At 46.8% G+C, this 176,864-nt stretch carries 147 protein-coding genes, 5 tRNA genes, 1 rRNA gene and 1 pseudogene (1 of these 154 only partly in view); 42 read left to right on the top strand and 112 right to left on the bottom strand.

What is annotated here, in order from left to right; translation table 11 throughout:
- The 4 genes from BUC30_RS11685 to BUC30_RS11670 form a co-directional block, all read right to left on the bottom strand.
- Positions 1 to 91, bottom strand: a 16S ribosomal RNA gene (locus BUC30_RS11685); the annotation flags it as partial.
- Between the two features lie 378 nt (positions 92 to 469).
- On the bottom strand, positions 470 to 2,200 hold the full coding sequence (locus BUC30_RS11680) for an alpha-1,4-glucan--maltose-1-phosphate maltosyltransferase (protein ID WP_073425011.1): 1,731 nt from the start codon (positions 2,198 to 2,200) through the stop codon (positions 470 to 472).
- Between the two features lie 28 nt (positions 2,201 to 2,228).
- On the bottom strand, positions 2,229 to 4,361 hold the full coding sequence (locus tag BUC30_RS11675; protein WP_073425010.1) for a polysaccharide biosynthesis tyrosine autokinase: 2,133 nt from the start codon (positions 4,359 to 4,361) through the stop codon (positions 2,229 to 2,231).
- A 76-nt stretch (positions 4,362 to 4,437) separates the two neighbouring features.
- A complete protein-coding gene (locus tag BUC30_RS11670; protein WP_073425009.1) occupies positions 4,438 to 5,163 on the bottom strand; it encodes a WecB/TagA/CpsF family glycosyltransferase in 726 nt (241 codons plus the stop codon).
- A 551-nt stretch (positions 5,164 to 5,714) separates the two neighbouring features.
- Here BUC30_RS11670 and BUC30_RS11660 point away from each other — a divergent pair.
- Entirely contained in the window at positions 5,715 to 6,506 is a 792-nt protein-coding gene (locus tag BUC30_RS11660) for a PD-(D/E)XK nuclease family transposase (RefSeq protein ID WP_073425007.1), read from the top strand.
- Positions 6,507 to 6,567: 61 nt separating this feature from the next.
- Here the strand turns inward: BUC30_RS11660 and BUC30_RS11655 are convergent, their stop codons facing one another.
- The 20 genes from BUC30_RS11655 to BUC30_RS11560 form a co-directional block, all read right to left on the bottom strand.
- Entirely contained in the window at positions 6,568 to 7,428 is an 861-nt protein-coding gene (locus BUC30_RS11655) for a hypothetical protein (RefSeq protein WP_073425006.1), read from the bottom strand.
- Between the two features lie 2 nt (positions 7,429 to 7,430).
- Positions 7,431 to 8,324, bottom strand: a complete 894-nt coding sequence (locus BUC30_RS11650) for a glycosyltransferase (RefSeq protein ID WP_073425005.1) — start codon at positions 8,322 to 8,324, stop codon at positions 7,431 to 7,433.
- A gap of 4 nt (positions 8,325 to 8,328) precedes the next feature.
- A complete protein-coding gene (locus tag BUC30_RS11645; RefSeq protein WP_073425004.1) occupies positions 8,329 to 9,162 on the bottom strand; it encodes a glycosyltransferase family 2 protein in 834 nt (277 codons plus the stop codon).
- The gene (locus tag BUC30_RS11640) at positions 9,159 to 9,764 is read right to left on the bottom strand and encodes an acyltransferase (RefSeq protein ID WP_073425003.1); all 606 of its coding nucleotides are present in this window, start codon (positions 9,762 to 9,764) and stop codon (positions 9,159 to 9,161) included. The genes BUC30_RS11645 and BUC30_RS11640 overlap by 4 nt, the downstream gene beginning before the upstream one ends.
- A gap of 2 nt (positions 9,765 to 9,766) precedes the next feature.
- Entirely contained in the window at positions 9,767 to 11,047 is a 1,281-nt protein-coding gene (locus BUC30_RS11635) for a glycosyltransferase family 4 protein (RefSeq protein ID WP_073425002.1), read from the bottom strand.
- Between the two features lie 13 nt (positions 11,048 to 11,060).
- Entirely contained in the window at positions 11,061 to 12,050 is a 990-nt protein-coding gene (locus BUC30_RS11630; RefSeq protein ID WP_073425001.1) for a hypothetical protein, read from the bottom strand.
- Positions 12,047 to 13,180 carry a hypothetical protein gene (locus tag BUC30_RS11625; protein ID WP_139260837.1) on the bottom strand — a complete coding sequence of 378 codons (1,134 nt, stop codon included), beginning with the start codon at positions 13,178 to 13,180 and terminating at the stop codon, positions 12,047 to 12,049. The genes BUC30_RS11630 and BUC30_RS11625 overlap by 4 nt, the downstream gene beginning before the upstream one ends.
- Before the next feature lie 127 nt (positions 13,181 to 13,307).
- Positions 13,308 to 14,144 carry a hypothetical protein gene (locus BUC30_RS11620; protein WP_073424999.1) on the bottom strand — a complete coding sequence of 279 codons (837 nt, stop codon included), beginning with the start codon at positions 14,142 to 14,144 and terminating at the stop codon, positions 13,308 to 13,310.
- Positions 14,145 to 14,152: 8 nt separating this feature from the next.
- The gene (locus BUC30_RS11615; protein WP_073424998.1) at positions 14,153 to 14,803 is read right to left on the bottom strand and encodes an acyltransferase; all 651 of its coding nucleotides are present in this window, start codon (positions 14,801 to 14,803) and stop codon (positions 14,153 to 14,155) included.
- A gap of 3 nt (positions 14,804 to 14,806) precedes the next feature.
- Complete coding sequence (locus BUC30_RS11610; RefSeq protein ID WP_211518019.1) at positions 14,807 to 16,288, bottom strand: MATE family efflux transporter; 1,482 nt, start codon at positions 16,286 to 16,288, stop codon at positions 14,807 to 14,809.
- 52 nt (positions 16,289 to 16,340) lie between these two features.
- Positions 16,341 to 17,357, bottom strand: a complete 1,017-nt coding sequence (locus tag BUC30_RS11605) for an acyltransferase family protein (protein ID WP_073424996.1) — start codon at positions 17,355 to 17,357, stop codon at positions 16,341 to 16,343.
- Positions 17,358 to 17,619: 262 nt separating this feature from the next.
- Entirely contained in the window at positions 17,620 to 18,717 is a 1,098-nt protein-coding gene (gene gmd, locus BUC30_RS11600) for a GDP-mannose 4,6-dehydratase (RefSeq protein ID WP_073424995.1), read from the bottom strand.
- The gene (locus BUC30_RS11595) at positions 18,710 to 19,882 is read right to left on the bottom strand and encodes a GDP-L-fucose synthase family protein (RefSeq protein WP_073424994.1); all 1,173 of its coding nucleotides are present in this window, start codon (positions 19,880 to 19,882) and stop codon (positions 18,710 to 18,712) included. Before BUC30_RS11595 ends, gmd begins: the two co-directional genes overlap by 8 nt.
- 166 nt (positions 19,883 to 20,048) lie before the next feature.
- Positions 20,049 to 21,320 carry a carbohydrate binding domain-containing protein gene (locus BUC30_RS11590; protein ID WP_244536611.1) on the bottom strand — a complete coding sequence of 424 codons (1,272 nt, stop codon included), beginning with the start codon at positions 21,318 to 21,320 and terminating at the stop codon, positions 20,049 to 20,051.
- On the bottom strand, positions 21,317 to 22,162 hold the full coding sequence (locus tag BUC30_RS11585) for a TIGR02147 family protein (protein WP_014546591.1): 846 nt from the start codon (positions 22,160 to 22,162) through the stop codon (positions 21,317 to 21,319). The genes BUC30_RS11590 and BUC30_RS11585 overlap by 4 nt, the downstream gene beginning before the upstream one ends.
- Before the next feature lie 201 nt (positions 22,163 to 22,363).
- The gene (locus tag BUC30_RS11580; protein WP_073424992.1) at positions 22,364 to 22,960 is read right to left on the bottom strand and encodes a GNAT family N-acetyltransferase; all 597 of its coding nucleotides are present in this window, start codon (positions 22,958 to 22,960) and stop codon (positions 22,364 to 22,366) included.
- A gap of 178 nt (positions 22,961 to 23,138) precedes the next feature.
- Positions 23,139 to 23,222: transfer RNA gene (locus tag BUC30_RS11575), tRNA-Leu, on the bottom strand.
- Between the two features lie 71 nt (positions 23,223 to 23,293).
- The gene (locus BUC30_RS11570; RefSeq protein ID WP_073424991.1) at positions 23,294 to 24,001 is read right to left on the bottom strand and encodes a hypothetical protein; all 708 of its coding nucleotides are present in this window, start codon (positions 23,999 to 24,001) and stop codon (positions 23,294 to 23,296) included.
- On the bottom strand, positions 23,998 to 24,549 hold the full coding sequence (locus tag BUC30_RS11565) for a hypothetical protein (protein ID WP_073424990.1): 552 nt from the start codon (positions 24,547 to 24,549) through the stop codon (positions 23,998 to 24,000). The genes BUC30_RS11570 and BUC30_RS11565 overlap by 4 nt, the downstream gene beginning before the upstream one ends.
- An 8-nt stretch (positions 24,550 to 24,557) precedes the next feature.
- Positions 24,558 to 25,301 (bottom strand): hypothetical protein, encoded by a 744-nt coding sequence (locus tag BUC30_RS11560; RefSeq protein ID WP_073424989.1) that lies wholly within the window; start codon positions 25,299 to 25,301, stop codon positions 24,558 to 24,560.
- A gap of 76 nt (positions 25,302 to 25,377) precedes the next feature.
- Here BUC30_RS11560 and BUC30_RS11555 point away from each other — a divergent pair, with 76 nt between their 5' ends.
- On the top strand, positions 25,378 to 26,742 hold the full coding sequence (locus BUC30_RS11555) for a toxin-antitoxin system YwqK family antitoxin (protein WP_244536610.1): 1,365 nt from the start codon (positions 25,378 to 25,380) through the stop codon (positions 26,740 to 26,742).
- Positions 26,743 to 26,817: 75 nt separating this feature from the next.
- Here BUC30_RS11555 and BUC30_RS11550 read toward each other — a convergent pair whose 3' ends face one another.
- Together BUC30_RS11550 and BUC30_RS11545 are read right to left on the bottom strand one after the other, a co-directional pair.
- On the bottom strand, positions 26,818 to 27,279 hold the full coding sequence (locus tag BUC30_RS11550; RefSeq protein ID WP_073424987.1) for a type IV pilus modification PilV family protein: 462 nt from the start codon (positions 27,277 to 27,279) through the stop codon (positions 26,818 to 26,820).
- A gap of 7 nt (positions 27,280 to 27,286) precedes the next feature.
- Positions 27,287 to 27,844 (bottom strand): prepilin-type N-terminal cleavage/methylation domain-containing protein, encoded by a 558-nt coding sequence (locus BUC30_RS11545; RefSeq protein ID WP_073424986.1) that lies wholly within the window; start codon positions 27,842 to 27,844, stop codon positions 27,287 to 27,289.
- A gap of 215 nt (positions 27,845 to 28,059) precedes the next feature.
- On the opposite strand from BUC30_RS11545, the gene BUC30_RS11540 reads away from it, so the two are divergent.
- Together BUC30_RS11540 and BUC30_RS11535 are read left to right on the top strand one after the other, a co-directional pair.
- Positions 28,060 to 28,142 (top strand) — tRNA-Leu (locus tag BUC30_RS11540).
- Positions 28,143 to 28,180: 38 nt separating this feature from the next.
- Entirely contained in the window at positions 28,181 to 28,606 is a 426-nt protein-coding gene (locus BUC30_RS11535; protein ID WP_014546584.1) for a hypothetical protein, read from the top strand.
- Positions 28,607 to 28,800: 194 nt separating this feature from the next.
- On the opposite strand, the gene BUC30_RS11530 is transcribed toward BUC30_RS11535, so the two are convergent.
- The 5 genes from BUC30_RS11530 to BUC30_RS11510 are packed head-to-tail and all read right to left on the bottom strand — an operon-like array spanning position 28,801 to position 34,357.
- Complete coding sequence (locus tag BUC30_RS11530; RefSeq protein ID WP_073424985.1) at positions 28,801 to 29,319, bottom strand: hypothetical protein; 519 nt, start codon at positions 29,317 to 29,319, stop codon at positions 28,801 to 28,803.
- Between the two features lie 4 nt (positions 29,320 to 29,323).
- Entirely contained in the window at positions 29,324 to 31,036 is a 1,713-nt protein-coding gene (gene recJ / locus BUC30_RS11525; protein ID WP_073424984.1) for a single-stranded-DNA-specific exonuclease RecJ, read from the bottom strand.
- On the bottom strand, positions 31,036 to 32,175 hold the full coding sequence (locus BUC30_RS11520) for a DNA polymerase III subunit (protein WP_244536609.1): 1,140 nt from the start codon (positions 32,173 to 32,175) through the stop codon (positions 31,036 to 31,038). The genes recJ and BUC30_RS11520 overlap by 1 nt, the downstream gene beginning before the upstream one ends.
- Entirely contained in the window at positions 32,157 to 33,470 is a 1,314-nt protein-coding gene (locus BUC30_RS11515) for a murein hydrolase activator EnvC family protein (RefSeq protein WP_073424983.1), read from the bottom strand. The genes BUC30_RS11520 and BUC30_RS11515 overlap by 19 nt, the downstream gene beginning before the upstream one ends.
- Positions 33,470 to 34,357 carry a cell division protein FtsX gene (locus BUC30_RS11510; RefSeq protein ID WP_073424982.1) on the bottom strand — a complete coding sequence of 296 codons (888 nt, stop codon included), beginning with the start codon at positions 34,355 to 34,357 and terminating at the stop codon, positions 33,470 to 33,472. Before BUC30_RS11510 ends, BUC30_RS11515 begins: the two co-directional genes overlap by 1 nt.
- Positions 34,358 to 34,402: 45 nt before the next feature.
- On the opposite strand from BUC30_RS11510, the gene BUC30_RS11505 reads away from it, so the two are divergent.
- The 6 genes from BUC30_RS11505 (at position 34,403) to BUC30_RS11480 (ending at position 45,945) form a co-directional block, all read left to right on the top strand.
- Positions 34,403 to 35,383: a CdaR family protein gene (locus tag BUC30_RS11505; protein ID WP_073424981.1), complete on the top strand. Its 981-nt coding sequence runs from the start codon at positions 34,403 to 34,405 to the stop codon at positions 35,381 to 35,383.
- The gene (gene tsaD, locus BUC30_RS11500; protein ID WP_073424980.1) at positions 35,380 to 36,387 is read left to right on the top strand and encodes a tRNA (adenosine(37)-N6)-threonylcarbamoyltransferase complex transferase subunit TsaD; all 1,008 of its coding nucleotides are present in this window, start codon (positions 35,380 to 35,382) and stop codon (positions 36,385 to 36,387) included. The genes BUC30_RS11505 and tsaD overlap by 4 nt, the downstream gene beginning before the upstream one ends.
- 136 nt (positions 36,388 to 36,523) lie before the next feature.
- Positions 36,524 to 40,567: an InlB B-repeat-containing protein gene (locus tag BUC30_RS11495; protein WP_073424979.1), complete on the top strand. Its 4,044-nt coding sequence runs from the start codon at positions 36,524 to 36,526 to the stop codon at positions 40,565 to 40,567.
- Positions 40,568 to 40,683: 116 nt separating this feature from the next.
- Entirely contained in the window at positions 40,684 to 41,082 is a 399-nt protein-coding gene (locus BUC30_RS11490) for a hypothetical protein (protein WP_244536608.1), read from the top strand.
- A gap of 108 nt (positions 41,083 to 41,190) precedes the next feature.
- Positions 41,191 to 42,090, top strand: coding sequence for a biotin--[acetyl-CoA-carboxylase] ligase (locus BUC30_RS11485; protein ID WP_073424977.1), 900 nt, complete (start codon positions 41,191 to 41,193; stop codon positions 42,088 to 42,090).
- A gap of 93 nt (positions 42,091 to 42,183) precedes the next feature.
- Positions 42,184 to 45,945 carry an FISUMP domain-containing protein gene (locus BUC30_RS11480; RefSeq protein ID WP_073424976.1) on the top strand — a complete coding sequence of 1,254 codons (3,762 nt, stop codon included), beginning with the start codon at positions 42,184 to 42,186 and terminating at the stop codon, positions 45,943 to 45,945.
- 87 nt (positions 45,946 to 46,032) lie between these two features.
- Here the strand turns inward: BUC30_RS11480 and BUC30_RS16455 are convergent, their stop codons facing one another.
- From BUC30_RS16455 to BUC30_RS11450, 8 genes are all read right to left on the bottom strand, one after another.
- Positions 46,033 to 46,161 (bottom strand): hypothetical protein, encoded by a 129-nt coding sequence (locus BUC30_RS16455; protein WP_254899997.1) that lies wholly within the window; start codon positions 46,159 to 46,161, stop codon positions 46,033 to 46,035.
- Positions 46,145 to 46,300 (bottom strand): hypothetical protein, encoded by a 156-nt coding sequence (locus tag BUC30_RS16140; protein ID WP_170861540.1) that lies wholly within the window; start codon positions 46,298 to 46,300, stop codon positions 46,145 to 46,147. Before BUC30_RS16140 ends, BUC30_RS16455 begins: the two co-directional genes overlap by 17 nt.
- A gap of 29 nt (positions 46,301 to 46,329) precedes the next feature.
- On the bottom strand, positions 46,330 to 52,095 hold the full coding sequence (locus tag BUC30_RS11475) for an InlB B-repeat-containing protein (protein WP_170861539.1): 5,766 nt from the start codon (positions 52,093 to 52,095) through the stop codon (positions 46,330 to 46,332).
- 147 nt (positions 52,096 to 52,242) lie between these two features.
- Positions 52,243 to 52,464, bottom strand: coding sequence for a hypothetical protein (locus BUC30_RS11470; protein WP_073424974.1), 222 nt, complete (start codon positions 52,462 to 52,464; stop codon positions 52,243 to 52,245).
- Positions 52,451 to 53,341: a 4-hydroxybenzoate octaprenyltransferase gene (locus tag BUC30_RS11465; protein WP_073424973.1), complete on the bottom strand. Its 891-nt coding sequence runs from the start codon at positions 53,339 to 53,341 to the stop codon at positions 52,451 to 52,453. Before BUC30_RS11465 ends, BUC30_RS11470 begins: the two co-directional genes overlap by 14 nt.
- 47 nt (positions 53,342 to 53,388) lie before the next feature.
- Positions 53,389 to 53,994, bottom strand: coding sequence for a UbiX family flavin prenyltransferase (locus BUC30_RS11460; protein ID WP_073424972.1), 606 nt, complete (start codon positions 53,992 to 53,994; stop codon positions 53,389 to 53,391).
- Positions 53,991 to 54,794: a ubiquinone/menaquinone biosynthesis methyltransferase gene (locus BUC30_RS11455; protein ID WP_073424971.1), complete on the bottom strand. Its 804-nt coding sequence runs from the start codon at positions 54,792 to 54,794 to the stop codon at positions 53,991 to 53,993. The genes BUC30_RS11460 and BUC30_RS11455 overlap by 4 nt, the downstream gene beginning before the upstream one ends.
- A 103-nt stretch (positions 54,795 to 54,897) precedes the next feature.
- The gene (locus BUC30_RS11450) at positions 54,898 to 57,351 is read right to left on the bottom strand and encodes a CotH kinase family protein (protein WP_244536607.1); all 2,454 of its coding nucleotides are present in this window, start codon (positions 57,349 to 57,351) and stop codon (positions 54,898 to 54,900) included.
- Positions 57,352 to 57,587: 236 nt separating this feature from the next.
- On the opposite strand from BUC30_RS11450, the gene BUC30_RS11445 reads away from it, so the two are divergent.
- Positions 57,588 to 57,660 (top strand) — tRNA-Phe (locus BUC30_RS11445).
- A gap of 188 nt (positions 57,661 to 57,848) precedes the next feature.
- Here the strand turns inward: BUC30_RS11445 and BUC30_RS11440 are convergent.
- Positions 57,849 to 59,042 carry an HD-GYP domain-containing protein gene (locus tag BUC30_RS11440; RefSeq protein ID WP_073424970.1) on the bottom strand — a complete coding sequence of 398 codons (1,194 nt, stop codon included), beginning with the start codon at positions 59,040 to 59,042 and terminating at the stop codon, positions 57,849 to 57,851.
- Positions 59,043 to 59,130: 88 nt separating this feature from the next.
- Here BUC30_RS11440 and BUC30_RS11435 point away from each other — a divergent pair.
- Positions 59,131 to 59,211, top strand: a tRNA-Ser gene (locus BUC30_RS11435).
- 44 nt (positions 59,212 to 59,255) lie between these two features.
- Here BUC30_RS11435 and BUC30_RS11430 read toward each other — a convergent pair.
- From BUC30_RS11430 to BUC30_RS11310, 25 genes are all read right to left on the bottom strand, one after another.
- Entirely contained in the window at positions 59,256 to 59,966 is a 711-nt protein-coding gene (locus BUC30_RS11430; protein ID WP_073424969.1) for a ComF family protein, read from the bottom strand.
- A 166-nt stretch (positions 59,967 to 60,132) separates the two neighbouring features.
- On the bottom strand, positions 60,133 to 61,380 hold the full coding sequence (rodA, locus tag BUC30_RS11425) for a rod shape-determining protein RodA (protein WP_073424968.1): 1,248 nt from the start codon (positions 61,378 to 61,380) through the stop codon (positions 60,133 to 60,135).
- Complete coding sequence (mrdA, locus tag BUC30_RS11420) at positions 61,377 to 63,230, bottom strand: penicillin-binding protein 2 (protein WP_073424967.1); 1,854 nt, start codon at positions 63,228 to 63,230, stop codon at positions 61,377 to 61,379. The genes rodA and mrdA overlap by 4 nt, the downstream gene beginning before the upstream one ends.
- Positions 63,223 to 63,708, bottom strand: coding sequence for a rod shape-determining protein MreD (gene mreD / locus BUC30_RS11415; RefSeq protein WP_073424966.1), 486 nt, complete (start codon positions 63,706 to 63,708; stop codon positions 63,223 to 63,225). Before mreD ends, mrdA begins: the two co-directional genes overlap by 8 nt.
- A complete protein-coding gene (gene mreC, locus BUC30_RS11410; RefSeq protein ID WP_073424965.1) occupies positions 63,701 to 64,528 on the bottom strand; it encodes a rod shape-determining protein MreC in 828 nt (275 codons plus the stop codon). Before mreC ends, mreD begins: the two co-directional genes overlap by 8 nt.
- A 19-nt stretch (positions 64,529 to 64,547) precedes the next feature.
- Entirely contained in the window at positions 64,548 to 65,570 is a 1,023-nt protein-coding gene (locus BUC30_RS11405; RefSeq protein ID WP_073424964.1) for a rod shape-determining protein, read from the bottom strand.
- 64 nt (positions 65,571 to 65,634) lie between these two features.
- Positions 65,635 to 65,997: a hypothetical protein gene (locus BUC30_RS11400; protein WP_244536606.1), complete on the bottom strand. Its 363-nt coding sequence runs from the start codon at positions 65,995 to 65,997 to the stop codon at positions 65,635 to 65,637.
- A 148-nt stretch (positions 65,998 to 66,145) separates the two neighbouring features.
- Positions 66,146 to 67,450: a hypothetical protein gene (locus tag BUC30_RS11395; protein ID WP_073424962.1), complete on the bottom strand. Its 1,305-nt coding sequence runs from the start codon at positions 67,448 to 67,450 to the stop codon at positions 66,146 to 66,148.
- A gap of 164 nt (positions 67,451 to 67,614) precedes the next feature.
- Positions 67,615 to 68,541 (bottom strand): AgmX/PglI C-terminal domain-containing protein, encoded by a 927-nt coding sequence (locus BUC30_RS11390; RefSeq protein WP_073424961.1) that lies wholly within the window; start codon positions 68,539 to 68,541, stop codon positions 67,615 to 67,617.
- A 3-nt stretch (positions 68,542 to 68,544) separates the two neighbouring features.
- Positions 68,545 to 69,039, bottom strand: coding sequence for an ExbD/TolR family protein (locus tag BUC30_RS11385; protein ID WP_014546558.1), 495 nt, complete (start codon positions 69,037 to 69,039; stop codon positions 68,545 to 68,547).
- A 2-nt stretch (positions 69,040 to 69,041) separates the two neighbouring features.
- Entirely contained in the window at positions 69,042 to 69,932 is an 891-nt protein-coding gene (locus tag BUC30_RS11380; RefSeq protein WP_073424960.1) for an ExbD/TolR family protein, read from the bottom strand.
- 40 nt (positions 69,933 to 69,972) lie between these two features.
- Positions 69,973 to 70,611, bottom strand: a complete 639-nt coding sequence (locus BUC30_RS11375) for a MotA/TolQ/ExbB proton channel family protein (protein WP_073424959.1) — start codon at positions 70,609 to 70,611, stop codon at positions 69,973 to 69,975.
- 188 nt (positions 70,612 to 70,799) lie between these two features.
- Positions 70,800 to 74,678, bottom strand: coding sequence for a tetratricopeptide repeat protein (locus BUC30_RS11370; RefSeq protein WP_073424958.1), 3,879 nt, complete (start codon positions 74,676 to 74,678; stop codon positions 70,800 to 70,802).
- A gap of 49 nt (positions 74,679 to 74,727) precedes the next feature.
- Positions 74,728 to 76,971 (bottom strand): tetratricopeptide repeat protein, encoded by a 2,244-nt coding sequence (locus BUC30_RS11365; RefSeq protein WP_073424957.1) that lies wholly within the window; start codon positions 76,969 to 76,971, stop codon positions 74,728 to 74,730.
- Positions 76,972 to 76,982: 11 nt separating this feature from the next.
- The gene (locus tag BUC30_RS11360; protein ID WP_244536605.1) at positions 76,983 to 78,440 is read right to left on the bottom strand and encodes an OmpA family protein; all 1,458 of its coding nucleotides are present in this window, start codon (positions 78,438 to 78,440) and stop codon (positions 76,983 to 76,985) included.
- Between the two features lie 246 nt (positions 78,441 to 78,686).
- Complete coding sequence (locus BUC30_RS11355) at positions 78,687 to 78,887, bottom strand: hypothetical protein (RefSeq protein WP_014546551.1); 201 nt, start codon at positions 78,885 to 78,887, stop codon at positions 78,687 to 78,689.
- A gap of 126 nt (positions 78,888 to 79,013) precedes the next feature.
- Positions 79,014 to 79,805: a 1,4-dihydroxy-6-naphthoate synthase gene (locus BUC30_RS11350; RefSeq protein WP_073424955.1), complete on the bottom strand. Its 792-nt coding sequence runs from the start codon at positions 79,803 to 79,805 to the stop codon at positions 79,014 to 79,016.
- Positions 79,806 to 79,944: 139 nt separating this feature from the next.
- The gene (gene mqnB / locus BUC30_RS11345) at positions 79,945 to 80,655 is read right to left on the bottom strand and encodes a futalosine hydrolase (protein WP_073424954.1); all 711 of its coding nucleotides are present in this window, start codon (positions 80,653 to 80,655) and stop codon (positions 79,945 to 79,947) included.
- A 9-nt stretch (positions 80,656 to 80,664) separates the two neighbouring features.
- Positions 80,665 to 81,621, bottom strand: a complete 957-nt coding sequence (locus BUC30_RS11340; RefSeq protein ID WP_073424953.1) for a 1-phosphofructokinase family hexose kinase — start codon at positions 81,619 to 81,621, stop codon at positions 80,665 to 80,667.
- A gap of 8 nt (positions 81,622 to 81,629) precedes the next feature.
- Complete coding sequence (tyrS, locus tag BUC30_RS11335) at positions 81,630 to 82,847, bottom strand: tyrosine--tRNA ligase (RefSeq protein ID WP_073424952.1); 1,218 nt, start codon at positions 82,845 to 82,847, stop codon at positions 81,630 to 81,632.
- A 154-nt stretch (positions 82,848 to 83,001) separates the two neighbouring features.
- Positions 83,002 to 83,892: a LysR family transcriptional regulator gene (locus tag BUC30_RS11330; protein WP_073424951.1), complete on the bottom strand. Its 891-nt coding sequence runs from the start codon at positions 83,890 to 83,892 to the stop codon at positions 83,002 to 83,004.
- Positions 83,893 to 83,905: 13 nt separating this feature from the next.
- The gene (locus BUC30_RS11325) at positions 83,906 to 85,435 is read right to left on the bottom strand and encodes a sigma 54-interacting transcriptional regulator (protein WP_073424950.1); all 1,530 of its coding nucleotides are present in this window, start codon (positions 85,433 to 85,435) and stop codon (positions 83,906 to 83,908) included.
- Between the two features lie 88 nt (positions 85,436 to 85,523).
- The gene (locus BUC30_RS11320) at positions 85,524 to 85,994 is read right to left on the bottom strand and encodes a GatB/YqeY domain-containing protein (RefSeq protein WP_073424949.1); all 471 of its coding nucleotides are present in this window, start codon (positions 85,992 to 85,994) and stop codon (positions 85,524 to 85,526) included.
- A gap of 125 nt (positions 85,995 to 86,119) precedes the next feature.
- Positions 86,120 to 86,329 (bottom strand): 30S ribosomal protein S21, encoded by a 210-nt coding sequence (gene rpsU / locus BUC30_RS11315; RefSeq protein ID WP_014546541.1) that lies wholly within the window; start codon positions 86,327 to 86,329, stop codon positions 86,120 to 86,122.
- A 107-nt stretch (positions 86,330 to 86,436) separates the two neighbouring features.
- Positions 86,437 to 88,371, bottom strand: a complete 1,935-nt coding sequence (locus tag BUC30_RS11310) for a SpoIIE family protein phosphatase (RefSeq protein WP_073424948.1) — start codon at positions 88,369 to 88,371, stop codon at positions 86,437 to 86,439.
- Positions 88,372 to 88,708: 337 nt separating this feature from the next.
- Between BUC30_RS11310 and BUC30_RS11305 the strand changes: the two genes are divergently transcribed.
- Complete coding sequence (locus BUC30_RS11305) at positions 88,709 to 89,251, top strand: SPOR domain-containing protein (protein WP_073424947.1); 543 nt, start codon at positions 88,709 to 88,711, stop codon at positions 89,249 to 89,251.
- A gap of 76 nt (positions 89,252 to 89,327) precedes the next feature.
- Here the strand turns inward: BUC30_RS11305 and BUC30_RS11300 are convergent, their stop codons facing one another.
- Positions 89,328 to 90,173: a hypothetical protein gene (locus tag BUC30_RS11300; RefSeq protein WP_073424946.1), complete on the bottom strand. Its 846-nt coding sequence runs from the start codon at positions 90,171 to 90,173 to the stop codon at positions 89,328 to 89,330.
- A gap of 188 nt (positions 90,174 to 90,361) precedes the next feature.
- On the opposite strand from BUC30_RS11300, the gene rimO reads away from it, so the two are divergent.
- Positions 90,362 to 91,675 (top strand): 30S ribosomal protein S12 methylthiotransferase RimO, encoded by a 1,314-nt coding sequence (rimO, locus tag BUC30_RS11295; RefSeq protein ID WP_244536604.1) that lies wholly within the window; start codon positions 90,362 to 90,364, stop codon positions 91,673 to 91,675.
- Positions 91,676 to 91,776: 101 nt separating this feature from the next.
- A tRNA-Arg gene (locus tag BUC30_RS11290) sits at positions 91,777 to 91,848 on the top strand.
- Positions 91,849 to 91,917: 69 nt separating this feature from the next.
- Here the strand turns inward: BUC30_RS11290 and BUC30_RS11285 are convergent.
- The 6 genes from BUC30_RS11285 to BUC30_RS11260 all read right to left on the bottom strand — a co-directional run bounded on the left by BUC30_RS11285 (position 91,918) and on the right by BUC30_RS11260 (position 97,158).
- Positions 91,918 to 92,901 (bottom strand): hypothetical protein, encoded by a 984-nt coding sequence (locus BUC30_RS11285; RefSeq protein ID WP_073424944.1) that lies wholly within the window; start codon positions 92,899 to 92,901, stop codon positions 91,918 to 91,920.
- Between the two features lie 124 nt (positions 92,902 to 93,025).
- The gene (locus BUC30_RS11280; protein ID WP_244536603.1) at positions 93,026 to 93,922 is read right to left on the bottom strand and encodes a DUF3108 domain-containing protein; all 897 of its coding nucleotides are present in this window, start codon (positions 93,920 to 93,922) and stop codon (positions 93,026 to 93,028) included.
- Between the two features lie 114 nt (positions 93,923 to 94,036).
- Positions 94,037 to 94,516 carry a 5-(carboxyamino)imidazole ribonucleotide mutase gene (gene purE / locus BUC30_RS11275; protein ID WP_073424942.1) on the bottom strand — a complete coding sequence of 160 codons (480 nt, stop codon included), beginning with the start codon at positions 94,514 to 94,516 and terminating at the stop codon, positions 94,037 to 94,039.
- Positions 94,517 to 94,530: 14 nt separating this feature from the next.
- The gene (purD, locus tag BUC30_RS11270) at positions 94,531 to 95,823 is read right to left on the bottom strand and encodes a phosphoribosylamine--glycine ligase (protein WP_073424941.1); all 1,293 of its coding nucleotides are present in this window, start codon (positions 95,821 to 95,823) and stop codon (positions 94,531 to 94,533) included.
- A 72-nt stretch (positions 95,824 to 95,895) separates the two neighbouring features.
- On the bottom strand, positions 95,896 to 96,708 hold the full coding sequence (locus tag BUC30_RS11265) for an SDR family NAD(P)-dependent oxidoreductase (protein WP_073424940.1): 813 nt from the start codon (positions 96,706 to 96,708) through the stop codon (positions 95,896 to 95,898).
- Complete coding sequence (locus BUC30_RS11260) at positions 96,709 to 97,158, bottom strand: GNAT family N-acetyltransferase (RefSeq protein ID WP_073424939.1); 450 nt, start codon at positions 97,156 to 97,158, stop codon at positions 96,709 to 96,711.
- 60 nt (positions 97,159 to 97,218) lie between these two features.
- On the opposite strand from BUC30_RS11260, the gene BUC30_RS11255 reads away from it, so the two are divergent.
- Complete coding sequence (locus BUC30_RS11255; RefSeq protein WP_170861538.1) at positions 97,219 to 97,623, top strand: GNAT family N-acetyltransferase; 405 nt, start codon at positions 97,219 to 97,221, stop codon at positions 97,621 to 97,623.
- A gap of 3 nt (positions 97,624 to 97,626) precedes the next feature.
- Here the strand turns inward: BUC30_RS11255 and BUC30_RS11250 are convergent, their stop codons facing one another.
- Positions 97,627 to 98,106 carry a methyltransferase family protein gene (locus BUC30_RS11250; protein WP_073424937.1) on the bottom strand — a complete coding sequence of 160 codons (480 nt, stop codon included), beginning with the start codon at positions 98,104 to 98,106 and terminating at the stop codon, positions 97,627 to 97,629.
- Between the two features lie 32 nt (positions 98,107 to 98,138).
- Positions 98,139 to 98,405: a flavodoxin family protein gene (locus tag BUC30_RS11245; protein ID WP_244536602.1), complete on the bottom strand. Its 267-nt coding sequence runs from the start codon at positions 98,403 to 98,405 to the stop codon at positions 98,139 to 98,141.
- Positions 98,406 to 98,617: 212 nt separating this feature from the next.
- Here BUC30_RS11245 and BUC30_RS11240 point away from each other — a divergent pair, with 212 nt between their 5' ends.
- Positions 98,618 to 98,863, top strand: coding sequence for a TIGR03905 family TSCPD domain-containing protein (locus BUC30_RS11240; protein WP_073425029.1), 246 nt, complete (start codon positions 98,618 to 98,620; stop codon positions 98,861 to 98,863).
- A gap of 14 nt (positions 98,864 to 98,877) precedes the next feature.
- Here BUC30_RS11240 and BUC30_RS11235 read toward each other — a convergent pair whose 3' ends face one another.
- The gene (locus BUC30_RS11235; protein WP_244536601.1) at positions 98,878 to 101,532 is read right to left on the bottom strand and encodes a TIGR02171 family lipoprotein; all 2,655 of its coding nucleotides are present in this window, start codon (positions 101,530 to 101,532) and stop codon (positions 98,878 to 98,880) included.
- A gap of 123 nt (positions 101,533 to 101,655) precedes the next feature.
- The gene (locus BUC30_RS11230) at positions 101,656 to 102,189 is read right to left on the bottom strand and encodes a flavodoxin family protein (RefSeq protein ID WP_073425028.1); all 534 of its coding nucleotides are present in this window, start codon (positions 102,187 to 102,189) and stop codon (positions 101,656 to 101,658) included.
- Between the two features lie 214 nt (positions 102,190 to 102,403).
- Here BUC30_RS11230 and BUC30_RS11225 point away from each other — a divergent pair, with 214 nt between their 5' ends.
- Positions 102,404 to 102,649, top strand: a complete 246-nt coding sequence (locus BUC30_RS11225) for a TIGR03905 family TSCPD domain-containing protein (protein ID WP_073425027.1) — start codon at positions 102,404 to 102,406, stop codon at positions 102,647 to 102,649.
- A 74-nt stretch (positions 102,650 to 102,723) separates the two neighbouring features.
- Complete coding sequence (locus BUC30_RS11220; protein ID WP_014546523.1) at positions 102,724 to 103,089, top strand: cupin domain-containing protein; 366 nt, start codon at positions 102,724 to 102,726, stop codon at positions 103,087 to 103,089.
- 26 nt (positions 103,090 to 103,115) lie between these two features.
- On the opposite strand, the gene rseP is transcribed toward BUC30_RS11220, so the two are convergent.
- The 4 genes from rseP to dxr all read right to left on the bottom strand — a co-directional run bounded on the left by rseP (position 103,116) and on the right by dxr (position 109,909).
- Positions 103,116 to 104,468 carry an RIP metalloprotease RseP gene (gene rseP / locus BUC30_RS11215; protein ID WP_244536612.1) on the bottom strand — a complete coding sequence of 451 codons (1,353 nt, stop codon included), beginning with the start codon at positions 104,466 to 104,468 and terminating at the stop codon, positions 103,116 to 103,118.
- 103 nt (positions 104,469 to 104,571) lie between these two features.
- The gene (locus tag BUC30_RS11210; RefSeq protein ID WP_073424934.1) at positions 104,572 to 106,566 is read right to left on the bottom strand and encodes a glycoside hydrolase family 9 protein; all 1,995 of its coding nucleotides are present in this window, start codon (positions 106,564 to 106,566) and stop codon (positions 104,572 to 104,574) included.
- Between the two features lie 191 nt (positions 106,567 to 106,757).
- On the bottom strand, positions 106,758 to 108,620 hold the full coding sequence (locus BUC30_RS11205) for a glycoside hydrolase family 9 protein (RefSeq protein ID WP_073424933.1): 1,863 nt from the start codon (positions 108,618 to 108,620) through the stop codon (positions 106,758 to 106,760).
- A 140-nt stretch (positions 108,621 to 108,760) separates the two neighbouring features.
- Complete coding sequence (gene dxr, locus BUC30_RS11200) at positions 108,761 to 109,909, bottom strand: 1-deoxy-D-xylulose-5-phosphate reductoisomerase (protein ID WP_014546518.1); 1,149 nt, start codon at positions 109,907 to 109,909, stop codon at positions 108,761 to 108,763.
- 156 nt (positions 109,910 to 110,065) lie between these two features.
- On the opposite strand from dxr, the gene BUC30_RS11195 reads away from it, so the two are divergent.
- Positions 110,066 to 112,051, top strand: a complete 1,986-nt coding sequence (locus BUC30_RS11195) for a formylglycine-generating enzyme family protein (RefSeq protein WP_073424932.1) — start codon at positions 110,066 to 110,068, stop codon at positions 112,049 to 112,051.
- Positions 112,052 to 113,179: a histidine phosphatase family protein gene (locus BUC30_RS11190; protein ID WP_073424931.1), complete on the top strand. Its 1,128-nt coding sequence runs from the start codon at positions 112,052 to 112,054 to the stop codon at positions 113,177 to 113,179.
- A gap of 89 nt (positions 113,180 to 113,268) precedes the next feature.
- Here BUC30_RS11190 and BUC30_RS11185 read toward each other — a convergent pair whose 3' ends face one another.
- From BUC30_RS11185 to pyrH, 6 genes are all read right to left on the bottom strand, one after another.
- On the bottom strand, positions 113,269 to 114,150 hold the full coding sequence (locus BUC30_RS11185) for a phosphatidate cytidylyltransferase (RefSeq protein WP_073424930.1): 882 nt from the start codon (positions 114,148 to 114,150) through the stop codon (positions 113,269 to 113,271).
- A complete protein-coding gene (locus BUC30_RS11180; protein WP_073424929.1) occupies positions 114,143 to 114,853 on the bottom strand; it encodes an isoprenyl transferase in 711 nt (236 codons plus the stop codon). The genes BUC30_RS11185 and BUC30_RS11180 overlap by 8 nt, the downstream gene beginning before the upstream one ends.
- Positions 114,854 to 114,865: 12 nt before the next feature.
- Complete coding sequence (frr, locus tag BUC30_RS11175; protein ID WP_014546512.1) at positions 114,866 to 115,399, bottom strand: ribosome recycling factor; 534 nt, start codon at positions 115,397 to 115,399, stop codon at positions 114,866 to 114,868.
- Positions 115,400 to 115,463: 64 nt separating this feature from the next.
- Positions 115,464 to 116,363: a DUF4421 family protein gene (locus BUC30_RS11170; RefSeq protein ID WP_244536600.1), complete on the bottom strand. Its 900-nt coding sequence runs from the start codon at positions 116,361 to 116,363 to the stop codon at positions 115,464 to 115,466.
- 161 nt (positions 116,364 to 116,524) lie between these two features.
- A complete protein-coding gene (locus BUC30_RS11165) occupies positions 116,525 to 117,985 on the bottom strand; it encodes a hypothetical protein (protein WP_073424928.1) in 1,461 nt (486 codons plus the stop codon).
- Between the two features lie 213 nt (positions 117,986 to 118,198).
- Complete coding sequence (pyrH, locus tag BUC30_RS11160) at positions 118,199 to 118,903, bottom strand: UMP kinase (protein ID WP_073424927.1); 705 nt, start codon at positions 118,901 to 118,903, stop codon at positions 118,199 to 118,201.
- Between the two features lie 163 nt (positions 118,904 to 119,066).
- Here pyrH and BUC30_RS11155 point away from each other — a divergent pair, with 163 nt between their 5' ends.
- Positions 119,067 to 121,019 carry a M6 family metalloprotease domain-containing protein gene (locus BUC30_RS11155; protein WP_073424926.1) on the top strand — a complete coding sequence of 651 codons (1,953 nt, stop codon included), beginning with the start codon at positions 119,067 to 119,069 and terminating at the stop codon, positions 121,017 to 121,019.
- A 29-nt stretch (positions 121,020 to 121,048) separates the two neighbouring features.
- On the opposite strand, the gene BUC30_RS11150 is transcribed toward BUC30_RS11155, so the two are convergent.
- Positions 121,049 to 122,212 (bottom strand): HAD family hydrolase, encoded by a 1,164-nt coding sequence (locus BUC30_RS11150; protein WP_073424925.1) that lies wholly within the window; start codon positions 122,210 to 122,212, stop codon positions 121,049 to 121,051.
- A gap of 150 nt (positions 122,213 to 122,362) precedes the next feature.
- On the opposite strand from BUC30_RS11150, the gene BUC30_RS11145 reads away from it, so the two are divergent.
- Complete coding sequence (locus tag BUC30_RS11145; RefSeq protein ID WP_073424924.1) at positions 122,363 to 122,809, top strand: hypothetical protein; 447 nt, start codon at positions 122,363 to 122,365, stop codon at positions 122,807 to 122,809.
- 601 nt (positions 122,810 to 123,410) lie between these two features.
- Here BUC30_RS11145 and BUC30_RS11140 read toward each other — a convergent pair.
- The 3 genes from BUC30_RS11140 to BUC30_RS11130 all read right to left on the bottom strand — a co-directional run bounded on the left by BUC30_RS11140 (position 123,411) and on the right by BUC30_RS11130 (position 126,468).
- Positions 123,411 to 123,560 (bottom strand): hypothetical protein, encoded by a 150-nt coding sequence (locus BUC30_RS11140; RefSeq protein ID WP_244536599.1) that lies wholly within the window; start codon positions 123,558 to 123,560, stop codon positions 123,411 to 123,413.
- Positions 123,561 to 123,847: 287 nt separating this feature from the next.
- Positions 123,848 to 125,905: an FISUMP domain-containing protein gene (locus BUC30_RS11135; protein ID WP_073424923.1), complete on the bottom strand. Its 2,058-nt coding sequence runs from the start codon at positions 125,903 to 125,905 to the stop codon at positions 123,848 to 123,850.
- Positions 125,902 to 126,468: a DNA-deoxyinosine glycosylase gene (locus tag BUC30_RS11130; RefSeq protein ID WP_073424922.1), complete on the bottom strand. Its 567-nt coding sequence runs from the start codon at positions 126,466 to 126,468 to the stop codon at positions 125,902 to 125,904. The genes BUC30_RS11135 and BUC30_RS11130 overlap by 4 nt, the downstream gene beginning before the upstream one ends.
- 495 nt (positions 126,469 to 126,963) lie before the next feature.
- Between BUC30_RS11130 and BUC30_RS11125 the strand changes: the two genes are divergently transcribed.
- Genes BUC30_RS11125 through BUC30_RS11115 form a run of 3 tightly spaced genes read left to right on the top strand, consistent with a single transcriptional unit; the run spans position 126,964 to position 130,592 of the window.
- Positions 126,964 to 127,845, top strand: coding sequence for an electron transfer flavoprotein subunit beta/FixA family protein (locus BUC30_RS11125; RefSeq protein ID WP_073424921.1), 882 nt, complete (start codon positions 126,964 to 126,966; stop codon positions 127,843 to 127,845).
- 3 nt (positions 127,846 to 127,848) lie between these two features.
- A complete protein-coding gene (locus BUC30_RS11120; protein WP_014545689.1) occupies positions 127,849 to 128,874 on the top strand; it encodes an electron transfer flavoprotein subunit alpha/FixB family protein in 1,026 nt (341 codons plus the stop codon).
- 5 nt (positions 128,875 to 128,879) lie between these two features.
- Positions 128,880 to 130,592: an acyl-CoA dehydrogenase family protein gene (locus tag BUC30_RS11115; protein WP_014545690.1), complete on the top strand. Its 1,713-nt coding sequence runs from the start codon at positions 128,880 to 128,882 to the stop codon at positions 130,590 to 130,592.
- A gap of 131 nt (positions 130,593 to 130,723) precedes the next feature.
- Here BUC30_RS11115 and BUC30_RS15820 read toward each other — a convergent pair whose 3' ends face one another.
- From BUC30_RS15820 to BUC30_RS11095, 3 genes are all read right to left on the bottom strand, one after another.
- Positions 130,724 to 131,902 carry an FISUMP domain-containing protein gene (locus tag BUC30_RS15820; protein ID WP_083555790.1) on the bottom strand — a complete coding sequence of 393 codons (1,179 nt, stop codon included), beginning with the start codon at positions 131,900 to 131,902 and terminating at the stop codon, positions 130,724 to 130,726.
- A gap of 410 nt (positions 131,903 to 132,312) precedes the next feature.
- Positions 132,313 to 133,779, bottom strand: a complete 1,467-nt coding sequence (locus tag BUC30_RS11100) for an ATP-binding protein (RefSeq protein ID WP_073424918.1) — start codon at positions 133,777 to 133,779, stop codon at positions 132,313 to 132,315.
- Between the two features lie 35 nt (positions 133,780 to 133,814).
- The gene (locus BUC30_RS11095) at positions 133,815 to 134,771 is read right to left on the bottom strand and encodes an Abi family protein (protein WP_211518017.1); all 957 of its coding nucleotides are present in this window, start codon (positions 134,769 to 134,771) and stop codon (positions 133,815 to 133,817) included.
- Positions 134,772 to 135,071: 300 nt separating this feature from the next.
- On the opposite strand from BUC30_RS11095, the gene BUC30_RS11090 reads away from it, so the two are divergent.
- From BUC30_RS11090 to BUC30_RS11080, 3 genes are all read left to right on the top strand, one after another.
- The gene (locus BUC30_RS11090) at positions 135,072 to 135,947 is read left to right on the top strand and encodes a TIGR02172 family protein (protein ID WP_073424916.1); all 876 of its coding nucleotides are present in this window, start codon (positions 135,072 to 135,074) and stop codon (positions 135,945 to 135,947) included.
- A 2-nt stretch (positions 135,948 to 135,949) separates the two neighbouring features.
- Positions 135,950 to 136,579 carry a GNAT family N-acetyltransferase gene (locus BUC30_RS11085; protein ID WP_073424915.1) on the top strand — a complete coding sequence of 210 codons (630 nt, stop codon included), beginning with the start codon at positions 135,950 to 135,952 and terminating at the stop codon, positions 136,577 to 136,579.
- A 143-nt stretch (positions 136,580 to 136,722) separates the two neighbouring features.
- Positions 136,723 to 137,262 (top strand): DUF4230 domain-containing protein, encoded by a 540-nt coding sequence (locus BUC30_RS11080; RefSeq protein ID WP_244536598.1) that lies wholly within the window; start codon positions 136,723 to 136,725, stop codon positions 137,260 to 137,262.
- A 90-nt stretch (positions 137,263 to 137,352) separates the two neighbouring features.
- On the opposite strand, the gene tsf is transcribed toward BUC30_RS11080, so the two are convergent.
- Both tsf and rpsB read right to left on the bottom strand, forming a co-directional pair.
- On the bottom strand, positions 137,353 to 138,234 hold the full coding sequence (gene tsf / locus BUC30_RS11075) for a translation elongation factor Ts (RefSeq protein WP_014545687.1): 882 nt from the start codon (positions 138,232 to 138,234) through the stop codon (positions 137,353 to 137,355).
- Position 138,235: 1 nt separating this feature from the next.
- Complete coding sequence (rpsB, locus tag BUC30_RS11070; protein WP_015731872.1) at positions 138,236 to 138,976, bottom strand: 30S ribosomal protein S2; 741 nt, start codon at positions 138,974 to 138,976, stop codon at positions 138,236 to 138,238.
- A 314-nt stretch (positions 138,977 to 139,290) separates the two neighbouring features.
- On the opposite strand from rpsB, the gene BUC30_RS11065 reads away from it, so the two are divergent.
- Together BUC30_RS11065 and BUC30_RS11060 are read left to right on the top strand one after the other, a co-directional pair.
- A complete protein-coding gene (locus BUC30_RS11065; RefSeq protein ID WP_244536597.1) occupies positions 139,291 to 141,084 on the top strand; it encodes a BspA family leucine-rich repeat surface protein in 1,794 nt (597 codons plus the stop codon).
- A 338-nt stretch (positions 141,085 to 141,422) separates the two neighbouring features.
- A complete protein-coding gene (locus BUC30_RS11060) occupies positions 141,423 to 142,133 on the top strand; it encodes a hypothetical protein (protein WP_073424913.1) in 711 nt (236 codons plus the stop codon).
- A gap of 102 nt (positions 142,134 to 142,235) precedes the next feature.
- Here BUC30_RS11060 and BUC30_RS11055 read toward each other — a convergent pair whose 3' ends face one another.
- Complete coding sequence (locus BUC30_RS11055; RefSeq protein ID WP_139260835.1) at positions 142,236 to 143,387, bottom strand: hypothetical protein; 1,152 nt, start codon at positions 143,385 to 143,387, stop codon at positions 142,236 to 142,238.
- Between the two features lie 205 nt (positions 143,388 to 143,592).
- On the opposite strand from BUC30_RS11055, the gene BUC30_RS11050 reads away from it, so the two are divergent.
- Positions 143,593 to 144,033, top strand: a complete 441-nt coding sequence (locus BUC30_RS11050) for a hypothetical protein (protein ID WP_073424911.1) — start codon at positions 143,593 to 143,595, stop codon at positions 144,031 to 144,033.
- 162 nt (positions 144,034 to 144,195) lie between these two features.
- Here the strand turns inward: BUC30_RS11050 and tnpA are convergent.
- The 3 genes and pseudogenes from tnpA to BUC30_RS11035 all read right to left on the bottom strand — a co-directional run bounded on the left by tnpA (position 144,196) and on the right by BUC30_RS11035 (position 145,849).
- Positions 144,196 to 144,639 (bottom strand): annotated as a pseudogene (tnpA, locus tag BUC30_RS11045) (IS200/IS605 family transposase).
- 70 nt (positions 144,640 to 144,709) lie between these two features.
- Entirely contained in the window at positions 144,710 to 144,937 is a 228-nt protein-coding gene (locus BUC30_RS11040; RefSeq protein WP_073424909.1) for a hypothetical protein, read from the bottom strand.
- Positions 144,938 to 144,949: 12 nt separating this feature from the next.
- The gene (locus BUC30_RS11035) at positions 144,950 to 145,849 is read right to left on the bottom strand and encodes a fibrobacter succinogenes major paralogous domain-containing protein (RefSeq protein WP_073424908.1); all 900 of its coding nucleotides are present in this window, start codon (positions 145,847 to 145,849) and stop codon (positions 144,950 to 144,952) included.
- A gap of 439 nt (positions 145,850 to 146,288) precedes the next feature.
- On the opposite strand from BUC30_RS11035, the gene BUC30_RS11030 reads away from it, so the two are divergent.
- Complete coding sequence (locus BUC30_RS11030; protein ID WP_073424907.1) at positions 146,289 to 146,999, top strand: hypothetical protein; 711 nt, start codon at positions 146,289 to 146,291, stop codon at positions 146,997 to 146,999.
- 96 nt (positions 147,000 to 147,095) lie between these two features.
- Here the strand turns inward: BUC30_RS11030 and BUC30_RS11025 are convergent, their stop codons facing one another.
- The gene (locus BUC30_RS11025; protein ID WP_073424906.1) at positions 147,096 to 147,707 is read right to left on the bottom strand and encodes a hypothetical protein; all 612 of its coding nucleotides are present in this window, start codon (positions 147,705 to 147,707) and stop codon (positions 147,096 to 147,098) included.
- 70 nt (positions 147,708 to 147,777) lie between these two features.
- Between BUC30_RS11025 and BUC30_RS11020 the strand changes: the two genes are divergently transcribed.
- The 9 genes from BUC30_RS11020 (at position 147,778) to brxL (ending at position 164,017) form a co-directional block, all read left to right on the top strand.
- Complete coding sequence (locus BUC30_RS11020; protein ID WP_244536596.1) at positions 147,778 to 148,137, top strand: type II toxin-antitoxin system RelB/DinJ family antitoxin; 360 nt, start codon at positions 147,778 to 147,780, stop codon at positions 148,135 to 148,137.
- Between the two features lie 21 nt (positions 148,138 to 148,158).
- On the top strand, positions 148,159 to 148,614 hold the full coding sequence (locus tag BUC30_RS11015; RefSeq protein WP_073424905.1) for a putative toxin-antitoxin system toxin component, PIN family: 456 nt from the start codon (positions 148,159 to 148,161) through the stop codon (positions 148,612 to 148,614).
- Positions 148,615 to 148,871: 257 nt separating this feature from the next.
- Positions 148,872 to 150,779 (top strand): leucine-rich repeat protein, encoded by a 1,908-nt coding sequence (locus BUC30_RS11010; protein ID WP_073424904.1) that lies wholly within the window; start codon positions 148,872 to 148,874, stop codon positions 150,777 to 150,779.
- A gap of 55 nt (positions 150,780 to 150,834) precedes the next feature.
- Entirely contained in the window at positions 150,835 to 151,470 is a 636-nt protein-coding gene (locus tag BUC30_RS11005) for a BrxA family protein (protein WP_073424903.1), read from the top strand.
- Positions 151,467 to 152,102 carry a BREX protein BrxB domain-containing protein gene (locus BUC30_RS16350; RefSeq protein WP_244536595.1) on the top strand — a complete coding sequence of 212 codons (636 nt, stop codon included), beginning with the start codon at positions 151,467 to 151,469 and terminating at the stop codon, positions 152,100 to 152,102. The genes BUC30_RS11005 and BUC30_RS16350 overlap by 4 nt, the downstream gene beginning before the upstream one ends.
- Before the next feature lie 11 nt (positions 152,103 to 152,113).
- The gene (brxC, locus tag BUC30_RS10995; protein ID WP_073424902.1) at positions 152,114 to 155,752 is read left to right on the top strand and encodes a BREX system P-loop protein BrxC; all 3,639 of its coding nucleotides are present in this window, start codon (positions 152,114 to 152,116) and stop codon (positions 155,750 to 155,752) included.
- 22 nt (positions 155,753 to 155,774) lie between these two features.
- Positions 155,775 to 159,386: a BREX-1 system adenine-specific DNA-methyltransferase PglX gene (pglX, locus tag BUC30_RS10990; RefSeq protein ID WP_073424901.1), complete on the top strand. Its 3,612-nt coding sequence runs from the start codon at positions 155,775 to 155,777 to the stop codon at positions 159,384 to 159,386.
- 12 nt (positions 159,387 to 159,398) lie between these two features.
- A complete protein-coding gene (locus BUC30_RS10985; protein ID WP_083555776.1) occupies positions 159,399 to 161,939 on the top strand; it encodes a PglZ domain-containing protein in 2,541 nt (846 codons plus the stop codon).
- An 8-nt stretch (positions 161,940 to 161,947) separates the two neighbouring features.
- Positions 161,948 to 164,017 carry a BREX system Lon protease-like protein BrxL gene (brxL, locus tag BUC30_RS10980; protein ID WP_073424900.1) on the top strand — a complete coding sequence of 690 codons (2,070 nt, stop codon included), beginning with the start codon at positions 161,948 to 161,950 and terminating at the stop codon, positions 164,015 to 164,017.
- Between the two features lie 181 nt (positions 164,018 to 164,198).
- Here the strand turns inward: brxL and BUC30_RS10975 are convergent, their stop codons facing one another.
- The 12 genes from BUC30_RS10975 to BUC30_RS10930 form a co-directional block, all read right to left on the bottom strand.
- A complete protein-coding gene (locus tag BUC30_RS10975) occupies positions 164,199 to 166,730 on the bottom strand; it encodes a BspA family leucine-rich repeat surface protein (protein ID WP_073424899.1) in 2,532 nt (843 codons plus the stop codon).
- 68 nt (positions 166,731 to 166,798) lie between these two features.
- Positions 166,799 to 167,608, bottom strand: a complete 810-nt coding sequence (locus BUC30_RS10970; RefSeq protein WP_073424898.1) for an alpha/beta fold hydrolase — start codon at positions 167,606 to 167,608, stop codon at positions 166,799 to 166,801.
- Between the two features lie 12 nt (positions 167,609 to 167,620).
- Entirely contained in the window at positions 167,621 to 168,319 is a 699-nt protein-coding gene (locus BUC30_RS10965) for a DNA alkylation repair protein (RefSeq protein ID WP_073424897.1), read from the bottom strand.
- 9 nt (positions 168,320 to 168,328) lie between these two features.
- The gene (locus tag BUC30_RS10960; RefSeq protein ID WP_073424896.1) at positions 168,329 to 168,817 is read right to left on the bottom strand and encodes a hypothetical protein; all 489 of its coding nucleotides are present in this window, start codon (positions 168,815 to 168,817) and stop codon (positions 168,329 to 168,331) included.
- Positions 168,814 to 169,677: a hypothetical protein gene (locus BUC30_RS16205; protein WP_073424895.1), complete on the bottom strand. Its 864-nt coding sequence runs from the start codon at positions 169,675 to 169,677 to the stop codon at positions 168,814 to 168,816. The genes BUC30_RS10960 and BUC30_RS16205 overlap by 4 nt, the downstream gene beginning before the upstream one ends.
- Before the next feature lie 36 nt (positions 169,678 to 169,713).
- On the bottom strand, positions 169,714 to 170,232 hold the full coding sequence (locus tag BUC30_RS10950) for a hypothetical protein (protein ID WP_073424894.1): 519 nt from the start codon (positions 170,230 to 170,232) through the stop codon (positions 169,714 to 169,716).
- 56 nt (positions 170,233 to 170,288) lie between these two features.
- Positions 170,289 to 170,828, bottom strand: coding sequence for a hypothetical protein (locus tag BUC30_RS10945; RefSeq protein ID WP_073424893.1), 540 nt, complete (start codon positions 170,826 to 170,828; stop codon positions 170,289 to 170,291).
- 381 nt (positions 170,829 to 171,209) lie between these two features.
- Entirely contained in the window at positions 171,210 to 171,371 is a 162-nt protein-coding gene (locus BUC30_RS16135; RefSeq protein WP_170861537.1) for a hypothetical protein, read from the bottom strand.
- A gap of 703 nt (positions 171,372 to 172,074) precedes the next feature.
- Positions 172,075 to 172,800: a hypothetical protein gene (locus BUC30_RS10940; protein ID WP_139260833.1), complete on the bottom strand. Its 726-nt coding sequence runs from the start codon at positions 172,798 to 172,800 to the stop codon at positions 172,075 to 172,077.
- A gap of 137 nt (positions 172,801 to 172,937) precedes the next feature.
- Positions 172,938 to 173,117: a hypothetical protein gene (locus tag BUC30_RS15905; protein ID WP_139260832.1), complete on the bottom strand. Its 180-nt coding sequence runs from the start codon at positions 173,115 to 173,117 to the stop codon at positions 172,938 to 172,940.
- A gap of 11 nt (positions 173,118 to 173,128) precedes the next feature.
- Positions 173,129 to 176,311 carry an isoleucine--tRNA ligase gene (gene ileS, locus BUC30_RS10935; protein ID WP_073424891.1) on the bottom strand — a complete coding sequence of 1,061 codons (3,183 nt, stop codon included), beginning with the start codon at positions 176,309 to 176,311 and terminating at the stop codon, positions 173,129 to 173,131.
- A 239-nt stretch (positions 176,312 to 176,550) separates the two neighbouring features.
- Positions 176,551 to 176,864 carry the end of a hypothetical protein gene (locus BUC30_RS10930; protein WP_139260831.1) on the bottom strand. The gene runs 496 nt beyond the window's last position, so 314 of the gene's 810 nt are visible here — the last part of the coding sequence; the start codon falls outside the window, past its right edge; its stop codon occupies positions 176,551 to 176,553.

Raw genomic sequence — 176,864 nt, 5'->3', positions numbered from 1 at the left:
TTCGCCGCTCGGCATTGCTGCCTCGCTCGACTTGCATGTATAAGACACGCCACCAGCGTTCGTTCTGAGCCAGGATCAAACTCTTCATTGATTTTCTAAATAGTCTGTCCTGTTTTTCGTAAATTAGACTTCCAAGAAATTTTCTTGGGCCGTCACTAAGCACATCTCCGATTCCTTCAATCTTCCCGAAAGTCTCGCGGGCTTTCGCTTTTTCCTTCGTGACTCGGTTTCGACCTCGTCTCTCAGGAACGGCGCCAATTATAGAATTTTCACGGACGTTTGCAAGGGGCAATTTTGAAAAAAATTCACTTTTTTTCACTTTTTTCGATGAAAACGGGATGTACGCCGCCGGAAATACACAAAGTCAACAATCTATAAACAGAAATCTTTTTTCGGGGTTTAAAAAAAAACGCCCGGGAGCGGAGCTTCCGGGACGTTTTCAATCGCAATTAGGCGTTTTGGCTAACGTTTAGATCTTCTTCACCACGAACATGTGGCCAGGAGCCTTTGCAGGGTCAAGCTTCACATAGTTCTTGTTGCCACGCCATACATAGCTTTCGCCAGTCACGATGTCCTTCAAGAAGAAGAACGAATCGTTCTGGAGGCCAAGCTTAGCCATGTCAAGTTCAACAATACCTTCTTGCACGTGGTCCATGTCCATGTTGCACACGCAGAGAATCACGTCATCGCCAGACTTCTTGGAGTAAACCATGAGCTGGTCGTTCTGAGCGTAATGAAAATCGAGGTTATCGTATTCCTGCAAGGCAACATGTTCCTGACGAGCGACATTCAAACGACGAACAAAGTCTTGAATGCCCGGGCCAGACCAGTTGTGTACTTTGTACTGATACTTTTCGCTATCGGCGAGTTCTTCCTTGATCGGGCTCGGGATGTTTTCGCAGAGTTCATATCCGTTATACATACCCGTAAGGCTCGAAAGCGTTGCAGCCAAGAAGTAACGCTGCTTGAAGGCGTTTGCACCTTTGTATGCAAGATACTTCGGGAAGATATCTGGAGTCGTCGGGAAGAAGATACCACGCATGTATTCCTTAGCGTCGGACTGCGTGAGTTCCTTCAAGTACTGTTCGAATTCCCACTTTGCAGAGCGCCACGCGAAATACGTGTAGCTCATATCAAAGCCAGACTTTGCAAGGCGGTGCATCATCTTCGGGCGCGTGAATGCTTCGGCGAGGAACACAAGTTCCGGGCGCTTTTCCTTCACGTCAGCGATGAGCCATTCCCAGAACGGGAACGGTTTGGTGTGCGGGTTATCGATACGGAAAATTTCAACGCCCTTGTCCGCCCAGAACAAAATAATATTCTCGATTTCCTGCCACAGAGCCTTGTAGTTCTCGTTGTAGTAGTCGAACGGATAAATGTCTTCGTACTTCTTGGGCGGGTTTTCGGCGAACTTGATGCTGCCATCCGGTTCGTGATAGAACCATTCCGGGTGAGACTTCACATACGGATGATCCGGGCTGCAGTTGAGCGCGATATCGAGCGCAAGGCGAAGTCCCTTGGCACGAGCGGCCTTTGCAAAATGTTCGAAGTCCTTCATGGTCCCGAGTTCCGGGTCCACATCGTAATGACCGCCGTTCTTGTTACCAACGGCATACGGGCATCCCGGTTCAAGCGGATTGCCCTTCTTGTCGACCTTGGCGTGGAGCGCGTTGTTTGCGCCCTTACGGTTCGTGACACCAATCGGGTGGATCGGAACAAGGTAAACGGTATCGAAGCCAAGCCCTGCAATGTAGTCGAGCTGCTTTTCGCAATCCTTCCACGTTGCGCTCTTGTTCGGGTCCGTGCCCTGGCTCTTCGGCCACATTTCGTACCACGTACCCACGCGGCTGTAGACCGGGTCCACACGGAGCTTCATCACCGGACTTTCAGTCGGAACGTCCTTCGGTTCCTTGGTCCATGCGCAAATTTTGTATTCGTAATAGCCAATGTTGCCAACCGTGAAGGAGCCTTCCCACAAGTCATTGTCGACAAAGTGCATCGGAGCCTGTTCCCATTTTTTCTTGGAAACGTGGCGGTAAAAAATCGCTGCATCGTACTTTTCGTGACTGTGGCGGAAGATGTCTGCCTGAAGAGTCACAGAGTCACCGGGTTCACGCTTGAGCATGAAGCGGCCGCCCTCAATGCTCGGGCGGATATTTTCAATAACGAGATTTTCTTTTAGAGTTGGAATAGTTGCCATAATGACTAGAATTTAGCAAACTTTATGATTACGATTTCTTCTTATCGCCGTATCTGTAACGGTAACCATAACCGTAGCCATAGCCGTAACCGTACCCATAAGATGAGCCGTCATTGACGCACTGGTTCAAAGCAATAGCCACCTTCTTGAGCTTTGCGATATTGAGCTGGTCAATCGTTTCCTGGATGACTTCTAGGGAATGTTTCTTGTATTCAATCACGACAAGACCAAAGTCGACCAACTTGGCAATCGCCTGAGCGTCCGAAACAAGCGAATTCGGCGGAGTGTCTATCACAACAACATCGTACTTAGCCTTGCATTCGTCAATGAGATCCGCAAAAGCCTTGGAACTGACCATTTCACCCGGATTCGGGGCACGGGATCCCTTTGGCAAGAAATACATTCCCTCGCCCATATCGATAACGCAATCTTCCAGTTTGCTGTTGTTGATCAAGATATCAGAAATACCTTTTTCGCGCGAGTGAGAAAGGCGGGACTTACGCAAGTCAGCGTCCACAAACACAACTCGCTTATTTTGTTTGGCAAACAGGTACGACAAGTTCAGCGACACAAAAGACTTACCGGCACCAGGTGCAACACCCGTCACCATAAGCACGCGCCCGCCCTCATCGAGGAAAGAGAACTCCAACGCCGTGCGGAGCGTACGCACTTTTTCAACAGCAATATCTTCAGGATCAGCCTTCGCCAAGATAAAGCGCTTGTCGCTAACGCCCGGCAACTTGCGGCTGATTTGCGTCTTAGGAATCTTGGCATAGACACTCACGCCCGTTTCACGTTCGATTTCAGAAGACGAACCGACACCGCGATTACGCATGGTATGCAAGAGGTATATCAAGATGACGCTGAAAGCAAAACCACCGCCAAAACCTGCAAGCATAATTTTCTTGCGGTTGGGCTTGGACGGTTTTTCACGAACATAAGCGGGATCCACAATACGCACGTTACCTATTTCACTGGCACGGACCACGCGCAGCTGCTGTATGTTGTTCAAAACGGACGTGTACAGCTGGTTATTGATTTCCACATCTTGCTGCAACTTCAGCACATCTTGTTGGGTGGTCGGCAACTTTTTGGTTTTGTTTTCTTCTTTACCAATTTCGCGACTCAAGCGTTGCTGTTGCTGCACAATCGCCTGCATCGCCGGATGGTCTTCCTTGAACAAGCGAGCTTTTTCCTGATATTCCTGCTGCAACGAGAGCAACTGAGTTTTGAGCGCAATTTGACGTTCAAGAGTCCCCTTCGCTTCGGCACCGAGGTCGATAGTCCCCATCTTATTGCGGTAATCCGTCAACAAACGTTCCGAAGAATCCAATTTTGCCTTGATAGACGGGAGCTGTTCTTCCAAAAATTCCAAGGACTTTTCAGCCTCAGCACTGCGCATTTCGACGTTCTGGCGCACATACGCCTGGGCAATCGCATTTAGCACGTTGGCGACACGATCCGGATAACGCCCCGAAAAGGAAACTTCCAAAATATTCGAGTTTTTTTCTTTTTCATAAGCGTTAATCGCCGACTGCAACCCTTCGGCAACATTCAATACAGAAGACTTAGACAAGCTAAACGACTGCCCTGGCGCTGCATAAATCGCCTTAACACAAATTGCAACGGTATCCGCCCCCATAGGGATGCGATACGTCTCTCCGATTTTACCCACGACAAGACTTTGCCCCATCGGCGAGAACAACTCGTATGAATCCTGCGACTGGACCACGGCAATCCACTTTTTACCCTTTAGGCTTTTATCTTCTCTATCCATTTTAGGCGGTTCAAAAAGATCCAGGTCCATTCGGCCTTCGCGGCGCATGAGCCTATCCACAATACCCTGGGGTTCCGCGGTATAGTTCAAATGCAACTGTTCGACCACAGGCATCAAGACACTCAAGCTCTTTATCAAATGGATTTCGGCAACTGCCGGGCTCTTCGCATCGAACAAGTCGCCAAAGTCAGAAACAGCCTTGCCACTCTTGGACTTCGTATCCAGCTGCAACATCGTCTTATTTTCGAAGGAATCGCGAACATAGCGAGAAACCACGACTCCAACAAAAAGTCCAATAATCGAGAAGAACACAACAAGTTTCCAATGGCGCAAAATGCTATCTAGCAAATCAAAAGAATCGCTAGCCTTGGCAGACATAAACATTGGTTGTTGCGGATTTACTTGTTTATTATTTGGTGTAATTGTCATATATATTCATTCCAACTATCAATGTAAGCCATTAAATCCCTAATTTTTCTCGGACGACAAGCATCAAGAACAGGGTATTGCCAAAAACATAGCGACGCCACATGCGGCGCGGCTCCTTCAGCAATCGATAAAGCCATTCAAAACCAAACTTTTGCCAAACCATCGGAGCACGCTTGTAAGTCCCAGCAAAGAAATCAAAAACCGCACCAATGGTCCCCACATGGCAATGGATATTCAATCGATCCCAGTTGGCATAAGCCCATTTTTCCTGCTTGGGAGCCGTCATCCCAATCCAAAGCAAATCCGGATTAGCTTCGTTAATTGCCTGGATCATGTTTTGGTCATCTTCGATCGTGAACTGAGGCTTGTACGGAGGAGAGTAAGTCACCACTTCCAAATTCGGATACTCATTGGCAGCCCTTTGGCGGATGAGCGTCAGCACCTTTTCGCTGGAGCCAAAGAACATGACCTTGCCCCCCTTCTCGTTCAATTTGCGCATTTCGTACACAAAAAGGTCCCATCCGGCAATGCGCTCCTTGGGGCGGGATTTGCCCTTAAGAAACCGGCAAACGCGGACAATGCTGATACCATCGGGGATCAGCACATCGCCTTTAGTCAGAGCTTCTTCAAACAAGACATCTCGACGGGCGTTGTTGTACGAAAATGCGTTAATCGTATTGATCAACAGCTTGCCCTCGGGGAGGTTATCCAGTTCTGCTCGACTACAGAGGAGATTTAAGTTTTTGATGCATATCATATAATGTACCCATATCCGCTACATTAAAGATAGTTTACTGTAATCATTTTGTAAACTTATTTTTGTTGTAATCTTCAGAAACCGCAACTTTTTTTCAATATTTCTACAATACGTTTTTCAAAAGACTGTAGTGTAAATTCGGACTTGAACTTTTTATACCCGTTTTCGCCATATTGGAGTCGCAAATTTTTATCGAGCAAAAGCTTTTCTAGCGCAGTGGCCAAAGATTCTGCGTTATTTCGTTCGCAAATCAAGCCGTTTTGACCATTTACAACCATATCCGGAATCCCGCCCGCAGCATTTGGGGTGACGTAAACCTATACTTGCCAACCATTGCTGCCCCGTGAACCGGAGGCGGCATGTGCATAATGAAGAGAACTTTGGGTTTAGAATTTATCATAAAACAATTCCTTCTACGCGGCTTCGTTGCAAACAGTTGATTGCAAAATGCACCCTTTCTGCAAACGGTTGTTTGCAAAATTTACAAGGTTCCGCTTTTTCAAATTTTTCCGTTGTAAATTAGGAGCTCTAAACTTAACAGAGGTATAATTATGACTATAAAATCTTTTGACGATCTTGACATTACCGACCCAATTATGTTCGGGCTCGTTTTCAGCAACAAACACATCGCTAAGCCCTTCATAGAACACCTGTTGGGCATCAAAATTGACCATTTGGAGACCCCCATTCCAGAAGCTGTTTTGAGTTACGATGCCGAGCATAAGGGCGTCCGTTACGATGTTTTCGCACGCGAAACCAACGAAACTGGAGAAACAGTCCGTTCGTTCGATTTGGAAATGCAGATGGTCGATACCAAGGAACTCCCGCAGCGTGCGAGATACTACCAAAGCGTGGACGACGGAGTTGCTCTTTCGAAGGGTGGGTTTTACACAAATCTTAAGGAACAATACATCATTTTTCTGTGTCCCAAAGATATTTTTAAGCATGGATTCCCGATTTACCACTTCGAAAATAGGGCTAGAGAGGACACTAACATAACTTTGGGAGACCGTACCTTCAAGAATTTTTATATATTTGGTAAATACGAGGAGTTCGAGAATCCAGTTGTCAAAGCTTATATGAAGTATTTTGCGACACGGAATGCCAATTCCCGTGAAACGAAAACAATCAACGACCAAGTATCCTTTTACAAGGCAGACACTCTCATAAGGAATAAGTATATGACTTACGAATATGAAATTCATGAAAGAGAGGAAAAAGTAAAGCTTGAAATGGTTGACGCCATGTTTGAAAAAACCAAATTGACTGACGAAGAAATTTCCTCCATTTCGGGCATTCCTCTGGAAGAAATTCAAAAACGTCGCACGCAACATCAAAAATAAAACTGTGGCTTTTCACATAAGCTGCAGATCAGAGAGCCACGCTCTCATACATTTTATATAATCATCTTCTAAAATATCTCAACAGACTATTTTTTATTATCGAAAACGAAAGTTTCTGATATTTAAGTTCCATTGCAGGATTTATAAAGAATCGATCAAAGCCTCGATTTATCATCTGCTTATACAGACTAAAATGTTCACATTTTACCTCAACTCTATCGTCGTCATTTCTTAGAGCAGGTTCTGTATATTCCAAACCTTTTATTGCATCATATCGATAAATAGCTAACCCACCAAAACCAGAAGCTACTCTAATCCATTCATCTCCAGGCTTAAGTGTTCCAAAAACATCGGCATACTTTCTTATTCTCGCCTCCGTTTGAGGCTCATCTTGTTCATTCCATAAAGTTAAAGCATAAGTGTCATGATAGCGTCTTCTTAATTTTGGAGACAAGGAATATCCATTTGCACACACAGCATCCCACTCAATTACGCTATCAAAACTATCCAAAATTCCCTTCAAATACAACTGAGCAACATCTAAATCAACAACAATTACATAATCGACGGGCATATCTAAATGATTAATATAGTCCATATATTTATTTCTTAAATTTGCCATTTTATTGATTCGTTTTTGCGAAAAAAACGGATTTACAGAATTTCCCTTTTCAAAGCAAGGAATTGCATTCGTCTTATCGCAATCATTCAACTTAATAATAATTCGCTCTTCGTCTTTTTTCAGCCATTTTTTTAGCAACAGCTTCGTTCGATCAATAGAATCATTCTCATAAACGAAGATTCGATAATCCTTACAATATTGGACAAAATCATCTATAACAGGAATGTTATGTTTCAATCCTTTTTCGGCATTTCTAACAATACCACAAATAACAACAGTCGATTCGGACAACTTTTTCATTTTTATTTAATCATATACATTAAACGGCTCCATATTCTAATCCAGAACGAATTATAAGATATCGCCGACTTGTATAAGTCCTTGTTGATATTGAAGGTTTGTGGATGGACGAATTCTTTATTATCGCCCCTATCAAAATCGCATTTAAAGCGACTATATTTTTTACAATTTGTTCCAAGTCCATCAAAGCCAAAATTTGCAACTTTACTAACGATAGGGAATAGAGAAACTTTATTTTGCAAGAATTGAGCAAAGCAAAAACGGATAGCCCAGGATTTATTTTTTCCGATACGCCAATCATTAAGCATTTTAAAGCAATCCGAACCACCCCATTTATTAAAGGATCGCTTCATCGATTTGTATTTATCCCAATTTTCTAATTCCCAATCTACGGAATTCCATCGGTCTGCCCATGTAGCCCACCCCCAAGAAGAAGAACGGGTACAGAAATACGAGTCAAATAAATAATCAGAAGGCTTTTTCACGCGATTACTATAACCACAAATAGAAAAAACATTCTGTTCACTTTCATACAATCTTAATCCATCATTAATAAACGCCAAAAAATTCTTTGACACAACAAGGTCATCTTCTAGCACTATCACTCGACCATATTGGTTTATGACATGTGTCACTCCAGAAACTATGTTTGGTCCCAAGCCCTTATTTCGCAATGAAAATTCATAATGAATACTTTTGAAACCTGAAATTGATTTAGCATATTTTTGAACATTCTCAACGAGCTCTTTCTCGTTTGTTCTCCCCTCCCTCGCACCATCAACAAAAACAAAAAGGTCACTTTCTTTAGCCTCTTCATTTTCGAGCAAAGAAGCAATCAATCGTTTTAAAGGCTCCAAACGATTAAACGCGAAAATAACTATGGGAGCATACAACATTTTCCTATCCTTTAATTCTATGGTTCCACAATATAGGAAGCAAGCAACGAACATACACTGTTACAAAATGGACTGCGGCTAAGACAACATTCGTTTGCTTTTCAAGATGGAAAGTTTCTTTTGGAGGCATTCCATTTGGCATATTCAAATATTTCCATCGTTTTTTGAACGGTATCTCGGGATCACACCACTTATCTATTCTAGGATGAACATCACATGCTCCAAGAACGATACCACATTGAATCATTTTGATTCCATTTTTTTGAGCCCTGATTCCGTAGTCAAAATCCCCCTTTGAATGACTATAATAGTAATCCAAATTTCCTAGTTTTTCAAATACATACCTAGGCACAAGAACTATATTACCATTAAAATGTTTTACTTCGGTATCTTCTCCATCCGGCGACACAATACCATTTTTATTTCGACCACCATAAGTTACTTTCGAATGAGTCGCAGTATCATGGCATGCACCTACAACAATAGCCTGATCCTTGGACTTTCGAGAAGTGGTAAGCAATTTTTCTATAGCACCATTATAAAGAAATGTATCGTCATTGAGCCAAAGATAAAAATCATACTCTTTAGTCTTGGCAGCAGTATCCCAAGCGGTCCACATACCTCTATTCCAAAAGAGGTTTCCATCGCCATCTATTATGTTTACCTGCGGAAACTGTACCCGAACCGCTTCTGGCGTACCATCAGTACACCCATCATTTGTCAAGTAAACTTCTAAGGAATAATCCTGTGGAATAAATTGCTTAAAAAGATTATCCAAGCAGCGCAAAGTTGTTTCTTTGCGATTAAAGACTGTAAGGAGTGCGGCTATTGTTTTCATACGTTTCTTATAAACCTCGCTGGGTTTCCTGCCCAAATTTGATTATCAGGTATACTCTTAGTCACTACACTTCCCGCCCCAACAATCGAATTTTCCCCAACAGTAACTCCTTTAAGGATTATCGAACGAGCACCAATGAACGCATTATCTTTAATGGCAACAGGCTTCTTAGCTCTATTTTTCATATCATCTTTTGTTTTTCTTATCAAAGGATCAAGAGAATGAAAATCTGTCGTATATATACATACGCCGCCACCAATTTTCACATTATTACCAATAGTGATATCATCGATAGCAACAAGAGCCGCTTGGCTAATTCCAACATTATCCCCTATAGATAAAGTTGCAGTGCGATCAACAAAGAATGTACACGGTTGCGAGCAACCTATCGGATTATGCTTGATTCCATTATTCATCGCAAAATTTTTCCCGATGCTCATTTTACCACCACGAGCCACCATAACATATGGAGTCCCTCCCGTTTTAAAAGAAGAAAATGAAACATTATTCCCTTTAAACCTCAGCCATGTAATGCAATGATTGGCTACATTTGTCAGCTTACTAAATATCAATCTTATTGCTTTATAAATGTGATAAATCATTTTCAATAAGCACCTCGGTCTTCTATTACGCTTCTATATGCAGTCATTAAATCAAGAATTATTTTTTGGGGGTTATGACGTTCTTTCGCCAAATTCAATCCTGCAATTCTCTTGCCTTCACAATACATCTCATCAACAGCAAATTGCTTAAGATGATAAGCCAGTTCATACGGAGCATTCGCCGGCACTAATATTCCAGCATTCCCGTTATCCAAAATAGTAGACACTCCCCCAACATTGCATGCAATAACAGGTAACCCCAACAACTGAGCCTCACAAACACTATTTGGACTATTGTCTATATATGAGGGATGAACATACACAGAAGAATCTTTCATAACCGAGACTAGTTCTTTAGGATTTTTAACACCTAAATAGGATATACCTACAGATTCTGAATTAATCTTCAAAGAATGCTCAAAAAGCTTAGTAAACTTAGATTGTTCAGATATTCCAATAATCCTCCACTCAAAATTTATAGAGGTTTCTTCTTTTAACAATTTTGCTGTTTTTAAGATTAAATCAAGACCCTTATAAATTGTTTCACTTACCGTCGATGCTATAATCAACTTTTCACTTTTTACGCGTTTCCAACACCCCGAATTTTCATAAAATTCTGCACGTAGAGCTTCATTTACCTTAAAATATTTTGATTCAGGAGACAATAACTGAGACACCTGGAAATCCCATTCGGTTCGTCCCATACAATATTGTACCCTTTTAAACAAACTGCTTTCTTTTTTACCTCTTACATTAATACTTTTCTTTGCAAAAATGTATCCATTCCGCAAAATCCATTCTCTAATAGAAGGAGGCAATACAAAAGAACAAGCATTAAATCCAACAGGCCAAAATGCATTATCACAAGGAGCCAATAAACCTTGCAAATGGACTACCACAGGAACATCCGTTTTTCCTAAAATAGTGGCAAATTCATTTTCCATACCAAACAAATGTATTACATCAGGTTTAAAATCATTTACAACATTTAATATTTCTTGTACAAATTTATTTTCCTTATTCTTTTTATATCCCCAATAATAATACTGTATTTTTTGGAAAAAGTCTTTTGACGGTTTATAAATGGGAAAGAACGTTGTTTTTCCAGACTTCACAATACCTTCTGTTTTAGATGAAGGAAAAACAATCCCTAATTCAATATCAACGGAATTTTCAAGAAGCAACTTTTGAAGAGAGGCAATCCACCCCCCACCATAATAGCCTCCTTTTTTTTCCTTATTACCTAGTAAATTCGATATGATTGATAACCAAAGTATTCTCATAAGTCAAAAGTACCTACCAATAGCAACCATTTTCAACATTTTTGTAAGATTTAGGTTTAAAAGATTCATCAGGGTAAACCCAAAATTCATTAAACAATTCTTTATACTTATTCCGCACTCCAAATTCCTGAATACCATAATTCGGATCATCCCACCTTTTACCACGAATGCCAAACAAAAGTTGCAAAGCACCTGCCAAATGAACGGCTTTATGCCCTGTTTGTTTAGAATAAGCAGCTAAAGGCATTCCATAAGCTCCACAACCTATCAAAACAACATCATAAGATTCCTTATCAAGTTCTTTTTTCATCCAATCTAGTGCGTCAAACCAATTTTTAAATTCGTCACAATCACCGCCAAGACTTTGCACGGCCTTCACGGTTCTTAATTCAAATTCAGGCAAGACATCCTGATTTTTAAACAACAATGTCCTTTTCTCTTTATACTGTTTTTCTATCAATTCTGCAAAAGGATGAACTACAACAACCTTTTTGCCTTTTAATGCCCTCGTCCAAGGATTTTTTGACCAATACGGTTCTAACATCAAAAGATTTACTTTTTCCATCGTATTCGGCCAATACTCTTTAAGCAATACTTCCTGATCAATCCAATGTCCTAAAATATCGATCTGCCGAGAAGCGCCTAGCATACACTCACAGAATTTTTCAATTAAAGGAATTTCTATTGGAAAAAAACCAGACCACTTTTGCATTTGCTTTATACAAAGTTCATTCCACCACCATTGATAGCGTTTATTCGCTATATAATCAAATACGGGGAAACCTCCTTTTTTTACACTTATATAATTCAATAAGCAATTAAGTTCAGTGCTTCCATAACGACAAACCAAGCAAGGCTTATCAGACTCCAATAGATTATAAATCCTTTTCGATGCAAGTTCAGGATCTATAATACAATTTCTTGTAGAATCCCGAGGAGGAACACATAATTTGCAAAAAGCTCTATGCAAAGTTTTCAACACAATCTCACCAAATTTATTCATACAATTCTACCTTTAACAAACAACGAGTCAAACCATAATTTAAATTCCACATCATTCATCGAACGGAACTTGGAAGACAAACAAATCGATATCATAATCCAAATAGTCATATTCAAAATATTGAAGCCCGTCATATTTTCAATCCAACCTAAAGCCCAATTAAATGCAACTAAAACACCTATATATTTGACAAATAGATTATTCGAATGATACACAGCTCGATAAGAAGCCATCAAATAAATTGCACTATGCAACAAAAGACCTATCAAACCAAGCCATGTAAAAACATTCAAATGACACAGTTCATTACCATGACGTTCATACTTACCTGTTTTTAGCTCCTCTGCATTAAACGAGCCAAAGAAGTAGCTATCATTTCCTCTTGCCGGAGTTCTTCCCCAAATAATATAATTGTGTTTTAATGCAGAACCAAGCACTTCCTCATAAATAAAAGTTCTTGTATCCGATGCTAATTTTTCTTCATGAATTTGACCATCAACAATTTTCGTTTGCACATACTTGTTATAATTTGATTCAGATATAGAATCTTTAAAAATATTAAAAACCCCCGTAATCCCTAAAAACAACAAAACAATGGGGCCTATATAAAACAACCAATGAACAGTTTTTAACCAACACCCCTTAACAATACTATTATGACAAAAAGCAAAACCACATAATATTGTCGCTGCCGCTTTCATAACTTGAGCACGAGCACCAAAATCACCTAACAGCATTAAAACTAAGCCAAAACCAACTAGTATTTTCCACTTTTTTGAGAGGAAACAAAAAAAACAACCATACAAAAGAAATGGAGTCAGTAAAAAATGATAAGCATCAGAACTAATTATCCATAAAAGAAAACAGAAAAACAAAGGTGGAAGCCAAGTATTCCACTTATACAGAGCCATAGATAAACACAAAGGCTCTTTAAAATAAAAAACAAATAATGGCATAGATAAACTTAGAGATCCCGTTACAAGTTGTTTATATTCCCAATAATTTTCGGCAACAAAAGCACCTCTTATAATGCAAATTATAAGCCATAATAAATAAGCGTTACACAAGCGTAATTCAGGATCTGCAAAAGAATTCGTTTTTTTGCTAAACCAAATAACAACGCCAATCATAAAAAAAGCAATACTAGACCAAACAAAAAAATTACCAATTGGAAAAGAACTCCATTGATTAACACTAATCAATGAGATTACAACAAAAAGAATTGTGAAATATTGCAATGGTTTATACGACATACATCTATAAATTCACGTATTTCTTTTTCAGCTTTTTGAGTTCTTTCTTCTGAATCCAAATGGCTTTTATTTTATTTAATCTATATTTCACTCTTTTTAAGAACGGCTTCTTAGGAGCATCTTTCAACATCCCCCTTTTGGTAAAGTCCATTTCTATTCCATGTTTTTCAAAGAGAGGAACAGTTTCCTCATACCATCGTCCTTGGACAATACCTGTAAAGATATAAGGAATAATTTCAAATTGGTTTAATTTAACAAAATCCCTGCTTACGCAAAGATATTTGCTTTTCATAACCGCTGAACGCTGAGAACCAAATTCTTCGAACTGCCAGGCATCCTCATATTCACGAATCAAAGCATACAATTCATCTCGACGCCAAAGTGCAGCCTGACAACTAACTCTATATCGCTGATTAAATTCTACAATATCAAGATTTTCATATTCCGATTTACCACAAGTACGAACAGCCTGATCAGTTAAATGAATACACTTAATATCAGGATGTTCATACATAAGTTTCACATATTTTTCCACTAAATCATTCTTGACAGGGGCCTTCAAAAAATAATCTTCCTGCATATACAAAACTATATCCGAATCCATCTTGTCAAGAGCCCATTTTAAGCAACTACTCCACGTTGCAAATTTACCCTTGAAAGACTTTCCAACACATCCCTTTACAGGAACAACCGAAAGTCCGGGATAAGAATAATCCTTATATTCCGTATTAAGATAGATAGTCCCCCTGCAATCCGACCAATAAAGCTTAAAAAGCTTAAAGAATGGATCCCAGCAATCTTCAAATTTATCACACGTGTTGATTAGAATAGAGTATTGCATAAAAACCTTTAAATTGAAACAAATTTTCTTATTTCTTGGATTCGTGACAAATAATACTTTTCATAATTTCTCTGTAACGTTTCCAAAGGAATACGTTCATTTTCCAAATATTTTTTTGACTCTATTTCAAAAGCCTCTTCAGGTTTATATCTAAAGCCAATTACTTTACAAGGATTTCCAGAAACGATTGCATATGGTGGAATACTCGATCTAACAACAGAATATGCGCCAAGCACCGCTCCTCTGCCTATTTTAACACCTTGAAGCACACAAGAAGCTGTAAAAATGACAACATCATTTTCAACAACAATGGGTTTAATTATATCAATATTAAAATCATGTAAATCATGACCACCAGTAATGAATCTGCAGTCTTTTGAAATAGCAACATTACTACCAATTGTAACTTTTCCACAACTATGAATATACAGATTTGCCAACCCCGTTTTCTCTCCGACCGTCAAAAAAGGCGAATCACAATGAAAACCTTTATTTATGGCAACAGACAACGGTAATCCATATGCGTTCTTTGTTTTTCGCATAAAAAATGAAGAAAATACTGGAGAAAGAGCGAACAATTTAGCATACAATCGTTGTTTAAAAGAACAACGCGGGCGTTTATCAACACCTAATCTATATGTAATTTTTCTTTTTTCCATACATCATCTCCTAAAACGGACTTGTAGATTATAAAACATAGTCTTTATTAAACTTCTTTCATTCTTATTCATACATACGAAATAAAACAACGAAATATACGAAAGAGAACTAAAAGCAAACGTAAGAATCATTCTGTACCAAGATTGTTCCATATATAATTTTGGAATAAAAGTAATCGCAAAAGAAAGAACAAAAGTTGCTATAGAAGGCAAGAATAATTCTTTGAAAAATGAACTATACTTCAAGCCACATATTTTATGAGCAAAACACACTTTAACCAAAGCCACAAATACTCCAAAAATCGAAATGTTTAAAACATACATTGTTACCGGAGAGAAACCCTTACTAAACAGAATAAAAAGAATAGATACTGGCAGTAAGTTTAAAACCGACACAAAAACATTAAACCTAGCTATTCGCCCTTCTGCAGCAATAGCAGAGCCATATGGAATAGTCAATTGCTCTATAAGATTACGCACAATCTGCAACTGGGCAAACAAAACAGCCCAAGCTGGAACATTTTTCAGCCATTTATGTTGAATAAAATCCATTTCAAGAATAAAAGGAATAGCAAAAAAAGCAAACAACGCAAAAGAATACTTGCAACCTAAAGTTGCAAATTTCAACATATCAGCTCTATTTCCGGCCCCCTCCGATTTAGTGATTACCGGATTAAGAGCTTTAAGCATATTATTTGAAAAAACAAGAAGTTGCCCATTTAGCTGATTAGCCACCCCAGTTGCGGCATTCAAAGCCGATCCATAAAAATGATTTAGAACTAAGCCATTGCCATAGTTTCCAACCAAAGACGAGGCTGATCCAAAAAAATTCCATCCAGTAAAGCCAAGCATCTCTTTTGCAAGATCCTTCCTGAAATACTTGAACGGATTTAGGATACACTCTGAATACCGTTTATGGCAATAAACTTTCATTATAGAAAGAGTCACAACGGGAATACAAGCCATCAGTATTCCGTAAACAATCAACTTATCATAATTGGTACTTACACAAATAAAAGCAACTGTCAATTTTAAAAGCGATTCTAAAATTCCCACCAATGCGTAATAGCGCATATTTTCATGAGCATTCATCACAGCTTCATAAGGAACATTGATTACAGTAAGAAAGGTACTGAAAATCAAGCTGCCATAAACAAATTTTGCAGCCAGCATTCGATTTTCAGGAATGTTTAAAACGCCATTAAAATAAACAAAACCAGCAATTATCAAAACAACAGCTATTACAAAAGCCAAACACAAATGAATGACTATACTAACATTGAATACACCTATTTTTTTACCTTGTATTCCCAGTCCCTCGGCGTAACTCATAAAGCGTTGTGTGGCAGAAGACATAGCCCCATTCAAAAAACCGAGCATTCCAATCGCGCCGCCGACAATGGCATATATACCAAAATCAACAACACCTAGCGCATTTAAAATAAGGCGAGTTGTATATAAAGATATAAACATAGTTATAGCCATTTTGGCATACAACCACATAGTATTCTTTATTATTAAATTGGCCTTAGACATATTAGATTAAATTTCTTGTTATTTTATTACTTTTTAACAAAAAACATATACCCATTGATATAACAAAAGACAATGCACCATACATCAAGGGAAAGACTATATAATGACTAGCCGCAAAAACTCGTATATCATAGAAATTATATCTAAAGACAAGCCACATCAGCCACATGTGAAAAATATAACAGCCAAAAGAATACTTATCTAATACTAAGAACCATTGAGGCAATTTATGCGAAATAGTAAATTTGCAAACAAGCCAACAGAATGTTAGAATGATCAAAGGTACTAAAAGTTTTTTTAAAAGTTTTAAATAAGTTGATGGAATATCAGGCATCATACTTTTCAAATAGTCATTATTGCAAACGACATATATTAAAAGCAATAAAAAAGAAATAGACAATAAAGCAATCTTATTCTTTTCCCAAAATACAACTATTATTGATTTGTTAATAGAATAAAACACTTCCAATAAGAAATAAAAAAAATACCAACTGAAAGCATCCAAGCCCAACATTTCAGGAAATGGTACAAACGTCAAAAATAACGAAATAAGTAAAAATACAACTGAAATTTTTCTATTAGCTTGCATTGGCGTTAACAAGAAAAAAGCCACAATAAAGCACCAAAATAAGCTTGGAAGAAACCACAAATGGTTCCAACCACTAAGCAACCGAATAACATCTATGTTCTCGCCAAACGAAATAGAAAATACCCCTCCCCATAAAATAGTGGGCAGCAACAATCTTTTGATTTTATTAACAATAAAAAAAACAAAAGAATTGTATTTACCATCATTATGTTTCAATGTAAAAAAAAGAGAACCACTAACAAACATCAGCAAAGGCATCGTCCACGGTCTAATAACATCCAGAATAAACCCATAAACATACAAAATTTCATTTGGAGCGGCAACAAAGTGCCAAGCCCTTAAATACGGGGCAAAACCATGCTGAACAAAAATGACTAGCAATATAGTAAAAACCCTAAGAATTGAATATTCAGGATAATATCTTTTCACTTTGGGAAACTCCAAATATACCTATACATCGCCCTTATTCGCATTTAAAGAACAGACAAAAAAAAACGCAATGCAGTTATAAAATGTTCACAGTCAGCCATCATCTCACCTTCCTATACTCAAATTCCAACCGATTACAACATTCACGATTTTGCAAGCGATTGGATTTACAAAAAAGCAGATTCCCGAACAAGTCGGGAATGACAAATAAGGCGGTTGCCTTGACAAGAATGAATCGTTCAAAAGCAACCACCATTCCCTCTTACTTTACCAAGCCCTTTTCAAGGTATTCAGCCAAGTTCGTGCGGGTCACGCTTGCAACGTGGTCGGCGGCAACTTTCTGCATATCGTGGTGGACCATGATCTGCACAAGTTGTTCGAAAGACGTTGTCTGCGGATTCCAGCCGAGTTCGGCCTTGGCCTTGGTCGGGTCGCCCCAGAGATTCACCACATCGGTCGGACGGTAGAAATCTTCAGAGACGGCGACGACGGTCTTGCCGGTGGCAACGTCGATGCCCTTTTCGTTCACGCCTTCGCCTTCCCAGCGAAGTTCAATGCCTGCGTGGTGGAAAGCAAGGGTTGCAAATTCACGGACGGTGTGCTGTACGCCGGTTGCAATCACGAAGTCTTCGGGCTTGTCGTGCTGCAAAATGAGCCACATGCATTCCACGTAGTCCTTGGCGTAGCCCCAGTCGCGAAGGCTGTCGAGGTTGCCGAGGTACAGGCAATCCTGCTTGCCCTGGGCAATGCGGGCTGCGGCAAGCGTAATCTTGCGGGTCACGAATGTTTCGCCGCGGCGTTCGGATTCATGGTTGAAGAGGATGCCGGAGCAGCAGAACATGTTGTAAGCTTCGCGGTATTCCTTGATGATCCAGAAGCCGTAAAGCTTGGCGACGGCGTACGGGCTGTACGGGTGGAACGGAGTGTTCTCGTTCTGCGGTACTTCTTCGACCTTTCCGTAGAGTTCGCTTGTGCTGGCCTGATAAATACGGCAGGTCTTTTCGAGGTGGTTGGTACGCACAGCTTCAAGCACTCGGAGGACACCTGTAGCATCAACATCGGCGGTGAATTCCGGGGAGTCAAACGAAACCTGCACATGGCTCTGGGCCGCGAGGTTATAGATTTCAGTCGGCTGGACCTTGCCCACGACCTTCACGAGGCTCATGGAGTCGCCCATGTCGGCGTAATGCAGGTGAAAGTTCGGCTTGCCTTCAAGGTGTGCAATGCGTTCGCGGTAGTCCACCGAAGAGCGGCGGATGATACCGTGGACTTCATAGCCCTTGGAGAGGAGGAATTCAGAAAGATAGGAGCCGTCCTGACCGGTGACGCCTGTGATGAGTGCTACGTTACGCTTATCCATTGAGGGATTCCTTGTACCAGTTGAAGAGTTTCTGTACGCCTTCGTCGATTTCGACCTTGTGAGTCCAGCCGAGGCTGTGGAGCTTGCTTACGTCGATAAGCTTGCGCGGAGTGCCGTCGGGCTTGCTTGCATCAAACACGACTTCGCCTTCGAAGCCAACCGCCTTCACCACGAGTTCGCTGAGTTCGCGGATGGTGAGTTCCTTGCCCGTACCGACGTTGATGTGGCAGTTGCGGATTTCACCGAGTTTCGGGATGGCGCCGCCACGGCCTGCGCTGTGGTTGCGGTCCACTGTGCCATCGACGCTTGCGCCGTAATGCACGCTAGAATACTTTTCAATGCCGATAATGTCGCTGAAGTTCACGTTCAAGAGCACATGAACGGAAGCGTCGGCCATGTCTTCGCTCCAAAGGAATTCGCGGAGCGGCTTGCCGGTTCCCCAGAGGGTCACCTTGTTGTTCTCGATACCGTACTTGGCAAGGACCTTCAAAATTTCATCTTGCGATGCGTTGCCGTTGATGCCTTCGACTGGGCGCTTGTCCATATCGACCTTGATGCTGTTCCAGTCGTTGTCGTGGATGAGCTTCGCCAGATAAATCTTGCGCATCATGGCGGGCATCACGTGGCTGTTTTCCAGGTGGAAGTTGTCGTTCGGACCATAAAGGTTCGTCGGCATCACAGCGAGGTAGTTGGTGCCATATTGCAGGTTGTAGCTTTCGCACATCTTGAGGCCTGCAATCTTTGCGATGGCGTATTCCTCATTGGTGTACTCGAGTTCGCTCGTGAGGAGGGCATCCTCCTTCATGGGCTGCGGTGCGTTCTTCGGGTAGATGCATGTAGAGCCGAGGAACAAGAACTTCTTCACGTTGTGGGCGTAGGCTTCGCTGAACACATTGCACTGGATTTTCATGTTCATCATCATGAAGTCGGCGCGGTAGAGCGAGTTCGCCATAATGCCGCCGACAAAGGCTGCGGCGAGCACCACTGCATCGGGGTGTTCTTCGTCAAAGAACTTTTTGACGGCGTATTGATCGGTAAGGTCAAGTTCCTTGTGCGTACGACCGACAAGGTTGTTGTACCCACGTGATTTAAGGTTGTTCCAAATAGCAGAACCGACCAACCCATGGTGGCCAGCTACATAGATCTTTGAGTTTTTATCAAGCATTGTTAGTGAATCCAAAAGTTAGCTTGACCCACAAAAAGCATAATTGCAAGCCAATCTAAACAAATTGAAAAATAGAATTTAAGAAAAATATAACAATTATATGTAATTGTTACAAGTGAGGAAGTTTAAATTTGTTTACTTTTTATACTAACAATGTAGGGATATATTACTTAATCCGAATCAGCTGGACGTCCTTGATCCAGAACGTTCTTTCGCGACTGCCCAAATTCAAGTCCAAACGGGCATACGGGTCTGTTTCCGCAGGCGAAAATTCAATTTCGAACGACTTACCGGAAGTCGAAACCTTGACGTGTTCCTGGAACCCATTCGTTTCTCCATTGTAAATGGAATTACCCAAACGCGCCGTCATTTCACCTTCAACATCAGACCAGATTGTGAAAACAAACTTGTACGTATAACCAACGATTACAGGGATATTTTCGTGCAGCAACTGCACACTATAAGAGAAATTCCCGCCCTTGGTTACATGCACCTTCATCACATTAGAATTTTTCTCTTTGACAATTGCCGTATCGGCAGCGCCATTGAACTGCTTGTGAAAAATCCAGTTCTTTCCACCCTCGCTAAAGTTTCCATTAGAAATCAGGTTCTTGTTCTTCTGCCCAGCAATTGCGGTCCAGACATCATCGACAAAGCCATCATAATCCTTGCCATCAGCCGCCGTATAGCTATAACGCATCGCCTGGAAACTCGGCAAGAATCGTTCATTCAGAGAATTCCAGAGGTCCTTGTTTTCGGTCTTGCTGAAGCGGATAACACCATCCTCGCCCACCTTTGCAGAAGCAAGGTCAAGTCCATCGACAAAGCGGTGCACGCGGAAAATCACAGACAAATTCGCCGCAGAATCTTGAACTTCAATTTGCGACTGGTTGTACAGCAGCTTAAACACCTGGAAATTGTTCAACTCATAGACAAATGGGATTTCCTTGCCATTCTGACGGATGCGACCGTAAATCGAGTTTACCGACTTCTTTTTGCCAACTTCAAAGCCGACACCGATTTCCTTAAGGAACCCGTCATTCTTCAAATCGATATTATAGAAGGCATCCTTGACAAACTCGCCATCCGTGAACGAAATGGGGAGCACTGCCGCCGGATCATCTTCATACGGCCAGAGCAACAGTCCATCTTCCTGATTGACTGAAACGCCCACATAGAAACTGCAGAAAGAACGGACTTCGGTAAGCGTGAGCTGGAACGTATCGATGACGACCTTTTCATCCTTCGCCGCAGCCTTGGCAAGCGAAACCGGCTTTGCATCAGAATAGTCGATGGAGAAATCTGCGGTAAGACCGATGTTCTGCGCAATCTCCGGATTTCCAATTTCAATACCGGCCGTAGAGTCGGATTCAGAGCATCCGACCGCCCACAATGCCACAAGCACGCAACCGATTATTGAACTCAAAGAACGCATCATACTCCTCGGGTTAGAGGGTACAGCTGGATATTGATTTGCACAACATCCTCACCTTCCCCAGCCTTTGCTGAGAAATCTAGTAGTTCTTTGCGCATCAGTTGCAAATGTTTTTTCAAATTGGGGAAATCTTCGCGTTTTATGCTGAAAGTCAGGGCAGAAACGTCCCTTTGCGAGCCCGGAAGCGCCGAAAGCATGTCCGCCGAGAGCTTGAGCATCTGCAGATGGTACATCTTGACCATCAAATCCTGGACTTCATCGTCGGTAGTAATCAGGGGGTCGCGCTGGCGGTAACCGTTCGCGGTTTTTACCAGGAGTCCCAGTTCCACGAGAAGTTTAAGAGATTCCGTCACCTGGGCAGGCGTAATGAGGCCGCCGAGGCGCTTGGAAATCCAGTCGGGAATCGGGCGAAAATCCTTGAGCGCCACCATCTCGAGAATCGCAGAGTGGTGCCATTCGCGGAAAATACGGAACTGAGCCGCATCCATCTTGTGCAGTTTGGAGCGCGGGCTCGCCTTCAAAAGCTGGGCGTAGTAAACCTGCTTATCCGCATCCGTCTGGGCCTGATTGAAGAAAACAAGACTTTCGAAATATGCAGCACGCTGGCCATCCAAGCCGAGGCCGTGGATGAGCTTTACCACCGTGTTCTTTGTAATATTTCGCTTTCCGTCAATCGTGAGCTTGAGATGGGCGTGACTCGAAAGCCCTGCCTTCTCCGCGAAGAAACGGAGGCTAAAAGCCGGAACCGTCTTCTTCTTGAACTCATAGTAGTCCCGCAAATACACACGGTAGTTCGTGTATTGCAGAACATCAGGTTCAACTATGCGATTTTCTCCTGTTTCCATATTCTAAAAAATAGAAGTCTTCCGCCACAAAATCAAAGAATAAAAAGCTTTTATCGTTTACCCAAGTAACCATGTCAGACGAGAGGGGCAGGTTTTCCCCTGATTGCAGCCCCGGCTCGCCGGGTCTTCCATCACCCCTTCGAGCGGGGTTCCACCCCGCAACGCCCCGAACGCTACAAGAGCAACAAACGCCGTGAATGCTTAACAAAAGTCTCTAGCGAGGAGCGAAAAACGGACATGGTCCTCGAAATGCCCATGGAGGCATTCGTACTCGCGACAGACACCTTCTTCCTGGAATCCGGCACGGCGGGCGACAGCGGCACTCTTCGGATTGTTGACCGAGGCCGTGAGTTCAAGACGATTCAGCCCCATCGCAAACGCCTCGCCCGCCACAAGCAAAAGCGCTTCGGTCGCAAGCCCGCGACCGCAAAAGTCTTGACCGAGCCAATAGCTTACTGTCGCCGAGCGATTTTTCCACTGCACCCAGCCAAGCATAATGCAACCCGCGATTTTCAAGCCGTCACTCGCACTCGCGCCCTTCTCGAAAATGCCCCAGCAGGCTCCATTAGCCATCTGCGCCTGCAAGTCCCAAGCATCTATTTTCGCAGAAACATCTTCGGGAGTGCGACATTCTTCGCTTGGCCACGGCAAGTGCTCCGACAAGAACTCGCGGGAGCATTCGATCAGCTCGAACAGCGGCTGCACGTCCGCCTCGCCAAGCGGGCGCAACACAGCACGCTCGCCTTCAACCTCTTGCAGCGAGAATTCGCAAAGTTCATCATCTAAAAAATCTCTCATTATGACCTTTTGCAAAAAACAATCAACCCCAAGAGTACATAATTACAACGTCATTCTGAGCCATCCATGGCGAAGAATCCAGTTATATCAAGAAATTATGGATCCTCCTCCCGTTGGTCGAAGATGACATTATTGAAAAAAAACGAAAAACCCGATAGCGAACTACCGGGTTTTTCAGTGCGGATGAAAGGACTTGAACCTTCATGCCCTTGCGAGCACTAGAACCTGAATCTAGCGTGTCTACCAGTTCCACCACATCCGCGTGGTGCACCAAATTTTGAAAAAAAACACCCTTTTGTCAAGGGGAGGTTCATAAATAAGGCTATTTGGCGCTTATTTGCGGATGGCGTCGCGGATCCATTCCATCCGCTTGCCCTTCCAATAGCTCCAGTCGTGCTCGCCTTCCGGGTCGAACCGGAGTTCGCAGTCCACCTGAACAGCCTTGCAAAATTCCGTAATCCACGGCACCGTCTGGTCAGACGGGTAAAGCCTGTCTTTGCCCCCCTGCAAAAAACGGAAACGCCCGACATGCATTTTCTTTGGCGCCGCAAGTTCCAACGGTCCACCCAAGAATGCTCCAAACGAACTCACGAGCAAGCGGTCTTCCACAGCACGACGACCTTCGAGCGAATAAACCAAGACCCCCAGCGAGCCGTCCGAAACGCCCACCAGCGAAACACGCTCCACCGGAGCTCCGCGCTTTGCAGCCACAGAATCAAGCGTCGCATCAACAGCGGCAATTGCAGCCGGCGTGACCCAATGATTCTCGCGACAAGCCGATACGCTCACCACAATTTTTTCAGGATAAAGCTCCGCAAAGTCAGCCCCAGCAACAAGCCCTTTCGCACAGTTACCACTACTCATGCCACCGTGGAACCAGACGACAACCGGAGCTTTCTTTATTTTTTTAGACCACCAAATTCCCGCCGGACTTTGGAACGACGAACCCGTACCAAGCACATCAATCAAAAGCGAATCCGGCGCTGCAAAAGCAAGTGCGCTCGCCAACAACACAGGAGCAATTAAGCCAAATCGCATCATTCCGCGCCACTCGGCGAATCCTGAAATTTCAACTGACGTGGCTTATGCACCAGCGCCACAAAAATGAGGATAATCCCCATAATCAGCATAAAGCCCACTACGCAAGCCCCAACAAAACACCAATAAAATTGGTAATCTGCCGACAGGTCATCCCAGCTGAGTTCGCCATTCGTCGAAGCCATCGACTTCACGATAAACTTGTCGCCCACACGTGACGCATAAATTTCCAACGGGATTTCGCTCGCGTTCATCGCCGAGAAATCGAACCATTCCGCCATGTCGTCCAAAAGATCATCGTCTGCATAAAGCACGAACGTGCATTTTGTATCGCCATTGATCTGGAAATAAGTCTTGTCGAAAAACGGCAAGTTTGAACCGCCGAACAAACTCGGAATAGCGGCGTAGCTCACCTTGCCATAAAACAAGCTTTCTTCGACAAAGAAGCTTTTCGCAAGCGGATAGATATACCAAGAAACCCAACTAGCAAGGAATATCAGCAGGAAACCAAAATTGATAAAGGCAACTTTACGAACACGAAAAATAGACATTGCAATCCTTACTGTTTAGACTTGAATATAAAGAAGAACGTGGCAAGCAAAAGCACGAGCGACAAGAAATAGAACGCCAGCGGGATCTTTGCCGACAAGGAAATCTCTTTCACGTTTTCCATCTGGAAAAAGTGGAGCAGTTCGTCACTTGCGCTAAGAGTCTTGTCGTTATTGAACTGGTTCCAGGCATCGAACAAATCCAGATTTTTCTGGAACAGCGTTTCCACGCGCTTATTAAAAGCCTCCGGCAACACAAGCCCATCCGGGAGCACCGCATACCCAGCCCTTGCAGAATCCAATTTGCGCACCAGAGCCAAATCGACATCCGAAGGACCCATTTCCATCAGGCGGTAAACATTCTCCAGTTCATCGATCCACGCCGAGCGTTCCGAAAGGTAGCGATGCAAGCAAGAAACCTTTGCCAAGACACTCGACTTGAAATGCGATACCGAGGAAGCCGGAGGCGTCGAAAAGCCAGTCTGTTCCAATTTCTGGATCCCCGCATCAAATGAGAGCGCTACTTCGCGGAGCGTCATCATCTGCGCAAGCACCACCGCCGAATCCACCTCGTAACCGCTACGGACACGTTCCATCGAACGCATGAGGCTCGCATCGGCAAACTGGTAATCGCAAAGCGACTTCACGTACTGGGAATAAACGGCGACCTGCGGTTTTTGCGAAACGTAAAACAGCGCCGTCAAGCAAATCGTAAGAACGACAACAAGCCAAATCCAGGGAGTCTGGATTTTCATGTGCAAAGTTTCTGCAATTGTTTTTTTTGTCTGTCCGTTCACACCTAGAAATTACTTTTTTTCTACTTTACGAACAATGAAACTCCGTCATTTAATCGCCTTTTTTGCCATTTTATGCAGTTTCGCCGGGTGTACCGTCGAACGAGCCGAAGAACATATCCTCGCAAGGCACGTAAACGGAGTCAAAAAGACCTCTATCTGGGTTTACCCCGACGGCACCATCCTCAAGCGTAATGAATGGTACAATGACGGCATCAAGGAATTCGAAATACCTTACAAAGACAGCCTCCCGCATGGGGAATTCAAACGCTGGACTGGCTTTGGCGATGTCGCAATGATTGGGCACTATAACAAAGGGAAAAAAGACGGCAAGTGGACAGTCTACTACCAGAACAAAAAAGTCGAAGCGGTCCAATTTTATAAAGACGACCTCCCTGTTGGCGACTGGGAAGGATTCCATCACAATGGGGTAAAGGCATTTGAAGAACATTACGACGACAACGGGAACCACATCGGTGTGTGGAAACATTTTCACGACAATGGTGTGCTTGCCGAAGAAAACAGATGCCATGAACCTAACGGATATGTCAAGCGTTTCGGGAGAAATTGCAAAATCACGGAGTACTTCGATTGCGTGAGTGGCAATTTAGAAGGCTATTACAAAAAGTACTACGAATCATACGGGCCAGTGGACTCCACAAAAAATTGCGAACAAGCGCAAATCATGGAAGAAGGGATTATTGAAAGTCAATTAGCACCGTTGCCGCTAACATTCTACAGAGCAGACGGGTCCCTTATCAAAAAAATCAAGTCGAGTTTTTTCAAAGGTCGTGAAAAAATCCAATGGTTCGACGAAAACAACAATGTTATCCGAGAAAGCAACTTTGTTGCAGATTCAACCGACCCGCCCCATAGTAATTCAGGCATCGCTTACGGGACCTGCGCCAATTCATCAACGCTATTCTGTGCCGAGACCTTATTCGTCCATTCGGAAAAACCCAACGGAGAACTCGACTCTTGCACGTTAAGCCATAAAGACGATTTCAAACAAAGCATCGGCAAGTACCCGGCAACGCTCCGCTACATTCAAAAAGGTCACGTTCTTTTGTACGAAGAATTCTGGACACGAGAATACAACACTATCGATGATACACCTAGCACACCAAGTATTCAAACAAGCCGCAGTTTCTACCCGGACAGCATGGGCGGCAGAATGGCAAGCGAAGGATTCTGGCAGTTTGATCCCAACGACAACAAGTCCAAGCGTCACGGAATCTGGCGCAACTGGTATCCGAGCGGTGTATTGAAGGACAGCCTCAACTACGTGAACGGCGAACGCATCGGCGAGCAGTTCAGCTACGACAGCACCGGCAAGCTCACGATACATAAAACAGAAGCCGGCAAGAACCGGCCCGTGATAATGCATATACTAGGTAATTAGGAACTTAAATAGATTGCCGCGCTTCGCTCGCAATGACGTTTTTTGCTTCGCTCGCAATGACGTTTTTCTAAGATCTCATCTTATAACGCTTGAAACTTCGATAGACTGCGTGGAGCCTTTGAAGTTCCAGGAGACTTTGACTTTTACTTGTTTCGCATAAACGTGGTGAATTGTTTCGTACTGCGAGGCGTCAGTCGATGTGTAGTTCTGCGTTGCAGAAACAGTCACTTCTGGCGAGTACGTTACCGTAGCAGAATCGCCCAGACCACGAGCCCACTTGCGATTGATATCATGCACTTCAAAAGTCGTATCCTCCGCAGATTTCGACGGAATCGAGGCAATCCCCACGGACTTGAGGGAATCCAGCACCTGCTGGGCAACTTCAATAGCACCATCACGACCGCGAATACGCAACAAGGCATCGTGGTTACCGCCTTGAAGATTCAATACAGCCATGTACATAAAACCAAGGACCGCAGCAGCGACCAAGATTTCAACAATTCCAAAGCCTTTTTTGTTCTTCAAAAGTTTCACCATAATTTACCTACAATTTGTTCCAAAAACTGCCTGTTCTCCATTGGGGGATAAGCATATTATTATTCCTATTTTTTTCTACAAGACCATAAGCATAGCTGGTGCCATACTGCATGCACACATAACCTTCGGATGGCGCCGCAGAAAGACCTATACGAGGAATAAACAAGGCTCCTTCGCTCGCCCAGTCCTTATCCGCGGTACTAAAGTCGTCAAGTTGGACTTGATCATCACAACTAAATCTAGCAGGAGCTTCAATAGTAAGCGAATCAATAGGCTCTACATTTTCGATAGATCCAGCACCACAATCATTTACCATATACGCATAAAGAGTCTGCTCGTTATCGCCAGCCATTTTAACACAAATCCGCTTTGACAATCGATTAGCATCATTGGCTACACGTTCCAAAAAAGCGGCCGTGTTTTGCGCGCAGTCTTTTATTCGTGCATTGATAACAGCCCCTCTCAAGCCAGCAACACCCATAGACGATAAGACGCCCATAATCGTAACAACGACTAGCACTTCTACCAAGGTATAACCGTTCTTTTTAGAGCCATGATTCAGCATATCTATTTCTCCAAGCTAGATTGAACCAAAATTAATATAAAAAGAGGTTCTTTTCCGCTTTGGTCTAACTTATAATATACATAAACACGGCTTAAAAGTAAACATTTGTAAACAGAAAATACGTTTTTGATGAAAATCGTGATAAAAACAATATTAAAACACGTAGCCGTGTAATTTTACCCACACAAATTGCTATATTACACACCGCACAACCTGCCCAGGTGGTGGAATGGTAGACACTGGGGACTTAAAATCCCTTGGGGGCAACTCCGTGCGGGTTCAAGTCCCGCCCCGGGCATTGTTTTTGTGCTTCACTTCGCAGAAGGGAGGTAGATCATGATTGAATTCTATCCAAACAGCATATATTATCCGCGCGAAGCGGTCGATGAAAAGCTTGCCAAAGGTGAGCTCGAAAAGACCAAAAAGTACTTGATCGGTTGGACAGAACGCCACCGCGAAGAAATTTGGGAATGCGCCCGCGAAGATGCTGAACAGCCTTCTGACGAAATTCTCCTCGACAACCTCCGTGCACTCCTCCTCTGCAAGGGTTCCTTGCAGCCGGCAGCCGAAATGGGCGCCATGATCCGCGAAATCACGAAGGAAGTCTGGTACCAGAACGAAAACGGTCCTAAGGATCCGGACATGATCGCGGTGGACTGGCAGACGAAGTACTTGACCAAGTGGCGTGAAGCCCGCATGTTCGAAGCATTCGTGCTTATCGAAAAGAACGCAAAGCAGCTCGTCGAAATCCTGAGAGCCTAACCTAGAGCTAATCGCTCGCTAACAATAGCATTTGCCAAGCTCCACCTAGTGGAGCTTTTTTTTGCATTTGTTGTCATGCCGGCCTACCTGTCCTCGCGCCTGTCCTCGCTTGACGGGGATGACGGAGACGAGCCGGCATCGCCTTTAATAGTGTATGGTGACCCCGGAACGGAGTCCGGGGTAACAGTAAGGGGTTAAACCCCGCCACGGAAGCGGATAGGGATCCAGATCTCGAGTTTGCCTTGCTTGCTGGGCGGAAGGCGCCAGAAGTATTCGACGTGCTTCAGGAGCTTGACTTTGAACACTTCGTTATCAGAACTCGTAAACATGATTTGCGGGTCCTTGAAACGTCCAAGACTATCGAGCGTGAGGTGCAGTCCGAGGAACACTTCATCATCGGACTTGAAGAACTTGTGCCCTTTGCGGGCCACACGAGCTTTCTTAAAATACTCCGAGGAGAGGTAATGCAGGCCTGCGGCGCGCCCTTCCAAGAACATTGCAAGCTTGTTCAGGTCACGCCCTGCAGTATTTTCAATCACGTAAATTTCGTCAATCGAGGGCATTTCCACGCGACCGGTAAACGCCTCTTCAGGAACTTCCTCTTCTTCCTCGACATCCACGATAGGTTCGTACTGCGGGATGCTGTAGACAAAGTACAACACAGCAACAAAGACGAGAGCAAAGGCAAGCAATGGAGCATTACGTTTCAGCATAGCACTACTCGATAGACTTGATGCAGAGCTGCACCGTCTTGGTGTTGTTATAGTAATTCCAAATCGGCTCGAATACGACCGTCACTGGGCGGGAGCGCCCGAGCAAAGCCTTACTCTTGCGCAGTCCAAAGGCGATAGCCGGGAAAACGGCACTCCCCGCCTGCGAGATTTCCATCTGCAGGTGTCCGCCGCGAAGTTCACGCACGCGATGCACGGTCACGTTTTCGGCACGGAAGGCGGGGTACGGGAAGTTTCCGCCAAATGGTTCGAGCAAGTCGATGAATTCGAGAATCGAGCGTTCACGAATCGGGTAACGCCCTGTCGGCACACGCGTTTCTACGGTCAGTTCGCGGAGCGCAATCTTGATGTCGTACGGGTACGATTCATCAGTGTTGATCACCTCGCCGGTATAGCCCTGGTCTTTTGCAGACTGCAAAAGGCGCCCACGGAGTTCATCAATCTTGCCCGCTTCGAGCGAGAATCCCGCCGCATTCGCGTGGCCGCCCCAGCGGTCAAAAAGTTCACGGCTGTCAAAAAGCGCCTTGTGCCAGTTGAATCCAGGAACTGCACGGGCACTCGCATGTGCCATGCCGTTGATAATCGACAGCACAGCCGAAGGTCTGTGGAATTCCTGGGCAAGCTTTGCCGCGACAATGCCAATCACGCCCACGTGCCAGTTTTCACCGGCAACTACAATCACGGTCGGGATGGTGTCGCCGTAAAGAGCCTTTACTTGTTCCATCGCCATTTCGGTGATTTCGGCTTCTTTCTGCTTGCGGCGGGTGTTCCAGTCTTTCAGTTCTTCCAAAAGCTTGCCCGCCTCGCCTTTGTTTTCGCACAAAAGAAGTTTCAACGCCGGGTCCGGGCGTTCCATGCGGCCAGGGGCGTTGAGGAGCGGAGCAAGCTTGTACATCACGTCGATGCCGCCCACACAGCTATGGGGCTTCATGAGGGAGGTGTACATTTCTTGCACGCCAGGCCAGCGGCTGTTCTTGAGGCTTTCGAGCCCGGTACGAGTAAAATAGCGGTTCTCAGGCGTCATCTGCACCAAGTCCGCAAGCGTCCCAAGCGCAACCAAGTCCAGATATTCCACCGGAGCCTTTATGCCGAGTCGGCTGAACAAGGCACAAATAAACTTGTACGAAACACCGACACCGCAAAGTTCCGGGTTCGGGTAATTGTCGCCTTCTTGGTGCGGATCCAGAAGCACATCGCTCACCGGGAGCCCATCGCCCGACGGCTGATGATGGTCCATGACCATGACCGCCATGCCGAGTTCCTTGGCATGCGCGATTTCCACGTTCGCGGTAATGCCCGTATCTACGGTAATCAAGTTGCGCGCCCCCGACTCGTACATTTCGTCGACGGCAGAAACCGAGAGTCCGTAGCCATCGCCAAAGCGGTTCGGGAGTCGCCATTCAGAATCAATGCCTACAGTCTTAAGGCAGCGGGTCAAAAGCGTCACGGACGTCATGCCGTCCAGGTCGTAGTCGCCAAAAATGAACACGCGCTCGCCACGTTCGCGAACCGCAAGTATCCATTCCACAGCCTTGTCCATCCCCATCATGAGGAAGGGGTCATGCACGTCGCTCTCGTTAGAGCACAGCATGTGGTACGCATCAGAAACAGTCTTGATGCCGCGCGAGACCAAGAACCTCGCGACCGCATGCGGAATCTTTAGCGTAGAGGACAAAGTTGAGGCGACAAGATCTTCCATTACTTGTAGCCTTCAAAAAGTTTTAGCGAGAGGTTCTGGAGGCAGGTCACTGCCGCCATTCGCCTAGAGGCGATTCTCGACATAGTTTCTTGCACACTCACGAGAGCCGCTTCAAGGGCAGACGCCCCCACTTGCGGGTAGCGTTCGAGATTCACGCTGCCCGTTGCTTCCGGGATGCGGAGCGGAGCGCCCGATTGTTGGCGCAACAAGTCCGTAATCAAGAACGAGAGCACTTCGAGGAATCGGTTCACGATGGCCGGGTCTTCAAGTCCAGAATCTTCGAGCTTAAAGAACAGGTCCGTGTAGTCCTGCGAAAGTGACTTCTCGATAAAATCGACTGCAAGCGGGCACCAGTTTTTGGCGTGTTCGGCGTAATAAAGCGCCATGCCAGGGGAACCCACAGCAAGACCAATCACATCATCGGTCAGAGTCGATTCGTCAAATTCTTCGCCACCCACGCGGATGGCCTCCTGACGCACTTCCTCATCCGTGAGAGGCGGCAGGTGGAGCGCAAGGCAGCGCGAACGGATCGTCTGCAAGAGCTTTTCGCGAGACGAAGTCGTCAAAATGAAGTACGTGTTCGGCGGGACTTCTTCGAGAGTCTTGAGGAACGCGTTTGCCGCAGAATCGTTCATGCGGTCGGCCTCGGCGATAATCACCACGCGCACGCGGTCGCCCTTCATCGCAAAGGAGGCGGTCATCGTACGGATGAGTTCCACCGAAATCACGGCGCCCGCGCTGAAAATATCCACGCGGTACGGGTTCTTTGCGATTTCTTCGATGTACGCCTGTTTAAAATCCTGGATGGTCTTTGCAGAGCTCCCGGCAGAAACGTCGGCAGCATTGCGGGCGCTAGCCTCTTTTGCTTCCATCGGCACGACCCAGTTGTCGGTCACGCCGGTATCGGTTGCCATTTTGCAGCCGAAGCAATTACCGCACGGGCGAACGCTCGGGTTTGTACACTGGAGCGCCTGGGCAATTTCCATCGCGAGCGCTTTTTTGCCAATGCCCACAGGACCGTCGATAAGAATCGACTGCGGGAAGCGGTTCTCACGCAACGCCGCCATAAGACGAATGCGGATTCGTTCCTGGGATGCGGGGCCATTTAAGCGATATTCTATCATCTCTGTTTCAACCATTGCAACGGGTCCACGGTCTGTGTCCCTTCGCTGACTTGGAAATACAATTTAATACCATTTAACGAAGCGATATCGCCCACTTCTCCAATTTCTTCGCATTTCTTGACACTTTTGCCCTCTTGGACGTGGATTGCCTTCATGTGACCGTACACCGTGTACGTTCCATCTTCGTGTTCAATGATAACAGAGGGGCCGCGGCCGTCAATTTCGGCGACCATCGCCACGGTTCCGGCAGCTGCGGCACGAATGCGTCCACCGCGCGTTCCGCGAATTTCCACCCCGAGGTTACGCGTCATGATGTGGAGCACCGGGTGTTCCTGCAGGCCGTATTCGCTGATAATCGGACCGTCGAGCGGCATGCACTTGGGGCCTTTGAAATGCGATACCGGAGTCTGCTTTTGGGCGATCTCTGCCTCACGTTTCTTTTCCGCCTCACGCTTCTTGTCGGCAGCTTGGCGTTTTTTCTCGGCTTCGCGTTCCTTCTTCTTGAGGGCGGCGAGGCGGGCGGCCTCGGCGCGCTTCGCTTCTTCGATTTCTCGCTTGCGGCGCTGCTCAAGTTTCTTGAGGAGCGCAAGCATGGTCTTCTGGTTGCGTTCAAATTCCTTGAGCGCCATGCGCTGCACAGCCTTGTCGTGCTTGAGGGAATTCAGCATTCGAGCCTGACCGTTCATTTGCGCGACAAGACCGCGTTCTTCGACCGCCTTGCGGGAACGGAGTCTCGAAAGCTCGGCCAAGTGTTTCTCTTGCGTCTGCTGTTTTTGCGTGCGTTCGGCAATGAGCTGGCGGAGCGTTTCCACGTCTTCGCGGTCGCGGGTTAGCAAGTGATGCACCCAGTAAACTTCGCGTTCCGGGTTCCCGTTCTTTGTCAAAAGTTCAAAAAGGATTTCGGCATCGTTACTGCGACCGTGTACATACAAATTACGGATACGCTTTCTCATGGCACGCTTGCGGGCCTTGATTTTAGCATCGAGAGAATCAATATCCATCACCAATTGCTTGACCGCCCCCTGCAACATATCCTCATTGCGGGTCAGTTCCGAAAGGTAAGACCTGGTACGGTTCAAGTTCTGGTCCAAAAGCGAAATCGTATTCAAGACGCCCTTTTCTTCGGTTTCAAGGACGGCAAGTTCTTCACGCTTTTTCGCAAGATCGACCTCCAGCTTTTTGAGGGCGTTCTTCTGTTCATCAATCTGCGCATCGGTCTTTTTCGGGGCCGCATAAGACGAAACAGCAGAGCCCGCCACCACGGCAAAGATGAAAACCAAAAGCGGAATGAACCGGCAAACAAGACGCATTATTCCTGCTCACCCTTCTTTTCGAACAAGAAACTGCGCACCGTACGGAAACTAAAGTAGCCCGCGAGCATCGTTTCCAAGAGCACCGTAAATAGCGCTACAATTCCAAAATAGGCAACGCCACTTGCTACAATCGGGAACATCTGCACGAGCGAACGGATGACAAGCCCAAGCAACAAGATGGCAACGCCACTCCCTAAAAAACCTTGCATTGCCCCTTCGAGCACAAACGGGAATTCAATAAACAGGTAACTGCCACCCGCGTACTTCATGTTCTCGACCAAAAGCTTGCGGGACATGAGCGAAAGCCTCACCGAGTTGCAAATGATAAGCGAGAGCGTAATGAGCAAAAGGATACTGATGCAAATCGGCCAGAAAATCATCTTGAACTTCCACGACGCAATTCGCGAAGCCCATTTTATCGGAGCCTGCACCTCTTCAAAATAAGCTTCTTCGGCAATCGTGTTGCGCACTTCGGAAAGGTCTGCCGGGTTGCGCGCCTCTTCGCTCAAGGATACTCGGAAGAATGCAGGGATCGGGTTCCCTTCGACAAGCTCCAGCATGTCCGGCGAGAAATGGTTGCTAAAATCCACAAGCGCCGAATCCGCACTCACAAACGAGACGGATTCCACATGGCGCGTATGCTCAAGCCGCGTCTGGATTACCGCAATGGAATCTTCGGGAACGTTCTCGTTCAAGAACGCTTCAATCACGTACAGCGATTTTTCGACCGAGAGGAGCTTAAACGAGACGCCGAGCGCCGTAAAAGAAGCCGCAAGCAAAAGCGAGCACAGGAAAATCGTCAACAGAGACGGGAGAATCACCGTGCGGTGCTGCTTCCATCCTCTAAAAGATTCCGATATTAAGTAACCTAATTGTCCGAACACGCCTCGAATATAATTAAATTTATAGAGGTTCTTTAAGGGGCTTTTATGGGAAACATCATATTAAAGATTACCGCCTTGGTATGCGCGATGGCCCTCTGGTTCTATGTCATCTCGCTGAAGGACTTCCAACTGACGATGGAAGTTCCGCTTACGTTCGTGAAGTTGCCCGAAGCGCTCGCGATTGCATCGAAGCCGCCTAGCACAGTTTCGGTGACCGTCGAAGGCAAGCCCCTGGACCTTATCCGCCTGCAGTCGCAAAAGCAGGCCGCGATGGTTGTCGACATGCACCTCGCTGAACTCGGTTCCAGGCGCATCCACCTCGATTCCAAGAACTTTGTCGCCCCGAATTTTGCAACCGTCCACTACGTGGAACCGGACAACCAGTACCTCTTTATCGATGTCGCCGTCGATACGCGTATTGAGCGCAGCATCCCCATCAAGAGCAACACGAACTTTAACGCCGCTCCGGGCTATGTGATTGTGCAGCAGCCCAAGCTTTTGCAAGAAGACTTGAAGGTTTCTGGTGCCCGTAACGCCCTCACGCGAATCATCGATATCCCGACAGATTCCATCTTTATCGACAGCATCAAATCGAGCCAGACTTTCTCCGTCAAACTCCAGACTGAACTTTTACCGCCATTCGTGACACCAAGCGATACCGTCGCCAAAATTTTTGTCGATGTCCAGAAAATCAAGTCCAAGGAATTCAAGAACATCCCCATCCAGCTGATTGGTTTCTATGACCGTGCCTTGAATACGCTCTCGCCGCAGCAGGCGACCGTCGAAATTACCGGCGGTGAAAAAGTCATCGAAGCCGTGAACAGCAACGACATTGAACTTTTTATTGAATACAACCGCTTCGCTATTGAAGATGCGGACAGCCTCGCTCCCACAGTCAAGTTGAACTTGCCGCCCGATATCGACCGCAGCATGTCCATCAAGGCCATCCTTGTCAAACCGGACAAGATCAAGCTCATCAAGACAAAGACCGAGGACGATAATAAAGACGAGGAATACGGAATATGATTTGGCTTGGAATTGAATCCAGCTGCGATGAAACCGCCTGCGCCGTTTTGCAGGACGAGCCCTTAAAAGTTCTTTCGAACCCGCTCTATAGCCAAATTGACGAACACGCCCTCTATGGTGGTGTTGTTCCCGAAATTGCAGCCCGTGCGCACTTGCAAAAGATTGCACCCATCGCCGAAGCTGCCGTCAAGGAAGCAGGCATCGAACTCAAGGACATCGACGCGATTGCCTACACCACAGGCCCGGGCCTCATGGGACCGCTCCTCGTCGGCGCAAGCTTTGCCAAAGGTCTCGCCCGCGATTTGAACATCCCAGCTTACGGCATGAACCATCTCGAAGGCCACCTCGCCGCCGCATGGCTCTCCAACCCGGACATTGAACCGCCGTTTTTGACGCTTACCGTCTCGGGCGGGCACACGGAACTCGTGATGGAAGAACCGGGATTCAAGTACACAAGCATCGGACGCACCCGCGATGACGCCGCCGGCGAAGCATTCGACAAATGCGGAAAGCTCATCGGTCTCAAGTACCCCGCAGGCTCAACCATTAGCCGCCTCGGCAAAGACCACAACCGCAAATTTGTGGAATTTCCACGCGCGCTCCACACGCACGACAGCTGCGAATTCTCGTTCAGCGGCTTAAAGACCGCCGTACTCCGTTACACCGAGACGCACGACCCGGAATTTATCCAGCAGAACCTCGGCGACATCTGCGCCTCGCTCGAAGACGCCATTGTCGATAGCCTTGTCACAAAGACCATCAACGCCCTCAAGAAGACGAAGATGAAGACGCTCGTGATGGGCGGTGGCGTGAGTGCAAACAGCTGGTTGCGCACACGTTTGCAGGATTACTGCGACAAGAAGGGTATCCGCTTCTGCGTGCCGGACCGCAGCCTGAGTACAGACAACGGAGCGATGATTGCCGCAGCCGCCATCCGCCGCAAATTGCAGGGCAAGCTCGAGTCCATCGACGTCGTGAAACCGTGGATGCCGCTCGCTCTTTAGACGAGAGACGAATGAATTTCACCGTGTATCATGATGCTACAACGGGGTTTGCTGACATTCTAGAACGACACAGAAGGATTCCCGTCACGTACTAGTTTATTTGACTATGTAGGTCGATTTTTGTTATTTTACTTACATGAATCGTATCTACTTGTCTGTATTGCTTTTAGCGGCAGCATCCGCTTTTGCCGAAAAAACTGTAACCCCCGTCACCCCAAAACTGGTGGATAACTGCTACCAGATTGGCACTGTAGCCGAACTTTTCGGTTTTGCAGAAATCGTGAACGACGAAAACAATGCAGCTCACGACAATTGCGCCTGCGGAAGACTCACCGCCGATATTCTGGTAAATACCCAAAACCCGGAAAACTCTGATGGTTCAGAGATCATTTCGTGGACGCCCATCATGAACTATTGCGGGACCTTCGACGGCAACGGCAAAAGCATAACGGGGCTTAGTTTCATCGACTGGTATGGTGGCAACATCGGCTTTTTCGGAAGCACCATCAAAAAATTCGTCTCCCTCGAAGAAGAATACCACGCCACCATCAAGGACCTTAATCTGATCGACGCCTATTTCAGTGGCGACACCTGCGTCGGAACACTCATCGGACATGGCGAAGAAACCGACATCATCAACGTCCACACAGACGGTTCCGCCCACGGAAGATACGCCATCGGCGGTTTTGCAGGATACCTCAGAACCGGAACCATTACACATTCCTTCAACGAAGCGGGCGGCGATGCCAAAGCCGCAGGCGGAGCTTTCATCGGCGTTGTCGAAGGGAACATCAGCATTACAAATTCCTACAATAAAGGGCACCTTACACCAGACAACGATGGCTGCTGCTCATCATCTACTCCCAAGTCCCCCATTCGCCTAGTCGGGTACAATTACGGGACGGTCACTGTTGAAAATTCCTACCACATGCCCAAAAAAACATGGGACAATGATAGGGCATCACTCGATGGTGTTACCGTCATCCACAGTTTTTACGATGGTTCCTATATCGGTAAGTACGGCACCCACGTCACCACACATGAATTCAACGACGGCACAGTGGCGAAGCTTTTACGCGAATACAAATCCGACAGTACCGGCACCGACGGCTCCGTGTGGGGACAAGAAATCGGAAAAGACGAATCACCCGTATTTACAGACAAGTTCAACTTTTATTCCATTATCCCGCAAACTCCAAAGATGGTCGAAGGTTGCTACCAGATCGGCACTGTTGAAGAGCTCTTCGGCTTTGCAAACATCGTCAACACTTCGCTGTACAACATCACGCCGTTCTGCGCCCAACTGACAAAAGACATTACCCTCAACAAGGACGTTGCCGCCAAAAAGAAAGGCGACATCCAATGGATTCCGATTCGAGATTTCGACGGCACGTTCGACGGTCAGGGCCACACGATTTCGGGCATTTACATTAACGATACGACACTCACAAATGCAGGCTTATTCGCATCTGTTTTTAACCGAGACCCGCTCTCCCCCACAATCATCAAGGACGTTAACATCGCTGATACATACATTCGGGGTGGTCTGAACACAGGAACCCTGGTGGGCGAAATCGACACCCTCAGCAAAGATGTTGTCATCGAAAATTGCGGAGTCAATGCCGTAACGGGGAACTCTTATATATACGAAGCGAAACAGTATAGAGGTGGCATTGTCGGGCTCTTGCATGGTGGAACGCTTACGATTAAGCAAACTTCTAGCGAAATCAACTTGTTTGGATATGGCAACGGAGGAGGACTTGTCGGTAACGTCATGGGTTCGCTGAACATTGTCAATTCCTACAGCATCCTCACCGACGCCGACTATTTCCAAGCTCAAGGACTTGTGGGTTACGCGCCACAGCCATACTATTCAGGCAGCACTCCTGTTACAGCACAAATTAATGTGGAAAATTCCTATGGACTTACAAAATCCGCAACAACTCCGGATTTGATATATGTTCACCTCATAAGAGTTCCAGTTCCCGTTACATACAAAAACGTTTTCCACATTGACTACTCCGGAACTTCGGAAGACAGCGTTGGACTTTTCAGTGCCACAGAAGAACAGTTCAAAAACGGCGCGGTCGCAAGCGCATTGCACATGTACAAAAGCGAAACTGCTGACGGTTCTGTATGGGGGCAAAAAATTGGCACAGATGAATATCCAAAACTCACCGGAAATATCACAGGCGCTACTTCTGTCAAGAGTTCTTCGTTGAAGTTGGTAACATACGATACAGACACAACCACATATCGCGACAAATATGTCGAAGGATTAGAAAGCTTACTTCCGATTCCCGAACGCAAGGACTATGTTTTTAAGGGTTGGTTCAGCAACAAGGACTATTCAGGAAGTCCAGTGAAATTCATTCCAAACGATGCAACAGGCGACTTGACTTATTACGCCCAATGGTGGCACAACCCGAGCATTGTCAACAACTGCTACGAAATCGGCGACATTGGCGAGCTGTATCAATTTGCCGACATGTACAACAGCGAAGCGAAGCACACGAGCACATGTGTCAAGCTTACGGCAAACATCATCGACAACAAGAATGTTCTCGTCAACGGAAAAATCAACGAAGCAGATTCTGCAAAATTCAAAAAATGGACTCCAATCAAGAATTTCATTGGTACGTTTGATGGTCAAGGTCACACCATTTCAGGTCTTTTCGTTTCCAGTTCCGCAGATGGAGTCGGGCTCTTTGGCTCAATCGGCTTAAAAAGAGAAGTCGGTGAAAAAGCACCCGTGACCAAAACAGTCATTCAAAACATCAACATCAAAGACTCTTATTTCTACGGAAACAAGTATGTCGGGAGTCTCATTGGACGAGCCGAATCAGCTTCTATTTTGTCGGTGATAAATATTTCTAGCGAAAGCAACATCAATGCAAATTCCAATCACGCTGGAGGAATCATCGGTTATTATGGCAACGATGAAGGTCCGGACGAAGGCATCGAACTGAACATAGTCAACGTCCACCATGATGGCGAAACTTTTGGTCTCAATTGCGTCGGAGGCATTGCAGGTTCTATCTTATATGCAAAATCAACTATAATCAACGCGTCTAATACTGGAGCCACTTTAGGGTATGGCGGAATTGGCGGATTAGTCGGGCAAATAATTAGCTACGACACATCTAAATCCACAATGATGTACTCTTACAACGAAGGCTTCGTCAGTTCCATCAATGCTGCAGTAGGCGGTTTAGTTGCATTCCAGAAATATTTCCTAGATCTTTACAACTCTTACAATGTTGGCAACGTCCAAGCAGGTACGTTTAAATCTGGCGGGATTATTGGACAAACGGACGGTATTCTTTCCATCGTTAATACGTATAACAAAGGCATTGTCAGCGCCGAAAAGGATTCATTAGTAGACGCACTCGTCGCCGAAACGGGCGAAAATTCCGAAGTCTCATTGAACAATACATTCTATGTGAATACAGCAAAAACAACTCAAAGCGGAACCGCAGCAAGTGCTACCGAGTTTACAGATTTGTCGCTGGCCAAGAAGCTCCATGATTACAACAAGAATGGAATTAATGGTGACGTATGGGGGCAAGAAACAGGTGATGCTTACCCGCACTTCAAGAAGAATGTTGTCGAAGAATTTGCAGCCGCTTACATCAAGACGCTCAACCTCGAAATTGCAATTAGCTCTTCAAGCAGCGTGAATTCGAGCAGCTCTACCGCGCAATCGTCATCCAGTTCCGCAAAATCGTCTTCAAGCAGCGTGAATTCAAGTTCTAGCGTAACGGTCTCCAGCTCTAGCGAAGAATCCAGTAGTTCCGCGAAGTCGTCGTCCTCCTCTGCGAAATCCAGCAGTTCTTCAAAGATTGCTTCGAGTTCTTCGAGCAGCGCGAAATCGAGCAGCTCCGCGAAGTCATCTTCGAGCAATGCAAAGTCTAGTTCCAGCGTAACTGTTTCCAGCTCAAGCAAGGGAACAGGACTTGAAAAAGTAAGGTCAATTGCAAAATTGCACATTGCCGTTGAACCAAACTTCATTTCGATTCACGGAGCACAGATTGGAGCCAACGTAACTTTATTGGATATGCAAGGACGAGTTCTGTACCGCCATCATGCGGTGAGTTCGGACTTTAACATTGCCAAACCGGCCCCAGGATCGTATATAATACACATCATGAACAAAAAGCAAATCGTCACGATACGGTAATAGCGACAAACGCGCTATTTGCCGTATTTTCGGCCATGCTTTTTATACCAACATTGTCTTTTTAACATTTTTCATTGTATATTGTAAATATGATTTTGTCGTTCAAGCATAAGGTAATGTTATTCTTTTGTGCAACAGCGTTCTGCTGGGCGCAGGATTTGAACAAACCTGTTAATGACGTTGATGTGTTCCGCCCCGAAAAGCGCGAAACTACAGTCCAGATGGTGGACTCGTCACAAAGCAATTCCATAAAGTTGAACGTTGACATTTTTGCGGACGGATTTGTCGGATCGTACTACATCCTTTGGGACAACGTAGACCTCTCCGAAGATATCAAGAAGCTCATGACGACCCGCGACTTTGCGCGCGATGAATTCTTTATGCAGAACATCGACCGCGAACAGTTCGAACAGGAACGCATGTTGCAGCTCTTTGAAGACCGCAAGCAGGAATTCTTCAAGATATTCCCCGACGAAGCCCTCAAGGAACTCCAGGAACGTAAAGCCGACGAGTAAGTTTCGCGAAAGACGAGAATCGCCGCCCATGTCATGCCCGCCTCCGAGCGGGCATCTCCTTTTACTAGATTTTCTAACAACTAATGACTATTGACTAACGGCTAGCAAATGTTTTCACAAGAACGCAATTTCACAGACTGGCAGCTCACAGGCTTTGGCGATGCCCCCGCCTTCCTTTTCGAGACGATAGGCAGCACCCACAAGCTCATGAAATCCATGGCAGCCTCCGGTGAAATTGCCCCCGGCACGCTTTTTGTGGCAGACTCGCAGAGCGATGGACATGGTCGCCACGAACGCACTTGGGACTCCCCCGCCGGCAAAAACCTTTACTTTAACATTTTAATCCCGCTCGACAACATCCCCGCCAGCAACTTTGCACAAATCACGCAAGTTGCAGCCCTCACATTTGCAGAGACATTCAACAATATTCAAGAAGGCGATGCAATTGCAAGCCGGGATTGCACAGGCGCACCAAAAATCACCGTCAAATGGCCAAACGACATTCTCTACGGCAAAAGCAAGTTCTGCGGGATTCTCGCGGAGGTTGTTTATACAAGATGGCGATTCCCAAACAAGTCGGGGATGACAAGTGAGAATGCGCCGCGCCCCGCCCTCTCGATGGGAGTCGGCATCAACGTCAACAGCGACCCCGCCGATTACGCCCACCTGAACCGCGCCGTGACCACGCTTAAAACCATCTTCGGGCATGCCATCAACCGCGAAAAGCTTTTGCAAGCGCTTATCGGGAATCTCGAACGCGCCATCGGGCAGTTCAAAGCCTTCGGCATTCGCCCGTGGGTCGAAGCCTGGAAACGCATGGACCAGTTCATCGGCGCCCGCGGCGCCATCATCGTGAACAACAACTGCACCGATCAAAACCGCGATACCGGCGAAGGCTCCATCAAAAAAACAGGCCGCATCATCAACATGAACGATGACGGCAGCCTGCTCTTTGAATGTGATGACGGCACTGTAGAAACAGTCATCTCCGCTGATCTGGAAATTTAAACAACATTCACAACACTTCCTTTACTCTGAAAATTGTAACCATAGTCTTACAATTAAAATATTTGTATATTGCGTTCAAATTAAGGAGGCAATATGCACATTGCGTACAACGCGTTCAAAAAGGCATTCTTTTCTTTATGCCTGACACTTCCGTTTTACATAGCCGCTTGCGGTGACGATAGCGACAACAGCTCAACCGCAATTTTCGAAGAAGAAGAAGAAGACAACCTCGGTGGCGAAACCTTCAAGGACACCACCATCACGAGCAACCAGTTCAATTCCAACGCGGGCGTTGTCAACATCATCAAGAGCGAAATTCTGGATGTCAAAAGCGGCAACTCCTACAAAACCATCCAATTCGGTCCGTACACGTGGATGGCAGAGAACGCAAACTATAAGATTTCACGCAGTGCATGCTACGACGGGGATACCGACTACTGCAAAACGTACGGACGCTTATACCAGAGCATGAACGCCGACCAGGCTTGCCCTAGCGGGTTCAAAATCCCATCCGAAGCCGACTTCAAATACATCACGCGCTTCACAAATTCCATTACCGACCCCGCATTTGGTTTCGACCCGCAAATGTCCGGCTTCTGTGAAACGGTCAATGGCGAACTGCAATGTTCCCGCCTCGGCAAAGAGGCATACTACCTCACCACCGATTTCAACGTATTTAGAGTCAACAACAAAAGCAAATTCGACTTCCCCGAAGCAAACTATAGTGCATATTACGCCCTCCGTTGCATGAAAACTTCGCACTTTGTCGAAAACGACAAACAGCTCCCGATTTGCGATTCTACCACTTACAATAGCCTCAGCAACTTCTATGTCGCAAGCAAAGGATACAACTACCGCTGCAACCGCAAAAAATGGGTCGAAGCCGAAGACAACTCTTGCCCATCCGCAGAACGCGGCGAAAAGCATTACTACAAAGACACCTTGTTCGTATGCCGCGGCTCCTGGCAATACGCGACCATGAGCGACGTAGACGTGAGCTGCACCAAGAAAAACCAGTGGGAAATTCTCAAGCTCAACGGTCAAAGCTACATCTGCGACGATTCCACATGGCGCAAGCCCTCCACCATCGAAACGGCGATTGGCCTTTGCACGTTCGACAGTTTAAAGAAGATGAGCGCCGCCATCGACAAGGACAACGAAGACACCACGGATTACATCTGCGATTCCACAGGCTGGCGCAGGGCAGTCCTCACAGACTCCATCGGGTTCTGCACCAAGAAAAATCAATGGGAACAAAAGAAAAATTACGAACAGGACTACATCTGCAAAGACTCCACATGGCGTAAGCCGACCACCATCGAAGCCGCCATCGGGCTCTGCACACCCGACAGCATCAAGAAAATGGGCGCTGTCAAAACCAAGAGCGACACCACGGAATACTTCTGCGATTCTACAGGCTGGCGCAGGGCAGTCCTCACAGACTCCATCGGTAAATGCACACTCAGCAGGGATTGGGAAGAGAAAAAGAATTACGGCAAGAACTACATCTGTAGGGATTCCGTCTGGAAACGAGCCACCACGCGCGAAGATTCCATCGGATTCTGCACGCCAAAGCGAATTGGCAAAATCGACTCCCTCAAGAGCGGCAGCAGCTACAGCTCTTACTACTGCGATTCCACAGGCTGGCGTAACACAGTCATGGTAGACTTTGTCGGCAAATGCGAATCTTCAAAGTTCTACACGACCGTCGAATACAGGAGCACAACATACGTTTGCCGCCCCTCCAAGAAATGGGACATATTGAGCTCGACCGAAAAGAGCATCGGCATTTGCTCGCCCAAGATCAACGGAAAAATCGACACCTTAAAATCTAGCAGCACAAGCTACATCTGCGATTCCACAAGCTGGCGCACCACTAACATTTACGACTATTACGGCGATTGCGATTCCACCAAGCTCTACACAACAAAAACATTCAACGACGAGACTTACGGCTGCACGAACCCCACAAAATGGGAAAAGCTCACGCACCCCACATCTGAATTCGGATTCTGCATGCCAAAGCTCAAGGGCACCATAAAAACAGACAAATCCGGCAAGGACTTTATCTGCGACAGCATCTGGAGAAACGCGACCAAAGCCGAAGTTCTCGGCACATGCGATTCGAGCAAGCAAACTCTCCAAAAGCCGTACAACTCCGTCACGTACGCTTGCGTGAACAACGAATGGCGAACGCTCACCTCATTGGAAACCGCCTTGGGACTATGCACAAAGGAAAATCTAAACATCATAAAGTCAAAGGATAACGTAAGCTACATTTGCAACGATACCGGCTGGGCAAAATACACCGTCGAGCAAGTATTCGGGGAATGCTTTTATAAAAACGAATACAAGACTGCCGAATTTGGCGGCTACGAATACGTTTGTAAGCACAACAAATGGACCTTAATAGACTCCATCGAATACGCCTTGGGATTCTGCAAAGAAACAAGTTACTACAAAGTATATGAATACAAGGGCGATTACTACTATTGCAGCGACGATGAGGAATGGGAAATTGCCCCAGCCAGATACGCCCTACAGGCTCTAGATAAATGCACATCAGAAAAACTCGGCAAAACGGCTATATACCGCGGGGTAGAGTACTACTGTTCCGATGGCGATATATGGTATGAGTACACAACCTTGGATAAGGAACTTGGCGTATGCCATAGCGGAATCATAGACAAAGTCGTTGAATATAACGGTAAAAATTACGGTTGTGCGTTCATAAATGGCAATGGACAAAGAAAATATTTTTGGCGAGAAGAAGAAGAAGCAGACAGAGCTTTAGGATTCTGCCATGGGTTGGTAAAAAAAATAATCTGGAAAGAATACAACGGTAAAGATTACGTTTGCGATGACGATGAAGGCAAATGGACAAGCTCCGGCTCAATGTTCCCCATGTACGGCTCATGCACCTCTAGCCAAACAGAGAAACTAGGTGTTACGGTAGGTTTAAACGGACAACACTACTATTGCAACACCAACATGAACTCAACATCGAATGATTTGACCGGTTGGTACGCCTTACAGCCCATCGACAGCATCAAAGGACCTTGCTATTACGACAAGCTTGGTGACACGCTGACGTTCGAAAGCGCCCACTATTATTGCGGCAAAAATATCAACGGGTATTACAGATGGCTCCCCGCCACAACGTTTTTCCAGTACTACGGCAAATGCGGAATGGCAAACGAAGGCAAAGTCGCCGAGTTCAACGGAATGAACCTGCAATGCTACGAGAACAACTGGCGCAGAGACCCGGGCGATTACAGAAACATCACCGACTCTAGAGACGGCAACAGGTACAAGACCATCAAGATTGGCAAGCAGGAATGGTTTGCCGAAAACTTGAAATACGAAATCGAAGGCAGCTGGTGCGGCGGCAACATCAACGGTTGCAATACGTACGGTCGCCTGTACAGTTGGGACATGACCATCGGGCAACCGAAAGACGCACACCCGACATTGGCAGACATCGAAGACCCGGAAGATTTACAAGGCGTTTGTCCGAAAGGCTGGAGAGTCCCCTCGACGCTAGACTGGAGCATCCTCCTCAAGGAATGCAACAGCGCAGACCTCAGCAAAACGCTGACGGGCTACGATTCATTGCACACGGACCTCTGCGGATTCTCGGCGTTCCCGACAGGCTACGAAAACGTCTTCTTCCGGAACGGAATCGACTACACAGAAGAACTTGTGACAAGCTCAACCCTTCCCGCCTACTGGAGTTCTGAACAAGTGACCGACACAACGGCAACATCGGTGGTGATCCCCAGCAAATCTAACACCATTTCTGCCACCACCAGAAAGAAGGTCTACGGCTACCCCGTCCGTTGCATCAAGAAATAACCGACTCCCCTTTATACAAGAATGCCGTCCAGCTTCAAGAACTGGACGGCATTTTTCATTCTGTCTGCTCGGAGGCAGGCATCTCCTTTATTCTTCTCGACCTACCGAAATATGATCGGGGAGATAAGGACTTGACTCCAAAAGCGGTACTTGCGCTTCAATCACAATCACCTTGATTTCTGGAGTCACATATTCCTTCTTAGACGTGTTCGACATCTGAAACTCCATCGTTATACCCGAAGCCATTACCGTAACCGCAGCCTTCTTCTTGATTGTTAGTACTGCATCCAAGCAAGCAACCTTCGTGTTCAAACTGAACCACGGTCATTTCGGGTGCGATATAGTTTTTTTTCATTTCGTCTTTCATAGTCTTCATTCCTGTATTTATTTCTTTAAAACCTTCTTGCCATAGTAGGCGCCACGAGCCTTGCGAGCATCCTTGCCGTAAGCACGACCCTTCAAGTCGAACACGCGGTTTGTGGAGCGCGGCAATGCAAACTTGCCCGAGCGGGTATTGATCTGTCCGATGACCGTTGTATGTTCGCCACCGTTTTCATCTTCGCCTTCACGGACCACGGTAATCGTTTCAGGCAATTCGCTTGTAATAGAAGCACTCTTCCAATCGGCAACATTGTAACGGGCAACCTTCTTGACTGCCAGCACATTTTGCACATTCGGCAGCGGATTGTATCTCAAGTAAGCGCGCAAGGGACTGATATAAGCACCAGCCTTCCCTCTGACAAAATCACCAATAACAAAGCCATCACCAGCGACACCGACAAACCCATAAATGGCACGACCATCAATCAGCTCAGCATCGCCTTCAGCCCATTTCTTGTACTGGTACACACCGACAAATTCCCAGTCGCCTTTTCTGACCGCAAATTCAGGCTCATTTGTTACAAGTTTCACAGGACCACGAATTTCAAGAGACGTGTGACCCTTCTCCAGTTGCACAATATAAGGCGTATTTGCCTTGAGAAGCGTACTGTAATCGCATTCTCCGACAAGATTGTCACAAACCTTAGCCGGAGCTTCAGCAGGCTTATCCCAAACACCGAGCGTTTTAGCATCGAGCCTTATAATCACGCCCTTATCATTCTTAACAGTGTCCATTCTCGAGAATGAATCAATATGCTCAGCGCCAATCAAGTTATCCGCATAGACATCGAACGGGAACATGACCGTAGCATACCTGCCAGCGGTAAAGCCTCTATTGAATTTGACTTCATCCACCGTAGTTTCCTGAGTAATGACAACGGGCATATCCTTGTCGAAATTACCGTCAAGCGTAGCAACCGTCTTTTCTGCATTTTTCGTAATTATAAGAGCAGGGGGATACACATACTTGTCAGCAAGTTCAAGCAGCCCTTCTTCATGGATGATTCCCGTATAAGAGTTGCCCAGGTCATCGTAGTAACTCATGTCATTAGCAACCCAAATGGAGTCATTATAGCTACTGGCCTTGACCGTAGCGCCGGAGAGATAGATTGCCATTTGCTCAGAGTTGTTAGCATAAATACCCCTGCAACCATCTTCTGCCAACGCCGTCACCGTACCGCCCTTCAAATACACATGACTCCCATAGGAGCCGATGCCATAGCATGCACAATTATTTTCGCTATAATAGATTGAAGATGTAGCATTGACTTTACCGCCGGCAATTGTAACATTCCCGTTCGCATTAATAGCGTAACCACCCGTAGCGGTAACGGTTCCTCCGTTGATGTCAACATATCCGTTAGAAGAAAGACCTTCTCCAGATCCAGGTCTTTCACCTGTACCATGGGCTTCAACCGTACCGCCATTGACCACCAGAGAATCTCCATGAGCATAAATAGCTTGTTTTCCAAAGGCTTTTACAACGCCATCATTAATCTTAACAGAGTTACCTTCAATACCGTTTATCCCGCCTGTAGCCTTAACAACGCCGCCATTGATTGTCAATGCACCAATAACATCTATAGCAGAACGAGAATCCGATTTTATTTCAAAAACGCCCTGATTCACGCCCGTGCTCTGAGCATAGATGGTGAGGTTTTTAAACAAAGTATTATCTTCAACAGTCAACTTGGCGTCATCCGCAAGAATCAAGTGAAGAGTCGGAGCCGCAAACGCAAAGTTGTTTTTATAAGACACTTCGCTATTGACCAAGACCCAACCACCGTTTGTAAACAATTCACTATCAGCGCATTCGGTACCGACAAGCTCGTAATCCGGAGTGACGCTCTGTTCCTCACCATTTTCATCAAGGTAAGTAACTTCCGTCAAATCTTCCCACAAGCCATAAGCAATTGCTCCACTATTGAAATTCGTAAAGTCAAACAGTTCCTGATAAGACTTGTCGGCATACCACCTGAACTTTTTCCCTTTAGCAACAGGAGTGCAAGGAATTTTGCCAAGAATCACAGGCTTATCCTCATCAGCGTCGTCAACAACAAACTTGACCATTTTCGCCGGATACAGATTTTTGTGAGCAATTAATGCAATCTGTTCAGCATTAAGAGTTTCACTATACGCATTACCTGGTTCATCCACATAAACAAGATCAGGAGCAACCGCTATTGAATATTTATCCCCTCCTGGAATAATATACATACTAGCCTGGACCGTCGCGCCTGCAAGCTTAATACCAGCAAAATCCTCATCAGTCTCTTTTATAACAATTTCTCCAGAAGCAGCAACAGAGCCTTTATTAAATTCAGCATTACTTGTTTCAATAGCGTCAGCCCAGATTCTACCACCATTTACAACAAACTTATCCGCGACATTTAAAGAAAGTTTCTTATTCGCATCATTTAAAGCAAGACTCAATCCGCCCATTTTTTTGCCTAGGCTTTGAGCATAAATGGTCAGATTGCCAAATTCAGCACTGCCTTCACTATTATTGCATTCAAAAGTCAGCCAAGCGTCATCCATAAGAATGAGATTGACATTTTTCCCTGCAAAATTGAAATCGCTGCAATTGTAATACATCTTGCCACTGACCACGTACCATCCATCCGATGGCGTGAACGAGACTCCCATCGAGCTACCAGAATTAGCGGCGCCTGGAGTAGAGCTAGAACTGGTGGGGACAAGTGCAGTATAGTCTTCTGTAAGCGTCTGCGTTACGCCGTTCTCATCGATGTAAGTGATTTCAACCAAATCCTCCCACTTGGCATAAGCCGTAGCACCACTTTCGAAATTCGTAAAGTCAAACGGGGTTTGATAAGACTTATCGGCATACCACCCGACGAAAGTTCCCAAATAACGAGTGGAAGCGCCAGGATCTACGCCAGGAACCCACACCTTTTCGCTAACAGAGCTGCCATCAACAAACGTGATCGTTTTGGCAAGAGAAAGCGTTTTGCCAGCCATCAATGCAATCTGGTCAGCATCAAGAGTATTGCGGTACTCATTACCTTTTTCATCCACATAAACAAGACCGGGGTAAACCATTACTACATACTGGGACCCTTCTGGAATAGAATACGAATTAGCCCAGACCGTCGCACCAGCAAATAAAATAGCAGCAAAATCCTTATCACTCTCTTTTACAACAACATCTCCATCAACAATAACAGAGCCATTAATAAATTCAAACATATCAGCTTCAATAGAGCTACCTATCAAAATTGAGCCTCCACAAACAGACAATGCATCTGTTTTCAAAGAAGACACTTCAAATTCGCCCATATTTTTGCCCAGACTTTGGGCATAAATGTTAAGATCGCCAAATTCAGCACGGCCTTCATTACTATTGCATTGAACAGTCAGCTTCGCTCCATCCATAAGAATGAGATTGACTTCTGCCCCACTAAACTTGAAATCTTCACAATCGTAAAGCACTTCGCCACTGACCACATACCATCCCGTCGTGTTGCTAGAACTAGAGGCAACACTACTGGAACTAGAAACGATGCTAGAACTGCTTGCAGCACCGCTCGAACTGGAGCTAGGACTAGAGGCTACAAGTACAGTGTAGTTATCCTCAAGCGTCTGCGTTACGCCGTACTCATCGATGTAAGTAACTTCAACCAAATTTTCCCACCTGGCATAAGCATAGTCTCCATCCTGGAAATTCGTAAAGTCAAACAGAGGATCGTCACTAGACTTGCCGGTATACCACCCGAGAAACTTTTTCCAAATGTGAGTAGGGTTGCTAGGAATTACACCAGGGATCCACGCCTTTTCACTCACAGAGCTGCCATCAACAAACTTGACCATCTTCGCAGGGGCAACCATTTTGCCTGCCATTGATGCAATTTGGTCTGTACTAAGATAGCTGCGGTACGCATTACCTTGTTCATCACCATAAACAAGATCAGTCGAAATCCATAATGAATATTCTGGAATTGTATAAAAACTAGCCTTGACAGTTGCGCCAGAAAAATTGACACTGGTTAATTCACCCTCATTTAAAATAATTCCACCATCAACAACTACAGAACCTTTCTCAAATGTAACATAATCCGCTTCAAGAGAGCCTTTTATTGAGATTGATCCTCCATCAACGATCAAATAACCAGCATTTAAAGAAGACACTTCAAATTTGCCCATGTCTTTGCCCAAACTTTGAGCATAAATGAACAAACTCTCAAATTCAGCGCATTTTTCATTATTGCTATTTGTAACAGTCAGCTTCGCTCCATCCATAAGAATGAGATTGACATCTTTCCCTGTAAAATCGAAATCGCTACAATCATAAGACACTTCGCCACTGACTACATACCATTCCGTCGTGTTGCTAGAACTAGAAACGCTACCTGAACTAGAAATGCTACTAGAACTAGGAGCAACACCACTTGAACTAGAAATTCTACTAGAACTGCTTGCAGCACCGCTTGAACTGGCAACACTGCTAGAACTAGCGGCTACAAGTACAGTGTAGTCTTCCGTAAGCGTCTGCTCCTGACCATTTCCATCGATGTAAGTAACATTAACCAAATTCTCCCACTTGGCATAAGCAAAATCTCCACTCTCAAAATTCGTAAAGTCAAACAGAGTCTTATACGACTTATCAGCATACCACCCGAGGAACTTCTTCCAAATGCGAGTGGGTTCGCTAGGAATTACACCAGGAATCCACGCCTTTGTACTCACAGAGCTGCCATCAACAAACGTGAGCCATTTCGCAGGGGCAACCGTTTTGCCCGCCATTAATGCAAGCTGTTCAGCACTAAGAGTACCGCTATACGCATTACCTTGTTCATCCCCATAAAGAAGATTATTCCCAACCTTCGCTTCACATAGGTTCGAAACAGAATACGAATTCGCCCTGACCGTTGCGCTAGCAAACTGAATACAAGCACTAACGGTATCTGCATCACTTACAGCAGATACTCCTTCAGTAACAACAACAGTTCCATTATAAAAACGAACATGTTTAGCTTCAATACCTCCACCAACCGATACAGAACCATTTTCGAATTCAACGGCCCCTGCTTTAATATCGCCATCTATCGATACAGAACCATTTTTAATTTCAACGGTCCCTTTAACGGTCCCTGTTTCAATATCGCCACCTATCGATACAAAACCATTTTCGAACTCAACGCTCTTCTTTGCTACAACACCGCCACCAACCGATACTGAACCATTTTGGAATTCAACGCTATTTGCTTCAACATTGCCACCTATCGATACAGAACCGTTATTAACACAAACTGATGTCGCATTAACATTGCCCGTTGTTAAGACAGCGCCACTCAGGACATTAATAGCATAAGTGACTTTTAAAGAAGGCACTTCAAATCTGCCCATGTCATCGCCCAAGCTTTGAGCATAAATGTTAAGATTGAGAAATTCAGCAGCACATCCTTCATCACCATTTGTAACAGTCAACTTAGCTCCATCCATAAGAAGGAGGTTAACCCTTTGCCCTGCAAAATTAAAATCGCTACAATCGTAAAACACTTCACCCTTGACTACATACCATTCCGGCATGCTACTAGAACTACTTGCAGCACCGCTCGAACTAGAGACACTGCTAGAACTGGCAGCGGCAAGTACAATGAATTCCTCCGTAAGCGTTTCCTCTCCATTCCAACCAATATACTTGATCGTCTCTTGGCTAGGAGCTTCCGCCCATACGGTTGAAACGGCAAGCAACGATACGAGCAGAATCAACACTGACCGTACTTTTGCAAATATGCTTTGATTATTCATTTTCCTGGTTCCCTTCTATGGATTAATAACGATAAAATATCATTACAAATTTCATACGGGGCAAAATTTAGAAAATTTCCACACAAATCCAATAGTTTTTCCAAAGTCCATTTGGACAACAGGTCTATAGTTTTTTTAAATAACCAGCTAGCGCTTGAAATACATCGCGCCAATAAGCGAGACGGCGAGCATCACAATCATCGCCGTAAGTCCCATGTCCGCCAGGTCACGGTGTTCACCCGCCGCCCCCGTTTCAATCAGCAAAATGCAAACGAGAGCCATAACGGCGGCAACGCCACCCATCGTATGGAACATCTTGACTTTTTCTTCGTTCGTGAACTTTCCGTTCGGGCGATTAATAAAGGGCATTGACGTCACCTCCCATGCAAATCCAGACAATGAGCCCCACCATCACGAGCGCGCTAATAGCCACGTTCGCAAGGAAAAAGTCGCGGTTCATGGCATCCAGGTCATTCGACTTTCGGAACAGGTGGATGTAAACTATAGCAGCAGTCATGAGCCCTGTAATTGTCCACCAAATCCAGCCCATGTTCCAGAAAATGCCGAACACCACGCAAAGCACAAGCATCGCCAAATGGCTCGCCAGCGCAATCCGCAATGACTTTTCTAGGCCAAAGCGAGCGGGTACAGAATGCAAGCCCTGCTTGCGGTCAATTTCAATGTCCTGCGTGGCGTAAATGATGTCAAAGCCGCCCATCCAGAGCATCAGAATGAACAGGAGGAATATCGGGAACACGGCAAATTCACCGCGAACGGCAATCCAGGCGCCAAGCGGGCTCATGCCAATCGCAAAACCAAGGAACCAATGGCAAAGCCAACTAAAACGCTTCCAGTACGAATACGAGAGCAGCAATAGCCACACCGGGAACGCAAGCAAGCCAGCGAGGGGTTTCAAAAGTGCCGCGAACACCACGAACAAAACGCCGTTCAACGCAAGGAACGCAATCACCGACTTGCGGCTCAGGCGCCCAGAGGGCAAATGGCGCTTTGCCGTCCGCGGATTCTCCGCATCGAACTTGGCGTCGGCAATGCGGTTAAAGCTCATGGCGCTGTTACGGGCGGTCACCATGCAAAGCACAATGAGCACGATAATGCGGGCGGTTTCAAAAGCGCTCATATCGCGGAAACCGTTTGCCGCAACCCACATGGAACCAATCGCAAACGGCATCGCAAACAGCGAATGGCTCAAACGGACAAGATGTGTAAATTCAAGGATTTTATTCATGGTTTAGTTATTAGTCATTGGTTGTCGTTCCCGCCTTCGTGGATTTGTCATTCCCGCTTGAGCTTGCCCCGGACTTGTTCCGGGGAGCGGGAATCTCCATTCCACGTTTTCGCGACGGTTGCCACCTGCGACGCGCTCACGCCCAAGTGCTTTAGGATTTTCGCGACGACGGTATCCACAAGCTCCTCGATGCTTTGCGGCTTGCTGTAGAACTGCGGCGACGCCGAAATCACGACCGCGCCCGCCAAAGTCACTCGCTTCATATTCTCGATGTGGATCAAGTTGTACGGCATCTCGCGCGGCACAATCACAAGCGGGCGGCGTTCCTTGAGGCAAACATCCGCCGCACGCACAAGTAAGTTATCCGAAGTCCCAGCCGCAATGCGCCCGAGCGTTCCCATGGAACACGGCACCACCGCCATGCCCGCAATATCGCTAGAACCGCTCGCGCATTCCGCAAAAAAATCATCCACGTTGCACACGTCTTTGCAATAGTCGAAAAGCGCACTTTGGCCCTCGTACTCGAGCACCTGTTTGCCCGGGTGCGTCACGATGAGCGTCACCTCATGATGAAAACGCTGCAAGTACATCGCCGTACGGGTCGCATAAATGCTGCCGCTTGCGCCCGTCACTCCTAGCACAAAGCGACTCATGCATTCCCCGGCTTGTGCAAGAACACGCCAAACGAAATTCCGCCATCAAACATCTTGACTTGCTTAACTTCAAAGCCGCATTCTTCTGCCATTTTGCAGAACTGATCGACCGGCAAAAAGTGGATAATCGAGTTTACCAAGTATTCGTAAGCATCGCGCTTGCCACTAAAAAAGGCGCCCATTACCGGGATAAATAGCGGTGCAAGCACTTTATAGAAGAACTTATTGAACAAGTTTCGCGGCGAGAAAAATTCCAGAACGCAAAGGTAGCCGCCCGCGTCAAGCACGCGGTACGATTCCAGCAAGGCGCCACGGGCGTCAGGCACGTTACGCATGCCAAAACCGTTCAGAATCACGTCAAACTGGCGTTCGGCAAAAGGCATTTTCATCGCATCGAGCTGTACCGCATGCGCATCGATTTTCTTCGGTTTGACTTCGGCGAGCATCCCGTACGAAAAGTCGCCAATCACAGCGGGGTCCACGACAAAATCGTGCGAAGCCCCGTTTTGCGAAGCGCTCTTGCACGCACACCCGCACTTGCAACCAGATTCAAAAATTTTGCGGAATGTATTGGCAAAATCGCCCGTACCCCCGCACAAGTCCAGCAAGCGAACTTTATTTGAGCCGCGCGAAGTCTCGCCCATCGGCTTTTCCGCGAGCATGCCCGCAGCCATCATCTTTTTCAAACGCTTGCAGCAATACCTGCGCCACAGCACATCCTGATAACAGCTCAGAAAATGATTCAGAAAATCGTAACGGCTCGCAATGCCATCGAACATCTTACGCACGGGACTTTTCATATAGTAAAATGTAGAAATAAAAAACGACCTGGACTTTCATCCAGGCCGCGAATCTCATTTAGGCGCCCGCGCTTCTCGACAAAGCGCCACTCACGCCATCAAATTAATCGCTGAACGTAGCCGTGAAGGTTGCGCCTTCCTTCGGTTCCACCAAACGCGGATTTTCGGCAACACCGTCGCTCCAACCCGTGAATGTAGCACCTGCGCTCGGAGTAGCCGTCAAGAGGATCGGGTTACCCACAAAGAACTTACCCTTGTAAGTCGTAGCGCCGTTCGGGAGTGCAGCACCTTCCATAAGCACCGTACCCTTACCGGTAGCACCGATCGTCACAGAAGCCGTACCGCTCAAGCCGAATTCTTCTTCGTATTCCTGGATAACCTTGGAATCACGGCTAGCAGCCCAAGACTTGAGGCAAGAACCGGTTCTGCTGAATCCGTCACCGCAAGAGTTCTTGTACCACTTCTGATCCTGCTTGAACTTTTCAAGGTCGCGGGTCATTTCGTTGTTGTCAATCGTTGCCACCATGGCATCGACAACCTTTTCCACATTCTTGCCGTTCGTGTAGCTAGTGAACATCACAGCAGAACGGTTGATGAACATACGCTTGAATTCCGGGTTCTTGATAAGCTGGTTATAAAGGTTAGCAAAGCAGCCTTCGTCCTTGCACGGCTTGTTTCCGCCACCCTTCTTGATCCATGCAAACATGTTGTTGCTCTGGTCAAATTCACCATTGTTCACGCCCCACATCCAGTCAAAGCCATGGTCAAGGTCATAGACCATGAACTTCCACGGATAACCCGGAGCAGACCATGCGCGAACGTTGTTGTTCGGCCAGTCACCGTTGTGCATATAAATTTCAGCAGCCATGTATTCGGCGAGGTTGCCCACATCGAGCATCGTCTTCACCGTAGCGTAATTGGCATTGTTTTCACCAGAGAAATCGTTCTGAGCAACAAAGCTGAGCATCTGCATGTAAGCATCCGTCGTACCGTTGCTAGCTTCGACTTCCTTGCCCAAGTGCTTGATGAAGTTCACCGTGTTGGCGTCAATCTTGTAGTTCGTTTCGACATAATGCTTGTTGAAACGTTCACGCATGTCATGGATGCCGTAGTACTTGCCGTTATAGAACACCACTACCTGGCGGCTTCTCTGGTAGTCCACGCTCGTGCCTTCAAGGATTGCACCGCCCATAGCGTCTTCAATGTAGTCGCTCACGTAACGGTTACCGTTATTGCGGAGGTTGAAGGACTTGTACTTGTCATTCACGCCCTTGCGAGTTTCGAACAACGGATAATTGATGCTGCCTTCTTCGTAAATTTCACGGAGGCGGATCGAAACAGACTTCTTGTCGTTCAAGCGGCTATAGCCACCCATCAAAGAAATACCTGCATCCTTTTCCCAGGTTGCGCCATCCTTTGTAGAAGAACCCTTTTCAAAGTATTCCACGTGAATCGGGAGTTCCACATCGGCATAGAGGCCCGCACTGTCCTTGCAGTTCTTCGGGGCTTCGCAGCTCGTCTTGATGTAATGTTCACGGAAGAAGCTAGAATCCACGCTAATGGCAACAATCGGCATCTTCACTACATCTTCATCGATGAAGAACGTACGCGTCGTTACCTTGCTCGAAAGAGCGCCAGACTTGAACGTTGCGCAACGGAAGGCTACGCTATGGTCAATCGACTTCGGGGAATTGAATTCCGGAGAATTTTCGTTCGGCACAGAACCATCGGTCGTACAGCGGAGCTTGACACCTTCAGGGAGTGCAGGCGGATTCAACTTAATGGCATCGCTATAGAACCCAGCCTTGAGACCGCTCATATCTGCCGGCGGAGTCGTTTCGTCATAAGACTTTACGCCAGTATTCGGCTTTTCCGGGGTCGGCTTTTCAAAGTACTTCCAATAGCCGCCATCCGTAATGCCCCAGCTATAGCCGGCATTCAGTTCCGGATAATCAACGGAATCGCGAATTCCATTATATCTGTCGATCAAGTAAAGCGTACCGCCGTTCTTGTCGAGTTTCCAGTCCGTATGCGGACGCGTGTGGCGGTCACCGTTATCTGCACTTACAACAGCAGAAATATTCTTCTTGTCGCAGAAGACGACCTTGAAGCCCTTCGGCTTGATGATATCGTCACCAAAAACAAACTTGCGAGGATTCTTGCGGCTTTCAACAAGCGTATAGCCGCTCAAGTTCACATCCTTGTCGCTTGCGTTGTAAAGCTCCACCCAAGACGGATCGTCGCCGTTTTCATCCAAGAAATCCAAGTTAAGCGGAGTAATTTCAGTTATACGCAATGCAGACTGACCAATCCAAATCAGAGACGTATCCTGCGGCAGGTAAACCGTATCAATCTTAATAATCGTATCGTGCCCGACAACGACTCGCATTGTATCGTAACTCGGATTCAGCGGAGTAACGAGAGTGTCTTTAGTGCCATCCGGATTGGACTTAATGATAGTATCATTGCAAGCACCCGGTGTTAAACATTGAGACCCTGGCTGAAAACCTGGATTATTGATTGTAGCATTTGCGGTATCATCAGCACAGCCAACCATATAAGCTGTACCAAAGACTGCAGCCAGAGAAAAAATCTCTTTAAACCAATTTTTTGAGCGTATCACGGCGACCACCTAAAAAATAAAAGACACATTTCCCACAGATTTTTCCATGGGACACCTCAATCGTCCATCCAACAACACTAAATTTAGTAGTTTTTTCAAAAAAATAACAGTAATATTCTCTTTACCCTTGACAAGTCAAAAATAAATATGTATAATTGGTGCGTCGAAATGGTTCTGTAGCTCAGTTGGTAGAGCAGTGGACTGAAAATCCGCGTGTCGTTGGTTCAATTCCAATCGGAACCACGAAGAAACCTCGGTGAAAACCGAGGTTTTTTCTTTATTTTCAGCAATTTTTAATTGTCATTCCCGCCTACCCGTCCTCGCGCCTGTCCTCGCTTGACGGGGATGACGGGGACGATCGGGAATCTCCCTCCCCACACACAAAAAAAATCGCCCGCACAACGGCGGGCACTAAAAAATTTCAGTGTGATTTATTTCACAGGCGGGAGCATCCCATTCTTGACGAATTCGCCATCAGGCTTATAGCAAGAGTAAAAATCGTCCCAATGCTCCATCAAGATATCGATGAGTTCCGGCTGGAAATGCGAACCACCAGAGCGTTTCATCTCTTCCTTGACACGTTCTTCCGGCCAAGCGGGCTTGTAGCAACGCGGGCTCGAAAGTGCATCCAGCACGTCCGCCACAGCGCAGATGCGTGCAGCAAGCGGAATTTCTTCGCCCTTGAGCTTATCCGGGTAACCCGAACCGTCCCAACGTTCATGGTGAGCGCCGGCAATATCAAACGCCATGCAGAGCAAGTCCGTCTTGGAATCGCGCAACAATGTGCGCCCAATAACAGAATGGGACTTCATAATTTCGAATTCATCAGGCGTAAGCTTGCCCGCCTTGTTCAAAATCATGTCCGCAATGCCGACCTTACCAAGGTCATGGAGCGGAGCCGCATAGTAAATCAGTTCCTGCTGGTCTGTCGGGAGTCCAAGATACCTGGCGAGCTTCACAGAAATCTCTGCCACACGGTGGATGTGATCGCCCACTTCCTGGCTGCGGAATTCAGAAACTTCGCCCAGAATACGGATAAGTTCCATGTGCGCCGACTTGAGTTCATCAGCCTTGCGTTCCAGCTGCTTTGCATAGCGCTCCAGCTTCTGGGCGCGGATAGCCGACTCAATCGTCTTTGCAGAATAAACAGAAATAAGCTTCAAGCGTTCAAGGTCTTTCTTGGAGAAGAACACATTCTCCCCGACCTTGTTAATTGCCTGGAACACACCCATCACGCGACCATCGCTTTCGAGCGGCATCGTCATCACGGACGTCGTGTGGTAGCCGTTCTTGATGTCGCTTCGGCGGTCAAACCTAGCATCGCGGTACGCATCGTCGACAAGCACCGGTTCACCCGTCTTGAGCGAATACCCGACAAAGCCCGCCGAAAGCGGGATGCGCAGTTCGCTTACACCATGGGCGACCTTGGTCCACAGTTCGTTCCGTTCTTCATCGATTAGCCAGAGGGAGCAACGGTCAGCTTGAACAATCTGCCGTCCCAAATCCGCCATAAGCACCAAAAGGCTGTCGGTCTTATGTTCGGCAGCAATTTTGGGCATGTACTCGAACAGTAGAGCAGCGACTTCGCCGTCTCCAAGATCGGTAGCGTTTTCCAGGTAGCTCATAACTTGTAAAAAAATAGTTAATTTCGCACAAAATGCAAAGTATCGTTGACGATATTCGGGATTTTTTTCTATTCTTTGCGCACCAATTGGAGGAATAGGCTAATTGGTAAGTCAGCGGTCTTGAAAACCGCCGCCGTAAGGCTTGGGGGTTCGAGTCCCTCTTCCTCCGTAAAAGCGTTTCCGAGCCCCGGAAACGCTTTTTATTTATACTTCTTATTTGTAAAAAGCGCGGCAATCCGCCGCAAAGTCGGCCGCCGCCGAAGCAGGCTCATCGTAAATCAGCGTACACACCTTCAAAGGGAGCGGAAACTCCGCCCCGAACGATGCCATGCACGATGAAGTAGTCGCCCCCGTCGTAAAAACATCGTCCACCACGACCACAGTCCCCCGCGTAGGCATCTCCCGCGGGAAATTCGCCACAAAAGCCCCCGCCACGTTCAATTCGCGCTCCTCTTTCGAAAGTTTCGTCTGCGAAACCACGAACGTCTTGCGCTTTAGCCACCTGCAAACCTTGCCTCCCGTCGCCGTCGCAAGCGCCGCCGCCAAAAGCTCCGCCTGGTTGTACCCACGCTCGCGATACCTCGCCCTATGGAGCGGAACCGGCACAAAGTAAAGCGGCTGCGCAAGCATCAACAGTTCCTGCGCCACCATCCCCTGCTTTACCGCCGACGAATGTCGCACCAAGTAAGAGGCAAGCCCCGGAATATTCCTGTACTTGAGCGCATGAACAAGCTTGCGCGTCAAAGGGCGCATCGGGAAAAGGCAAAACGCATCCTCGTTCGGGAATTTAGGCGCGCAAGATTCCCGCACAAGCTCCGCCGCGCACGCAGGGCAAAGCCACGGGTCCAGCCGCTCCGAAGAACTCCCGCACCCCAAGCATTCCATCCCGAAAACAAAATTCGCCACCGTCCGTAAAACGCCCATAAAGCCTCCTGTTATAAAGAGCGATACATAGCGCAAAACCGCGCCCACCTCTATAACACGCTTTTTTCAGGCAAATTGTGCAGTAAAAATTTATTTTACGAGCCAACTAATGACTAATGACCAACAACCAATGACCAATAACTAATAACTAATAACTAATTACTAATTACTTATTCCCCTGATAACGTAGGCACATCAAGAGCCCCACGAGGAACATGCACACAAGCGCAAACGAGCCGCCATAAGAGAGGAACGGCAGCGGAAGCCCCGTCACCGGCATAAGCCCAATCGTCATTGCGATATTCACTGTGATGTGGAACAGGAAAATCGTGCACGCCCCCATCGTCACAAGCGTCACAAACGGGTCATCGTTCGTCTTGCAAATCGACGACGCCCGCCACAAGAACAACGTAAACAGCACAAGAACCGCCGCGCACCCGACAAAGCCAAACTGCTCCCCAAGCACGCTAAAGATAAAGTCCGTATGTTCTTCGGGCAAAAACGAGAGGTTCGTCTGCGAGCCGTTCCCAAAGCCCTTGCCACCAATGCCGCCGCTACCAATTGCCGTAAGCGACTGCAACACCTGATAGCCATCGCCCAGCGGGTCACTCATCGGATCCAAGAACGTATTGACGCGCTTCTGCTGGTGCGGTTCCAGCATGTTCCACACCATCGTGCTGGCGTAACCCGCCAAGATGTTCGTCGCGATAATCACGCCCGAGAACTTCTTGGACAAATGCCTGCGCAACACGGAAAACACGACAAGGCAAATCAAAACGCCCCACAAGACCTGCATCATCATCGACTGCGAATGCGAAAACAGCACCGACAAGACAGGGCTTACAATCAAGAACAAGTCCGTAAACGTGAGACCCGCAAAAAAGAACCCAACAAGCGTCACCGCCGTAAACACAAGCGCCGTGCTCAAATCCGGCTGCTTCAGCACCAGCAAGAACGGCACAACAAAAAGTCCAAGCGGTACCAAAAAAGTCTTGAGCTTATGCAAACTCACAGGATGTTTCGAAAGCCAGTACGAAATCGTAATCAGGTACGCAATCTTTGCAAATTCCGAAGGCTGCAGCTTGATGACCTTCAAGTCAATCCAGCGACCAGCCCCTTTCACGTCGCCCGCAAAAATGAGCACGAACAAAAGCATGACAAGCGCAATCACGTAAGACGGCACCGCCACGCGCTTGAGCCAGTCTATCTTCACAAAAACAAGGCCCACAGCAATCGCAATACCTGTCAAGAAGTATATGATTTGTCTAAACCAGTGCGTATCGTAAACGGCCAGTTCCTCGCCCACGGTCGCCGAATACACGAGGAACACGCCAAACGTCATGAGCGTGAGTGTCACGACAATAAAGAACCAGTCAAACTTTAACGACTTGTCTTGAATGCGGTCGGAACTCATTGTTGCTCCTCTTCTTCTTTTCCAAAGAATGCCATCAGCACCTTACGCGCAATCGGGGCAGCCACAGAACCACCACCGCCGCCCGCTTCCATAATCACAGCTACCGCAATTTGCGGGTCTTCAAGCGGAGCGACCGCCGCAAACCAGGCATGCGTCTTCTGCCCTTTTTTCCATTCGCCAGAACCCGTCTTTCCGCCCACGCGAATTCCAGGCACAGCGCCCTTCTTTCCAGTGCCACCCGGATGGTTCACCACGGAATCCATGGCATTCAAAAGCACCCGATGCGTCTCGGGCTTCATCGTTCCAGGGCGGATGATTTCAGGCTCATAGCGGCGCACCACATTGCCCTCGGCGTCTTGCAGTTCCTTCATAAAGTGCGGTCGGTACACGCCCTTGTTCGTCGCCAAAGATCCAATAAACACCGCCTGTTGCAAAGGCGTCACCATTTGTCCCTGCCCAATCGAGAGGTTCAGAATCAGCCCACGTGCCCAGCGCCAACCGAGGCGCTTGTTACGCTTGTTGAACGACGCCGAATCCGGAAGCCAGCCCGCACGCTCGCCCGGGATATCCACGCCAAGCAACTGTTCACCATAACCAAAGCGGCGAGCAAATTCATTGATACGCGCCATATCGATTTCAAGGCCCGCCTGATAGAAATACACGTCACACGAAAGGCGCAGCGCATGCACCACGTTCAAGTTCCCATGCACGCCCCAGCACCTCTGGTAACGCGCCCCGTACTGGTAGCCGCCCGTACAAGCTTTCGGGTAATACTTTGTCTCCGAAATAATCCCGCTTTCAAGCCCCGCCCCAGCCGTCACGAGCTTAAAAATCGAAGCCGGCGGATAAATGCCCGAAATCGCGCGGTTCGTGAGCGGTCGCATCGAATCCAAAGCCACATGCGCCCAACCCTTGTTGCGTTCACGGCGCTTTAACGAAAAGATATTCGGGTCCAGTCGCGGTGAAGAGACCATCGCCAAGATTTCGCCATTGCGCGGGTCGATTGCTACCAAAGCGCCTTTCGCCGAATCGGGAATCGCCGCTTCCGCCGCCTTTTGCAACTTCAAGTCAATCGTCGAAATCATGTGCAAGCCCGGTTCCGGCGCAATAAAGCCGCCCACATCCGTAAGCGTACGCACTTCGCGCCCCGAAGCATTCACTTCCACAAGCTTGAGCCCGTTCTTGCCGCGGAATTCCTTGTCGTATTCCTGCTCCAAGCCCTTTTGCCCCACGCGATCGCCCTGCGAATAAGATTCGTATTCCGGGAGCTTCAGCTGCTCTTCCGAGATTTCGCTCGTGTAACCGAGCACATGCGAGGCAAGCGTCCCATACGGGTATTCACGGCGCGATTCAATAATCACCGAGACGCCCGGCAGCTCCGTCGAATGTTCTTCGATCACCGCCACCTGCTCCATCGTCGCATCTTCCAAGATGCGGACCGGTCGCGTACGCACCCAGCGGATCCTCTGGAACGCCGTATCGAGCGACAACGAATCAAAAAGACGTACCCCCGCTGCATCGCGGATGTTCAAAAGCTTCTTGAAAATGGAATCCCTAGCCGCCTTCTTTCGCGGCATTTCAAGCGCCTGGAGTGCAATCTGGTACGAGGGTCTATTGCGCACCAGCACATTCCCGTTGCGGTCATAAATGTAGCCTCGGTCGGCAATCAGCTCAATTCGACGCAAGCGGTTATTTTCGGAGCGCTGGAAGTTCTCTTCGTAATGCAAGTACTGCAGCGAAAAAAGCTTGAGCAGAATCACCGTAAAGACAATGACCGTCCCCGCCAAAAATATCAGGACGTTCCAATTCCTACGGACTCGAGCCTCGTTCTCCGAAGTATCGTTATACATCCGACTTCTTCCCCGAAGTGAGGTAGAACAAAATACCGCCAATAATCACCGTATAAATGCTCTCCGGCACCGTTTTCGTCAAGAACAAAGTCGTTACGACATCCTTTTCGAGACCCGTAATGAGGAAATAGAACATGTCGTTCACATAGAACGCAAGCCCAAGAACGCCCACTTTCGGAGGCAAGTTGAGCGTGAGGAAATGCTCCTCGAGCTGCCCCACGGCAAACCCAACAATCGTCATGGCAATGGTATTGGCACCCAGCCATTCCACCGGCGCATAGACATCCAGCGTGAACCCCGCCAAGAATCCCCAGAAGCAGCCCGCACCAGCCCCAAAACGCAAAGCCACGGATACAATGAAGATAAGGATAAAGTCAGGACCCACGCCCAAAATCTTAAGCCAGTCGCCAATCGTCGACTGCACCGCAAAAGCGATGACAAACATCAGGAGCGTCTTTAACCATCCGTAATTACTCATCGAGCAACTCCTGGATAATCCAATCCGGTTCCTTCTGCATCACAAACACCTCTTCCAAGGTCGAAAATTCCTGGAACGGCTTCACGTCCATAAGGCTCATCACGTCCAAATCCGCCTTGCGAACCCTGTGCACCGTGCCCACCGGGATGCCCTTCGGGAAAATACCGCCAAGCCCCGATGTAATGAGCGTATCGCCCTCGGCAACACCCGCATGCGAGGGAATCATCGCCGAAAGCAAATGACCGTCTACAGACTCCAAGAAGCCCACCACACGTGTACGGCGTTCAAGCACGGAGAGTTTCAAGTTCGGGTCCACCAAGAGCTGCACGCGCGAATGTGTCAGCGAAGCCTTTGTAATCTTTCCGACAAGGCCGTTCATCGACATCACCGGCATGTTCTCTTTCACGCCATGATGCGTACCACGATTAATCACGAGAGTCGTGAGAAAACGCCCGGGGTTGTGCCCCACCACGCGAGACGTCACAATCGGGAAATCCCACTTGTCGTCAAAACGCACCAGCGTATGTAACCTCGCCAGTTCCTGCAAGCCCTCGCTCGCGTGGTAAGTCTCCTGACGGAGCCTTGCGTTTTCCGCCTTCAGATGGTCATTTTCCGCCTGCAAAGACTTGAAGTCGTTCACAGAGGCAAGCAACAGTTGCACCGGATAAAACACCGTCGAAAGCGCCTTGTCGACAATGCTCTCGCGCACCGCCGTCGAAGACGCATGCATCAGAATCCCTAAAACGAGAAAAAAGGCAAAAGCGACAACGCCATGCCTTTGGGAAAACAGATCGACAATAAAGCGAAAAGCTCTAAGCATCGAAGTGCAATTTCAGAATTTAGGTAGAAGAAGCCACCAAAACAGGACGATACTTGTCCAAGTCTTCGAGAATGCGGGCTGCACCCTTGCAAACGCAAGTCATCGGATCGTCAATCACGTTCACGGAGAGCCCCGTTTCCCTACGGATACGTTCGTCGAGACCGCGCAACTGGGAACCACCACCCGTGAGGATAATGCCCTTGTCGTAAATATCAGCGGAAAGTTCCGGGAGAGTGATGCTCAAAGCCTGCTTCACTGCTTCGATAATGGTCGTCACCGGTTCATTGATGGCTTCGCGGATTTCGGCACTTCCGATAGGAATCGTACGCGGCATACCGGCGATAAAGTCAAGACCCTTGACTTCCATCGTCAATTCTTCTTCGAGCGGGCTTGCAGAACCGATCTGGATCTTGATCTGTTCAGCAGTGCTTTCACCCACGCAAAGGTTGTACTGAGTACGGAGGTAACGCACAATGGCTTCGTCCATTTCGTCACCGCCAACGCGCACAGAACCGTTGCAATCAGACTTGTTCAAGGCTATCACGGCGATGTCGGACGTACCGCCGCCAATATCCACAATCATGTTACCCACCGGTTCTTCAACCGGGATACCCATACCGATAGCAGCAGCCATCGGTTCATGGACCAAGTGGACTTCCTTAGCGCCCGTCATCTTGATAGCATCGATCACGGCACGCGTTTCCACTTCGGTAATTCCGTTCGGAACGCCAACCGCCACACGCGGTTTTACCATCCACAACGGATAGCGCTGCACACGCGTAATGAAGGTGCGCAGAAGCGTTTCCACAAGTTCAAAATCAGCAATAACACCATCACGCATCGGGCGAATAGCGCGGCTTTCGCCAGACGTACGGCCAAGCATCTTCTTAGCTTCGCCACCGATAGCAGTCACACGATTGCTCTTACGGTCAACAGCAATCACAGTCGGTTCATTAATGACGATACCCTGTCCAGCCACGTGGACGAGTGTATTGGCGGTACCCAGGTCAATACCGATATCACAAGAGAAAAGTCCGAACAAAATTTAGCCCTCTAAAAAAGAAATCCCACAAGCCAAATATAACTAAATCAAGCTCGTTTATAACCTACGGATTTTTGTCCTTGCCGAATTTTAGAACCTTGGAATAACGGTCCCAATGTCTGCCATGAACCTCGTAACGGTACTTGCGTTTCTCGTACATGGCAAGGTCTCGATAGATGTAAAAATCGACCTCGGCATAGGCTGCATAAATTTCCGCTTCGGCGCCTTCGAACAACCTAAAATCACGCACTTTGTAATACGGTTCATCGAGCAAGTCAGCCTTTGTCGCATTGGCATTCAAAGTCTCAGCCACCATGAACTTCAAGTCTTCCTGCAAGTACGTGAGGAGCTTCTTTTCGATGCGCTCCGTCGGCTCCGAGCACGACGAAAGCAACACAAGAAATATGAGGGATAAAATTTTCTTCATGCTCATAAAATAAAAAAAGAAACGCACCCAGATGGAATGCGTTTCGAAAATTGTTGCTAGTGTTTAGTTGTTGGTCATTAGTCGTTAGAATTATCGACTCAAGCCAATGACCTTAACTAATGACTACTAACCATTGACTAACGACCTGTTAGAACGAATACGTTGCAGAGATTCTGGAGAAGAGTCTGCCTTCGCCCTGGAACGGGTTACGGAAGAGGAGGTCTTCAGCAACGGTCACGTCGATCTTCAACTTTTCTTCGATGTTGATACCGAAACCGAAGCCGACATGGTCCTTGGAGGTGCCATCAGCGAGCGGGTTCGTGCTGAAAAAGTTGCCGTCATCCTTGCAAATGCCATACTGCTTGTCATTGTACTTGTCAACGTTCTTGTCATTGACATTGCACTTTGTATAAAGGATAGACTTCTGACCGCCAACGCGGATCACGAACCAATCCCACCAGATGTTACGTTCGATACCGAAGCTGATCATGCCGCCGATATCGGTGCGATCGTCCCAGTGCTTGTTGTCTTCGTTGCGGGAATCATAGGTCCAAGTCTTGGTATTTGCATTGTAGAGCCAGTCATGAGCCTTTCTCTTGTTCCAAATGAAGTCCAAGCCCATCCAGAAGAAGCCACGGTCGAGAGCGACGTTAACGCCAACACCCACCTGAGCATGCTTTTCGTCCAGACCCGGAGCATCGATGAACTTGAGGTTCAAGGCCGGAACAAGTTCGCCGTTGATAGCATCCAAAGTAAAGAATGCACGGGACTTGATCAACCAGGAGAAGTTACCGTCATCAAAGAAGCTGTGGTGTTCCGGACCGTACTGGATACGAGCCAAAGCCAAAGAAAATTCCAAGTCAAAATAGTTCGAGATCTGGTAGTTCAAACCACCGTCTGCCTGGACTACAGAAGCAAAAGCGTTCTTCTTGACCTGGTAGTTACCGTCTTCAGCCTTGTCGCCACCGTCCTGCTGGGCAATGTAAACATGCAAGCCCCAGGAGTTGCCGTCCGAGAGCGTACCACCCAAGAAGCCGTCAAAGTTCGTCACCGTTTCAGGAACATTAGTCGGAGCACCATTTTCGCCAATCACGACATCCGGCAAGTACTGCATGAGTTCGGTATTGATACGGCCAAAGAGACCACCGATAGAGATACGCGGATCCGGATTGTTGTCATCGCCAATAGAAATGGAGAAGATACCACCGAAGTTCGGGTGCTGCGGGTCAACGTTCTTACCCGATTCAACATCCTGCGTATAAGGACCGAATTCACCAATCAAATAGTTCGAATAGAGATTGATGTTAGCCGGGTTATCGAAGATGCTTACATCGTCCATGATGTAAGTCGTGTTCTTACCCATAGATTCAATTCGGGCAAACGTTGCAAAAGCAGACCCGACACCAAGAATCCCAAATGCGGCGCCTACGGCGGCTACAGTTTTTAAGTTCATGGATTAACTCCTATTGAAAATTCTTTTATAAAGTTAGTTTTATAAAAGAAAAAACGCAAGAATATTTTAATAAAAGAACGATTTTTTTGGGGCTTTTTATCCCCTACGAAAAAATAAAAAGACCAGACGCGAGTCTGGTCTTTTTTGCAAGCTTTGCTTGTGAATTATTCGGTGAACGTGAACGGAATCGTAACCGTCGTGTTACCGGACTTCACCTTGCTGAAGGTCCAGCGGCTAACTGCATTCTTGACTTCGGAGTCGAATTCTGCGAAACCGGTCGTCGAAGAAACAGTAGAGATGCTGATGATTTCGCCACCCGGAGCGATCGTGAACTTCAAGGTAACCTTACCCTGGAATCCCGGCTTCTTCTTCAGGCACTTGTTATAGATGTGGCGAAGACCCGGAGTACGCTGGCGGACAACCTTCATGATGTCTGCAGCGGAACGAGAACCACCACCGGCACCCATGTCGATATCGCGCATAGACGGAGTCTTGATGGAACCCTTAGCCTTAGTAGCGATACCACCGCCACCACCGCCAAGGAGACCTGCAAGGCCGTCACCGATACCACCGGAACCACCTTCTGCGTAACCTTCATTGAAGCCACCATTAGCCTTACCGCGACGGCCACCGAGAACGGTCTTACCCGTAGTCTGGAGACCAGCGACGTCCTTGAGCACCTTATCGATGTCCTTGGTGAACTTCTGGTTCTTCATCAAGTCATAAGCAGCAGCAGAGGCATTCTTGGTCTGAGCAGTGAGGAGCTTGAGCACGCCGCGAGTCTGCGGAGCGTTCGGCTGACCCTTACCGCGCGGCTTACCACCGCCACCAGCTTTCTTACGAGGCTTCTTCGGTTCAGGCTTCTTCTTTTCTTCCTTCTTTTCTTCCTTCTGCTCAATCTGCATGGAAGTAGTAAGGTCCACGGAATCAGCGTTGTCGAATACGACTTCAGCAACGACCTGTTCGTACATGGAAGCCCAAATACACATAGCCAAAGCGATCACAAGAGAGACACCGGCGATTGCGCCCATCTTCTTGTCGGATTCCGGCATGAGCGACGCAATAAACGGATCTATGTTCTTCTTTGCCATTGATTATTCCTCCCCGCCGTTCTTTTCCATCACGGCGAATGCGATATTCGTGTATCCGGAGAAGCCGCAAGTGGCCATGACCTTATACATCGCATCATACGGGATGTTCTTGTCAATCTGGACAATGATGTGACCAGCTTCGTCAGCAGGAAGGCCCATCTTGAGAGCATGTTCCTGTTCGATAGCGCGACGGTCCTTCAGGATTTCGTCCACCTTCGTAACGAGGAGGTCTTCCTGAGCGAGAACGTCAGCGGTCGGCACGACCTTTTCATTGTCAACGATAACGTAGTTAGCATCGACCACGACAGTCAAAGAAACTTCCTTCGGCTGGACCTTGGAGGTCGAGATCGGAAGAATCAAGTTTTCTGCCTGGGTCAAGAGCTGACCTTCAGCGTCCATGTTCTTGATCATGAACACCAAGATGATGGTCATCATGTCCATCATGGACGTTAAGGAGAAAGGTACGTCTTCGCTATACTTACGAGATTTTCTAGCCATGATTAACCTCCCAACTTAGCAAGGTTGATCTTGCTGAAACCAGCTTCCTTAGCACGGTCCATGAGCTGGATGATCTTGTCGAACTGAGTGTCGTCGTTTGCAACGATGATGATGTTATCAACGTCGTCCAAGTCGATGAACTGAGTATGGATTGCGATCAAGTCCTTAGCAATGAGATCGTATGCGGAGAGCGGATAAACCATTGTCTTGTCGCCCGGCTTGAGAGTGCGGGCAGAGTTCGGCTGAAGCGTTGCAACTGCCATGCCCGGAGTCGGAGCCTTGAGAGCGGCCGGCTTCTGCAAACCCATTGCGCCTTCACCCGGAAGGGACAAGAAGTTGTTGGCGCCGTCTACGTAAGCACTGTCGGCATGAGCTTCTTCAGCACTACCGTCGTTCTTGTAGGCAGCCCAGATGACCTTACCCGGGTCTTCTTCAGATTCTTTCTGAATAGCCCAGAGTTCGATGGTTTCGATTTCGTAGAGATACTTCTCTTTGTCCATTTCGGAACCATCTTTGCACTTCGGTCCATGTCCACTTTCAACAGCCGTCTTCACGTCTTCCATCGGATACGTAACGAGCTGAGCATCAGACTTGCAACGGAACGTCCACATTTCCTTGAAATAGACGTTCGGCTGGAAACCACCGCGTGCACCGATAACAAGGTAGTTGTTAGCGATAGCGAGTGACAAGTTCAATGCCTGCTCATCAGGTGGAGGCGGCACGTCATTGTCCATGATCATCTGGCTGCGTTCAGGCAGGTTCACTTCGACAATGGCGAGTTTGGAGAAAGCAGTCATGGTCAAAAGCATAGGAATCAAGATGGTGAACAAGCCCATCGCCGGAAGCAAATCCGGTTCTTCGACCTTTCCTGGTTTCTTGATATTTTTTGCCATGTTTATTTAAACTCCAGTTAAAATTAAACTCTCTGATTGATTATGCGAGGGAGTTGATAATCTTGAGGCCCTTTTCTTCCATTTCCTGGATGAGGCGTTCGGAGTTCATGTTGAGAAGACCAACGATAACGAGGAGCGGAACTGCAGAGAGAAGTCCGAGGAGCGTCGTACCCATAGCGATAGCAATACCATCAGCAAGAGCCTTAGCACGTTCAGAAGCCGGCTTGTTAGCAACAGCGTCGAATGTGTAGATCAGACCGTAAATCGTACCCATAAGTCCGAGCAACGTGGAGATGGAAGCCATAACGGAGATGATGGAGATGTAGCGAGTGAGGCGCGGAGCTTCAGTGAGGAACACAGCGTCAGAAGCAGCAGTCATCAAGTCACGAGCCTTGTCTGCATCCTTGCAGTTGAGCTTAGCAGCGACGATAGCGTCCATAACCTTAGCAATCGGGAGCTTGGAGCTCTTAGCGAACTGGAGAGCCTGTTCGAGCTGGTTCTGCATGACGAGCTTACCGAAATCGGCCATGAACTTACCGCGGCCCTTGGAGCTCTTAATCATAATGTAGGTAACACGTTCCAGGGAGAAGCCAAGGCCGATGATGAACACGACCAAGATGATCCACATGAACTGGTAACCATCAGATTCAGGGCTGAAGGATTGAAGCAATTTAGACATTAGAGACTCCTTTAATTGAGTTATTGTTTTTGTTGTTTTTGATAATCTTCGTTCATATTTATTTTTTTTTAGAGCGTTGTGGGAGATTTTAGTAGTAAAACTTTCTTTACCGCTAGGCAATCGCCCTCAAGCCCAATAAAATAGGGGAATCCCATGAACTAGGATTCCCCGTAAAATAGTTTTTACCGCTATTTCTTCTTGCCTTTTTTAGCCTTTTTCTTGGCTTTCTTGGCTTCAGACTTAGCCTTCTTGCCCTTCTTGGACTTCTTGGAGGAGGTCTGTTCGACAGCTTCATCATCAGAAGATTCAGAAACAGCTTCTACGCCTCTTTCGGAAGCCGGGATAAGGCTCGGGTTAGCGGTCCATTCCTTGAGCTTGGCGAGTTCTTCTTCAAGCTTTGCACGATCGTCCTTAGTTTCCTTGACGATGTTGCGGAATGTAGCAACCTTTTCTTCCAAGGTCATAGCGTCAGACTGTTCAATCTGTTCGATACGGGCCTTCAACTTGAAGTAGGTCGGGTCAGCGAACAGCGTGGACGGGTCGAACTTTTCGATCTTGGTGTTGAGATCTTCGTTAGCTTCGTCGAGCTTTCTCAAGGTTTCGTAAAGCTTGGAGGTCCATTCGTTATCGATACCGTAGTGAGCAGATGCCTTGATACCGGTAGCGCACTGCGGGATAGCAAGCTGCTTAGCGGCGTCAGAACGGCTATTCAATTCTTCACGGTAGGCTTCCAAGTCTTCGTGGGCAGCCATGATAGCGTCATCCTTCACCATGCCCTGACCGACGTATTCACGGACGATCAAAGCACTATCCGGAAGCGGAGAATTAGCGAATGCATCAGCAACTTCGACGAACACAGCGCAGCCCTGGTAGTACATTTCGATGTAGCCCATTTCTGCAGCGATCACGTCCTTGTTGTAGAAGCCCTGGTCACGAGCGAGGTCGATGTTCTTCTGGAAGATCGGACGAGCCTGTTCGTAGTAAGACGGGAGCTGTTGCACAATGCCGATGCGTTCTGCAAACTTTTCTTCTTCCTTCTTACCGTTGAGCTGCTGTTCACGAATCTTTGCAGCCATCGTCACGAAGAGCATACCCATCTTGTTGGTGGCACGGAAGGTCCACTTTTCAGATGCGTAGGCAGCAGACTTGGAGTAGTGACCCATAGCCTTCTGGAGGGTTTCAACCAAGCTCTTGATGATCTTGGCCTTTTCCTTTTCCTTGCCCTTCAAGACAACCGGAGTCATCTTGTTGTATTCCTGTTCACCCATATAGAAAGCAGCTTCAGCCGGGATAGCAGCATCTGCGTTCTTGATCTGCAAGCCGTACTTGTCGTAGGCTTCGAGAGTCTTCTTATAGTATTCGACAGAGCTTTCTTCATCCTTGACATTGCGGTAGGCACGGGCGATACCGATATAAGCGGCAATCAGCTTTTCCTTGTCTTCCTGATACATTCTGATGAAGTTCGTGTATTCCTGGATAGCCTGCTTCCAGTTCTTAGCATTGGCGTATGCCATCGGGATAGAGAAGGCAGCGTCAACAGCGTAAGAGCTCTTCGGATAGTCGCGGACGAGGTCCTTGTTACAACGGATAGCTTCGTTAGTCATCTTAGCTTCGTCATAGCTCAAGCATGCGCTATAGAGGAAGGACGGAGTTTCTTCGTTCTTCGGGTAACGCTTGTAAGCAAGTTCGAAGGTAACAGCAGCCTGCTTCTTATCCGGGATGGAATCGTAAGTCTGAGCGGCAAAACCAATTGCCTGGAATGCCATGGAATCCTGCGGGAAGTTGTCGGTAATGAACAAGAACGTCTTGGCGGCCTGAACCGGCTGCTTGTCCTTCTTGTAGTTACTTGCAGCACGCAAGATACCCTTAATCGTAAGCGGAGACTTGGCGTAGCTCTTCGGGAGGAGCATGAAGGTTTCAGCAGCCTTCTTGTACTGGTTGGTAGCTTCGTAAGCTGCAGCAGCTTCGAAGATAGCCTTGTCAGCAATGTCGATGTTCGGATAGCGCTTCACGAGGTCCAAGTAAGCCTTGGCACCAGCTTCGTTCTTGCCAGCCTTGACAGAGGATTCAGCCTTCTGGAAGAGGACGTAAGCGATAGCCTTTTCGATTTCAGCAGCCATGGAGTCGTTGCGAGTTTCCTTAGCCTTGTACTGCTTGAGGAGCCATTCAAATTCGGTGAGAGATTCATCGAGCTGATTGGATTCAAGGAGAGACTGAGCAAGCATACGGCTGATGAGCAAAATGTACTGGTGCTTCGGGAAGTCCTTCTTGAGCTTGCGGAGGACGTTCACAGCAACACTGAACTGCTTTGCATCGTAATGAACGATAGCGGCGTTGTATGCAAGTTCTGCAGCTTCCTTGTTCTTGCCGAACTTAGCCATGTACTTATCGACCTGGTCGAAGTAAGCCTTGGTTTCGGGCAAGTTGTATGCCTGGACGGCATCATCGTTAGCCTTGGTCTTACGAGCATTTTCGCGAGCCTGGTCCATCATGAGAACGGCGTTATAACCAGCTTCATCCTTCGTGAGGAGGTTGCCGGAACCCATTTCGCGACGGCCGTAGCGAGTCGTATCGGTTTCAACAATCCAGTTGAACATCTTGGCAGCGTTAGCATGCTGACCCATTTCCTGATAGACGAGAGCGAGGTTGATGTGAACCTTGTATTCGTCCCAGGTCGGTTCCTTGGCATAGCGCTTCAAGAATGCTTCATAAGCTTCGATAGCCTTGGCATACTGTCTCTTGCCGCCTTCGATATCACCTTCCTTGGTGAGCTTAGCAGCCTGAGCGTGGTGATACTGCGGAATGTCGAGCATAGCGCCACGGATAGCCTTTTCAGCGTTCTTCACAGATTCCGGATACTTCTGGTTCTTCTTGTACCAGGAAGAGTTACGGTCATAACGCTTCACGACGTCATAGCGGTGAGCCTGAGCATCGTCAAACTTCTGCTGAACGATCAAGATTTCGATCATGGCAATATCGGCGAGCGGAGCGTCGATATAGTCCGGGTTGATCTTCATCAAGCGCTTGAAGGACTGGACTGCTTCTTCGTTACGGTCATGGTCCTTGTTCTTCATACCGATACGGTAGTAGACAGAGTCCTTGAACGGAACCTTCTTGTCCTTCAAGAAAGCTTCAGCTTCCTGGACACCACCACCTTCCAAGTCAGAGAAGGAGGCTGCCATGAAGTCCATTGCTTCAGGACGCAAGTCCTTCGGATACTTACCGGCGTCAGCACCGACGATGTAGTCGTAGTACTGCTTAGCAGCGATTTCGTATTCGGCAGTGTTATAGTAAGATTCTGCCAAGTGGTACATGGCAAGAGCAGCTTCCTTACCCGTGAGGTTCTCGAAGCCAGTCACCTTCTTATAGGCGGAGATAGCGTCCTTGAACTTGCGGTTCATGAAGTGGTATTCAGCGATACGGAGCCATGCCTTCGGCACGAGACCGTTATCCGGGAAGTCCTTGACAAGCTGCATACGGAGCTTGTATGCCTTGTCATCTTCACCACTAGCTTCCTGCACAGCAGCAGCCTGGTAAAGCACGACAGGAGCCTTGTTTTCCTTCGGATACAAGTCAATGTATTCAAGGAAGTAGCCCAAGGACTTCTTATGATCGGCCTTCGGGAACTGATTGATGTTAGCGCACTTTGCCGGCTTGTTATCGCGGTCAGCGCACCATGCAACATCTTCTTCGTACTGAGCCTGGATATCCAGGAACTGCTTTTCTTCGAGCAAGAACTGATAGTGACCAAGCTGTTGCAAAGCAGATGCGCAACGGTTACTAATCTTGCCCTTGCAGCGTTCTACCTGACGTTCCCACTGGGCAATAGCATCGCGCATGCCAGCTTCATCGAGACCGCCAGAACGGCAAGCCTGTTCTGCCTGGTTCTTAGCAACTTTATAGGAACTGGCGCACTGTTCATAGCCAGAATTACCCTTACCAATGGACTTGCACTTTGCAAGCAACTTCTTAGCTTCGGCCGTTTTTTCTTGACACGGATCCGATGCAGCAAATGATGTTCCGACCATGGAGCAAACAATTGCTGAGACGAGCAAAAGATTTTTCATCGTTCTCTATCCACCTATGATATCATAAAAATAAAGGGAAAAACCCGGATTACTCCAGGTCTTCCAAATCTCCAGCAGGAGAAGATGTGCTTCCACCAGCACTTCCACCGCCCATGCCGCCGCTAGCCTTGGTCTTGACAGTTGCCAAGGTAAAGCCTGCGTCTTCCAAGATACGCTTACGGTTGGATTCGAAGCGGTCACTCTGGATAGATCTCTGCATGAAGGATGCGTAATCTTCAATAGCTTGGTTAGCCTTGTCGAATGTCGGACGCAAAGCTTCGCGCTTGCTTTCCACACGCGGAGTCGGCAGCTGACGAGCAAGATCCAAGGCAAGAACCTGGACAGAGTCGAATTCGCTCTGCATTGCATCGTAAGCCTGACGAGCGCTATCGCGAGCAGCGACAGAAACAATCGGCTGTTCCGTGCGCTTTTCAGCCTGAGTCAAAGCTTCAATTGCACCCTGATAATCTTTCTTCATGAAGTGGCAGTAACCAATCACGAGGTAAGCTTCAGACACGAGGAAGGATTCCGGAAGGTTGGAAATGATCCACTTTGCCGGCTTCATAGCTTCATCCGGCTTGTTGACCTTGAGGAAGGACCATGCGATACCGAGCATAGCTTCGTCGAACACCGGAGATTCCTTCTGGACCTGACCATACATCTGAGCGGCAGCTGCGATGTCCGGCTTTTCACCAGAGAAGAAGAGGTGGCCGAGCTTAACTCTTGCAGCGTCCTGGAGGTCGCGTTCAGACTGGTTGGAAACCGGCTGTTCCGTAATATCGCGGAAGCAGTTTTCAGCTTCGTCGAACTTGCCCATACGGCTGTTAGCAATACCCATGGTATAGCGAGCGTAGAAGTAGTTGGCGTTACCCGGGAGGATGGAGGCGAGCAAGTCGACGCATTCCTGATAGAGGCCCTGTTCGAACTTGATCTGACCTGCAACGTAGTCAGCGTCAGCCTTCACGTCGCTTTCACCAAACTTCTGAGCAATGTTCTGATACTTGGTCATAGCTTCCGTGTACTTGCCTTCCTTATAGTCGATGTTCATCAACTGGAAGTGGTACTTAGCACGCTGGTCACTCTGCGGATAGCGCTTGATAGCGTCTTCGTAGACAGACTTTGCAGCCTTGTGCATACGGAGGTTTTCGAAAGACTTAGCCTTGTAGAAAGCAGCCTGGTCGACAAGGTGGAATGCCGGGTACTTGGTCTGAACCTTACCGAAGGCATAAGCAGCTTCGAGGAACTGACGGTTCAAGTACAGACGCATTGCAGCGCGGTAGTCGTTTTCAGGTTCGATCTTCAAGCGGCGATAACGTTCTTCACCAATCTTCTCTTCACGGGTATCACCGAAGCGAGAAGTCAGCTTGACATTCCACACGAAGCCACGGTTCTTCTTAGCCCAGAGGTCATCGTGAGAAATTTCGAGGTCAAGAGCGAGGTAACGGAAGATGCTGACATCCTTAACGTTGACCGTTGCGCCAATGGCCGGGTAGCCTTCCTTAGTGAAGCGAGCGCGGACACCAAGGTGAGAAGAAAGATAGTAGGTCAAGGTGAAGCTCATTTCGAGGTTAGCACCCTTACCACCTTCATCAGCATCGTGAATGATGTCGATGAAAGAGAATTCAGCCTTCATTTCGAGGAGACGGTTGAATCCGCGATAGAACAAGGACAAGTTCAAGTTCGTCGGGATCTTGTAAGCATCAGCTGCGCCCATGAACACAAACTTGAAGCTACCATCGCCATCAGCTTCGCTGACAGCCGGAGCAAGGAGGTTCTGCACGCTTGCGCCAATGAGCAAGTAACCGTACTTCGAAGAAGCAAGCGGGTTCCAGCTCAAGCCCACGTCAGCACCGACAGTGAGCTGCTTGAGTTCGTCGAACTGGTTGATGTAAAGCACATCGAGGTTGACGCCAAGGGAGAGCAAGTGGAAGAGTCTGTAAGCATAGCCGAACTGAACGGCAATTTCGCTATAGGATTCGCCACCTTCGATGGAAGCACCGTTTTCGAAAAGAGAAATGCCCCAAGTGTGCTTGTAGTCAATCGGGTATGTCAAGCTGACATATTCCTGGCTGGCTTCGCCACTAATGGTGCTAAAGAAAGCAACGCTAAGTTCGAGCTGATCAGTTTCAGAAATACCAGCGGGGTTCACATACATCGCGGTGTTGCCACCATATTCAGCAAACCAGTCATTCTGCTGATACTTATTCGGCGTGTAGGTGGCCTCTGCAAACAAAGAAGAGCTGGCTACGGCAAGTCCGAGAACGGACGTCTTGATGAAACTAGTACGCATCATCACCTACTCCTTTACTTAATATCCGTGCGGATGAACTCAATACGACGGTTCTGCGCACGTCCTTCAGGTGTTTTGTTAGAAGCAACAGGCTTAGTGTCGCCCAAGCCCTGGGTAGTCATACGGCTTTCGGCAATGCCCTTTTCAACAAGGAAGTTCTTCACAGCGTTTGCACGGTCTGCAGAGAGCGTCATGTTCTTGTCCTTGTTACCGATGTTATCGGTATGACCAATGATTTCGAAAGTAGCTTCGGGGAAGGTTTCCATGATATCGACAACCTTCATCAAGGAGATGTAGGAGTCCTGAGTAATCGTGGACTTACCAGATTCGAAGTTCACACCTTCAAGAACGAAGACCTTCTTCGGCGGCTGCGGGACTTCGTCCGGGCATCCATCGTCGTCCTTGTAGTTGTTGAGAGATTCAGGCTGTTCCGGGCAGAGGTCCACACCCTTACAGATGTGAGCGTACTGGGAAAGCATACCCTTAGCTTCAACCCACGGGTCGCAGAGACCGTCGCGGTCGTTGTCGGCATCCGGGCAGCCATCGTCGTCCTGGAAACCATCGAAGTCTTCAGCTTCTTCAGGGCAGTTGTCAAAGCCAGAGCAAACGCCGGCGTACTTTTCGGAGAGACCTTCTTCAGAAACCCACGGATCGCAAAGACCATCGCCATCAGTATCCGGGTTACGTGTTTCTTCGACAGCTTCTTCTTCCTTAACGACGTCAGTTGCAGTAAGACCAATATCCAGCTTGCCCTTGCCGCGCTTGATCATCGGCGAGGTGGACTGGCAGAAGAAGTTCGAGTTGCCGAGAGACGGGTTGATGAACTTCGGGTCCAAGGACACGTTCGTGCGGTTCACCTTGATGAACTGGTTGAACGGGTAGTAGTTCTTGTAGATGTTGTTGTATTCCACCTTCGTCTGACCGGCAGCCGGGTCAGCAAACACACCGTAGTAGTGGTTTTCCATGAAGATGTTGTTACGGGCGACCAGGTTGGTCGGTCCCTTGAGGGTCAAGCCAGAGTAGCCATTGCGGAGCACGACGTTCTGTTCGATGTAAGCATCGAGAGACTTAGCACCCCAGGCGAGAATGCCGGACCAGCGGTTGCCGTACACCACGTTGTTGCGGAGCCACGGCAGAGAAATGAAAGCACCGATACCCGTTGCGTGGTTATCGATCACATAGCAATGATGAATGTAGGGGGCAGCGTTTTCGCAAAGGATACCTTCGAGACCGTTCCTCACTGTGAAGTGCGACATTTCGGCGCCCGAAGTACCCATGACGGTCGGACCGCGACGGCCACCATCGATGATGGTAGACAATGGGTCCTCGCCCTTGAGAACAACACCCATGATCAAGGTGATGTTTTCGTTATAAACACCGCGTTTGACAAGGATTGTATCCCCGGCATCCGCATTTCCGAGAGCATCAGCAATCTTAGCGAAATCGCCAGGCACGTTGATATTCTTTGCCATGGCGGTTCCTGAAAGAAGCATCGCCCCGGCCGTAATTAAGACCAGTTTCTTTAGGGTCATACTGCTACGTTTCTCCAATCATAGAACACTTAAAATTCGTTTAACATACGCTTGCCAGTTTGGCAAACACAAAACCCATGTGGGAATATACCTTCAAAAATGACTTTAGTCAAATACTTTTCGTCAAAAACGCCATTTTTCGTGTAAAAATTACACAGGTATAGCCTCTGGGGAATAACTTATCTGTCAATCCTCGCTCGGAAGATCGTCCTTTTCCTCCTCCTTCTTTGCACCTTGAATTGAAACGCGAATCTCTTGGCAGGTCTTCTTGATGTTCTGCAAGACCTTGCGAGCGCGCGTGCCAGCTGACTTGTTGCCGCGTTCGAATTTCTCGTATTCGCGTTTGAAATTTTCAATTTCTAGTTCGAGATCGTTTACTAAACTCATAAGCAAACTCCAAAAAAAGATGCTTTTTGGAAAATAAATAAAGTTTTTGCTAAAAATTCGCTGTTTTGCAAAATTACGTTTACGTTTACAAACTATTACATAGATATAGAGTCATTCAACAACTTATTAACAGTGTGATAACCGCCACAGGTTCTCCAAAGCTTTCCAACCCGCCTCTCCGACATTTTCTGAAAAATCATTCACGAACATCGCAATGTGGGATTTGATGACTTCGTTGTCATCGATTTGTGCTTTTTCGACGATAAACGGGGTCACCGGATCAAGTCTTTGACGGGCAATTCGGAGACTACGACGGATTTCATTTTCAACCGATTCGATAGTCGCAGCCCCCAGTTCCTTTTTCGCCACAGCGATGCCCAGAGGAATCGGAGAACCCGTTTCCTGTTCCCAGTAGGCGCCCAAATCCTGCAAAAGGTGTAGACCGTCGCGTTTCCACGTAAAACGGTGCTCATGGATGGTTACCCCCTGAGGAACATTCTTGCTCAGGAGCCCCTGGTAAACCTCGTTAAAGAGGGCGTATTCGAGTTTTGGAGCGTTTTTGAACTGATGGGCGTACCAGAACTTGAAAAGGAGCGCAGCGGTCGTATTTGCGCCCGGAAGAGTCGTTGGGAGTTCTGGATTAAACGCATTGGACTCCGAAGAGAGCAAAAGCGGACCACAGCCGTACCCGATGGCTCCCCCACAACCGAGACAACGGTACGTACCTTCAATTTGGGGATAGACCTGAGCGCTAATCTTTGCGACATCAAGTTCGCCGCGCAGGACCATCTCGTTGAGCGTCTGCACGTCGGCAAACGTGACTTTCCATTCGAACGGGGAGCTTTCGAGCCCCTGGAGCAAGGCTTCGTAAATGAACGTATCGTTAGGACAGGTGGAAATACCAAGTTTTAGTTGCATATGCTGTAAGGAGTAAGAAATTTGATGCTGGAAGTAAATTTAACTGGATTGACGCTTTGCGTCCGAGGCTTCGGCTCAGAAATAGGCTTGCAAGCAACCTGTTTCATTCGCCTTGCTCTCGTTTCTTCGGGCTACGCCCTCAGAATGACGTCAAAACGGTGCGGAGGGAGGCGAGAGCATCCTTAATGCGCCAGGTGGATTTGTCGCGGGTAGTGGCAAAGTTGCTCACGGCACGGATTTCGTAGCAAGGGACGCCAAAGGCGTGGCAAATCGAGAAGCAGGCAGCCCCTTCCATCGATTCGACATCGACATTGAAGTTTTCGACACGTTCTTTTGCCATGGACGCAGTTCCCGTGCAGCAATTGACGCTGAGACCGGCAACAGGCTTTAGATTCGAAAGCCAGGCGGGAACGCCCCGTAACGACGAAGATTCGTAGACTTGCGCAGACGTTTGAGGAACAGAGCCATTCGCAGAGGTTGCACAAACTTTGTACCACGGCGTAAACGAGCCATCACTTTCGACAACGCCAAGGTCCCCTACAACTTCGGAATCGACACGGACAACGTTACCCACGTTCAATCCGCGACCGGGATAGGCGCCACAGATGCCCACCAGCACCACATGCGTAAAAGGGCCCTCGGCAGCAAACCGAGAAAGCAAAACGGATAAATTTGTTGCAAATTCAAGCAAGCCCACGCCAAGGACAACGGCAAAGCCGCGCCCTTCGGGCAGTTCGACTATTTCGCCTAAACGAATGTTATTTTGAACAAAGGACTTGCATTCAGGAAAGACTCCAAAAAATTCCAAGTTTGACGCAAACGCAAACAAAGGAACAAAGTTGTCTTCCATAACACGCCCTTACTCGAGACGTTCGACCTTTGTCGAGAGTTCGTTTTCGAGTTCCGTGACTCGGTCTAAGCTCAAGTTCCACGGGCGTTCGACTTCACAGCGGGCACTTGCCACAGCAGTAGCCTTAGCCAAGCAGCTTTCAAAGCTCAGATTTTGTTCGAAAGCATAGAGCCAGCCCGCAAAGAACGAGTCTCCGGCGCCGATATCATTTTTGACCGTAATCGTAGGCGGCTGCAACTGGATGCCCTGGAATTTCTTTTCCATGAGGCGGAAGGCACGCACAGGAGCGTCCTCTTCGGTCACAACGAGATTCTTGATCGGGAGGCGTTCAAGGACAGCGGTTGCAGTCATCTTCCAGAACTGCGGACTTGACTTGACCTGTGGAATGCCCATGCGTTCCAAGAGCTTGCAATACTCCAGCATGTTGATTTTCAGGAGATCCACGCCCTTTTCAAGAAGCTCATCAATGCTGTCTATAGCATCGACAAAGATGTGCTTATCGCTAAAGTCTAGCTCATTGAACATCTTCGCGTTAAAGCCTTGCGGGAACGTTCCACACAAAGCGATATACTGCGTCGAATCCCAGTAATCATTCAGCGTTTGTGCAAAATCGTCGTTCTCGGAATCCGCAAGAGTCGGAGACGGCTCCACGAGCTCCGTCGTGTCGCCGTTACAAGCAATCGTCGTGCAGATGCGCGTATTTTCGCGAATCCAGATCGGCACCTGCTGGATGCCACAAGCAGAAAGCTCATCAAAGATTTTTTCTCCGTTCCCGGCACCGAGGAAATGCATCAAGCGGGGCGTGCCGCCCAAGAGCTGCAACACACGGCAGCAGTTGATGCCTTTACCCGACGCGTATTCCTTGACCTTGGAGATGCGGTGCACTTCACCTGGAGTAAACTTATCCAGAAAGAACACCCTCTGCCAAGCAGGATTCAAACCGAGAACTAAGATTTCCCTTGACATCGCTTACCTTAGAAGTTCACCTTGAAGAACTTGCGCTTGCCCACCTGGACAACGAGTTGGTCGCCACCCTTGATTTCAATCTGGGCTTGCGGATCAGCGAGCTTTTCGCCACCAATCTTCACACCGCCGTTCTGCACCATGCGGCGGGCTTCGCCCTTAGAAGCAAACGCCTTAATGTTCACGAGCAAGTCGAGAGCGCCATAAGTACCAGCATCGACAGAGCATTCGAGAGCATCACTCGGGATAGCATTACCGCTGTGGATTTCGCGTTCCTTGGCGGCAGCGGCTTCGGCAGCTTCGGCACCATAGTACTGCGTCACGATGTCGATAGCGAGGCGGTGCTTAGCATCGTTCGGGTTCATCTTGCCAGCGGCAATGTCAGCCATCATCTGCTTGACTTCTTCGAGCGGGATGTTCGTCAAAAGTTCGAACCAGTTCTCGACAATATTGTCGGAGAGGCTGTAAATCTTGTGGTACATCACGTCAGCCGGTTCGTTAAGACCAACGTAGTTGCCGATGGACTTGGACATCTTGACCTTGCCATCTGTACCGAGCAAAATCGGCATGAAGAGACCAATCTGCGGTTCCATGCCTTCAAAAATCTGAAGGTCGCGACCACGGAGCACGTTGAACTTCTGGTCGGTGCCGCCGAGTTCCACGTCACTCTGGATAGCAACGGAATCGTAGCCCTGCATCATCGGATACATGAATTCGTGGAGGCTGATCGGCGTGTTTGCTGTATAGCGGTTGTGGAAGTCTTCGCGTTCGAGCATCTGGGCGACTGTGAACTGGCCCATGAGTTCCGTGACCTTGCTGAACGGGAGCTTGGAGAACCATTCGCCGTTGTAGTGGATTTCGACCTGTTCGCGACGGACAACCTTGAAGAACTGTTCCTGATATTCCTTGGCGTTTTCGAGAACCTGTTCGTGCGTGAGACGCGGACGAGCCTTGTTGCGGCCGCTCGGGTCACCAATCTGCGCGGTGTAGTCACCCACGATGAGGACGACCGTATGACCGAGGTCCTGGAACTGGCGGAGCTTGCGCATCACGACCGTATGACCGAAGTGAACGTCCGGAGCCGTCGGGTCCACACCCATCTTGATACGGAGGGGCTTACCCGTTTCGTAGGACTTCTGGAGTTTCTTTTCGAGTTCATCTTGCGGCACGATGTCGGTCACGCCGCGCATCAAAATTTCAAGCTGTTCTTTAACAGGACGGAATTGCATTTTAGTTACTAGTTAATAGTTGATAGTTGTTAGTTAATTTACGGGGTAAAGATAGCAATTAGTAGTTATTGGTTATTGGTCATTAGTCATTAGAGATGTCGCATAACGCAAGACTATGCTTCAAAATCATCATTTTCAGCAATAAGCAGCTATATTATTTTCGCTTTTTAGATTGGCGCTGGAGAATGTACTTCGTCAAAAAATTGTAGAATTGTTCCGTTTTAGAATTGTCCTGCTTATTGCGACGGAGCGAAACCACGATATCGCGCTTGAAATCCGTATCGGTGATTTCAAGAAGCTTGACGCGCTTATGGTCCATCTTTCCCCATGAAAGTTCCGGCCAAAAACCCACACCAATGCCTGCAGCAACAGCTTCCTTGACTACCGCAGCGTTATCACTTTCAAATGTGACATTTGTATGGAATCCAATGCTATCGCAGAGTTCGTTACAAATCTGGCGATACTGTTTGGAACCGTAAAGACGGATGAACTTTTCGTCTTTCAAATCAAAGAGCGAAATGGAATCGAGCTTTTTGTACTGCGCCGTATTCGGGACTGCGAGATAAATCTTTTCGGAATGGACAAACGTTTCGTCACTTTCGGTGTTATCAAGTTCCGGTCTGTAGTTTGCGTAAGTGCGAACACAAATATCAAAGACGCTCGTTTCTTCGTTCTGCACAATGTCCACGTCAATGTCGGAATTACTGCGTTTGTACTCAATCACGGCACTAGTAATAAGCGTAGAAGCCGCAAGAACGTTCAGTTTGACGTTGTTGTTCTGCTTATCAGACATTTCCTTAAGGAGCGCAGGGAGCGCCATCATATTCTCGTAGAGCGGCTGAAGCTTTTCGTAAAAGAACTTCCCGCTATCGGTGAGCTTAATGTTACGCCCGGAATTTTTGAACAGAGAAACACCCAGTTCATCTTCGAGCTTGTGAATGGCTTGCGTGAGTGCCGGCTGGACGATGCAGAGGTTCTTTGCACTTTGCGTGACATGCTCTGTGCGCGCCACCTCCAAGAAGTATTTTAGCTGAGTCAGTTCCATAAAGGGAAATATACTATTTGCTGAAGGCGGTGAGGTCGATGCCGAGCTGTTTGATTTTGTAAGTGAGGATGCGCGGGGTGGTCGAAAGACTGCGAGCAGCGGCGGCCATTTTGCCCTTGCTACTCTTGAGAGCATCGCAAATGATGTCGCGTTCGTACGCTTCGACCATGAGCTTGAGGTTTCCACTCACAGGTGTTCCACTCGTTTCGTCGGTCTGGATTGTCGGCGGAAAGTGATGCGGGTAAATGACATCTTCTTCGGTCAAGAGCACCGCACGTTCAATCGCATTTTCGAGTTCGCGCACATTGCCCGGCCACGGGTAGCTCATGAGCATTTCAATCGTACCGCGAGCAAGGCGACGCACGTTTTTACCCACCAATCGGCAGTAATGGTCAACAAAGTAATCCGCCAAGAGCACAATGTCGGTACGGCGTTTGCGCAGAGGCGGCACGTAAATCGGAACGATGTGAAGCTGGTAGTACAAGTCTTCGCGGAAAGTTCCATCCGAGACCATCTGCTGCAAGTTTTTGGTGGTCGCGCAAATCACGCGCACGTTCACTTTTTTCGGGAAGCGAGCGCCTACGCGCTCCATTTCGCCCTGTTGCAAAAGGCGAAGCAACTTTATCTGCAAATTCGGCGTGAGTTCCGCAACTTCATCGAGGAAAAGTGTTCCGCCTTCAGCCTGCTCTACGCGGCCCGGCGCCTCGTTGACGACGCCAACCAAGGCGCCCTTTTCGCTACCGAAAAGTTCCCGGTCCAGAACGGACTCCGGAAGAGCCGCGCAATGCACTCGCACAAACGGCCCTAAATTGCGGTCTGAACGGAAATGAATAGCTTCTGCAACAAGACCTTTACCAGTCCCCACCTCGCCCACGATTAACGCAGGAAGCGGGCTTCGAGCCACCTGGTCAATTTGCGTATAAACCTGTTGCATCTCGGGCGTTTTACCGATGATATTGTCCGGCTGGAAACGCGCCTTGAGTTCCATTGCCATGCGTTCGTTTTCGGCCTTGAGGATTTCGTTTTCTTCTCGTGCCTGGCGGCGGAGTTTCACAGCAGTCGCAAGCATCTGCGCGATAATTTCGAGCAAATGAATCTGATCGTTGAGGTTTGCCTCATCGGGATTATGTTCGTCGGCACTCAAGGCGCCAACGACTTCCTGCTCCATGATAATCGGAACACAAAGGAACGCCTTGTCCTCAGTCTTACCACGGCCCGTGCGGTCCAAGAAATCCGGATCTTTCGCAACGGACGGGATGATAATCGGTTTACCCGTTTCGACAACACGGCCGGTAATACCTTCGCCCACTTTATAGCGGCCCTTGCTCGCCTGGCGGCTGCTCAAGCCTTCTGCAATTTCGATGGAAATTTCGCCCGTGTGGCGATTGTACAAAGTGAGAGTGGCATGTTCAACGCCCATCACCGATTCGACGGTCTGCAATACAGGATGCGCCACCGTTTCAAAATCAAGACTCTGGTTCAAAATGGAGCTGATCTTGTAGAGCAGCTCTAGTTCTTGAATCTTGGCGTGAGTCGTAGACATGGACTAAGAATATAAATTTTTTAAGCCGTATAAAAAGGAGATGCCCGCTCGGAGGCGGGCATGACAAAGCGTGGCTGGAAGCGTAGCGTTACTTCAACGCTTCTTGAACGAGGGCGGATGCGCGCTTGGCGTCAAAACGACCCTTGACCTTCGGGGAAAGTTCCTTCATGATCTTTCCCATGTCCTTCGGAGAAGAGGCGCCCGTTGCAGCCTTGATTTCGGCGATGAGAGCCTTGACTTCGTCTTCGGTCATCTCGGCCGGCATGTACTTGCGGTAAATGGCGATGACAGCTTCTTCCGCCGGGATCTTGTCCAGGAATCCGCCCTTCTTGAGGATTTCGATGGATTCCTGTTTCTGCTTCACGCTCTTGGCGAGAACGTCGATGCACATGGCATCGGTAATGCTTTCGGTAATCTGTGCCGGAGTGGCACCAGACTTCATAGCTTCGTTCTTGATGTCAGAATGGAGCGTACGAAGAGTTCCGAGAGTTTCGGCATCGTGAGCCTTCATGGCTGTCTTGATGTCGTCGAGAATCTGGGTAAGCAAAGCACAACTCATATTGACCTCGAGCGATTATAACGCTTCGCTCCAAGCGATGAAGATTTGTTATAAAACACCTAATGAGTCATCAGCGCAAGCTGACAACTCATTAAAGCTTAACAAAGTCCGATTAAGGAATCGAATTAGTAGAGACGCTTGCGGTTCTGGTCAGCAATCTCTTTGAGACGCTTGCGACGAGCAGCCGTTTCAATACGCTTCTTTTCTTCGGAGGGCTTTTCGAAACGCTGACGCTTCTTGACGTCGGAAATGATACCATTCTTTTCGCAAGACTTGGTGAAACGCTTGAGAGCGCGTTCGAAAGGTTCGTTGGACTTAACAATAACGCCGATCACGATAATCCTTTGGTTAAAATTTCATTTTTTTGATAGCCAAATATACCTAAATATTTGGTTTCTGTCAAGGGTAACATTTTGTAAGCACATTCCCGAGTGCTTTCCGGTTAAATACCATTACCCCCTTTATATTCCATTGCAAGCATGGTAATGTCGTCAAACTGCGACGCTTTCCTTGTAAACGCATCAATTTGGCGTTTGACAAAGCGGCACATTTCCTTGGTGCCTTTTCCACCGCCATGCGTAAGTGCATCGAGCAACCTATCGTTGCCGAACAGCTCATTATGCTCGTTGGTCGCTTCCGTCACTCCATCCGTGTAGAGGAACAACGTATCGCCCGGAGCTAGTTCGAGCGTCTGCATCTTGTAGTGAGAGTTCTCCATTGCCGCCATGACGACTCCAGCCTTGCTCTTCGCAAATTCAGCAGAGCCATCCTTGTGGCGGATGACCGGCGGGTTATGCCCAGCCGAAGCAAACTCCACATGTCCGGTCTTCAAATCGACAATGCCCATCCAGACCGTCACGAACATGTTCGCACGATTGCGCTTGGCAAGCTCATAGTTCGCCCTTTCAAAGGTCTCAACAACAGACTTCAAGTTCTGCGCCATCGTTCGCAGTACAATGCGCGAAACCATCATGAACAACGCGGCAGGCACGCCCTTGCCCGAAACATCACCTACGACCACGCATAGACGTCCGTCGTCCAATTTGAAGAAATCGTAGAAATCACCGCCGACTTCCTTCGCCGGCAAAAGGAACGGAGTCAGCTCGTGGTACGGATCTTCAGAGCCTTCTTCCTTTTCATCCATCGACAGGAACCCGATCTGGATATCCTTCGCAAAGTCAAGTTCGCTTTCGATGCGGTCCAGGTCCTTCTGCTTTTCCATGTGCTCCTTGAGCGAGGTGCGCATGTTCAAGAACGCCCAACCGAACTGGGCAATCTCGTCACGCCCCGAAAGGTGCGGAATTGCCACATCAAAATCGCCCTGCCCCATCTTGTTCGCCGCCACGGCAAGTTCCTTAAGCGGACGGGACACCCTAGTCGAAATCACGAATATTAGGAGCAGCATCACGACATAGCCGGCAGCACTCATCCAAGCAAACATCTTTTCCAGAGAGCGCTGGCTTTCCATGAATTCGTGCGCAGGCCACACAATCATGAACGTCCAACCATTCGACTCCATCGCCTTGAAATAAATAACCGCTTCCTTCCCTTCAGCAGTAGTCCCCATAAAGAGGCCCTTCTTCATGCTCTGTACAGTCTTTTCGAATTCCGTAACCGTCTGCGAACCCATTCCTACAGACAGATCCGACAAGTTTTCCTTGAAAACAATCTCGTTCTTGGGGTGCGCGATAATGGTATTGTTCGCGGACAGCACAACGACGTAACCCGAGTTCGACACGGGAATCGACGCCACCGTTTCCTTGAGGAATGCAATGGACATATCGACACAAAGAACGCCAGCAAAAACAGTATTCCCATAGGCATCCTTTTGGTAAATAGGGGCGGTGTAAATCGCAATCGGTTCCTTGATAAAGTCTCCGACGAACGGTTCCTGCCAAAGGCCCTTCTGCAAGTTCTTGGTGCTCTTGTACCAAGTTTTTTCGAAGTAGTCCTTGCCCTTCATGAGCTTGATTTCGTTACCCGAATACTGGGCAAGGCGCATGACCTCCTGATGCCATTTAGCCTTGGGAGCCATTCCCGGCTCGTAAGCGACCACCACCGCAAGCACCTGCGGAAGCGTCTGGCGGGCATCAAAGACTGCCTGGGTCAAGAAGTCGTCGAGATCCTTCCCCGAAAGCATCTCCTTACCAAGCACTTCGGCATATTCATCGCCGAGCTTTTTACCCTTTTCGAAAAGATTTTCAATGATGGCGACATTCGCAAGACTAATCTCTTCGCCCTTTTCCGTGAGCAACGTCGAAAGCTCGCTTTGCACCTTAAAACTGAGAACCCCAAACAGCGTCGCGAACACGATGCTGAAACCGACTAGGGTCATCATGGACTGTTTGAATGCCAGTCCGTGCATATTGAAGCCCATAAGGAAAACCTTTTCTTTTTGCTATAACAAAAATTGTTTTTTATTACATGCAAAAATATATGTAACTTAACGAGACTTGTGTAGGAGCTCAAATAAATTTTTGTCGAATAAAGACACCACCAAAGCAAGCAAAATCGACAAGCCCAAAACCATTAAACATTTGAGCACTAAATATAGGTAAAAACTTGCTTTTTTCGCGTAATTTTATGTAAAATTTCATTAATTTTCGTCAAAACAAATCTTCGTAACTTGCGAAGTATCAAAGACTTATGTATATTCTTTGTAAGAATATTCCAAACAGCCAAAGCCATTAAAATTTTCAAATCGGAGTACACCAATGAAGCTGCAATCGGTATCGTTAATCGGGGCAATAACCCTTTCATGCGCCTTACTTTCCGCCTGCGGTAGCAAGGAAGAAAAAACTACTCCTCAAGCCGAAGTAAAACCAGCCGTCGAAGAAACAGCTCCCGTACAGGAAGCCGCACCGGAACCGGCCCAGGAAGAACCGGCACTCGTTCCAATCCAATCTCTTAGCGAAGAAAAGGCTGTTCCAGCAGAAAAAGCTTCACCGGTCTCTAGCGTCGAACAGGAATCCTCCGGTCCGTTCGTCATCCAGGTAAGCATCCAGGCATCCAAGAGAGCCGCCAACAGCGTCGTGAGCAAGCTCTCTGACCAGGGCATCAAGGCATACGTCGCCGAAGTCGAAAATCCGGGTGAACTCGAAGGCACGTTCTACCGTGTACGTGTCGGATACTTCTCCACGATTGCAAACGCTCAGCAGTTTGGCAAGGAAGTCCTCGCACCGCAGGGTTATGCCGGTTGGGTGGACAACCGCAAGAACGACCGCATTGGCCAGCCCGGCGCAAGCGAAGACATGTAATTTTACAAAAGCAACGAACTGTTAAAGGCCCCGCAACTTGCGGAGCCTTTTTAACATTATTCTTTTTTCGGTTTACCTAGATGTACATATCAATTTCGCCGTTTTTCAATCGACGTTCCTGATCCTTACACCAGGCATTATAATACTCGATATAGCCGCTCAAGCCAAAATAATCTTCATCTTTAACGCGCTTGGTAATGATAACCGCATTGCTACTGCATTCCACGTTATACAAGCTGTTTGTGGAATATGCAGCTTCTTCCTTTTCTTCTTCGCATTCTTCGGCAGCAACAACCGGATCTGCAAACGTAATCGTGCGCACGCCTATAGGATCTTCATTGGGATAGAATGTCGTCGTCTCTTCAAAGCCCTCGCCTTTATAAGACTGAACGATAGTAACAGAATTGTCCGTATGGGTTACCTTGCACATAAATTCTGAGCTCGTAGTGCTTGTAGACGTCGAAGTAGCACTACTTTGATACCTTCTCAGGAAATTATCGCAATTTTCCCTGAAATCGGCCTCATAATCATCCAAATCACCTTCATCGACCTCATCGACATAAATTGTATTGCCTGAACAACGGACTTTCATCGAGCCGTCCTTCCATTCAGAGGCATCATCTTGCATGCGGGCGCATTCCGACGCAGCATCAACATCATTAAAATACACGTATTCAGACTTGATACTCGAATAACGCGAATCGTATTTTGTGGCAGTCGAAGTATAGGATCCCGTACCAGGCATGACCTGTACGACAGTCACCGAATTGCCGGTTGTAGACACTGTGCAACTCGCCTGTCCCTGAGCACCCTGAGTTCCCTGTGTTCCTTGAGATCCGTTTGAAGAAGTCGGGCTACTGCTATCGTCACCGCAAGCAGCAAGCGCAAGCGTAATTGCAGATGCAAGAATAAGCTTTTTCATAAAAAATCCTCATTTTAAAATCCTAAGATTAATGTAGTAAAGTTTTTAATAAATTTAACAAACTATCTCATTTAAAGTACAAATAAAGGATATAGCTCAAAACTATTGATTCAAAGAAGTTCAAAAATCCATCCTCTTATTGATTTTGAGGGATTTTAAGGGCTTGCCCCAAATTCTATATTTGGGATATGCCTACAAAAAAGCCAAAAGTCTTTGTCGTGCATCTCGGATGCGCTAAAAATCAGGTCGATGCAGAAAATCTCGTCGGCGAAATGCTCCATGCAGGTTTTGCGACCTGTGATACCGCCGGGAAGGCGGACTACATCCTCGTGAACACGTGCGGGTTCATCGAAGCCGCCAAGGAAGAATCCATCAATGCGATCCTTGCGCAAGCTAAGGCAAAGAAGGCAAAGCAGAAACTGATTGTTTCGGGCTGCCTGAGCGGCCGCTATGGTGAAGAGCTGATGAAGGAACTGCCCGAGGTGGACTACTGGGTCGGCACGTACAAGCCGGGCGAACTTCTGAAGAAAATGGGCATTGTCGCTCCACAGAGCTGTGACGCCGAGAACCTCCCCCGCATGAACTTGGGCGGATTCAGCCATCACGCTTATCTGAAAATTGCGGAAGGCTGCAACCGTCGTTGCGCCTACTGCGCCATCCCGCTGATTCGCGGCAAGCAGGATTCCCGTTCCATCGATGATATCGTAGCAGAAGCGAAGGACCTCGAAGCGCAGGGCGTCAAGGAAATTACTTTGATTGCACAGGACACGACTTACTTTGGACGTGAAAAGGGCAAAAAAGGCGGCACGCTTGTTGAACTTTTGCGTGCACTGCTTGACAACACGAACATCCCGTGGATCCGTATGCTCTATTGGTACCCGATGTTCGTGGACGATGAACTTCTAGACTTGATGGCAAACGAACCGCGCCTCGTGAAGTACGTGGACATGCCTATCCAGCATGCAAGCGACAAAATGCTCAAGAACATGAAGCGCAACTACCGCAAAAAGGAACTTGTTGACCTTTTGCACAAGATTCGCGAACGCATCCCGGGCGTGACACTCCGCAGCACAGTGCTCGTCGGATTCCCCGGCGAAACGCACGAAGATTTTGAAGAGCTGATGGAACTTTTGCAGGACGTGCAATTCGACCATTTGGGCGGCTTTGTGTTCAGCCCCGAAGAAGGCACTCCGGTGATGGAAATGGACCTTCCCGCCGTGGATGAAAGCGACGCCCGCGCAAGGCTCGAAGCGGTCACGGACTACCAGGAAGAACTTGCCGCCGAATACGCTGAGAATATGATCGGAAAGACGGTTCGTATCATCATCGACCAGGTTGCTGAAGAAAGCGAATACCACTTCTATGGCCGCACGGAAGGCAACTCGATGGAAAACGACGATATCGTGAAGGTCATCGAAGGCGACGGCGACGTTGGAGAATTCCACAACGCACTTGTGGTCGATGCCGAACCGCATGAACTTGTGGTGAAGATTGTAGACTAGTCAATAGTCAATAGTCAATAGTCATTAGTTATTAGTTATTAGGTTAAAGTAAGGCGGCAAAGCCGCAACTTTACTATATTATACCCGCCTTAGTGGCTCACGCCCGTGTATCACAATGGATAGTGTCCTTCCCTCCGAAGGAAGGTATTCCGGTTCGATTCCGGACATGGGTATTAAAAGCAAACAAAAAGCCCGCCGTTCGATGAACTGGCGGGCTTTTTAGCATTTAAGCTAAGCGCAAATTACTTGGCGTTCTTGCGTTCCTTTTCACGCTGACGGCGACGCTTTTCGGTATCATCCGGGAAGAATTCCGGCAAAGCAAAACCAATCGTCACACCGAACACGATGCCTGTCTTATCCATGCCATCAGGCTTGTTCACGACACGAGAGGCATAAGTATCTTCAACTTCGGTTCTGGAATCTTTGGTCTTCTTGAAGCTCGGGTTCTTTTCAGGAGACTTGCCCAAATCCGGAGCATAGTACATACCGAAAGCAAACTGCAAATAATACCATTCGTTCGAGAGGTAAGATATCAAGATATCGAACTGGTAACCCTTTACAGAAATCAAGCTACGGAGACCATTTTCATCCGGTTCCATATCGTGGTCGAAATAGACCGTACCATAAGAAGCGGACAAGCCCAAATGGATAGGAATCTTCGGGAAGAAGTAGTAGCTAATACCAATCTTATAGCCCGTACCACCTTCAAGTTCCATGTAGTCAAATTCGCTATCCTTGACTTTCGGCAAGAAACCAAAAGAAGCAAAGGCGGCAATATGCCAGCGGGTAATGTATTCAATGCCAGCGCCCAAGCCCATGCCCATGCCAGATTCACCCATGAACGGCATACGGGAACCAAGGCCCAATTCGAAAATAAGACGGTCTTTCAACCAGTCACGACGGCGTTCGGAGTTTGCATATTCATCCAGACGCTGTTCTTCTTCGAACTTTTTACGAGCGAGATAGTCTTGTCTCTGAGCGGCATTCATGCCAGCCATAGAGGCTTCAACATTTTCCTCTTCGTCATCATCAGCGACCTTTGTAGAAGAGGAACTTTCGGCAACAGACATAAATCCGTCATCAGATTCTGCCGGTGCAGCAGGAGCTTCAACCGTTTGTTCGGCTACAGGAGTAGCCTTTTTAGACTTAGCCTTACGCCCTTTTGAAGGAGCAGCCCATGCAACCAAACTCGATAGACACAACAGCAACAACAATTTTTTCAGCATTTAAAAAAGCCTCAGATAAATAACCTCGCTTGGAATATAACTTTTTATCCAAGATTTTTACAAAAACTTCATGTAAAAGTTGTTTTTTCGTTTGATTTTACAATTTCGTAAGATTCTAGTACGACTATTTGAGCTTAGTCAACGTCGCTTTAATACTTCCGAGCTTAATTTCGCACTGCATGAGCACCGGAAGACGCCTTTCGTCATCGGTAAACCAGATAAAAATGCGACCGCTGGATTTGAAAATGCCATCGCCATCCAAAACAGGCTCCACCTTGACCGTATTGAACTCGCCAAGATCCGTTTTAATCTTTTCGCGCTTGTGGATGACAACTTTGAGTTCGTAGCGTTTTTCCCCACTCACAGCCGAAAAGCGAGAAGTCGAACCCTCTTTGAGAGGAAGGGTACGCACAAGGTAGAACGCCGACATAATGCTGTGTTCGAGCCCTTCGATAGTCACAGAAGTATCGGCCGAGCGCTTTACATAATGATTGACAGGGTCCTTAAAGACTGTATCGGAAAGGACCGCCTTTTTACCATCGCGATTGAAACGGATAAGCGACTTGTTATGGAATGTTCCCTCATGAAGTGACTTGCGGAAAACATCCGTCATGAGTCCCTTGTTGCGGACAAGCGTATAGACGGTATCGTGTACCGGGTAGAATTTATTGACCGTCTTGTTGGCTGTTGCAAAAGTCAGGAATTCGGTCTTGCCGTCTTTGCGAGGTTTGACCTCGAGCGTAGCATAGCCAGCCGTAATAAAGCCCCAGCTGAGTTCGTATTCCAGACGTTCGCCTTTCATCCACGGGGCGTTGATTTCAGGAAGGGTCTGCCACTTGGAGAGCGGCTTAGCAGGGACACTAGCACTTGAGGACGACTGGATGCTTGGAGATGTCGATTCGAGAGTCGCCGCGCTTTTGGACTGCGCGGACGAGGACGAAGCCAGAGACTCCGCCGCCATAGACGAAATCGACAAAGTAAGCGCAAACAGCAAAACACTTTTCAAAGCACGATAAAACATAAGCCCCAATACTCTTTGTTATGAATAAAATTTAAGATAAGGACAATATATAAAAGAACGCCCGCGGAAACCGCACAGGCGCTCTGTTTTTTATTCTAGATGGGAATAAAAGGCTTAGCCTTCGATGTCACCGAGACCCTTGCGGTAAGCGACGAGCTTTTCGCGGACGCTTGCGTCAGAGAGGGCGACGATGTGGGCGGCGAGGTAACCGGCATTCTTGCCGTTGCCGATGCCGACCGTGGCCACCGGGATTCCCGGGGGCATTTGCACGATGGAGTGCAATGCATCGACGCCGTTGAGCGGGCCGCCGGCGCAGGGCAGGCCAATGACCGGAAGAATCGTGTGCCCTGCGAGCACTCCCGGGAGGGCTGCAGCGAGGCCAGCAACACCGATGAGGACCTGGAGGCCTCGCCCGGCGGCTTCGCGAGCATACTTCGCGGTCGCATTCGGGGTGCGGTGTGCAGAGAGGATGTTGTATTCCCACGTGATGCCGAACTGGTCGAGCACCGCGGTAATCTTGTCTACAGTTTCCTGGTCGGACTTGCTACCCGCAACGATACCGACCTTTGCATTCGGAACTTCATTAATCTGCATTTTCAATTCCTTTTTTATTTGCCCATTTTCGCAAGACGGGCGAGTCCCTTCTTGCCGATATCCTTGCGGTAGAACTTGCCTTCGAACTGAACCTTTTCGGCGGCTTCGTAAGCGATGTCGAGAGCGGCCTGGAGCGTTTCGCCATGGCCCACCACACCAAACACGCGGCCACCGTTGGTCACAAGCTTGCCATCGACCATCTTGGTACCGGCATGGAGCACCTGGGCGCCGTTCTTTTCGGCTTCTTCGATACCCGTGACAACCTTGCCCTTTTCGTAGGAGCCAGGATAACCGGCGCTTGCGAGCACGACGATTGCGGAGCTGCCCTTCGGAGCCTTCGGGGCACCGAGCTTGGCGAGTTCACCCTTTTCGGCTGCATCGAACAACGCGAGCACGTCGCCGTCATAGAGCGGGAGCACAATCTGGCATTCGGGGTCGCCGAGGCGGCAGTTGTATTCCACGACCTTCGGGCCCTTCGCAGTCACCATGATGCCCACGTAGAGCACGCCCGTGTAGGGCTTGCCTTCGGCGGCCATGCCCTTGAGGGTCGGTTCAATAATCTTAGCCTTCACTTCGTCGAGGAGAGCGTCGGTAACAACCGGAGCCGGGCTGTAGGCGCCCATGCCACCCGTGTTCGGGCCCTTGTCGTCGTCAAAGACGCGCTTGTGGTCCTGGGCAGAAGAGAGAATCACGTAATCCTTGCCATCGCAAACCACGAAGATGGAGGCTTCTTCGCCGTCCATGAATTCTTCAATCACGACTGTCTTGCCGGATTCACCGAAGACGGCCTTGTCACCGAGCATTTCTTCGACAGCGTCGTTCGCTTCCTTGTCGGTCATGCAAACGATGGCGCCCTTGCCCGCAGCGAGACCCGACGCCTTCACCACGATCGGAGCCGGGTGTTCGGCAAGGAACTTCTTGGCAGAAGCGAGATCGGTAAAGGTCTCGAAGGCTGCCGTCGGCACGCCGTACTTCTTCATGATATCCTTACTGAAGGCCTTGGAGCCTTCGAGCGCGGCAGCAGCCGCTGTCGGGCCGAAAGCGCGAAGACCGCGACGGCGGAATTCATCCACCACGCCCGCGACCAGCGGAATTTCGGGACCGATAATCGCGAGGTCGATCTTTTCAGCAACGGCGAGGTCGGCGATTGCCTTCGGGTCGGCCACATCAACCGGCACGCACTTGCCGAGGTTAGCCATGCCCGGGTTGCCCGGAGCGCACACGAGAGTGTCGCACATCGGCGACTTCTTGACTGCAAGAGCGATGGCATGTTCGCGACCACCGCTACCAACGACGAGAATATTCATAAGCGAGTCCTTTTGCTTTTTTACGGAGGATAATTTAGCAAAATTATGCAGTTGGGATTTCTGGGGAAATGCCTAAAGAGCGTGTCCGCCGGAGACTTTTATGACCTGCCCGGTGAGCATCCTGGCCTGTTCGCTGGCGAGGAACAATATGGTTTCGGCAATGTCTTCGGGCTGAATCAGTTTTCCCATGGGGATTAACGGAACGACCGACTTTTCCAAATCCTCGTCGATCCAGCCCGTTTGCGTCGGGCCGGGAGCCACGCAGTTCACCGTGATTCCGTACTTTGCGACTTCAAGGGCTATACTACGGGTAAGTGCTTCCAATGTCGCCTTGCTCGCGCCGTAGGTGATTTGCCCTGCAAAAACTTGAGCCGCATCCGTCGAGATATTGACAATCCGACCGTAATCTTTGCGATGGTTCACAAATTCCCTTGTCATCAAGACGCTTCCGCGGACATTGACCGCAAAGGTGTCGTCAATTACCTTCTGGGTGATTTTCTCGATAGTATCAATGCCGTCCATATCGCCATCGGCAGCGTTGTTCACCAGGATATCGACACGTCCAAATCGTTCAATGGTTGCCGCATAGATCATCTTGACATCATCTTCATTGGAAATGTCGGCTTCCAGGACAACAAAATCAGCACCCATTTCTTTGAGTTTATTCTCTACGGTCTCGGCATTTCCTGCATTCGCCGCAAAATACCGGTCCGCCCCGTTTTTGTCAGTCTTGTTCTTGTCAAACGCTCTCGGAATTTTCTTATAGACCAAGACAAGCTTTGCGCCTTCGCGTGCAAAGGCAAACGCCGTCGTCGCGCCAATCCCCTGCGGATTGTTCATCCCCGTAATCAGGGCCACTCTATCTTTCAAGCCATAATCGAGCATTTACTTCTTCTCCATTGAAATCCACGTGTGGCCATTTTCAAAGCGTTCCGTATGGAATGTGCGGAAGCCTTCGCGCTCGTAGAACGAAACCGTGCGCTGGACTTCGCCGCAGGTAAACAGCCATGCACGATTGTGGGGCATTACCTTCTGGATTTCGCGGAACAAAATCTTCCCGTATCCCCTGCCCTGGCATTCTGGCAGCACCATCAAGCGGCCGATATACAGCGAACCGTCTTCGACACGCCCGCGAACCGAGCCGATAATTTTGCCCTCGTCGGAGAGCATCTTTAGCGTCATGTATTTCGGAAAATCTTCGCAAGCCTGTTCCAAAGATTCCTTCAAGCCAGGAGCATCGAGCCAATCTACTTCTGCAGCAATAGCAAAGAACGCCCTATCATGCAGTTCCATGAGTTCGGGAATATCATTGGTTGTCGCGATTTCAATTTTCATTTAGTTTTCAAGATAAAATTTCGTGACAGCACTGTCAACATGTTATATTTAAATGCAATTATGGCTATCTCATATAAAACAATTCATGATTTTTCGGAGCAAGATTTAAAAGATTTGTTCCTTTCGGTGGAATGGTCTTCGGGGCATTTCCCTGACAAACTTGTTATCGCCATGAAGAATTTCAAAACGGTCATTTCAGCATGGGACGGCGACAAGCTTGTCGGTATGATTTGCGCAATGGACGACGGCATCATGAATGCGTATGTTCATTATTTGCTTGTACGCCCGGAATACCAAGGAAAAAGCATCGGCAAGGCTCTTGTCGAAAAGGTCAAGGACGTGTACAAGGATTACTTGCGTATTGTCGTCGTGGCATACGACAAGGAAATAGACTTTTACGAATACTGCGGATTCAAGAAGGCAACCGACGCAAGCCCAATGTTCATCACAAGCTTGTGGACGTAATCTTTAGAACCTTCTCGAGTGTTTGCAGTACTCTTCGTATTCTTTGCCAAAGTCTCGGCGGAGGCGTTTTTCTTCGCTTAGCACCTGCACCATCATGATGGCAAAGAAGGCGACGAATACAGCGCAAGATTGCCAAGTCCATAGCCATACAGCGGCACCCACGAGATAAATAAGAGTTCCAGTAAGCATCGGATTGCGATTGATTTTGTACGGGCCATCAACCATCAGGTGTTGCGTACGCGGGGCCACTTCGTGGCCGAAAGCATCCATCGGATTACCTTTACCGCGACTGCGCATATAGACGATTGTCCAGACGCTCAGCACAAGCCCGGCAAGCATCACGATAGGTGCCACAATGCAACGCCATGTATCAACCGGCCAAAGCGCAGGCATTCTGGAAGCAAGCCACATGATTGTCGGGATGAGCATCACAAAGAGAATCCCGCCCAACAAATAGCCAATAAAATCACGAAAACGTTTCATTCCCCCCCTCAATTATTATTAAAGACTTTGTACTAACTCAAAAGCTTTCTGGAGCGCGTCACCGTTCTTGACATCGCCTTTATCTTTTGCGCCAAGCACAAGCACCTGCCCCATGTCCTGCAGCTTGAAGAAATTAAGGCAAAGCACGAATTGCAACCGATGCAAGGATTGATTTTATAATCGTGAACCGAAACGACTTCAACTTGATGCTTTTGCGAAGCTCCCTTCACGAACGATTCTACCAGCAAATCCGTATTGCCGCCCTTGCGTGGGCTACCCGAAAAAACAAGAATTTTCATACCTAAACCATTGCCATATAGTTTGTTGCTATAATCTATAAAAATAAACTCAATATTGTTAAAGAGCCATGCCACGCGGTAAGACATTCTATATTTAATGTAAAAAAGTAAATCCTTTCAAGGAGATTCCGGTTCGAAGGCCGGAATGACAATGTAAAAGAGATGCCCGCTCAGTGGCGGGCATGACATACAAAACAAACAACGGGTTTACTATGGAAGAGACTTTTAAGACAAAAGGTACATGCGCAACGACTATTCAGTTCACGCGTGACGGAGACATCATCCGCAACATCCGCTTTACGGGTGGATGCAACGGCAACCTCAAAGCGATTGCAAAACTTTGCGAAGGCATGAAAGCCGAAGACATTGCAGCCAAGCTGCTCGGAAACACCTGTGGCGGAAAACCGACCTCTTGCGCCGACCAGCTCGCCCGTGCGGTACTCGGGAAAGAAGCGTAATAAAGAGACGACTCCTAATCGAGCGTCATTAAGAGCGAATCAACACGGTGCGTCATCTGTGTTGCACCAACAGGGCAAAGGTGCTGCTGATCATCTGCCATACTATCTGGATAATCATGATCACCCATCTTGTTTTCGTCCATCACAATAAAATGAGGGTATTTCTCATGCATGGCGGTCAAGACCTTCGTCAAAGAATCGGCTACACTTCGGCGCGTGCCATAACAGGCGAAACGACCTGTTTTCTTATAATTCGGACTCACAGGGAAAACTATCCCTATGACGTATATATCCCGCTTATCCGCCGTTTCAATGAGATTAACAAGAGTATCCATCGCCATTTTAATACCACGCGGAGTAAGCGAAGTCGAATCCCAGCCACAAACACTAGTTTCCCATCCATTGCAACTTCCTACCGACCAATAGCCCATGTTTTCCCTCAAGGCCACCCCATTCTGGTCGCTATACCCGTCTTCGGTCAGTTCAGCAAGCCCTTCTGGAATCCCTGACGCCCAGTATCCATGATTTTTGTCATAGATATAGCCCGGGAAACTCTTGTAGTTCGAATAGAAGAAATTATGGTCCGATTCCGGCCCATAGCGCCACAAATCATAATCCAGCGACAAAATAATATAGCGCAAATTCTTGACATGCGGGTAAACATAATGGTCTAGGTAGAACTTAGACTCATAAATACCGCTCGGCGTCTGCGCCAAATTCAGGACAAAGAATTTTTCATTAAACTGCTTAGGAACAATGCCATCTAGGGGCCTAGAAGATCCAAGCACAATGACATTCGCCTGGTCGTGGAAATTCCACAGGAGTTCCATATTGTTACGCATCAGGCCGTTGCCCACAGCCCCGTATTTGGAATTCAGGTACATTCCAGCGCTATCAGGATCTAGAACAAACAAAATTTCAGCCGACGTCGAAGATTCAACGGTTTTACTCGAAGAAGAACTTTCTTGCGTTACAATTTTCTTCTGCTTTACCCACAGGCAGGGGTGCCAGAGTTCAGAGCCTTCCGCAAGTTCCATAACCTTATTAGAGGCAACATCCACCAGTGCAATTTTCTGGTGTACACCGTTTGCATTGGCAAGCGTAGCAACCGCGAAATTTTTTTCGGCCACCCATTCCGCATGATCAAACGTATAGCCCTTCGGCGACTCTATCGACTGCACCAGCTTCCCTGTACTGTCCGCAATCAGCAACATTTCATGTACGGAATATTTCTTACCCACAAACGCAGCACCCGTTTTTCCCGCAAAGTCAAGGAACATCGTTCTATCACGGCCATCCCTTGAAAGCGAAACATTACAGGCCTGCTCTCCATTATACCACAACTCATTATTTTGCGATTTATCCGTAAACCGTGTTGCACGCAACAAGGACGCCCCTGTCACGGCAAAACCTTTTTCAAAGGAAAGACCGCCATGAAAACTTCCCTGGAGCACTTTTTTCGGCGTTCCAAATCTTCCATCTTTAAATGGAACATACCATGTACTATATTCGTTCCAAGTCGATTCAGACTTATTCGTTCCCGGATTTGTAACAAAAACAATCACGGTATCGCCATTATCCAAGATTCGCCATCGCGGAATTGCCGCCCCCTCAACATTCAACTTGACAAGCCCCGAGCCAGACTCGTCTAATTTGCGAACATACACCGACGACTCGCCCGCGACACCTTCAAGCCCCGTACAGAACGCAACATACTTGCCATCGGGAGAAACATCGGGATGGTACGAATCGATATCGTCCTGTATCTCCACAACGGAATTTGCCGCATTCGCGTAATTAATGTAGGCAATATTACCGGTTTCGTCATTTCGGAAAACAAGCCTAGCCTGATAGGTTCCGAACAAATTGCGAATATTTTCCGCCAAGGCTAACGGAGTAACAACCGACGTTACCGCACCAATCGGAGGATTGAACCAAACCGCATTTTCAATCTTTCCCAAAACCAGACGAAAGCCAACATATTCCGCCTTCGAAAGGGGCGTCACCGTATAGAAATCTCCGCGAGCATATAGTGGGACATTTTCCTTTACAAACGAGCTTCCCTTGAGGATTTTTTCGTCCATTCCGTTGGCATTCGCTGCGCCAACAAAGTTTTCAATAGTCGTATCGGCAAAAAAGCCCTTCCAGTCGTTCACCCATTCCTTGAGTTTTCCACTAATGTCGTCAGAACGAGTATTGGCGACAAACATCCATTCGGCCTCGGTCGGCAAGCGAAAGCCCCAAACATCATAATTCGTCTTCAAACCAACGAGATTTTCGCACGACTTATCTTCAGCAAATTGAGCTTTGCTATAGGTATAAACCGTATCCATCTTATATTTTTTGCTCAAAGCATTCGCGTACAGGACCGCATCATAAAATGTCACATTTGCTTGCGGATAATCAAAAGAATCCTTCTTGAAGGAACGATTCATCAGTTGGCCAAATTCGCCTTGAGTCACCTCGTGGACCCCGACACAGAAATCGTAGCCGAAATAAACCTTCATGGCAGGTTGTTCATCGGCTTTCGCTGTTTTCGACATTGTCCCAAGAACAGTTGTCTTTCCTTTTGAGTGAATATAAGCAAAGCCTTCTACAGGAACTTCTTCTTCGGAAGAGGCCTCTTTTTTTGAAATACCTTCGCTATCGCTGCATCCCCAAAAAAACATTACCAGAATTGGCAATGTTATTCTGCACAGCATTTTATGAATTGACGTAAATACAATCATACCCCCCCCCTCCCTAAATTAACATTTTTAGGAAGAGGCGTATATTCGTATTTTCCGAAACAATTAAAGATTTTGTCCTAACTCAAAAGCTTTCTGGAGCGCATCGCCGTTCTTGACATCGCCTTTGTCCTTTGCACCACGCACAAGCACCTGACCCATATCCTGCAGCTTGAAGAAGTTGAGGCAAAGCTTGTACTGCGTGAGGATGCCGTCGAACAGTTCCGGGAGCGATGCTGCACCGACCAGGAGCAAGGCCATCTTGTGGATGTGAAATGTATCGCGAATTGGATTGTGGAAACGGTCGATGACCGCTTTCAGCTGGGCGCTCAACCCATAGAAATACACCGGCGATGCAATCACGAGCATTTCGGCATTCGCCATTTTATCGTAGACGATTTGCATATCATCTTTCTGGCAGCACTTGTGGTCTTCGCGGGCAAAGCACGAATTGCACCCGATGCAAGGATTGATTTTGTAATCGTGAACAGAAACGATTTCGACTTGATGCTTTTGCGAAGCGCCCCTCACGAACGCGTCAACCAGCAAATCCGTATTGCCGCCCTTGCGCGGGCTCCCAGAAAGAACAAGAATATTCATACCTAAACCATTGCCATATAGTTTGTTGCTATAATCTAAAAAAATAAACTCAATATTGTTAAAGAGCCATGCCACGCGGTAAGACATTCTATATTTAATGTAAAAAAGCAATTCCTTTCAAGGAGATTCCGGTTCGAAGGCCGGAATAACAATGTAAAGGAGATGCCCCCGCTTAGCGACGGGCATGACAGACAATTACAACAACGAGCTTACTATGGAAGAAACATTTAAGACAAAAGGTACATGCGCAACGACAATTCAGTTCACGCGCGATGGAGACACAATCCACAACATCCGCTTTACGGGTGGATGCAACGGCAACCTCAAAGCGATTGCAAAACTTTGCGAAGGCATGAAAGCCGAAGACATTGCAGCCAAGCTGCTCGGAAACACCTGTGGCGGAAAGCCGACCTCTTGCGCAGACCAGCTCGCCCGTGCCGTTCTCGGGATGCAAGCTTAAAACCTGCAAAATACGCAAGAATAGCACAGCTTTGTGCCATCGGCGCACAATAAAGAACTATCTTTGCATATGAAATGGAACTAATTAAAAAGTACGACATAACGGTTTTGTGCAATCCTGGAGTGGAGTCTGCGCAGTTGCTCACGCCCGAGAACAGCAGGTCAGAAAAGGTTTCGGTCACGAAGGTTTCTGTCATGCCAGGTGCAGAACAGCCGCGTCATAAGCATTATACGTCGGAACAAGTGTGGGTCGCGGTTCAGGGCCGTGGCGTTCTCTTGCTCGCCGACGATAAGGAAGTTCCGTTTGAAGCAGGCGATGTCGTGCGTTTTGCAGAGAAGGAAATCCACGGGCTACGCAATATGGGGCCCGAGATTTTCGAATACATTTGCATCAGCACACCACCGATGAATTTCGCGTACGCGTACATGCAAGCAAGATAAAAGAAGGCGGCTAAAGCCGCCATTTTTTATTTCAAGAAGAGCGAGATTTTCCCGAAATCGAGAATCGTGATAAACACGAAGAAGCTGATGAAGAAAGCCGCCGCGACGTTCTGGATTACGGATTGAGTCTTGAGGCTCAGCGGCTTACCGCGCAACTTTTCGATACCGAGGAACATCAGGAGACCGCCATCGGTAATCGCAAGCGGGAGCAAGTTCATCACGCCGAGGTTAATGCTGATAAGCGCAAGGAGCATGAGGAAATCCTGGAATCCGCTCATCCACACATTGCCCATCACAGCGACAATCGAAACCGGACCGGAGAATGCATCGACCTTCACCTGGCCTTGGAACAAGCGCTTGAAATAGCGGAAGATGCTCGTTGTCATTTTCCAGCTCGTAGCACAAGTCTTTTCAAATGCTTCAATCGGGCCGCGGCGCACGAGATGCGTTTCACTAAACATCACATAGCCCATCTGGATGCCGACGATATAACGCTTGAATTCTTCGCTATAGGCAGGCGTCATCTTCACGTCAACTTTCTTGCCATCGCGCAAAAGCGTCACGTTGACTTCAGCACCTTTGGAACCATCAATCAAACGAACAACTTCTTCGTAGCGCGAAATATGTTCGCCATTGATTTCGAAAATCGTGTCGCCCTGCGCAATTCCAGCCATTTGCGCGGCTGAGCCTTCCTTCGGCGGCAGGCGGACAATCACGCGATTGCGCGGGTAGATGCCGATATCGCCAATTCCCATCTTGATGGGTTCAGAAGTCGAATCTGCAGCCGGAATCACAAGTTCTTGCGGAACGACCTTAATGGCAAGCGGTTCGCCCCCACGATGCACTTCAAGCATCACATCGGCACCAAGGCTCACGCCAATCTGTTCGCGGAAATCGTCCCAGCCTTGCGTTTCCTTGCCATTGATAGCGGTAATCGTATCGCCCGGCTGGATGCCTGCAATTTCGGCAGAAGAATTTTTCGCCACAAAACCGATAATAAGGTTCTTGTTATCCGGTTCCTGGACGCCGACCATGTAAAGGAAAATCAAAAGAATAAATGCAAATGCGATATTCACAAATGGACCAGCAAACGCAATCGCTGCGCGAGCGCCAACAGACTTTCCTAGAAAATCATCTTGCGACGGAAGCTTACCATCTTCAATGCTATCTGGATTTTCGCCCGCCATGGCGACGTAGCCGCCAAAAGGAATTGCTGAGATGCAATATTCCGTTTCGCCTTTTTTGAATCGGAAAAGCTTTTTGCCAAAACCTACAGAGAACGTGTTCACTCGGACTTTATTCCACTTGGCAACGATAAAATGACCCAGTTCGTGAATCGTCACGAGGAAGCTCAACGCCAAGAGCCCCAGAACAAACATCAACAAATTATTTAATATACTCGACATCATACGGTCAATTTAGAAAAAAACGGTGCCCCGAATGGAGCACCGTTTTGCATTCTATGAATATGAGAGAATCGATTTACTTGATGCGATGACCCTTGAGGTCAAAGCGCTTGCCGTTCTTTTCGATGAAGAGTTTCTGGTCATCGAAGCGGAGGCGCGGCTGAGTCGAGCGCATAATTCTGGATTCGACCGGAGCGTGAATTGCAATCGTCCCCTGCGAACTGGAGGATTCCACGTTTGCAGAAGAGCTGGAGGAAACGCCCGGAACAGAAGAACTACTTGCAACTTCGGAGGAAGAACTCTGCGGAACGCTCGAAGAAGAGCTTACAGGAGCTTCAGAAGAGCTCGATGCAGGTACATCCTGTTTTGCAACGCCTGCGGCGGCAAATTCCGGAGCATAGCCAGAGTTGATGGCTTCAATAGCGCCAGCGAGATATGCGAGCGGAGCGTTCCAGTTGATAGCGACTTCGTTCGTGGCGTAGCTGCAACGCTGATCGGTGTAAGCGGTTGCCGCCTGGCCCTTGCGATAATCAGCGCACTTCCATTCGGCGGCAGAACCAACATCTTCGCCGCCCGGCTGCGGGCCACCCACGAGCATACCCGGAATCGGTTCTTCTATGTTATCCGAAGTACTCGGGCGATGGTGCGGCATTTTGGGAGACTTCGTGCCGTAACCCGTGACGAAAGACATGTCGAGCGGATTCTTGCCAAGGAGGTAATCCAAGACCTTGACGGCAGCCTTGTAATACTTCTGTTCGCCCGTGAGATAATAAGCATGCAACAGCCAAACGCCCTGATTGGAGGCAACCGCATTGGAACCCCATACAAAGTCATTCTTTGCCATCACGACGCCAAAGCCTTTTTCGGCGCGGTTAGCAAAGTTGTCTGCAGTGCCCAAAATCTTTTGCTTGGCTTCGTTTGCATCGCCACCAAATTGCGCCTGATGCGTAGCCTTTTCGTACGTAGCAAGGCCCATGACATCGCCCCAGTAAGAGACGTATTCCGATGAGCCGGACTGCTTGTAAGAAGCATCACCCGTCGTGATGAAGAGTTCTGTCCCGGCAAGAACCTTTTCGTCGTTCGGATTGTCGTTTTCGTAGGCACCCGTCGAGACATCCGACGGATTAGCGAGATAGTTGCGGCTCGGGTTCTGCTGGCCCCAAGCATAAGCCTTCTTGGCAGCTTCGAGGCACTTGGAAGCGTAAGTGGCGTCGAACGGCTTGTAAATGCGGGAGGCCATCGCCATCACGGCAGCAAAGTCAAACGTACCCGCCGTGCTCTTGCCGATAGCATAAAGCTTGGAATTGTCCTGCGCCGGCATCACATCGCCCGGGAAACCGAGAGAGGTAAGCTTGTGGTAGACGCCGCCATCGGACGCCTGCATGGTGAGCATCCAGTCAAGATTGTACTTGATTTCGGCAAGCAAATCTGGGAGGGAGCCTTCGGCCGGAATGTTCCACTTGAGCGACTTGAAATACTGCGGGAAGTGTTCGTAAAGAGAGAGGAGCGTGTAGGTCGTGATGCCCGAGTTCACAATGTAACGGCCGTAGTCGCCAGCATCGTACCAGCCCTTGGTCGAATTGATTGTACCCGAAGCACCAGTAGAATTGTGGAGTTCGGCGGTCGGATTCGTGTGGCCGGCTGCGCGGGCCCACTTGCCTGCATACTGGCTTTCGAGAGCCATAGAGGCGCGCTGGTAGTAGAACCACTTGATGGAAGCCTTGACGATTTCTTCGTACGTCTGGGATTTCACGACGAGGTCGGAACGGAGCACATTGCCGTTTACCTTGATGCTGTACTTGCCCGCTTCGGCAAGCTTGGAGAAATCGACGAGCTGGACATTCTGACCGCTCGCATCCCAGTAAGAAGCGGCCTTCGGCGTCACGGAGAGAACGACCTGGCCGGCGGCATTCACGAAATCCACGCTGCCGTTAGCATCGACCAAGGCGAGTTCCTTGAAATCGCCCGGACGGTAGCCGATCTGGTTAATGTAGGCAGTCGCTGCGAAAGCTGGGGCTGCGACGAGCGCGGCAAGCGCTACGGACTTTAACGCATGATTATTCACAAACATCCTCGTAAAAAAGTGCAAGTTTTAGCCCATATAATATAGAGCCGTTCAAGCATCTTTTCCACCCGTCCGAGCATCATTTTAAAGAAAAGTGTAGCAAGTGTTTTGTAAAAAAAACACATGAAAAAACGGCGTCCCGGGAGGGGCGCCGTTTGCATTCTATGAATATGGATTTTTGAGGTTAGGTAGGAGAATTACTTGAGGTGATGCCCCTTGAGGTCAAAACGCTTGCCGTTCTTTTCGATGAACACCTTCTGGTCTGCCATACGGAGACGCGGTGCAGTTTCAACCTTTCCGCGGTTTCTCAAAATCGAAGGCTTGAGAGCAGAAGTTCCACCCTTTGCAACACCTTCAACAGCGAAGGACGGGGCATAGCCAGCGTTCAAAGCTTCCATGGCACCCACGAGGTATGCAAACGGAGCATTCCAGTTGATAGCGACTTCGTTGGTGGCATAGCTGCAGCGGTTGTCAATGTAAGAGGTTGCAGCTTGACCCGTTTTATAATCCTTGCATTCCCAAGACTTCGTTCCAATATCTTCACCACCCGGCTGCGGACCACCCACAACCATGCCCGGAACAGGATCCGTCACCTTATCGGCTGTACTCGGACGATGGTGCGGCAGTTTCGGAGACTTTGTACCAAAGCCCGTCACAAAAGACATATCCAACGGGTTCTTGCCAAGCAAATAGTCCACAACTTTCTTAGCGGCCTCATAATACTTCTGTTCACCGGTCACGTAGTAAGCGTAAAGGAGGAATATGCCCTGGTTACCCGCAACAGCATTCGAGCCCCAAACGAAATCTTCCTGAGACATGACAACGCCAAAACCCTTCGTTGCGGCATAGGCAAATTCGTTGGCATAGTCTGTCAACATCGTTTTTGCAGTTGCAGCATCAGCAGCCACTTCCGTCGGATGGCTAGCTGCGCCATAAACCGCAAGTCCATAGACTTCAGGCCAGGCAGGAACAATACTGGATTCGTTCGGATCCAGCGTCGGCTTGTACGAGACATCGCCTGTAGAAATAAACATTTCCATACCAGCGAAGACCTTTTCATCGGTCAATTTACCATCGCCATATGAACCAGTAGCAACATCTGCCGGATTGTCGAATGCCACCTTCGGATTCTGGACGCCCCAAGCATAAGCCTTCTTTGCTGCTTCAAGGCACGTTGTGGCATAAGCGGCATCAAACGGTTTATACACACGATATGCAGCAGCCATAACCGCAGCAAAATTGAACGCAGCCGCAGTACCCTTTCCAATCACATAAAGCGGTTCCGTATCCTTGGCAGGCATCACATCGCCCGGGAACTGGAGCGTCGAAAGCTTGTGGTAAACGCCGCCATCTGCAGCCTGCATGGTAAGCATCCAGTCGAGATTGTACTTGATTTCGGCAAGCAAATCCGGCAAAGTTCCTTCAGCAGGGATGTTCCACTTGAACGTCTTGAAGTAATCCGGGAAGTGTTCATAAAGCGAAAGGAGCGTGTAAGTCGTAATGCCCGAGTTCACGATATAGCGACCGTAGTCACCGGCATCGTACCAGCCCTTGCTCGATTCAATCGTGCCCGAAGCACCCGTAGAGCTGTGAAGCTTAGCCGTCGGATTCGTGTGCCCCGCATCACGCTTCCACTGACCTGCATACGTTTCTTCCAAAGCCATGGAAGCACGCTGATAATAGTACCACTTGAGGGCGGCCTTAGCAATATTTTCAAACGGCTTTTCGGCAATCACCAAATCGGAACGGAGTACCTGCCCACCCTGCGTGATGGAATAAGTCCCAGGTGCAGTCAAATCAGAGAAATCAACGAGCTGTACATCCTGACCGCTCGGATTCCAGCGAGAAGCAGCCTTCGGAGTGACCTTGAGCACAACCTGACCCGCGGCATCCTTAATTTCGATATCACCAGAACCTTCAAAGAGCGTAAATTCCTTGGGATCCGTAGTGCGGTAACCAACCTGGTTGATGTAAGCCGTCGCAGCAAATGCTGTAGACGCAAGCGTCAAAGCGACTGCCGCAGCAGAAATATACTGTTTCAAGCCGAACGAGAACTTCATAAGACACTCCTTTCCATTTTTCACAATATAAATCTACCCTAAAAAAAAGAGATTGCCCAACTTTTATTGGACAATCTGGTTACAACTGTACCCAATGTGCGAAACAGCAATTTTCCTGTTTACAGCCTACAATCGGCTCTTTACTTCAAGAAGCCTTCTGTCATGAGGCGGGCTTCCTTGTCGGCTTCGAGCACTTGTTCAAGAGAAAGATGACCGGTGACATTCGGGGCCTTTTCCATCACCATTTCCACGTACTTCGGGATATCGGTGAACTTGAGGTTACCCTTGAGGAATCGATCCACGAGAACTTCGTTTGCGGCGTTCATCATAGAAGGCACGATACCGCCACGGCGGCCAGCTTCAAAGGCGAGAGCGAGGCAACGGAACTTGTTGAAGTCCGGTTCGAAGAACGTGAGCTTTGCAAGCGTCGGCAAGTCGAGGCGCTTGGTTTCGAGCTTGAGACGGTCGGGCCACGTGAGCGCCACCTGGATCGGGATGCGCATGTCGGGAGCGCCAAGCTGGGCCATCAAGGAACCATCGCGGAACTGCACGAGAGAGTGCACCATGGACTGCGGGTGAACCACAACCTTGATCTGGTCATACGGAATGTGGAACAAGAAGTGAGCTTCGAGCACTTCGAGCCCCTTGTTCATCATGGAAGCAGAGTCAATCGTAATCTTCTTGCCCATGCTCCACACCGGGTGATTCAAGGCGTCGGCGACAGTGATTTTTTCAAACTTTTCAATCGGCCATTCGCGGAACGGACCGCCCGAGGCCGTGATTTCGAGGAATTCGACTTCAGATTCGCGCTTGCCACCTTCGAGGCACTGGAAAATGGCGCTATGTTCGGAGTCGATCGGCGTAATAAAGGACTTCGGATTTTCAGCAAGCTTGTCCCAAATGACCGGGCCTGCCATCACCATCGTTTCCTTGTTCGCGAGAGCCACATGCTTGCCATGTTCAATCGCCGTAATCGTCGGGAGGCAGCCCACAGCACCCATCAAGGCGTTAATGATGATGTCCGCCTTCGGGTCGGCAGCGAGTTCACAGAGGCCTTCCATGCCGACAAGAACCTTTCGGCCAAGCACGATTTCGAGTTCTTTTGCGGCGACTTCGTTGAACATGCACACGCGTTCGACATTGTACTTGCGCACGATTTCTGCAACCTTGTTCACACTGCTATTTGCAGCTACGGCATAAAGGTGGAACAAATCGGAATGCTGTTGAATGACGTCAACACTAGAGGTTCCGATAGAACCGGTGGCACCCAGGAGAACTACATTTTTCATTTAAAAACCTCGATAATTGCAAGCTTTTTTATAAAGATAGAATAATAATTTTCATTTACAGCTCCGCTCCAAAAAACGCTTACAATAATTTACATTCCAAAGAAAATTTTTAGGGTATATTTTTTATTGGGTTAGGTTTGCTCGAAGGAGGTGCATATGCGCATACTTTCCTCGGGTGTATATGCTGCGTGTTGTTGCGCAGTGGGGATGTTCATAGGGTGCTCGGATTCTTCGGACAACGGAGTCTCCGGAGAAAACAGTAATCTTTCTTCCGTTACAGATGATTTTGGAATTTCGTCCAGTTCCAGTTTTACAGGGAACGCAGGCGGTTCTTCGCCATCCGGGGATTTGATTTCTTCAGGAGCGGAGTCTTCAGCGGGGAATTCGGCAACGTCTTCCAGAATGCAAGGGAGTTCCTCGGACTCAGTCAAAAGTTCTTCAAGCGGGCATCCGCACAGAAGTTCTTCTTCGGGAATCGAGCAAGGGAACTCCTCTAGTGCACATGCAAATTCCAGTTCTAGCGAGAGTTCCTTTGTTTATACTTCACCCGCAAATTTTGCAGACACGGTAAACGGAGTCGCCTTCAACATGGTCTATGTGACTGGCGGCACTTACACGCGCGGCTGCGACAACTGTGCCGAGCCTGATAAAATTTACGAAACGCCTTCGCATAAAGTAACAGTTGACGAATACCATATCGCACCGACCGAAGTAACGATAGCCCAATGGAACGCCGTCATGGGCGGGAAAAAGAATGCATGGGAATCGGACAAAGCTCCCAAAATCGGCGTAAGCTGGTTTGACGCCAACAATTACGCCTGCAAGCTTGGGCAAAAAACAGGGAGACCGTACCGACTGTTGACCGATGCCGAATGGGAATTTGCGGCCCGCGGTGGCAAAGCCGGAATTGCAGACAAGTTTAAATTTTCAGGTAGTAACAACGTCGATGATGTGGCATGGTATTCCGAAAACAGCGGCGGAAAATCACACGATGTTGCCACTAAGAAACCAAACAAGCTTGGACTTTACGACATGAGTGGCAACTCATGGGAATGGGTCTACGACTGGCTCGTAGCCTACACGGACACAGACAAGGTAAATCCGGTACAGCTCACAGGAAGTGGCAACAAGACGCGAAGAGGCGGGAGTTACGGCGAGCCCGCGGATTTTGCGCGAGTGAGCCGTCGCGCCATCCGCAGCCGCGATGGCGCCGCAGACATGGGCTTTAGACTAGGCATGTCTACGGAACTCCCGCCGGGAATGGTAAGCCCCTGCGAAGCGGCAAATCCGTCTGCAGCCACCTGCCAAGGCGACAAGAATCGCGACTGCCGCTTGATTACCACCGCAGACGAAGCCTGGATCAGCGACGACTACACTGTCGTTATCGGAGAAAATGGTGTTGCGGCAGTTTCTGGCTTCCCGAATGTTTCAGGGCAGTGGTACACGCTCAACAACCGCAGTTTTAACGTTGTCACCAAGAGCGGCACAAAGACTTACGCTTACTACGTGTTCAGCGAAGATGAACTCACAATGATTAGCGATGACGGCATTCCATACCGTCTGTACAGGCGAGCCGCAAGCGAAGCCAAGAATAAAGTAAGTCTCCCGACCGTAAGCAATCCCAAGACTTTAGCACAGCTTATCGCCGCTGTAGAACCCGAACGCATCGTCACAGACGAGCAACTCGCCCACCCCGACACAAGCGTTCGCGACCCGCGCATTGCAGCCGCAAGCGGATACACGTGGTTTTTCGACGGGCGTTGCTGTGGCGGAAACCATAAGTACCGCTTCCACTTAGACAAGAGCGGCGATGCAGAATTTGTCGTCATGGACTACGACGACACCCACCACGAAAACATTCTCGCCAAAGGGCGCTGGTTCACCGTCGGAAATATCGGTCTCCACATCGTTTTAAACGGCAAGTATTTCAACTACCTTTACACGGCGGGCGAACGCACCATGAGCTTCAGCGAATACATGCCGGCAGGCCCCATTTTCTGTCACATTTCATTCCAGAGCTATGAACGCGGCGACTTCCGCATTTTCAATAAGACATTATTCGATGATAAAATCAAGCGCCCACGCGGCTTCAACGGAGAAAATCCAGTCTATGAAGCCGGCGATTACCAGTGGGGTTCGTAAATGAATAAACCTACACAAAGCGTGCTCTGCGCGATTGCGGCTTATCCCTTGTTCGCCGCAATCGCATACACGGCGATGCTTTCAGCCTGTGACAAAGCCACATCCACAACAGCTCCTGAAAGCACCGCTTCATCCTCTTCCACAACTACAACAATTGAGGAGCCATCAAGTTCAGCCATTCAACAAAGCTCATCGTCAAGCGGGCAAAAACAATTTTCCAGTTCATCACGAAGCAGTCATCGGCGGTCTTCGTCTTCTGCAGTTCAAACAAGTTCATCCGCAATTTCATCATCGCAAGAGACGCCAGTTTCTTCGTCTTCAGACGTAGCAAAATCTTCCAGTTCCTCGCAAACATCGCTACCAGCAAAAGAGATTTCGCTTGACGAGAACGGTTTTGCAACTGTCGCCGACGTCTACAAGAGTCTTACCGCAGACGAAAAAGCAGTCTTCATCATTCGACATTCCGAGCGCGAAGACAATGTCGCCATAGAAACGGAACTCACCGCAAACGGCGTAAAAATGGCCCAAAATTTAGGTACCACGCTCAAGAGCGACGAAGAATTTAGTTACATCACTTCGGGATTCGTGCGCACCAACGAGACAGCAAACAACATTTCAAAAGGCCGTGGAGAAGCAAGCCTTCCAAAGCTCATCACGAACTACGATATTACCGGGAACTGGTTTCTGAAAATCTCCGCCGACGAACTTTCCGCATACGGGACAAAGCTTGGCATGCAAGGCGGTTCTGTCGAACTCATGGCCCACTGGGCTTACGAAGGCGGCTACACAGACGCGCTTTACGAACTCACCCCACGCGCCGAAGAATTCATACAGAAAGTCATCCTCAAGAATTCACCCAAGTGGAAACGCGTAAGCATCATGGTCTCGCACGACATTTTCGTCATGCCGCTCGCCGTGTTCGGCTCCAAAGGCAAAGTCGCCTTGAAGTACCATGAAGATTACCACTGGATTAATTACATCGCCGGGCTTGCCATCATCATCGGGGCAGACAACAGCTTGCGCTATGTTCCGGTCAAAGGCGCAGATTCAGGCGTTATTGACTACCTCGCCATTTACATGGAGGAGCACGGCATGGGAGGCAAGAAGCCGTCAACCCCCAAAAGATAATCAAGAACTTAAACCTTGCAAAAAAACAAGACCATAACTGAGAGAATCAGTTACGGTCTTTTCAATGCTTTTGCGTAGCGCTTTTGTTTTTACACAACGCTCTTCAAGAAGTCCATGAAGATGTATAGAGCAGGTGCTGCAAGGAGGAACGAGTCGCAACGGTCAAGCACGCCACCGTGCCCGACAAACAAGTTCCCGGAATCCTTCGTGCCGCTCCAGCGCTTGAGTGCAGACATCAAGAGGTCGCCCACCTGGCCTGCCACCGTGATGAGGAGGCCAATGACGATTGCCGATGTCCAAGTGAAATTCATTTCGAAAGAGCTGAGCGAAGCGCTGCACTTAACCCAGTAGGCAACCCACGCAATTGTTGCGATGGAACCTGCAATCGAGCCTTCCCAAGTCTTCTTCGGGCTGATGCTCGGTGCAAACAAATGACGGCCAAACGGTCCCTTGCCCGCAGCAAACTTGCCAAAGAAATACGCGACCGTGTCGCAGAGCCACACTGCAGTCATCACGAGAATGAACGGGTAGCAATGTTCAAAGCCCTGGCCATTGCCCATCATGAGCACATTCATGCCACCCCAGAGCCCCACATACAGCGGAGCGCCGAGCTGCATCACGAGCCACGGGAACAAGTGGTCGATTTCAACCTTTGCGTAAGCAACGCCAATGTAAATCGCAAAAATGGCGAGGAACGTCATGCCGACAACGTAAGGCACAGCCGGGAGACCAAAATAGCCACCCTTCGAGAGAGCCCACGCCAGCGTCAATGCCAAAGACGATGCAAACGAGAGGTAACGCATGTCCGGACCCTTGTACATCTTCGATGCCATGCGAGCCCATTCCCAGGCGCCCACAGCGCCCAAAAAGCACATCAGTCCAATGCGGCTAAAGTCGTTGAACCAAAGTAAAACAAAAACGATTGGAATAGCGATAAATGCAGTGATCAATCGCTGAGTCAAATTACTCATGAAGAACCTTCCCAAAACGGCGTTCGCGAGTATTAAAGAACTCGACCGCCTTCATGAACTCTTCCTTCGTGAAATCAGGCCATAGCGTGTTCGTCACATAGAACTCGCTATAGGCGGCCTGCCACAAAAGATAGTTGGAAAGCCTGAATTCGCCACCCGTGCGGATAATCAAGTCCGGATCAGGAGCACCCTTCAGGTACAAATGTTTGGCAAAAACTTCGTCATTGATTTCGTCGAGGGAGAGCTTGCCTGCAGCCACTTCGGCAGCAATGCTCCTTGTCGCTTCGACGATTTCCTGACGACCGCCATAGGAGATGGCGAGGTTCAGCTGCATGCCCGTGTTGTTTGCCGTCTTATCAATTGCGGACTGGAGACTTGCGCGCGGCTTTTCGGGAATACGGTTCATATTACCGATGACCGTGAGCTTCACGTTCTTTTCCATCAAGTCAGGAATTTCCTTAACCACCATCTCAATGAGAAGGTTCATCAGGTAATCCACTTCCTTCGACGGTCTGCCCCAGTTTTCGGAGCTGAACACGTACAATGTCATGTGTTCGAGTTTGAGGTTCACCCCCACTTCGACCGCATCGATTGTCGATTCAGTCCCCTTGCGGTGGCCTAAGAAACGTTCCAAACCGCGGCTACGAGCCCAACGCCCGTTGCCGTCCATAATGATTGCGACATGTCTAAGCTGATTTGCCACGCAAACCCCGGACTACACCTTGAGGATGTCTGCTTCCTTTTCGGCAAGCAAACGATCGATTTCAGCAATGGCCTTGTCGGTAGCCTTCTGGATTTCGTCCTGCTGTTTCTTGACTTCGTCCTCGGAGATTTCCTTGTTCTTCTTGAGGGCGTCGTTAGCATCGCGGCGGATGTTGCGGATAGCCACACGGCCGTCTTCGGCATGCTTGCGAGCGATCTTGGCGAGTTCCTTGCGGCGTTCGGTCGTGAGGATCGGGAGCGTCACGCGGATGCAGTTGCCGTCCTTCATCGGGGTAAGGCCGATGTTTGCAGCGAGGATAGCCTTATCAATAGTATCGACAAGCTGCTTTTCCCACGGAGTCACGAGCAACATACGCGGTTCAGGCACAGAAATCTTTGCGACCTGAGAAATCGGGGTCGGAGTGCCATAGTAGTCAATACGTACGCCGTTGAGGATAGCCGGGCTTGCCTGGCCAGCGCGGATCTTGGAAAATTCACGTTCGGTGGCCTCGATGGCCTTGTCCATCTTTTCAGAATATTCAGACATTTTTAGTTCCTAGTTGCTAGTTATTCACGGGAAATATAGGTAAAAATTTTAAAAGGGGGATACCCTAGAACCTGCGGACCACCAAAATCCCGCCCTTCACGATGAGTTTCTGTTCCCAATACGATTTGTACGAGAAAGCGTTGTACTCAGCCTCCACCACTATATTCCATGACCATTTTTTCCCGACATACCCCCAAGCCGTCTTGAAATCGGGTTGCGGCATCACGGTATATTCGTCTTCGTTGTTTATTCCATAGACGAGCCCGATATCTAGCCAAATGTTTCCAAAAAATCCGTTTTCAAATACCCAAGTATACGTGTATCCGACATTCCCCCATATGGACGACAGAACACGTTCACCCTCATAAAAAGTCAATAGGCTGTCGGGATCTTCGACTATATTGCCCTGAAAACGCCCACCAAAGATCCAGCTACCCGCCGAATGCGTTTGCCGCCGGTCCAAAAAGTACGCGCTACGAGGCGAAAACTTGTCCTTCGAAGTCAACATCCAAAGTGCCGAAACGTACATTTCGAAGAAATTAAGATCACTAAACCGACGGACCTTTTTCCCCTCTTGTTCAGTCTTTACCGAAAAACCGGAATAATAAGAAAGCCAAATTTCAATCCAGAATTTTCCTGGGAATAAATCCAGTCCCGTTTCAAAGGCGTCAATTTTCGATTTTTCTTCGTTAGACCCCAAGAAGAGACTCATCGTGAAATCCCACGAAATATCCCACGAGACTCCAAACAACGTAAAAAGATCATCGTAGGCAAAGCCGAGCCCCAAAGATACCGGTGAATTGGACACAAGAGCTTCATTGCCGTAAGCCGTGTTCCAAACGCTCCAAAGAGTGTAGTCACACAAGAAACGCAGCGAAAATTTTTCATCAAACTTCTGTACCCATACAGAATCATTTTTCGCAACAGCTTCATCAACAGTCCCATCCCCAATTTTCACAGTCATTTCCGAAGCCAATACGTGGCCAACAAAAAAAAGTACGAGCAAAAATATCTTAGGACAACGAGCCATCTTACAAACCTTCTTACCGAGCAAAGATAGCATATTCAAAATGCAAAAAAGCGCCCCGCAATCGCAAGGGCGCCAGATTGTAAGTTATTTATAATTTAGTTACTGGCCTTAGTCTTTTCCTCTATAATCTCATTGAGATCGTAGGTTCCCATGAGGAGATTGAAGTACTGCAACAACTGACGGACAACGACAATCGTTTCGGCCATCGGGTCTGCAGCATGATCAATGATGTTGATACCGTAGACGAGGGTTTCCTGGTCAAGCACTTCCGTCAGCGGGACATAGCCTTCGTCCTCGTTGAACATCATGCTCGGCATAGCCAAGAAGTCAACACCGAACTGCACCGTTTCGAACTTCATCGGGACTTCCTTTTCCAAGCCCTTGGCGGTAAAGGATGCCGTCACGTATTCGTTCATCTTCTTGGTGTAGGTATCAATGGTGCCCTTGTCCGCATAGTTACGACGAGCTTCGTTCATCGCACGCTGAGCAGCAAGGAGTTCATCCCTATCCGAGACCTTCACAGAGATTTCGAGGTTATCCATCAACGTAATCGACAAGCTTTCGATACTCTGACCTTCGATCAAAGCAGCAAACAAGTCGATAATGCTATTGCTGTTGGGGAGCATCGAGAGGTCAACAGGCTCGCTGCCATCTCTCTTGTTTTCGGCGGCAACAGCAACGACCTTCTTGTCATTGTGCACAAAGCTGAACTTCAACGTAGACTTATGCGTCGAAGGGTCCTGGCCGACAGCGAAGTCGATAGTGGCATTGTCTGCAGCCATTTTCTTACCGTCCTTTTCAAGAGCCGGCAACGAAGCATTGACCTTACCAGAGACGTTGAACACAGACGTCATCTTGTCAAAGTATTCCGTTCCGTCCTTCAGCTTGGCTTCATTCTTGAATTCACCCGTAAAGAGGTCGTTCCACTTGTCGTTTTCCTTCACAGAGATTGCGAAAGAAACATCAGCAGGAACAACCATCACGAGCGCCAACGTTTCAAGGGCTTTAATGTTATGGAGAACCTTGAAGGAGCTTCCTCCCATCTTCAAAGACACCTTGAACTTATCGGCTTCAAGTTTTTCCGTTTCCGGGTTCCAGGCTGCGAAAACCATTTCAAAATTATCGGATTCTGCAACCTTGAACTTAGCATCCGTGCCCAAAGTGAAGCGGTAGTTGAACTTGGCCAAATCGACGGTGGCCATGTATTCCTTACCCTCTTTACCGAGGTCACTATCCTTGTCCACTGGGGTCATGGTTTTAAGGACATCGATCAAAAGAGCACCGGTAACCGCATTTTCGATTTCTGGGTTATTGAGCACGTATTCATTGAGACCCTGGTTGAGCGAGTTTGCCAACTTCCAGGAATTGAAGTTAAGGTTAGAAGCAATTTCCTTGAGGTCTTCACGAGTTTTCTCGACGAAAGCCGCCTGTTCCTTGCTAACCTGAGCCTGCGGAGCCTGAGGGCTATTACTACTCGAACTATCGTCCGAACATGAAGAGAGCAATGCTCCACCGCAAATTAGAGACATTGCGAGCATTTTCTGCATGGTTTTCATAATTTCCTCCTTCTTACAGGGAAATGATGTTGTGATATAAATGTAAACAATTTTTAAGATTAGCGAACGACGTGTAAATTTTTATTAACACAAAAACAGGCGATTCGGCGCTCCAATAAAAAATGCTCCGAATTAGAATAGCGGGCCAAAATAACAAAAGAAGCCCAGCAAAAGCTGGGCTTAAAAAGCGTTTTCGCTTAGAATAGCAAGCGATTAGCAGTGAACGAGCGTACCGAGGTCGCCGTTGATAGCAGCGCGGATCAGGTTGCCCTTTTCCATCTTGAACACAAAGATGGGCATGTTGTTTTCCATGCAGAGAGCAACGGCTGCTGTGTCCATGACCTTGAGGCCGCGGGAGATGACTTCCTTGTAGCTGATGTCGTCGAAGCGGGTAGCCGTCGGATCCTTGACCGGGTCGGCCGTGTAGATGCCGTCGACCTTGGTGGCCTTCATAATGACATCGCATTCGCTTTCGATAGCGCGAAGAGCGGCGCAGCTGTCCGTCGTGAAGAACGGGTTACCCGTACCGGCAGAGAAGATGACCACGGAGCCAGCGGACAAGAGCTTGAGGGCCTTGCGACGGTCGAAGAATTCGCAAACCGGTTCCATGCGGATAGCGGACATCACGACGGAGTCAATACCCTGCTTGTCCAAAGCATCTTGCATGGCGAGGCCGTTCATCACGGTGCCGAGCATGCCCATGGCATCGCCCTGGGCGCGGTTCATGCCGCCAGCAGAAGCAGAAATGCCACGAACGAGGTTGCCGCCACCAATCACGAGAGCGACTTGCACGCCCTGCTTGACGATGGATGCAATTTCGGAAGCCATGTCAGAAAGAATCTGGTTGTCGATGCCGTGGCCCTTTTCGCCTGCGAGGGCTTCGCCACTGAGCTTGAGAAGAATACGTTTGAATTTCATAATCTAGTCACTAGTTATTAGTCATTAGTTATTAGTGTTTCGGAGGAAATGTAATAAAAATAGGCTATGGGTAAAATGAATAGTCCTTGCTTTTTTCATACGAAATGCCTTCTTGCCGCAAATTAATGTATTTATAAAAGAGTTAAAGGGAAAGGGATGTTTTATGAAAACCAAAATTATATTCGGCCTATTATCGAGCATATTATTGCTCCCGACGATGCTTTTTGCCGACATCGTGTATCAAGGGAAACGCGTCCAGGAATGGCCCGAAGAGGCTCGACCGACATTCAACAACCAAAGCGCAGGCAAGCCAAGTTTTCTCTTGGCACGAACGCCTGTCACACAAAACAAGAGCCATTATGCAGCCCCAAAGGGCAAAATTTACAGCCTCACGCTCCTCGTCGATTTTTCAGACCAGAAGGCGCCTGTCTCGGTAGCCGACGTTGAAGAATGGCTGAACAAGGAAGGGTTCAACAGGGACGGCTGTAACGGATCCGTGCGCGACTACTATCTAGACGTTTCGAACGGGCAGCTCGACCTTACCAACGAAGTTTTCGGCTGGTACCGCGCAAAGCATCCCAAATCCTGGTACGAGAGCCTGCAAGGATATACGGGATCGGATTCGCTCATGAAAGAAGTGTTCAATTACTTCGATCCACTAGTCGATTTTTCACGTTATGATAATGACAAGGACGGAACGACCGAAGCCATCAACATCGTCTACGCAGGCCCCGGACAAACATGGGGACAAGGCCTTTGGCCGCATTCCGGATGGTCCAACGAAAGGCGCGACGGAGTCCGGCTCACGCATCATCAGATGACGGACATGCCCGGCAAATTTTCCATTTACGTCTTTGTACATGAATCGGGACACATGATTTTTGGCTGGCCGGACCTTTATTGGTACGGCGATTACTGCACCATGGGCAACCGTGCGCATGATTTGAACCCAGTCGCCATCAACGACTTTTACCGCGCGGACCAAGGCTGGATTCCCTTTGTGGACGTAACCAGCAACGACGTGAGCCTCGAAACCACAAAGCCCGGCGAAGTCTGCTACCGCTACAAGAACCCCGCAAGGCCCGACAAAGAAGGTTTAGTATGGTCCTACGTACAAAACAAGGGCCGCAACCAAGTGCTAAAAGGAAGCGGACTCTTGATGCAGCACTACGATTTTTCGATCGAAGGCAATTCCGCTGCAGACAAGCTCGGACTCCGAATCGTGCATGCCAGCGCGGCGGGAAAATCAAGCGACAATCCCGGCGACCAGTGGCCAAGCCCGGGCAGCACCGCCAACACGTTCTTCAAGAGCGGTACTTATTCGGAATTTTCAGATGATGCCTACCCCGCCATCCGCTGGTACAACGGTTCCAAAACAGGGCTAAAGATTACGGACATCGGGACGCCCGGAGAAACGCTAACATTCTGCATCGGCGAGAACTGCACCGCACAGGAGTCCTCGAGTTCAACAGGGGTTGTGTCAAGTTCGTCAAATGCGCCGGCCGTTTCAAGTTCGTCTAGCGCAACTCCACCGAAAAGCTCGAGCAGTTCTGTCCATATCACGGTCCAGAAAATCGCATTGGAGACGATACTCCCGATAAGCGACAACTACGCGCCCGTGACGCTTGACCTGAAGGGCAGCGAAGTCGCCAAGATTTTAGGCATCAAGCAAAACGAGATTGCAAACAAAGTCAAATTCTACGGCATAGAACCCGACGGAACGCTCAACAGCCGCACCACCGGCGAAGGGACCGGACATTGGTTTGACAAGGATGGCAAAATCGTTGCCTGGGACCCGAACGGCACCAGCATCGTATTCTCCAACATGGACCTCACGACCATGACCACAAAAATCGGCCACATGCCGAACAAAGTCAAAGCCGGAGATTCTTTTGTTGTGCGACAAGCGGTCGTTTACGAAAGCAAGCAAGTCACTTTTGAAATCACGGTCACGATAGAACAGAAGACAACGAGGATTTCAAATATCCGCAGTTCAAGACGCGGCAAGCCCGGGAACATGATTTTCAATGCGCTCGGAAAACCCGTCGGTAAAAGAACAGAGTCGGGCGAGATGCCCGACCTGCCAAAAGGAATTTACGTGGAAATAGCGAAGTAATTCGAAATGCGCGGCACCCGCTGCGCATTTTATTTTGCCTTCTGAACACCTTCCCCGTAGATAGTCTTCCAGTCGTTTTTCATGGACACGGGAATCCATCCGTACTTTTCGCTTGCAACGCGCATTTTTTCGGCTTTCGCCTCGTTGCCATATTCGCGTTCCAGGTCATCGCAAAGCAACATGAAGCCCATAGCCCTATATTTGTTATTTGAAATCGCATAATTCAAGAGGCTTGCATCCGTGCCGCTGTTGCCAAAAGCAAGCACCGGCTGGTAGCCAATTTCACTTGCGAGAGTCGTTACCTTGTTCGTCTGCAAATTCTTGATAATGCTCTGCCCCGCAAGCACAAGATTATCGCCGTTCTGGAATGTGTAAGCAAGACCGTCCGCACCTTTTTGGTTGCTCGTCACCACGACCACATCGGAACCGATAATTTGTTTGGGCGGGAGACCGAGACCGTCAACAACGACCGGGCGCATCGTATAGCGTTCCGTGCCACTGCTCACGTAAACCGTGAAGCCATTCGCTGTCAAGAATTTTACCACTTCAACCATAGGCTTGTAATAAGCCTCGCCGCGTTTGAGTCCCGTAAAGCCCGGCTGCGGTTCTTGCATAAACGCACGAACGTACGCTTCGAATTCCGGAAGCGTCATACCCTTGTAAGCCTCGGCCACCATGCGTTCGCGCTCTGCGCTCAGCCCCGGGAAAATTTTCTTTTCGCGACCCTCGCGAGCCGCCTTCAACTGCTTTTTCGAAGGCTTGTAAGTGGAATCATCAAGAACGCGATGTTCGAAAAGCATCCAGTCAAAATACGTCGGAGCCGTTTCGAGGAAAAGCGTACCATCCCAATCAAAAACAGCTATGCGGCGTTCCGCCGGAATAAAATCTGGAGAGGTCGAATCAGTCGTTGCACGCACAAACGCTTCAAGAGAATCTTTCGCAGGAGCGTGATCGTTCCAGAGAGAAAGGGATTCTTGAGGTTTCTCGGGAAGTACAGCTTGCTTGGATTGCTCGGCGAGAGTCGACGCCTGTCGAGATTCCGCCGCAGTCGTAGTCGGGAGTGCCGCAGACTTTTGAACCGCCGCAGACTTCTCTTCATATTTCGAGCAATCTTCACAAGACGCCCGTTTATCGCAACAACCGGCTAAGAACATAGCCGCCACAAAACCAACTGCAAAAATTTTTGCAATCATACTTTGCTCCCCTTTTCAGAAATTTTTTGTATTAAATATAGTGAAAAGATTTCATCACCATTGCTATAAAATCATCAAAGTTGAAGCACTTGCGGCAATTTGTAAATGAAGATATATTAAAATATATCATACATCTGATTGGTATAACAAATGAGAACACTAGAAGAAATAAAAGCCGACATCAACAAGCTCAATAAAGAATTGGAAACTGTTTACGAAGCAAATAAAGTTCGAGACATAGCTTTACTAAACAGCAAATACGCAAATAATTGGATTATTGTCCATGAGCATACATCAGTCCTAGATGCAGGCGTTTCCAAAATAATAAAAGGAAATGTCCATCTGTATAAAGTTAAAGAAGTCTTATTTCAAGGACAAGGTTTTTTCAGATTTTCTGCGATACTACACATAAAAATCGATTCCGAAGACAACGAAAATCTCACATTCCTTGTTGAGAAAGATTTAGACAACGCTTCAATTTATTTCAGTGATTTCAAAAGAGAGCTAGCAAAAATAGCAAACGAAACAGAAATCTCAAAATGGCTAAATAAAGCAAAAAACAGATTCAATCATCTTTTTGCATTAGCAAAGAGTTAGGTTTAATGGTACTACTAGGGCTGAAAAAGTCGAAATTCCACCTGAAAAAATGTTTAATATGCCATATGTATATGTAAAAGATTCAGAAGGATTCGTTTTCAAGAAGAAAGAATCCGAAATTGTTGCCGGAGAAAAGACCATCTCTGAAAAAGAATACATGAAAAAATCCGGGCTCGCTTTATACGAGAAGAAATTCGGACATGGGGGCGCTCGCGGAATTTCGCAACTTTGACGAGTCTCGCATTGAAAGCGGATTAACGATCGTCAGGCTTGTCTATAATCGGACGGTCTACCACAGGAACTTTTATTTCGCCCCTAAGGTACTTCAAGACCCTTTCAACCTGCGAAGGTGGCACCACAACTGGCTTACAATTGGGGAATCTTGCCGGTTTGCAACGAATAGCCATAGCCTTATCCTTATTTTGAAGGTGAATATATTAACTCTGGAGCTAACACTAAACAGGTGAAAGCCCGGCAACGCTCTAACAAACCGGCGTGTTCATAATATACCAAAAGGATTTTTGCAAAGCAAGGGGTCGAGCTGCAGACCGTTCATTTTGCAAACAACTGTTAGCAAAATGAATGCAACTTTCTTGCCAAATTAAAATATCTTTGGGCTATCCATCAAATCCTTCAAGAATTTTTCAGCATCAACTCCTTCTGCACCCTGTTCAATTTCAGAAATAGCTTCAGCAAGCTTTGAATACAGTTCTAGCTTAACCATCTGTTTTTCACAACATTCGATAGACATAACAAGTCTCCTGCGCTATGAAAACATACGATCGTGATTATGAGAAATCAAGGGGGCACGTCACGACTACATTTTTCCATGATAAAGGCTTTTATGATTTTTTGCGTGAGGAAATTCCCTCTCCTATAGAGCGTTTCTACTGAAAACTTTTACCAAAAACTAAAAAAGTTTTCACTATACTGAAAACTTTTTTCCTAGAAATTAACGATTTGTAGCATTTCCATATACCGATTTTCAACTCAGCAATGCAGAAATGCAAGCATTTCTGCACAGCATCCGCCTCATTGCTAGTCCTTTAGACAACGAACAGAAAGCCCGTCGTCCTCATTTTCGAGGCTTAGGTATGCATCGTCATTGTAAGACCCCAAGTTCAGACCGTACCGGCTATTATCGCTACAGTTATTGCAGTACACAGTAGACTCTGTAGAACTCCAAAAGTTCGCGCTGAGTCCCTCACTGTTGTTATAGATGTATTTTTCTCCATAATGCCTTCTGGAGCCAGCAGGCAGCGCAGAGAACGAGAACTCATCCGTACCATTGTCACTATTGTAATTCCAACCAGATGAGGACTTGAGAACCTTGACTGCGGTCGATGTTCCACCCACAGCATTGAGCAGGGTGCCCCATTCAGTAACAGCCGGCAGATGCCAGCCCTCTGGACAAATACAAGTCGCCACAGCCCACGTGTAAAGACGACCGTACTTGGAGCAGTTTGCCGCGTCATCGTTGTAGCAGAAACTGTTGGCTGATTCGTAGTTTAAGTTCTGAGCCATCCAGGTCTGCGAGCCAATAGTCACAGTCTTGTACGTCTGACCATCGCGGGAGTCTTTTAGAGTTCCCATCTTAATCGAATTTTTTATATCGGAACTGGACGAACTTTTTAAATCATGATTATCTTTAAGACAACGAACTGAGTAACCAGAGTTCTTGCGTGCATTTTTGCTCAGGCATGTCTGGCCGTCTCCACACCACCCAAAGCTGTACGCACTTTCCTTATCGGACTCCATAGAACTCCAGAAGGATTCCACAGAACGGCCCGCGTAATAATAATTTCCCTTGTCATTCCTGTAGCCAGCAGGCAACGCTGAAAAAGAAAAAGCATCCGTTCCATCATTAGAAGTGGACTCGAGAGCGTCGTACGCAATTCTGCATCCACCGACGGCTGTCATCAAATATTCCCATTCTCTTTCCGAAGGCAAGTGCCAACCTGTAGGACAAACACCTTGGATATTACCCGATGGCAAAGAACATGCATAGCCATAGCCACATTCGTTCTCGGATTTACCGACCGCCGCCGCCCATTTGTATAGACGGCCGTACTTTGAGCAATACTCGGCAGAATCATTATAGCAAAAACTAGAGTCCGTTTTAAAGTTCAGATTTTCAGCCATCCATACTTGATCGCCAATTTGCACTGTCTTGTATGTCTGACCATCTCGTGAATCTTTTAAAGTTCCCATCTTTGCCGAATTTTTATTATCGGAATTGGACGAACTTTTTGAATCATCACAGTCCTTCAGACAACGAACAGAAAAGGCATCACCTTCGCCATGGGAATTATTCGCCAAGAAGGTACCATCGCAACTATCACTCATGCACACCAAATGACAATATTCTTTACAAGAGGGTTCCCGCACTTGGAAAAAGGCAATTTCATCTAGACTACGATAATAACCGAGCCCACGAAGAACATCTTCTTTATATCTACGTTCCCCTGCAGGCACGATAGAAAAGCCAAAGGCATCGAACGCTTGAGGCCAATTCTTAAATCCTTTAGCCCAAAGTGAATATGTTGCACTATCCGGATAGGTCTTATTCACCAAGTCAAATAAAGTCCACCATTCATCCTTGCTTGGCAAGTGCCAACCGGACGGGCAGCTATTTTCCGCAGCACCATATTCATACAGCCTTCCATACTTAGAGCAATTCGCAGGATTATCATCGTAGCAATAGCTTCCCGCAACTTGATAATTCAGGTTCTCCGCCATCCATGTCTGAGAGCCGATGGTCACAGTTTTGTAAGTCTGACCATCTCGTGAATCTTTTAGAGTTCCCATCTTTGCAGAAGGCTTCTCTACAGATGCACTTGTAGATGATGGATAAACATCTACAGCATCGTCGCTTTCCACCCACTTTTCATTTTGGCAAATATACCCCTGATCCTGATCTTTCACATAGGCGGTCTTACCTTCCCTTTTTTCGGCACAGCTCGGCAACATTTCATAAGTCGCCACTTCCATATCAGCAGAACTGCTTTTTGCTGGGCTGGTTGTCGAATCAGAATCTCCGCCGCAAGCGGACAACAAAAATAAAGCGGAAGCACCAAGCAAAACTAATCTTTTCATACATTCTCCAACTTACCAAGCCATTCCTGAATCAAGACATCAGTTTTCATTCTGTTTGCACCCGAAGTACTGGGAAGCGACAAAAACTTAATTGGACGATTCTTCAGTTCAGCTAGCAATTTATACCTAATTTTTTCTGAAAAAGCCTTAGAAGCCTTTTTGCCATTAAACACAATCGTATGAATACCAGGGTTTTCATTGAGCAATTCGACCAATTCGGAAAAGTTGTTGATTTCTCCCTTTCTAATATTCTTGTCTAACGAATCTTCACGAAGAGCTCTTTTATAGACATCCCAAAGAGCGATGCCAACAGAAGCCAAGAGTTTTATCTTCTCAGAATATTCAACAGGAACAGTTTTTTCACCTTGTAATGCAGCAACAACTTTCCAAAATCTATTCGATGAACTGCAATAGTACTTAGGCACAGAATTCTCTTGAACATCCTCACTATCGCTTGTTTTATTTGCCTGAATCGTTTTGTTACCAGGAAGCGAACCTAAAACCAAAATCTTTGACGTACCGACAACGAGCGGTGCTAAACCTATTTTTTCTTCGTTTGACATAAAAACCTTTTTCTCGTTTTACAAGACTTGCTAATTTTCTTACGCTCAAAAGTAAAATTTCTTGTTACAATTGCAAGTAATTTTGTCAATTTCTCCTATTTTCAAGGTCTTTTTTACAAGATCCTAACGTTTCAGGGTTTTAGGGGCAGAGCCCCTAGGCGTGATGTGATGGAAGACTTGCCCCATGTCCGCTATTAGAACTTTACTGGACCCATTCGACTCCGTGCTTCGCACTTCGCTCAGGGTGACACTTGAATTTTGCATCAGATGCAATATGATATTAGGGCAAGGCTGCAATCAGGGGGAGGTCTCCCCCACCTAGCCAAAATTATTTATTACAAAATCATTACACAAATCTTAAAATGGAGTTATTTTCGGCCCGTTCGGAGCATATTCAGAAATCCGGCGGGCTTAATAAATCTATCTTGTAGCTTGTAAAATTTTGCAGAGTAGCAGGATTTTCAATTAACCGTTAAATTAAAACACTATAGTAATATGAGTCTTAAAATCGTTGTGCTTGCAAAGCAAGTACCTGATACACGAAACGTAGGCCCGGACGCCATGACGCCGCAGGGTACTATCAATCGTGCCGCATTGCCCGCGGTCTTCAACCCCGAAGACCTGAACGCCCTGGAGCAAGCCCTTCGTTTGAAGGACCTGTTCCCTGGTTCCACCATCTCCGTGTTGACCATGGGTCTCCCGAAGTCTGCCGAAGTCGTCCGCGAAGCTTTGTACCGCGGTGCTGACTGCGGTTACGTCGTGACAGACCGCCCGCTCGGTGGTGCTGACACGCTCGCTACGAGCTACACGCTCGCCCAGGCAGTGAAGAAGATCGGTGACTACGACATTATCCTCGGTGGCCGCCAGGCTATCGACGGCGATACCGCACAGGTCGGTCCGCAGATTGCAGAAAAGCTCGGACTTACTCAGGTCACTTACGCCGAAGAAATCTTGAAGCTCGACGAACAGGCACGCAAGGTCGTGATCCGCCGCCACATCGACGGTGGTGTCGAAACTGTGGAAGCACCGCTCCCGCTGGTCGTGACCGTGAACGGCAGTGCAGCTCCGTGCCGTCCGCGCAATGCAAAGCGCATCATGAAGTTCAAGAACGCTACTGCAGTTGCCGAACGCAAGCCGGAAGATGCAGACAAGTACGCAGCTCTCATCGCTAAGAAGCCCTACCTCGACATCCCGCAGTGGGGTGCAGCCGATATCGATGCCGACCCGGCTCAGATCGGTAAGGCAGGCTCGCCGACGAACGTGAAGGCCGTCAAGAACATCGTGTTCAAGGCCAAGGAAAGCCGCACGCTCTCCGCAAGCGACGCCGACATTGAAGGACTTATCAAGGAACTTTTAGACGGGAAGATTATTGGCTAACCTATGAATAACGTATTTGTATATTGCGAAATTGAGGGAACCACCGTCGTTGACGTTTCCCTTGAACTGCTTTCTAAGGGTCGCAAGTTGGCCAACACTCTCGGCGTTCAGCTCGAGTGCATTTGCGCCGGCAAGGGCCTTGATGGCATTGAAAAACAGGTTTTCCCTTACGGTGTGGACAAGGTTCATGTGTTCGACGCCGAAGGCCTGTTCCCTTACACCACCAACCCGCACGCTTCTCTCGTGGTGAACCTCTTCAAGGAAGAACAGCCGCAGATTTGCTTGCTCGGTGCAACGGTTATCGGCCGTGACCTCGGCCCGCGCATCTCCAGCGCCATGCACAGCGGCCTTACCGCTGACTGTACCGAACTCGAAATTGACAGCTTTGAAATGAGCATCGGTGGCGTGAAGAAGTTCTACGAAAACCAGCTCTGCCAAATCCGTCCGGCATTCGGTGGTAACATCGTCGCAACGATTGTGAACCCGGAACACCGCCCGCAGATGGCAACCGTCCGCGAAGGCGTGATGAAGAAGGAAATCGTCGATCCGAACTACAAGGGCGAAGTCGTGAAGCACGACGTGGCCAAGTACGTTCCGGAAACGGAATACGTGGTCAAGGTGCTCGAACGCCATGTGGAAAAGGCCAAGCACAACCTCAAGGGCGCCCCAATCGTGGTGGCCGGTGGTTACGGCATGGGCTCCAAGGAAAACTTCGACATGCTGTTCGAACTTGCCAAGGAACTCCACGCTGAAGTCGGTGCTAGCCGCGCCGCTGTGGACGCAGGTTTCGTCGATCATGACCGTCAGATCGGTCAGACTGGCGTGACGGTCCGCCCGAAGGTCTATATCGCTTTCGGTATTTCCGGCCAGATCCAGCACCTCGCTGGCATGCAGGATTCAGGTATCATCATCTCCGTGAACTCCGACCCCGAAGCTCCGATCAACGCTATCGCTGATTACGTGATCAACGGCACCGTCGAAGAAGTTCTCCCGAAGATGATCAAGTATTACAAGGCAAACAACAAGTAAGCGCTATGGCAAATTTCTACACAGATCACCCCGAGATTAAATTCAACCTCGAAAGCAGCCCCTTGATGCAGCGCATTGTCGAGCTCAAGGAAAACGGCTTTGCTGACAAGGACAATTTCGACTATGCGCCGGAAGATTTTGCCGACGCTATGGACAACTACAACCGCGTACTCGAAGTCGCTGGCGACATCACCGCAAACACGGTCTTCCCGAACTCCGAAGACGTGGATGCCGAAGGTCCGCACTGCGAAAACGGCCGCGTCCGCTACGCATCCAAGACCTACGAAAACCTCGAAGCCACCCGCAAGGCTGGCCTCAACGGTGTCACGATGCCGCGACGCTTTGGCGGTCTCAACTTCCCGATTACCGCCTACACGGCCATCAACGAAATGATCGCCTCTGCAGACGCCGGTTTCGAGAACATTTGGTCCCTCCAGGACTGCATTGAAACGCTCTATGAATTCGGCGACGAAGACCAGCGTTCCCGTTTCATCCCGCGCATCTGCGCCGGCGAGACGATGTCCATGGACTTGACCGAACCGGATGCAGGTTCTGACTTGCAGCGCGTGATGCTCAAGGCCACCTACAGCGAAGCTGACAAGTGCTGGTACTTGAACGGCGTGAAGCGCTTCATCACGAACGGCGACTCCGACATCCACCTGGTGCTCGCCCGCTCCGAAGAAGGCACGCACGATGGTCGTGGTCTTTCCATGTTCATTTACGACAAGCGTGACGGTGGCGTTGACGTTCGCCGCATCGAAAACAAGCTCGGTATTCACGGAAGCCCGACTTGCGAACTTGTCTACAAGAACGCGAAGGCTGAACTCTGCGGCCGCCGCAAGTTCGGTCTCATCAAGTACGTGATGGCCCTCATGAACGGCGCACGCCTCGGCATTGCCGCTCAGTCTGTGGGTATCAGCCAGATGGCCTACAACGAAGCTCTCGCCTACGCCAAGGACCGTAAGCAGTTCGGTCAGGCTATCGTGAACTTCCCGGCCGTGTACGAGATGATTTCCAACATCAAGGCTCGCCTTGACGCAGGCCGCGCCCTCTTGTACCAGACAGCTCGTTACGTCGATATCTACAAGTGCCTCGAAGACATCGAACGCACCCGCAAGCTCACCGACGACGAAAAGAAGGAACTCAAGCTTTACCAGAAGCTCGCTTCCGCTTGCACACCGCTCGCCAAGGGCATGAACTCCGAATACGCAAACCAGAACAGCTACGACTGTATCCAGGTTCACGGCGGTTCGGGCTACATGCTTGAATACGCTTGCCAGCGCCTCTACCGCGACGCTCGTATTACCTCCATTTACGAAGGTACGACGCAGCTCCAGACGGTTGCAGCACTTCCGCACATCACCACCGGCAGCTACGGCCTCATGCTCGAAGAACTCGAAGCCATGGACGTTCGCCCGGAATACGAAAGCCTCAAGGCTCGCGCCAAGGCTATGGACGAAAAGTACAACGAAGCTATTGAATACGTGAAGTCCGTTGAAAACAACGAATTCACCGACCTCTGCAGCCGTCACTTGTACGAACTCGCCGCCAACTGCGTGATGACCCAGTTGCTCCTCCGCGACGCTACCAAGGCACCGGAACTGTTCGACAAGAGCATGAAGGTGTACTTGAACCTCGCCGAAGCCGAAGTCGCAAAGCACTACAACTTTGTGAAGAGCCTTCGCGTGGAATCGCTCGAAAGCTACAAGCAGGCTTAACTGATAGCGGGGCGTGTAAACCCCCCGGTGTCATCCTGAGCGGAGTGCCGTGAGGCACGAAGTCGAAGGATTTAAACGCTAAAAGAACCTCGGTGATGAACCGAGGTTCTTTGTTTGCAATTTTCTTTTACTCAATCTTTATTTTTTAAGCAACGCAACGACACTCCATTATCATCAGTCATTGTAACGGAAAAAGTAAAATACGAATTCGATGTTTGCGAAACATCTTTGGCATTAAAACTCGCAGTTTCTGTATTCCACTTTGTTTGACGATAGGTCGTCCAAAACTCAGCCCGTTCACCATAATAATCAAATGGTTCAAAAGTACCCCAGTCATTAAAGCTGTATTTAAAGCCCGATGGTTTGACATTAAATCCAAATTTATCACTTCCATTTCCATTATCAATCCAACCATTTTTCGATTTCAAAGCAATAGATCCAGCGGCATAGCTTTCCACACCACCATCTGCCGCCCCACCTCCCGCAACTTTTACAAGTGTAGACCATTCGTTTAAGCTAGGAACATGCCATCCTTTGGGGCATATTCCACGTATTTCTATTGTATCAACAATCAATGTTGATACACATTTAGCAACCCCACTTCCACACCCCGCAGTCTGAGAACTAAATATACCCGCACTATCAATAGCAGCCGAATATGTATATAGATGTCCTAATGATTCACAACTATCAGATATGTAATTAAAACAAAAACTCTTAGCAGTGCCATAATCATAATCCAATTTCAAGTTTTCCGCCATCCAAATTTGGCTGCCAATTGTTACAGTCTTGTACACCTGATTATCCCTTAAATCCTTGAGGGTATTACTTTTTCTATCATAAACACTCTCTCCATTTTTATTTACCACTTTAGAAAAAATAGTTGAAACAGGAATGCAATCATGATTTTTCGTTAGATAGTAGCAATATGAAGATTCGAATGCACTACTCATTACAGTACTACTAGAAATTTGATTAGGAATAATTGATGATGATGAATAGGAAGTAGCAATTGAACTGTAACTAAAAGAAAAAGGATCCATCAATTGCCAATTTCCATTTTGACAGGTATAAGCATTCCCCTGTGGATCTTGCATAACACTTCCCACAGAACAAGTAGGCAAATTATTTTGCAATGGAACGAATACGTCATTACGACATATATATCTGATTCCATCAATATCTGTCTGAGAGCCTTCAATGCATACTGAATTATTTGTTTGCGAAGCAGTTACATTAGCGTTGGAATCATTGCCGCACGCAACGAAACAGAAAACTCCAACCAACCAAAAGACACACGCTATCTTCATAACATACCTCCCTACAAAATGGATAAATTCAAAAAAAAGACGTGGGAAACGTTCATGTTTATCCGAATCGAGGTTCAGCAAAACCTGCACTTGATAAACACAAACGACCCACGCCCATTACTGGACGTGAGCGTTCGCATCCCTTTTCTCAAGTGCTTGAAATTTGCTGATTTCGATTCAGAGAGCCAGGAGCAAAGCTCAAGAAATGTCAAAAACAAAATTACCTTATAAAAACACCTCTAAAAAGTTTACAATCCTAATATAACTCTTTTTTCACGATAAAAAGCCTTTTTTCAAACGAGAATGCTCTAAAATTAAGAAAAACATATCATATAGAGCTACCAGATAATATTCCTAATTAGACTAGTTTGGGTTTACTACGGCTTAATTAGCAATTAAGTCACCCACATCTATCTCTTTTTTGTAGGCTCAACCTGCTTGTAATACTTTTTTAAAAAAGTCTTATTGTCAATACGATCCTTATACGCATGAGCCCACAATTCGTTAAAATCATATGTTGGGTAATTAACGGCCTTGTTTTTTAGAATTTCAATGAAATCTTGGTTTTGATTTTGCAAATCAAGAAAAGATTCTAATTCAGAAATGTTTATGATACTTACATCATCTAGTTTTCCATATTCAGATTTCAGCAAATCCTTACATATACTATTTGCGTTATACAAATGATCATATAGAACAACCAGACTGTGAACTACATTGCAATTCTTGTATGCAGACAATTCTAGCAAGCCATTTGCCATCAAATTCTTGGTCACTCTAATTTGCTCGATGGCTTTACCAACACTATTTTTTAAGTTATTCGAAGCACAACGATGATCACCTAGAAACTTCGCGTTTGAAAAAATACCAGATTGTTTAACCTCAACAAGAACCAATTCATTATCTTTTTTCAAAAAAAAGTCTACCGTTTTATTTTGCCGCTTTCCATAAACAATTTCTCTAGATATTTCAAACGATGTTAGATAATAATCTAATAGCATCCCTACATAATTTTCGAAAGCATAACCAAATTCCTCTCGAAATAGATTCCTTTTAGCACCATTATTATAGTGATTGGATAAATCGTGGTATATTCCTGTAGTTACCCGAGCATACAAATAATTTACGGCAGGGACAAAGTAAACCACCCTATTTTTTCCCACAGGAATTTCTTCAGAATTCAAAATAGGCTTACTTATATAAGCTGGAGGAACGGTTCTATTTATCCATTCAGCCTTCTTTGAGGAAAAATAATCCAAGAACTTTAAATGTGAATCTTCCTGTAAATTTTCTCCGAAAAAAGACGATAATTCAGAAGGATTTTCGTACGGAAACAAGTATCCATTTTTTAGCGCAGCCATAGCAAAAAACAGAATTGACCTATAAGATATTCCTACAATAGACTCGATTTCTGTTAAAGGCTGAATGGTATTTCTTGACGGCCATGCATCTGTAAACAAGCACCAAGCTCTAGAGACCATATGCATAGGAGAGCCTCGAAACTGTTCATAAGAAACTAGGGTCATCATTTCAAGGGCATCCGAATGCTTTAGAAGATTCTTTTCTTCTTCTCCCGATGCAATACGAAGCACCAATCGTAAGCCATCATCCGTAGGAGTTGTCAACTTTTCATTTCTTGCGTATTTTGCAGCAAGAATAACAGCCTCGCACAAAGTTCTATCTGTATACGGGACGTCTTTAAACTGTTCCACCTTCTCAGATAGAAACAAATTTGAAGACAAACTACAAATTTTTCTTACTAACTCCAAAAAATTAAACTGAGAGAAAAAACTTTGGCATTCGCTTTCGGAAAGTTTAATTGTATCTGTTACCAATATATTCTTCCCACAAAAGGAACCTGGATTATAAATTTCCATTCCACCCCTCCCATTTATCACGATAAAACCAAGGATTATTCTTCCTTAGCAATCGCTTTTTCTGCCCAATCTTCCGGGAACGAAATGTGTTCCAACTGAATTGCAGACGAATACTTTTCAAACAATTCTTTAATTGATGGAAGGAATTCTTCGTTCCACTTTTTAGGATTCGGATACAAATTCCGCACTGCAAGGAACACCGCCCAAAGAGAGCGTTCGTCTTTTTCTTCTACTTCCTCAATATTTGCAGGAATAGCGGAGAAGATTCTATAGTAGAGCCGCCCATAATGAGCACAAATATTCCGCAAGTCGGTCGCACACCTTAGCCAGCTTTTTAAATTCTTTGGGACAGTCTTATAATACTCGCTTGCAAAGTGCTTTTGGTCCGCAAGGACAAGGTCGGCATAAAAATAGGAGAGCATACCAAACGAAAACAACTCCACAGCCACCCAAATAGGGAATACACCATCATAGCAATCTAGATGATGCTTCACAAATGGAACATTTGTACTATGTCCTACTTCCCTATTGAATGTATCAAGGAATTTCTGGTGCTTATGCGAACGTGAATAAATCGATGCATCCAAGTACCCGATAGGACTGTACTTATGCGCATGGAAATAAGCGAGCCTCGCCCTCATGGAAATTTCGATTTCTTCAAGCGCCGAGAAAAGCGATCTTCTTAGCAATCGGTCAAATTCATATATCTGTACAATTCTCGAAAAACTCGTTCCCGCATTATAAGAGCCATCAGCTTTTCTAAACGGCAAGAAATATGCAGACAACCTATAATAATTTATGGATTCAAGGCAGCGAACAGCATCATCAACATTCTCGATACAACAGCCGCGTTGTTCGATTTTTTCTACTTGCTCCCTATAAGATGTCGCCTTTTTTATTTCCATAAAAAAATGTCCCCCCTGGGACACATCAGTGAGAGGTGCGGGGGGTCCTGTTACTCTAAATATACAATTTTCATCGGGGAAACGCAAGCACCTATTCTACTTACCTAGGCTAAAACAAGTCTGATTTTGGAAAAAACTGGACAAGTTGCGGTAAGCCGGGCGTTGCGGGCTGGCATCTGAAGCCCGCAGTGGGGGTAGCGTAAGACCCGACGATGTGTTTTTGACAGATAGAGGCGATGCCCGCTCGGTGGCGGGCATGACATGCCGCATTTTGCACTTGTAAGTCGGGGCTGAAGCGAGGGGGATTCCTCCCCCTTCAAAAAGTTTCCTTCTCACGCGCTATTATGCGAAAAAATGTATAGCTTTATAGATAGATGGAGAAATTTTATGGGAGCGAACAACGAATTTCAGAAGATTGATCTGAATGATTACATCCAGACGGGCGAAGGCGGGACTGCGCTCGCGTACACGCACAAGAACGGTAAATCGCTTGCAAAGTTGTACAATCCGGACTTTGACGCAAACACAATAAAAAATGAATTTTGGGCATCGCGGACGGCTTTCGAGTTGGGCATTTCTACACCGGAACCGTTTCGTTTGATTACGGACGGCAAGCGTTTTGGCGGTGAGTACGAGCTCATTGAAGGCAAGCGTTCTTTTTCGCGAATCATTTCGCAGGAGCCCGAACGGCTAGAAGAGATTTCCTTGGAATTTGCACGCATGGCACGAGAGCTCCACGCAACAAAAGCAGATACTTCGCGGCTCAAGTCTTACAAGCAGATGATTACGCAGTTCTATTCCGAAAAGGATTTCGTACCGGAAGACTACAGAAAGCGCATCCTGAAATTTTTGGATAAAGTTCCAGATACTGAGACTTGCCTCCATGGCGATTTGCAGATTGGCAACGCCATTACTGACGGAAAGAGGACTCTCTGGATTGACTTGGGTGGGTTCGGATACGGAGCTCCGGAATGGGACCTTGCACTTATGTGGAACTTGGCACACATGCCAGATGCGGATAAACTAGACTTTCTATTTCATCTGCCGTCAGAAACGATGAAGACCCACTGGAACATTTTCTTTACGGCCTATCTCGGGACTAACGACAAACAGCAAATCGAAGAAGCGACCCGCCGGCTTCCGCTATTTGCCGCAGCGAAAATTCCGTACATGTTCGAAATAGCGTTCCATAAAAATGTGCCCGAGGAATTTTTCGCTCTTCTCACTCAGATGTTGGACCAGTCAGACACAGGTAAGGAGTAACCATGAAACTCGAATTCGGTTTACAGACTCGCGAAGAACTCGACGAGGCGAGCGCAATTATGGCCAGGGCATACGAGGATTACGACTATGTCACACTCTATTTCCGTGATGCAGAAAAAAGCCGAAAGGGGGTGCAGATTTTTATGAACTGCGTCCTAAAAGCAAATTATGGAAAAGCAGATTTACTGGCAGCGCATCGGGACGGCAAGCTGGTTGCCCGCGCAACACTGGAGGCACCCGGCTTCAAGAAACCTTCCGCATTCCAATACATCATACACGGTTTCTGGCGCGTATACCTTAACACGAAATGGAGCGAAATCAATGGATTCGTGGCCATGGACGAAGGCGCCAGCAAGCCTTGCCACGATTTTCAGAAGTCCGGGCCGGACATCTGGTATCTCAGCATGCTCGAAGTAGACCCATCTGCACAGGGGCAGGGCGTCGGTTCGCAATTTTTAACTTATATAGAAGATTATGTACGAGAACGCGGCGGCAAGCAGTTGGCGCTATTCACAAATTCAAAAGAAAACCTCGCTTTTTACAGCAAGCGAGGATACGAGGTTTTCCACGAATGTGAAATCGAGCACGACGGCCGAAAAATCGGCAGCTGGAGCATGAAGAAGACGCTATAGACGAAAGAAATGATGACAAGAAAAAACCGATGAGCTTTACCTTTCGCATCTTTTTTGCATAAATTTATAGCATGAAACCCGCTCTAAAAATAATTGCAATTTTGCTCATCATTTGCGTTACAAGTGTAACGACTGCGCTTGTCATGAAAAAGCTGTACTCCGACACAAAACGGACGAGCATCACAAGCGAGTTTGTGGAGCAGCAAATTAGCGAGATTTCGGAGCTTGCGACGCTCCACCACCACTACCGCAAAAACGCGAACTACCAGGACGCCAAAAAGCTTCTCGAATACATGCCTGACTGGAGAATCAACAAGTCCATCAAAGAATTTTCGCTTGTTTATGAGGGCGATGTCAAGCTGGGTTATGACTTGAAGGATATCAAGATTCTTGTCGAACCGAACTCGCAGAACATTTTCATTTATCTGCCGGAGCCCAAGATTCTGAGCCACAGCATTGATTTCGAAAGTATCCAGATTCTTTGGGAAAAGCAGGGCTGGTTCAACAATATCCGCTTTGAAGACTTCAAGCAGTTCTTTATTTTAGAACAAAAGAAATACGAGCAAGAAAACAGCGAGGAGCTCAAGCGCAGAGCACGCGAGCATGCGATGAAGTTAATCCAGTTGCGACTCGGGACAACCATAGAACACGGCTACAAGGTCAATCTGGAACAGCGCGAATAAAAACTGGCCGCCCCGCGAGGGACGACCAATTTAATTTTCGGTCTGGATCCTATCGCCTCTGTCGAGGCTCCAGGATGACAGCAGGCGAACTTAGTTACCGCGTTCGAAGCGGATGAAGTTCACGACCTTCAAGCTGGTAAGGCCGAGCTGCTTTGCAACGACTTCCTGGAGGTAGTCCTTGACAGAGAGCTTCTTCGGGTTCTTTTCAGACATGAAGAATTCCTGGTCTTCGAGAACGATTTCCTTAAGGACCTTAGCCACGCGGCCATCAATCTGGCGCTGCATGAATTCAGGCTTGGTCTGCTTGCCAGAAGCTTCGATCTGAGCCTTGGCAATTTCCTTTTCCTTTTCGATCGTTTCAGCCGGAACTGCAGCATCGTTCAATGCAACCGGAGCGAATGCAGCGGCCTGCATAGCGATGTCCTTAGCAGCCTGCTTGAGAGCAGCTTCGTCAGCAGAGCCTTCGAAAGCGAGTTCAGTGATAACACCGATCTTGCCCTTCATGTGGCTGTAAACGCCAAACACGGAGTTCGGGACCTTCTTGATTTCTGCAAACTTGCGGAAGTCAATGTTTTCCTGAATCTTCACGAGGACGTCCTGGAGGCGGTCATTGATCTTGACGCCATCGACGACAGCGTTCTTGAGATCTTCGACGGAAGCGATATCCTGCGTTTCAACAGCCTTGGTGGCCATAGCAGCGAGGGCAACGAAGTCGTCGTTGTTGGAAACCGGTTCAGTTTCGCAGGTGAGTTCGAAAGCGGCAGCCTTGTCAGCAGTTTCGATAAGGTAAACGCGGCCTTCCTTAGCAGCCTTGTCTGCGCGCTTTGCAGCGACAGCAGCACCGTGCTTGCGGAGGAGTTCAACGGCCTTGTCCATGTCACCGTCAGTTTCGACGAGTGCCTTCTTGCACTGCATCATGCCGACGCCAGTCTTCTGGCGGAGTTCGTTAACGAGGGATGCGGTAATCTGCATATTACTTGTCCTCGCCGTTGTCGAACTTCTTCACTTCTTCCTTGGATTCCTTCTTGTCAGCAGCGACGCGCGGCTTGACGTTAGCAGCGATGTAGTCCACAATGAGCTTGAGGGACTTCACAGCGTCGTCGTTTGCCGGAATCGGGTAGTCCACGAGGGTCGGATCGACGTTCGTGTCGCAGATGCCGATGATAGGAATGTGGAGACGGCGAGCTTCTGCAACAGCGATCTTTTCGTGAGCGAGGTCGGTCACGACGAGAAGGCCCGGGAGGTTCACCATTTCGCGGATACCACCGAACACGTCGAGGAGCTTGGCGCGTTCACGAGTCTTGTCGAGGACTTCCTTCTTGGAGAGAGCCTGGAAGGTGCCGTCCTGTTCCATGGTGTCGATCTTGTCGATCTTCTTGATGGACTTGCGGACAGTCTGGAAGTTCGTGAGCATACCGCCCAACCAACGGTTGGTGACGGAGAACTGGTTGCAGGTAGCAGCAGCGTCGAGCACGCACTGACGTGCAGTCGGCTTCGTGCCAACGAAGAGCACGGTCTTGCCAGATTCAGAAATCTTGGCAGCAGCCTTAGCAGCTTCTTCGAGGAGGTCACGAGTCTTGGAGAGGTTGAGAACGTAGATGCCGTTCTTTTCTGCCAAGATGTACGGTTTCATTTTCGGATTCCAGCGCTGAGTCTGGTGACCAAAGTGGGAGCCTGCAGCAAGCAGATCTTCGACGGAAGGCAAATTAGCCATAGTATATTTTCCTTTTCGGTTGTTACTACCCGGACTGCAATTAAGCCACAAAGCGAAGTCAATATTAATTGTACCGCGCCACCGAAGCGACTCTTGCAAGCCGGTGATTGTTTACGCCCAGGCGATATTGCTTGGACGGGAGCAAAGATAGAAATTTTAGTGGTTAGTGGCTAGTACGCAGTAGTTAGAGGACGAGAGAAAATGCTGGAAAAAGGGGGCGTTGGTTACTTCGGCCATTAATTTTCAAAAAAAACTTTTTACATTTTTCTTATTCCATACGATAATTAAAGCACAGACACCAAAAGAGGACACTCATGCAAATTGTGCTCAACACTCCATTCGCCGACAAAGAAAACGATTTGACAGATACCCTCTTCACGTTTTTATCGAATTCGCTTCGGGCAAGCGACATCACCATTATTGACAACCAAAGCGAACTTGCCGCCGCAACGAACGGCCCAAACACATTCCTTATCAACGGAATAAGTTTCGCAGACGACACTCCCGAAGCCATCGATCAAGACGGCAACCGCATCGACATCGCCATCGCATTCAATGACGATGCAAGCCGCCCCAGCGACAAAATCATCGAATTCGTCCAGAAATCATTCGCTGAATTCGGCCATTACAACATTAGTATCAATCCGCCTTTTATCAGCAGCGTTGTCGGATCGCCAGACTGCCCAACACTCACCATAGCATTCCGCCGCAACCTTTATCTTGACGCGGGCACGCACCGAATGCGCTCAACAGCGTATAAATGGAACCATTTGCTCAATAACATTTATCAAGGAATTGCGAGCAAAAACAAAACTACCGTCGTCGCACAGAACAAAGAGCACCTCATCGAACTCATTAACAAAGCCATTGCAGAACATGGCCCAAATTGCGACCTGAATTTCATTGACGTCTCCAACGTGACCGACATGAGTCGGCTCTTCTTTAATTCCAACTTCAACGGAGATATCAGCGGTTGGAATGTGTCCAACGTAACGGACATGTCGCACATGTTCTATTCGAACATTTATAAGTACATGCGCTATCACAACAACCCTTTCAACGGGGATCTTAGCCGTTGGGACGTGTCCAAAGTCAAGAATATGGAAAGCATGTTTGAACAGTCCGCATTCAACGGGGATATCAGCAAATGGAATGTATCAAACGTGACCAACATGCACAAGATGTTTACCGACTCCGAATTCAGCGGAGACATCAGCCTGTGGGACGTTTCTAACGTTATCGACATGTCCGCCATGTTTGCCGGAAACAAAAAATTCTTGGGCGATATCAGCAAATGGAACGTATCGAAAGTCACGAACATGAGCGATTTATTCTGGGGAACTCCATTCAACGGAGACTTGAGCAAGTGGGATGTTTCTAGCGTCACCGATATGCATGGCATGTTCGAAAGATCCCTGTTCAACGGTGACATAAGCGATTGGAATGTATCCAGCGTGATTAAGATGGGCGGCATGTTCAAAGGAAGCGCATTCAACGGCGACATAAGCAAATGGAATGTATCCAGCGTCACCGACATGCACGAAATGTTCTACAATTCAGCATTCAATGGAGATATCAGCAAGTGGAATGTTTCGAACGTGACCGACATGAGAGGGACATTCAGCGGTTCCAACTTCAACGGAGACATAAGCAACTGGAACACCCGTAACGTAACTTGCATGAACTATCTGTTCAACGCTTCAAAATTCAATGGGGACATAAGCAACTGGAACGTGTCTAACGTCAAAAGCATGCACGGCATGTTCTATGAAAGCGAATTTACCGGCGACATCAGCAAATGGAACACCTCGAACGTCACAGAAATGAGCAGCATGTTCAAGCAATGCCTGTTCAACGGAGACGTCAGCGGGTGGGACGTTTCTAACGTAACAAACATGAACAACATGTTCTATGGAGCGAAATTCAACGGAGATATCAGTCATTGGAACGTCTCCAACGTGACCGACCTCCACGAAATGTTCACCGCTTCAAAATTCAGCGGAGATGTAAGCGGTTGGAAATTCGCCCACAAGCCAAAATCCAAAAACGCATTCAAGGGAACATCTCTCGAAAGGGCAGGCAAGCTCCCGCCATGGTACAAGAAGTAGAAAAATCTGGCAAAACATCATGTAAAGCGATTACAAAGCCTTTATTGTAAACTCTAATTTACAAATTAAAACTTCTAACTGTCATGTTTTGACATACCGGTTTTCTATCTTTGTTTTTGAAGATATGAGAGTATTTGAATTTTTCTCCGTCGCTTTCTCCGGCACCAAAACCTTGAGTGCCTCGCCCGCTACCGCTCCAACATTCGGATCGGCCACATAATCAAAATTATATACGCCTTTTTTGCCTTTTGATAAAGATCAAAGGGTGTTTTCTGTCGTCTTTCCGCCACCATCACCGCCCAAACCACAGCCAAAACCACTTCCAAGGGGAACCTCACATGAACCAGACCAACAACACCGCCGCCATCAACAACCTCATCGCCATCGCCCAGACCGCCGTAAACGAGGACGTCCGCAACAAAGCCATCAACGAACTCTGGGGCCTCTGCGGAGACCAAATCGCCGGTATCATGGCCGGAAAGTCCTTCCAGATGGATTCCGACTTCAGCCTCAAGGGCTATAGCCCCAAGGAACGTCAGGACAGCCTGTTGGGCAACGCCTACTACCTGTTCTACAACGCCGTAGCCACATTCAACCCGTCCCTGGGCGTCCCGTTCATCGCGTACACCACCCAGAAAAGCAGCTGGTTCCTCGCCACCGAAAAGCGCAACAATTCCAAGCGCAGCAAGCGTGAAGAATACGTGGACTTCTCCCTGGAATGCGGCCCCAGCACCGAAAGCTCACCCGAAGCATCCCGCATGATGGAAATCTTCAAGGGAATCGCCCACAAGGACCGTTTCGAAAATGACTGCTACTGGGAAGATGCAGTCCAGGTTCTCAGCCACGCCATCCAGAATTCTCCCAAGCTGAGCAAGTACTTCGAAGCCAGCCTGGAAGTCTGTAAGGAAGGCGATGACTACAGCGACGCCAACGTCGCAAGATACATGGGTTGCACCCGCGCATGCGTCGGACAGTACCGCAAGGCGCTCCTCCGCATGATGGAAGAAAACGGTCTGTCTGCAGAATTCAACCAGCTCATGGCCGCGTAGCAGTCGCGAGGGGATTCGGGCGGGGGAAAAGTTCAACATTCCCCCAAAAAGCAAATACAAAAGAAGAAACCGTTCTATTACAAAACAGTTCTATCAGAAATTTCAAAAAGGCTTCACTATACGGAAACCTAATTTTTGAATCACCTCAGAAATTGTTCTTTCAGAAGATATCGCCCACTCTTCAAGAATACTCTTAATGTTATTTTCTTCATTAAACAGCAGCTTCTTTATCCTCGCCCTGAAATGCCCATCTATTACATCGTTCATTTTGTTATTTAGAATTGAAAAAAATTCTTCTCGTAGAACAGGAAATATTTTTAGAGCCATTTCTAGATAAAGAGAAGTTTCACTCTTTGTCGGAATCAACCCAGCAAGTTCCAAAGTTCTTAAAGGATGTAAATAAGGTCCCGCTCCCGGTCCAGAACTTATAAAAGGCCACTTAGAACATTGATGAAAACGGACCTCTCGAAATTCCACTTTTTCTAAAAAAGTTTGTTCCGCCATAATCATATACATAAAGATTATCGAAAACATGATATTTTCGGTAGCATCGTCTCCTGGACGTCCGTCTTCCCAACGATCGTTAACGCCATCATAAATATACAGAATTTCAACGAATCCTTCGTCATCCTTTGCTGATTTGAAATACCGCTTTAATTGCCCGAGAAACTTTTGTCTATAATAAAAAGAAAATATTTTAGAATTAAAGACAATTCCTGTGAGGCCTGTTGAAGGTTTATATTGTCGATATAATATACGTAGCGTTTCAAAAAGACTGTGACGAATATATCCTACAATGAAATTCTTATCAAAAAATTCTTTTTTAAAGCCATCAGATTGATATGAGTTGAAGAACGGCTCAAGCCTTTCTATCACAAATTGCAGAACCATGGGTGCCACATCCAGAATATCTTCAATTTCTTTTATTTGGTTTATCTCTCGTTTGATACCAGATCTTTCTAGAAATGACTCCAATAACTTAAAGTCTGCATTGAAAATCATCCAATTGACGCCTAATTCATACATTAACTTTATAGCCGAGTCTCTACTCCATTTTTGTTCTAAACATACCTGTATAGCATAAAAAGAAGCTGTAAGAGAGACAAATATTACCCATTCTTTATGATTACGCCTAGACGGGAAGCAGCCTCCCCAAGGGGACAACCTACCATTTTCAAAATACCCCTTCAGATCCTTTGAAAAGCATTCACTGTAATACGCCTCAATTTCGTTGATAGAGTATTCTGTTGTCATAATCACCATATCTTTTAAAACATATTATGCATTCTTACAACAATATACAAAATGAGATTGATCTTTCATAAACAAAAAACAGCCCAAACATCATCTAAAGACCTTTTAAGTTTGTTAATCATAATAAATTTTTAAAAATTCATTTTACACTTACGACTTTGCCTACGATAATAATTACAGAAGGCACAAACAAGGAGAACGCCTCATGAAAAAGTACCAGATTGTAAACGCCCGAGTAGATCAGTACAGCGGCGGTCCGGACCCAGCCATTTTCAACGCCGAAGTCGAATTGAAACCAACGAAAGGAAAACCGTTCTTCTTCATCATCTCCGAATGCGATGGGATGCCGATAATCTACAAGACTAAATCATCCACATTCGACTGGTGGATGGATCAAGACACATATTCCGACGAACTCGACAAATTACAAGAAGCCGGCGCTCTGTACGAAAGCGACGGTTACTCCGAGCTGTTCGAAAACCACGACGATATCGAATGCTACGAAGGCCTGCGTTACCTCATTTACCTGATCCGCACCAGCTGGGAAGAAATGGAAGCGTTCATCGCACAAACGAAGGGCAAGTTCCTCGACGAGATTGAAATCCCGAAGTCAGATGTCGAAAAGGAATGGGAAGAAAGTGCGTAAGGTTTATTAACAAGGAAATCTTCGACAATACAAAAAGGAACCCACCGGAAAAGCCGGTGGTTCTTCATATGCGGGCCCTGCCCTAGGATACTAGCAACGCGTCACGTCGCGTCGGTCAATCTGCCACTTGCGAATTGTCCTTACCGGCGGCCCGTAAACGGGCTATAGTTTTCCCAGCATTGTCAACTGTTCTCCGTACTGGTCTTCCTTCAGCTGATTTTGAATATACGTTGCAATCCTTGCCGTATTTTTACCAGTCGTGTCAACATAGTAGCCGCGACACCAAAATTCCCTGTTACGGTATTTGAACTAGAGTGATTTGTACTTTTCGTAGATCATCAGGCTACTTTTCCCTTTCAAGTACCCGACAAAACCCGAAACGCTCACTTTGGGTGGAATCTCGACCAACATGTGAACGTGATCCGGGCAAACCTCAGCCTCCAAAATATTGACCTGTTTCCATTCGCAAAGCTTTCTCAGGATTGCTCCGATTTCGACCTTTTTCTCCCCGTAAAAGACCTTCCTTCTAAATTTGGGAGCAAACACAATATGGTATTTGCAGTTCCACGATGTATGAGCCAATGTGTTATTATTTCTATTATTCATTTGAAATCCTTTGATTTTATTGTTATGCAGTTGGCAGACCGCATATCAACAGTAATCAAGGGATTTCTTTTTATCCGAGGGCGCAACGCCAGAAGGCTCTTTTGAACCACCAGCCTAGCTGGTGGTTTTCATTTATACAATAAGGGTCCACGAACATCTTGCCCTCGTTATCGCGGAACGGGAAATCCACTGTTTTCCCGTTAGTCTTGATTTTGACACGGATGTCGTACGCCGGGTGGAGCGCCAACAGCATTTGTTCCACCTCGCCGCATATCCAGCGTTTTTTACCGAAAAGCATAGGTTCTCCTTTTTACCGATACAGATACGGCAATTGTCTCATATTGTTGTAATACGTAGTCATATTCGATTTCTGGCTATCCATCATGTGGTTCGGATCGTCAATACGGATGCAGCGGATTGGGTAATAATAATCCTGTTTCAAGAGGATACCTCTCATGGTTTCCTTAATCCCATCTTGCTGTTCTTTCGTGTAACTGTTCGGCACAATCACAGTCGGGAACCCATCACTCGTCCAGACGACGCTCAGGGAGTCCACTAATTCCATAGAATCCTTCTCGTTATTGTAAAACCCGGACAGGTTCAGTTCAACCGTATCGACCCACCCATAAGTCTCTTCGTGCAGGTGAGCACGCAAACGTTGCAGGCCACTCGGGTCCAAAGAATCAACAACCTTAGTAGGGCTAAATGTCGGCCAATACATCAAATGCCCCTTTGGGGAGAAAAACAGCCCCGCATTCTGCTCCGCCGAGGCGATTTTCCAGCCCGCAGGACACGCGTTGAGCCGCCCTATAGAAGAATAATAGCGCCCTCGTTCGCAAGTGGAATCCAGGCAGAAACTGCAATGCGTCTTGTATCGCAAATTTTCCAGCATCAAGTGGAAAGTCACGGTATCACCACCCGCCACAAAGCCCGAATCGTGTTCCGACATGTCGCAGCCAGTATACCCAGCATACTTCAGCACTATATATTCATTGCTGTCGCGCGGGTCCACAAAGGTCTCGAGCTTCTGAAAATAGTAGCTATCAATATCCTTTTCAGGACAATGCGCATAATTATGGGGAGTTTTCCACGAAATTTCCAGCCTGCCGGACACCAATGCACCCACGACATACCAGAAAGCCATCACGATTAGCAACAAGCCCAAAGGCTGGCCGAAAATTTTATAAGAAAAGATTTTAAAGAATTTCACTCTAACCTCCAAAGAAGCGTACACAATGATATCGAATAATCTCAGCCACATGTAAATACGGCACGCAAAAAAAATTTCAACTTTTCCCAGTTTACTTTTTCACTTCAACAATCGATATATAACACAGTTATGATTTGGACGTCTACACTCTTCAATCTCAAAAGTTTAGAAAACTTTACAAAAGAAATTTTCGGCTGTCATATTATGACATACCGGTTTTCTATATTTAGGAGCATGAGATTGAATAAGATTTTCTCTATTCGTTTTTCCAGCGCATTGAACAGCGCAACACCGATTTTCGTCTATATAGGTCCAGCAAACGGCTTGACCAAATAAACAACATTTCAGCAATTCACGCCATAGTCTTTTGATAAAAAATTATCAAAGGGCGTTTTGCCGTCTTGTCTCAAAATTTTCAACTTCCCAAAGGAGCTTGCTTATGCAGCACAACAACACCAAGGCTACCGCCGCCCAGATCAACAACCTCATCGCCATTGCCCAGGCCGCCCCGAGCGAATACGCCCACGACAAGGCAATGTACACCCTTTGGGACATCTTCGGGGACTACGTCATGGCACTCGTCGCCAAGAACTCGTTCCAGATCTGCTCCGATTTTAGCCTCAACGGCTGCAGCCCCAAGGAACGCAAGGCCAACCTGGCCGGTGACGCCTACATGGTCTTCTGCAAGGCAGTGCAGGATTTCGACCCGACCTTGAAAGTTCCCTTCGAAGCTTTCTTCGCCCAAAAGATCAGCTGGCACATGGCTGACGAAAAGCGCAAAAACGCCAAGCGCGACAAAGTCGAAAAAGTCGAAAGCAAGCTGAAAAAAAACGATGACGAAGCCGACTCCATCATTGACAACGGCGATATGAACCCATTCACCGGGGAACGCAACGAGCTCGAAAGCGACTACGAACAGTGCGAAATCATCGACATCATCAGGCACCGTCTCGCCAACAGCCCCAAGATGCTCAAGGCATTCGACACCATGTACGAGGTGAGCCGCAATTGCGACAAGTACACCGACGTCGAAGTCGCCGAAGCGCTGCACTGCACCCGCGCCAACACGGGAAAGATCAAGAAGAACATTTGCAAGTTTTTGATTGACTGCGGGCTCGAAGACGAATGCCGCCTCCTCATGGCGGCGTAACGCCTAGTCGACATCGAAAAAATCCATAGTAACCTCTTCGTTGAACAAAAAGCCCGGTGACCGTTAGGCCATCGGGTTTTGTCATAGCAGCATCATTTACCCCCAATACCCTAGCCCGAAAAACACAAGGAAAACCGGAAGGATAAAAATCCACACGCCCTGAAAATAATGCTCCAGGTCTGAATTGCTCATCGTGGAATGATCAATCAGCGAAATCACCAAATACCAAAGCCCGACGTAAGCCCAAACAGAGTGAGCCCCAGCAAAGATATACTTAAGCAGCACATAGCCAAGAGCAAATCCGACAACCGTCGGAGCCACAGCGGTTAGCGAATGCTGCGTTGCCTCCATAAACCACGGCCCCCTCGTACGGTAACTGATATGGCCAAGACGCCCGCCATCATTTTCGAACATGCAGACTTCATTGACTTCCGCCCCTGTAATGACAGCGAATATCAAATGAGACATCTCATGCACAAACGTCCCCGGGAACGTCACAAAATTCACAAAAAAGTACGCCAAATCGCGATTGAGCGACCCGATGAGCGCTACCTGCAAGCGTTCAAGTCCAAACAAAATCAACCCCGCAACAACAGGAGCGAGCAAAACGACAACTGTCAAAACAGCACTGACAGCAGCAATAGCGCCAGGACCATTACCCCAGCCAAACCAAGCGACAACGTGAGCCATCGAAGGAAGCGCTACCATGAAAACCTCCCAAAACACATATATAATAATATCGAAAAATCATATTTGGGTGTAAACATGTTAAGCGCAAATGAAAAACAACACCATTGACTCACGTATTATTTTACATTATATTTGTAATATAAAAGAGGTTATTATGGCTACAACTGTATTACAAGTACGTCTTGACGAGAATTTAAAAAATGAAGCAGCAGAGATTTTCGAAAGCCTTGGTATCGACATTCCAACGGCCATCCGCATCTTTTTTAAACGCGCTGTTGCTGAAAAGGGAATTCCCTTTGAACTGCGGGATCCATCCGCAATTTATAACGCCAATCCAGGTTGGAAAGCGTTCATGGACTTGCGCAAACAAGCCCAGCGAAGCGCAGCCGCAGGCATGAGCGAATCCGAAATTGAGGCAGAAATCGCCGCATACCGTTCCGGCAAATAAACCCGTATGTCGAGGGGGTTCATGATTTACGCAGTCATTGACACAAATGTCATTGTTTCCGCACTTATTACCAAATCTCCAAATTCGCCGGTATTGCAAGTTGTTCAAAGAATATTTTCAGGATTCGTCTGCATACTAGTGAATAAAGAGATTCTTGCCGAATACCGAGAAGTTCTATCTCGCCCGAAATTTGGTTTAGAAAAAGATTCCATCGAAACCGTTATTTCTGAATTGTTAAAACACAGCTTAGACGTAGACGCGCCACCAAGTGGCACAGCTTTGCCAGACCCTAAAGACGTTGTATTCTACAATGTTGTTCTCGCAAGGCAAGATAACGGGGCTTACCTAGTAACAGGCAACATTAAACACTTCCCCGTCTGCGAATTCGTTGTCACACCGCGAGAATTTCTTGAGATTATCGATACACCTCTGCAAAAAATGTTCGTGAACGACGGCATGCGAAAATACAGACCTTAAACACAGCAAAGCCCCGCGGCAGCTCATTTTTCCAACCGCTCATCAGCGTAGCACCTTGCGAAAATTAAGATTTTTCGTTCGCCAATGGCGAACGATTTTTTCTCATTCCAAGCCCATCCGCCCTTTATAGCTCCAAACTAAGCTTGAACGTTTTCTTAAATGATCATACACGTCAATTCATTCCTTGAATTATTATTATAAAAAAGAATGTATATTATCGTTAACATTTTTCTTTTTCCAACATTTTAAGGGACCATATGGATAAAAAACTTTTTTCAGTCACATTAATTCGCAAAGGAAACATTGTATCCCAAAAAAGAATTGATCCAGAAAACAAAGTGGATCCCTTAGAAAATTTGAAAAAAATTGCGGAAAAAACTTACTCTTCCGAGTTCATTTGTTTTGACACTGAAAAGTACGGATCCACAATTATAGTACAAGACGACACAACCTTATGCACTCACTATTACAATAGAAAAACAGGAGAACAAGTCGGCGAAGTTCTATACGACAATGGGAAAATAAAAAGAGCTTGGATTGAAGAAAAAACAGGAAATTACATTATTAACCGAGAAGAAACCTTTTTACAGTCAGGTAGACCAGAAAAAAGAAGACTCTTAATCTACGTCCAGAAAAATTATCTAGAACTAATTCATTTCTCTTTCGAAAAATATAAAGATGGATATTTAGACTTATTCGCAACAAGTATCAACGATCCGGCAATATCAAGTGGGGATGGAGACTATGTTCGATATCTTTACCGAAATGGAAAAGTTCTAACAAAAGAAATTTTCAAGGGAAATGAATTCCGTTATAAACATTTAAGCAATTTTGAGTCTGCCAAAAGAGTACCTATACCCGTTCTTTATTGTGTTCAAGGGGATCTTGCAATCCGTTACACAACCGAATACTCATGCATTCGCAAAGAAACTGATTTTAAAAGATCGGGAATGCCCTGCATGATTATCGAAAGCCGATTAGACACGGAAAATTTCGTTGACATTAATAGCGCCCATGTTGATTACATCCCCCTATATGAACAAGGCGATATTTTGAACGACTCAACTTGCAAAATAGCAACACAATACAACAATTTTCAAAAAACAACCACCGAAACAAAGTCTCAACCAAACAATAATGATACTATAGAATATGACATAAATGCAAATGAAATAGAGGAATTCCTAAACAAACTTGATGCGAAAGAAGAAAATTTCTATCGTATAAATATTCATGGTACACTATATCTATCAGACTATAAAGATTGCATTTCCATATTTTCAAACACTTTAGACAATCCGAAAATTTTTATTGTGCTCGACATGAGCGATTGTAAAATCATCAATCCCGAATACCTATATTTTGAAAACTGTCCATCTCTTCGCAACGTAACATTCCCTAATGGATTTAGCTATTTAAAGCAAGACAGCATCTTAAATTGCCCAAATCTATATAATGTAACTCTACCTAAAAGTATTGAGCAAGTTGATGCTGGAGCATTTGATGGATGTCGCCTATTCCGATTTTTTCTAAACGCTCCTGTTTCATACACTAGTCTAATTTACAGCAGCTTAAAGAAACAATGCCGTAACGCTTATTCAAACAACTCAATCTATCCCGATAGGTTCACGCCAACAGACAAGCCCCAATTTAACAACTTCGGATTCATTGAATTACCCAAAACATTCATCAACGGGGTTGTTGTAACCAAATACGCTACTGATTTTCAAAAAGACATCGGTTTGAGCCCCTACGAACTAAAATCACTACTAACTGAACAATGTTGGCTTGTCGGAAACAACCTTACAACACCCAATTATGCTGCAACAGCAAAATCCAGTGGTATCACCCCATTCACTGGAGCCGACGCAATTAAAGAACTCATGAACCGGAAACAAATCGCAGAGCGGTACTCAAATCTTTTAATTAATGAAGTTCCCATAGTTCCTTATAACTGGCGAACAAAATATGTGCAAAATGGTATACCCAAAGACACGTATCTAAATCAGCTTTATTCTAATCTTCTAAACAAAACAAGGTCCTCCCAAACGATGTATTTTTCTTTCTATGACAAAGACATTCAAAAAATACTCATAGAAATAGCGGAAAACCCTTTTTATCAATCAGCAATGTGGTATTTAAAGAAAGCGGAGCTTTTATACTAAAAAACATTCCTTATATATTTATATATATTGGCTATAAATCAGGAGTAATTAAATTTTGGCAAAGACAACCAGCCCATATTCTGCATCAATAACAGGCGGAGGTTACCTTCAAGACGAATTCGACCGCCTATTGCCGTTGATGTTATCAAACAGGTCTAATGAGCTATTAAAGGACGAGATTGCCAACAACAATCTTTTACAAATCAATTCTCTAAATACAAGAAATCGAGCCGTTGCTGAATTCAAGAAGAGATTTTCTACTTGTGATGAAAAATTTTGGGACCATTACCAAAACACTATAGGAACGGAACATCAACTGCTCTATTTTTTCGTTTTACTTCGTACCTACAGAATCTTATTAGACCTGCACCTCCGCGTTACAGTCAGAAGATTCATGGCCGCAGACGAGACGTGGTCGTCAGAAGCAATTCGCCAGGAATTTGATGAAATTGCAGTTAATGATGAATTTGTGGATTCGTGGACTGATATGACAAAGAAAAAAATCTCATCAACATACCAAACAATCCTTCGCAAAATTGGTTTTTTAGAAGAATCTTCCGATACCCTACATGCAATTTCTCAAAACGCAAATGACTACAGATATTTTTTAGAGAACGGCGAAATTTGGTTCCTAGAAGCCTGTTTTTTACGCCAGTATGAAATTAATAACATGAGGAGCGCACTTTCATGAGTTCCATGACATTGACAAACCTTTATGCCAAGCTCAAAAACAAAATCTTTCGAAATCCCGCCAATGGAGATTTGTTCTATAACTATTATATATTCTTGTATCCTGCAGCCGAGGAGTATAAATGGCGCAGAGACATACTCGATATAAAGGAAAAACTAATTAGACCAGCCGATTACATAGACACTCTTGTCCTGAACTTATTTGATGAATTCTGCGATTATTTAGACCACATTTCCTTCGGCAAAAGCCCATCCTTGCTGAAATATCTTTTAGAAAAAGAATCTCAAGGAGGGAACGCAATTGAGCAGGTTCAAAAATCACTAACACTTCATGCAAACAGCAAAGAGTTTCTGCAGCACATTCACAATCGAATTACAGAACACGTAAGTAAGCAAGAAGATGAATTTACAAGACCATACATATTCATCCATGGTGTAGGACAAATGTATCCTTACCTACGAACGAGTACATTTTTTGCTCAATACGAGCCACTTAACAAACCTAGCAAGTACAAGATGATTTTGTTCTATCCAGGAACAGCCTGTGATGACGACACAAAATTTAAACTCTTTGGTGTCCTGAATGACAACCATAAGTACAGATCACACCTTTTAATTAACGACGAATACTAAGGGAGGACACAATGCCTACGCAAAAACAGTTATACCAAAAAGACATTGATAGAGAGCTCAATCCTGTAATCAGTGTTGAAAACTTTGACGAAAAAGCTGTTTTCACTGAAATCGATGAATACGTATTCACCGAAGAAATCATAGAAGGTCTTTTCAATATTATTGATGCCATTCGTTCTAGGAAATACAACCATGACGGCATTTGGATTAATGGTTACTTTGGCAGCGGCAAATCCCATTTCCTTAAATTTTTAAACTACTGTTTTGATCCCAAATATCGAGACAAAGCCATTGAAAAAATGGTAAACGGGGCCAAAGAATTCGACCCCATTACAAATCAGAAAAGCAACTTACATATTGTTCAATCTGAAATCCGAGACTTGGCGGAATGGCTTAAAAAAGCAACTGTAGATAGAATTATTTTTAACATAGAACCGGTTGCTAACAAAAACACTGATGAAAAAAAGATGTTCCTAAATATATTCTGGAACGAATTCAATCATTTTCGTGGTTACCATAAGTTCAACCTCGCTCTCGCTCAACTATTTGAAAAAATACTCGACATCCATGGCAAATTCGGTGAATTCAAAGAAAAAATCAAGGAATCTGGGCATGATTGGGACAATTTGACCGATGCAATGCAACTCGCCGTATCCGAGTTAGACCTCGTTCTTGAAAAGGGTAAAGAAGTCTTACCTTCCTTATCAATCGATGTAATCCGTAAAAACATAGAGCATGATGAAACATTCCTTAGTATTGAAGCGTTCACAGCAGAATTACAAGAATATTTAAAAGATAAAGACGACAATTACAGACTAATTTTCCTGGTTGATGAAGTATCCGCATTCATTAATGGTCGTCAGAACCTACTACTTCAGTTGCAAGAAATAGTCACCAATTTGCATTCAACATGTCAAGATAAGATATGGGTGGCATGTACAGGTCAAGAAGACCTCAGCGAAGTTGTAGAAGCTTGTCAGATAAAAAATGTGCAAGATGCTATTGGCAAAATCATGGGACGTTTTCAAGTCCGTATGAGCCTTAAGGGGACAAAGCAAGAATATATTACCCAAAAACGTATTTTAGAGAAAAATGGCGATGGAGAGAAATACCTTAGCGATTTATATACTCAAAAAAGAACAGCCTTAGAAGCGCAATTCCACTTACCTGCCACCTACGATTCTTATAACAACAAAGAAGAATTTGTAAACTACTATCCATTCGTTCCGTATCAGTTACGCCTAATCCAACAAGTTTTTGACAGCTTTACCAATCTCGGATTTGTTGATAGTGAAGTCAAGGGAAACGCACGTTCTATCATCAAGGTCACTTATACAACCGCTCAACTAACTAAAGACGAAGAAATCGGCCATTTTATCAGTTTTGACCAATTCTTCAACGCAATGTTTCAAAATGTATTTAGAGACAAAGGGCAGAAAGCGTTGAATAATGCAGCAAAAGTTGCAGAGGAATTTCCGAATGATCCGGAATTTGCAATACGAGTTGTTCATGTGCTTTTCATGATTGCCAACTTGAAAGAGAACGACAAACTTCTATTCAAAGCGACCGTTAGCAACCTTGCTACGCTTTTAATGCGAGATATAGACGCTCAAAAGTTGTCATTAGAAGAGAACGTGTCCAAAGTTCTGAAATTCCTCTGCGAAAAGAACGCCATTCGAATGGAAACAGATAAGCAAAATGACGAAATTTATCTTTTCTACAATGATGACGAAAGGGAAGTTGCCGACCTTATCAAAAACACGCGCATTGACGACTCTTTCTTAGCAGAAAAATTAAGAACCGAAGTTGTTTCATACTATAACATGACCAACAAGGAACCCTTCTATACAAGATCCTTCAGCATTGGCGGAGACATCTTCGGTAGAAAATTCCTCGCAACGAATAATCCAGACTCATGGGTTGATTTTATCTTTGAAAGCAATGGAGCCATCAACGCCGAAGCCTACGCCCTCACAAACTCAGAAAAAAGTCATCTCGCATTCTATTTAGCAGATTTCTATGAAGGCGATACAGGCTTTAAGAAAGAATTCTTCAAATATTGCAGGACCTGTAAATTCCTTGAAACGAGCCAATCATCCTCTCCAGCCAGAACAAAGACGTTCGCAACCTTCCGTGAACGAGCTAATGCGGATTTGGTAAAATTACGCAACATGCTACAGAAAGCCTTGGACAATTGTGCAATCATCTCTGAACACAGTGTCATTGCTTCTAGCAACCTTGCAAAACAAGGAAAAGACCGTTACAAGTCAGCAATCAAATATCATCTAAACAATCTTTATCCTGAAGCAAAACTCGTTGAAAATTATTCAAAAGATGCAGCCGCACTTGCAAACAAAATTAGAACCCCCATTCCAGAAGATACTATGGGTATTGGCTATCCTCTAGGAGACGCCGAACATAAAGTTGAAACGCATCTACAAAAGAAAGGCGATAAAGTAAATGTTAAAGACGTTGTTCAAGCATTTAGTCGCCCCCCATATGGATGGGGAGAAACCTGCACTTTACAAGCGCTGAATGAACTTGTGCGCTCTAGGCGTTTTGAATTCCGCTACAACAATATTCCACGCCCCGACACAAGAACTGTTGTTGAAAACCTTTTGAAAAATCAGGATAAGTTCACCATTGAAACAGCCGCGGCAATTCCTCAGCAATTGGTAAACGAATTTATTGAAGTTTGGAAAGACTGTTTCAACGAAATCAGCCTCGGAGGCAGTAACGATGCTATTTCCGTGTTTGACTTTTGTAAAAACGCCGAAAAGAATCCTGATACGGCCCTTTGTGTAATTATTTCTGATTACAACAAACTAGCACAGGAATTTGGCGACAAGCCCTTTGTCACCCCGTTAAAAAAGGCTATTGAAATTCTAGAGTCTTGGGAAAAAATCTATGACGACCCGAAAACATTTTTTGAGACAGTCATTGCCAATCGCGAAGAAATGATAGATTTGCTAGGCAAATGCCGTGAACTGAAGAACTTTAAAGAGAGCAATTATGATCGGTATTGCGATATTCTCAACTTTGTAACGACTAATGTAGAAAACTTTGACTATCTTGAGGATGCATCCTCTTCTGTAGAGGGAGTTAAGACTATAAGTACAGACGCATGGCCTATTGAGAATATAAGAGCATACAACAAATGGAAGCAAGAACTGGAACAAAAGATAAACGATCAACGAGAATCACTTCGCAAAGAGTTACAAGACGCAAACACAAAAGCATTTGATGAATTAATTGAACTGGCGACGACTTTGAAGCTCAAAAACGCGCCAGAAGTATACTTGCCCCCCAAAGACTCCTATATAAATACAGGATGCGAAAAGACTAGTCTCGCGGGACTCAAGAGTGCTCTTCACGAAGTCGATGAGAATAAGAGCAAAATGATTTCTGTTCTGTACAGAAAACACAATGAAGAAATCACGCCTACAAAACCATCGTCTTCCAATGACAAACCAACCGATGAACAAACGCCACAAAGGCGTAAAATGGTCATGGTAAACATCAAAAAGGACATTACCCTGCACTCAGGAACACAACTTCGATGTGAAGCCGATGTCGATGAATATCTGCAAAAGATTAAATTACAGCTAATGCAACATATCAACAGCGAAGAATTCACTATTATTCAATAGCACTTAAATAAAAAGGTTTTCCATGGATACTTCACGCCTCAAAAAATTTGCAACAGAAGCTCGATCCAACCTAATCAAAGGGGTGGTTGACCGCTTAAAAATGCTAGGTTTTGACGAAAAAGGACACGTAGAAGATTCAGTCCGTCCAGAGAAACTACAAGGCGGCATTCTATTTCGAGGGAAACTGAAACAAGGGTACGACTTCTATAACAAGTGGATCGCTTTAGAATCAACCATTAAGAACCACCCTAAGGGTGCAAAAGTAGGCATCAAACATGTTGCCGAAGAAGCCGCCTATACCTGGTTCAACCGTTTTGTGGCCATCAGGATTTTGCAGAAGAACAGGCTCATTGAACCCCAGCTTGCATACGCCGAAGGAGGCCGAATTCCCCTGATTGTGGAAAATGCCCGTCAGGGACGCCTCCCTACGCTTGATGAAACGGAACGGGCCGAACTGGATGCGCTTTTGGATGATGATTCCAAGGTACTTGAACAGTTTACTGTGCTTATTGTGGCTTATTGCCATACGACACCCATTCTGCTGAATTGCTTTGGCCATATCGATGACTATACGGAATTGCTGTTGCCGACAAACATACTTGCTGCGGGCGGCTTCATTGACCTGTTGAACACAACAGATTACATTACAGACAAAGATTTCAAGCAGACTGAACTTATCGGCTGGCTTTATCAGTTCTACATATCCGAGAAAAAGGATGAGGTCTTTGCCAGTTTCAAGAACAAGAAAAAGGCCGAAGCCGAAGATATCCCGGCCGCGACTCAGATATTTACGCCGAACTGGATTGTGAAATACATGGTCCAAAACACCCTTGGTCGCATTTACCTGGATAACAACCCCGGTAGTGACTTGGCTAAGGACTGGAAGTATTTGGTTGATACTCCTACCGCGTCTGATTCGATATACAGGTATGCGGAACTGGAATCCCTGAAGGTGGCCGATTTTGCAAGCGGTTCTGGACATATCCTCAATGAATTCTTCGATATGCTGTATTCGTTCTATATGGACGAAGGTAGTTCTCCAGCTCAGGCAATCGAGAGTATTTTCAAGCACAACCTGATAGGTATTGACCTTGATACACGCGCAAAGCAGCTTTCGATGTTCAGCTTGCTGTTGAAGGCTTGCCAGAAGAATGCCAGGTTTGTTGATGCGAAGGTCTTGCCCCGTGTCTATGACATGCCTGATCCCATTACGGACAAGGAATGGTTGCGAGAGACCTTGCCCCATTATTTCTTGGGTGGAACAGATAGGGTTATTAAGGAATCTACAGAAGCACTTAAACTGATGGAATCGGCAAAGAATTTGGGTTCCACAATGGTTTTCAAGATTTCGACGGAAACCCGCAATGCCATTGCTGAACATATCGACATCTGGAAGGAAAATGGCAATGAGGACCTTCAGAATTTGGTAAGGTCGTTCCGTATAATCCTTGCCTTAACCGACAAGTATTCCGCTATTGCTATGAACCCGCCGTATATGGGCAATGGCAATATGAATGCGGAATTAAGTGATTATATAAAAAAGAACTACCCCAACAGCAAGGCGGATTTGTTCAGCGTATTCATGGATGTGGCGATAGATAGGCTTGCGTCGAATGCCAAGTATGCTATGATAAACATGCACAGTTGGATGTTCCTTTCGTCCTTTGAGAACCTGCGCAAGGATATACTGGAACATTACAGTATTGATAGCATGATGCACCTTGGACCAAGGACTTTTGACGAATTGAGTGGGGAGGTCGTTCAGAATACTGCCTACGTTGTGTCAAACAGGACTCCACAAGAGAATGAATCGGGAACGTATTTCCGTTTGGTGGATGGGAAAGATTGCTCTGATAAGGAACGGATGTTCTTGGATGGGAATGATAACCATACAGATTATGTCTATTATTCTAATATTTCCCAGAGCAACTTTGAAAAAATCCCTAGCAGTCCCATTGGCTATTGGGTTGGCGATAAAGTTCGTCAGCTGTTTGCAAAAACTAATGTTGAATCTATCGCGTTTTCTGATGGAAAAAATGTAACAGGTGATAATGATAGATTCCTTCGATTCACTTGGGAAGTTGATTTTAATAGAGTCGGTAAGGGCTGCAAATGGATGCTTCAAACAAAAGGTGGTGAAGCTCGTCGGTGGTATGGTAATACATTGAATGTTATTGCGTGGTCGCCAGAAGATATTGAATTTTATCATAGAAATAAAATGTCAAGGGTTATTAAAGAATACCTTTGGTATAAAGAGGGCGTTACCTGGTCTAAAATTTGTTCGGGAAAAGCGACTTTCAGGTTTCTAAGAGTGGATTCGACCTATGATGAAGTAAATGTAACGCCATATGAGCCTGAAAATATTTATGGCTTGTTAGGTTGCTTAAATTCAAAGGTCACGAATTATTTGTTGGATATTATTAATCCGACATTTAGTGTGCAAACAGAAAACGTTTTAAAAATACCCTTCTATTCTAATCAGGAAATTGAATCCCTTGTAAAAAGTAATTTCGCAATCTCTAAATCCGACTGGGATGCTTACGAAACATCCTGGGATTTCCAGAAGAATGAACTTCTTGCAATGACCCTTGAAGACGAAGATGCCAATGTTCAGTTTGATATTGATGAAGCCGCCAAGTGTGGAAAAATGCTATGCATCGACCGAGCCGCGCCCGAACCTGAAAGCCTGTCTTGGCGAATGAGAGTCTATCAGGGCAAATGGGAGCGCCTGTTCAAACAGCTCCATGCTAACGAAGAAGAACTTAATCGACAATTCATTGAAATCTATGGCTTGCAAGACGAATTGACACCCGATGTCCCACTGGATGAAGTGACTATCCTTCAACAGGGTGAAATTTCAATCGGCAAGCCAGCCGATTGCAATATGAGCTGCGATGCGCCTCTTGTCGATTATGAGCAAATAGAATGGCATGAAGATGTTGTTATCAAGCAGTTCATTAGCTATGCCGTTGGCTGCATAATGGGCCGTTACCGACTGGATAAGCCTGGGCTTGCCATTGCGCACCCGAACGCTACCGCCGAGGAAATTGCCCCTTACACCTATAACGGCGAAACCTTCAAGATTGACGATGACGGAATCATCCCGCTGATGTCTAAGGATTCAGCTTTCCCCGACAACGCCGTAAACCGCTTTACGGATTTCTTGCGGATTGCCTTTGGCTCTGAAAAATTGACCGAGAATCTGAATTATGTAGAAAAATGCTTAGGCAAATCTATTGAAGATTACCTCTATAAGAATTTTTGGGATGACCACAAGAAAATGTACCAGAACCGCCCAATCTATTGGCTCTTCAGCAGTAAAAAAGGTGCATTCAAGTGTATCGTCTACATGCACCGCATGGACGCCTATACAGCAGAACTCGTCCGTAAGAATTACCTGCTCTCCCATCTAGACTACCTACGCAAACGAATAGCCGGTCTAGAGGCAGACGAATTAAATCTTTCTTCTGCAGACAATAGAATGCTAAAAAAGCTCCGTGATCACTACGATGAATGTCTTGAATACGATGGTCGCTTACAACGTGTTGCATCAGAACAAATCGCATTTGATCTAGATGACGGCGTTGTCGTAAACTACGCAAAATTCGGAGATGTTCTCGCAAAAATCAAGTAGGAATAAATAAACATGGCACTATTTGAAAAAATTACAGATTATTTTACGCGCAAACCCGACTTGCACGTTCTCTTTGTTTTTGACAATGGTTTACAAGGGTACGAACAAGAGCTCCCCCATCCAGGCGACGCTCAATGGCCAGAAAATTTCATTTATGAAATCTATGACAACCGGTCATTCAGAATAAAATACAACATTGAACACGAATGGAAAGAGAAAAAAGTCGTACTGCTAGTAAGATCAGCATCACCACAAGACGAAGAATCACGATTAGCCTTTCCTCTTTTAGACATCTTGGCAAGTAATATGGAGTTCAAAGAAGATTCTCCTGAATTATTCATGCAAGAAAGAAACATAAGCCACGATTACATTGACTATGTAAAGCGTAATATCACCAAATTGCAACGCAAGAAAAATGACGATATCCTAAAAGGCTATTACAGAGATTTGTCAATCGACATATTAAACAGAAGTATCATAAGTGCTGAGTTAGATTCAAGAAACCTTCTAGATTGGCCCTCCATTTTTCTGAAACTCATTATATTGGGCAAAAAAGATAACGCAAAAAGAAAAGACAAATTCTTCAATGCTATATACCAAAGCAAGGATTCTCTCCAAGCATTACAACAAATGGTGCAACGAACATTTGGGTATAAAGTAGATCCAAATCGTCAATTTAATTACGAAGGAATGCTACAGTTCATCGCAAAATCCTTGAAATATAATTCAATATGCGGTAATTTGACTCTTATTCCTGGCGACAATTATGAACAATTCAAAGTTTTCGGAGCACTTGATACAATAAACGCCATTTGGGATGCAGGACAAAAAGACGAAGTATTCAAAGAAACTTTAGATGAAATAGCTTCTGATATAAACGAAAGCTACATTCTAAAGATTTACGGAGCAGAAGCAAATTACTTCCGATTAACACCAAAGCTCGCATATCCAATTGCAGAAAATCTAATTGAAGAACGTCTTTGGGCCGCTCCCAATGAAGTAAATGACAAAATTCGTTCAATGTTAAACAACACAGATGACAACCAAGTCAAAGGAACTCTTCAGTTTCTTGCAAGAATCTGCGATTTTTATACAACTAGAAATTCACTCAAGATAAACCGCTTAAGCACCCCCCAAGAATACATTCAGACATACACAAGCGACATATATTTACTAGACTCATATTACAGACTTGCGTTGGAGCTATATGTAGATTTTACTGATGAAAATCCAATCAAAGAATCTCTTGAAAACGCAAAAAAGCGCCTCGATAATGATTACGCTAAATTCACCAGCGATTTAAATCGTAATTGGATAAACAGTTTCAATCGTGATTGCGGAGACATCCACAAACTCGGCTTTACCTGCCAAAATGAATTTTACACCAAATACCAGAAAAAGGATTCCAAATTAGCAGTAATCGTATGCGATGCATTCCGTTATGAAATCGCCGAAGAACTTAAGTTGGAGCTGTTGAAAAATAAAAAACACATTCCAAGCCTCGATTTTGCTATTGCACAACTTCCCACCGAAACAAAATATTGCAAAACAGCCTTACTTCCGCACAATTCATTAGAGTTCGTAGAATCTCCCGAACCAACACTCACTGTTGACGGAGAGGTCCTTTCAACTCTTGACCAACGCGAGAAGCATCTAAGAAAATACGTAGCAAACGCAAAGTGCATTAATTACAAAGATCTAGAGGGAATGAACCAATTGCAAAAAAGAGAATTATTCAAAAGTCCTCTAGTTTATGTTTTTTACGATTTTATAGACGACTCCGGTCACGACCACAACGCAAAAATTCTTACCAAAGCCTGTAGGGAAGCGATAAACGAATTAAAAAGTTTTATCTACACCTTGCATTCTACAATAGGAGTAAGCAATGTGGTACTGACTTCAGATCACGGGTTTCTGTACGATTTTGACATTGCCGAACAAGACAAGCAACAAATTGCAGAAAACAATCTAGAGAAAAAAACACGTTATTATTTGACCAAATCTAACGACTCTATTCAATACATTTCAAAATATCCTCTATCAAAAGTTTCTGGAATGAACAGAGACGACATATTTGTCGCCGTTCCATCAGGAACAAACCGCATTGCAGCTCCAGGTGGAGGCTACAATTTTGCACATGGAGGAATCGCATTACAGGAAATAATTATCCCCATACTGCGATCAAATACGACTCATGACGATGACAAGCAAAAAGTAAGCATAACAGTCCTTAACAGCAACTTAAGAATGGTTTCCAGCATACTACAGATTCAAGTATTGCAAAAAGAAGCCGTATCTAAGGAGTTTAAGCAACGCATCATAAAATGTGCTATTTTTGACAACAGTACTCTTGTCACTGAAGAAAAAGAAATCGCCTTAAACAGCACCAATGAAACAGATTTGGCAAAACGTGTATTTGAAATAAAACTAGCTTTAAATAAGTCAAACACATCTCAAATTCTAGAACTTAAGATTTGGGATGTAGACGATCCAATCAATCCTCTTTACAAGGCTCCAGTTACAAACAACACATTCATTGACCGGGATTTCTAAGGTAAAACATGGAATTACAAGACAAAATTCTAGAAATATTCAACGGAAAAGTTGTCCGCAAGGATCTTGCCTTCTTAGTTAAAGGAGGTCTTCCCGTACCAACCTATGTTCTTGAATATCTTCTTGGACAATACTGTGCCTGTTCTGACGAAACCGTCATTGCAGAAGGTATCGAAAAAGTCAAGTCTGTCATACGCGAAAACTATATAAACCGAGCCGACAGTGAAATAATCAAAGGCCGAATCCACGACCAGGGACAATACAAGATTATCGACAAAGTCAGCGTAGTCCTAAACGATCGCTTAAACCGTTACGAAGCCACCTTTGCCAACCTTGATTTAAGCAAGGTCCCTATATCAGAGGCAATCGTCAGACAAAATCCTAAACTTCTTTCCGGCAATGGAGTTTGGAGCATTGTAACAATATCCTATATTCCGTCAAATGAGGTTGACTCTCCATGGAACATAGAATTTTTTAAGCCCATCCAAATATCCAATGTAGACGTCAAAGATTACATCGAAAAGCGCAAGGAATTTTCCACCGACGAATGGATTAACCTCCTGATTCATACCATTGGGCTAAATCCGGAGTTGCTTTCTGAACGCGAAAAGATGATAGCTCTTTGTCGTTTGCTCCCACATGTGGAGAACAACTTCAACTTTATGGAATTGGGGCCAAAGGGGACTGGTAAATCACACGTATTCCAAGAGCTGTCTCCGTATGGAGTTCTCGTTTCCGGTGGCGATGTAACTTCGGCACGTCTTTTCGTTAAAATGTCGGGTAACCGAGAAATTTTAGGTCTTGTCGGCTTTTGGGATGTCGTTGCATGGGACGAATACGAACAGCAACCCGGTAAAACAGTAGATCCCGTAATGATTGATACCATGCAGAACTACCTTGCCAATAAGTCATTCAACCGCGGCAGGGCAACTCATGAAGCCTCTGCATCCATGGCATTTGTGGGCAACACAAAGCACTCTGTAGAAACCATGCTTAGGAACAGCCATCTATTCGAGTCTATCCCAAATCAATTCATCAAAGGTGCATTCCTTGATAGAATTCATCTCTACAACCCCGGCTGGGAAGTTAAAATTCTAAAAAAGGAATCCTTTAGCAATGGCTATGGTTTGATTACAGACTATATCGCAGCAGTTCTGCACGAACTCCGAAAAAAAGATTTCTCCGGAGATCTCTCAAAATTTGCACAATTTGACAAGACACTTTCCGAACGCGACCATCTAGCCATCAGAAAAACATTTTCTGGACTAATTAAGTTGATCTTCCCTGACGGCAAATACACCGATGAAGAAGCTTTCAAAATTATTGATTACGCAGCAGAATGTCGCAAACGCGTAAAGGATCAATTATACATTATTGATGAGACCTTCCGCAACGAGCCCACGAAATTTGAATACTTAAATGTAAAATCAGGTCAAAAGATTTCCATCGAGACTCTTGAAGAGATAAACTACGCCACAGCAGAACGAAACCGTACTGGAGATAATACCAGTTCTGCTGATGAATGCAAAAACTCTAAAACACCACAAGCAACAGACAATCAATCCGCTACAAGCAACAATGCAGATGTTCTTTCCAATGAACAAGCTCCAAAGCTTGAAGAAAAGGAAATTCATTTACGTCCCGGTCAAACCGGTTATTCATACAAAAATCTATTTTCTGCATATTTAAAAGATGCCAAACAAATCACTATTGAAGACCCTTATATTCGTAAATATTGGCAAATTAAAAATCTTGCAGAATTTATGGCGATGCTTGTAGAAACTCGAAATGTAGACGGTCTGAAAGTCCATCTAGTAACAAATTCCGACGAATATGAGCGCAAGGAAGTAATAGACGCGCTATCGGAAATTCAGGGCGAAGTTGATGCACTCGGCATGGAATTCACCTATGAATTCCGCAATTTCCATGATCGCAGTATTGTTACCGATGACGGATGGAAAATCACACTTGGTCGAGGATTAGACATCTATGACGGCTACTCCAAATATTCTATAGCAGTCACAGCACCCACACGCCGGTCTTGTAGGGAATGTTCTATTATTTTTAGGAAAGTCTAATACTATAAAGAAATCTGAATATGAGAACGGGTGTAGAAGCACACCCGTTATTTTAGTTTATATAAAACTTGACATTTTATTATCAATTTCTGGGACATCCCTTTTCAAACATTCGTAAGTGCAGAAGCATACATCTCACCCGCATTCAATTGACTTGGCAACAAGCTCCTTTAGATGTTCCTCAGTGTATCTTTTTATACCAATCCGGTATTCTATTGTTCTTTTGCAAATCACTTCTTGTGAACATATCTCTCATATTCGCAGCATTCGATACATTCCACTTACTAATGTCTCCGTTGAATACGGAATTTCTGAACATTTCGCTCATATTTGTCACTTTTGATACATCCCATTCGCAAAGATTTCCGTTGAAGTCCGAGTTTCTAAACATCCCGCACATATTTGAGACATTTGACACATTCCATTCGCTAAGATTTCCGTTGAAGTCCGAATTTCTGAACATTTGTCTCATGTTAGTGACTTTTGATGTTTTCCATTTGCTGATATCGCCATCAAATTTTGAACGAAAAAACATTCTGCTCATATTCGTCACATTTGACACATCCCATTCGCTGATGTCACCATTAAAATCGGGTATATGCTCAAACAAACTACTCATGTCCGCTATCCTTGAAACGTCTATAAAATTCAAATTACAATTGTTTCCCTTTCTCTCGATAGCATCTTTAATAAATCGATGCAACATTTTTTTTGTCCCAGTCGGGATTTTTCCTGATTCTATAAGCGCAGAACCTTCAAATATTTTATCAAACTTCTTGACTCTTATGATATTCCAGCTGATTATGTTACCATTGAATTTTGATTTCACAAACATTTCGCTCATATTTGTAACATTAGAGACATCCCATTTACTGATATCGCCATTGAATTCGGATTGGGCAAACATACGGCTCATGTTTGTAACATTGGAGACATCCCATTCACCGATATTCCCACTGAATTGAGATCCTTGAAATAGTCCACTCATATCGGTCACCCTAGACACATCCATATTATTTAGACTGCAATCATTTCCTCTAATAGTTATTAAAGCCTTTACAAGACTCCTCAAATGGGTATTATTTCTGACAACTATTTTATTATCCTCGTTGGTTGCACTTTGTATTATTTTATGGTAAATAATATGGCATAAAGATGTGTCGCCAAATTCGTCCATTTGGTCTAAGCCTGAAACATTCCATTTTCTGATGTCTCCATTAAACTGAGAATTTTTGAACATTCCACTCATGTTTGTAACATTGGAAACATCCCATTCGCCGACATTCCCATTGAACTGAGAATCCTTGAACATTCCACTCATGTTTGTAACATTGGAAACATCCCATTCGCCGATATTCCCATTGAACTGAGAATCCCTGAACATTCCACTCATGTTTGTAACATTGGAAACATCCCATTCGCTAATATTCCCATTGAATTGAGATCCTTGAAATAGTCCCCTCATATCAGTCACCCTAGACACATCCATATTATTTAGATCACAATTATCTCCATGAATAGTCATCATTGCGTTTATTAAATTTCTTAGGTGTGTGTTATTTCTAACAATCACTTTGCCATTTTCATCGGTTGCATTTTTTATTATTTTGCAATAAAATTTATTTCGCCAAGAGGCGTCGCCAAATCCATCTATTTTGCAAGAATCATCAACAGTCCAATTGCTGAGATCTCCGTTGAATTCTGATTCAGAAAACATCCAACTCATATCAGTCACTTTTGACACATCCCAGTTGCTAACGATTCCATTGAACGGAGAACCACAAAACATTCGACTCATATCCGTTACGCTAGAAACATCCCATTTACTGATGTCACCCCGAAAGGCCTCGTTTCGATCAAAAAAAGGTTCATAACTATGAGTTTCAAACATGCTTCTCATATTTTTTACATGCGACACATCCCACTTACTAATATCTTTATTGAATTTTGAACTGTAAAACATTCCACTCATGTCTGTTACATTTGAAACATTCCAGTTACTGATGTTACCATCAAAATTTGAACACCGAAACATGTTGCGCATATTTGTTACATTAGACACATCCCATTCGCTGATATTCCCATTGAAGAAAGATGTGTAAAAAAGATTACTCATATCCGTCACTTGCGACACATCAATAAAATTCAAATCAGCATGGTCACCAAGGCTGTGCATCATATCTTTTAAATGATATTCATCGCGAGCAACGACTTTGCGACCAGTTTTCATGCATAAAGATAAGGACAACCTATCTGTTAGTCCCCAAAAGTTTCCTGTGTAGCAGGAATCCTTGAACATATCATCAATACATGTTTCAGGAGACACTTTCCAGTTGCTGATATCGCCATTGAATTTTGATCTAGAGAACATTGAGTCCATTTGCGTGACGTTGGCAACATTCCAATGGCTTATATCGCCATTGAAACGTGCTCCAGCGAACATAATCGACATATTAGTAACATTGGAGACATCCCAACAGCTTATGTCACCATCAAATTCAGAACACATGAACATCTCATACATATTGATAACATTAGAGACATCCCATTTACTGATATCGCCATTGAACTGAGACTGTTTGAATAAACTATCCATATGCGTTACTTGCGACACGTCAATAAAATTCAGGTCGCAATCCGGACCATACTTTTCTATGGCTTCTCGGACCAAATTATGAATTGTTCCGTTTGTTGCTATAACCTTTTCCGGCATACTCCACCTCTTTTTTTACCTGTTCCATGTTTTTCTCCTAGTGAACACCCAGAGTCACCAAACAGGGTCTACCCCTTCAAAAACTCCAAAATCCTTGCTCGGTAATCCGGAGCTTCGTCGTAGGCGGCATGGCCGTAGTTCTCGTAAACGTAGAGTTCCGTCGGCACACCATTTTGCTTTAGCACTTCGGCGATTTCTCGGGAAGCGATTACGCCCAAGACCTGGTCGAGTTCGGCGCCCAAAACGAGCGTCGGACATTTGAGCTTTTCAAGTCCTGCAAAAGCATCGTATTCGAGGCAAGCGCGAGCAAGCACGCAAAAGCGCTTCATGTCCTGTTCCGTGGCATTCGTGTTCATGCGCATCAGACTCTTTTTGTACTTGCGGATTGTTTCAGCAGAAAAAACTTTATCTATAAAATTCGAGCAGAGGGCTTCGATATCGCGAGCTTCGGCGAGGCGTTTCCATTCCGTCATCACCGCGCGAGACATATCGTTCAAGCGAGCAGCACTGCAACCAAGCGCCAAGCGTTCGACCTTCTGCGGGTATTGTTCAGCAATGATTTGCGAAATCATGCCACCCTGCGAAATTCCAATGAAGCAGGCGCGTTCAATGCCCAACGCATCCATCGCTTCGGCAGTATCAGCCGCCATCTGTTCCATCGGATACGATTCACCGAAATTCTTTTTACGGTCGAACATGTAGACCGTATAATCGTCTGCGAATATCTTGTACGAATCCACCACCATCGAGGCAAGGCCCATCATACTCTTGAGACTCATCCCCGGTAACAACACGAGCGTACGCGCGCCTGTACCAAACTTGAGGTAGTCCATTTCAAAATTGTCGGTTTTTACGGTCTGTACGGTATAATCAATCATATTTTAAAGATACTATAATTTTAAGGTCTTCAGATATGCTTTTTGTTCATCCGTGATACGATAGCTTTCAATCGCCTTCTGGATAGTCTTGTTATGCGTCCATGTATCGAGCGCATGTTTTTCAATGAACGGGAGTGTCGCCTCGTACTGCTTTGCAAGTGCCGTCGCAAAGAACCACGCCACCATCATATTGAGGTAATATTCCTCGCTGCGGATTTTCGCAACCCACTTCAAAAATTTCGGTTCAAAGTCATCGTCCAAAAAGAACGACATCAAAGTTTCAATGCCAAAGCGTACCGTGTAGACATCGGTCACAGGATCTTTCATCCAGCGTTCGACATCTTTCAAAAGTCGCTTGCGGTTCGCAGCCTTCGCAAAAACTTTCGGGCGCATTTGGTCGCACGTCGCCCAGTTATCCACATACGGCAAGAACGCATCGATGTGAGACACGCAATCATCATAGTCCTTGATTAAAGACAAAATAAACGCATGGATTTGATTTTCGTCGTAATACTTGTGCGGGAGCGTGGTCAAGAATTTTTCCACATCGGGGTGACTTGCAAATTCCTTTGCTATGGCACGCAAATCGGGAGTGCGCACGCCGATAATCGACTTTGCATCCGTCGTCGGAATCAACTTGCTATGGAAAGCCTTGAACTTTAAATCCTGTTTTGCAAAAAGCGCTTTTTGGATTTCATTAACGACATTCATTACTTTATCTCACCTCGCCAAATTAACCTTTTCCATCGGCAGACTCCATGGATAATTCGCCTCCGCGGAATTGGGTTCTTTCACAGGAATCACAACCGCATTAGGATAAGCTCCAAAATCCACACAAATCAAGAACACCGGAAACACAAGGGCGAACAAGACCGCCAATTCCCTATTCCCAGCTTCAAGCTCTTCCCTTTCTTCTTTTTTTGTCTTCCCCGTCCACCAATCGCGTTCATCATCGTGGCTGTGGTCTATTTCTTTCTTTTTTCGATGCACGTACGCGGCACCATAGACAACGTCATCCTTTTTCGCTTCCAAATACATTTCGCTTTCTGCCGTATTTTCAATAGTGCAGGCATCGCTAGCAGAACACACCAATTCGCCATTCCGGTAAATGGAATAATCCCCAGCCCCATCCGATACAGAAACGCTCATATAAGAAGCACAGCCCACCAGCCAAAACGAAATCACGAACAAAATGCAAAAGAATCTCATACGCCAAACTTCACTCCAACAGAAAAACCATGAACAACTTCTTTCGAGCCATCAAGGATATTTTTCATTTTATAAATTTCTCTGAAATAGCGAGATTCCAGCATAATATGGACTTCATTTTTCAACTTTAATGAAAGTCCCAATTCCACAAAATATCCCGGTGTCACAACGGATTCACTTTCCGTTTTTTCTTCTTTAAGACCATACCTGTTTTCAAACTCTGTTTTGATCTCCGTTGCGACGAGTCCACCATTGATACCGGCACCCAGATACGGGACCACAAAACGACGCCCGAACATATACGCCACAGAAAAAGAAGCGCCCAGCACGGAGCCATGCACGCCTTTGGGTTTTGAGCCCAAGAAGGCAATATTCAAATTTGCCGCCATCTTGATAGATTCCACATTGAACTGCACAAACGGTTCATAATTGTAATCCACAAACTTTATCGGAGCAATCAGTCCTATAGCGCCAAAACCGAAACCACAAATAAATTCTTTTTCCCAGCGATCCATTTTCCGAGCAACATAACTTGCAACAGGAGCAAAGTCCTCCGGTGAATAAGCAATATGTCCATAAGACCAAAGCAACTTACCTTCCGGGCTCCGCTTTTCATAAATGACAGCTACCCCTTTTTCTTTGCGAATCAACTTTATTTGCAGCAAGTAATCGCAATCAGACTTATTGGGGACAACTTCATCGCCTTCAACGGCAACATATTCTTTAGTTAAAGAAACAATTTTTTCAGCATAGTCTTCGTGAACATTTTTCAAATGCACCGGCAATATGTAATACGACGTTTTCGCCCACAAAGGCGCCGCAAGCAGAACTGCAAAAATAAAAGGACAAATAAATTTCATGAAAGCAAAGCACCCAAAAACGCAATCAAACTTGAACTACCGCACAATATTCCGACAATTCAAACGAAGAGCTCCGTAAACATAAGCCGTACCATTACGCGTTTCGCAAGTTTCATCATACGATTCATCGCATGCCTCGACAACCTTCGGAGATGCCATCGAATAGCAGCCCTCTACTGTCGCTTCATTATTATGACACTTAGCGAAGCCCAATTCCAGAGTCAAAGAGTCGCAATTATCCATAGGCAAGCAAAATGACACCTTCGATATATTGTAAGCCATCGGGTAATACCCCTGCATCGTCGTCATATCAATACGGCACAACGTCTTCGAAGTTGCAACGCTCGAAGAACTTTCGGCAAACGGATTTTCCGCAGAAGAAAGCGCCGCTGACGAGCTGAGATTATTACCAGCGCCAGGACCCGAAACATCCGCAGAAGATGAAGACTGCAAAACATTTTCTTGCGGCGATGCAGAATTATCATCACAGCCAAGCATCATGCCACAAGCAAGAACAGATACAGCACAAATAACATTCCAAGTCGTTTTCTTCATAAGGGATCCTTCTCCACTCTCTTAATTTGTTCTCTACAATATACAAAAAAGCACCCTTAAAAGGGTGCCAGTATATGGACAACATCCTCGATAGGGTGGCTTTCATCATCTATGCTTCCGAGACCCGCATTCGAACTGTTGATCGATGCGATCAAGGCTTTTCCAAAAGAAGTAGCATTCACATCAGCTTTCATCACCGAAGTCCCAAACTGATGACCGCACGTGCCACAAGTCACGGCAATATTTTTCGCCCCCGAAAGAGGACTCCCGCCACCACCGGTACAATAGGCAGTTTCGTGACACTTCGGGCATTCCGCCTGAAACATCGGCTTTTCCCACAAGCGAAGCAACCCGCCCAAGAAAGCCACCGGCACATTCCATTCTCCAGAATAAGCTAGCCCAAAACGAATGCAGTCTATATGGCAACGTGCCATCTTATCATCAGCAAGAATGCGCTCCCTATTACGAATAAATAGAGGCACGCTTTCGCGAAGAATACGCCGACGGCGTTCCTTGCGAGCCCTGTAAATATCAGCAATTGCACGTTCTTCCATGTGCAACGCCTGCTGATCATCGCTGATTGTCGACTTTTTCATAAAATTCCTTCACTAAGGTTCACCAGCCCATCAATCCAAGTATAGTGAATGACATTGTGGACACGAATTAGACTATCGACAGTAGCACGAGGAACTCTCGAAAAATCAAAAGGGCGGCACCCCGACTCAATTCGCTTTTCAAAATAGAACAATGTATCGCCTTTTCTTTCAAACTTGTCTGTAGTTTCAAATTCTGTGTTTTCCCAACTGGTAAATCCATCAGGACATTTGCTCGTATATTCCCTCAAGAAATTTTCTCGTTCTCTATTGATTTCAATAATCAACTCTGTGACAAACGTGGATATAAAAAAACAACACTCGCCCAAAACCAAAAATTGTTAAGCGTTGATTTCAAATCTTGTATAATCATTCTACCCACTTTTATATTTCGTCATCCCTCAGCATGTTCGAAGCTGCTGATCTAAAAAGTTTCCTCATGAATGCTTCATACTCGGGATCGCCTTTTTTAGGAGGAAGAACGATCTTGTTGGGGACAGTTTTGTTGTTCTGCTTCTGATCATTTTCAATTTGTTTTTCTTCCATATTGGACTCCTTTTTAAATAAAAACGCCGTTTTTCCATCATAATCGGCAATTTCACCATTTTCGACGATGCTCCCCCAGGTCCCCTTAAATCAGGCACCTTCCACGCACGTCGGGCGCATATATGCTAATACACGCATAATTATTATCGAAAAACAAAAAGAAAAAGTAAACTGATTGGGATATACCGAATAAAAAAAGACGTGCAAGGTTACGAAGCAGCGAAACATTTATATTTCGATATTTCGTAACCGAAGCAGTCTTGCGTATAACGCAAAATTCCCCGGAACTTTAGATTCCGAGGATTAATAATTCAAGTCTCAAAAAGACGACTATGCGACTTTCGCCTTATTAAGCATAGATGCTTCGCATCCTAGCCTCAGCGGCTCGGTCATGCCCGTGCAAGCACGGTCGCGACCCTCGCCTTACCAGGCTTTTACCGTCGTGAAAGCGAAAGCTTCTCCGTCGGCGTCGTTTGCTTCGAGGTAGTTTATCTTACAGCTTCGACGAAGACCTTTTCGCCATCTGCATCAGATTCCTGCAAACCAGCCGTAGAATCCTTCCACACGATAGCGTTCGCTTGCGTCTGGCGCGAGGCGCCCTACCGCAAAGGCTCGGGAAAAAGCCTTCCGGAAACATAAAGAAGTTCGGTTTCTTTTTTACGGGAAATACTTCATGATGTATAAATATAAATAAATTTTACAATCATCTATATTTTGATACACATTTTTCCACAACGTTTGAGTCTAAAAATTTATCCCATCGGCATTCTTGGAAATCACCTTTCATAATGCCATCTATTTTCTCATAAAAAAGTTTATACTCAAAAGACTCAGGATTATTCCTCAAGGCGCTATCAAAACACTTAGGACTTATCATATCGAAATATTGATATTCATTTCCGTCATAGTAAATGATATTCAATGTTTCACCAACACATTCACGTGGAGGAATTCCTCTTTTTTTAATGGACATCTTTTTTTCAGAAAAATAAGACATAACGAGTCTGTAATCCATAGAGTTAATTGAGTATTCTTTACGGCATTTGTCCATGAAAAAATTTTCATATTCCTGGGAAGTGTAACTTTCTCCTACACATAATCCGATATCTGGATATCCAATATCCCAAGATGGGAAATTAAGAAACTTATAAATACGAATTTTATTTGAATCTAATGGGATAAAACCAATTTTCCTTTGATGATCTTTTTCAAAAAGGATATAAAACCCCTTATCTTTCCACGATATTTCTTCGTCACTAATACGACCGTAAAAATCAACATAATAGCCCACACCAGTCGGAGGAACTAACTCCGTTCTATATTCACTTTGCGGAGGGACTTTTGACAATTCTTTAGACGGTTCTAAATTACTTGATGCGCAAGCAGCAAATAATATAAGAATCCAGGAATACTTTATAAAGCTCAGCATAATTTATCACAATACATCAATAAACATTGGAGCAAAACAACTTCATATGAATATAAAAATATCCCCGGAATTTTAGATTCCGGGGATAAAGTATTTCTGGTTTGGCTGGGAAATCCCCGCCTTCGTGGGGATGACAATTACGCCTTAACCGTCATGAAGCTGAAAGCTTCCCCATCGGCGTCGTTTGCTTCGAGGCCATCGGCAGCGGCAGCCCACTTGATGGCGACAGCTTGCGTTTGGCACTTCGTGCCCAAACTCTTCGGCTCGGCAATGTCCACGCAAGCGTGGCCGCTGCTCTCGCCTTGCAAGGTTGTCACCTGCGATGTACTTATCTCACAGCTTCGACGAAGACCTTTTCGCCATCTGCATCAGATTCCTGCAAACCAGCAGTAGAATCCTTCCACACGATAGCGTTAGCTTGTGTCTCGCCCTTGATGTAAGATTCGTTTTCCTTCACAGCCTGCTTCAGCACTTCGCTTTCAGAATAAAGTTCAATGCTGATACGGTCAGAGATTGCAAAGTTCTGGTCCTTACGGCGGTTCTGGATGCGGTTCACGAGTTCGCGGGCCACACAGGCGCGGCGGAGTTCGTCCGTAATCTTGAGATCCAGAGCCACAGTGAAGTGCTGGTTGGCTTCCACAGCCATGCCGTCAGCAACAATGCGGTTGAGCATCAAGCAGTCAGCACCAACTTCACCAAATTCGAACTTGATCGTCTCGCCAGCCTGGAGAGCCTTGATTTCATCAACCGTAAGGCTGTTGAGCTTAGCGGAAATCACCTTCATGTTCTTTGCGTAATCCGGACCCTTAGCCTTGATAGCGAGGAAGTTCGGCTTAGCAGAAAGCTTCACGAGCTTGGTTTCGTCTTCGAGGAACTTCATTTCGCGAACGTTGAGTTCTTCGAGGATCAAGTCCTTCATCGTTTCAGCAACATTCTTTTCTTCGTTGCCGTGAGCAACGACCGTCATGCTAGCAATCGGCATACGGTTCTTTACGTTGTTCGTTGCACGAATCACGCGGCCCATTTCAACCATGCCACGCACCATGGCGATGCGTTCCACGAGCTTTTCATCCATGAGGGACTTGTCAGCACTCGGGAATTCGCAGAGGTGCACGCTCACCGGAGCATTAGCATCGACTTCGCGAACGAGAATCTGGTAGATTTCTTCGGCGAGGAGCGGGAGGAACGGAGCGAGAATCTTGGAGAAGTCTACGAGCACCTTGTACATGGTAGCATAGGCGGCGTTCTTGTCGCCATCGTTTTCAGACTTCCAGAAACGGCGACGGCTGCGGCGCACGTACCAGTTCGTGAGGTCATCGACCGCGGCAATCACGGCGGGCACCACGTTGTACAGGCGGTAAGCCTTCATTTCCACTTCGACCTTGGCGGCCAAATCCTGCAAGGTAGCAAGCATCCAGCGGTCAAGTTCGTTGTCGCTCTTCACTTCCTGACCCGGCTTCCACGTGAGCTGACCCTTGGCGGCATCGGCGTTATGGTTCGAGACAAAGAATGCGACAGCGTTCCAGAGCGGGAGCATCACCTGCTTCACGATGCCCTTCACGCCTTCTTCGCTGAAGCGGAGGTCTTCGGCCTTGAGGGCAGCAGAGTTGATCATGAACAAGCGAATAGCGTCAGCACCCGTGCGTTCGATGAGGTCGTTCGGATCCGGATAGTTGCGCTTGGACTTACTCATCTTGGAACCGTCTTCGGCCAAGATAATACCGTTCACAATCACGTTCTTGAATGCAGGCTTCTGGAACAGAGCGTTCGAAAGCACCGTCAGCGTGTAGAACCAACCACGAGTCTGGTCGAGACCTTCGGCAATGAAGTCGGCCGGGAAGCTGCGTTCCACGAGTTCCTTGTTTTCGAACGGGTAATGGCGGCTGGCATACGGCATGGAGCCGGATTCGAACCAGCAGTCGAACACTTCCGGCGTGCGGCGGTAAACCTTGCCGTTCTTTTCAATCGTGAGCTTGTCCACAAAGTGCTTGTGCAAGTCATCGAGCTTCACGCCAGTGAGCTGCTGGAGTTCTTCGATGGAACCGACAGCAATCATGTCGCCGTCGTCGCTGAGCCACACCGGAATCGGCGTACCCCAGAAACGGTTACGGGAAAGGTTCCAGTCGCGGGCACCTTCGAGCCACTTGCCGAAACGGCCATTCTTGATATGGTCCGGGACCCAGTTCACGGTCTGGTTGTTTTCGACCATCCATTCCTTCAGGGTCTTGGTCACGCCGTCCTTGCTCGTGACAGGGGCGTCAATCTTCAAGAACCAAGTCTTGAGGGCGCGGTAAATCAGAGGAACGCCGGTACGCCAGCAGTGCGGGTAGCTGTGGACAATCACGTCCTGCTTGAACACGCGGCCCTGTTCCTTGAAGTAGCGGATAATTTCCTTGTCGGCTTCCTTCGCACCGAGACCTTTCCACATCGGGACCTTGTCGGTGAACTTGCCTTCGGTATCGAGCGGGTCGAAAAGGCCGAGGTCGAGTTCAGCACCCTTCTGGAAGTCTTCTTCACCGAAGGAGGGAGCGGTATGCACGGCGCCAGTACCATCTTCGGTACTCACGTAGTCGGCGGGGTAAATCTTGTAGTGGCGGGACAGCTGGTCCGGCGTCACGAACGCATCGGAAATGCGGGAGAGCGGCTCGTAGTCCTTGCCCACGAGTTCAGAGCCCTTGCAGGTATCCACGATGTTCGGGTTCTTGAAGTAGGCGGCGGTGCGGCTTGCGGCAATCCAGTACTTCTTGCCGTCCTGTTCCACAAGGTTGTAGTCCATATCCGGACCCACAACAATGCAGAAGTTGGAATAAAGTGTCCACGGAGTCGTCGTCCACACGAGGATGCTCGTGTCCTTGAACTTGGCTTCGTCCGTGTTGAGCGGGAAGATGAGCGTCAGAGACGGGTCCTGACGGTCCTTATAGCCCTGGTTCGTTTCGAAGTTCGAAAGCGGAGTGGCGAGAGCCGGGCTGTACGGCTGGATGCGGTAGCCCTGGTAGATGAGGCCCTTGTCAAAGCACTGCTTGAACACCCACCACACAGATTCCATGAAGTTTTTGTCCATGGTCTTGTAGCCCTTGTCGAAGTCGACCCAGCGGCCCATGCGGCGCACAGTCTTCTTCCATTCGCTCGTGTACTTGAGCACCTTGCCGCGGCAAGTTTCGTTGAACTTGTCGACGCCAAGCTTCTGGATTTCGGCAACGCCCGCGAGACCGAGTTCGTTCTGCACAAGAGATTCAATCGGAAGGCCGTGGCAGTCCCAACCGAAACCGCGCGGAACCTTCTTGCCCTTCATGGTCCAGTAACGCGGAACGATGTCCTTGATGGTACCGGCAAGCAAGTGACCGTAGTGCGGAAGGCCCGTTGCAAACGGAGGGCCATCGTAGAAAGTATACGGTTCGGTTTCCGGACGGCTGTCAAGCGACTTCTTGAAACTTTCGTCCTTGTCCCACAATCCGAGCACGCGCTCTTCAATCTGCGGGAAGGTCTCTTCTTTCTTTACTTCACGAAACATGATTGAACCTCAGGGGCAAACACCCCACATTAAATTTTCGGGGGTAAATTTAGAAACTTTTGCGTAAGGCGAGTGAAGCGGGACTGTTTACAGGCCCATTTCCGAGCCTAGCAAAAGACACTCAAAGAGTGTCAAAGGCGAGTGCAGCGGCAAAACAACTAGTTGTTTTGACATTGCCGAGCCGAACTAAATGCGCTCCGAAGGAGCGCCAATTAGCAAATTCCCCCTCTATTATCAAATCAATACAAGAAAATCCAGCCAGCCTGAAGCTTACCACGTTTGTCATTTAACGGGATTTCTTCAGGTGCATATTCGAAATACAATCCCCAAGGATGTTTCTTTTTCCAAAATGCACTGATTCCAATCGTCAGCACATTCACACGATGAGCATACCCTGGATAATTTTCTTTCTCATGCGAAGAACCCAAAACATCTATATAGATTCCATAGTTCTTTACTGTAGAACCACCGCTATTAAAAGCCAATCGTTCATAATTGACGTAGGCACCCAAAGAAAATACTTCACCGAGATCAAACATCGCACCGCCGCCAA

It is taken from the genome of Fibrobacter sp. UWB7 (assembly GCF_900142945.1).
Taxonomy (GTDB): Bacteria; Fibrobacterota; Fibrobacteria; order Fibrobacterales; family Fibrobacteraceae; genus Fibrobacter.
The sequence above is the reverse complement of the archived record's forward strand: the minus strand, read 5'-3'. Positions and strand labels throughout refer to the sequence as shown.

Coding starts and splice junctions, on each gene's coding strand:
- BUC30_RS11680 (WP_073425011.1), bottom strand. CDS start 2,200: ATGGCAACTATTCCAACTCTAAAAGAAAATCTCGTTATTGAAAATATC.
- BUC30_RS11675 (WP_073425010.1), bottom strand. CDS start 4,361: ATGTTTATGTCTGCCAAGGCTAGCGATTCTTTTGATTTGCTAGATAGC.
- BUC30_RS11670 (WP_073425009.1), bottom strand. CDS start 5,163: ATGATATGCATCAAAAACTTAAATCTCCTCTGTAGTCGAGCAGAACTG.
- BUC30_RS11660 (WP_073425007.1), top strand. CDS start 5,715: ATGACTATAAAATCTTTTGACGATCTTGACATTACCGACCCAATTATG.
- BUC30_RS11655 (WP_073425006.1), bottom strand. CDS start 7,428: ATGAAAAAGTTGTCCGAATCGACTGTTGTTATTTGTGGTATTGTTAGA.
- BUC30_RS11650 (WP_073425005.1), bottom strand. CDS start 8,324: ATGTTGTATGCTCCCATAGTTATTTTCGCGTTTAATCGTTTGGAGCCT.
- BUC30_RS11645 (WP_073425004.1), bottom strand. CDS start 9,162: ATGAAAACAATAGCCGCACTCCTTACAGTCTTTAATCGCAAAGAAACA.
- BUC30_RS11640 (WP_073425003.1), bottom strand. CDS start 9,764: ATGATTTATCACATTTATAAAGCAATAAGATTGATATTTAGTAAGCTG.
- BUC30_RS11635 (WP_073425002.1), bottom strand. CDS start 11,047: ATGAGAATACTTTGGTTATCAATCATATCGAATTTACTAGGTAATAAG.
- BUC30_RS11630 (WP_073425001.1), bottom strand. CDS start 12,050: ATGAATAAATTTGGTGAGATTGTGTTGAAAACTTTGCATAGAGCTTTT.
- BUC30_RS11625 (WP_139260837.1), bottom strand. CDS start 13,180: ATGATTGGCGTTGTTATTTGGTTTAGCAAAAAAACGAATTCTTTTGCA.
- BUC30_RS11620 (WP_073424999.1), bottom strand. CDS start 14,144: ATGCAATACTCTATTCTAATCAACACGTGTGATAAATTTGAAGATTGC.
- BUC30_RS11615 (WP_073424998.1), bottom strand. CDS start 14,803: ATGGAAAAAAGAAAAATTACATATAGATTAGGTGTTGATAAACGCCCG.
- BUC30_RS11610 (WP_211518019.1), bottom strand. CDS start 16,288: ATGGCTATAACTATGTTTATATCTTTATATACAACTCGCCTTATTTTA.
- gmd (WP_073424995.1), bottom strand. CDS start 18,717: ATGGATAAGCGTAACGTAGCACTCATCACAGGCGTCACCGGTCAGGAC.
- BUC30_RS11595 (WP_073424994.1), bottom strand. CDS start 19,882: ATGCTTGATAAAAACTCAAAGATCTATGTAGCTGGCCACCATGGGTTG.
- BUC30_RS11590 (WP_244536611.1), bottom strand. CDS start 21,320: ATGATGCGTTCTTTGAGTTCAATAATCGGTTGCGTGCTTGTGGCATTG.
- BUC30_RS11585 (WP_014546591.1), bottom strand. CDS start 22,162: ATGGAAACAGGAGAAAATCGCATAGTTGAACCTGATGTTCTGCAATAC.
- BUC30_RS11580 (WP_073424992.1), bottom strand. CDS start 22,960: ATGAGAGATTTTTTAGATGATGAACTTTGCGAATTCTCGCTGCAAGAG.
- BUC30_RS11570 (WP_073424991.1), bottom strand. CDS start 24,001: ATGATGCGATTTGGCTTAATTGCTCCTGTGTTGTTGGCGAGCGCACTT.
- BUC30_RS11565 (WP_073424990.1), bottom strand. CDS start 24,549: ATGTCTATTTTTCGTGTTCGTAAAGTTGCCTTTATCAATTTTGGTTTC.
- BUC30_RS11560 (WP_073424989.1), bottom strand. CDS start 25,301: ATGAAAATCCAGACTCCCTGGATTTGGCTTGTTGTCGTTCTTACGATT.
- BUC30_RS11555 (WP_244536610.1), top strand. CDS start 25,378: ATGAAACTCCGTCATTTAATCGCCTTTTTTGCCATTTTATGCAGTTTC.
- BUC30_RS11550 (WP_073424987.1), bottom strand. CDS start 27,279: ATGGTGAAACTTTTGAAGAACAAAAAAGGCTTTGGAATTGTTGAAATC.
- BUC30_RS11545 (WP_073424986.1), bottom strand. CDS start 27,844: ATGCTGAATCATGGCTCTAAAAAGAACGGTTATACCTTGGTAGAAGTG.
- BUC30_RS11535 (WP_014546584.1), top strand. CDS start 28,181: ATGATTGAATTCTATCCAAACAGCATATATTATCCGCGCGAAGCGGTC.
- BUC30_RS11530 (WP_073424985.1), bottom strand. CDS start 29,319: ATGCTGAAACGTAATGCTCCATTGCTTGCCTTTGCTCTCGTCTTTGTT.
- recJ (WP_073424984.1), bottom strand. CDS start 31,036: ATGGAAGATCTTGTCGCCTCAACTTTGTCCTCTACGCTAAAGATTCCG.
- BUC30_RS11520 (WP_244536609.1), bottom strand. CDS start 32,175: ATGGTTGAAACAGAGATGATAGAATATCGCTTAAATGGCCCCGCATCC.
- BUC30_RS11515 (WP_073424983.1), bottom strand. CDS start 33,470: ATGCGTCTTGTTTGCCGGTTCATTCCGCTTTTGGTTTTCATCTTTGCC.
- BUC30_RS11505 (WP_073424981.1), top strand. CDS start 34,403: ATGGGAAACATCATATTAAAGATTACCGCCTTGGTATGCGCGATGGCC.
- tsaD (WP_073424980.1), top strand. CDS start 35,380: ATGATTTGGCTTGGAATTGAATCCAGCTGCGATGAAACCGCCTGCGCC.
- BUC30_RS11495 (WP_073424979.1), top strand. CDS start 36,524: ATGAATCGTATCTACTTGTCTGTATTGCTTTTAGCGGCAGCATCCGCT.
- BUC30_RS11490 (WP_244536608.1), top strand. CDS start 40,684: ATGTTATTCTTTTGTGCAACAGCGTTCTGCTGGGCGCAGGATTTGAAC.
- BUC30_RS11485 (WP_073424977.1), top strand. CDS start 41,191: ATGTTTTCACAAGAACGCAATTTCACAGACTGGCAGCTCACAGGCTTT.
- BUC30_RS11480 (WP_073424976.1), top strand. CDS start 42,184: ATGCACATTGCGTACAACGCGTTCAAAAAGGCATTCTTTTCTTTATGC.
- BUC30_RS16455 (WP_254899997.1), bottom strand. CDS start 46,161: ATGTCGAACACGTCTAAGAAGGAATATGTGACTCCAGAAATCAAGGTG.
- BUC30_RS16140 (WP_170861540.1), bottom strand. CDS start 46,300: ATGAAAAAAAACTATATCGCACCCGAAATGACCGTGGTTCAGTTTGAA.
- BUC30_RS11475 (WP_170861539.1), bottom strand. CDS start 52,095: ATGAATAATCAAAGCATATTTGCAAAAGTACGGTCAGTGTTGATTCTG.
- BUC30_RS11470 (WP_073424974.1), bottom strand. CDS start 52,464: ATGCCCTTTATTAATCGCCCGAACGGAAAGTTCACGAACGAAGAAAAA.
- BUC30_RS11465 (WP_073424973.1), bottom strand. CDS start 53,341: ATGAATAAAATCCTTGAATTTACACATCTTGTCCGTTTGAGCCATTCG.
- BUC30_RS11460 (WP_073424972.1), bottom strand. CDS start 53,994: ATGAGTCGCTTTGTGCTAGGAGTGACGGGCGCAAGCGGCAGCATTTAT.
- BUC30_RS11455 (WP_073424971.1), bottom strand. CDS start 54,794: ATGAAAAGTCCCGTGCGTAAGATGTTCGATGGCATTGCGAGCCGTTAC.
- BUC30_RS11450 (WP_244536607.1), bottom strand. CDS start 57,351: ATGGTTGGCTGTGCTGATGATACCGCAAATGCTACAATCAATAATCCA.
- BUC30_RS11440 (WP_073424970.1), bottom strand. CDS start 59,042: ATGAGCTACCTGGAAAACGCTACCGATCTTGGAGACGGCGAAGTCGCT.
- BUC30_RS11430 (WP_073424969.1), bottom strand. CDS start 59,966: ATGGGCGTTTTACGGACGGTGGCGAATTTTGTTTTCGGGATGGAATGC.
- rodA (WP_073424968.1), bottom strand. CDS start 61,380: ATGAGTTCCGACCGCATTCAAGACAAGTCGTTAAAGTTTGACTGGTTC.
- mrdA (WP_073424967.1), bottom strand. CDS start 63,230: ATGTATAACGATACTTCGGAGAACGAGGCTCGAGTCCGTAGGAATTGG.
- mreD (WP_073424966.1), bottom strand. CDS start 63,708: ATGAGTAATTACGGATGGTTAAAGACGCTCCTGATGTTTGTCATCGCT.
- mreC (WP_073424965.1), bottom strand. CDS start 64,528: ATGCTTAGAGCTTTTCGCTTTATTGTCGATCTGTTTTCCCAAAGGCAT.
- BUC30_RS11400 (WP_244536606.1), bottom strand. CDS start 65,997: ATGAAGAAAATTTTATCCCTCATATTTCTTGTGTTGCTTTCGTCGTGC.
- BUC30_RS11395 (WP_073424962.1), bottom strand. CDS start 67,450: ATGAACTTAAAAACTGTAGCCGCCGTAGGCGCCGCATTTGGGATTCTT.
- BUC30_RS11390 (WP_073424961.1), bottom strand. CDS start 68,541: ATGGCAAAGAAGAACATAGATCCGTTTATTGCGTCGCTCATGCCGGAA.
- BUC30_RS11385 (WP_014546558.1), bottom strand. CDS start 69,039: ATGGCTAGAAAATCTCGTAAGTATAGCGAAGACGTACCTTTCTCCTTA.
- BUC30_RS11380 (WP_073424960.1), bottom strand. CDS start 69,932: ATGGCAAAAAATATCAAGAAACCAGGAAAGGTCGAAGAACCGGATTTG.
- BUC30_RS11375 (WP_073424959.1), bottom strand. CDS start 70,611: ATGTCTAAATTGCTTCAATCCTTCAGCCCTGAATCTGATGGTTACCAG.
- BUC30_RS11370 (WP_073424958.1), bottom strand. CDS start 74,678: ATGAAAAATCTTTTGCTCGTCTCAGCAATTGTTTGCTCCATGGTCGGA.
- BUC30_RS11365 (WP_073424957.1), bottom strand. CDS start 76,971: ATGATGCGTACTAGTTTCATCAAGACGTCCGTTCTCGGACTTGCCGTA.
- BUC30_RS11360 (WP_244536605.1), bottom strand. CDS start 78,440: ATGGCAAAGAATATCAACGTGCCTGGCGATTTCGCTAAGATTGCTGAT.
- BUC30_RS11355 (WP_014546551.1), bottom strand. CDS start 78,887: ATGAGTTTAGTAAACGATCTCGAACTAGAAATTGAAAATTTCAAACGC.
- BUC30_RS11350 (WP_073424955.1), bottom strand. CDS start 79,805: ATGCAACTAAAACTTGGTATTTCCACCTGTCCTAACGATACGTTCATT.
- mqnB (WP_073424954.1), bottom strand. CDS start 80,655: ATGGAAGACAACTTTGTTCCTTTGTTTGCGTTTGCGTCAAACTTGGAA.
- BUC30_RS11340 (WP_073424953.1), bottom strand. CDS start 81,621: ATGTCAAGGGAAATCTTAGTTCTCGGTTTGAATCCTGCTTGGCAGAGG.
- tyrS (WP_073424952.1), bottom strand. CDS start 82,847: ATGCAATTCCGTCCTGTTAAAGAACAGCTTGAAATTTTGATGCGCGGC.
- BUC30_RS11330 (WP_073424951.1), bottom strand. CDS start 83,892: ATGGAACTGACTCAGCTAAAATACTTCTTGGAGGTGGCGCGCACAGAG.
- BUC30_RS11325 (WP_073424950.1), bottom strand. CDS start 85,435: ATGTCTACGACTCACGCCAAGATTCAAGAACTAGAGCTGCTCTACAAG.
- BUC30_RS11320 (WP_073424949.1), bottom strand. CDS start 85,994: ATGAGTTGTGCTTTGCTTACCCAGATTCTCGACGACATCAAGACAGCC.
- BUC30_RS11310 (WP_073424948.1), bottom strand. CDS start 88,371: ATGGGCTTCAATATGCACGGACTGGCATTCAAACAGTCCATGATGACC.
- BUC30_RS11305 (WP_073424947.1), top strand. CDS start 88,709: ATGAAGCTGCAATCGGTATCGTTAATCGGGGCAATAACCCTTTCATGC.
- BUC30_RS11300 (WP_073424946.1), bottom strand. CDS start 90,173: ATGAAAAAGCTTATTCTTGCATCTGCAATTACGCTTGCGCTTGCTGCT.
- rimO (WP_244536604.1), top strand. CDS start 90,362: ATGCCTACAAAAAAGCCAAAAGTCTTTGTCGTGCATCTCGGATGCGCT.
- BUC30_RS11285 (WP_073424944.1), bottom strand. CDS start 92,901: ATGCTGAAAAAATTGTTGTTGCTGTTGTGTCTATCGAGTTTGGTTGCA.
- BUC30_RS11280 (WP_244536603.1), bottom strand. CDS start 93,922: ATGTTTTATCGTGCTTTGAAAAGTGTTTTGCTGTTTGCGCTTACTTTG.
- purE (WP_073424942.1), bottom strand. CDS start 94,516: ATGCAGATTAATGAAGTTCCGAATGCAAAGGTCGGTATCGTTGCGGGT.
- purD (WP_073424941.1), bottom strand. CDS start 95,823: ATGAATATTCTCGTCGTTGGTAGCGGTGGTCGCGAACATGCCATCGCT.
- BUC30_RS11265 (WP_073424940.1), bottom strand. CDS start 96,708: ATGCTCGATTATGGCTTGAAAGATAGAGTGGCCCTGATTACGGGGATG.
- BUC30_RS11260 (WP_073424939.1), bottom strand. CDS start 97,158: ATGAAAATTGAAATCGCGACAACCAATGATATTCCCGAACTCATGGAA.
- BUC30_RS11255 (WP_170861538.1), top strand. CDS start 97,219: ATGGCTATCTCATATAAAACAATTCATGATTTTTCGGAGCAAGATTTA.
- BUC30_RS11250 (WP_073424937.1), bottom strand. CDS start 98,106: ATGAAACGTTTTCGTGATTTTATTGGCTATTTGTTGGGCGGGATTCTC.
- BUC30_RS11245 (WP_244536602.1), bottom strand. CDS start 98,405: ATGAAAATTCTTGTTTTTTCGGGTAGCCCACGCAAGGGCGGCAATACG.
- BUC30_RS11240 (WP_073425029.1), top strand. CDS start 98,618: ATGGAAGAGACTTTTAAGACAAAAGGTACATGCGCAACGACTATTCAG.
- BUC30_RS11235 (WP_244536601.1), bottom strand. CDS start 101,532: ATGTTTTTTTGGGGATGCAGCGATAGCGAAGGTATTTCAAAAAAAGAG.
- BUC30_RS11230 (WP_073425028.1), bottom strand. CDS start 102,189: ATGAATATTCTTGTTCTTTCTGGGAGCCCGCGCAAGGGCGGCAATACG.
- BUC30_RS11225 (WP_073425027.1), top strand. CDS start 102,404: ATGGAAGAAACATTTAAGACAAAAGGTACATGCGCAACGACAATTCAG.
- BUC30_RS11220 (WP_014546523.1), top strand. CDS start 102,724: ATGGAACTAATTAAAAAGTACGACATAACGGTTTTGTGCAATCCTGGA.
- rseP (WP_244536612.1), bottom strand. CDS start 104,468: ATGTTTGTTCTGGGGCTCTTGGCGTTGAGCTTCCTCGTGACGATTCAC.
- BUC30_RS11210 (WP_073424934.1), bottom strand. CDS start 106,566: ATGTTTGTGAATAATCATGCGTTAAAGTCCGTAGCGCTTGCCGCGCTC.
- BUC30_RS11205 (WP_073424933.1), bottom strand. CDS start 108,620: ATGAAGTTCTCGTTCGGCTTGAAACAGTATATTTCTGCTGCGGCAGTC.
- dxr (WP_014546518.1), bottom strand. CDS start 109,909: ATGAAAAATGTAGTTCTCCTGGGTGCCACCGGTTCTATCGGAACCTCT.
- BUC30_RS11195 (WP_073424932.1), top strand. CDS start 110,066: ATGCGCATACTTTCCTCGGGTGTATATGCTGCGTGTTGTTGCGCAGTG.
- BUC30_RS11190 (WP_073424931.1), top strand. CDS start 112,052: ATGAATAAACCTACACAAAGCGTGCTCTGCGCGATTGCGGCTTATCCC.
- BUC30_RS11185 (WP_073424930.1), bottom strand. CDS start 114,150: ATGAGTAATTTGACTCAGCGATTGATCACTGCATTTATCGCTATTCCA.
- frr (WP_014546512.1), bottom strand. CDS start 115,399: ATGTCTGAATATTCTGAAAAGATGGACAAGGCCATCGAGGCCACCGAA.
- BUC30_RS11170 (WP_244536600.1), bottom strand. CDS start 116,363: ATGACTGTGAAAATTGGGGATGGGACTGTTGATGAAGCTGTTGCGAAA.
- BUC30_RS11165 (WP_073424928.1), bottom strand. CDS start 117,985: ATGAAAACCATGCAGAAAATGCTCGCAATGTCTCTAATTTGCGGTGGA.
- pyrH (WP_073424927.1), bottom strand. CDS start 118,903: ATGAAATTCAAACGTATTCTTCTCAAGCTCAGTGGCGAAGCCCTCGCA.
- BUC30_RS11155 (WP_073424926.1), top strand. CDS start 119,067: ATGAAAACCAAAATTATATTCGGCCTATTATCGAGCATATTATTGCTC.
- BUC30_RS11150 (WP_073424925.1), bottom strand. CDS start 122,212: ATGATTGCAAAAATTTTTGCAGTTGGTTTTGTGGCGGCTATGTTCTTA.
- BUC30_RS11145 (WP_073424924.1), top strand. CDS start 122,363: ATGAGAACACTAGAAGAAATAAAAGCCGACATCAACAAGCTCAATAAA.
- BUC30_RS11140 (WP_244536599.1), bottom strand. CDS start 123,560: ATGTCTATCGAATGTTGTGAAAAACAGATGGTTAAGCTAGAACTGTAT.
- BUC30_RS11135 (WP_073424923.1), bottom strand. CDS start 125,905: ATGAAAAGATTAGTTTTGCTTGGTGCTTCCGCTTTATTTTTGTTGTCC.
- BUC30_RS11130 (WP_073424922.1), bottom strand. CDS start 126,468: ATGTCAAACGAAGAAAAAATAGGTTTAGCACCGCTCGTTGTCGGTACG.
- BUC30_RS11125 (WP_073424921.1), top strand. CDS start 126,964: ATGAGTCTTAAAATCGTTGTGCTTGCAAAGCAAGTACCTGATACACGA.
- BUC30_RS11120 (WP_014545689.1), top strand. CDS start 127,849: ATGAATAACGTATTTGTATATTGCGAAATTGAGGGAACCACCGTCGTT.
- BUC30_RS11115 (WP_014545690.1), top strand. CDS start 128,880: ATGGCAAATTTCTACACAGATCACCCCGAGATTAAATTCAACCTCGAA.
- BUC30_RS15820 (WP_083555790.1), bottom strand. CDS start 131,902: ATGAAGATAGCGTGTGTCTTTTGGTTGGTTGGAGTTTTCTGTTTCGTT.
- BUC30_RS11100 (WP_073424918.1), bottom strand. CDS start 133,779: ATGGAAATTTATAATCCAGGTTCCTTTTGTGGGAAGAATATATTGGTA.
- BUC30_RS11090 (WP_073424916.1), top strand. CDS start 135,072: ATGGGAGCGAACAACGAATTTCAGAAGATTGATCTGAATGATTACATC.
- BUC30_RS11085 (WP_073424915.1), top strand. CDS start 135,950: ATGAAACTCGAATTCGGTTTACAGACTCGCGAAGAACTCGACGAGGCG.
- BUC30_RS11080 (WP_244536598.1), top strand. CDS start 136,723: ATGAAAAAGCTGTACTCCGACACAAAACGGACGAGCATCACAAGCGAG.
- tsf (WP_014545687.1), bottom strand. CDS start 138,234: ATGCAGATTACCGCATCCCTCGTTAACGAACTCCGCCAGAAGACTGGC.
- rpsB (WP_015731872.1), bottom strand. CDS start 138,976: ATGGCTAATTTGCCTTCCGTCGAAGATCTGCTTGCTGCAGGCTCCCAC.
- BUC30_RS11065 (WP_244536597.1), top strand. CDS start 139,291: ATGCAAATTGTGCTCAACACTCCATTCGCCGACAAAGAAAACGATTTG.
- BUC30_RS11060 (WP_073424913.1), top strand. CDS start 141,423: ATGAACCAGACCAACAACACCGCCGCCATCAACAACCTCATCGCCATC.
- BUC30_RS11055 (WP_139260835.1), bottom strand. CDS start 143,387: ATGACAACAGAATACTCTATCAACGAAATTGAGGCGTATTACAGTGAA.
- BUC30_RS11050 (WP_073424911.1), top strand. CDS start 143,593: ATGAAAAAGTACCAGATTGTAAACGCCCGAGTAGATCAGTACAGCGGC.
- BUC30_RS11040 (WP_073424909.1), bottom strand. CDS start 144,937: ATGCTTTTCGGTAAAAAACGCTGGATATGCGGCGAGGTGGAACAAATG.
- BUC30_RS11030 (WP_073424907.1), top strand. CDS start 146,289: ATGCAGCACAACAACACCAAGGCTACCGCCGCCCAGATCAACAACCTC.
- BUC30_RS11025 (WP_073424906.1), bottom strand. CDS start 147,707: ATGGTAGCGCTTCCTTCGATGGCTCACGTTGTCGCTTGGTTTGGCTGG.
- BUC30_RS11020 (WP_244536596.1), top strand. CDS start 147,778: ATGAAAAACAACACCATTGACTCACGTATTATTTTACATTATATTTGT.
- BUC30_RS11015 (WP_073424905.1), top strand. CDS start 148,159: ATGATTTACGCAGTCATTGACACAAATGTCATTGTTTCCGCACTTATT.
- BUC30_RS11010 (WP_073424904.1), top strand. CDS start 148,872: ATGGATAAAAAACTTTTTTCAGTCACATTAATTCGCAAAGGAAACATT.
- BUC30_RS16350 (WP_244536595.1), top strand. CDS start 151,467: ATGAGTTCCATGACATTGACAAACCTTTATGCCAAGCTCAAAAACAAA.
- brxC (WP_073424902.1), top strand. CDS start 152,114: ATGCCTACGCAAAAACAGTTATACCAAAAAGACATTGATAGAGAGCTC.
- pglX (WP_073424901.1), top strand. CDS start 155,775: ATGGATACTTCACGCCTCAAAAAATTTGCAACAGAAGCTCGATCCAAC.
- BUC30_RS10985 (WP_083555776.1), top strand. CDS start 159,399: ATGGCACTATTTGAAAAAATTACAGATTATTTTACGCGCAAACCCGAC.
- brxL (WP_073424900.1), top strand. CDS start 161,948: ATGGAATTACAAGACAAAATTCTAGAAATATTCAACGGAAAAGTTGTC.
- BUC30_RS10975 (WP_073424899.1), bottom strand. CDS start 166,730: ATGCCGGAAAAGGTTATAGCAACAAACGGAACAATTCATAATTTGGTC.
- BUC30_RS10970 (WP_073424898.1), bottom strand. CDS start 167,608: ATGATTGATTATACCGTACAGACCGTAAAAACCGACAATTTTGAAATG.
- BUC30_RS10965 (WP_073424897.1), bottom strand. CDS start 168,319: ATGAATGTCGTTAATGAAATCCAAAAAGCGCTTTTTGCAAAACAGGAT.
- BUC30_RS10960 (WP_073424896.1), bottom strand. CDS start 168,817: ATGAGATTCTTTTGCATTTTGTTCGTGATTTCGTTTTGGCTGGTGGGC.
- BUC30_RS16205 (WP_073424895.1), bottom strand. CDS start 169,677: ATGAAATTTATTTGTCCTTTTATTTTTGCAGTTCTGCTTGCGGCGCCT.
- BUC30_RS10950 (WP_073424894.1), bottom strand. CDS start 170,232: ATGAAGAAAACGACTTGGAATGTTATTTGTGCTGTATCTGTTCTTGCT.
- BUC30_RS10945 (WP_073424893.1), bottom strand. CDS start 170,828: ATGAAAAAGTCGACAATCAGCGATGATCAGCAGGCGTTGCACATGGAA.
- BUC30_RS16135 (WP_170861537.1), bottom strand. CDS start 171,371: ATGGAAGAAAAACAAATTGAAAATGATCAGAAGCAGAACAACAAAACT.
- BUC30_RS10940 (WP_139260833.1), bottom strand. CDS start 172,800: ATGCTGAGCTTTATAAAGTATTCCTGGATTCTTATATTATTTGCTGCT.
- ileS (WP_073424891.1), bottom strand. CDS start 176,311: ATGTTTCGTGAAGTAAAGAAAGAAGAGACCTTCCCGCAGATTGAAGAG.